Origin of the sequence: Xylanibacter ruminicola, from assembly GCF_900107775.1 — a bacterium.
GTDB classification, from domain to species: Bacteria; Bacteroidota; Bacteroidia; order Bacteroidales; family Bacteroidaceae; genus Prevotella; species Prevotella ruminicola_C.
In genome coordinates this window covers 229,900-423,387 of sequence record NZ_FNRF01000004.1, presented here as the reverse complement: position 1 = coordinate 423,387, position 193,488 = coordinate 229,900, and the positions used below count along the sequence as shown (strand labels likewise).

Below are 193,488 nucleotides of genomic sequence, written 5' to 3'. Positions count from 1 at the left end.
GTTTGTCTATGCAAGCTCTCCATTCTTGTTTTTTTAGCTCTTTATGCATTATTTCTAAAATTTCTTGCCCTAAAATTTGCACAGCTCAAAAAATCTTAGTACCTTTGCACCCGCATTTGAGCGATGGGTGTTTTCCAGAGTGGCCAAATGGGGCAGACTGTAAATCTGCTGTCTTTCGACTTCGGTGGTTCGAATCCATCAGCACCCACAAAAAAAAGAGATCTGCAACGCAGGTCTCTTTTTTGTTTCCCTTCCTCCTTCGTCCTTCCTCCTTCGTCCTTCCTCCTTCGTCCTTCCTCCTTCGTCCTTCCTCCTTCGTCCTTCCTCCTTCCTCCTTCCTCGTAACTAATACTCCGTCTTATCTGTCTTCTCAGTCCACAGTCGGAAGGTGTGTAGCGCCTCGTCGCGTAGTAGTGGCACAATGGGCACCGTACGCTTGTCCATGGGGCGTTCCAGCTCCTCGTAGATGAAATCATCGGCAAACTGGATATCTCGGGCATCCTTACGGGTGTTGCCGTAGAATATCTTGCTGATACGCGCCCAATAGATGGCGCCTAAGCACATCGGACAGGGTTCGCACGAGGTGTAGATGGTACATCCCGACAGGTCGAATGTACGCAGCTTAAAGCATGCCTTTCTGATGGTATTAACCTCAGCATGAGCTGTAGGGTCGTTATCAATGGTTACACTGTTGCTGCTACCAGCAATGATTTCGCCGTCCTTTACAATGACAGCCCCAAAGGGACCACCGCCTCGCTCAACGCTTTCGTTGGCGAGGCGGATGGCTTCCCTCATAAATTTCTTATCTTGTTCTGTTATCATCCGCAATTATTGTTTGTTTTCAGCATCAATAGCCTTGATTTTTTCGCGTATTAGGTTCATATCGTCCTTCAACTTCTGTACCTTGCGGTTCATCTCGTCAATCAGGCTGTTACCCTTCTTCGAGCTGGCATTCAGGAATCCCAGGTTGTTCTCGTAGGTCTGAATCTCCGACTTCAGGTTCTCGTACTGACGGAACAGGCGTGTGCGCTCGTTGTCGAGGGCATTCTCGCCGCGCTCAGCTACGTTCTTCAGGTTCTGCTTAAAGTTGTTCAGCTTGCGCTTGGCCACGCTGATGTTCAAATCCTTATACAACTTGTCCAGCACAGCGTGGTACTCCTTGTACAGCTTATCCTTCTCTTTATAAGGTACGTGACCTACAGCGTTGTACTCATCAACCAGTTTCTGTACCTTTTCGGCCACCTCTTCGCCAGTCTCTGTAGCCAGAGCCTTCAGCTGCTCAATGATACCCAGCTTCTTATCCAGGTTCTCGCGCTCCTCGCCACGTGCACCGGCACCAGCGGCATTGCGGGCCTCGAAGAAGGTGTTGCAGGCTGCCAGGAACTCCTCCCACAGCTGGTCGCCCAACTTCTTAGGCACCATACCAATAGTCTTCCACTCCTTCTGCAGAGCGATGAACTTATCGCTGGTAGATTTCCATTCGGTCGACGCCTGCAGTTCCTTGGCCTTCTCAATCAGGGCGCGCTTCTTCTCGGCATTCTCCTTGAAGGTTTCTTTCAAGCCCTTGAAGTAAGCTGCCTTACGACCAAAGAAGTCGTCGCAGGCAGCGCGGAAACGCTCAAATATCTTCACGTTCATCTTCTGAGGTGCAAAACCAATGGTCTTCCACTCAGTCTGAATATCGATAATCTGCTTGGTGTGCTTCTCCCAATCGCCACTGCCCTTGTTCTCCTCGGCAGCAATGGCCTCTACCTTCTCACAGAGCACGGTCTTACGGGCCAGGTTGTCTTCCTCCTTGGCGCGAACACCCTCAAAGTGCTGCTGGTGGCGCTTGTTGATAACGCTCGATGCAGCCTTGAAGCGGTTCCAGATCTCCTCGCGCTGCTCCTTGGCAACAGGACCAATCTCGCGATACTCCTGGTGCAGCTTCTGCAACTGGTGGAAGGCGCTGATTACATCCTCCTCGTCGGCCAGCTTCTCGGCAGCCTCGCAAAGAGCGGTCTTCAGCTCCAGGTTCTTCTTAAAGTCGTACTCGCGTGCTTCGCTGTTCAGGCGCAGCATATCGTAGAACTGCTCTACGTACAGCTGATAGTTACGCCACAGCTCGTTGGCCTTATCAGCTGGCACATTCTTAATTTCGCGCCACTGCTCCTGCAGGGCCTTGAACTCCTTGTAGTTCTTGTTGGCCTCGTCGGGGGTAGTAACCATGGCCTTAATGCGGTCGATGATAGCCAGTTTCTTGGTCAGGTTCTCCTGCTTTTCAGCCTCCTGCTCCTTGAAAATCTTGGCGCGCTTTTCCTTGATGATGCCCATCTCGGCCTTGAAAGCCTCTTCCTGCTCGTCGGGCGTGTACTGGTACTGCTCAGGATCGCCACCTGCATCCAGGTAAGCCTTGAGCTTAGCCTCACGCTCGGCTACATGCAGTTTGTAGAACGACGACTTCAGATACTCTACTTCGTCCTTCTGTGGAACTTCCTCGCCATGTGCAATGTCCTGCAAACGGTGCAGCACATCGGCTTTGGTCTCGTAAACCACACGAGTCTGCTCCTCGGCCTGCTCAGCTGCTGGCTCCGAGTTTTCAGTTGTTTCTACTTGAGAGGTAACCTCTTCGTTAACTACTTCTTCGTTTTTACCCAGTTCGAGGGTATTCTCTTGAGAGTCCATCATTTAACTATTAAATTACTACTAAATGATGCTTAGCATCATCAACATTTGGGGTCAAAATTAAACATTATTATTTAATTAACCTAATTTTTTGGCGTTTTTTTGCGTTTTTGAGGCCTAAACCAGTCGTTTATGACGGAAAATGCCCCATGCAATAGCCGAAATGGCGACAGAAATGATGACTGCCAAGATGAATCCCCATGGTTTGGATTCCATGCCGTTGATTAGGTTCATACCGAACATCGACGTCACCAGCGTAGGTATCATCATCAGGATGGTTACCGTAGTAAGTGTACGCATCACGGTGTTCATGTTGTTATTGATAATACTTTGATAAGTGTCCATGGTCGACTCAAGAATGTTCGAGTAAATCATGGTGGTTTCGCGGGCCTGCGTCATCTCAATGGTTACGTCCTCAATCAGGTCGGCATCCAACTCGTCGATCTGCAGTTTGAACTTCAGTTTCGACAGCAGGGTCTCGTTACCACGGATAGAGGTCTGGAAGTAGGTGAGCGAGTCTTGCAGTCGGCTCAGGCCAATCAGACTCTCGTTGTTCACCTCTTTGTCCAGGTTGCGCTTAGCCTTATCTACCAGCATCGAAATCTGCTTCAGGCGCTTCAGGTACCAAACGGCACTTGAGAGGAACAGACGGAAAATCATATCTACGTGGTCGGTAAAGCCCTCGCCACGCTTCTGCTGGAAACTCACGAAATCAATCATTACGTTTGTCTCGTAAAAACAAACGGTAATAGTCACATCACGTTTATGAATGATACCCAAGGGCACAGTGGTGTATGGCGTACGCGATCGTATCTCTTTCACGTAAGGGATACGCAGGATAATCAGCATCCATCCGTCGTCGTACTCGTAACGGGCACGCTCATCGGTATCGCTGATGTCCGACATGAAGTAGTCGGGTATATTAAACTTCTCTTCGAGTTCGCGCTGGTCGTCTTCGGTGGGGCATGTCACCTGTATCCAGCAATTGGGCTGCCAGTCCTTTATCTGGGTCAGTCCGCCTTGGGTATTCCAGAATGTCTTCATTTTGCTAATCCGTTTGACAAGTGGTAATTAACAATCAATACTTTAGCGGCAAGAGGATTAGCGGTCTTGCCTGCCACCCTCCAGCCTAACAGTTGTAACTATTCGCCGGGTAATCGTCCATAATGTTTGTTATTAAATTGATTTATCGTGTGCAAAGGTAAAAAGAAAAATTGAAAAAACAAATTTTTAAGGCACGAATTACGCGAATTACACGAAAGTTTTCGATTGTGTATAAAAATAATCCGTGTTAATTCGTGTAATCCGTGCCAAAAAATTACTTCTCAGGAATAACCTCGAGTGTGTGCTTCAGCAGTGTCCAGAATGGATCTACAGTAGCAATCAGGGCACGCTCGGTAGTGGTGTGAGGCGACTTCATGGTGGGGCCGAAGCTTACTACATCCAGGTGTGGATACTTACCCAGGATGATAGAGCACTCCAGTCCGGCATGGTCAACCTGGATGATGCCATCCTGGCCGAACAGAGCCTTATATTCCTTGCAGAGCAGGTTCAGAATCTCGCTCTCGGGGTTGGGATCCCAGCCGCCGTAGCTGCCAGCTGTCTCAACCTTCATACCTGCCATGTTAAAGCAACTCTCAAGTGTCTTTACAATATAGTCCTTCATATCCTCACGACTTGAACGAGCCAGGATCTTCAGCGAAGCCTTACCCTCGCTAATGTTGATGATGGCCAGGTTGCTCGATGTCTCTACAACGTTAGGATAGCTGGGAATCATACGGATTACACCGTCGTGGCAGCCATAGATGGCGTTAATCAGGTTGTCCTGAATCTCAACAGGCACCTCCATCTTTGGTGTCTCTACATCCTCGCACAATACCTCGATGCCACTCTCAATGCCTTTATACTCGTCCTGGAAATCGTCCTGCCAGTCGGCAGCCAGTTCCTTCAGGGCTGCTACATTCTCCTTGGGCAGTGTGAGCACAGCCTCGGCCTTGAATGGGATGGCGTTTCGCATGTTACCACCCTGCCAGCTGGCCAAACGGGCCTCACACTCCTCGATAGCCTCACGAACCACGCGAACCAGCAGCTTGTTGGCATTACCGCGACCCTCGTGAATCTCCAGTCCCGAGTGTCCGCCACGCAGACCCTTTACGGTTACCTTCACAGCAGCGTCGTCGGCCTCGGTCTCTACCTCTTTATAATCCAGAGTAGCAGTTACGTCGATACCACCAGCGCTACCAATCACAAACTTACCCCAGCACTCAGAGTCCAGGTTCAGCAGAATGTCGCCATTCAGCTCGCCTGCGGGCAGGGCGTTGGCACCAAACATACCAGTCTCCTCATCGGCAGTAATCAGTGCCTCGATAGGTCCGTGCTTCAAGGTCTTATCCTCCATCACAGCCATGATGGCAGCTACGCCTAAGCCGTTGTCGGCACCTAAGGTAGTACCCTTGGCCTTTACCCACTCGCCGTCAATCCAAGGCTCAATGGGGTCGGTCTCAAAGTTATGAGTGCTCTCAGGTGTCTTCTGTGGAACCATGTCCATGTGTGCCTGCAGAATCACACCCTTCTTCTTCTCCATACCAGGCGAAGCGGGTTTGCGCATCACAATGTTATCAGCGGGGTCCTTAAAGGCCTCTACACCTACCTGCTTGGCAAAGTCAAGCAGAAACTGTTGTACTTTCTCCAAATGTCCAGAAGGACGTGGAACCTGTGTCAGTGCATAGAAATTCTTCCAGATGCACACTGGGTTCAGATTCTTAATTTCACTCATAGTTTTTCTTTTTTTTACGAGGAAGGAGGAAGGAGGAGGGAGGAAGGAGAATACTTCCTCAGTTCCTTAATCTCACAACCTACAAGTTTATACTATTTTTGATTCTAGATAATGCTTTAATCCCGACATGACCTTCGATAGGTGCTCTGCCTTAAGTTCTGCTTCATGTAGTTCTTCGGCAGAAATATATCCTAATGATTCCGAGATATCCAATTGGCAGGAAACTTCAGAAAGGGAACCGAATGCAATCTCAAGAAAATGAATTCTCTCCTTTATTGAGCTCCGTCCTAATCCCTCTGCTATATTTGAAGGTACAGAAATAACAGCTCTCCGTATTTGATCACATAATGCATAATTCTCCTTTTGTGGATATTTCTCTAGTAGAGAATACACGTATATCACAAAGTCTTTTGCAATATGATATGCATCAACTTTCTTATAGAAAAAATCATTCATTTCTCCTTCCTCCTTTCTCCTTCCTCCTTCCTCGAAACCCTTTTGGTAAACATCAAGGCTGCCCAGGCGTAGATGCCTAATGCAATCACCAGCATCGTCTGCACGGTATGTACTATCAGCACAAACCAGAGGGCATGCTCATCAGCCACACCATAGAGAATCAGCATGGTCTTGATGGCAAAATGCCAGGGCCCGGCACCATTTGGCGTAGGCACGATAACGGCAAAGTTGGCTACCACAAACGATACCAACGCACAGCCGATACCTAAGTTCTCGGTAAAGTCGAAGCAGAAGAAGGTGAGGTAGTAATGCAGAAAATACATCACCCAGATGCCTATCGAGAAAAACAGATAGAGTGGCAGGTTGCGCACACCCTTCAGCGAGAGCACACCTTCCCAGATGCCACCTAACGTCATTTTTACCTTATTATATATAGAGAAGTTTTTCAGCAGCAGGTGCAGCAGTATCAGTACTGCCACAGCGCAGATGGCCGTTACCACCCATCCCATTGCCGAGAAACCACCTAGTATCCTGTCGAGCGATGTACCTGTTTTGCGGAAGAAGGTACCAAACACGCTCATTTCAACCAGTAGGATAATACCCGAGTAGATCATCACGATGAGCGTATCTACTGCACGCTCTGTAACAACCGTGCCTAAGGCTTTCGAGAATGATATGCCGTCGTAGCGCTTAAGTATGGCGCATCGCGAAAACTCTCCGATACGTGGAATAATCAAACTGGCAGCATAGCTGATAAACACCGCATGTATGCAAGTGCTGGCCCTATTGATAGCAGGTCCTTCCTCCTTCGTCCTTTCTCCTTCCTCCTTCGTCCTTCCTCCTTCATCCTTCGTCCTTCGTCCTTCCTCCTTCCTCGTAATAATAGGTTCCAAAGTCTGCTTCCATCGCCAACCACGAAACATCTGCGCCAGGATTCCAAAAGGGAATGATAGCAGCATCCAAGTCCAGTTCATTTCCTCAGTCAGCACATGACTGATGCTTGAGAAGTCCTCACCACGATACATCCACCACAAAATGGCGCCGCCAAGCACAAATGGCAGCACCACTTTAGCAACGCTACTGATGATGTTTTTTAATTCCATGGGTGCAAAAGTACGAATAAACGAGTGAAATACAAAACAAATCCCAATTTATTTTTATTTCCGAGTGAAAGTACCTTCGGCGAAGCCAAAGTACGAATAATAATTGATACGTGTCAAAGAAAGCTCTCTTTTTTGCCTTTTTTCTACTATTTTCTTGGCTGTGTGCGATAACAGTCGTACCTTTGCAGCGGTTTTAAGGATAACAAATAAATAAAAGATTAGAGAAAGGAATTAATTATGGTAACTTTAGAGACAAGTTTTTTATTAATGACCATGGCTGCCTTCGCATTAGCTGTATCACTGGTAGTAACCGTTGCTGTTAATGTAGACAACAATAAGTAATTGAACAAAAATTGAAAAATGGAGTCGCAGATTTTCTAATCTGCGATTTTTTTTGCTCTATATTTTGGTATTTCGCTCACTTATTCGTACTTTGGCTTCGCCCAAGGTACTCCCGTTCGGAAATAAAAATAAATCGCGATTTATTTTGTATTTCGCTCACTTATTCGTACCTTTGCCCCCATGAAACAAGTTCGACCCAAGAAAAATCTCGGTCAGCACTTCTTGACCGACTTGAATATCGCCAAGCGTATTGCCGATACCGTTGATGCCTGTCCCGACATTCCTGTACTGGAGGTTGGTCCTGGCATGGGTGTGATGACTCAATATCTCGTAGAGAAGCCCCGTCCCTTCAAGGTGGTCGAGATCGACCGCGAGAGTGTGGCTTATCTGCAGGAACATTTCCCTGAATTTACGAGTCCTCTTCCTCCTTCCTCCCTCCTCCTTCCTCGAGAAATCATCTCAGCTGATTTCTTGAAGATGGACCTTCGTGAGGTGTTTGATGGTCAGCAGTTTGTGCTCACCGGCAACTATCCATACGATATCTCATCGCAGATTTTCTTCAAGATGCTCGACAATAAGGATTTGATTCCCTGTTGCACGGGTATGATACAGCACGAGGTGGCAGTACGTATGGCTTCGCAACCTGGCAACAAGCAGTATGGTATTCTGTCGGTATTGATTCAGGCCTGGTACAATGTGGAGTATCTCTTCACCGTCGAGCCAGGCGTGTTCAATCCGCCTCCCAAGGTGCAGAGTGCCGTTATCCGCATGACGCGTAACGAAGTGGCCGATCTGGGTTGCGACGAGCAGCTGTTCCGTCGTGTGGTAAAAGCCACCTTCAATCAGCGTCGCAAGATGCTGCGTGTTTCTCTTCGTCAGATTTTCGACGCCAATCATCCTGCCCCCGCAGGCTTCTTCGACGATGAGATAATGACTCGCCGCCCCGAGCAGCTCTCCATCCCCCAGTTCATCGCCCTCACCAACAAAGTCGCAAGTGCTTTAAAATAGATGAATATCATCGTTATTGTTGACAGTTACTTAAAAAATCTTAGTATTTTGCACGTAAATAGGTTTATATAAATTTAATTTCTTAATTTTGTACCCAAAATAGGTTTCATAGATTGATAAATCAAGGAACATGGCAAGACTTATAGTTAGAAATGTAGGACCAATAAAGGATGTGGATATTGAGCTAAGGAAGGTCAATGTCTTCATGGGGCCTCAAGGTTGTGGCAAGAGCACTCTTGCTAAAATCATCAGTTTTTGTTCCTGGCTTGAGAAAGATAGTGATGCTACGATGAAAGCCGAGACGGGTGGTCTTGTGTCATTAATGATGAAGTTCCATAGAATGGAAGGCTATTTCCAGGATGAGTCAGAACTGGCATACATTGGAGATGATGTGGCCTTTTTCTATCATTTCCCTGAACCATTCCCTCTCAATTGGAAATCTGACGATTTTGCCCCATCTCACTTTCGCCAAGATGAGTTTATTTTCCATAAGGCTCAGCGAAGTGTCAACCCTAAGGTGATATATATTCCTGCTGAGAGAAATTTCGTGTCTGTTGTACCTAATCTTCAAAAATACGCGGAGCAAGACGATTCTCTTCAGAGTTTTGTGAACGACTGGTTCGTTGCAAAAAAGGCATATACAGAAAAACAGCCGCTGAAGATAGAAATGTTGGGTATAGAGTATTATTACAGTTCTAAGACTGATAGCGACATTGTGGTTATGGCTGGACAAAAGATTAGGCTTAGCCAGTCAAGTAGCGGTTTTCAGTCAGTTGTGCCATTAATGGCTTTGCTGAGCTATCTGTCATCAACAATCTATGAAGAAAACAAACCTTTTTCGCCAGCAGAAAACGAACAGATGAGAGAGATTCTTTCGCGTGTATCGAGTGAAGCCAAAGATGGAATGGAGCAGAAACTGATAGACCGCATAAAAGGATTTCTTCAGGGAAAAGTATATACTCATACCCAGTTTGTCGTTGAAGAACCTGAGCAGAATCTGTTCCCAAATACGCAGTGCCAACTGATGTATCATCTGCTAAGTTGTTTGAATCATGGCAAAGCACACCGTGCTGTAATAACAACACACAGTCCCTATATACTTTATGCTCTTAATAATTGCTTATTGGCAAATATTGTCCGGGAAGAATTTCTTAAAGAAGAAAATGCAGAGTTGAACATAAATTGTTTAGATGTTGTTATAGCTCCTGGCGATGTGGGCGTGTGGGAAATAGAGAATGGAAGCATGAAAACATACGGTGAGGAATCTGCCAACAGTACTATACAAGATAAAGATGGACTGATAAGACAGAACTACTTCAATAGTGTGATGGGCGACGTGATGCGTGATTTTAATAATCTGCTGATGTATAAGGACTAAAATCTGAGATGGAAAAGATATTCAGAGAAACTGAGCGATTTGAGTCCGACTTCTATATTGGAGACTATACGCGATATTCAGAGAGTCATCCGACTTGCGGAAAGACGGGTGTTGTAATGTCAAACATGCCGTTTGCAGATATCAAAACACTTCATTTCGAAAACAAACAGCATATACCTGTATTGGCTGTCAACTTCGAGAAGAATTTGAGCTATTTTAGGGGCAATGATCACGAACTTGTTTCGAATTGTGAATGTATGCTTGTTTCAGACAAGGCTCGTAAGAAGGGGTGGCTGGTGTTGGCAGAGTTGAAATATTGTGGTGGAGATCCAAGAACGGTGAATGATAATTTTGAGAAAGCTCTTTCACAGGTAAAGGACACTTTTCTATATTTGAGAGATATAAAACACTTGTTTGGTGAGTCCGACTACCGGTATATATGGGTTGTTTCTCTTCCAGAGCATGACGAAATGATACCATTCAGCCAGTTCTATCCATCACCCGAACGTATTCTGACTTACAAAGAGCAGCTTCATGTTAACCTGATATGTTCGAATACAATTGAGATTCGCACTCATCAACATGTAAAGGTAGAGTAAACTGGTTCTGCCAATTATCTCACAGGCATCAATCTACGTCCCGTCGCCATGACGCGTAACGAGGTTACCGATCTGGGTTGCGACGAACAGTTGTTCCGTCGCGTGGTAAAAACCACTTTCAACCAGCGTCGCAAGATGCTGCGTGTTTCTCTTCGTCAGATTTTCGACGCCAACCATCCTGCCCCCGCCGGATTCTTCGACGACGAGATGATGACCCGCCGTCCCGAGCAACTCTCCATCCCCCAGTTCATCGCCCTCACCAACAAAGTCGCATCGGCATTATAACCCCGCTCGCATAAAGCTCGCTCCACCCGCCCTCGCTCTTTGGGGGCTGCTCGCCCCCAGCCGCGCGGCATACCCCTCGGTGTTTTCAGGTATTAGATAATTTGCAATCGACTAACGAAAATAAACATTTAATGTTTAAATACGCTAGTCGATTGTTACTCTGTTACTAATGAGAGCTTACTAAATCTGTAAGTTCCCAATAGATTAACATGTTTTTCTCCAACCATGATTCAGCAAATCCTGCTCAAGGGTACCATTCTCAACTGTATAGTTGAGATAATCTTTCAATACCCATTCGAAACTTTTCTTGGCTCCATCTTCGGTATAATCGTAACCCACCAAGTCTAATTCCGGACAATAGGCATGAAAAACATCATCTTCCTTAAACAGAATGACTGAAACATCAACCTTTATTCCTTTATTGTTAATTACAACTGTATACATCAGTTAATATATTGATTATTCCAATTCAAGCTTCTGCTTAGCTAAAGCAGTAACTTCATTGACAAAGTCTTCGGTTGGTTGAATTTTGGGTACAACATCCTCTTCTGTTAACCCAAAGAAATCTCCATAATCGCCAGTAAGACGCATCTGGAACAGCTGGTTATAGAATTTCCCAAAATCCTTTGGCACTTTACCTGTCATCACAAACTGCTGACCAAACTGGTTTATGTTACCCTCATGACTTTTTGTACGGATACCGTGGGCTATCAGTAAGGCAGATGCTGCATAATAAGCAGCGTAGTAAAGTCTATTAGCTGTCACCTCCAGACAATTAATCTGAAGATTCTTCTTCGCCTGATCAAGAGCTATGAATGCTCGTTCAATACGGTAAAGAACAACGTCTTTCCTGTTTTCTTCACTTAACCCCATAATCTGATTCCATCTTCAGTTACGTTTTCGCGGAAAGGACTGCTAATACTGCTATCCCAATCATGTTTGGTGTATAAGATAGCATTGATGCACTGATTATAGTCCCACCCCAATTCACGCAATGGATAAGAATAATCATCAATATCCTGAGAGGTTATGCGATCTTTATCAAGCAGGATAAGCACATCCCAATCAGAGTCTTCACGAGCATCACCACGTGCTCTTGAGCCAAAGAGAATAACTGTAGCTCCCTTTGGTACTATCTGACTAGCCTTACCTCTTATGGCATTCACGATTTGATTATGCGTTGCCGTTGTCATCTTATGCTATATTATATATCCGCCGCAAAGATAAGATATATTTTTGAAACTTGCAAGTTTTTTGAAAAGAAGATGAACATTTTTTTGTTGTTAATCTTCCGCTCGTCGGGGCTGTCTGCCCCTTGCCGCGGGACGCTCCCTGAGTGTTTAAGCATGGTGTTAGATATTTGCAATCGACTAGCAAATTTAAACATTAAATGTTTATTTTTGCAAGTCGATTGTTGTGTAAAGGACCTTTTTAAAAATAATCTTTTCTAAAAAAAGGTGAATCGAAGAAAAATATTTGTTCATACAATGATGTCACGTTTGAAACTACGAAGTGATTTCAACTCGCCAACAAACTCATCGTCTGTCATACTATCATCACCCCATATGCCATAATATTTCTTAGCTGACACACGCTTTGGAGTTTTATCCTTTAGCGATTTTTTCATTGTAATCATAAATTATTTATTTAATACTTCCTGTCTTTAATTCACTTTCCAGGAAACTATACACATATCGAGGACTCTGATAATATAGACGAGTCGAATCACGCATCAAACGGGTATATGTATCAGAATTAAGCACTGTAGCTAAAGCGTCTTCCATTGATAGATTCGAATCATTATCTATCAATAACAACGCGAGATTTTTAACCATGTCAAGTTTCATTTGCTCTTGCTCGTTCATATACGTTTCAATAATTTGATTGCACGTTCAGTTCCAAAATAATACTGAAAGGTTATTCCCTTCATATGGCGCAAGTTATGCACCAAAGTTGGTAAATCAATAGTGCGCGTCTCATATTTCCAGAGTTGTACGCCCACACGATCATCTGCAATAGGTCCAATCACAACATCATAATCGTGAGCAGGGAAACATGTATCATTATTGCGGTTCAACAAGATAAATTTAGCCCAATCTTCACTATAATCATCAAATCGAAGAACTTTCAATTCATTCATCAGTTCGTCGTCAACTTCATAGCTCAAAACCACAGGCACACCAGTTTCCATTTGTTCAACCTTTGTTTTGGCCATATCCATTGCTTGAGCATATTCACGAGACAAATAAAAACCTTGTCCAAAATCTTTGTTTTGCTTCGATTTTTTTAGATCAACCTCGGAAAAATCAACATTTGTACCATGATAGAGAATCATACCAGTTGTCCTCCTTTCCTGTGGCAGTATTCTGCAATATCAGCAATCATAGATTGGAACGACTGTGTATGCACATAATCATAATGCTGGTCAATAAACTCAATACCCTTGTATCTTTTCAGATAATTAAAGGCTTGTTTGAGTGTCAAACCATAACGCCGCCCAAATTCTAAAGAGAAAATGAGTGTCCATTCCAATTTATCGTGATTACTGTATCCCATAATCGATGATGCATATCCTATTTTTGCCGCAAAGATAGGATATATTTTTGAAACTTGCAAGTTTTTTGAAAAGAAGATTAATAAAATAGTGTTTAAGCATGGTATTAGTAATGGCGCCTTTGGCGCATAAGCAATATAAGCCGTAGTCCCGGCTTGCCAAAAAGGCACGAGAAGTCGTCGGTCTCTGCGACTTTGAGTTTAAGCCTCTCTCCATGTGGGGAGAGGCTTGGTGAGGAGAGAATTTTCTTCGGTTCACTTCTTTTTGAAAAGAAGGTGAACAAAATAAAGTTAAATCAAGCCAGGAGGATTTTTTTATTCTTTATTGGCTTTTTCTTTGGTTATTTCAGATAAAAGGTGTACTTTTGTGCCCGAATTCTCGTCATGTCCACGCCGGATTCAAGGCAATCGTGCCAAGAAGTGGAAGGGTGGGTAGCGAGTTTTCGTACATATTAAAGGCGTTTACAAGCGCTACGTTTGAGACCATCTGGAATCTCGCAAATTCACAATAGTTGTCTTGAACATAGCAACGGTAGATGCTCTCGGGATGTGTTTATACGCGTCCCCTATCTCCATATGTGGGGTAGGGTGATTTGTATTCATATCGGCGTGGGCTCTGGCGTTGTCTGTTCTTACAACTATGGGCAATGCGAGAGCCTCAGGTGGTGGAATAGGCAGCGACGATTCCACGCTTTTTTTATGTCTTGCCGCTAAGACTTTGGCGCGCATAAAAAACAGTAGGCCGATATGGATGCATTGACTAATGCTAACAAGGCTACATCACCAATAACATGCTGTGGACTTACCCCCATGGCCATCCCCGAAGCTGTAAATACACAAAAAGGGGTGTCGGTAGAATACGCTCCAGATCCTGATAAGCGTTGGTATGTACTCCGTGCCTCCTATGGTCGTGAGATATTAGCCGAGCAGCTGCTCATCCAGAGTGGTGTTTATGCCTACGTTCCCAAACGCTATGCCTATATCGAGGTTAAGGGGCGCCCCAAAAAGGTGTTGCAATGCCTCATTGCCAATATCGTGTTCGCCTATCTCACGCCCAGGCAGGCCATGATGTTCGTTCGTAATAACGATCCCGATGAGCCTTCGCCTGTGCCGCAGCTGTCTGAGTTCCTCAGCTTCTACTACAATCACTTTGTCGAGGGTGAGAACTGGCGTAACCCTCCGCTTACTATCCCCGAGCACGAGATGCTCAACTTTATCCGTGCCACCTGCACTAACGACGAGAATCTGCTGATGCTCCAAGGTGGCGACTTCCATTACAAGACCGATGATGAGGTCGAGGTTATCTGTGGTCAGTTCAAAGGTGTTCGTGGTCGTGTCATCCGGGCTCGCGGTCAGCAGCGAGTTCTCGTAGCTCTCACCGCCCTCAACTGCCTCTGCGCCACTGCTTACATCCCAACCCCGTTCCTCCAGAAAATATAACCCCTCAAAAACCGTCAATTAATTCAAAACCCCTAACGAATTAATTCATTGCCCCTTTTGAATTAATTCACCGCACTTCGAGGCCCTCTTCCCCCTAAAGATTTACGTACCCCTGTTAAGGGGTACTCCAATCTTGGGGGAGGCCTCTCAATTTCGAGGAAAAAACAAATTGATTTTGAGTCAAAATTAACTTGTTTATGAGTAGAAATCAACTTGATTTTCGGTGAAAACTAATAAGGAAAAATATCCCTATCCCTTACACCCCTCTTCCTATAGCCCCACCTCTCTATAAAGAGAGGGTGGGGACTATATAGAGAGGGGGTTAAGAAGGGATGAGGATATTGCTTATAAGTGCCCGATGTCGTGGTTGATTCACCGGCATGTAGTACAGTTACCTTGAGAGGTTTGTGATTTGTTAAATATTTTGGATACATTTTCTTTCTTAATTGTTACTATTCGTTTTAACCTCGCAAAGGTATGAAATTGTAATGAACCAACAAAATATCTGTCCCCGTGGGGACATATTTAGTAATTCTTAACGGATACATCATTTTTCCATATTTATTTCAATGAAAATACTTTTAACAGGCGGTGCGGGCTACATTGGTAGTCACACCATTATAGAACTTGACAAAGCTGGTCACAGCGTAGTTGTTGTAGATAACCTTGTGAATAGCAATCCAGAATCTCTGCGACGTGTTGCAAAGATTATTGGAAAGGAAATTCCTTTCTATGAGGTTGATGTACGAGATAAGGAAGCACTTTCAAAAGTGTTTGATGAAAACAAGTTTGATGCAGTCATTCACTTTGCAGGCCTTAAGGCTGTAGGTGAATCAGTAGCAAAACCTTTGGAATACTATCACAATAACATGACCGGCACTTTCGTCCTCTTGGATGTAATGCGCCAGAATCAGTGTAAGAATATCATTTTCAGTAGCTCTGCTACGGTATATGGCGATCCTGCCATTATTCCTATCACAGAGGATTGTCCCAAGGGGCACTGTACTAATCCTTATGGTCAAACCAAGAGTATGCTCGAAGAGGTGCTGATGGATGTCCAGAAAGCCGATCCAGAATGGAATGTGGTATTGTTGCGCTATTTCAACCCTATTGGCGCTCATAAGAGTGGTATGATTGGAGAGAATCCCAATGGCATCCCCAATAACTTGATGCCTTATATCACCCAGACTGCTGTTGGCATTCGCAAAGAGTTGGGAATCTTTGGAAATGACTACGATACCCCTGATGGTACAGGTGTACGTGATTATATTCATGTATGTGATTTGGCTTCAGGCCATGTGGCAGCATTAAAGGCCATCAACAATAAATGCGGCTTAGCTATATATAATCTTGGTACAGGTCATGGCTATAGCGTACTTGACGTTGTCAATGCTTTTATGAAAGTTAACGGTGTTAATGTTCCATATGTTATTAAGCCTCGCAGACCAGGAGATATTGCTACCTGTTATTGCAATCCAGCAAAAGCTAAAGCCGAACTTGACTGGGAGGCCAAGTATGGCATTGATGAGATGTGTCGTGATAGTTGGAATTGGCAAAAGAATAATCCAAATGGTTATGGAAAATAATTTATTTTTTCATCATCTCACAGTAATCGAGATGAAGGAAAACATAACATCAGATTATACTAGATTAAATTTATAGACATTTGAGTCATGACAATGGAAAACTGTAAAATTATTCAATTGCCTAAGATTACAGATCCTCGTGGAAACCTGTCAATCATTGAGCAGATAAAGCAGATCCCGTTTGAAATCAAACGAGTGCATTGGATATATGATGTACCAGGTGGCCTTGACCGTGGTGGTCACGCGTTCAAAGAGACCGAGGAGTTTATTGTGGCTCTCTCTGGTAGCTTTGATGTAGTGTTAGATAACGGAGAAAAGCAGATGGTGTTTCCGCTTAATAGGTCGTACTTCGGTCTGTACGTCCCCAAAGGTATGTGGAGAAAAATGACGAATTTCTCTACTAATTCCTTGGCCTTAGTTCTTTCCTCAACGGAATATGACGAAAAAGACTATGTGGCAGACTACAGAGAATACAAAGCATGGCGTAAGGATTGCTCAAAGGTGCCTACCATCACGGATGCCAAGACCTCGGTGAAACTGAACAATCCTTTAAGCATGAATATGCTGAACGAGGCCAAGAGTGTGTTTGACTGCTCGTTGTGCGAGCTGAATAAGATGCACGATGATGAGGGTAACCTGACCTTCATGTATGAGAATGTACACGTGCCGTTCAATATTAATCGTGTTTTCTATAGTTACGACATCCCTGGCGGTGAAGACCGAGGTGCACATGCCCACAAGGAATGTCATCAGTTTATCATAGCTGCATCAGGAGCCTTTGAGGTGGTACTTGATGATGGCATCAACAAACGTACAGTCCTTCTTAATAGACCTTTCTGGGGCTTGCACGTGCCGCCTGGAATATGGGCCTCTGAACAAGGTTTCTCCTCCGGAAGTATCTGTTTGGTGCTGGCATCCCACGGCTACTCTGAGGCTGACTACATCCGTAATTACGATGATTATTTGGAATATATTAAGACTCAAAGATAATGATTAAGTTATTAGATCTACAGGCTATCACCGCCATGCACGGTGATGAGTATAAGGCAGCGGTAAACCGCGTGATTGATTCTGGCTGGTTCCTGCAGGGTAACGAGAACAAACAGTTTGAGACTGACTATGCCGAGTATATTGGAACAGACCATTGTATTGCTGTGGCCAACGGATTGGATGCGTTGTATCTGTTGATGCGTGGCTACAAGGAACTGGGTATAATGAAGGATGGTGATGAAATCATTGTGCCGGCCAATACCTATATTGCTACTATCATTGCTATTACCCGTAATAATCTTGTTCCCGTTCTCGTAGAACCTACATGGGAGCATTTGGAGATTGACATTGACAAGATAGAGGAAGCCATTACTTCCAAGACTAAGGGCGTGATGATTGTTCACCTCTATGGCCGTGTGTCATATGATGAAAAACTCGGAGAGATTTGTAAGAAATATGGCCTAAAGCTTATGGAAGACTGTGCCCAAAGTCAGGGATGCGCTTGGAAAGGCGTGAAGACAGGAGCATTGGGGGATGCAGCTGCACACTCATTCTATCCAGGTAAGAACCTCGGTGCCTTTGGTGATGCTGGTGCTGTGACTACCAATAATACAGAGTTGGCAGAAGTAATCCGTGCCGTTGCCAATTATGGTAGTCAGAAGAAGTATGTGTTCAAGTATGTTGGCATGAACAGCCGCATGTCTGAGGTGGATGCCGCAGTTTTGGATGTGAAGCTGAAATATTTGGATGAAGATAATAAAAAGCGTCAGGATTTGGCTGCTTATTACTATGAACATATCAATAATCCGTTGATTACGCTTCCCAAACGTATTGACGATGAGAACAACGTTTACCACCAGTTCCCTATTTTCTGTGAGTATCGTGATAAGTTACAGGAATTTCTAAAAGAGAATGGAATACAAACTTTGATTCACTATCCTATTCCTCCTCATAAACAGGAGTGCTACAAGGATTGGAAGTACCGTAGCTATCCTATCACAGAGAAGATTCACACACAGGAGCTAAGTATCCCTATGAATCAGGTGATTAGTATGGAGGAAGCAGAAATAGTAGTAAATGTAATAAATGTGTTTAAGTAGATTATGAAAATACTTCTTATAGGAGAATATAGTGGGTTGTTCACATGTCTTAGCGATGGATTAAGATTCCTTGGGCATCAAGTGTTCACGGCTTCTAATGGTGATGGAACCAGGGACTATCCGGCAGATTTTCGTTGGGATAAGCACTTTCAATTGCCTAAAATAAACGGATTATTAGAAATCCTCTATATCTTACAACACCGTAAACTCTTTTGCGGTTATGATGTCGTAATGTTTATTAGTACTCGTGCTTTACTGTATGCTCATTTTGAAGGGTTCAATTATTGGTTTTACAAATATGTGAAAAAAAACAATAAAAAAGTGTTTATTAGTGACAGTGGTCTGGACTTTATCAGTTTTCAGTATTGGAATTCTCATAAGGAAACTAAATACCATGACTATACAGAGGCGTATTTGGATAACCCTCAGCATGATAGTTTCTTAATGGATAAAAATGCAGCTACCACAGAGGCGAAAATTCGTGAAATGGTAGATGGAACAATTCCTTTGTGGTATGAATATGCCCAACCTCACCGTCAATTCAAATCGCTGAAACCAACGATTCGCATTCCTATCAATATAGATAAATTTGAGTATAAACCAAATAAAGTTGGTGAGAAGATAGTTTTCTTTCATGGAATTTCTCGAGCATGCAAGGGCGGTAAATATATACAGGCAGCATTTGACCGTTTGCGAAACAAGTATTCTGATGTCGCAGAGTTTATCTGTGCCGGAGGCCTTCCTTTCGAGGAGTATATGGAGCTAACAAATCGTACCAATGTAATACTCGATGATGTACATAGCTATTCTTTCTCTATGAACGCTCTTTTTGCAATGGCACGAGGGAAAATATATATGGGAGGAGCAGAATCGGAAGGTAACAAAGAACTTGGCTATGAAGATTGTCCTGTCATGAACTTAACAAAAGATGTTGATCAGATTTGTAGTGCGATAGAATACGTTATAGCTAATCGTGACAAAATTGAAGAATGGGGTCTTAAATCCCGAAAATTTGTTGAAAAATATCATTCGTACAAAGATATTGCACAACAGTATATTGATTGTTGGACAAATACTTAACAGAAAAGGATTTTTATAACTAAATATGTCAGACCAATCCGATAATAAGACAATTGCCAGAAACAGCATCCTACTTTATGCTAGAATGCTGCTCTCAATTATCGTTAGCATTTATACCAGCCGCGTTGTCCTTCAAACATTAGGGGTAAGCGATTATGGTGTTTATAATGTTGTTGGCGGTGTTGTCGCAATGTTTAGCTTCCTAAATTCTGCAATGGCAGGTGCCACATCCCGATTCTTTACGTTTGAAATGGGGAAAAATGACATCGGAAATTTAATAAAGACTTTTTCGTCTGCAATTATTATCCATATAGGTCTTGCAGTGGTAGTTTTTATTATTGCAGAAACATTTGGTCTGTGGCTGTTGTGCAATAAACTAGTGATACCAGAAGAGCGAATGGTAGCGGCTCATGTTGTTTATCAATGCAGTATCGTTGGAATGTTTCTTACTTTCACGCAAGTGCCATATAATGCGGCTATAATATCTCATGAGAAGATGGATGTTTATGCTTACGTTGAACTCCTTCATGTCTTTCTTAAGTTGGGTATAGTATATCTGTTGTTAATTGGAAACGTTGACAAACTTGTTTTGTATTCTATATTGGTACTATCTGTAAATGTCATTATCGCAATGACATATAGATTCTATTGTTTAAAAAATTTTATTGAAACTAAATTTAAATTTTTATGCGATAAGGCAATTCTCAAACCCATGCTTGATTTTTTTTGGTGGAATGCTTTTTCGGGTTGTGGATATTCTCTACGTGTATATGGAAGTAACATAGTTCTTAATACATTTGTTGGTACTATAGTTAATGCAGCAGGTGGTATAGCGGCAACGGTACAAGGTATTATTATCGGATTTATAGGTAATGTCGTTACAGCTGTTCGCCCTCAGATAATAAAGAATTATAGTAGTGGAAATATCAATAGGATGAAGACTCTCACAGAATCTTCTATCCGTCTAAATATGTATTTAGCAGCTTTAGTAATCACACCAATATTTGTTGATGCAGAATACATCTTTCAACTATGGCTCGGTCAGATACCTAAATATAGCATTGAGTTTTGTCGATTATTACTGTTCGGTATATTTATGACTTGTGTGTCACAGGTAGTTACAATTGGACTACATGCTACAGGCAATATAAAACTACCCAGTGTATTGACTGGAATCATTGATTTTTCGACCCCATTTGTTATTTTTATATGCATGTATGTGTATAAGAATCCAGTCTTTGCATACGCGATTATTGTTTTATGTCAATTAGCCTCATGCTCAATAGATATTTTTTTGTTGCATCGCAATATACAGGAGTTTAATAGCTGGAAAATTCTATGGGATTATGCAAAAGCCGTGATTGTTTTTTCTGTGGCTTCTGCTTTCGCTTATTCCCAATTTGGAATGTCTTCGGATTTATTTACTTTTGCATGGATGAGTTTCATTGAATGGATTATTATTTCTCTTCTTTTCTTTTTCTTGGTTTTCAGCAATGAAGAAAGACTATTCATGTTAGGGACTATAAACAAAGTAATAAGGAAGATTCAGAAGCATTAAATTGTATTTTCTTATGCAAATAAAGACCATTACTTGTCATGATGTTTATAATCATGGCGCCTCATTACAAGCATATGCTCTCCAAACCTATTTGAGTAGCTTGGGACATGACGTAGAGATTATTGACTATAAACCCGATTATCTCAGCGGTCATTATAGCCTCAGAGCTGTCTCAAATCCGAAGTTTGATAAGCCAGTTGTCAAACAGCTGTATTTGCTTGCGAAGCTCCCAGGAAGATTAGCCGCTCTGAAGCGGAAGAAAAAATTCGATGAGTTTAATCGGCAATATTTACATCTTTCCTCCCTTCGCTATCATAGCAATGAGGAATTGAAGAAAAATACGCCTAAGGCAGATATTTATATCGCAGGCAGCGATCAGATTTGGAATACGCTGTTTAGAAATGGACGTGATCCTGCGTTTTACTTGGATTTTGCTCCCAAAACTGCTCGTCGCATTACATACGCAGCCAGTTTCGCGACCAAAGATGTTGTTGAAGAATACAAGACGTTTGTATGTAACTTGTTGTGTGGACTGGATAGAATTTCTTTGAGAGAAAAAATATCACTCCCTCTGTTGAAATCTTTGGGCAGGGCTGATGGTATAGCGGTTTGTGATCCAGTGTTTCTTTTGTCTCAAAAGCAGTGGAATAATCTACTGCCTGAGACCATGCAGAATCGGAAACCATACCTTTTGGTTTATGATACCGAAGGTTCTTTGCGTCTTAAAAATGCGGCAAAAAAAATAGCCAAACAGCGGGACTTAATAATTTGTAATATTTCCGCTAACAAATTATCGTACGCAGACAAAGATTATTGGAGTGCTGGCCCTTTGGACTTTGTGCGTTTGATTCGAGATTCAGAGTTTGTTATATCTAATTCTTTTCATGCTACCGCCTTTTCTTTGATATTCCATCGAGAGTTTTGTGTGGTGAATCGTTTCGAAACAATTAATGAACGTATGTACAGTTTGTTGAAGCAATACGGTTTACAGGAAAGGATGTTGGATGGTAATATAGCAATCCCAACTGCCCCTATTGAATATTCTGCTGTTCAAAAAAAAATAGATGCTGATATTGCATTTTCGAAGCAGTATCTTTACGAAGCTATTTCAAAAAAGATTGAGCTATAAATGAAGAAGAAAATAATTATCTCCATGCATTATATGGAGATCGGTGGGGCAGAAAGTTCTCTGATAGGCCTACTTGAAGCACTTGATCCAAGTAAAGTTGATATTGACTTATTTGTTTTCGCTCATCATGGTGTGTTTATGAGTGCAATCCCAAATTATGTCAACCTGTTGCCGGAGGATAATGGTTATGCCATGATGGAGGAACCTCTTGCTATGGTTTTCAAGAAAGGACATCCTCTCATTGGTATGGCTCGCTTGTTGGCGAAGTGGAAGATGAATAGGTTCTATAAACAGAACCCTTCGGAAAAAGACCGTAGTGCAGGTTTTGCATATATTGGCAATGAAGTAGGAAGAGTGCTGCATAATCTATACAATTTTGGAGAATATGACCTTGCTATCTCTTATAACTATCCGCATAATATAGTACTTGAAAATGTGATGGCAAAGAAGAAGATTGCATGGCTTCATACCGATTATAGGCATATCTCAATCAATGAGAATTTGGAGTTCCCTATTTGGAGAAAATATGACCAGATTGTTTCTATCAGCCCAGGAGTGACTGAGGGCTTCCTTTCAGTGTTCCCATCATTGAAGGACAAAATACTAGAGTGTGAGAATATGCTCCCTAAGGCTTATATTGAGACCAAAGCTACTCAAGCCTCTATAGATAAGGAAGTAGACGTATTGACACTCTGCTCAGTGGGTAGAATCAGCAATGCAAAGAACTACGACAATATTCCGAACATGGCGTCTGAGTTAAAAGAACTTTTCAAATTGCATGGTTCCAAAATCAAGTATAAGGATTTTAAGTGGGTTATTGTTGGTCCCGGTGACCATTCTACGATTGATGCTTTGAGTGAAGATTTGGGAGTAAGAGATAATGTTATCTTCATGGGACCATCGGATAATCCCTATCCATATATCAAAGGTTGTGATATCTATGTCCATCCGTCTCGATATGAGGGTAAAAGTATTGTTGTTCGCGAGGCACAAGTGCTTTGCAAGCCTGTAATAATAACCAATTATCCGACGGCTGTGAGTCAGATAAATAATGGTGTAGATGGAGTGATTTGCGAACTTGATAACAAGAGCGTTGCTGAAGCGATTTATGCTCTCGTAATGGATTCTAATAGGCAATCTACAATAATCAACTATCTTAAGACACATGATTATACGGGGGGAGCTGAAGTAGAAAAAATATATAGTCTAATAGGTTTAAATGATAATATGGAGAAATGAAGGAGCGCATTATAGCTTATGATTATATTAGGATTGTAGCAATGGTGTTGGTTGTTGCTTGCCATTGCTTTGGAGATGTTTCTAATACTTCAAGTGTAGTAATTTCATTATTGAGTTATTTGGAAGCTCCCTGCAATGGGTTGTTTTTTGCAGTATCAGGTGCATTGCTTCTTCCGATTAATTCCCACCCCACCACCCGCACCTATGCTAATACGAAGGGCTTTATTACGAAAAGGTTGAGAAAGGTTGCTATCCCGACTATATTATGGTCTATTGTATATCTTGCATTGAATGGTAATCTGAATTTAGTTTCAGTATGCAGCATTCCTTTTTCTGCTCAAGGTGCAAGTGTTTTATGGTTTATGTATGTTATGGTTGGAATGTATCTTGTTGCACCAATAATCAGTCCATGGCTAGAAAAGATAGATAAAAAAACATTGGAATTGTATCTTGGATTATGGTTAATATCTCTTTGTTTTCCTATTTTGAAAAATTGGCTGATAATTGATGAATCTGTTGATGGTGTCCTATTTAATTTCTCAGGATATGTTGGATATTTTGTACTTGGTTACTATCTGAAAAAGTATGGAATCCAACTAAAACTTTCATTATTACTTTACGTGATTGCTTTCGTAATCATGATTTTTGTGAAGTTATTTGTAGGTGATGTTAAGCTTTATGATGGTCTTTGGTATTTGTCTGTTTTTTGTGCTGTCAGTATGGTGTTTTACTGGAATATGTTAGAGAAGATAAGCTCTCATATAAAACTGTCAGAATGCGAAACCCGTTCATTGGGCACTATCTCTAACCTTATTTTCGGTGTATACTTTATACATTATGGAATAATTGAGTATTTAATACCTCATGTTGGTTTTATAAGTAAAATGCCATACTTAGTTGGCTATGCGATAAGGATAATCATTGTATTTTGTGGTGCTTTGATTCTTTGCTATATGATTAGTTATTTGCCTTTAGCCAATTATGTCATTGGCTATAAACATAAAATTCAAGAGTAAGTATGATACCCAAAATTATTCATTTATGCTGGCTCTCTGGCGATGTCTTTCCTAAGGATATTGCTGCTTGTCTGGAGTCTTGGAAGCAGCACCTGAATGATTATGAGGTGTGGCTTTGGGGTAAGAAACCTAAGGATTGCTTGGGGCTGAATATAGTTGAGAAACATTTCGACTTGGATTCAGTTGTTTGGTGTAAACAGGCTTTTGAGGCACGAAAATATGCTTTTGCTGCAGATTACATCCGAGTGTTTGCTGTTTATACTTACGGAGGTATCTATCTGGATTCAGATGTAATGATGTATAAACCATTCGACGACATGCTAGATTTGCCTTATTTTATAGGAGAAGATGCCGTACATTGTTTTGAACCAGCTATTTTTGGTGCTGAAAAAGGATGTCAATGGGTTAAAGATGTGTTGGAATGGTATAATGGAAGATTGTTTGCAAATCCAGATGGTACAATGGGGCAGAAGGGATTGCCAGTTGTCTTTCACGATGCACTATGTGGTAAATATAATTTTTTCCTTACAAAAAATGGGCCTTTTACGTATTGTGAAGACGCTATTCGAATATTTCCTAAGGATTATTTTAACTCCCGTAATTTCATCAAACCTATACGCACAAAAGAGTCATATTGTTCTCATTATTTTGTGGGGTCATGGATGAAATCTGAAAAGAAAACTTCTTATAAAGATGTAATAAAAAAGGCTATACCTGATGGATTATTAAATCTTCATTATGCTTTCATGTATCATATTAAATACAAACGACATATGAGGTATAAGTTAATACCTTATAGTAAATAAAGAATTATTACTTTGAAATAGATTCAGTTGCTTGAGATTTGATTCTGATAAATAAATAATTAAAACTATGACACTCAGTGATTTAAAACGTGTTCATGAAATCAATAACGAATTGTTATTGTTGTTAGATGAGGTGTGTAAAAAACATAAAATAGAATATTTTCTTATGTATGGAACTCTTTTAGGTTGTATCCGTCATGGAGGTGTTATTCCTTGGGATGATGATGTGGATGTTGGGATGACACGTGAAAACTATAAGAAGTTTGTAAAAGAGGCAAAAGACGATTTTGATAATGCCAAATATAGAGTGAAGATAATGGGGAGTGGAAGCTCTGATTACATCTCTGAGATAAAAATTGGAAAACTTGGAACAACCTATTGCCTTCCTGGAACAGAACATATAGATGTCATGAATAATGTGCAATTAGATATCTTTTGTATAGACAGTATGAGAAATTTGACAGAAAAACAGGTGGTTTTGCTAACGAAAATATGGAAGGGCCTGAGAATTGTTGGCTTGAATAAAAGTGAAAAGAAACTTTTAAAGCTTGCAATTGATAGACATAACATACCGATCAAAGGATTCTTATACAAACGTATATTGGATGTGGCCCATTTATTTAGGATGATTATTGGAGAAAGAAGAATTGAAAAGTGGGGCTATAAAATGCTTGTTGACCCAACCAATCAATCTGATAAACTAATAGTCGTTGGTTTTAAAACCATCTGGAAGAAAGAATGGTTTAAAATATCCTATCGCGACTATGAGGGGCGGAAAATGCCAATACCTTCCGGCTATGACAATGTCCTGAGAGTTCATTATGGCGATTATATGAAACTTCCTAATGAGGATCATCGCTATAGTAAATATTTTAACGAATGGGTTTTTAAAGAGATATAATAGATAAAACAAGTGAATCATATGAAAGCATTAATATTAAATAGCGGCCTCGGTTCGCGAATGGGGATGATAACAAATGAGCATCCCAAGTGTATGACGGAAATCTCGTTTAAGAACTCCATTTTGAGTAGACAGTTGCGAATACTTAATTCATTCGGTGTTGAGGAGGTTGTGATGACAACAGGATACTATGACAAGGTTTTAGTTGATTATTGCAATGCATTGCATTTGCCTATTAAGTTCACATTTGTAAATAATCCGCTCTACGATAAAACCAATTATGTTTATAGTATCTACTGTGCTAAAGAGGAACTGAAGGATGATGACATCATTCTGATGCATGGTGATTTGGTGTTTGAGAGCCAGGTAATGGAGGCAGTGATTGACAACGAGAACAGCTGTATGGCTGTGAGTAGCACTTTGCCTCTTCCTGAGAAGGATTTTAAGGCTGTCATCAAGGATGGTCAGATAGAGAAAGTTGGTATTGAATTCTTTGACAATGCAATGACTGCACAGCCTCTCTACAAAATAAAGAAAGAGGATTGGCTGGTATGGCTGGCTAATATTGAGAAGTTCTGTGAAAGCGACAACCGAAAGGTGTATGCAGAGAACGCCTTCAACGAGGTAAGTGACAAGTGCAAGATTTATCCTTGCGATGTGCAGGATATGCTTTGCGCTGAGATTGACACTCCTGAAGACTTGGAGGTGGTCAGCAAGCGTGTGAAGGAAATCAATGAGCGCACAGTTTATATGTGTTTCTCTACAGAGTACATTCATAGTGGACATGTTGCAATTATTAATAAGGCACGTCGCTTGGGGCGATTGATTATCGGTGTGCTTAGCGATGAGGCTATCTCAAGCTTTAAGCGCTATCCGCTGATTCCGTTTGCAGAGCGCAAGGCGCTCTTTGAGAATATGGCAGGGGTTGAGCGTGTAGTAGAGCAGAAAACACTCTCTTATAAGGAAAACCTTGAAGCCTTGAAGCCTGATTTCCTCGTTCATGGCAATGACTGGTGCGAAGGTTTCCAGAAACCTATTCGCCAGGAGGTATGTGAGATTCTTGCTTCATACGGCGGCAAACTCGTTGAGTATCCCTATAGCAACAACCCCATGTATAAAGAGCTGGATGCAGCCCATCGTGCAGAGGCATCTATGCCTGATGTTCGTCGTGGTCGTTTGCGCAAGCTCATCAATATGAAGGGACTTGTTACGGCTATGGAAGCTCACAGTGGTATCACGGGCCTGATCGTAGAGAATACCAAGGTACTCCAGGATGGCAAAACCTATCAGTTCGATGCCATGTGGGTAAGTAGCCTTTGCGACTCAACCGCCAAAGGTAAGCCCGATATTGAGCTGGTGGATATGACTTCACGTTTCCGTACTATTGATGACATTATGGAAGTGACCACCAAGCCTATCATCTTTGATGGAGATACCGGTGGCTTGACAGAGCACTTTGTTTATACTGTCCGTTCTTTGGAGCGTATGGGCGTTTCTATGGTTATTATTGAAGATAAGACCGGTTTAAAGAAGAACAGTCTCTTTGGTACTGAGGTCAAACAGACGCAGGCTGCAATTCCAGATTTTTGCGAGAAGATTCGTGCCGGTAAGAAAGCTCAGAAGACCAAGGAGTTCATGATATGCGCTCGTATTGAGTCTCTGATTTTGGAACAGGGTATGGAAGACGCTTTGGAGCGTGCCTTTGCCTTCAGTGAGGCCGGTGCTGACGCCATTATGATTCACAGCCGCAAGAAAGATCCTGCTGAAATTTTCGAGTTTGTAGCTAAGTTCCGTGAGAAGAACAGCACCACTCCTATTGTGGTTGTTCCTACCTCATTCAACACTGTTACGGAAGCTGAATTCAAGGAGCGTGGCGTGAATGTGGTTATCTACGCTAACCAGCTCACACGTACAGGTTTCCCTGCCATGCAGGATGCTGCACGTACCATCTTGGAGAACCATCGTGCCAAGGAGTGTGATGACAAGTGTATGTCAATTAAAGAAATTATCACCTTAATTCCTGAAGAGTAATGATTAGTCCAAAGTTTTTCTATGATGCATTAGCCAGCTATGGCATTGATTTCTATGCTGGCGTGCCTGATTCTCTGCTGAAGAATCTTTGTGCCTATATTACAGACCATGCTGATGCAGCACATAATATCATTGCTGCCAACGAGGGTGGCGCAATGGGCTTGGCTGCAGGTCATTACTTGGCAACCAGTCAGATTCCTGTAGTCTATATGCAGAACTCTGGGGAGGGGAATATCATCAACCCTCTGGCTTCTCTGACAGATCCTGATGTTTATAACATTCCTGTTCTATTGGTGATTGGATGGCGTGGAAAACCCGGAGTTCATGATGAGCCCCAGCATGTAAAGCAGGGTAAGGTGACAACAGGATTGTTGAATGTTATGGGCATTGACTATACTGTCCTCTCTAAAGAAGAGGATAAGGCTGAGGCACAGATTAAGAAGGCTGTTGCTTTTATGCAGGCAACCAAACAATGCTATGCAATTGTTATCGAGAAAGACACCTTTGATGCCTATACCCTTCAGAACGTAGAGAAGAACGACCTGACTATGAGTCGTGAAGAGGCTATACAGACTGTTGCTGCAGCCCTTGGTGAAAAGGATGCCATTGTATCGACAACTGGAATGATTAGCCGTGAGCTCTTCGAGTATCGCACAGCGATGAACGAAAACCATGAGCGTGATTTTCTGACCGTTGGTTCTATGGGACATGCCTCTCAGATTGCACTTGGTATTGCCTTGGCCAAACAGGACAGAAAGGTATGGTGTTTTGATGGCGATGGTGCTAGTATTATGCACATGGGCAGTATGGCTATTGTTGCCAATAAAGCTCCGAAGAACTATGTGCATGTAGTGTTCAACAATGGTGCCCATGATTCTGTAGGTGGCCAGCCTACGGTAGGCTTGAAGATTGATTTGCCTGCTATAGCAAAGGCTGTAGGTTATAAGCAGATCTTCTCTGTTGATAATAAAGCAGATTTGCAAAAGCAACTTTCTAATCTTGGTGAGGGACCTGTGTTCCTTGAAGTCAAGGTCAAGAAGGGTAACCGTAAGGATCTTGGCAGACCTACTACTACTCCAATCCAGAACAAGGAAGCATTAATGGAATTCTTATGCAAGTAATATATAACGGAATCTCTCATTTAGGTGAGGCATTGGAAGGTGTAACTAAGGTTTTCGTGGTTTGCGACTCTTCTTATCCTTTTCTGAATATTAAGCATGATATAGAGAACATGGGTACGCCACATGTTCTATTCTCAGACTTCACTCCTAATCCTCTTTACGATCAGGTGTGCAAGGGTGTCGACCTATTCCAGATAACCAAGTGCGATAGCATCTTGGCTGTTGGTGGCGGTAGTGCTATCGATGTAGCAAAGTGTATCAAACTTGCAGTTCTGACCAAGGACGGCAATGCAGCCCTTATTCCGCCATTGGTAAGTACAAGAGTAGAGTGTGATGGATCTAAGATCCCCTTCATTGCAATCCCTACAACGGCAGGTACTGGTAGTGAGTCCACTCATAATGCAGTGATGTATTATGAGGGCGCTAAGCAGACGGTAACCAATGAAGGTGTTTTGCCTGATTATGCTATTCTTGAACCATCAGTTCTAAAGACTCTTCCATTGTATCAGAAGAAATGCACCATGATGGATGCCCTTTGCCAGGGTATAGAATCTTGGTGGTCAGTCAATTCTACCGAAGAAAGTTATGAATATAGTCGTAAAACTATAGAACTTATCATGGAGAACTGGCGCAAGTACATCTTCGAGAATGATGACGAGGCCGCTGTTCAGATTATGCTGGCTGCAAACTATGGAGGTAAGGCTATCAATATCACTCAAACTACGGCAGCCCATGCGATGAGCTATAAGTTAACTTCACTCTATAAACTCCCTCATGGTCATGCTGTAGCAGTATGCTTGCCTGAAATTTGGGAGTATATGCTTAACAATCTTGATAAGTGTATTGACAAAAGGGGGAGCGATTATCTTTTAGATATCTTTATGGATATTGCCCATGCAATGGGATGCGAAAATCCTCATCAAGCCATAGTATGCTTACGTCATATGATGGTAGATATGGAACTTTGGAATCCGGTATCTGATCGTAAGGAAGATGACTTGCTGATGCTTTCTGCATCGGTTAATCTTGTAAGATTGAAAAATAATCCTATTGAATTAAAAGATAAGACTATACGCTATCTTTATGATACTATTATATAAGGGAAAGAATTGTAACAGAAGGCATATTCAAATTACTGGATGCCAGGCTGTTTTGAGGGATATATGTTAAGATTGTGGTAAGAAAATAATGTTTAATATTTTATAGCTGTAGAATGGAGTTTTTGGCACCGTTTTCTAAGTATTATTATTTCGTTTATTGGTTTGTCGTGATGTTGATGACGGTGTCACGATTTAATACAATCAATAAATATCAAAGATATGCTGTGATTGAACGAGCGTTTAACTATCAGCCGTTATTATTATTCTCTTTATTTTTTATCGTCTTCTATGGGCTTAGACCTGTATATTCAGGCTATTTTGGCGACACAGGAGTTTATGCAAATACATACTGGCTATTGAAAAACTATGGGGTCTTTAACATGCAAGGTGCAGTCGATATTAAGTCTGATTGGCTGTTCTACACCATCCAAAAGTTTTGTGCAGAAATCATGGATGTGCATCTGTGGCTTATGTTGATGACGTGTTGCTATCTCATTCCTATGTTATGGGGCTGTTGGCAGATTGACAAGAAGCATGGAGCATTATTGATGTTATTCTGCGTTGGTGCATTTGAATTTTATTCTTTTGGTACAAATGGAGTTCGTAATGGAATCGCTTGTAGCATAATGATTTTAGCTGTGGCATCATTATGTAAAAAAAAGATTGTTTTGGCTGCTATTTTTTGTCTTTTATCTATAGGATTTCATAAGTCAGCATTATTGTCGGCGGCGGCCCTGTTTTTTTCTTTTTATGTACGTAAACCTAAATATATGTTTATTGCTTGGCTTGGGGCTATCGGTGTCAGTTTGGCTATTGGTGGTCAGATTGATGCTATGTTATCATCAATGAGTTATGATGAAAGATTAGCAGGAAATTTGCAAAGCAATGAAGCTGATGGTATGATTCTTGAGCACCGCTTCCGTTGGGACTTTTTGCTGTATAGTTCTATGCCAATCCTATTAGCATGGTACACCATTTTTAAGCGAAAACTTTATAATAATACCTATTTACTCCTGTTAGGTACCTATATGTATGCCAATTCGTTTTGGGTATTGGCCATCAGAGCTATTTTTTCGAATCGAATCGCCTATCTCTCATGGTTTATCTATCCCATTGTTTTAGCATACCCACTTATGAATTTTGATGTGTTTAAGGAAAAGCATAGTAAGAAAACAGCCCTGATACTTTTAGCCCATTTTGGCTTTACAACGATATTATGGCTATTGGGAAAATAAAAAAATGAATACAAAATCAATATTAACAGTTTTTACACCCGCTTTTAATCGGGTACATACTATTGGGCGAACCTACGAAAGCTTGCTAAGCCAGACGTGCAAGGACTTTGAATGGCTAGTCATCGACGACGGGTCGTCTGACGGGACGCGTGAATGGCTTCTTTCGTTGGGTGAGAAGGTGCAGGAGGCAGGAGCTGCTTACGACTGGATGGGGAGACAACTTGAAGAAACGACTTTGGACCATTTCACCCTCAATGCTGAAGGACTGCGAATTGAATATATCCGCAAACCTAATGGTGGGTTATTTACTGGATATAATGTAGCGTTTCAGACTGTTCAAACGGAGTTGTGTGTTTGCATAGATTCTGATGATTATGCACCAGAGGATTTAGTAGAGAATGTAAAGTGTGTTTGGGATAATCTTTCTGCAGATAAACGCGCGGGTATAGGTGGTATAGCTGGTCTTGATTATAATGTCTTGGACAAACTTCCAATAGGAGGTTTTTTTTCGGTTGATAATCAATCTGCATGGATTTTCGATTTGGATCATAAAGGTGATTCAAAGTATGTGTTTCGCACAGATTTGATGAGGAGATATTGCCCACAGATAGGTTTTGAAGGTGAGAAAGATTACAATCCCCACTATATGCAAATGCAACTGTTTGATAAATATCAGATGTGGATAGTGAACAAGAATTTCTGCTGGGTGGAATATCAGATTGGCGCAGATTCGATGTCACAGGCGATATTCAAGCAATACAAGCGCTCGCCAAAGAGCTATGCCCGTTATAGGCTGATGGAACTGAGTATGACTAGAGGATTGAACTTTTTCAAAAAGCTTAGTCTTTGTGCCCACTATGTTTCAGCTTGTATCTTCAGTCGCGATTCTTCTTGGCTAAGGAATAGTAATGATAAAGGACTGGTGTTGCTGGCTGTTCCATTGGGTGTAGTCTATAATATTTATATAAGGTATAAGGCTTGTAAATAAATCATACAATGAGATTATTACATGTAATCACATCACTACAGACTGGGGGGGCTGAGACGTTGGTGGTAAACATGATGCCTCGATTCCGTGAGCTTGGTCACGAAGTTGGCGTGGTGGTGTTTAATGGGCAGCAGACTGCTCTGATGGAACGGTTGGAACGGGAATGTCAGGAATGTAAGATATATAAGTTAGGAGAATCCTATTATAATCCATGGTATATCATGAAGCTTTGGCATATTATGCGGCAATATGATATCGTACATACGCACAATTCTTCACCGCAATTGTTTGCTGCTATTGCAAATCAGTTTTGCCGCAAGAAACTCGTGACGACAGAGCATAGCACTAATAACAGAAAAAGAGAACAAGGGGGAGTATTAAGACTGATTGACAAGTGGATGTACAGACACTATCATAAAGTGATTTGTATATCAGAGATAGCAGAGAATACGTTAATAGGATATTTGGGTGGAACGGCTTCTAATATATGCACCATCAATAACGGGGTGGATGTGGATGCTTTCCATAATGCGACTCCTTTAGAAAATTTAAATTATGGTAGGTTTTCTGTCGTGATGGTGGCTGGTTTCCGCGAGGCCAAGGATCAGGATACATTGATAAGAGCGATTAGTAGGCTACCTAAAGAAAGCTATGAGCTTTGGTTAGTGGGTGACGGAGTAAGGAGAAGTGAACTTAAATCACTTGTAAATGACTTGAAGTTGGATGGTCAGGTTAGATTTTATGGGCTTCGAACTGATGTCGCCAATATTCTGAAAGCGGCTGACGTGGTCGTGATGTCTAGCCATTGGGAGGGCCTTTCGCTTTCTAATATTGAAGGTATGTCCGTAGGAAAACCCTTTATAGCAAGTGACGTAAAAGGATTGCATGAAATTACCGAAGGCTCTGGATTGTTGTTCCCGCATGGTGATGATAAGGCGTTAGCTGACTTGATTCGCCAGTTGCATGATAATCAGCAGTTATATAAGCAAGTTGCTGAGGCATGCTATGAAAAGGCTCGCTTGTTCGACATCAGTAAGATGGTGGAGAAGTATAATGAATTATATAAGGAAGTCGATGACAAAACTTAAGATATATGCAATGGGAGCGATATCCAATATCCCTACATTGTTGTGTCGCGTTGTGATATCGATTTTAGTAATATGAAACGATTGACTATTTTTACACCAACTTATAACAGAGCGTATATTCTACCGAAATTGTATGAGAGCCTGTGCCAACAGACATACCAGGACTTTGAGTGGCTAGTGGTGGATGATGGCTCGACAGATAATACCAAGGAACTGGTGGAAGAGTGGATACGTGAGAAAAAGGTTGCTATTTGCTTGTATTGTCAAGAGAATGGTGGTAAGATGCGTGCGTTTAACAGAGCTGTCGGTATGACAAATTCGGAATTATTTGTTTGTATAGATAGTGATGATCAGCTATCGAACGAGAACGTTGTAAAAGACAGTTTGGACTTTTGGGATATTCACCGGAACGACTATAATGAAAAGCATGTAGCAGGAATGGTATCGTTAAGAAGGTCATTACACGGTCGACATGACTTAACAGCAGCACCTTCACATGGTTCTCTATATAATCTTTGTAGATATTATGGTGGAGAGACAACAATTTTTCTGTTGACGAATATCCTGAGGAATTATCCCTATCCTAGTTTCGATGGTGAGAAATTTGTTACCGACGTGTATATCTACGATAGGTTAGATGAGGACTATCAGTTTATATTTCATCCGTATATTTCGCAGAACTGCGAGTACCGACAAGATGGATATACGATGAGCTATCGAAAGTTATTGTTCAGTAATCCTCGTGGTCATCGTGAATATCATGCACAGCGTATTCGGTTGAGAAAGAAAGGATTAATACATAGTGTGATATGCTATATATCTTTGTCGTTATTTGTTCAAGACCATACTTTGTTTTCTGCCTCTCCACGTCGACTGCTGACGGTGTTGCTTTATCCATTGGGGTGTATGAAATATGTGTATGATCGATATATGTTGAGTAGAGAGAAATGAACGGTAGTATACCATTAATTGTGTCGTCGTGCGATAATTGCTGTGACTTGTGGCAGCCTTTTTTCTGGTTGTTGAAGAAGCATTGGGCGGGCTTTGATCGGAAGGTGTATTTGTGTACCGACTCTAAAACATTCGGGTATGAAGGTATGGACATCGAATGCCCGCTAAAAATGCCAAAGGGCAGTACTTGGTCGGAGAATTTAATGTTGCTACTCAGCGGTGTTGATGCGGAGTATGTGTTGTTTATTTTGGATGACTTCTGGCTGAAGAGAAATGTGGATTTGGAACGTTTTTCCAGGTGCGAAGAGATTATTAAGAAAGATAAGTCAGTAGGTTTTATATGTCTAATTAAACAATTGGAACCTTCTGATACGAATCCCGTTTCTGCGGAATATCCTGATTTGATAGAATATGGGCTGAAAACTCCTTATCGAGTGACAACACAGGTGGGACTATGGCGGAAGGATTATCTGATGAGTCTTCTCCGTAGGCATGAATCAGCCTGGTGGTTTGAGATGTTCGGCAGTAAGAGAAGTCGTCGGTTGAATTATCGTTCGTATGTAGTTAGAGAGTCAATCTTTGACTATGACGACGGGGGCGTATTGTTTCGTGGCAGTTATGTAAAAGAGTACGTAGAGTATTTTAAGGAAGAGTTAAACTATATCCTAAGTACACAACGCCGGATAGAGGAAAAAAACACGTTGCTAACAGAAATGAAAGAACTTAGTTTTTTTAAGAAACTGTCCCCAAGTTTTATATATAACTATTTAAGATCCCAATTCTAACTTATGAAAGGTGAAGCACATAATAGTCTGTTGTGGAGTGGTGTTCAGCAGTTCGTAACCTTTGGAATTCAGTTCGTTTTGGGTATCGTGCTTGCACGACTATTGAATCCTTATGATTATGGGTTGATTGCTATGCAGGGCATTTTCTTTGCTATATCGAACGCTTTCATAGATTTTGGTTTAGAGGGAGCGCTAATACAGAAGAAGGAGTGCAACAAGACCGACTTGAACACAGCATTCCTCTTCTCGCTTACTATGGCACTGTCGATGTATGTTCTGCTATTTTTTGCTGCACCTATTATCGCGGATTTTTATCATGCGCCCATCTTAGGTAAGATGTTGCGTTTTTCAGCGCTTGTGTTTTTCTTTAATTCACTAGGTTTGGCACCTAAGGCGCTGCTCCAGAGACAGTTGAGATTTAAGGAACTGGCTATGGCATCTACTAGCATCACGTTGCTGTCGGGCTTAGTGGCACTCTATATGGCCTATCATGGCTATGCCTATTGGTCGCTGATAGGTCAGAGCCTGCTCAGCGCAGCCTTGATAACGGGTGCTTGTATCCTTTATGCCCGATGGCTGCCCTCGTGGCAATACTCTATAGAGTCGTTTCGACACTTGGTATCATTTGGCTTGCCGATGTTGTTTACAACGTTAGTTAATGCGGTATATAATAACATCTATTCGTTGGTGGTTGGACGCTTCTATACAGCCAGGCAGTTGGGTTTGTACGAGAGGGCTAATAATTATTCTAGTTATGTGTCGTACAGCCTGAGTGGCCTGAGCATGCGGGCTTTGTATCCGTTGTTGTCGCGAGTGCAGGATGATATGGTTCAGCTGAAGGAGTCTACTCTGCGTATTCTGCATGCATCAGCATTCATCGTGGTGCCTATCAATGTGTTCTTCATGGTTAAAGCAGAGGATCTAATACAGATAGTGCTAACAGAGAAATGGCTGGAGATGGCTCCGCTGATGCAGGTGCTGTGTATATCGAGCATGGCCTATGTGGTGACAAACTTGCATTTCAACCTGTTTAAAGCCGTTGGCAGAACACAGATTCTGTTTATTTGTGAGTTAATCAAGAAGATTCTCGGAGTATTGGTACTTCTTGTCACTTTTCGGTATGGGCTGTTGGCGATGGTATGGGGATTGTTGGTGTATGCTATAGTCAACATACTAATCAGTTCGCTGTTTGTCTATCGGTTTATGGATATTACGCTGATGGATCAGATGCGACAGGTGCACATCGTGGCGATTAATGGCCTTATTGCTCTTGTGGTATGTTGGCTTGTAAGTTGTATAATCAGTAATCTGTATTTGCGCTTTGGTCTGTCATTCGTCGTGTATTTCAGCGTTTATGCGTCATTAGGTTGGATAGAGAAAGACAAGGCGATAGATTTCCTGAAAGGGTATTTCAAAACAAACTAAATACAGAGAAGATGAAATTCGGATTTAAGTTTTTTGATATGATTTTGGTGCGACATCCTTATACGCTCTCAATTAAGTTTCATCGAAATGAGAAATGGTTCAAAGATGATTATGCAGAGTTTAAGAAACTCTTAGGGAACGGGGCTTCTGAGTTCCCAATCAAGGATAATAATCCATGTCTGGACGATAAATATGACTATGCTGGAACTTTAGATGGACACTACTTCTATCAAGATTTATATGTAGCTCAATTAATTTACAAGAATAATCCATTAAAGCATGTGGATGTCGGGTCAAGAGTTGACGGCTTCGTAGCTCATGTTGCTTCATTTCGCGAAATAGAACTTTTAGACATTAGGGGGATGGAAACCCCTATTCAAAATGTAAGTTTTAGACAGTTGGATTTGATGGATGATGAAAATATACCGGAGAACTATTGTGACTCTATTTCATCGCTTCATGCCATAGAGCATTTCGGATTAGGCCGTTATGGAGATACCTTGGATCCTGATGGACATAAAAAAGGTTTCAGAAACATTACAAAGATGTTAAAGGCTGGTGGATGGTTTTATTTTTCTGTGCCTTTCGGACCTCAGAGGATTGAGTTTAATGCTCATCGTGTGTTCAGTTTGTCGTACCTGATCGATATGGTTTCTGTTGATTATGAAATCGTTTCGTTTTCCTATATCGATCAAGGCGTTTTGCATCCAGATGTTACACTTACAGGTGATAAAATAAAAGAGTCATGTGGGTGTAAATTTGGATGTGCAATTTTTGAATTAAAGAAGAAATAATGTAAGAACGCGTAGTTTATTTGGATGTGGTAAGTGGTATTTCAATGGGCATTCGTTTCTTTCGGTAAGTGATAAGGCTATAGTCAATGGTAGAACTAAGGGGATACGCACTGATAGCTATCAATAGCATCCCTGGTTGGTTTTATTGGGGACTGCTTGGTGTGGTGTGCTGTGTGATGCTTTCGATGTTATGGTTGAAAGGATTTAGGAATATTGGGCGGCACTGTGCATTGATTTTGTTGGCGGCATGGGGAGCGTTGGTGATTGCTATGACGGTCGCATTTCGGGAGAGCGGAGTGGAGAGCAGAATGCAATTGGAGCCTTTTAGAAGCTATTGGACCTTCGGGGAACATAGCTATTTTATGGAGAGTTTTGCAGCGAATCTGCTGAATGTCGCACTTTTTGTACCTGTCGGTTTTTTGATAGGGGCTGGTTTTCGTCATATAGGGTGGAAGAAGGTTGTGCAATGGGGCTGCTTATTGTCGATAGTAATTGAAATATCGCAGTATGTATTGCGGAAAGGATATTGCGAGACAGATGACGTGATACATAACACCTTGGGATGTTTGATAGGGTATGGTGTATATTTAATAGGCAACCTAATTGCAATCCATGTTATGCGGATTACAAGAAAAATGTTGAAGTTAGTAAAAATATGTGGAATAAAATAAAGATAATTCGTGCTACGACAGTTCCGATGTCGCTAGATGCGTTCTGCAACGGGATGCTGAAGGAGTTGTCGCAGAAATATGAGGTGGTGGCTTTGTCATCTCCAGGAAAAGAAATGGAGGTGGTTGCAGAACGTGAAGGGGTGCGCACCATAGCAGTGCCTATGGAACGGCATATATCTGTGAAGCATGACCTGATATCGCTATGGCGTATGATAAAGGTATTCCGTAAGGAACGGCCAGCAATGGTACACAGCATGACCCCAAAGGCAGGACTACTTTGTATGATGGCGGCATGGCTGACCAGGGTACCTGTACGAGTGCAAACTTTTACGGGGTTGGTTTTCCCAACGGCCACAGGACTGAAACGCAGGATACTAATGGCGACAGATTGGCTGACGTGTGCTTGTGCTACCCATATTATACCAGAAGGAGAAGGAGTTAAGAATGACCTGCTGAACAATGGTATAACCAAGAAACCACTGAAGGTGCTTGGATATGGTAATGTAAAAGGCGTGGATATGGAGTACTATTCCTTGAGGGATGAGGTAAGAAATAAGGTGGAAGAAATTGGCCTGCGGGTTGAAAGCAAGTTTACTTTTGTATTTGTGGGGAGGATAGTAAAAGACAAGGGCATGAATGAGCTTTGTAAGGCATTTGATAAGTTATCAAGTATGGCTAACGTGAGGTTGTTGTTAGTGGGGCCATATGAGGATAACCTAGACCCAATCTCTCCAAAATCTAAGGAGATAATCGAACGTAATCCTGCGATAGAGTCGGTAGGGAGTAAAAGAGGAGAAGAGTTGTTGGCATATTATGCTGCAGCAGATTGCTTTGTGTTTCCCAGTTATCGTGAAGGTTTTCCGAACACAGTATTGGAAGCGGGCGCTATGGGATTGCCCTCTATCGTGACAGATATTAATGGTTCAAGGGAAATCATTGTAGAAGGAGAGAATGGTATAATTATTCCATCACATGATGCAAATGCATTGTTTGATGCTATGTTGAAAATGATGCGAGATAAGGAAGCGCGTGAAAAGATGGCAGGAAATGCCAGGCAGATGATTGCATCGAGATATGAGCAAGGGTATGTGCGGAAATGCTTGTATGATTTTTATGATGAGATATTGGCAGATCTCAAATAATATTATATGATATTGATGTATGTTATACAAGATAGCACACATACTAAGAGATAAATTGAGCTGGCTGTGGAATATCATCGAGTGGATGAATGGCGTGATATTCTATATGAGGTATGGGAAACGGTTAAGGGCCTTTTCTTTTTCTGTAGTGCCAGAAGGATATGAGATAGTACCCATCAGGGATATTCCGACAGACGGGATGGTGGAGTTTTTTGCCCGCCAGCCAGAAGAGGCTTTTATGTATTTTAAACCGCATGGGTTTGACACTGGCAGTATAAAGATGCTGCAGCGGAATAAAGCTTTTCTGGGCTATGTGCTGTGTGACAGGTTGAATGGGCAGATAGCTGGGTATTGCTTTAACCGATGCTTTTTTCACGGACAGGGGTTCCGCGGCAGGATGGTGGATATCAACTATCGCGGCAAAGGCCTAGGCACAGCCATGAATAAGATATTAAACGAGGTTGGCTTCGGCATAGGCCTGCGACTGTTTGAAACAGTGTCGAAGGATAACATACCCTCGTATCGTTCGGCCATGAGCGCCAGCAATGTAAAAGTGGTAAAAGAAATGCCGCATAATGAATTGTATCTGGAAATCTTGAAGGGGTAAGATAACATGTTGTTGAAATGGATATTTGATAGGCTGATGTCGTTCATTGGCCTGCTGTTTTTGTGGCCTGTATTGCTAATTGTTGTGATATTAATTAAGATAAAAATGCCTGGCGGTCCTGCGTTCTTTGTGCAGAAAAGAGTGGGAAAGGATGGCAAGTTGTTTGACTGCCATAAGTTCAGAACGATGACGGTGAAGCATAATGGATCGACAGTGAGTGTGGCTGGAGATTCGAGGATTACGCCACTTGGAGCTAAACTGAGGCATTATAAGCTGGATGAGCTGCCTGGACTATGGGATGTATTGATTGGCAAGATGAGCTTTGTTGGCCCAAGGCCCGATGTGCCTGGGTATGCTGACCAACTGAAAGGCGATGACAGGGATGTGCTGAAGTTAAGACCAGGCATTACTGGACCAGCTACGCTGAAGTATCGCTTAGAGGACGAGATGATAGCGGAGTATGTAGCCCAGAAACAGAAAGAGGGTGATAATCGTGATGCCCAAGAAATAGCCGTTGAGTACAACGACACGGTAATCTATCCCGATAAAGTACGCCTGAACTGCTATTACTATCATCATTACTCGTTTATGAAGGACATACAGATGATGTGTTGCACAGTGCTAGGAAAGAAAATGGAATATAATAATGAGTTGATATAACGATATGGAAAGAAAAACAATTTACCTCTGCTTGGCTCACATGAGCGAGGAGGGATGGGAACAGAAATACGTAAAAGAGGCGTTTGACACCAATTGGGTGGTGCCAATGGGCCCCAATGTGAATGCGTTTGAACAGGATCTAGCAGACTTTGTAAACCATAAAGATAGCGAAGAACTGGATCGTAAGGTGGTGTGCCTTTCGGCTGGTACGGCTGCGGTACATCTGGCTTTGCTGGCTTGTGGCGTGGGCCCTGGCGATGAGGTACTGGTGCAGAGTTATACGTTTTGTGCTTCGAGCCATCCGATAACTTATCTTGGGGCTAAACCTGTTTTTGTTGGCTCTGAAGGCGAGACGTGGAATATGGATCCTGTGCTGTTGGAGAAAGCGATTATCGACCGTAAAGGGAAAACGGGTAAGTATCCGAAGGCTATCGTGCCGGTAGCACTGTATGGTATGCCGTACCGTATTGACGAGATTATGGCTATTGCGGATAAATATGGAATACCTGTGGTGGAGGACGCTGCTGAGGGCATGGGCTCGCGTTATAACGGTCAGGTGCTTGGAACCTTTGGTAAGTATGGCGTGCTTTCGTTCAACGGGAATAAGATGATAACCACTAGCGGTGGCGGTGCGTTGATTTGTCGCTCGGCTGAGGAGGCTAACGAGATTATGTGGTATGCCACCCAGGCTCGCGATGCGTATCCTTATTATCAGCATACAGCCATCGGATACAACTACCGCATGAGTAACGTGTGTGCGGGTATCGGTCGCGGACAGATGAAGGTGATTGATGCGCATATCGCTCACCACAAGCATGTGCAGGCGCTCTACGAGGAACTGCTGAAGGACGTGAAGGGCGTGCATATACACAAACAGCCTGCTGACCCTCGCTATGATGCTAACTTCTGGCTGTGTGCTGCCACGCTTGACCCTGAAGTGAAGATTAAGGGACAGGAGAACGCCTATAAGGAGGTGATTAAGACTGCCGTGGGTGGTGCTGCTGGTGTGATACATCAGGTGGACAGTGCTACTACCGACTGCCAGCCCAACGAGAACGTGGAGGCTCTGCGCGTGTGGATGCTTGACAAGAAGATTGAGGCTCGACCCACATGGAAACCCATGCACAAACAGCCCGTATATGCCGATGCGCCTGTTTACACCAATGGCATAGAAGAGGAGTTGTTTAAGGTAGGCTTCTGTCTGCCTGCTGGACCGTATGTGAGTGATGATGATGTAAAGTACATCGTGGAGAGTATCAAGGAGGCGATGGAGTGAATTGTGGGGGATGCGAAGAAGACTCAAATCAATTAATTAATTGAAATAAAAGCAATTTTTGGCATTAAAAATGCTATCGTATTAGAAAAATGATTATCTTTGCAGCGGAATAATGATATGCATATGAAACAGATTGAATATGTTACTATAAAAAATGCTTCGAACAAGGTGCTGAAAAAAATGAGGCAGATTGGCGAAGAGAAAGCTCAGAGACTCCAAAAGATTCAGGATCGCTGGGATAATGGTGAATATGAAAATCTGGAAGTAGTCCAATTGTAAAAAGGTACTAGAAAAATAACGAACTAAAACCCAGATTGGGACGGAAACACCGGGACAGGTTCCTGTTTCGTAAATGAAGATTGGAAAATCTGAGCCGTAAGCGTGAAAGAAAGACGTATTCTTTCTAACATATTTACATAAAAATGCTTGCATTTTTCAAAAGAAAGTGCTACCTTTGTCGCCAAATAGCAACGATATGATGGCAGAAAGACGATATCCGATAGGTATTCAGACGTTCTCGGAAATTATTCGAGAGGGGTATTTGTATGTGGATAAAACTGATTTGGTTTGGCAATTGGCTCATTATGCAAAGTTTATCTTTATGAGTCGCCCGCGCAGATTCGGAAAATCGTTGCTTACCTCTACACTCGAATCCTATTTCCAAGGAAAGAAGGATCTTTTTGAAGGCCTGAAAATAGTGGAAATGGAAAAGGACTGGGAGCAGTATCCCGTGGTTCGTCTTGATTTGAGTTTGGCAAAAGGACAAGGTTCTGCAGAAGATTTGAAGGCCACCCTGATGTGGTTGCTGCGTCCATTTACAGAACTGTACGGAAAGTGTGAAGATGAGTTCAGTCCTGGAAAAGTGCTGAATGGCATTATGCAGCGTGCCTATGAGCAGACTGGTAAGCAGGTGGTGGTTATCGTAGATGAGTATGATGCGCCACTTTTGGAGGTGTTGCACGAAGAAGATACACTCGCTGATAAACGAATGGTGATGCAGGAATTTTATCAGCCCCTGAAAGCTAACGAGCGGATTGTTAAGTTCTGCTTTATTACGGGTATTACTAAATTTTCGCAGTTAAGCATCTTCTCGACCATCAACAATCTTACCAATGTTACGATGGATTCCATGTTTGCCAATATTTGTGGTATTACGGAAAACGAACTGGCAACAGTACTGAAAGAAGATGTTGAGCGATTGGCGCAACTCAATGGTACAACTGCAGATGTTATGCATGAACAGTTGAAGCAGAAATATGATGGCTATCACTTTACCAAGGATTCAACTGATATATATAACCCATTCAGTTTGCTAAAGGCTTTTCAACAGAGAGAGCTAAATAACTACTGGTTTGAGAGTGGAACTCCTACCTTTCTGATTAATCAATTGAGATTTTTCAAAACGGATATTACTTCGCTGGATAGTCTTGAGGTGTTCTCTTCGGACTTTGATCAGCCAACAGAAAATATGAAGGATGCTCTGCCTCTGCTTTATCAGAGTGGGTATCTTACCATTAAGGACTATGATCGCGATTCGCAACTTTATACATTGGCGATTCCTAATCAGGAGGTTCGTGTTGGGTATATAGATGGTTTGCTACCTGTATATACAGGGCTCGCAGCTCGTGATGTGAAAGCATGTTTTGCCCTGAAGTTCTGGCGCGCACTTAAACAGCATGATGCCAACCTGGCCATGAAGGAAATGCAGGCTTATTTGGCCAGTATTCCGTATGTAGAGGGATTTAAGCAGAAATTGCATGAGGTAGCTACTGCCGAAGGGTTCTATGAATATACCATGTATCTGATTTTTTCGATGCTGAACTTTTATGTGCGTACCCAGGTGAAGTGCGCTGGCGGTAGAACGGATATGGTGGTATGGATGCCTGATGCTGTTTATGTGTTTGAATTGAAAGTGAACGGAACTGCCAAGGAGGCACTTGAGCAGATAGATGAGAAGGGGTATGCTATCCCTTATCAAACAGAAAACAAGCGCGTAGTGAAGGTGGGCGTTAAGTTTAACGCCGATACGCGTACAATTGAAGACTGGCAGATATCAGAATAAGGATAATTATATTTGCTGAATAATAGGGGAGTGCGAAGCTTTGGGGCTTTGCACTCCTAATAGTTTTTGAAGATTTTTATGGCTAGGAAACCGAGAGTGAGGGCACGTTCGGGGGTGTATCATGTGCTGATGCAGGGCGTGAGGCACCGCGACATCTATGTGGATGATGAAGATTACCGGACGTTTATTGAAATACTGGAGAGGTTACAAACGGCGAAGGATGGCGAGGAGCGCTACTTTACGGTGTATGCGTACTGTCTGCTGCCCGACCACTTCCACCTGATGCTGAAAGAGGAGGCGGACACGGTGAGTGTAACGATGGGGCGCATAGCAGCTGCCTACGCACACTACTTTAATGATAAGTACGACCGCGACGGCGCCATATACAGGGCGAGGTTTGTGAGCGAACCAGTGGAGAACGAGGAGCGGTGGAACACGGTGCTGAGACATATCAGTCAGGCGCCGGAGCGCATGAAGGTGTGGGATGCCGAACACTATCCATATAGCAGTTGGCATGAGTACGCAGGGCAGGAGAGTGAACTGCCGCGCGTTTGCGAGATACCTGCTAGCTATCAGCAGATGTCCCAAGAGGAGATGGAGCGGATGCTGGCAGCGCCAGTGCCCAGGCAGGCGGCATGTATAGGGCCGCTGACGGAGGAGATGCGACGACCTAAGGACGACCAGGTGCTGGTGATGCTACATGACATGACAAAAACCGCCAGCATGATGGATTTCTTAGGACTGCCGAGGGCGGAACAGCTGCAAACACTGGCGGACTTGAGAAAGAAAGGGGCATCGATTAGACAACTTGAAAAACTAACGGGTATCGGCCGAGGCGTGATACAGAACCTGTAAGAGGATGTTAAAATTTCGGTGTTTTGCTTGGCATTTTGATGAATTCTTGTTATCTTTGCACGGATTATCAGAATATTCATTTCTAAATCGACCGATATGATAAGAAAACTAGTTTTATTATGTGTGTGTGGTGCATTCACGATGGCGAGTGCACAGAAAACACCCGTGTGGAGAGATGCCAGTGTGAACCAGCAGAACCGCGAACCGCGTAGGGCACACTTCTTTGCCTTTGAGAATGAGGACAAGGCTAAGGGCGACAAAAAACAGAGCGATCGCTACCTCTCGATGGAGGGTAAGTGGAAGTTCAATTTCGTAAAGAACCATCAGGATGCGCCTAAGGGATTCTATGCCCTGAAGTACGACGACTCTAAATGGGTGGATTTTCCTGTTCCCGGTTTGTTTGAGATTGAGGGCTATGGCGACAAGACCTATAAGAACATGGGTTATGCCTGGTGCACAACCTTTAAGAACGATCCTCCATATATTGGCGAGACCAACAACTATACTGGTTCGTATCGCCGCACCTTTGACCTGCCACAGAACTGGAAGGGGCAGGAGGTTTACTTCCATGTAGGCTCAGCTACCAGCAACCTGGCTGTTTGGGTGAACGGTAAGTACGTGGGCTACTCGGAGGATTCGAAGGTGGCTGCCGAGTTTAACATCACCAAGTATCTGAAGCCTGGAAAGAACCTGATTGCGATGCAGATTATGCGCTGGTGCGACGGTAGCTATCTGGAGGATCAGGACTTCTGGCGCTTTACAGGTATCGCCCGCGAGGTGTATCTGTATGCTACACCAAAGGTACACATCAAGGATATTACCATCGGACAGGACTACGTGCAGGGTAACGGCGTGCTGAATGTGGATGTGAAACTGGCTGGTAAGGCTACCGTTGAGGCCAAGCTGTTTGATGCTGCTGGCAACCAGGTGGCCGAGGGCTTGCAGGCTACAGTGGCAAATGCCAAGGCTTGGACGGCTGAGACGCCTAACCTGTACACCTTATATATATATCTGAAGCAGGGCAACAAGACACTGGAGGTGATCAAGAAGAAGATTGGTTTCCGCCATATTGAGATTAAGGGCGGCCAGCTGCTGGTGAACGGCAAGGCTATCCTGATTAAGGGTGCCGACCGCCACGAGCTGGATCCTGATGGTGGTTACATCGTAAGTGTGGACCGCATGATTCAGGATATCAAGATTATGAAGCAGCTGAACATTAATGCCGTACGTACCTGCCACTATCCCGACGATCCACGTTGGTATGACCTGTGCGATGAGTATGGTATCTACCTGACTGCCGAGAGCAACCTGGAGAGTCATGGTATGGGTTACAATGAGAAGACACTGGCTATCCGTCCTGATTTTGAGAAGGCTCACATTGAGCGTCAGGAGGGTAACATGATTACCTATAAGAACCACCCCAGCATTATTGTGTGGAGCTTGGGTAACGAGGCTGGCTATGGGGCCAACTTTGAGAAGGCTTATGCTTGGGTAAAGGCTTACGATAAGACCCGTCCCTGCCAGTATGAGCGTGCAGGCATTGAGGGTGCTACAGATATCTACTGCCCTATGTATGCCGATTACAACTGGAGCGAGAAATACTCGAAGGGCGAAGTGACAGGCGGAAAGGTTGAGAAGCCACTGATTCAGTGCGAATATGCCCACGCTATGGGTAACTCGATGGGTGGCTTTAAAGAGTACTGGGACCTGATTCGTAAGGAGCCTCACTACCAGGGTGGTTACATCTGGGACTTTGTGGATCAGGGTATGCGCGATAAGAGCAAGGTTACAGGTAAGGAAATATTTACTTACGGTGGCGACTATGGCCGCTATCCTGCCAGCGACTACAACTTTAACTGTAACGGTATTATCGCCCCCGACCGCCGACTGAACCCACATGCCTACGAGGTTCGCTACTACTACCAGAATGCATGGATTACGGATAAGGGCCTGAAGGAAGGACGCTTTGAGGTTTACAACGAGAACTTCTTCAAGACTCTCGACGATATGGAACTGGAGTGGTTTGTTGGTGGTGCAGGCGCCCATCATCACGATGGCAACCGTCCAGAGGGTATGACCTTCGGACACGGTGGTAAGATTGACGTGAGCGGTATTGCGCCACAGTAGCGTAAGGTGATTACCAACGAGGCTATGAAAAAGACTATCGAGCGTGTGTTAGGTCACCACGGCGATCAGGAGATTTTTGTGATCTTCCAGTTCAAGGCCAAGGAGGCTCAGCCACTGGTGGAGAAGGGACAGGTGATGGCGCGTCAGCAGTTTGCGTTGAGCAACTATCAGTTCCCAGAACTGAAAGCCGAGAAAGTCAGCGTTACAACTGAGGAAACTGAGAGCTACGTGAAGATGGAGGCTGCCGGTACTACACTGACCATTGGTAAGTGGAGTGGATGGATTGACTATCTGGATGTAGATGGTAAGGCTATGCTTGAGGATCGCGAGAGCATCGTGCCCGAGTTCTGGCGTGCACCAACTGATAACGACTACGGTGCTGGATTGCAGAACCGTTTCGGCGTATGGAAGAACCCTGAGATGAAACTGAAGGAGTGCAAGGTTGATGGTAACACCGTGGTATCGGTATTTGAGATGCCTGCCGTGAAGGCAACACTCACCATGACCTATACACTGACTGCTGAAGGTGAGGTGATTGTACGTGAGCAGCTGGCTGCTGATAAGGAGGCCAAGGTGGCTCCTATGTTCCGCTATGGTGTGCAGCTGCAGATGCCTCAGGAGTTTGATGCTATCTGCTACTATGGTCGCGGACCTGTTGAGAACTATATCGACCGCAATTCGAGCGAGTTTATCGGCGTGTACGAAAATAAGGTTTCGAATGAGTACTTCCCATATATCCGTCCCCAGGAGGCTGGTAACCACACCGATGTACGTTGGTTCCGCGTGGTGAATGCTGAGGGCAACGGTCTGGAGTTCTACAGCAATGCACCTATGGAGGCCAGCGCGCTGAAGTTCCTGACAGAGGATCTGGACGACGGTGCTGTGAAGGACAAGAAGATAGGACGCCACTCTGGTGACCTGGTTGAGCGCCCACTGACTCAGGTGCATATCCAGCAGCGCCAGATGGGACTGGGATGCGTGAACTCATGGGGTGCATGGCCTAGAAAAGAGTACATGATGGAGTATAAGGATTATGACTTTACATTCGCTATCCGACCAGTGAAAAAATAAAATGAGCGCATTTTAAGCGTTTAAATAGCAAAGTGTAACCGCCTGCGGCTTGATTTCGGTCAAAAAGTAGCCCGCAGGCGGTTATTTTATGAATTTTTAGCCAAAAACGCTTGGAGGGTACCTTTTAAATTATTACCTTTGCACCGTGAAACAAAGATGGATTGATATGAAGATGAGAGAAAAAGTTACAGTTTTACTGATCGCCCTGATGATGGGTCCGATCGTTAGCTATGCAGAGGATGCTCAGGTCACCAGCGAGTGTGACACCACTTATATTAAGCTCGACGAGAATCGCGTGCCTATTACACATGTTAACTTGACATACGATGAGCTCGTAGAGAAGGTTGGTGAATTGGAGACTATTCTGGAAACAGATGAGTTCCAGCTCTATGCTGCAGGTGATTATACCTATAAAGTAGTAGGTGGCATCGTTACATCAATGGCTATTCAGATTGCTGATGACAACAACGATAAGGTGGTTTACAATCAGATTCTGAATACACTGGCAAAGAGTAACTCACTGAAGGATACGCATAACACTGGCGGTAACTACTACCAGTATGCCGACTTCCAGATTCAGTTCGACGACTTTGAAGGTTACGAGAAATTAACCTTCTCGGTGCTTGAGTAAAGAAAGATAATACCCTAAACGGTATAATTGGTAAAGAGAGAGTAGAGGGCGGGATCCACAAAGGTTCCGCCTTTCTGCTGCTCCAAACAGTCGGTGCCACAGGCGGATGAGCCACAGGATGGCGGGGATATGAATGCCCTGAACCAATGTGAGCAAGCGCGAATAGCCACGTAGATCATTACGGAACTGAAAGAGCGTGCGCAGGTTGCGTTCGGTTTTGGCTATATAGTCCGGGTTCGGTTCAAACTCGGTCATCACTACCGGGTTATCGATATGCAGTACGGCCATGTGTTGCTGTTTGAGCTGCTTGCCAAACAGCACATCCTCGTAGCCGCTCTTGGTGAAGCGCTCGTCGAACGGACATTTGGCAAAAGCTTTGCTACGGATCATAAAATTGGTTGAGCGGAACTCCTGATACTTGTTTTGCTGGCGCATGGCGGCACTATGTGCTGGCTCGGCCTGCTTTTCGTACTGGTAGCGCAGGTTGAGGGCCATCTCGGGTAGGGTGGCAACAGCAATTCCTCCATTAATCACATCAGCCTGTTGCGCCATATATATATAATAGGTATATAGGAACTGTGGATTAAGGATGCTTACATCGCAATCGATGAACAGCAACCAGGGATACTGGCTGATGGAAGCTAAGTAGTTGCGATTGGCAGCACTGCCGATATTGGTGGTTCGGGCTATGAAACGGGCCTGGGGCAGAAGGTTGATAGCCTGGTTGGCAGCCACGGTTTCGCTATTAGGCGAGGCATCGTCGGATACGATAATCTCGTAGCTAACGTTAAGCGCCTGAGCCTGTTGCGACAGGACTTCGACTAGCTTAACGCACACCGTATTATAGGTTGGAATTAATATTGATAATGCTTGTTGACTCATTTCTGAGTGCAAAAATACAAAAAAAGATGAAAATATTTTGTGGATTGACGGAAAAGTTGTAATTTTGCACCCGCTTTTACGAGTTAAGAGCATGAAATTCAAATTATTAACAAAAAATTAAAGATTTAAAAAATGGCAACAAAAATCAGATTGCAGCGCGGTGGTCGCAAAGGTTATGCTTTCTACAGCATCGTAATCGCCGACGCTCGTGCACCACGTGATGGTCGTTTCACTGAAAAGATTGGTACTTACAACCCTAACACCAATCCTGCCACAGTAGACCTGAATTTCGAGCGTGCACTGTACTGGGTAGAGACTGGTGCTCAGCCCACTGACACTGTACGTAACATCCTGAGCCGTGAGGGCGTTTACCTGATGAAGCACCTGAAGGGTGGCGTAAAGAAGGGCGCTTTCGACGAGGCTACATGCCAGAAGAAGTTCGATGCCTGGAAGGCTGACAAGCAGAACGGTCTGAACAAGATCGCTGAGGCTGAGGCTAAGGCTAAGAAGGACGCTGCTGCTAACGCTTTGAAGGCTGAGAAGGCTGTTAACGAGGCAATTGCTAAGAAGGTAGCTGACAAGAAGGCTGCTGAGGCTGCTGCTAAGGCTGAGGCCGAGGCTGCTGCTGCCGCTGCTGAGGCTCCCGCTACTGAGGAGGCTCCTGCTGAGGCATAAGCTTGATAATAGCAGAAGACAAAAAATGAGCTCCACAGAAATGTGGAGCTTTTTTATTTTGTCCAGAAATCAAGGTATTGGCGGGCTACTTTCAGGTAATCGTGGTGCTTACGCACGTATTCCACGCTTTGGCGTTTCAGTTCGGGAATGCGATCGGGGTTAAGTACCAATTTTTCAAGCTCGTGAAAAACACTATCGTAAGTAGGGGCTACGTTGATGATAGGACGTAGTTCGTTTTCGTTGATAATCCCGTAGTTCTCGGGCTCACCACCACCAATGCAGATAATGCCCTTCGACATGGCCAATAAGGGGTTCATGGATGGGGTGTAAGCATAGAGCTGGTCGAGTATGGCATCGCTGCCTTCCATCAGTTTCTGGTATTGTGCAAATGGAACCGATTCTACCTTTACCAACTTCATCTTATCGGGATGTTTCGTTGTGACATCGATGGCTGCCTGGAGCATGATGTCGGTGCCCTTATAGGCAGAGCGCTGGCGATTAATGCCGATAAAGATGATGGTTTTTGATGTATCACATCTGACCGTGCAACTCTCCGCAGGCATGCGGATAGGGAAGGGGATGAAGCATGTTTTATCGGCAAACTGGGGCTGGTAGCAGGCCCAATATTCGTAGAGACCAGCAATGATGCCGTCGCAATCTTGGGCTATCATCTTGTTGAGCCGCTCTTTGGATGTGCCAAGCCAATCGTGCTGATAGTAAGTGGCCTCGGCATCGGTACGCACCTTGTCGCCGATATTGAAGTCGCTATAGCGTAGCGGCTTTTCGTATGTACATGTGTGAACCCAATAATAATCCATACCAAAGGCACCAAGGAACAGGCGCTTGTTGTGCTTGCGCAGATAGCGGTAGAACCAGAAGAGGCGTTCGGCCTTCAGTTCGAAGAACATCGGGTTGATGAGCTGCACCACATCGTAGCCTTGCAATTGGGGGAGCAGGGCGTAGAGTTTTAGCATCAACTGAATGCCTCCGAGTTTGCCGGGTTTGCGTGCCACATCGATATCGCGCGGGTAATCCTTGAAGAAGTCGCCATTGGATATAACGGTGACCTGATGCCCCAACTGCCGCAGTGCTTCGGCCAGCGTGGCGTGAACATTGCTATATTCGCCAACCAGTAGTATCTTCATCGTTCTTTATTGATTAAAGGCAGGGTGTGCAATAGCAAAGTGCGCCCAATACTGGTGCTGGTGATCCTGCGGAACCAAGTGTATTTGGTGGTGTAGTCGTGATCGGGTAAGGGGAAGAGCCCGTATTGGCGCAGGGTATTGACAGTAGTGTTGAGTACCTTTGGTGAATGGTATAACATGATGACGTTATAGATATAATCCATCGTGAGTTGGGCCACACGGCGATTCATGGCAAGACGATCGTTGTAAGGCATGCGGTCGGCCAGCAACTGCAGATGACGTATTACTTGAAGATTATCGTTCAGACGCTTTTCCTTGCTGCTCTCGTCGTGTTGCTGGATGGCAGAATCCTTATGCTGGCGGTAGTAGTAAGCCTTGTAAGGTGTGAGATAAACCACCTCGGCCCTTAATATCAACTGGGGAGTGAATTCCTCGTCTTCGCCATAACAGATGCCAGGCGTAAACTCTAACTGACTTCGTACCGATTGTCGGAAAAGCTTACACCAGATGGAACCTTGAATGTTGTGGTTGCTAAGATAGGCGACTCCCGAAAGCAGCTTGACATCATCTTTGGAAACAGTGGCCATAGTGGGCGTGGTGCTGAAGTCGAACACGATGATTTCTGCGTCGGGATGGCTCCTGGCAATATCTAAACATTGCTCATAGGGCTCTTTTATCAGAACATCGTCGCCATCAACAATCTGGATAAACGCTCCTTTAGCCATATGCAGGGCTGTGTTACGGGCCACACTTACACCTTGATGATGCTGGCGGATATAGACGATATCGTCGCCATACTTCATCAGTGCATTCATAGGACTGACTTCTGAGCCGTCGTCGATGATGATGATCTCACGTTCGCTTTCAGACAACGATAATGCCAAGATGCTGTCGACACACTCGCACAACATCTGAACTGGCAGATTGTAATAGGTAACAATGAAGGTTACCAACGGCTGGGCTGCCTGAACTGATGTATGAATTTGCTGATGATGCATATTATTTTTATTCCCAATATATTGTTAGTTATCGCTTTTAGCTTTTGGGTACCTCTGAATGCTTGGTGATGGACGTTCCTGAAAGGTAGTTTGATGTCGCCTCCAAGTCGTTCCCATACGTCGATCTGGATATTCAGCAGGTATAGGTAGTAGCTGTCGTCTATTGGCATTCCGCTATTCAAGTGTGCATCCAATAGCATCTCCAATTGTTTGCCATTGGCATTTGCTGTAATGCTCTGCGGATTATAACAATAGTGATAGTATCCTTGGCTGCAGGTTCTGATTGTCTTTGCAGCCTCGAGCAGATGGGGGAGCGTGTAAACATCCTCGAATACCTTATCTTCAGGATATCTTATATTGCAGAAAAGCGATTTCTTATAGATTTTGTTACAAGCGTAGGTGTGACGATAGGCTTGACCTTGGAGCCAGTATTTCTGAGCATCTGTATAAATGCAGTCGGGGAGCGACAGGCGGTTGGCAATAGAGTATTCCAACAGGTCGGCATCCTCCATATACTGAAGTAAAGGGGCATAGGTGTTGGCTGCGATGTAATCATCAGAATCTACAAAGGTGATATAATCACCCTGGGCCTTATCCAACCCTGCATTACGTGCATTGCTCAAGCCTCCGTTCGGCTTGTGGATAACCCGGATATGTGCATCTTTCGCTGCCCAGTCGTCGCATATCTGCGGGCTGTTGTCGGGCGATCCGTCGTCAACGAGTATCACCTCAAAATCGTCGAGATTCTGGTTAAGCACGCTCTCAACACATTTGTGGAGCGTGGCTTCTGTGCGATAAACAGGGATGATGATACTCAGTTTCATGGGCACAAAGTTACAAATTTATTTGGATAATCGTAATAATTTGCTTACTTTTGCGTTTGTTTTTAAGGAATTATGAACGAAGAGCGCGACGAGAGTTATAGTCACGTGCTGAAATACACGGGTGTATTTGGCGGGGTGCAAGGCCTGAATGTGTTGATAGGTCTTGTGCGCAATAAGTTCGTGGCCATGCTGCTTGGGCCTGGTGGCATGGGCTTGGTGTCGCTCTTTAATACCACGGTGCAGCTGATATCGCAGGCCACCAACTTTGGTATTGCCATGAGTGCGGTGCGCCATATATCGGAATACTACGATGCCGGCGATACCGAGCGTACTGCCCACTATGTGAAAGTGGTGCGTGGCTGGTGCTTGCTTACCGCTTTGCTGGGCATGCTGGTATGCGTGGTTTTAGGTCCGTTTTTCAGTAATGCCACCTTCTCGTGGGGCAATCACACCTTGCACTTTGTACTGTTAGCACCTGCCATTGGTATGCTGGCTGTTACGGGTGGCGAAACGGCTATCCTGAAAGGTGTGCGTAAGCTGGGGGCCTTGGCTCTGGTACAGATTGTGGCCGCCTTGGCGTCGTTAGCCATCGCCATCCCCATCTATTATATGTTTGGCCAGGCTGGTATCGTACCGGTGATAGTGCTGATGGCATTTGCTACCATGAGTGCCACGTTATGGTTTTCGTGGCGCATCTTCCCATTGCAGCTTCGAGGTACGCGAGGCATTCTGGGCGAGGGTATGGAGATGGTTCGTCTGGGTGTGGCGTTTACGTTGGCTGGCATTGTGGGGAGCGGGGCCGAGATGTTTGTGCGCTCGTATCTGAATGTGGTGGGCAATCTGGAGGTGCTGGGCTTGTATAATGCCGGCTATATGCTTACCATTACCTATGCCGGTATGGTGTTCTCGGCTATGGATACCGATTATTATCCGCGCCTCTCGGCTGTTAACCATGATGTGGCAGCAACCAACCTGACGGTGAATCGACAGATGGAGGTGTCGCTGCTAATCGTAGCCCCTATGCTTACAGCCCTCATTGCTTTGTTGCCGATACTTATTCCGTATCTTTTCACCAGCGAGTTTGTGCCCGTGGTGCCTATGGCGCAGGTGGCTGCCTTGGCCATGTTTTTCAAGGTGCTGACGATGCCTGTGGCTTACATCACATTGGCTCGTGGCTATTCGATGACCTACCTGATGCTGGAGACTGCTTATTTTGTGGTGTTTGTGCTGTTGATAGTGCTTGGCTATCAATATTGGGGCTTGCTGGGTACTGGTATCGCCATCACGCTGGCGCATGTGTTCGAGTGCCTGATGATTAATGGTTATGCCTATAAAAAATACGGCTACCGTATGTCGGCAGCCGTATATCGATATGCAATCGTATTGCTTTTGTTCGGATTCCTCGCCTATGCCTGCACCATCTTTCTGGATGGCATCGTCTACTGGGTAGTAGAATTGGTGGCTATCGCGGCGAGTGCGCTTTATGCGTTTCAGAATCTGAAGTCGAGCTCGCAGGTAACCATGTTGTAACTGTGCTTTGGTGTAGCTAAGCTCTTATCGTTGATGCGAGCATATTCGGCGTGGAGTTCGAGGTTCTTTGTGAAATAATAGTTCAAACCGCACTCATATGATGTCTTGGCTGAGCTCCACTCCTTGGCTACGCGATAGGTCTGATAACGAGCCTTGCCGTGCAATTTACCTTTGATAAGAGGTACGATACCGAATACGTACCAACCATCAGCCTTGTCGCCATCGTCGAGGTTTGAACCGTAACCCTGTGAGTGCAGATACTCAGAGCGGAACATGTATTCACCAGTGCTGTATTCAGCAGAAAGGGCATAACGGTTTTTACGAGCGCTCATAATAGTTACGTTCTGCTTTACTCCTTTAGCATCTATATAGGTTGTTGCCAACTCGCCACGAGTACCAGTCCAACCAAAAGCACCAATGCGAAGTCCCTTAATAGGCATAACCCATACACCGCCAATAATATCCTTCTTATTGTCCTTATCTTTCTGGTTTATACCCTCGCCGTTATAAACACCTACCTGATAGTGGAACACACGGCGACCATTGGCATTGGGGAACAAGTCACCTGAAACCTGAATACCGATATCACGACCACCTGAAGATTTCTCACCAGTACGATCGCCGAAACCTGACAGATTGTTGATTACATCAGCATAGGCGCGCCAGCCCTGAGTGATGGGGTTGGTGGGGTTCTCGTAAGTGAAGGCACGCTTGAACTGACCTGCACGAACCTTGAACTCTGGGTATTTACGCCATTCAGCATAAAGGTCAACCAACTGTACTGTAGGCTCGGCTGGACCCTTCAGGTTGGTTCCCTGAATTTGGGCGCGCCAGTCGAAGTCGCCAATCTTACCATCCAGAATGAAACGAGCCAGACGCAGATTGAAAGTGTTAGAATGATTATCCTCTCGATCTTGTCCTTGATATTGCAGCATGCCGTAGCCACTGAATTTGATGTTCTTTACCCAGGCAGGAACCTCGACGGTAGCCTTCTCCTGTGATGACTCTATCTCCTCTACTTCGGGCAGAGTCTCTGCGTTGGCATTGATTGCCATCGATGCCATAAGCGCCATCATCCAAAATACCTTTTTCATTGTAATATGAGTTTAAAAATTAGTAATGTAGTTGCTCGTTAAAAATGTTTTTAGTTAAACTTGGGGCAAATATATGAAAAAATATTGAAACTTCCAAGTATTTGCCCCAAATTTTATTATCTACGCTCCAGCAGCACCACGTTCTCAACGTGTGGTGTGTGGGGGAACATATCAACGGGTTGAACAGCTGCCACGCGATAATCTACGTCGAGATCGTGCAGATCACGAGCCTGAGTGGCAGGGTTGCAACTTACGTAGACAATGCGCTTGGGGGCCGCTCCGAGAATGGTTTTAACCACATCGGGATGCATACCGGCACGTGGCGGGTCGGTAATAATCACATCCGGACGTCCGTGTTCGGCAATGAATTCTTCGGTCAGAATATCCTTCATGTCGCCTGCATAGAACAGGGTGTTGCCAATCTTGTTTACTTCAGAGTTGATCTTAGCATCCTCGATAGCTTCGGGCACATACTCGATACCGATTACCTTGCGTGCCTTCTTGGCTACAAAGTTGGCAATGGTGCCTGTGCCGGTATAGAGATCATAAACCAGTTCGTTACCGGTAAGACCGGCAAAATTGCGGGCTACCGAGTACAGGTGGTAGGCCTGTTCGGTATTGGTCTGGTAGAAACTCTTGGGACCAACCTTGAACTTCAGATCCTCCATCAACTCGTAGATGTGGTCGATACCCTTGAATACCAATATCTCCTGGTCGCCGATGGTATCGTTGCACTTCTGATTGTCGAGATACATCAGCGAGGTAATCTGTGGGAACTTGTCGGCGATATGCTGCAGCAGAGCCTTGGCCTGTTCCTCGCTCTGGGCGAGAGTTTCGGCCGATGTGCGGTCGTAGTGGAACTGGAAGATAACCATCCACTCGCCACTGGCCGAGTTGCGGATGATGATATCGCGCAGCAGTCCTACCTGTGCACGCAGGTCGAAGAATGATAAGCCGTTGGCCATCGCATAGTCGCGTGCCTCGTTACGGATCTCGTTCTGCAGGTTGTCCATCAGCCAGCATTTCTCGATAGGCAGAATCTTATCGAAAGCACCTGTGATATGGAATCCGATAGCAGGCACATCCTTCAGACTCTGAGACTCGTCATTAGGCAGTGTCTGAATCTGTTCCTTGGTGAGATAGCGCTTGTTGGCGCATCCGAAATCGAGTTTGTTGCGATACTCCTGAGTGTGAACGCTACCTAAGATAGGCATAAACTCGGGCAACTCTATCTTGCCTATGCGGTGCAGCTGGTCGTACACCTGCTGCTGCTTAAACTTAAGCTGCTCTTCGTAAGGCAGGTTCTGCCATTTACAACCGCCGCACACACCGAAGTGGGCGCAGAAGGGGGTCGCGCGTACCTTACTTAATTCTATAAATCTAACAACCTCGCCCTCGGCAAAGGAGTGTTTTTTGCGGCGAATCTGTACATCGCACACGTCGCCAGGCACACAGAAAGGCACAAATACCACCAGATCGTTCCAGTGGAACAAACACTTGCCTTCGGCAGCCACAGCTTCAATCACCACGCCCTCAAGGAGCGGTAATGGTTTCTTGTTTCTTGCCATATTATTCTCTTTTTCGGGTGCAAAGGTAGTGTAAATCGAGCGAAAAACCAAATTTATTCATGCGTTATAGGCTAAAAAAACAAAAATGTAAGGTGGAGTTTGCAATTTTTGCCATTTTTTCTTGTGTATGTGATGGAATTTTAATATCTTTGCAGAATCTAATCAAAAATAATTTATCATCAACAAATAATAAATATTACGTATGAGTCAGAAAAGAGTTTACCTCTTCGGTAATGGAAAGGCCGAAGGAAACGCAAAGATGCGTGAGGAGCTTGGCGGTAAGGGTGCTAACCTTGCTGAAATGAACCACATTGGTGTGCCTGTTCCTCCAGGTTTCACAATCACCACAGATTGTTGTAATGAGTACTATCAGGTTGGTCAGCAGAAGATTATGGAATTGCTGAACGATGACGTGATGGCTGCCGTGAAGCACATTGAAAATTTGATGAACTGTAAGTTCGGCGATGCCCAGAATCCTCTGTTGGTATCTGTTCGTTCTGGTGCCCGCGCCTCAATGCCTGGTATGATGGACACCATCCTGAACCTTGGTTTGAACGACGAGGTTGCCGAGGGTATGGCTAAGAAGACAAATAATCCTCACTTCGTGTACGACTCTTATCGTCGTTTCGTACAGATGTACGGCGATGTTGTACTCGAGATGAAGCCCGTAAATAAAACTGATATCGATCCATTCGAGGAGATTATCGAGAAGGTTAAGAAGGAGAGCGGTGTTGTTCTGGATAAGGACCTCTCTGTTGAGGACCTGAAGAAGCTGGTTCAGCTGTTCAAGGCTGCCATCAAGGAGCGCACAGGTAAGGACTTCCCCAACGATCCTATCGAGCAGCTTTGGGGTGCTATCTGCGCTGTGTTCCGTTCATGGATGAACGAGCGCGCTATCCTGTATCGTAAGATGGAGGGAATCCCCGACGAGTGGGGTACAGCCGTATCAGTAATGGCCATGGTATTCGGTAACATGGGCGACACATCAGCTACTGGTGTATGCTTCAGCCGCGATGCTGCTAACGGTGAAAACCTGTTCAACGGTGAGTATCTGGTTAACGCTCAGGGTGAGGACGTGGTTGCCGGTATCCGCACACCACAGCAGATTACCAAGATTGGTTCTCAGCGCTGGGCTGAGCGCGCTGGTATCTCTGAGGAGGAGCGCGTAGCCAAGTATCCTTCGATGGAGGAGGCTATGCCTGAGATCTATGCTGAGCTGAATGGTATCCAGGACAAGCTGGAGCACCACTATCACGATATGCAGGATATGGAGTTCACCGTACAGGAGGGCAAGCTCTGGTTCCTGCAGACACGTAATGGTAAGCGTACTGGTGCTGCTATGGTTAAGATTGCTATCGACCTGCTTCACGAGGGTATGATTGACGAGAAGACTGCCATCCAGCGCTGCGAGCCTCAGAAGCTCGACGAGCTGTTGCACCCCGTATTCGATAAGAAGGCTCTGGCTGCCGCTAAGGTAATTGCTCAGGGTCTGCCCGCTTCGCCAGGTGCTGCTTGCGGTCAGATTGTATTCCACGCTGACGACGCTAAGGAGTGGCACGAGAATGGACATAAGGTAGTACTCGTACGTATCGAGACCTCACCTGAGGATCTGGCTGGTATGGCTGCTGCCGAGGGTATCCTGACCGCTCGTGGTGGTATGACCTCTCACGCTGCCGTTGTGGCTCGTGGTATGGGTAAGTGCTGCGTATCGGGTGTAGGTGCTCTGAATGTAAGCTATAAGGATAAGACTGTTGAGATCGACGGTGTAACATATAAGGAGGGCGACTTCATCTCTCTGAACGGTACAACTGGTCAGGTATATGCTGGCGAGGTTCCAACAAAGGCTGCCGAGCTCTCTGGCGACTTCAAGGAGCTGATGGACCTCTGCGACAAGTACACCAAGCTGCAGGTTCGTACCAATGCTGATACTCCACACGATGCACAGGTAGCTCGCGCTTTCGGTGCTAAGGGTATCGGTCTTACACGTACTGAGCACATGTTCTTCGAGGACCAGAAGATTGTTGCTATGCGTGAGATGATTCTGGCCGACAGCGTTGCCGGACGTGAGAAGGCTCTTGCTAAGCTGCTGCCTTATCAGAAGGCCGACTTCAAGGGTATCCTCGAGGCTATGGACGGTCTGCCAGTTAACATCCGTCTGCTCGATCCCCCTCTCCACGAGTTCGTTCCCCACGATCTGGCTGGTCAGCAGACCATGGCTAAGGAGATGGGCGTAAGCTTGGAGGAAATCCAGCGCCGTGTTGACTCACTTGCTGAGAACAACCCAATGCTGGGTCACCGTGGTTGCCGTCTGGGTATCACATTCCCTGAGATTACCGCTATGCAGACCAAGGCTATCCTCTCTGCAGCTTGTGAGCTGAAGAAGGAGGGTAAGAACCCAATGCCTGAGATCATGGTTCCTCTGATTGGTACTATCAACGAGCTCAAGCAGCAGAAGGAGGTTATCCAGTATGCCGCTAAGGAGGTATTTGCTGAGTATGGTATCGAGGTTGAGTTCGAGATTGGTACAATGATTGAGATTCCACGTGCTGCCCTGACAGCTGATCTGATCGCTTCAGAGGCTCAGTACTTCTCATTCGGTACTAACGACCTGACTCAGATGACCTTCGGTTACAGCCGCGACGATATCGCATCGTTCCTGCCTGTATACCTCGACAAGAAGATCCTGAAGGTTGACCCATTCCAGGTACTCGACCAGGAGGGTGTAGGCCGTCTCATCAAGTTCGCCGTTAAGGAGGGTCGTGAGGTTCGTCCTGACCTGCGTTGCGGTATCTGTGGTGAGCATGGTGGTGAGCCCAGCTCAGTTAAGTTCTGCGCTAAGATTGGCATGAACTACGCTAGCTGCTCTCCATTCCGCGTGCCCATCGCCCGCCTCGCCGCCGCTCAGGCCGCTGTTGAAGAGTAATCTGATTATTCTTAATACTAAATATTTTGGGTGTAACTTCCGCAGAGGGGGTACACCCAATTTTATTATGCACTGAGTAAAATTCTAGATATCATTCATCGTCTGATAGACTTTATTGTCCATCAGACGTTTTCTTTGTAGCAGTCTCTTTTCGTCTTTATCCATTGATGCTGTAACAGATTGCAAATCGGGTCATCTTTGATAATCTTTGGTGCGGACTTACCTGCCAGTATTAGCACTTTCTTTCCATTGCGATAAATATGTAACTGGCGAGAACGGACTACGGCAGTCAGTTCTGAATCATCCTGCATGGCTATCCATAGAGAATGATATTGGCCATCCTCTTCGAATAGCTTTCGCTGTAGATGCGAACACATATTTGTTGTGTCGATGGTTATCATACTCAATCAAACAGTTTCTTCCAAATCCACAAAAATGTTACGGCACCAACAACGCAGAATACGAAATTGGTGAGATAGCCTTTACCAAGTAATTCTATGTTCAGTAGGTGGCTGATGAATGTTCCTACATAACTGCCAACGATGCCTATGACGAAGTTCATGCAACATCCTTTGCCCTCACCGCTCATAATGCGGTTGGCAATGTAGCCGATGAAAATACCTGTGAGTATTGGCCAAGCGGTAAAATCTGCAATATGTTCTAACATAACGTTCTATTTAATTCTATTTTTTGTTATTCTATTTCCAACCTTGGTTTTACGGGATCTGTAAGCCGGATGATGTCAGAGCGATGAGTGCTATTTGAGCCAATAGTATCAACGGAAGTCCATACTTGAACTTTTTGTGCATGGTTTTATGATGCCATGTTTTCATGCCAAGCCAGGCGCCGACGCTACCTCCGATAATGGCCAACAATAGCAACGTTGCCTCAGGAATGCGCCACTTGCCCTTCATGGCTTTGACTTTGTCAATACCATAAACAATGAAGGTCACAATGTTTATTGCTATCAGATAATATAACAACGTTTCTGCCATTGCCTTTTCTTTTGATTTTCACAATAGTCATAGAGCAGATTCCAACTTCTTTATGACTTTGCAGGGATTGCCCACTGCAATGGAATTCGAGGGAATATCTTTTGCCACTACGCTTCCTGCGCCGATGGTTACGTTATCGCCAATGGTTACACCTGGTAGTATGGTGACACTGCCGCCAATCCATACGTTATTGCCGATGCTTACAGGTTCTGCCCATTCTCTGCGACTGTTGCGTTCCACAGGATCGGTACTGTGACAGGCTGTGTATATGCTTACATTCGGCCCTATAAAACAGTCGTCGCCAATGGTGACTGGTGCTTCGTCAAGTACAGTGAAGTTGAAGTTTGCAAAGAATCGTTTGCCCACACTAATCTGCTTGCCGTAATCGCAGTAGAAGGGCTGGTTAATTAATATATCATCGTCGGCGATGTGTCCCAATAAACCTCTCAGAATCTCCCTTGCTTTTTGTTGCTCCGACGGGCGCAGCAGATTATAGTCGTGAATTATTTCCTTCACTTCCGTCAGTTCTTCAATCAGTTGTGGGTCAACAGCGGAATACATCTCGCCTATCAACATCTTTTCTTTCTCAGTCTTCATAAATACTCATATTTATTCTTCAACATCACAATGCATGAATCCCATTTCTTTGGCCTTTTCTTCGTTCATAAGAAAGTAGATAGCCTCGCCCTCGTTGCAGAGTTCACCTTTCGAGTTCGTTATTTCTGCGCTGATATAGGCAAGATTACGAACCTGCTTCGTAACCTTTGCCCTGATAGTCAGTTCGGGCTCAGTCGTAGGAACCGCCTTGCGGAACTTTACATTCAGCTGAACGGTATAGCCGCTTGTCTGTAACTTGCGAGTGACTACCCAACCGCACACTTCATCGATCAAAGTACTCAGAATACCACCGTGCATGGTATCTACCCAGCCCTGATAATTGTGCTCAGGATGCCAGGTGCTCACGATATAGTCACCATCCTCGTAGAACTCCATGTGGAGCCCAATAGGATTGTCTGGACTGCAACCGAAACAGTTATACCCCTCATGGTTACGCCAAGGGTTTATTATTTTCTTCATCATAATTTCAAAAAACATATTAATTATCACTGCAAAGGTACTGATTTATAATTGATTATTTGTACATTTGCATCCATCTTTACAATACTTTATGATTTATCAATATGGCAGATAATTGTGAGAAGTGCAAATTGAGGGCATATTAGCACTCGCTGCAGTTGAAGAGTAATAATATGAGTGATAAAGGTGGTAAGTACCCCACCTAAAAAGGTGGTATGAAGGTAAAACTGTTTTTTTTTTCGAAAATGTTTGGTGGTTCTATTCATTATTTATATCTTTGCACTGAGTAAAAATACTCACTCCACTGAGTAAAATTTTTAATTATGTATAAAAGAGCTGAATATCAGGTAATTACAAGTAGGCTGAAAGAGCCGAGAAAGTTCATTCAGGTTGTAATGGGGCCACGTCAGGTGGGTAAATCTACAGTTGTTAAGCAGGTGCTTCAAGACTTGGATTTGCCTTATCAGCAGTTCTCTGCCGATAATGTGCCTGCCTCAAATACTGCTTGGGTATCTAACTGTTGGGCTGCTGTTAGAAGTCTGAAAGAGAGCAAAGGCCTTGATAGTATCATTCTTGTTATCGATGAAATTCAGAAGATATCAAATTGGAGTGAGGTTGTAAAGAAGGAGTGGGATGATGATACCTTGCACGATCGCAACATTAAGGTGCTGCTGCTCGGTAGTAGTCGTGTACTTTTAGAAAAAGGACTTTCTGAGTCGTTAGGCGGGCGTTTCGAAGAAATACGAATGACTCATTGGAGTTATCCAGAAATGAAAGAGTGTTTTGGCTTTACACTCGACCAGTATCTTTTCTTCGGAGGTTATCCTGGTGCTGCAGGCCTGATAAATGAGTCTGACCGTTGGGAGCAGTATATACAGTCGGCAATCATTGATGCTACAATCAACAAGGATATTCTGATGAATACACCTATCAGTAAGCCTGCTCTTCTTCGTCAGACTTTCGAACTTGGTGCTTCTTACTCTGGTGAACTCCTGTCTCTCAATAAGATGCTTGGTTCATTGCAAGACGCAGGAAATACCGTTACGTTGGCTGGTTATATCAATCTGCTTGATGAGAGTGGTTTGCTTTGCGGACTTCAGAAGTATAGTAACGATACAGCCCGACGTCGAGCCAGTATCCCTAAATTTCAGGTTTATAACAATGCCCTGAAGATGGTGTATAATCCTCATACGTTCGATCAGGCTATTATGGATCGAAAAGAGTGGGGGCGTATCTTTGAGTCGGGTATTGGCGCTTGGATAGTCAGTCAGGCCTTTGTTCATCGTATTGAAGTGTTCTATTGGCGTGAACTTGCCGACGAGGTTGATTTCATTCTTCGTAAGAAGGGGACGGTCGTTGCCATCGAGGTGAAGAGTAATGCAGAAAAGAATTCGAAAGGACTTAATGAGTTTAGAGATAAGTTCAAACCAAAATCGGCATTTATCGTGGGTGATGGTGGTATAAGCGCTGAAGAGTTCCTCTCAATGGATATAAGGACTCTTTTCAAATAATAGTTTCATATTAGTTATATGAAGCAGTCTTCATAAATACTAATTTTTTAATTCTTCTCCCTCTTTATCATACTGCTTGCGTTTACCAACAGGAGGTTCTGTCAAGGTTATGCGTACCACGGCTGTACGTTCTAGGCTGCGGGCAATGGCTTCATCAAAAGCATCCATGTGGTGAGGAAGGAATCGCTGGCAGATGGCTCGCAGACCAGCAATTTTCTCTTCGCGGTCAGTCACTATCTCTGCTTTTCCAACTGCTGTTGCTGACTTGAATTGTAGCGTAAAACATCCATCTTTCGGACCAACAGTGGGGGCACATTTTGTAACAGTCGACAGGAATACCGTCGGGTTATGTGCTATGCAGTCCAATTTGTCGCCCTCCAAGGCACAATGGAAATAAAATGTTTTCTCATCAGTCCGTGCCAACGAAAGTGGTAATCCGTATGGACTTCCATCAGGACGCGTCATGCTTACTGTAACGTATGGAGCCTTATCAAATACCTCCAATGCGAATGTGGCATCCATTTGCCGACTAGCTTTTCTCATATATCTTCTTTTAAATGGTGACTTCCACGTCATTTTAATGTGAGGGATGCCGTCGAGTATGAAGGTGTCGGACGACTGCTTGAAACCTACGCCTTCATAGAATCCTTTGGCATATTCCTGTGCCTCTATGTCGATAAGTGTTGCGCCGAAATGCTTTACAGCTGCTTCAATGGCGTGGAGCATGATTTGCTTGCCATAGCTTTTACCACGCTCAGTGGTGATGACTCTGCCAATGGATATCTCCTTCATGTGAGTACCGGCGGGGCATACACGAGCCAAAGCTACAACCTTGTCGGCTACTGTCAGCCACAAGTGAATGGATGCCTGATCATCTCCGTCCAAATCCTGATAAACGCAGTTCTGTTCAACCACGAATACCTCGCTACGCACTCTAAGTAGTTCGTACAACTCGTCTGTGGTTAGTTCCTGGAACGTTTTCTTATGCAGTTCTGCTTCTACTTGTTTCATTGCATTATCTTATTCATTTAGCAATTCACTCTCCGATAATTGTTACTACCAACTCTCTTGCACCACCGTAATTTCTGTACTCGCAGAAGTAGATGCCCTGCCAGGTACCGAGGTTCAAGCGACCATCGGTGATGGGGATGGTGATGCTGACGCCGCTCAGTGTCGACTTAGCGTGGGCAGGCATATCATCGGCACCCTCCAACGTATGCTCGTACTCAGGACGATTCTCTGGAACCAAACGATTGAAGATGGTTTCCATATCCATGCGAACATCTGGATCACAATTCTCATTGATGCTCAGTCCGCAGCTGGTATGCTTGGTAAAGATGTTCACAATGCCCGTCTTTGGCAATTTGGGCAGCTGACTTACTATCTCGCTCGTTACCAAGTGGAATCCACGACGTTTGGGATTCAGAGTTATTTCGATTTGCTGTACCATTTCCTTTCTTAAAGTATTGTAAACTTGGTTGCAAAAGTACGAAAAAAAGTGGAGAAAAATGTATCTTTGCAATGAAATCAGTATGTTTTGTAATATAAAGATGAAGTACATTGCTTTAACATTCGTGTTTTTTTCCTTGTTTTTATGCTCATGCCATAATAACCAGGCAGGCGCACCGCTGCCCTCTGATGCGCAAACAGAAGATACACAGAGAACAATTACGAAAGAAACGGCTTTCGAGGGTGTGAACAACTATTGCCATAAGGAATATGACTGGAGTGCAGCAAAGGATAATCCCGACATCATGTATCTGCAGATGGGCGAAGAGACTGACTCCGCATATGAAGTGGTATTCCGCAGTTATACCGGCGCATTTGTACATTTCTATGTAGATAAGGCAAGTGGCGTCATCAAAATGATTGAGAAAGTGCCAACCCTTAATGTTGAGGAGGAAGCCGGAACCATCAACTTATTTGATTACCTTAAGAAATAGTTCGTCTAGCAATTTTTGCCATGAAATTATGGCTTGGAAACTGAAATATCGCTGTAAGCAATGCGGCTACGAGGCCGAGGTGTACGAGGGGCGCGGACTCTTCCGTCAGGAAATTACGGCCGTATCATGCCCCGACTGCCACACTATCCAGAACCTGGTGGTGGGTGGCATCATAGCCGATGTGGCTCCGTCGTACCGCAGTGAGGTGGGGCGCCTGTGCCTGCAATGCGGCAGTGATAAAATCAGGGTGTGGAATAAGCACACCTGCCCCAAGTGTAATGGTGAAATGGAACCGACTGGCGAAAAAGAGTTCTGGACGTAGTCGGTTCCATTTTATTATCTTTTCAACATATAATAAGTGTGTATGATAGCTGCTTTGGGTGCGTATATCATCATTCTGGGGCCCGTCCAGCGCATCACCTTACGTATGGCTTCGCGCTCCTGTGGGGCGTAGCAGTGAATGGGGCATCGCTTGCACACCGTTTTCTTTTCGCCGAATCGGCAGTGGTCCAGTCGTTGGCACGCATAGTCGGCCAGATGCTGGTATTCTTCTGTCATTGTTTCCTGATGCAGATGATGGCGACAATACAGCTCAATCATCTTTCTTACGGTCTGCTTTTCTCTTTCAATTTTACTCATGTTTGTAGTTTCCTTCTAAGTCTAATTCACAATTCTTATTAAAATGGACTGCAAAGATACACTATTCTAATGTAATTTTACTACTTTTGCACCAAAGATTAACAAAAGTTTAGTAGTCATGTTACAAGTAGGATTAAAACATACAAGTACTCTGGTGGTAACCGACGATGTTACCGCCGTAAAGATAGGTTCGGGCGATATGGCTGTGCTGGCCACCCCCGCTATGATGGCGTTGATGGAGAATGCGGCCATGCTGGCTGTGGCCGATGAGCTGCCCGAGGGCTGTACTACCGTTGGCGGACATATTGCCTCGTCGCACCTCAAACCCTCGAAGGTGGGCGATACTGTTACCGCTACCGCCGAAGTGGTGAAGGTAGATGGCAAGAAGATAGAGTTTAAGGTTTCGGCCTATTCGGGTGATGTGCTGATAGGCGAGGGGAGTCATCTGCGATTCGTAGTGGATCGCGAGCGTTTTTTGTCGAAACTTGGTTAAGTGATTACAAATCATACTGATATGAATAATACCGATTTAAAGTGGGTGGCCTGCTGGGGTAATGCCACCTCGATTACCGACCGTCGCGAGGCCGTTTATGCCAAGAATCTCACCTTGCGTTATCCTGTTCGCATGCCGTTTGCCGGTAGCGCCTTGCGTTTCCGTTTCTCCAATCTCACAGGCACCGAACCCGTAACACTCACCAAGGTGTTTGTAGGTCACACCCCCATTACCTTTGGTGGTGCCATCAGCGTTACCCTGCAGCCTGGTAACGAGGTTGAGAGCGATGCCATCAGCTATGCCGTTCATCGTGGCGATACCATCGATGTAAGCATGTATCTGGCCGATTACACCCAGATGAATAGCGGCACACTTATCACCGGTCCGCTGTCGAAAGGATTCTATGCCTATGGCGATTTTGCCGAGGCCGACGAGCTGCCTCTCGACCTTACCCGCCATACCAACTGGTTCTATTTCCTCAACACCATCGATGTACTTACATCGCCCGATAACCACGCCGTAGTGTGCTATGGCGACTCTATCACCGCCCAGTCGTGGCCCGACTATCTGGCCCAGCTCGCCTTTGGCACCAACGTGGCCATCATCCGCCGTGCCGTTAGCGGTACCCGCATTCTGCGCCAGTATGATTGCATTACCTATCAGGCCTACGGTTTGAAAGGTGCCACCCGTTTCCCCATCGAGATGCGTGTGGCCGGTGCCACCGATGTAATTATCCAGCACGGCATCAACGATATCATCCACCCTGTGGGCGAGGATGTGAACCCCTTCCGCCCCTGGAGCGACCTGCCTACCGTCGAGGAGATGCAGCGCGGCGTAGAGGATATCTACGTAAAGCCCGCCAAGGCCATGGGCCTCAAGGTGTGGAGTGGTACCCTGCTGCCCATCTATGGCTGGCGTACCTATAACGAGAAGCGCGACGCCATGCGACAGGAGTTTAATGAGTGGTTACGCACCTCGCCCGTGTTCGATGGCTGTATCGATTTCGATGCCGCCGTGCGCTGTGCCACCAATCCCAAGGCCTTTGCCGATGGTTTTGATAGTGGCGACCACCTGCACCCCAGCGAGCGTGCCTACGAGGCCATGGCCCAGGCTGCCGCCCACAAGCTCATCCGCCACATCCCATCTAACTACGATCACGAAGAGCAGTACTGATCACTCCTTACCGGCGAGAATCTTGAACATATAGCGGCGGTTGTAGAACTGTGGGTGCTGCACTTCGCCGTGCGCCCATTCAGCAATCGCCGCAAGGTTGCGTTTATCCAAGCGTAATGCAAATAAAAAACACCCTGCTTCAATTTGTTGAGGCGGGGTGTTTTGCTATTTAGAGGGCCGCGGCCTGATACTAGTACTGACGCAGGGCGGCAATCAACTCGCTGTTTTCGGTCTTGGTGCCGATGGTGATGCGCAGGCAGTTCTGGCAGAGCTGCACGCGGTTGCGGTTGCGAACGATGATGCCCTGATCCACCAGATAGTTGTAGATACCGGTGGCATCGGTCATCTTGGCCAGGAAGAAGTTGGCATCCGTAGGATAAATCTTCTCGCAGATAGGGAGTATGCTGAATGCCTGCATCACGCGGCCGCGCTCCTCCTTCAGAATCTTTACCCAACCATCTACTTCGAATGGGTCCTGCAATGCCTTGAGTGCCTGCTGCTGGGTGAGCAGGTTGACATTGTAGGGATACTTCACCTTATTAAAAATGTCGATGATGCCTTCTGATGCGAAAGCCATGCCCAAACGGATAGCGGCACAGCCCCATGCCTTCGACATGGTGTTGAGCACAATCAGGTTGGGACGAGACCATTGACCATTAACCATTGACCATTGACGGAATGACGTCTGCGATGAGAAATCGCTGTAGGCTTCGTCGACAATCACCAAACCGTCGAAATTCTCTATTACCTTTATCACCTCTTCGCGCACCAGGCAGTTGCCGGTGGGGTTGTTTGGGGTGCACAGCCAGATAATCTTGGTATGGGCATCGGTGGCTGCCAACAGTGCGTCGGCAGTTACCTGGAAATGCTCGTCGAGCAATACGGTGCGATACTCTACGTTGTTGATATCGGCGCACACCTTGTACATGCCATAGGTGGGCTCGATGGCCACCACGTTATCCACGCCTGGCTCGCAGAAACAGCGATAGGGCAGGTCGATGGCCTCGTCGCTACCGTTGCCCAGGAAGATGCACTGGGCAGGCACGCCTTTTACTTTGGCGATGGCCTCCTTGAGCTCCAGCTGCAAGGGGTCGGGGTAGCGGTTATAAGGCGCGTTGTATGGATTCTCGTTGGCATCGAGAAATACGCGTGCCTCTCTACCGGCATACTCATTGCGAGCACTGCTGTAAGGCGCCAGGTTCCATATATTCTTTCTTGTTAATTCTTGAAGCGATTTCATAATTGTCAATTATCAATTATCAACTGAGCGCATGCGTACGCGCATCGCGTTAGCGTGTGCCTCCAGCTGTTCGGCTTCGGCCATGAGTTCTACGGCGCGACCGATGCTGCGGATACCATCCTCGGTAAGATGCTGGAAGGTAATCTTACGGCAGTAGCTATCCAGGTTTACACCGCTGTAGGCAGTGGCATAACCATGGGTGGGCAGGGTGTGATTGGTGCCGCTGGCATAGTCGCCTGCGCTCTCACAGGCATACTCGCCCAGGAACACGCTACCTGCATTTACTACCTTATTGGCCACCTTGGCATAATCCTTTACCTGCAGAATGAGGTGCTCGGGGGCGTAGGCATTCGAGAGGTCGATGGCCTCCTGCATGCTGCCTACCAGTACCAGGCGGCTGTTGTCGAGTGCCTTGGCTGCCATCTCCTTACGGGGCAGCAGATCCAGCTGACGGTTGACCTCGGCCTGTACGTCGAGAATCACCTGCTCGGAGGTGGTGATAAGGAATACCTGCGAGTCGATACCATGCTCGGCCTGCGACAGCAAGTCGGCAGCTACAAACTCGATGTTGGCATGCTTATCGGCGATGACGCACACCTCGGAAGGACCTGCGGGCATGTCGATAGCCACGTCGTGCAGGCTAACCTGCTGCTTGGCGGCCATCACATACTGGTTGCCGGGACCGAAGATTTTATATACCTTGGGCACACTCTGGGTACCATAGGCCATAGCGCCGATGGCCTGTACGCCACCTGCCTTGAATATCTTGCTAACACCTGCAATGCGGGCGGCCACCAGAATGGCGGGGTTTACCTTACCATCGCGACCTGGAGGGGTGCAGAGCACAATCTCCTCGCAGCCTGCTATCTTGGCAGGTGTGGCCAGCATCAGTACGGTAGAGAAGAGTGGGGCGGTGCCGCCAGGAATGTACAAACCAACCTTCTGGATGGCTACACTCTTCTGCCAGCAAACCACGCCGGGCTGTGTCTCGATTTTCTTGCCCTTGAACTGCTGCGACTCGTGGAAGGTCTTGATATTGTAGTGAGCTACCTGAATGGCTGCTTTCAACTCAGGGCTTACCAGCGCTTCCGCTTCGTTCATCTCGGCTTCGGATACAGCCAGTGTGGGCAGATCAACATGGTCGAACTTCAGCTCGTAGCCCTTTACGGCATCATCGCCGCGCTTCTTGACGTCGGCCAATACCGATGCTACGGTGTCGTTGAGCTGCGAAACATCCAAGTGCGGACGCTCTACAATCTTTGCCCACTCGTTACGTTGTGGATTACGAATTATGATCATAATATCATTTTTTCGATGGGGGTAACCAGGATGCCCTGGGCGCCCATTTCCTTCAGTTTGCCAATAATCTCCCAGAACTGCTTCTGGTCGAGTACGGTGTGAACCGAGCACCACTCGTCGTCGGCCAGAGGGATGATGGTGGGGCTCTTCAGGCCTGGCAGCACGTTGATAATCTCCTGCAGGCGGGCCTTGGGGGCGTTCATACGTACATACTTCTTGTCCTCGGCATCCTTTACGGCCTTAAAGCGGAACAGCATCTGCTCGAGGATGGCTTTCTTCTCGTCGCTCATCTGCTTGTTGCCAATCAGCAGAGCCTCACTCTGCATTACAATCTCAACTTCGCGCAGATTATTGCTCACCAGGGTAGAGCCTGATGATACGATATCAAAGATAGCATCGGCCAGACCAATGCCCGGGCTGATTTCTACGCTACCTGTGATGACATGGATTTCGGCATGGATATGATGCTGCTCAAGGAAATGTCGAAGGATTCCGGGGTAGCTGGTGGCAATCTTCTTGCCGTTGAACCACTCTACTCCCTTGTAGTCGATCTCTTTGGGAATGGCCAGCGAGAGGCGGCATTTTGAGAAGCCGAGACGTGAGATGATATCAGCATCTTCGCCACGCTCAACAAACTCGTTTTCGCCCACTACACCGATGTCAGCCACTCCACTGGCTACACTCTGTGGGATGTCATCATCGCGGAGGTAAAGAACCTCCAGCGGAAAGTTGGACGACTGCACCAGCAAGGTGCGTTTTGAGGCACTAACCTTGATGTCAGCCTCTGACAACAGGTTCATGGTGTCCTCGAACAGACGTCCTTTTGATTGTACTGCAATTCTTAACATATCGTTAAATCTAAAAAATATCGGGTGCAAAATTACAACTTTTTCGCGAAATAAGTGTCATTACTGACCAAAAAGTAGTACCTTTGCACCGTTTTTACTAACAAAATGGTGCAGATTGATGCAAAAATGGTATAAATATGTCGGTTTTGGGGCGGTTTTGCTATCGCTGGCGTCGTGTTTCGAAAAGAAGCACGAACCCATTGTGGCACCCTGGGGCGTGATAGATGATACCGTTTCGGTATCCGACGAGTTCGACCTGCACGATATCCAGACCAGTGGCGAGTTGATTATGGCCACGGTGAGCGGACCGCATACCTATTACGAGTATCACGGTAAGAGTCTGGGCACGCAGTTCCTGATTTGTCAGCGATTCGCTGATTCGCTGGGTGTGCGCCTGCGTGTAGAAGTGTGCCGCGACAGTATGGAGTTGGTAAAACGTTTTGCTGATGGCGAGGTGGACATTGTGGCATGGCCCACACCGGGACATATCAGTGCCGATACGGCTAAGAACGATCTGGCTAAGGAGCTGCAGGGCTGGTATCGCCCAGAGTTGATAGCTGCTGTGCAGAAGGAGGAGAACGACCTGCTGACGGTGCGCAAGGTGCATCGCCGCATCTTCTCGCCCATGCTGGATGCTAAGGGCGGCATTATCTCGCATTACGACGGCTATTTCATGACGTATGCCCGCGACATACGCTGGGACTGGCGACTGCTGGCTGCCCAGTGTTATCAGGAGTCGACCTTCGACCCGCGTGCCGTATCGTTTGTGGGGGCTAAGGGACTGATGCAGATTATGCCTGGCACAGCCGACCATCTGGGAGTGCCACGCAGTCAGTTGTACGAGCCCGAAGCTAACATACGTGCTGCGGTGAAATATATCGGACAGCTGCAGAACACGTTCTCGGATGTGCGCGACCAGTACGAGCGAACCAATTTTGTGCTGGCCAGCTATAACGGTGGTGCGCATCATATCCGCGATGCGATGAACCTGGCTAAGCGCGACGGCAGGAATCCGCACCGCTGGAGCGAGGTGGCACCTTATGTGCTGAAGCTGAGTCAGCCGCGTTATTATAACGACCCGATTGTAAAATATGGTTACATGCGTGGTTCGGAGACGGTGGATTACGTGCAGCGTATCCGTCAGCGCCATGCGGGCTATCAGGGTGTGAAAACGCCTCACATGGGATTCCACGGCACGGGTACACCGCGCAAAGCTGAACAGCGAAAAAGCAAATACGATATTAAAAATTAGGCACGAATTACACGAATTACACGAATTTTGCTAGCAATGAGTAAAATAATTCGTGTTAATTCGCGAAATTCGTGCCAAAATAAAAACTATTTCTGTACGGGAATCTTGTCCACGCGCTTCTGGTGGCGGCCACCTTCGAAGCTGGCGGTGAAGAACTCGTCCATAATCTTGCGAGCCATGTTGTTGTCGATGAAACGGCCTGGCATTACCAGTACGTTGGCATCGTTGTGCTGACGGATGAGATGTGCAATCTCAGGAATCCAGCACAGACCGGCGCGCACCTGCTGGTGCTTGTTCAGGGTGATTGAGATACCCTCGCCACTGCCACAGATGGCAATACCGGGATAAACCTCGCCACTCTCGATACCCTCGGCCAGTGCGTGTCCGAAATCGGGATAATCTACACTCGCATCACTCCATGTACCATAGTCCTTAACGGGGTAACCCTTCTCCTCCAGATACTGGAGTACAAACTGCTTTAAAGCGAAGCCTGCGTGATCGCAAGCAACTCCAACTGTCTTTACTTCCATAGTCGTTATATTTTAAGAGGCACGGATTACGCAGATTAACACGGATTAATTATATTCGTGAGAAAATCCGTGAAATCCGTGTAATCCGTGCCAAATTATTTATCCAAGAAGGGCTTTAACCTGCTTGTACACATTCTCACCGGTGAAGCCGAGCTTCTCGTCGAGCACCTTGTAAGGAGCAGAGAAACCGAAGCTCTCCAGACCCCATACGGTACCGTCGGCACCTACCAGACCCTCGAGGTTTACGGGCAGACCAGCGGTGAGACCGAACTTCTTAACACCTGCGGGCAGTACGCTCTGCTGATACTCCTTGCTCTGGCTGCGGAACAGACCCTCAGAAGGAACGCTAACCACGCGAACCTTAACGCCGTCCTCGCGGAGCAGTTTAGCACCAGCCTCGAGAGTAGAAACCTCAGAACCTGAAGCCAGCAGGATAACATCGAAGTTCTCGTCTGAACCAGCTACAACGTAAGCACCCTTGGTAGCCTGGTTGTAGTCGTTGCCCTCGGGCAGCATGTCGATATTCTGACGAGAGAAGATCAGGGCTGTAGGAGTATCAACATTCTCCATAGCCATGCGCCAGCAAACGGTGGTCTCCTCGGCATCGGCAGGACGAACTACCAATACAGAGTTCTTACCGTGGTGGTTCTTCAGCTTCTCCATCAGGCGGATCTGTGCCTCCTGCTCAACAGGCTCGTGGGTAGGACCATCCTCACCTACACGGAAGGCATCATGAGTCCAGATGAACTTAACAGGCAGCTCCATGAGGGCAGCCATACGTACGGCGGGCTTCATGTAATCAGAGAATACAAAGAAGGTACCGCAAGCGGGGATAACACCACCGTGCAGAGCCATACCAATGCAGCAGCAAGCCATAGTGAGCTCGGCTACACCAGCCTCGAAGAAGGCACCGCTGAAGTCGCCACGAACCAGGTCGTGAGTCTTCTTCAGGAAGCCGTCGGTCTTATCTGAGTTAGAAAGGTCGGCCGAAGCACAAATCATGTTGGGAACCTGCTCAGCCAGAGCTGACAGAACAGTAGCGCTGGCACCACGTGTAGCAGCACCTGCCTTCTGCTCAACCTTGCTCCAGTCGATAACAGGAGCCTTGCCGCTGAACCACTCCTCGAGCTGCTTGGCCTGCTCGGGGTGACCCTTTGCCCACTCAGCCTTCTCGGCATAGCGCTCAGCTACAATCTTCTTCAGCTCCTCGGCACGCTTTGCGTACATCTCCTGAACCTCGGGGAAGATCTGGAATGGGTTCTCGGGATCGGCACCCAGGTTCTTCATGGTGTTGATGTAAGCATCGCCACCGAGAGGAGCACCGTGAGTAGCGCAGTTGCTCTCGTATGAGCTGTTGTCAGCCTTACGGGCACCCTTACCCATTACACAGTGACCGATGATGAGTGATGGGCGATCCTTCTCGGCCTGAGCCTTCTTGATGGCCTCGCGAATCTGGTCAACATCGTTACCGTTGATCTTCTGTACAAACCAGCCCCATGCCTCGTACTTCTTGGCAGTATCCTCGCAGGTAACCACCTCGGTCTTGGTAGAGAGCTGAATATCGTTAGCGTCGTAGAACATGATGAGGTTGTCGAGTCCCAGGTTACCAGCGATACGACCAGCACCCTGTGAAATCTCCTCCTGTACACCACCGTCAGAGATGTAGGCGTAGATAGTCTGGTTCATCACGTTGCCCAGACGAGCCTTCAGGAACTTAGCGGCGATGGCTGCACCTACTGCGAAACAGTGACCCTGACCGAGAGGACCAGAGGTGTTCTCGATGCCGCGCTCAATCTCGCGCTCGGGGTGACCTGGAGTTACTGAGCCCCACTGGCGCAGGTTCTTCAAATCCTCGAGTGTGTACTTGCCGATCAAGGCGAGCTGGCTGTACAGCATTGGAGCCATGTGACCAGGATCGAGGAAGAAACGGTCGCGACCCTCCCATGCGGGATTCTCGGGGTCGTAAACCAGGAACTCACTGTAAAGGGTGTTGATGAAATCAGCACCACCCATAGCACCGCCGGGGTGTCCCGACTTAGCCTTCTCAACCATCGAAGCAGCAAGGATACGGATATTATCCGCTGCCATGTTCATAACTTTGTTGTCGTTCATAATGAATAATTAATTGAAAAACGTTAATTTTGGGGGCAAAGATACAAAATTATTCCGAAACTAATCACGGTTTCGGAATAATTATTTGGTTTAGAGCAAAAAATTATTGTAATTTTACACTTATTGCTTGGAAACTTCTATCTTAACCTTAGTTTTGTCAGTCAAGTAAGGTATGCGACAGGTAACGGTGCGTGTTTCGCCTGGGGCCAGAGTCAGGTAGTTGTCGCTCCAGTAGGCTGGGCAAATCAGCTCGCCCTGGTTCTTGGCTGTTAAGCGAATCATAAATGCCACCTTGTCGGTAGGATTGCTTACTTTTACCTGGTAGCCATCGTTGGTGGGAGTGGTGGTAAGCTCCACATCGGTGGTACACAGGCTGTCGAGCATGGCATACGAGGCGTACTTAGTGATGGGGGTGTGTACCCAGGTGGTCTTGCTCCAGTCGTACGTATCCTTCTCGCTTACAATAAAATACTCGTTGGTGATGTCGTCGCCCAGCTTCAGCAGCAGGAAGGCGGCTGGGGCCTGGGCCATATCGATATCAAACACCTTGGTTACCATGCCAGGGGCTATCTCAATCTCCTGGCTGTCGTCGGTGCTCTTGTCGCCTCTCAGCAGTTGCATGCGGGCTGTGGCCTTGGCGGGGTGCAGCGTCTCGTTAACGGCATACACGGCTTTGGTGTAGTAGTCGTAAATCAGCTGCACGGGGGCGTTGGCTTTCTTTACACCGTAGTAGGCGGCGTTGGGCTGCTTGTAGTAGTCGTAAAGCTGCCAGTAAATGCCTGGGCGTGAGCCGTTCAGCATCCACTGGATGATGCCTGTGGTGTGGGGCAATCTTACTCGGAAACTCTCGAACATAGCCTTGGTGCTCTCGTAGTTCAGCATGTCGGCGCGGCGCAGGTATTCGTCGATATCCTTGGCTTCGTTAAAGCGGTTGCGAATCACCTCGTTCAGCTGTTTCAGCGAGTTCATGTCGCTGGCCGATGCGGTACACAGAATATTCCAGCGCTGGTCGATGGGGAAGAGGTCGGGGCCTAACATCTTCTGGAGCGACTCTTTCACAGGTAGCTGGGCGCCGATACCTGTTTCGGTGTTGAATCCGAATGCGCCTCCTGGAGCATCTGGCAGATACCAGTAGCTGGGACCCACATACTCGTACGGACCAGCCATCTTGGTTCCCGACGGACCTGAAATCTCGCTCGTCTGGTCCTTGGCCGATATCAGGTATTGGCGATCGTCCTCGGTGCTCAGGAACTGCTGATACTTTTTCTCCAGTTCGGGCTTGGGCAGCATGTCGCTACCTACAAACCAACCGATGATGGATGGGTGGTAGCGCAGCCACATCACCTGGTCTTCGAACGAACGGGCTATCAGGTCGATATTCTCTGGGCTCAGTATGCCGCCGTACAACTCGTCGCAGGGTGAACCGAGGTAGTCTTCCCACTCCCAGTGGCAGCTCCAGCCCACCAGGATAAAGAGTCCCAGCTCGTCGCACAGGTCGTACAGGTTTTGCGAGGTGCCCCAAAAACCTTCTAGGCGCACGGTGTTCATATTCATGTCGCGCACATATTCCAGTTGCTGGCGATTGCTCTCGGGTGTGTCGCGCAGGTAGATATCGTCGGTCCAACCGGCACCACGCAGCAGCACGGGCTTCCCATTCAGCGAAAAGGCGCGGTAACCCTCGTCGGTGAGGTAGCTTTTTATCTCGCGAATACCAAATCGCACATCCTCAAAATCCGAAATTTTGTGGTCCTCGGCAAACTCAATGTGCAAATCACACAGTTCGGGCTTGCCCATGTTGTGGCACCACCACAATTTTGGGTTTTTGATATGTATCTCGGTAGGACTCACAAAGCGTTTCTTCTCGCCAGGAGCCAGACTTACGCGGTAGTTGAACTTCTGTCCGTCGGCAGTACCCTGCACGGTGCCTTCGACGGGCTTGTCCGACAGGTTACGTAGTTCGGTGGCGATGGTGAGCCAGGCCTCGTTCAGCGTTTCGGTGTTTACGCGAGAACGTACGGCTGAGTGCGACAGGGCCACATTGCCGCAGGTTTTTATGCGCACCTCGCGGTAGATACCCATGTTTTCGTCGGCAGGGCGCGGATTCCAGTCGGCAAAACCTATGTTGGGTTCGCCGGGCTGTGCACGGAACACCTCAACCTCCAGCTTGTTCTGTTTGGCAACCTCGTTGGTTACATCAAATTCAAACTGTCGGAACGGGCCGTACATCTCCTTGCTGTTGGCTATCTGCTTGCCGTTCAACCATACGTTGGCGCGGTAGCTGATACCATCGAAGTTCAGCACCGCATGTTCGCCCTCGTTGAGTGGTTGCAGATCGAAAGTGGTGCGGTACTTCCAGCTTTTATCAAACTGTGTTTTGTTAATTCTGGCATAGTCGTCGGCTGTCAGCGCTTCGGGTTCTATGCCGTTGGCAGTCAGCGTACCCATCAGGGTGCCAGGTACTTGGGCTGGTATCCAACCATCGGGTGTTTCTACCTCCCAGTTCATATCCAATGTCTTATGCTCGGTACATGCAGCAGCCAGTACTGCCAGCATCCCCGCCGCCAAAATAGTTTTAAATTTCATATTTTAATGTTTAATGTAAGATGGAGGCTCCCAGCATGGCAGCATTCGCTAAGGTTGATGGCTCGATGCGTGTGGCAGCTACGTTCTCGGGATAGGGGAAGGTGCTCAGTTGCTGGCGCATGGGCGCTTCGTAAAGTGCGAATGCGTTGGCTATGCCGCCACCGATGATGATGGCTTCGGGGGCATAGGTAAACAGCACCGCCTTCATCAGGTTACCCACGTGCGTGCCAAACTCCTGCCACACAGCCTGTGCCTCTTTGTCGCCAGCCAAAGCCAGCTTGGCAAAGTTGGCTCCCGTGTCGCCATGCAGCTTGCTGAAGAACCGGCTACTGCAATAAAACTCGTAGTCGGCATCCAGGTAAGGCAGCGAACCAATCTCGCCAGCCCCCGTGTTCACACCGTTATACAGCTTGCCATCGATAATGATACCTGCGCCAATGCCGGTACCTATCGTCAGGCCCACCATATTCTGCGTGCCCTTGCCCTCGCCATAGCGCCAGGCACCTAAGGCAAAGCAGTTGGCATCGTTGTTCACGGCTACGGGCACACCAAACTCGCTTTCGAGAATCTCCTTCAGGTGTACCTCCTGCCACGAGGGGATATTAGCCACATTATATACGATGCCCTGCTGACAGTCTACCACCGAGGGCACGCCCACACCAATGCCCGTTACCTCGGGGCGCATCAGTTGGGCTATCTGGCGCTTCAGTTGGGCAAGCACCACCTCCTCGGGCTCCTGTGCGGGGCAGGGCTCTATCACGGTATCAACCACCGTGGCACCATCGGTCAGTCCAACACGCATGTTGGTACCACCTAAGTCAATTGCTATCTTCATTCTTCATAAACTGTTTTGAATAGTTGATTTGCGGCGCAAATATACATTATTTTTCTTTATGGTGTTGCTTTTTTTTAGTTTTTTTGTATCTTTGCCGGCATATTATATTAATAAGGTATGAATAAGATGAAGATAGCTATTGTACAACACGATATACCCAGTAGCAATTTTTTAAATAATATGGACCGTCTGAATCCGTTGTTAAATCAGCAGCCGGGTGCCGATATGTATGTGTTGCCAGAAACCTTTGCCACAGGTTTTATGGCCGAGGGCTATGTAGGTGGGGTGGGTGCTCAGGCTCACTTTATGTTGCAGTGGATGGCGTACCAGGCCATGCTGCATAATGCCGCCATAGTAGGTAGTGTGGCCAAAAAAGATACAGAGGGATTGCTGCGTAACCGCTTGATTTTTATGCATCCTGATGGCAAGTACGACTATTACGATAAGCGCCATTTGTTTACGTATGCTGGCGAAACAAAGGATTATGTGCCAGGCGATCGCCGTGTGGTAGTAGAGTGGTGTGGTGTGCGTTTCCTGCTGCAGGTGTGCTACGATTTGCGATTCCCTGTTTTTTCGCGTTCGCGTGGCGATTACGATGCCATCATCTACGTAGCCAACTGGCCCGAACAGCGTCAGGATGTATGGCAAACCCTGCTGAAGGCACGTGCCATCGAGAACCAGTGCTATGTGATAGGTGTGAACCGTGTGGGTAGCGATGCTGCTTGTAAGTATATTGGTGGTTCGGTGGTGATTGATGCCTATGGCCGCACCATCGCCCAGTGTGCCGATGGTGAGGAGGGTATAGCTACCGTTGAACTCGACATGGAACAGCTGCAGCGTTTCCGCAAGAAGTTCCCTGTGCTGGACGATGCCGACAAGTTTAATGTTCTCTGATGCTTTTAGGTTCTACGTGTACCGCTATGTGTGTGTCGGCGCCATAGTGCTCGCGTAGAATCTTTTCTACCTCCTCGCTCTTGTTGTGAGCCTCGCGCAAACTGATGTCGTCATCCATCAGTATGTGCAGTTCTATGGCGTAGTGGTTACCCAAACGGCGCGTGCGCAGGGCGTGTGGTTCGGTTACCCCTGGTATCGAGCCTGCCAGCTGCAGGATTTCGTTCTCCACCTCGTCGGGGAGCGACTGCTCCATCAAATCGCCAATACCATTGCGCAGCAGATCAATCGACACCTTAATAATAAATAAGCCTACGATGATACCTGCAACGGGATCGAGCACCGTCCATCGTTCGCCTAAGAAAATGGCGCCGCCAATGCCGATTGCTGTGCCTATACTCGACAGGGCATCGCTACGGTGATGCCAGGCGTTGGCCTCTACCGCCTGCGAGTTGAGCTGGCGGGCCACCACCATCGAGTAACGGAACACCGCCTCCTTCAGTACGATTGACAGCAGTGCTGCCCAGAGTGCCAGCATGCCTGGTGCCTCTAAGGTTCCGCCCTGTGCCCAATGGATAATTTTTGTTGTTCCGCTATACACAATACCGATGGCTACCGCTAATAGGGCTACACCAATCAGCGTAGTGGCCAGCGTTTCGTATTTGCCATGCCCGTAATCGTGCGACTTATCGGTAGGTTTGCCGCTGATGCGTACAAAGACCAGCACAATGATATCTGTTACAAAGTCGGACAGCGAGTGCACCGCATCAGCAATCATTGCCGCACTATGTCCCACAATGCCCGCCACAAACTTAAACAGCAGGAGCACCACATTTACCGCGCCTCCCGCCATTGTTACCTTATATATCTCTTTATTCCTTTCCATTGTAGTGCAAAAGTAGTAATTTGATAGCAAATAGCAAAAAAAATCCCGTTTTATTTGTCAGAAAGAAATAAAAACATTACTTTTGCAGCGCAAAATTAAATATTCGGGGTGCTGAGGCATGTGCCAAAGCTGAGAAAATACCCATAGAACCTGATACGGGTAATGCCGTCGGAGGAATGCAATATGAAAGTAAGGATTAACAACAAACAACACGAGACGCAAGCCAAAACTGTATCCGAGCTTGCCGCCCAATTGCAGTTGCCCGCCAAAGGTGTGGCAATAGCCATCGATAATGAGTTGAAACCGCGCACTACTTGGGATGACACCATCCTGCAAGAGGGCGCCACTATCACTATTATCAAAGCTGCATGCGGGGGGTAAGGGCTATGTTACAGTTTATATCTCACTACACCGATAAGTATAGCTATTTGGACAGCATCTGCCTTGCCTTGCAGGGTGGTTGCCGATGGATACAGCTGCGCATGAAGGACGCTACCGACGATGAGGTGCGCCCCGTTGCGATTGAGGCCCAGAAGCTATGTAAGCAGTATGGCGCTACGTTTATTATCGACGATCGCGTGGCATTAGTAAAGGAGTTGCAGGCCGATGGTGTGCATCTGGGTAAGAACGATATGCCCATTAGCGAGGCACGCCGCCAGTTAGGTCCCGATTATATCATAGGTGGAACAGCTAACACCATCTGGGATGTAAAGGGCCACTATGCGGCTGGTGCCGATTATATCGGTTGCGGACCCTTCCGTTTTACCACCACCAAGCAGAAGCTGTCGCCGGTATTAGGACTGGATGGCTACCGACGGATTATTATCGAGATGCGTGCGGCGCATATCGATATACCCATTGTAGCTATCGGCGGCATTACCAAGGATGATATCCCCGCCATACTGGCTACCGGCATCACCGGCATTGCCCTGAGCGGTACGGTGCTGAGGGCTGCGAACCCCATTGAAGAAATGAAACACTTAACAAACATAGTTAATCATGAGTAAATTAGTAATTGCAGGACGGGAGTTTAACTCTCGTTTGTTTCTGGGCACAGGCAAGTTCAACAACAATGCGCTGATGGCTCAGGCTATCGAGGCTTCGGGATCGGAGATGGTTACCGTTGCCATGAAACGTGTGGAACTCGACGATAAGAACGACGATTTGCTGACACACATCACCCAGAATCCCAACATACAGCTGTTGCCCAACACATCGGGTGTGCGTAATGCTGAAGAGGCGGTGTTTGCTGCCCAGATGGCTCGCGAGGCCTTTGGCACCAACTGGTTGAAGTTGGAGATACACCCCGACCCACGCTACTTGTTGCCCGACTCGGTTGAGACCCTGAAGGCCACCGAGCATTTGGTAAAGCTGGGCTTTGTAGTGCTGCCATACTGCCAGGCCGACCCTACGCTGTGTAAGCATTTGGAAGAGGCTGGTGCGGCTACAGTGATGCCACTGGCTGCCCCCATCGGTACCAACAAGGGTTTGAGAATGAAGGATTTTCTGCAGATTATCATCGACCAGGCCACTGTGCCCGTAGTGGTTGATGCAGGTATCGGCGCTCCCAGTCATGCTGCCGAGGCGATGGAGATGGGTGCCGACTGTGTGCTGGTGAATACCGCCATTGCCGTAGCAGGCGATCCAGTAAAAATGGCCGATGCCTTCCGTCAGGCTGTCATCGCCGGTCGCCAGGCCTACGAGGCAGGCTTAGGTGCCATTGCCGATTGCGCCGAAGCATCAAGCCCATTAACTGCTTTTCTTAATGTTTAATGTTTAATCTTTAATGTTTAATGATTAATGATCACAAGGCCTATGCTCAGAGAGAGAAGGCCTATATGCAAGGAAATTTGTATCCTGATGTAAAGGTGGGTATGACCAAGGTGAACCTGACACCAACGGTGACGAAGGATGCCGATGGCAAAACTCACGTAGAGAAGAACGAACCAGTGTATATCTACGATACCAGTGGTCCTTATACCGACCCCAACTATACGGTTGACCTGAAGAAGGGGCTGCCCCCCATGCGCCAGCAGTGGATAGCCGATCGAGCTCAGAAGGGACAGGGCATCACCCAGATGGCGTGTGCCAAGGCGGGCATCATCACTCCCGAGATGGAGTATGTGGCCATCCGCGAAAACATGAACTGCCAGGCACTGGGTATCGAGAGTCATATCACCCCCGAATATGTACGCCAGGAGGTGGCACGCGGACGTGCCGTTATCCCCGCTAACATCCATCACCCCGAGAGCGAGCCGATGATTATCGGACGCAACTTTGCGGTGAAAATCAATACCAACATCGGTAACTCGGCTACTACATCCAGCATCGACGAAGAGGTGGATAAAGCCGTATGGTCGTGCAAGTGGGGTGGCGATACGCTGATGGACCTCTCAACGGGTAACAACATTCACGAAACCCGCGAGTGGATTCTGCGTAACTGTCCTGTACCCGTAGGCACCGTGCCCATCTATCAGGCTTTGGAAAAGGTGGATGGCAAGGTTGAAGACCTCTCGTGGGAGGTATATCGCGACACGCTGATTGAGCAGTGCGAGCAGGGTGTGGATTACTTTACCATCCATGCCGGCATCCGTCGCCACAACGTGCATCTGGCTGATAGCCGTTTGTGTGGTATCGTGAGTCGTGGCGGTAGCATTATGAGTAAGTGGTGCCTGCTGCACGATAAGGAGAGTTTTTTGTATGAGCACTTTGATGATATCTGCGATATTGTGGCCAGGTACGATGTAGCCCTGTCGCTGGGCGATGGCTTGCGCCCAGGTTGTACAGCCGATGCCAACGATGCCGCCCAGTTTGCTGAGCTCGACACCATGGGTGAGCTGGTGGTACGTGCCTGGGAGAAGAACGTGCAGGCCTTTATCGAGGGGCCCGGTCATGTTCCCATGCATAAAATCAAGGAGAACATGGAGCGACAGTTGGAGAAGTGCCACGAGGCACCCTTTTATACTCTCGGACCCATTGTTACTGATATCGCTCCTGGCTACGATCATATTACCAGTGCCATCGGTGGTGCGCAGATAGCCTGGCTGGGAACTGCCATGCTTTGCTACGTAACCCCCAAGGAGCATCTGGCTCTGCCTAATAAGGATGATGTACGCGCAGGTATCATTGCCTATAAGATAGCTGCCCATGCTGCCGACCTGGCAAAGGGACACCCCGGTGCCACCATTCGCGATAACGCCCTGTCGAAAGCCCGTTTCGAGTTCCGTTGGCGCGATCAGTTCCACCTGTCGTTGGATCCCGAACTGGCGCTGCAGTATTTTACCGAGGCAGGACATACCGATGGCGAGTACTGCACGATGTGCGGACCAAACTTCTGCGCTGCCAAACTGACGCACGACCTGAGGAAGATTAAACATTAAACATTAAAGATTAAACATTAAACTTTGATGGAACTAACGAGCGAACAACGCAGGCGTTATAACCGCCACCTGATATTGGAAGGTTTCGGACCTGAGGCACAAAACAAGTTGCTGCAGGCCAAGGTGCTGCTGGTGGGTGCTGGAGGCTTAGGATCGCCGGTTGCCCTGTACCTGGCAGCAGCTGGCGTAGGCACCATCGGTGTGGTGGATGGCGATACCGTGAGTATCACCAACCTGCAGCGACAAGTACTACATAGCACGCCCGATGTGGGCAGACCAAAAGTTGTTGTGGCTAAGGAGCGTATGCAGACCATCAACCCCGATGTGTGCGTTGAAACCTACGAAACCTATCTGAGCGAGACCAACGCCATGGAACTGATACATCCCTACGATTTCGTCATCGACGGAACCGACAACTTTGCCACCAAGTATCTGGTAAACGATGCCTGTGTGATGCAGGGCAAGGCCTTTACCATGGGTGGTATCAGCAAGTATAGCGGACAGCTGATGACCCACGTGCCAGGTTCGGCCTGTTACCGTTGTCTGTTCCCTGAGCCCCCTGCCAAGCAGGATGTGGAGACCTGCGCTATGGTGGGTGTGTTAGGTTCGATAGCCGGCATGTTAGGCACCGTGCAGGCCACCGAGTGCTTGAAATACTTAGCTGGGGTGGGCCAGTTGCTCACCAACAGTATGCTAACTTTCGATGCCCTCAGCATGCAGTGGCAGCGCTTTGACTTTGGCAAGCGTGAAAGCTGCGAACTCTGTGGCACTCATCCTTCGATACACCAGTTGAAGGAGTATGCTTTCAAACCCTGTAAATCAAAATAAACGAAAAGATGTTTAGTGACGAACTTAAAAACATTAGTTGGCAGGAAACCACCGAGCGCATAGCCAGCATGACCGATGCCGATGTGCGCCGTGCCTTAGGCAAGAGTCGTTGCGATGTGAACGACTTTATGGCCCTGCTGTCGCCTGCAGCCGAACCTTACTTAGAGCAGATGGCCCGACTCTCGCGTAAATACACCGAGGAGCGTTTCGGGCGCACCATGTCGATGTTTATCCCGCTGTATATCACCAACTCGTGTTCTAACTCGTGTGTGTACTGCGGCTTTCATCGCGAAAACCCTATGGCACGCACCATCCTGACACCCGAACAGATTGAGGACGAGTACCGTGCCATCAAGCAGTTGGCACCTTTCGAGAACATCCTGTTGGTAACAGGCGAGAATCCAGCCAAGGCGGGAGTGCCTTATCTGGCAAAAGCCATCGATATTGCCAAGCGCTACTTCTCGAACATCAAGATCGAGGTGATGCCGCTGAAGATGGAGGAATACCGCGAGCTGACCCACCACGGACTTAACGGTGTGATCTGCTTTCAGGAAACCTACAACCGCGAGCACTACCAGCTGTACCACCCACGTGGCATGAAGAGCCGTTTTGAATGGCGCTGCGACGGGTTCGACCGTATGGGTCAGGCTGGCGTACACTCTATCGGTATGGGTGTGCTGATTGGACTGGAGAAAGAGTGGCGCACCGATGTAACCATGATGGCCCACCATCTGCGCTATCTGCAGAAGCACTACTGGCGCACCAAGTACAGCATTAACTTCCCCCGCATGCGCCCAGCCCAGAACGAAGGATTCCAGCCCAACTGCTTTATGACCGATCGCGAACTGGCGCAAGCCACGTTTGCTATGCGTATCTTCGACCACGATGTCGACATCTCGTACAGTACCCGCGAACCCGCTTACATCCGCGACAACATGTGTACCTTAGGTGTTACCACCATGTCGGCCGAGAGCCATGTGAATCCTGGTGGCTACCACACCTATCCACAGGCTTTGGAGCAGTTTACGGTAAGCGATGAGCGTACGGCTAAGGTGATAAACACCCGTTTGAAGGAACTGGGTCGCGAACCCGTTTGGAAGGATTGGGATGCTTCGTTCGACATGTGTAAGAAGTGTGTATGATTATCGTCATTACGCGCCCTGATTTCTTCGAGGGCGAAGCCGAAAAGATTGCCCAGCTGCTGCAAAGCGGCAGGGCCGATCTGGTACATATACGTAAACCTAGAGCCAGCCAGAGCGAGGTAGAGCAGCTATTATTTTCCATTCCCACAGAGCTCTACTCGCGTCTGGTATTACACGATCATCACTCGCTGGCCATCAAGTATGGCTTGCGAGGGGTGCATCTTAACAGTCGTAACCCCGAGCCGCCAGCAGGGTGGAGTGGGGCAGTAAGCATTTCGTGCCACACGCTGAGCGAGCTGTCAGAGTGCCGCCGAAAGCCTTATGCCTACATGAGTCTGAGTCCTATCTTCGATAGCATTTCTAAGCGGGGCTATTACTCTACGTTTACCCCCGACGTCATCGCTGCAGCCCACAAGGCAGGCCTGATAGATGAACGGGTGATGGCACTGGGCGGCATTACATTCGATAAAATAACTGAAGTTGAAAAAATGGGCTTTGGAGGAGCCATGATCCTCGGCGACGCATGGAGGTAGTATTATCAATAGCCGGTAGCGACCCATCGGCAGGTGCCGGCATTCAGCAGGATCTTAAAACCATCACGGCTCATGGCTGTTATGGGGCTACGGTGATTACATCTGTCACCGCACAAAACACGTTAGGCGTACAAGCAGCTATGCCCGTGCCGCCCGAAGTAGTGGGCCAGCAGCTGCGTGCTGTACTTTCCGATCTGGAGCCTAAAGCCATCAAGATAGGAATGCTGCCTGATGCCGAGGTGGCTCAGGTGGTAGCCGACGAACTGCGCACCTATCTGGCGCAGCACCCCGTGCCAGTGGTTTACGATCCGGTGATGGTATCCACCAGCGGTTATCCGCTGATGGCACCCGAGGCCATACAGTTGGTGGTCAGCAAGCTGTTCCCCCTCTGCACACTCATCACTCCCAACCTGCCCGAAACTAACCGTTTGCTGCAACTGATCGGAAAGCCCATCCCGTCATCGTTTGTGCAGGTGGCTGGCGAAACTCTCTCGCGATATTTTGGTTGCGCTTTTCTGCTGAAGGGCGGCCATGCTGATTCGCCACAGATGGTGGATCTGCTGTTTGAGTGCGATGGCAACGTGAGCACTTTTGCCACCGAACGTATCGCTACCAGCAATCTGCACGGTACGGGTTGCACACTCTCATCGGCTATTGCCTCGAACTTAGCCTTGGGGCATCAGCTACCCGATGCGGTGGGGCAGGCCAAGCAGTTTATTACCGAGGCTATCCGCAAGTCGGCAGCTATCCGAATCGGTCGTGGTAACGGTCCGCTGCAGATGCCGTAACTTTCAGGACATAAAAAAAGGACACCCTCCGTTACCGGATGGATGTCCTACTATCCCATGGATTAGAATTATATAAATCTCTCTTTTTACTTGTTCAGACCGCGGTTGTTGAGTGTGATGTTCAACAGCATCAGGTACTTCTTCATCTGCTCAGCATTCAGAACGCGGCTCATACGCTTAACGTCGGTGTTGATAGCGTCCTTAACCATTGCATCGCGATTAGCATTACCATACTGTGCAGCGTAAGTCATCTCGGTGCTGAACACGTGGTGAATGTTCTCAACAGCAGCCTTCTGATTGTCGCCCAGGTTCAGAGCATCAGCCAGCTTATTGATATTGATATCCATCTTATAAGCCTCTACGTTGGCTACTGCGTTTGTGTTCTCATCCTCAGCAAATGCGGTTGTCATACTCAACATTGCTACCATCATCATAATCATCTTTTTCATCTTTTTACCCTTTCTTAATTTTACTCAGTCGGCCTTTCACGGTCGGCCTACTTTAAACATTTTTGTTATCCTTTGTTTCTTTTTGACGGTGCAAAGGTATGGCGACTTTTTGAATTAAACAAGCATTTTTATTTAATTGTGCGCGAACACAGCGCTTTTATTGATACAAATCATGTTATTGATTCAGGTCAACGATAGATACAAAAAGTCCGCCTACGAATGCAGACGGACTCTCTGTTTGTTAATACTTAATACTTTATTTAGCAGTTGTAGATGGACGTGCAGGAGCAGGACCGAAGCTGAATGCGGGCAGCTTCGACTTCTCGGGCTGGCCTAAGAACGAAGCCTCGGCATCCTTCTCGTCAAGCTTGAATACCATAAACTTGGTGCTCTTAGCGGTGCAAGGAGTCCAGGCACCACCCTTGGGACCGTTAGGATCGCTGTACTTTACAAAGTTGGTCCATGCAGTAAGCATCTTCTCGCTCAGATCCCAGTCGCCCTTAGTCCAGGGGCGCCAGCAGTGCTTCAGGCTCTTGAATACAAACCACAGATCGCTTGAGTGGAAAGCACCCTTCAGGCGCTGGGTTACTTCGGGATGACTGCCATCATCGGGCAATGGACGTGCAAACTGGTAGGCCCAAGCCTTACCGCCCTTCTGCTCGCGAACTTTACAGAACTCGGCAATGTTGGGTGCCATGTTACCCATATCGTCCAGTGTAAAGCCAATCATATAAGGTACGTCGGCCAGTGTGCCCTGGCGGGTGGCATCATCAAAGCTCTTCTCGCTTACGTAGCCATCAATCATAGGCATGAATGGCAGTCCGCGCATAAATGGGAAAGCGCCAGCCTGCTGCTGTCCGTCGTTGTTCACCTGATAGTACAGGGTGGGCAGGGCAAAGATAGTCTCGGTGCTGGCGGCGCGCATCTTCTGCAGGTCGGTCAGTCCGGCCCAATCGAACACCTTTTTGGCGTTAGCCTCGGCCTCCTGTACAGTACCGCCACTGTAGCGACCACCCATCATGTTGCCGTTGGCATCGGGAATGCTCAGTCCCTGGGCACTCATAATCACAGCCTTGTGGAACAGGCCGCGAGCCAGAGGGCTCTCGCACAGTGTACGTACGCTACCACCACCGGCGCTCTGTCCGAAGATAGTTACGTTATTGGGGTCGCCACCAAACTGGGCGATATTCTTCTTAATCCACTTCAGGGCCTCAATCTGGTCGAGGATACCATAGTTACCCGATACGTGGTTGGGGTTCTCGGCTGCCAGTGCAGGGTGGGTGAGGAATCCGAATACACCCAGGCGGTAGTTGATAGATACCAATACCACATCTTTGGCACCCCATTCCTGTCCGTCGAACTCAGGTTCCGAACCGAAACCCTCGCGATAGCCACCACCGTGAATCCACAGGGCTACGGGCAACTTCTTGTTAACATCGCCAGGGGCCTTGGTCCATACGTTCAGGTACAGGCAGTCCTCGCTAAAGGCTGCCTCCTTACCATAACCCCACTCGGTGTAGTAGCCACCGGTATACTGGATGGCCTGATAGCTGGGGCGACCGAAGGTGTCGCAAACCTTCACACCCTTCCAGGGAACGATGGGCTGTGGTGCTTTCCAACGGTTCTCCTTGATAGGAGGTGCAGCATAAGGAATGCCACGATACACAAAAACTTCGGGATGATCGTCGGCCAGGATGCCTTGCACCTTGCCACCTTCGATTGTTAGAACTGGGTTTTCTGCAGCACCTGCAGACGCTGCTACAAAGAGCAGGAGAGACATAAATAGTTTTCTCATAATTATTGGTTTTGTTGATAATAACTAATGGTTCCTTTTATATTCAGGTTTATTTATTGACGTAGCGCGGGGCAAAAGGTTTAAACCGAAAGCAAAGTTTGGCGTGTTTTTTGTCGGCCTATGGCTATCAGCTTTTCCGATTTGTCGTAGTCGAATCCGCCGTAACGGGCCATCTGTATATCCACCAGCACATCGGGCTTGGTAAGCTGGGCCATCAGCAGCGAGTTCTGACGAATCATCAGCGAGCTTACACGCGACAGCATGGTGTAATAGTTAAAGTCGAGGTGGTCGGGCAGCAATCGGTTCAGTATCTGTTGCGACAGCGAGGTGCTGCGTTTGCGTTTCTCGGTTATTTCCTGTTGTATCTCCCATTGTGCCTTGTAATCATGACCGCTCACGTCGATGCCTACCAGCAGGTCGCCCTCGTGGCGCTCCACACGGTTAAGGGGTATAGGGTTGGTAACGCCACCATCAATCAGTATCATACCGTCGCGGCGCACAGGCTCGTAAAAGGTGGGTAGCGAGATCGAGGCGCGGATGGCTTCGAACAAACTGCCTTTGCGAAACACCACCTCCTTACCCGAAATCCAGTCGGTAGCCACGGCGCAGTAGGGTATAGGCAGCTCCTCGATCGGCACATCGGGCACAAACTCCATGATGGCTTCGATAATACGGCTGCCTTTCACCAGATGGTTCAGACTGAACGAGAAATCAGTCAGTTCCAACATCTTTTTGCGGTCGATGGTTTTCATCCACTCTCTGAAGTCCTCCAGCTTGCCTGCTGCATATACACCGCCTATCAGCGCACCCATCGAGCAGCCTGCTATCGAGGTGATATGATACCCCTCGTTAAGCAGTTCCTCGATGGCACCGATATGTGCCAGCCCGCGGGCACCACCACTCGATAGTACCAGAGCCACATCATGCTTTGTGCTTGTTTCTGTATCCTGTTTATTCATTGCAATCATTCTAATTTCGCGACAAAAATACAACTTTTTCGCGAAAATCGTATCATTCGTGCCAAAAAAACGTTATCTTTGCAACCTATGACTAAACAAAGTATATTCCAGCGTCCTGTTTGGGCTGCTCTCATGGCCTTTACCGCGGCGTTTCTGTGGGGATGGGCTTACCCGTTTATCAAACTGGGCTTTGCCGAGTTCGAGATTGCTGCCGACATGACGGGCAGTAAGATGCTGTTTGCCGGCATCCGCTTCTGTATCTCGGGACTCATCATCCTTTCGATAGCCCGTTTCACCCATCGCTCGTTCCAGTTCAAGGAGGCCGCCAAACCAAATCTCATCGGTAGTGCTTTGTTTCTGTTGGGTTTCACCTTACTTAATACTACGCTGCATTACGCCGCCTTCTATATCGGCCTGTCGCATAGTCAGGGCAGTCGTGCCGCCATCCTTAATTCGCTCAGCGTGTTTACGCTGGTGCTACTGGCCTGTATGTTTTTTAAGAGCGATAAACTTACCACCCGTAAAATCCTGGGTTGTACCATCGGCTTTGGTGGTATCCTTTCGCTCAACTTAGGGGGCGAGGGTAGTGGCCAGTTCACCCTGCTGGGCGATGGTATGATTATACTCAATGCTCTGTGCGGTGCCTTTGCGGGACTGATGACGCGAGGCGTAAACAAACGTGTTGATGTGTTTGTGGGTACGGGCTACAGTCTGGGCATCGGTGGTGCCCTGCTCATCATCCCCGGCTTGCTGCTGGGTGGCACGCTGCCCCATGTAACCCTGCTCGGACTGTTCTATCTGCTCATGCTCATCGGCATCTCAACCATCGGCTTTGCCCTCTACAACAAGCTGCTTACCTGCAATCCCGTTGGTAAGATAGCCATCTGGAATTCGCTCATCCCTGTGGTAGGTGCCGTTACATCGTGCCTCTGTCTGGGCGAGCCCTTCCTGCCTAAGTACATCCTGGCCGCCACCCTAACCACGGCAGGTATATACATTATTAATAAAGGAAAAGTTTAAAATCGTACAATAACAAACAAAACTCATAACCTTATGCCTACAACTCAATATTTACTACTGTTTGCAGTCAACCTGGCGTTTATCCTCACCAACCTGTACGGATGGATTCTTAAGTGGTACTATCGCCCCAAAGCCTACAACGCGCATTTCCACGAGCTGTTTCCTGCCCAGCGGTCGGTAGGAGTGCTGTACCTGATGCAGATTATGGAGCTGCCCTACCTGTTGCAGGTGGGCGACGCCGATGCCCTGCTGTATGTAAACGCCTTTGCCGTGCTGTTCTTCTCGCTGCAGATGCTGGTGATGTGCCACGGCTATTTCTTTGCGGCGCGAAATGCGGCCCGTGCCAGCGTGCTGGATCACAAATGGTACTGGCTGTTTATGCCGGCAGCCATCGTGCTGGCCCCCCTGTTGCTACAGGCCCTGGGCATGGTGAAGCTGCCCGATGGTTATCGTCCTTTGGCGTTTGTGGCTGTCAGCGTGGTGTTTGCTGCCTATTTCGTCCTGTCGGTCCGTATGGCACTCAAGATAGGTCAGGCGGTGCGCCGCGCCAACGAGGATACCTATGCCGATAGCGATGATTTCCCTGTGCGCTTTGCGCAGTACGTCCAGTGGCTACCCACGTTTATCTGTGTGCTGATGGCCATCAACTTCTATGCCGATAATGCCATCGTGAAAGCCGTACGCGACGTGTTTTTTACGGGTATGAACATCTGGTTCTGTATCTTTACCCTTAACCCCTGGCGACAGCCTTACGCGGCCCCATCCGAGCGCACAGCCCGCCCCGCTGCCGACGATGAGGACGAAACAGCACCTGCCGCTGGCAACTTCCGTTTAACTGATGAACGCTTTGAACAGTTGAGCGAGAAACTCGACCAGCTGCTTACCAAGGATCGGATTTTTACCGAGCAGCATATCACCAGCGATACGCTTACGGCACGCCTGGGTACCAATGCCACCTATCTGTCGGAGGTGATACGCCGCAGCGGTTACCAGTCGTTCTACGATATGATTTGCCAGCATCGTGTGCGCCATGCCATCAGTTTGATTACTGCCAAGCCCGATGAGCGCCTGCTGGTGATAGCCGAAGAGTGTGGTTTCTCTTCGCCGGCATCAATGACCAAGGCCTTCAAGCAGTTAGGCAAGCAGTCGCCTTCGGCCTATCGCCAACAAGGGTAGGGGGCTTTCCTTTCGGCGTATTTCTTTCCTTTTAGCGTATTTCTGCTTTCCTCTCAGCATATTTTTGATGAGGGGAAAGGTCGTTTGCGGCTATCGTGTGTATCTTTGCATCCGCTAATAATAATTATTACGCGTATGATGGCTTTAGAGATTATACTTTACGTACTGTTCGGCGTTACCGCCGTTATCGTGTTTTACCTTTTATATAAGGTAAACAGTTTTTTCAATCCTAAAGATCGCCATGATTTAACCTCTAAAAAACTATAGATAATGAACAAACAAAACATTCAGAAAACGCTGGTGCTGCTACCTACGAGTGCACTCCTGGCTGGTTGTTTGGATGCGACCGACAACCCTGCAAACAAAATCACGCCAAAGCCTAATGCCGACGGCAAGTACAACATCATCTTTATCACTACCGATCAGGAAGCCTATATGGAGCATTATCCTGCCGGTAGCGACTATGCTGCTCGCGAACGCCTGCGCGAGCTGGGTACCACATTCGAGAAGCACTACGCCTGTGCCAATGTTTCCACATCAAGCCGCTCGGTAATCTATACCGGCCGCCACATCACCGAAACCTGTATGCTGGATAACACCAACTACGCCTTTGTAAACGATATGTCGCGCGATCTGCCTACCGTGGGCGATTTGTTGCGCGATGCCGGCTACTATACCGCCTTTAAGGGTAAGTGGCACATCTCCGAGGATACCGAGTCGCTGGAGGAGTACGGCTTTAGCGACTGGACCGAGGGCGATATGTATGGCTCGGTTTGGGAGGGCTACAAAGAGGATGGCACCATTGCCGACCATGCCATCAGTTGGTTGGATACCAAGGGCAAACAGCTGAACAACGACGGTCAGAGTTTCTTCCTGGCAGTAAACTTCCTGAACCCACATGATATCATGTACTTTAACGAAACACCGGGTAAGTACATCGCAGGCGAGGCTACACCTGCACCCGACGATCCTGTTTATAAAAAGAGCTATCATGTGGCTGTTCCAAAATCGTGGAACGAGTCGTTCGACAAACCAGGCCGCCCTGCTGCACATAAGGAGTACAACAAGCAGTGGCAGGACTGGGTAGGTCCATCGCCCACCGATTCGCTAGGCTGGCACACCTTCCGCGACTATTACTTTAACACCATCCAGGACGAAGACAACCACATGCTGGAGCTGCTCAACTATCTGGAGAAAGCCGGACTGCTCAATAATACCATCGTTATCTATACCAGCGATCATGGTGAGATGCAGGGCGAACACGGCCTGAAGGGTAAGGGCGGTAATATCTACGAGAACAACATCCACGTGCCTCTGATTATCTATCATCCCGAGATGAAAGGCGGTCGCCATTGTTACAACCTTACCTCGCATCTCGACCTGGCGCCAACATTTGTTGATATAGCTACTGCTGGCAACGAAACGCAGTTTAGTGCTATCACCCAGGAGCTCCACGGCCACTCGCTCATGCCTGCTGTAAAGAATCCCGCTACCGACATCCGCAACAGCGAGGGTGCCCTGTTCTGTTTCGAGATGATATCTATGATTGATGGCGACTACGTGATGAATCCCAACCTGAAGCCTGCCTATCGTGCCGATATGAACAAGCGTGGCTTTGTACGAGGCATCATCACCCCCGATTATAAGTTTGCCCGTTACTTTGCACCTGTTAAGTTCAACACACCAGCCGATTACGAAGCCTTGTGGGCCGACAACGACGTAGAGCTGTTGATGTGCGGTACCGACGAGACCGAGAACTTAGCATGGCCTAAGGATCATAACGCCAACCAGCAACTGGTAGAACTGATGAACCAGAAGCTGAACGCCCTGATACAGCGCGAGATTGGTACCGACGATGGTAGCGAAACCAAGAAAGGCTATAAAGGCGGTGTAGAAATGTACGATAAGAATAAGTATGCCCAGTAGTGACGACTTGCGACACTATGCCATCGAGGTAAAGCCCATTGGTGCGGCTTGCAACCTGCGATGCCAGTACTGTTATTATTTAGCGAAGGGTGGTGGCCATGCCGCAGGCCCTTCGCTTATGACGGATGAGGTGCTCGAGAACTATATCCGTCAGGTGATTGATATCCACGGACGTTATGCCGAGATAGAGTTTGCCTGGCATGGTGGCGAGCCCACTATGTGTGGCATTCCTTTTTTTGAGCGGGCCATGGCGCTGCAACAGAAATACGGCGAGGGCCGCCACATACTGAACACGCTGCAAACCAACGGCACGCTGCTTACCGACGAGTGGTGCCAGTTCTTCCGCAATCACCAGTTCCGTATCGGCATCAGCATCGATGGTCCCGAGCATCTGCACAACATCTATCGCAAGGATGCACGGGGCGAGGGCACCTATAGTCGCACCATGCACGGTCTCGATCTGCTGTTGAAACATGGTGTTGAGTTTAATACCCTTACCACCGTTAATGCCGCCAACGCCACGCATGCTGCCGAGGTGTATCAGTTTCTGCGAGGTTTTAGCAACTACATGCAGTTTTTGCCAGTTGTCGAGAGCCTGCCGCAGGATGATAGCCATAAGAATGTGGCTTTGCCTCCAGGCATCTATAGCCGTCAGCCTCGCAAACTGGCCCCCTTCTCGGTTCAACCCGAAGCCTACGGCAAGTTCCTCTGTACCGTTTTCGATGAGTGGAGCCGCCGTGATGTAGGGCGGAAGTTTGTGCAGGTTATCGAGGCAGCCATTGGCAACCTTACGCACCGCCCAGCCGGTTTGTGTGTTCACGAATCTGTTTGCGGCCATTGTGGTGTGGTTGAGAAGAATGGCGACCTGTACCGTTGCGATCGCTATGTGTTTCCCGAGTATCGCATTGGCAATATCCTGCAGGGTTCGCTCCACGATATGATGCAAACCAACCGCAAGTTTGGCGAGTATAAACTCGACAGCCTGCCCTCCGCCTGTCTGCATTGCGATGTAGCCCATCTCTGTTTCGGTGGCTGCCCCAAGGATCGTCTGGTAGAGCGCATCACCCTTAACGGCCCCGAACGCCGCAACTACCTATGCCCCGGCTACAAAATGTTTTTCCGCTACATCTCGCAGAAAATCAAACCCCCAAAAGAGGGCTGACATTGCTGTCAGCCCCTACACATCTCCCAGCCTCGTAGCATAGCAAAATAGTCGAGACTATTGGAGCCATTTTCTTGGATGGCCATGGCGGCGCCAAGGGCTATCCAGCGGGTAGGACTTTCGGATGGGATGCCGATGGGTTCATCGGGATCGATGCCTGTGAGTTTCGACACGTTAGCGATATAGGCATTGGTGTCGTTCTCGTTCGACGGTGCCCACCTGCGGATGATGGTGCGGATGGTGTACAATCGGTACTTATGATAGTACGTGCGGGTAAGCAGGTAGAAGGCTGCCCGCCAACCATACTCCAGCGTTTTAAACTGTACAAAGGCGCGGTCAGTCTGTGCCTCTGCCAAACCTTTCCACTGGTCCTTGCTGCGGCGAATGTTCAGTGGATTATTGTTTCTAATTCCTCTTGGTAACATATTTTTTAATTGTTTAATTGTTACATTTTTCTAAATGTCCGAAGTGAGTAAGTTGTAAGTGAGTAAGTGGGTGCCTTACGGCAACTCACTCACTACCTTTTTATATACACCATACTTCACTACCTCAATCACCCCATCGTTTCGGAATCGGGTGATGGCACGCGAAGCTGCTTGTTGTGAAATACCGAATACCTCCACAAACTGCTGCGTCTTGAATTCTTCGGGTAGCCTACGAAAACACTCATCGTAACGGGTGCAGCGCTTCCTTACCACAAACTCCTTGTTCTGATCGGCAAAATAGTTGAATGCCATCTCGCCAAAGAAAAACTTCTGAGACTGATACTGAATGTCCATCACCACACGACAGAAACGCTTATCTGTCTCATCCATGGATAGCGTGTGGTGCTCCTGCCACTCGTCCCAATGGCGCATCAGGATAAAGGGCAACGAGATGCCGATGCCGTAATACGGAATACGCTTTAGCAACATGCGGTCGGCCTTGTCGCCGTTAAACTCGGCTATCTCCATCTTATCGGTCTGCCACTCATAAGTTTCGTCGTTCAGCGGTTCAATGGGAATCTCACCAGCCACCTTATCCAATCGGTAGGCCCACTTCTTCAACGTTTCTTCGCTACTCTCTATCACCTGTTGGTAACGCTCCACCTTGCCTTTATCGGGCAGAGGAATCACAGCCAGTCGGGTGCTCATACCTGTTCCAAAGTTACGCTGGTTCACCTTGCGATGCAGGGCATATGGCGTGCCGGTATAGATAAAGTTCCAATACACGTTGAACATACCTGTAACACTCTCCTGATTGGCATACATCTGTCCGTCCTCCTCGTTGTGGAAGGCTTTCAGTTCCAGTATCTCACGGTCTTTCCAATCGCCACCTTTATTATTTTTGGTAACGTTGTCGAGTTCCGAATCGAACGAGAACATGTGCAGGTTCAGCGGCTTGCCATCAATCGTTTCGATGGCGGCATTCATGTGGCGGATAAACTCACCGGTAGCCGTACGTGCAGGATGTACGCGGATGCCTACAGCAGGACGTTTCAATGCCTCGCCCTTCTGGGCTTTGGTGCTGGTGGTGCGCTCCGTACGTCCCTCCTTATAGCGGTTCACAGCATCTATCAAACAGCTATCGGCTTGAATCATCGGGTCGGCTATCTGCTTGTAAAACTCCTCAATCATATGCTTTCCCGCACCAGGATCGCCGATAATAAAGATGCAGTAATTCAGCCTGCGAACAATCTTTGGTGCAAACCAGAAGTGATACCAGGCTCGAGTCATCAGCGTTCCGAAAAGCGCCGCCGACGAGAACAATACCGCAGGCAGTTTATAGGGATGCACATTCACAAACAGTTCCTTCATACAAGGGTAAACATCGGCCATCTCCTGCAACTCTTCAGCCCACTTATCCAGCGGCAATTGCGAGTAAACATCATCAGCCTCCGTACTCCTCTCCTCTTTTTCCACTTCTGTCCCAACCTCTAAAACCGCCTTCATCTCTTTTGAGATTTTTGGCAACCAGGCCTTACCTTTCTTGGCATTCTCGTTTTCCTGCGCCGTTACGTAATCGGCAGCATTATTCACGGTACGCTTCACATCCTCGCCGCGCTCTGCTATCATCTCCTGCACCCACGGCTGCACCATCAGCAGGGCCAGTGTCTTAGCCTTGTCGCGGTCGGTCATGATATACAGGTCGCGAGCCAGCACCACGCTGGCCTCATGGCGCGAAACCTCATCGCTACTGGTAGATCGTTTTTTCCACCATGCTGCGATTATCGAGAGTAACGGCATGCCATTGTACGTCAGAAGCTCAGCAATCCGCTGGTAGTCTCCATCGCCAGCTGATAAAGCAGGTTGGTTTTCTCCAGCACTTTCCACAGCGGCCATATCAACACTAACAGCACTATTCTTAGCAACGTTAATAGTAGGCTGGCTATGACCAGCATGGTATTCATCGTTAAATCTTTTACCAAATTCTTCGTTTTCATACGTAATCAATTTTTCTTCGTCAATAAAAATAATATCTTCACTTGTAGTCAGGAACGCACCCCTTGAGGCATCCTTGCAGGCCTCATCAGGGTTCAGTCCCAGCTTTTTAGAGAACACTATCTGGTTGTCTATCAGGTTACCTATGTTTACATCTGCCATAAACACAACCTTCAATCCATGCCCCGATGGTGTAACATACACAAACAGAATCCTTGCCTTATCCTCGTCAGATAGCTTGGCATAAGCTTCCTCCCAAACCTGGCGCACATCGCCCTCGATATGGTCAAAGTCGATAACGCACAAACCATTCAGCCGACACTTCTCCTGCTTTCTCCACATGCCCATTTTGGCAGTTTGCTCGCCAGTGAGATTACTTTCAAATATCTTTGTCGACTCGTCGTACGTGGCAACGAATATCACAAACGGCAAAGCTTTCTTTTTCTTGTCGTAGGTATTCTTATCGCCTCGTTCCAGCGCCTCGCGGGCCTCTTTTACAAGAGCCTGAGTTCGGGGCGCCCTGATGAGCGCCCTGAACTGTTCGGCTGTAACTATTTCGGTTGGTAAACCGAAGCTTCGTTGATAACAAAACATTTATCTATTTCGCTTGTTAAATTGTACAACTGCTTCCTTACATTCAATGCTCCTTCAACCTCGAATGTGAGCCAAGCCATCAGCTGTGGGTGCTCACCTTTAACAAGACAAACCTTCAAGTTGTCGTTGTTAACCAGATACTCGCCTTTCGGCAAGGTAGGTTCTGTAATCTCGATGTCCTTCGTCAGCTTAGCCAACTCCTTATGGAAATAGGCAGCCTTGTCAGCCACTTCATCCGGACATTTCAGTTCAATACACGTCAGCGGGTTCTTACCAGTGGTAGCATAACGCTTACTGCGACCCACTTTCTTCACATCCTTCTGAGCGGGTGCTCCCTTCTCCTGTGGTGTTACCTCAATCGAATCATCATCAAACACTCGGGTGTTCGATTTGAAACTTCTGATGCACTTACGTTTCTTTATGTCTTCCATTTTACATCAAGCCGATTTTATCCACATAGATTGTTGTTGCCTGCATGGCCTCACCCGTTTGCTGCGAGTTCCACTCACGTACCATCATCGAGCACTGCACCTTGTAGATGTACTGTGGGTCGAACTTTGGACAGTTCACGGCACGTTCGCCGGTTATCTCACCCAGGAAGGTGTCGGTACCGTCGGTCAACTTCAGCACTACCGTATTGATCACCCTCTGTTCGCCCGTTTTGCGGTCCATGTACTGGCGGGTTTGCAATCCGCTCTGATTCAAAATTCTAACGATTCTTTCCATTTTAATTATTACTTTTTTTCATTTTTACATTTTCCTTGTCGCCTTTTCCTTTTTGCCTTTTCCTTTAATCAAATTCATAATGTACTCTTGTCCTTTCACAGTCCAAACCGGAAAGCGTGTCTCAACCAAATCGCCCTTCTTGTTGTAGCGAAAATGACTTCGAGTTTTAGCATATCCAAGCCCAGCATAATCTTTACTGAGCTTCAGTTCGTAAGTTGATCGCTCACGAAAGAGAAACCCCACATCTATCAGATAGTGGTGTAGATCCGGGGCAGTGATACCCATCTCTCTTGCCAAGTCGGAAGAGAGCATACAGTTCTCAGTGCCCGCATTGCGTTTACGTTGCAGCTTGCGAATAAATTCCTGCGTAGGCTGCATCATCTGCTTTTCTTCTTGCGTCATAATGTAAACATGTCAAAGAACTCGATGCAAAAGTAGGCAGAACTCATTATATGCACACCTAATTACTTTACAACGTATAATACAAAGTATATTTGGGGTATTCCATCGTATATTAAGCCTCTTGAAGTAACTTAAAAAGCTTATCTGCAATCTTTTTCTGGCGAGGAAAAAACCTATCGTCTTTCTTGGCTTTATACTCTTTCCATTGGTTGTAATGTTTTTGTAGAATAGCATGTGATGATAATGGCTTTTGTATTGTTTGATAATCGCAGGGGTATGTTAGGTTTATCCCTTTCATTAGATTTTTAATTTTGGTACAAAATGCATCATAAGCTTCTGGGAAACCATAAAAGTCCACAAGTATTCTGTAAACTGCCACCCATTGGGTACCAACTGTAAAACTTGTCAATACCTTGCTGATAGCTGTTCTTAACTCATTATCACTCACCAGGCGATGCACCTGCTTGGTATCTTCTTCAACGATTACAAAGTCTAGTCCACATTTCTGTAGATTATAAATTACGGCTTTCATTTCAGGTTTATCGCCAGATTCTAATATAACCCTCATTTTCTTCCAACTTTTTTAGAGAGTTGGGAGTAATAGTGGGCTGCCCGGTGCTTCTCGTAGAAACGTAGCTACATTACGAAAATGCACCACAACTGCCGACTCCTGCGGCAAGTTGCGGTGCAAAGATACCTATTATAATAATAAGTCAGTTCTGGTAAGGGGTTACTTCTATTCCAGGTAAGGGGTTACTTTTTTATCTACCCAGCAAATCTATTCTCTAATAGATACTCAGCTAATTCCGGCATTGACTCTTTCAATGGCTCAGCAATATCTAGGATTTCTTGGTCGTTATAGGTGTCACAAAGGTTTTGGCTGATGGTGTTTTGTGATACTCCCGTCATGTGACTGAACAACACGGCTATTTTCTTTTTATTCTTGGGAACCACCAGGGCCTTACGACAAAGGGCAAGCGCAATGATGGCTATCTGACGTACCTTGTATTTTTTCTTTGAAGGTATGTCATGCATCATCTCCTTTAGCAAGTCGCGTTCGTGTTCGGCTTTCTTTCTGAGTTCTTCTGCCTCCTCATACTTCGACATCCACATCGTGACTCTTGCGTCGGCAGTTTCAAAATCTCCATTCAGTCTGTCTATCTCTGCACTACAATCATCGATATACATCTGGTCTAATTTAGCTTGTTCCTCCAACTCCGCTATTTTACCTTTTAACGAGGCAATCTCCGTCCTTAGTGTCTTGACATCATCACGTTTCTTCTTAAATACTGCCGAAACGTTATTATCAGGAAGGGTATGGATGGGATTAGCCCTTCTTGACCTCCTTGTCAGTTGTTCGCCTACCTGCTCTCCTGCAGATAGGCTTTTTTCCCTGTCAGGCTCCATAATCGATACTTCCTTACCGTCTTCAGACATTTCTAAAATGTATTTTTTCATCTTATTCGTTTTTGTTTTTTTATATTGGTTATTATTTTGTTATTGTATTTTAAGTAATCCAGAAAAAGAAAGGTGTAAATGATTCAAATTCCAGAAATCTGTTTGCAAAGGTAATAAAAAAAAGAGAATCTTTCGATGACTTTCCGTTGAAAAAAATAAGGCCATTAAGTTTTTTTAGAAGAGGGACTTGGGTTGTGATCCCATTGGGGTCATGGGTTCATTTTTGGGGGTCATTAGATAAGAAAAGGACTTCCCAAAGGGTATCTTCTTCACATTTTTTAGGGTGGGTAAACATTTGGTAAAACATAATTTTAACATTTATAAAGAAACGGTAGTGATATATTCCAGAATGAACGGCTGATTACCACCCTGCAAAGATCATAATTACAAAAATCCCACACCTATTGTAGGTATGGGATCTGTAGATGCCACGTAATCACTTTATGTCACCCAGCAGCAAAGGACGGCTGCGAGCTTCATTATAATCTTTTTCATAATCGTAGTTTATTTAATGAAATTCTTCTTTGATGTTGCTAAAACAGGCCCATATCTCCCTGTATGAGTCTATGCTGCCGCTAGGGACGGTGACGACTACCTCATCCTTCGGCACATTTTCGAACGGATCGCCATTTAGTAATTCCGGTGCTACAGGTGCCAGTGAGTGTATTTTCTTGAGGTTTTTGCAATTACGGAAAGACTTCGCTACAATCTTTTCTGTCGAGTATCCAAAGGTAACCTCAGAGAGCGCGGAGCAGTTTAAAAAAGCAAATAATCTAATATTCTTAACCGAATTGGGTACGACAAAAGATTTCAGACTTGTACAGTCGCAAAAGAGGTAGGCGTCAATCATTCTGAGACCCTCTGGTAAAGTAGCGGAGACCAAGTTCTCACATCCATAGAATGCTCCTACTCCAATCGAATCTACCGTATTAGGAACATCTATCGAAATCAAGCTATGAAACTCAATGAACGCATATCTTGATATCACCTTCACAGATGCAGGGATAGTCACCGTACCGTCGGCGTCGGTGTCCAGACAGGCGTCCAACTGGGTCTTGCTCTCATCGGGATAGGCAAAGTTACCATCCACAACACCGTTCAACGAAAGTGCATTCCATTTAAAGTCATCCGTTGCCGGGCCATTGTACTCAACATGACGAACATCACGGAAAGCGTTGTCATCTATAGTAGTAACTGTGGCGGGGACCACCAGGTTTTTGATGCCTGAACATCCGGCTAAGGCACCCGTCTCAATGGTGGTAACCGTGGCAGGAATAGACACACTCGTCAGTCCCAGACAATTCAAGAAAGCACAATAACCGATAGTCGTCACTGGATAGGTCACTCCGTCGTGAGTAACACTCTCGGGAATCACCAAGTCACCTGTTGGGAGCGTTTCGTACACATCGCTGAATAAGACATCTCCAAGTTCGGAAACAACTTTTACATGACTGCCATCGATGTTGTAATACAGCGTGTGGCCGCTGGGCGAAACAGCTGAGAAGTCATAGGCCGTCTCCGTAGGCTCTTCGGGGGGCACAGGATTGTCGATGCTGTCGCTTGTACAAGCTGAGAATACCGCCATTGTCACCCAGCAGCAAAGGACGGCTGCGAGTGTCATCAGAATCTTTTTCATAATCGCAATTTATTTGAGAATATGCTTCTTACCTTTATATACAATATCAGTTAGTTCCTTCAACAATGTTGGTGAACTTACCCCAGACGGCATGCTGGCGGTAGGCCTCGGATGTGCCAACGGGAACATAGAGGGTGGCATTGTAGTTAGAGAAGGGGGTTTTTAGGACAGCGGGTGGCGTAGTGCAAGCCAGGGTAATGGCCTCGATGTCGTCGCTGCCGTAAAAAACGAACTCGCCTATTTCTGTCAGGCTCTTTGGCAACTTGATGGTTTTCAGTTTAGGACAATATGTGAAAGCAGTGTTGCCTATTTTCTTGACTCCTTCGGGAACGGTGATGGAGGTGAGTCCTTTGCAGTTATAGAAGGTACCTTCGCCAATAGAATCGATGCCGGCGGGCAGGGTGATAGTTGTCAGCAGGGAGTCGTCGGCAAAGCACCAATCACCAATGGAAGCCATCTCATCGGGCAGCGTAATGGAGGCCAGACCGGTACAGGTTCTGAACGCACTGTGGCCGAAGGTCTTGACGTTCTGGGGGATGGTAATCTCGGTTAGCAGGGAATCATGATAGAAAGCATAGTCTCCGAGACTTGTCAGTGTGCTTGGCAACGAAACCGAGTGTAGTTTTTTGCAATAGGCAAAGGCTGATTTCTCAATGCTCTTGACACCCTCGGGAATAACGATAGAGGCGAGGTTTTCGCATTGGTAGAACGTCAATCTTTGGATGGTCTGGATGCCTGCAGGCAGGTTGACAGATGTCAGGTTGGTACAGCCATTGAAAGCACTATAATCAATCGTTTCGATCGTGCTTGGAAGGCTAACCGACTGCAGACCAGTGCAATAAGCAAAAACTCCGTTGCCCAGTTTGAACACTCCTTCGGGTACGGTGGCGTTGGTTATTTCGTCGCAATAGATAAATGCACAGCGACCTATGTCAAGAACGGGATAGCTATGTCCTTTATGCTTTACGGTGCCGGGTATCTCCACATCACCCACAGGCTTTCTGTAGCCGTCCCATAAGGTTTCTGTGGTAGTAGGGGTTAATGTAGGATAGCTGCAGATAGCATACGTCTGGCTGGTAAGAGAGTCGGTCTTGAGCCTATAGTACAGCGTATGTCCTTTGTAGCTATAGGGAAACACATTCTCCTTGGGATTCCATACCTGCTCATTGTAACCAGGATTGTCGTAGTTGTCACCTGTACAAGCGGAGAATACCGCCATTGCCATTGCGCAGCAAAGGACGGCTGCGAGCGTCATAAGATTCTTTTTCATGTTTGTAATGTTTTAAGGGTTTATAATGTTTATTGTTCTTTATACCTTCGCAGTTTGTCGCGCATTTCCAGGTTCTCGTCAATGAACTCCTTGAGGTGGGCATTGTTGTCGCTGATGCGCCATCGCTGGAACACGATGACGGCAACCAATGCCAGTACTACCACGATGAAGGCTGCGGCGAGGGCGACGGTGAGAATGAGTGATACTTCCATACGCTTCTGTTTTTAGATCTCGGTTGCAAAATTACGAACCGCCAGCGAAAACGATGTTTCACTGGCGGAAAAATATGTTTCAAATTAGGAAAAGTGCATTTTTCCCCTGTTTCATCGGGGGGGAAGTGCCTATATCTTGCGGTATTCGGTAGGCGTCATGCCATAGGCGTTACGGAAAAGGCGGGCGAGGGTAACGCGGCTGGGGATACCAGAGAGTTCGCCAATAATAGCAATGGGGTCGTTGGTGGTCTTCAGCAGACGGGCAACGTGCTCCAGACGATAGCGGTTGATGAAATCGCTGACCGTCTCACCCTTTGAGCACTGGCGGATGGCCTGCTCCACATACTTCTCGTTGGTGCCTAGAAGCTGTGCCAACATGTTGCGGTTCAGTTCGGCATCGGTATAAGGTTTCTGTTCGTCCATCAGTGTGCAGAGACGGCGGTAGAGTTGCTGCTCGGAGGTGAGTTGTTCCTTAGGAGCGGCCTGCAACTGTTCCATCTCATGTTGCTGTTCCTGTCGGCGCTGCTCTATCTCTTCATAAAGTTTGCGGTTCTTCTCCGTCAACACCTTATTATATTTATAGGAACGCCAAAGCAGATAAACGATGAGTAGGCAGACGAGGAAGATGCTAGCTAGGATAATGCGGTGGACGACAAGTGACTGTTGCTTGCTGGTGATTTCGTTTTCCTGACGCTTGATTTCCTGCAACTGCTCCACATCGGTCTGACGCTCCTGCTGGCGTAGTGAATCCGTCAGTTGTCGCATGTAGTCGCCCAAAGCCATTGCCTCTTTATCACGTCCCGCCTTTTGCAGCGTAGTGTACTTGTTTACAAGAAAGGTCTTGACGTAGATGTCGGTGATGAGTTCGCCACTGGCATGTATCATCGAATCGGCCTCGTCGAACAGACTGAGAGCCTCGTCATAACGCCCCATAATGGTTAGATAGATACCTTCAGCCGTCATGTCGGCAGGATTCAGACCTTGCATCTTGCGGTGCTCCTGGAAGAGTGCTTCGGCCTGCTCGCGCTGCCCGTTGGCGGCATAGACCATCGCCTTACTGATGGTTACGTGGTTACGGCGTTTCTGCAATACCCAGTCAGCATCGTTAGCACACCGTGCTAAACGGTTGATGGCTGTGTCCATCTTTGCGATGAGGGGTAACGCCTTTTCGGGCATCTTGTTGTCGATATATAGGTCGTTGAGCGTTAGTAGCGTGTAGATAAGCGGATCAATATCCCCATAATTGGTGACATGCTGAGTACTCTCCATCAGCATCTCGATGCATTGCAGGAACAGTCTTTCGGATTCGGACACATGGTTCAGTTCGCTTTCACACTCTGCTATCTGCGACAAAGCCCTGCATTTCATGGTCACGTTCTTAGGACTTGTTCCGTCGCCCACAAAAGCAAGGATTTCTTTGGCTAGCGAGATGGACTTGCCAAACTCGCCATTGGAGTATTGACAGTCTGAAAGTATCCAGCGCGACGTACAATAAAGACTGCTGTCGGTGGATGTGGCGACTGTCTCCCCCTCCTGTGCGGCAATCGCTTTCTCGGCGTAATAGGCAGCCAGTCGCTGTTGGTCGGCATTCTCATAGATGACAGCCTTGACATAGTTGGCACGTGCTGCCGTGAATACTCCCGCCTGCTCGGCACTGTCAACGCGCTCCACTGCCCGTTCTGGATTCCCGACTCCCAATTCCGTTATTTCTTCCTGAAGATTGATTGCCTCCTCACTGCGATCAGGTTTCGTGCAGCCCATCATCAAGGCTACCAAGGTGACAATAGCTGTCAATATAATGATATATCTGCTCTTTCTCATTAAGTGTTATTGATAAAATTACGTGCAAAGATAAAGAAAAATCAACAAAACTCCAAACTTTTCACCACTTTTCTATTAATAAACTTACTCACTTACAACTTACTCACTTCGGACATTTGGGTTTTCAAAATTGCTAGTGTGGCAGGAGTGATTAAAAGGAAGAATTTAAAATAATTACAATTATCTAATATATAATATATATATTATATATTAGATAAAATATCCGCTTGAAGAAATTCTCAGAATGCAGATGTCCGAAGTGAGTAAGTTGTAAGTGAGTAACCCTACGACAAATTGAAAATTGATAATTGATAATTGAAAATTGAAAAATAATTGCTTAAAAATTTGTATATATCAGGAAAATTTCGTACCTTTGCATCATAGATACAAAAGGACATAAGCGTCTAAAAATTGCGGCATGGCTATGCAGAAAATTTTCCATAGTTTACTAGTAAATTCTGTATGGCTTAGCAGCAAAAACAAGGAATAAGGAAGAGGTTTTAAGGAAGAGGAAAAGTTTTTACACCCTTAAAATTTTAATTTTTATGGCACTTAGAGTAAAGGCAGTAGAGAGACTGCTGAAGTTTACAAACAAACCAAATGATCCTGGTGTTTACCGCTATGTGATGAAGCCTGAGATGTACTCAACGCTCACCCAGGCAAAGGTAATCAAGGAGGCTGCTCTGCGCAGTGGTGTGAGTCAGGGCGTGATGAAGGCCTGTTGGGATGCAGCTGGAGAAGTAATCAAGGCATGGGCTACCGAGGGTCACAGCGTGGCTCTGCCCGGATTGGGTAGCATGCGATTCGGATTGCGCAGTAAGGCTGTGGAGAACGTGAACGACGTGAAGGCAGGTCTGATTGAGAGCCGTCGCATCATCTTCACCCCAAGCGTTGACCTGAAGGATGAGCTGGCATCAACTGCCATCGTGATTACCTGCTACGACCGCAACGGCAAGGAGGTGAAGCGCGTAACCAGTACCGCTGGCGAGGTAGAGGATCCTGAGAACGAGAATGGTGGTAACACCAATCAGGGCGGCAATCAGCCAAGCAATGGCGGTAACGGTGGAAACACCGGAGGCAACCAGGGCGGTAACACCGGCGGCAACGGTGACGACGATGAGTCGTACGGCGATTAAAAGAGGAGGTGAGTTATGAGTAAGAAGGAAACACTAAAGTTCATCATCCAGATGATTGCAAGTATCGCCACAGCGATTGTAACGGCACTGGGCACTACCAGTTGCATGGGAGTGTAAACACAAAGCGAGCACCTGCGGTGTAGGTGGTGTCGAGAACCACATCGCCGCCTAAACGACGGGACAGGCTACGGGCAACAGTGAGTCCGATGCCTGTCCCATTATAGTACTCATCAAGTTGCACAAACTCATCAAAGATATGCTCAGCCTCGGCGGCAGGCACACCAATACCAGTATCCTCAACTATAAACTGTATGCCATAATCGTGCTTTGTAATCGTGAGCGTGGCACGCTTATTATCAGCGGCGGAGTGATGTCCATAGGCTTCGGCTGGAGCGGTAAACTTCATGGCATTATCAAGCAGCAATGACAATACGCGTACAGCGGCCTGCTGATTGGTGGTAAGCACCGCAATCCCTGCTCCATCGGTATCCTGCAGTTGGAAATCAAGATGCGCAGCATCCTCTATACCCGACGAATGCACAGCCTGGTTGGCTATCTGAACGGCAGGAACCTGATCGGTAAGTTCGATAACGGTACGACTGCTTACATCAGAAAGTTCGAGCATCTTATTAACCAAACCGGTGATGCGGTCGGTATTCTCCAGAATCTGCTGGTTAGCATCATTGCGCGTTTCATTATCAATCTCCATATCCGGGGCGGTAATCACCTGCGCATAACCCGAAAGGATATTCAGTGGCGTACGGATTTCGTGAGATATCTGCTGGATAAACTTGGTCTTCATGCGCAACGATTCCTCGGCACGGGCGTTGGCAATCATCAGCTGCTGGTTCTTCTCCTCCAAACTGATGCGCTGACGGCGACGGATTACAGCATAAATCATAAAGAAAGTCATAGCCAGCACAAGAGCAACCAGCAAAGCCAGCACACGTGTTTGTAACAGCTTGGCCTTCTGCTCGGCAATCTCGGCGTCTTTCTGCTGTGTCTGATAGATAGTGGCCAGTTCGATTGCCTGATTCTTCTTTTCAAGAGTAATGGCAGAGTCGAGGTTCTCGAAGGTGTAAGCTGCTACGCTTAATGCCGAGTCGTTACGCCCGGCTTTGTAGTTGGCTTCGAATTTCTTTATCAGGTATCCTACATTATCGAGTGTACGCTCCGAACCAGATTCGGCCAGATACCGATATGTTACAGCAAAAGCATCGGCAGCTTGGGCGTAACGCTTAGTTTTCATCAGATATTCGCCCTCATGGATTTTTGCAATATCAGTCTTGGCATATTGTGTGCGTTTAAACGCTTCAAAGGCCTGGTCGGCCTCTTTTTGTTTACCCAAACCATGATAGACTGTAGCGCGATCGAGGTAATAGGTGCACCACGACATGTCGGCAATAACGGCAGGAACATTATCTTTGTTTGCCATTTCCTTAATGATAGGCTCGGTGTAGTTCAGCCATTTTTCGGCCGTATGGTAATCATTCTTAAATGAATACAAACTGGCGATGTTGTACAGGCACACAGTGGCATAGTAATCGTGCTTCCATGACTTGTCTAACGCCTTGACTTTCAGGATGCAATCATAACATTTATCGAAGTATTTCCCTGCTTCGGTAGTCAAGCCTTGATTAAGCTGGCTCACACCCACATACTGCAAAATCTCTGCTAGGATATCATAGGCTTCACTAGCGTATTCGGGTTTAGATACTAAGTCGTAAAGGCCTTCATAGGCTGGCAAAGCGATGCGTAGCAAACCCTCTTCATCATTTTTCTGTCTATTATATTCCACCATCGCCTTGACGCACTGGAAATAGAACAAACTGTCGTAGGCATTTTGGGGCTTTATAGCTAAGGCATGCTTCAGGATAGCTTCGGCATCATGCGTTTTTCCTGTTCGGATAAAGATACTTCCTTTCATGTAGCAATGCCTGAATATAGAAATGTCGCCAGTTGCCAGTAAACTGTCGGAAAGGAAAACGGCGCGATCAAGGTCCTGTACACTGGTAGCTGCATAAATCAGACTATCGGCAAGTGTTGTCTTGGGGACATAAGTCTGCTGCTTGTTACAGGATGTTATCGCCAACAAACAAATGGCAACGAATAGTAAGGAAAGATTAGATTTTGCTTTCATTATTGGTCAATTTTTCTGCAAAGATAGTCATTATTTCTCGGAAATCAATTAATATTTAACAAAAAAAATAGTTTTTTACGCTTTTTGCTTACACTTCGAAATTCTCTATATCATAGACGATGGAGTAACTCAGCCCTCTTTTTTTGTTTCCGTTTCACGCGCCATTTTTCCCGTTTCACCTACTTTCAAGTTATATTTTGGTTGTAAAGGTTGTACCTTTGCACCCGATTTTTTTACTAATATAACTTGTAATTGTATGCGAATAAGGTCTATTATGTATGTTATTTCTGCCTTTTTGCTCACGGGATGTGGCAACAATCAGGCAGGCGAAGAGATGGGAGCACAGGAGTTTGAACTGCTAACCATCAAACAACAGGATTATGCTATCAAAAACACCTATCCAGCCTCTATTAAGGGTAGACAGGATATCAAGATTATTCCCCGCGTAGATGGCTATTTGCAGGGCATCCATGTGAAAGAGGGTGAAAAGGTTCGTAAAGGACAGATACTTTTTACCCTTGATGCCGTGCAGTATCGTGCTGCCGTAGAGCAGGCTCGCGCCAATGTTGAGCAGATGTCGGCTCTCCTGGCTAAAGCCCAGCAGAACTTCGACAACAAGAAGTCGCTGCTTGATAAGAAGGTGGTATCTGATGCTACCTTTACCGATGCCAAGCACGATCTGGCTGTGGCAAAGGCAAATTTGGCTGCTGCCAAAGCTCAGCTGACTATTGCCCAGAATAACCTGAGTTTCACGGTGCTGCACAGTCCGTCGGATGGTGTTATAGGTAAGATACCCTATCGCAAGGGCGATTATGTAGGCACCACCATACAGGATGGTTTAACGGTGGTGGCCGATAATCAGAAGATGTATGTGTACTTCTCGATGACCGAGCGCCGCGTGATGGAATATCTGGCTAAATATCAGTCGATGGACGAAGCTATCAAGCACATGCCACAGCTGAGTTTGCAGATGGCCAGCGGTCAGACCTACAGCCAGTATGGACAGGTGGAGAGTGTGAGTGGTGTGGTAGATGAGCAGACGGGTGCCGTATCGGTTCGTGCAGTGTTTGATAATGCCAACGGACTGCTGCTGAGCGGTGGTACAGGTCAGATTATTCTGCCTGCAGTCAAGTCGAAAGCCATCGTTATTCCACAGGAGGCTACCTACGAGATTCTTAATATGGTATATGTGATGAAGGTGGTTGATGGCCATACTGTGGCTACTATCGTAAGTGTTGAGAGACAGCACAACGGTAAGGAGTATGTGGTAACCGATGGCCTGAAGCCAGGCGATGTGATTATTGCCAAAGGTGCCGGATTGGTTCAGGAAGGAACCCAAGTGAAGGTAAAAAAGTAAAAAGGTAAAAACGAGTGTTATGAGTATCAGAACATTTATAGATCGTCCGCTTCTGTCGATGGTAATTAGCGTTATCATCGTGGTACTGGGTGCGATATCACTTGTATCGCTGCCCATCGAGAAGTATCCCGATATTGCACCGCCCACTATCAATGTTTGGGCCAGCTATCCTGGTGCCAGTGCCGAGGCGGTACAGAAAAGTGTGGTAGCCCCACTCGAAGAGGCTATTAACGGTGTTGAGAATATGACTTACATGAAATCGACTGCCGATAACGGTAGTGGCTCAATCACCATATTCTTTAAGCAGGGCTGTAATGCCGACATGGCTGCCGTAAACGTGCAGAACCGCGTAACGCAGGCACAGGCACAGCTGCCCTCTGAGGTATTGAAGATAGGTGTAACCACCGAGAAACAGCAGCCCGGTATGTTGCGCATGCTGGCGCTGGTGAGTCCTAACGGTACGTACGACGAGAACTTTCTGAGCAACTACTTCTTAAACAACCTAAAGCCCGCCATCCTGCGTATTCAGGGTGTGGGTAAGGTCGAGGTGTTCGGTTCGCCGTATGCTTTGCGCATCTGGCTCAAGCCCGATGTGATGGCGCGCCACAAGCTGGTGCCTGCCGATATCCAGCAGGTATTTCAGGAGCAGAACGTTGAGGCCAGTGTAGGTTCGCTGGGCGCAAACTCTGATAATGTTTACCAGTACACCTTGCGCTATACGGGTAGAAAGAACGAGATTAGTGAGTACGAGAACCTGATTATCTCGTCGAAGGCTACCGGCGAGGAGCTACGCCTGAAGGATGTGGCTGATATCGAACTGGGACAGGCCGACTATATCTACCAGGGTAGTGTGAATGGTCATCCTGGCGTGATGGGACAGGTTAGTCAGACAGCAGGCTCGAATGCCACGCAGATTAATAAGAACATCGACAAACTGCTGGAGGAGGTAAAGCAGACCCTTCCGAAGGATATAGCGATTCTGTCGTTCAACAATACCAACGACTTCCTCTTTGCATCTATGCACGAGGTTATCGAGACACTGGTTATCGCCATCCTGCTGGTGCTGGTAGTGGTTTACTTTTTCTTGCAGAACTTCCGCGCCACACTCATTCCGGCGGTAGGCATCATCGTGTCGCTTATCGGTACGTTTGCCTTTATGCAGGCGGCAGGATTCTCTATCAACCTGCTTACGCTGTTTGCCCTTGTGCTGGTTATCGGTACGGTGGTAGATGACTCGATTGTAGTAGTCGAGGCTGTTCAGCAGCGCTTTGATGCAGGTTACAAGTCGGCCCATAAGGCAGCTGTCGATGCCATGCACGGACTTACTGCTGCCCTCTTCACCACCTCGTTGGTGTTTATGGTTATCTTCATCCCCGTATCGTTCCTGGGTGGCACCACAGGTGTGTTCTATCGCCAGTTCGGTCTCACTATGGCAGTCAGCGTGGGCATCTCGTTCATCAATGCCATCACCATGTCGCCAGCCCTCTGTGCCCTGGTGCTGAAACCTACCAAGGACGACGACGGCTCGTTGGCATCCCGCGTGCGTAAGGCCTATAATGCCACCTACCATGCCCTGATGAAGCGCTACACCGGCATTGCCATGTTCTTTATCCGCCGCAAATGGATAGTAACCTCATGCATTGTGGTGGCTTCGGTACTGCTGGCTGTATTGATGAAGGTTACACCAACGGGATTCATTCCCCAGGAGGATACCGGCTCGCTTATTGTGAGCATGCAGGCACCTACAGGCTACACCGTTGAACGCACCAAAGCCATTATGGACCGCAATATCCAGAAGCTCCGTCAGTTGCCAGGCATGGATGCCGTTGGTGGTGTGGCAGGTTTCTCGTTGATGGGCGGATCGGGTAACAACCAGGCGATGATTATGATTCAGTTGAAGAACTGGGACGAGCGTGGTGGTGCCGAGTGCAGTATCGACAACATTACCAATATGGTAAATGGTGTGCTGTGGGAAGAGCATGAGGCCACATCGTTTGCCATGGCACCAGGTATGATTGATGGCTACGGCAATGGTGGCGACTTTGAGTTCAGTGTACAGAATCGCAATGGCGAGGACATCAAGAAGTTCTATGATGTAACACAGAACTATGTGGCCAAGCTGATGGAGCGCCCTGAGATTGGCGAAGTGTTCAACAGCTACAAAATCGATTATCCACAGTATAAGATGGATCTCGATGTGTCGCGCTGTAAAAAGATGTGTGTGTCGCCCTCAGCCGTGCTCGATGTCATGAGTTCGTATTTAGGTAGTAATTACGTGTCGAACATCAATAAATATAATAAGGTGTACCAGGTAACCATGCAGCTGCGCCCTGAGGACCGCAACCGCATGGAGTCGCTCGATAAAATCTTTGTGCGATCGGATGCCGGTGAGATGCAGCCCGTAAGTCAGTTTATTACACTTACCAAGGAGTATAGGCCGCAGTCGATAGGCGCTTTCAACCTGTTTAACAGCATCGACCTCTCGGGTAATATGGCTACAGGTGCCAGCTCGGGTAATGCCATCCGTGCCATCAAGGAGGTGGCCGCCAAAGAACTGCCCAAGGGCTATAGTGTTGAGTTTAGCGGCGTGACCCGCGAGGAGAGTGAGACGGGATCGAATATCCTGATTATCTTCGCCATCAGCATCCTCTTTGTATATCTGGTGATGGTGGCCCTCTACGAGAGTCTGTTCATCCCGATGGCAGTTATCTTGGCTGTGCCGTTCGGACTGGCTGGTAGCTTCGCCTTCGCCCTGCTGTTTGGCGTCGAGAATAATATCTATCTGCAGGTAGGACTTATCATGCTGGTGGGCTTGCTTTGTAAAACTGCCATCCTGCTTACCGAATATGCCACCCAGTGTCGCCAGGCAGGTATGTCGCTCAAACAGGCCGCCTTCTTTGCCGCTAAGGTGCGTATGCGTCCTATTCTGATGACGTCGCTCACCATGATATTCGGTATGCTGCCGCTGTTGGTAGCCACAGGTGCCGGTGCTAATGGTAGCCGTACCATCGGTGTTGGTGTAGTAGGCGGAATGTTCTTCGGAACGTTGGCGCTGCTGTGCATCACTCCCGCTCTCTTTGTCATCTTCCAGAAGATACAGGAGCGTTTCAAGCCCATCACATTCGTCGAGCCTACCGACCCGATGATTATCGACGAGCTGAAACTGATTGAGAAAAATTCAGAAGAAAAGAAACAGAAAGTATAAAAACGTATGAAGACACTATTCTCTTTTATATTCGTCATGTTGCTGGGAGCACTGCCTGTTAGTGGGCAGTCGCTCCAGCAACTATTCCCCGACGCAGCACTTAGCGCGATGATTAACGAGGCGTTAGCAGCCAACAGCGATGTTCGTACGGCAAGGTTAAACGTGGTGCAGGCTCAGGCGCAGTTGAGTAGCGCCAAGTTGGCTTATCTGCCCGCCATTGCGCTGGCCCCACAAGGCACACTCAGCAAGTATCAGCACCAGTCGGCTACTAAGGACTACTCGCTGCCGCTCACCATGTCGTGGGAGGTTAATCTGGCAGGTGGATTTACACACGAGAAGAATGCCCAGAAGGCGCAATGGATGAGTGCCGAGAGCCAGCTTCAGTATGCCCAGGTGCAACTGGTGGCAGCAGTGGCCAATGCCTATTATACGCTGGTGATGTTAGATCGTCAGTTGGCCATTACCAAGGAGAGTGTAAAGAATCAGCAGGCCAATCTGGATGCCATCCGTGCCCTTAAAGAGGTGGGCGATCAGAACGAGTTGGCAGTCAGTCAGGCGCAGGCATCGCTGCAAAGCACCATCGCCTCGGAGAGCGATCTGCAGCTGCAGGTTGAAAAAGCCGAAAACAGTCTATGCCTGTTGCTCAACCGTCAGCCTGGTAGCTTGCAGCGCTCTTCGTGGGGCGATGTGAAAGGCATTTCGCTCAACGCCTCTCTGCCTGTTGATATCCAGCAGCTGGCCCAGCGCCCCGATGTGTTGGCTGCCGAATATCAGTTGCGCGCTGCTTTTAGCAATGTCAAGGTGGCCCGCTCGGCCTTCTATCCATCGCTCAGCATCAGCGCCAATGCCGGCTGGACCAACAACGTGGGACAGATTGTAAACCCCGCTCAGTTCCTGCTCAATGCCGTGGGCTCGCTCACCCAACCACTCTTCCAGAAGGGTAAGCTGCGTGCCAACCTCAAAGTGGCAAAAGCCCAGCGCGAGCAGGCGCAGATAGCTTTCGAGAAGGCCCTGCTTACAGCCGGTGGCGAGGTGAAAGATGCCCTCGCTGAGTGCCAGCAAAGCTTGGCCAAACAACAAGCCCGTCAAACTCAGGTGGACACCAGCCGCAAGGCCTACGAAACCAGCATCGATCTGATGACGTACTCATCCGATGTTACCTATCTTGATGTGCTCACTGCCCAAAGCAGCTATCTCAATGCCCAGCTCGAGCAAACAGCCGACTGGCTGCAATATCAGCAAGGACTCATCAATCTCTACAAAGCCACCTGTAGTGGTGTGGAGAATTAAAAAATAATAATTAATATGTTACACGTTCAGGTTTTGGTATTTATTATCAAATTAATTTGTAAATTTGCAACGGAATGAAGGTAAAGCGAATTTTACACGGGGTACTGCTGGTACTGGGTCTGTCGGTGATAGGACTGCTGTTCTCTTACCTGATGTGGCTGATTACCGACGAGGAGTTTAGGGACATGTTGAAACAGGGATGGCCCTTTACATCGGGCATGATATTGCTTGACTATGCGGCCTGCTGTCTGCTTACTACGTTGATAACGCTGTACTATTGGCGAAGCCGCGAAAAGGCAGAGCGTGAGCGCGACAAGTTTCGCCTACAGGCACTGGAAAACCAGTTGAGTCCGCACTTTGTGTTTAATAACTTCAGCATACTGGCCGATCTGATAGAGGTAGATCCCAAGCGGGCATCGGCGTATCTGATGAACCTGTCGAAGGTGTATCGCTATACGTTGCAGCACTTGGATCATAGTACGGTTTCGCTACAGGAGGAACTGGAGTTCCTGCAGCGCTATCTGGCTTTGTTGCAGCAGCGTTTTGGCGATGGTATTGTGGTGGAAATACGACCCGACGTAACCCAGCGCCAAGGTGCCTTACCACCTGCTGCCCTGCAGATGCTGATAGAAAATGCCATTAAGCATAACGAGCATACCACGGCACGGCCGTTACATATTTTTGTGACCAGCGATGAGGGTCACATTAGTGTGAGCAATCGTAAGCAGCCTATCACAACAGCCGAGAGCACCCTAGTGGGGCAGCACAACATAGCAGAACGCTACCGCCTGCTGACCGACCAGAAGGTGATTATCAGCGATACGACTGATGAGTACTGCGTAACAATACCACTTATTAATTGATAATTGACAATTGATAATTGACAATGAGAATACTAATCATAGAGGACGAACAGAGTAATGCCGACCGATTGAGGCGCATGCTGGAGGGTGAGCACGAGATTGCAGGTGTGTGTGCCAGCAATGCCGAGGTAAGGGCGTATTTTGCTGATGGGGCGCATGCTGATATCGACCTGATATTGAGCGATATCCAGTTAGGTGATGGCTTGAGCTTCGAGTCGCTGAAGGCTGTGCCTACGTCAATCCCCGTGATTTTCACCACTGCCTACGACCAGTACGCCGTGCAGGCTTTCCAATTCAATAGTTTCGACTATCTGCTGAAACCCATCGATAGCGAGGAGCTGCATGCTGCCTTAGAGAAAGTTCAAAGCTCAAAGTTCAAAGTTCAAAGTACGTCCACGGATGCGATTGCGCAGTTATTGGCCTCGATGAATAGTTGTACCATACGCTATCGCGAACGCTTTCTGATACCGCATCGGGCTGATGAATTCTTGATCGTACCTGTAAGTGAGGTGAGTCATATTACTATTCGCGATGGGGTGGTGCGCCTGTGTACGATGAATGGCAAAACGCACACCTTGAACATGACGCTTGAAGAAGCCGAGAGCCAGTTGGACCCGCAGCGCTTTATGCGTGTGAACCGTCAGTTCATCGTCAGCGCCGCTGCCGTGAGTAAACTTTCTACTTACTTTTTAGGAAAAATGCGTGTACACGTAGCTGCTTTCCCCGATACCGAAATCATCGTGAGTAAGGATAAAGTGGCCACCGTGAAGCGCTGGCTGGATTCGTAAGGAGGCTTGCTGAATAAAATCTGAATGTAAATACTACAAACAGCGTTCTTATAGTTAATAAGTACTAAATTAATGCGGTTGGAAGAGCAATGAACGGGAAAATTGCCTATATTTGTACCAACTAAAAATCACCAAAAAGGAATGCTTATGACAACTAAGAACGAAACAAAAGACGAGAAATTGCAGATCGACGATAAGTTAGTCGAGACCAGTACACCGAAACAAATGCCATCTATATGGTACACTTAAAGATTAAGCGCGGCACCTGCAAAAAGGTGTCGCGCTTCTCTTTTTATTGTATGGTAAGTACGGCTTTCTTCAGATGTTTCAGACTGCTGTCGGGACCAATCATAATCTCAAAGTCGCCTGGTTCCAGCACATATTCCAACTGGCTGTTGTAGAATTTCAGCAGGTCGTCGGTAATCTCGAACTTCACTACCTTGCTTTCGCCCTTCTTCAGGTGAATGCGCTCAAAGCCCTTCAGCTCTTTTACGGGGCGGGTGATGCTGGCCACCACATCGTGGATGTACAGCTGCACAATCTCGTCGGCATCGTAGTTGCCGGTATTGGTAACCGTTACCTGTGCAGTGCGGCCGTTAAGCGTTACATCGCTATAAGCAAAGGTGGTATAGCTCAGACCGTAGCCGAAGGGGTAGAGTGGGTCGTTACGTACATCGAAGTAGTTGCTGCCGAACTTCTGGAACTCCTTGCGATCCTCGCCTACAGGGCGACCGGTGGGTAGATAGTTGTAGTAGAGTGGCTCCTGACCTGTGACCTGAGGCATAGAGGTGGTGAGCTTGCCGCTGGGCACCTTATCACCAAACAGTACGTCGCAGATGGCATCGCCTGCCTCGCTGCCACCAAACCATACCTGCAGGATGGCGGGCACATGGGCCTGCTCCCAGCTGAGCACGGTGGGGCGGCCTGCAAAGTTGAGTACCACTACGGGCTTGTCCAGTTGCAGCAGGGCCTGGAGCAGTTCGCGCTGCACATCAAACATCTCGAGTGTGGCGCGGCTGCTGCTCTCGCCACTCATCTCGGCACTCTCGCCCATAGCGCACACAATCACGTCGGCATCCTTGGCTATGGCCAGTGCCTCGCGCTTCAACAGTTCGCTATCCTTGAACGGGGTGGCGCGATAAAAACCACCATCCTTCTGCAGCGTAGAGTCGCTGGTAAAGTTGCAGCCCTGGGCATAGCTCACGGTGGCCTTACCTGCCAGCGCCTGCTCCATAGCCTCTTTCAGGGTGATGTACTTGCTGTTGTCGGCTGTAGGTGCCCAGGTGCCAGCCATGTTGGCACGGTTGTGGGCCATCGGACCGATAAGAGCTATCTTGCCTTGTTTCTTGAGTGGTAGCAGCTGGTCCTGGTTCTTAAGCAGCACAAAACTCTCGGCTGCCAGATTGCGGGCTGCCTGCTTGTGTTCGGTGGTATAGATGTCGGTGGCGCGGCGTTTCTTATCAAGGAAACGGTAGGGATTCTGGAACAGTCCTAACTTGTATTTCGCCTCCAGCACACGACGGCAGGCCTGGTCGATCTCGGCCATAGTGACCTTACCCTCCTTGAGCGACTGCTCTAAGGTACCGATGAATCCCTCGGCACACATATCCATATCGGTGCCTGCCTTCAGGGCCAGTGCCGATACCTGTGGGAGATTGCCCAGACCGTGTTTCATCATCTCGGCGATGGCGCCGTAGTCGGTAACTACAAAGCCATCCCACTGCCACTGCTTGCGCAGCACATCGTCGATAAGCCAGCGGTTGGCTGTGGCAGGGGTGTAATCTACGATATTAAACGATGTCATGAACGAGCCAGCCCCTGCCTTGGCGGCTGCCTGGTAGGGTGGGAAGAACTGGTTGTACATGCGTATGTGACTCATATCTACGGTGTTGTAGTCGCGACCGGCTTCGGCACCGCCGTACAGGGCGTAGTGCTTTACGCAGGCCATCATGTTCTCAGGACCATAGTTGCCCTGATAGCCGCGTACCAATGCCTCGGCAATGCGTGAGCCTAAGAACGGGTCCTCGCCATTACCCTCGGCAATACGGCCCCAGCGGGCATCGAGGGCGATATCCACCATGGGGCTGTAGGTCCAGCAGATGCCATCGGCTGTGGCTTCCTTGGCTGCGATGCGTGCAGCCTGCTCGATGGCAGCCAGGTCCCAACTGCACGACATGCCCAGGGGAATAGGAAAAATGGTTTCGTAGCCATGAATCACGTCCATACCCACCAGCAGGGGAATACCCAGACGGCTCTTCTTGACGGCGGCATCCTGTAGCTGACGGATGCCATCCACACCTTTCTGATTCAGGATGGTGCCCAGCTTGCCCTGGGCTATCAGTTGCATCAGCGGACTGTTCTTCAGTTCGCCTGTGGTTGCCGATGTGCCTGGCAGCAGGTTCATCTGTCCTAACTTCTCCTCGACGGTCATCCTGGCCATCAGCTGGCTGATAAAATCATTCATTTTGGTGTCCTGAGCCGTAACGTGCAGCCCAGAGAGGAGCAGCAGGGCTCCTACAAGTAGTCTTTTTAGTTTCATAAATGGGTTTTAATTAAAAATTTTGGGGCAAAGGTACAAAAAAGTTGGCAAAATGTATTACCTTTGCGGCGAATAATAAAAACAAATTAATAACGATGTACAACAAAATTAATCTACAACTACGATTGATGGTGGTGCTGCTGTGTGCTGCTTTTGCCATCCAGGCTTTGTCGCAAACCGTTTTTACACATCCTTGGCAGGGTAAGCGTGTGGCTTACTTTGGCGACTCGATTACCGACCCGCGTAACAGTGGCTCGAAGATAAAATACTGGGGCTATCTGGCTGATTGGTTGGATATCAAGCCTTACGTGTATGGTGTGAGCGGGCGCCAGTGGAATGATATCCCACGACAGGCTGACAAATGCTTTGAGGAGCATGGCGACAGCATTGATGCCATTATGATTTTTATTGGTACCAACGATTACAATGCGGGTGTGCCCATAGGCGAATGGTTTACCCAGAAACCCGAAAAGGTTGTGGCTGGCATACACGAGCAGAAGCACCCCGTGGACCGTTTGCACCGTTATCCGGTGATGACCGACAGTACGTATCGCGGACGTATCAACATCGCATTAAATAAGGTAAAGCGTATGTATCCCACCAAGCAGATCATACTGCTGACACCTATCCACCGTGCGGGCTTTTATGCCAACGACAAGAACTGGCAGCCTACCGAGGATTATACCAACCAGTGTGGTGAGTATGTGGATGCCTACGTGCAGTCGGTAAAACAGGCTGGTGAGATTTGGGCGCTGCCTGTGATTGACTGGGGCGCTATGAGTGGTCTGTACCCGCTGATGGACGAGCACGCGCAGTACTTTAAGAGTGCCGAGGACGACCGCCTGCATCCCAATGATAAAGGGCACGAGCGCTTGGCCCGTACCCTTTACTATCAGTTGCTTACATTGCCTTGCACATTTTAAGTGCGAGGCAATTTTTTATTTCAGCGTTACCACAACAATCGACTTAGCTGGCACCTTCATGGTAAGCACGCCCTTCTTAATCTTAGCGTCCTTGTACTCCTTTGGAGCAACCACGTTAGGATGATTAAAGTCGTTGTAGTCGGCTACGTTCTTTGAGGTGAGGATGCGACCGCTAACCTGCTTGGCATTGAAACCAGCGAAGTTGAAATCTACGGTCTGATCCTTATCCAGACTTACGTTTGTGATGGCCAGAACGATGCTGCCATCCTTGGTCTTAGCTGCCGATGCAGAGAGCAGTGGGCAAGGACGTGTGGTGTTGTCGCTGGTCTTCTGCTTCTCCTTCCAGTACTCGGTGCTGCACTGTACAGTCTCGCTCTGCAGATCAACAGGCAGATAAGTAGCCTCCTGGAATGGGGTGTACATCTGGAATACGTGATAGGTTGGGGTGAGAACCATGTGGCCTGTGCCCTCCTGATCAGTCAGAATCATCGACTGCAGCACGTTAACCACCTGAGCGATGTTAGCCATCTTTACACGGTCGGTGTACTTATGGAACACATTCAGACTCAGAGCTGCTACGAAGGCATCGCGCAGGGCGTTCTGCTGGTACAGGTGGCCAGGGATAGTGCCGGGCTCCTCGTCCCACCAGGTTCCCCACTCATCAACCAGCAGGCCGATGTTGTTCTGAGGATCCTTCTCGTCCATGATGGCCTTGTGCTTCTTGATTACCTCCTCAATCTCCAAACACTTACCCAGTGCCCAGTAGTACTGATCGTTATCGAAGTTGATGGCCGAACCCTTAGGACCATTCCAACCGGTGCAGGTGTAGTAGTGCAGAGAGATACCCTGCATGCGGGCACCAATCTTATCCATACAAACCTTGGTCCAGTTGTAATCATAGTCGCTGGCACCCGATGCAATACGATACAAACGGTTGCCACCCTGATCGCGCAGGTAGGTGTTGAACTTACGGAACTCGTCGCTGTAGTACTCAGGACTCATGTTACCACCGCAGCCCCAGGCCTCGTTACCAATTCCGAAGTACTTTACCTTCCAGGCTTTTTCACGGCCGTTAGCACGGCGCAGACGAGCCATTGGAGTATCGCCATCGCTGGTCATATACTCAACCCACTGTGCCATCTCCTTAACGGTACCAGAACCTACGTTACCCGAGATGTAAGGCTCGCAACCCAGCATCTCGCACAGGTTCAGGAACTCGTGGGTACCAAACGAGTTGTCCTCGATGGTGCCACCCCAGTTGTTGTTACGCAAAGAGGGGCGCTCTGACTTTGGACCGATACCGTCCATCCAGTGATAGTCGTCGGCAAAGCAACCGCCTGGCCAGCGCAGTACAGGAATCTGCAGAGCCTTCAGAGCCTCGAACACATCCTTACGATAACCGTTGATGTTAGGAATCTGAGAGTTCTCGCCAACCCAGAGGCCACCGTAGATACAGCTACCCAGGTGCTCGGAGAACTGACCGTAGATCTCCTTGTTGATCTTGGCTCCAGCCTGATCGGCATGAACCGTAGCTTTCACATTTTCAGCGGCTGATGCCGATGTGGCAAAAGCCAGTGCGATAGTCGCGGTAAAAATAAACTTTTTCATGTGGTTGATAAAAATTACTTGTTATCTACAGCGGCCTGCTCGATAGGCAGACAGCGCTTGTAGTTCTCGATATACTTCTCGAAACCAGCTACATCCTCGGCGGTAGGAGCTACAGAGGTACCGGTGTTACCGGCAAATACTACATCCTCGAGGTAGTCGGCCAGGTTCTTACCATTCTTCTTAATCAGGTAAGCAGCCAGCAGGGCGATACCCCATGCACCACCTTCGCCAGCGGTCTCCATCACCGAGATAGGTGAGTTGAGGGCTGCAGCCAGCATGCGCTGACCTACAACTGGTGTCTTGAAGTAACCACCATGACCGGTGATACGATCCACCTTAATCTTCTCTTCCTTCAGCAGGATGTCGTTACCAATCTTCAGCACGCCGATAGCGCCATACAGGTGGGCACGCATAAAGTTAGCCAGGTTGAACTTGTCGCCAGCAGAGCGAACGAACATAGGACGACCCTCGGCCAGACCTGTTACAGGCTCGCCTGATACGTAGTTGTAAGCCATCAGACCACCGCAGTCGGTCTCGCCCTCGAGGGCCTTGTTAAACAGTTTGCCGTAGAGCTCGTTCATATCAACCTCGATCCCCAACAGCTGCTGATACTCCTTGAACAAACCTACCCATGCGTTGATGTCGCTGGTGCAGTTGTTACAGTGTACCATAGCTACGAGGCTACCATCAGGTGTGGTAACCATATCAATCATCTCGTAAGGCTTAGAGAGTGGCTTCTCGAGCACAATCATTGAGAATGATGAGGTTCCGGCTGAAACGTTACCTGTGCGCTGCTTAACGGCGTTGGTGGCAACCATACCAGTACCGGCGTCGCCCTCAGGAGGACATACGGGGCAGCCTGGCTTCAGGTGGCCTGATACGTCGAGTTTCTTAGCACCCTCGGGAGTGAGGAAACCGGCGTTCTCGCCAGCGTTGAGTGACTTAGGCAGAATGTCGAGCAACTTCCATGAGAAGCCCTTTGGTGCAATCAGCTCGTCGAACTTACGAACCATCTCGGCATCGTAGGTCTTGGTAGCGGGATCAACAGGAATCATACCTGAAGCATCGCCTACGCCCAGTACAAACTCGCCTGTTACCTGCCAGTGAACATAACCAGCCAGGGTGGTGAGGTACTTGATGTCGGCTACGTGCTCCTCGTTGTCGAGAATGCACTGATACAGGTGCGAGATACTCCAACGCAGGGGGATGTTGTAGTTGAAGAGCTGAGAGAGCTCGGCAGCTGCCTTACCTGTGTTGGTGTTACGCCAAGTGCGGAAAGGAACCAGAATCTGCTGGTCCTTGTTGAAGGCCATATAGCCGTGCATCATAGCGCTGAAACCGATGGCGGCCAGGGCTTCAATCTCACAGTCGTACTGCTTCAGAACATCCTTGCGGAGCTCGGCATAGCAGTCCTGCAGACCGTACCATACAGCCTCGGTAGAGTAGGTCCACAGACCATCTACCAACTGGTTTTCCCACTCGTGTGAACCCTGTGCGATGGGCTCGTTGTCCTCGTCGATGAGGACGGCCTTTATGCGGGTTGAGCCAAACTCGATACCGAGAACGGCCTTACCTGCCTGAATAGTTTCTTTTGCTGTCATAATTGTCAATTATCAATTTTCAATTAACGAAGTGCCTTGTTAAGCATGAAGTAAACCTCGTTGTTGCGGAGAGTCTGCTTGAAGTCGGCAATGTTTGTCTGCTTGTTGATGCGAACATACTCGATGCCAGTCATCTCGGCGAAATCCTCCCAGTATTCCTCGGTGATGTCGTAAGAGAAGGCACTGTGGTGAGTACCACCGGCCAGAATCCAGGCTGCAGCACCAATCTCGAAGGTGGGCTGTGGAACCCAGAGTGCTGAAGCTACTGGCAGCTTTGGCATGGGCTGTGGCTCGATGCACTCAACCTCCTGACTGATCAGACGGAAACGGTTACCCAGATCAACTACGGTAGCCTTGATACCAGCGCCAGTCTTTGAGGTGAATACCAAACGGGCTGTCTGCTGCTTGCGGATACCGATGCCCAGGAAGTGAACCTCGAGCTTTGGCTTATCAGTTGCAATCAGAGGACAAACCTCGAGCATGTGGCTCTGCAGACAAGAGCTGCGGTCGCCAGCGAAGTTCAGTGTGTAGTCCTCGAGGAATGAGCAACCAGTAGGCATGCCCTGCTGGATGACCCACAGTGTGCGATACAGACAGGCTGTCTTCCAGTCGCCCTCGGCACCGAAACCATATCCCTCCTGCATCAGGCGCTGTGAAGCCAGACCAGGAATCTGGTCGAAACCGCAGAAGTTAGGATCGTCGATGTTAGCATCACCAAGGTCGTCGAAGTTGGTGGTGAAGGCAGTAGCGCCCTCGTCCTTCAGTACGCGGCGCAGGGCAATCTCGGCCTTGGCTGCGTTCTTTACCTTCTCCCAGTAAACCTGCTCACCGCTCTCGTCGATCTTGATGGTGTAGAGCTTCTTGTACTCCTCAACCAGGGCGTCGGCCTCGGCATCGGTAACTTTCTTGAAGTACTCCATCAGCGAGCTTACGGGGTAGTAATCTACGTGGTAACCCAGGCGCTGCTCAAACTCTACACGGTCGCCATCGGTAACTGCTACGTTATTCATGTTCATACCGAACATCAGGCAGCGTACGTTATGAGCATCGGCTACACCAGCAGCTACACGAGCCCAAACGGCAATCTGCTTCTGAGCCTTCTGATCCTTCCAGTAACCGCAAACCACCTTGCGGGCTACACGCATACGAGTGCAGATGTGTCCGAACTCGATATCGCCGTGAGCACTCTGGTTCAGGTTCATGAAGTCCATGTCGATCTCGCTCCAGGGGATTTCGGCATTATATTGTGTGTGGAAGTGGCACAGAGGCTTCTGCAACTGCTGCAGACCCTTGATCCACATCTTTGCTGGCGAGAAGGTGTGCATCCAGGTAATGATACCTACGCACTTCTCGTCGTTGTTGGCAGCCAGCATTACCTGCTCTACTTCCTTAGAGCTGTTGGCTGTACCTTTATATACAATCTTAACGGGGATGTTACCTGAGGCGTTCAAACCCTCGACCATCTCCTTAGAGTGACTGTCAACGGCAACTACAGCGTCGCCTCCGTACAGGAGCTGTGCGCCTGTTACCCACCAAATTTCGTAGTTCTCAAATGCTTTCATTTTCGTATAATTGTTTCTTAGTTAATTATTAATGTTTCTGTCCCTTCTGTCCGTAGTAGGCGTTTGGTCCGTGCTTGCGCATGTAGTGCTTCTCAACAAGCAGCGGATTCATGGTGAGATTCGGATTAACCGAGAAGGCTACAAAGGCCATCTTGGCACACTGCTCCATCACCTTAGCATTGTAAACGGCATTGTCGGGTGAGGTTCCCCATGAGAAAGGACCGTGATTCTTTACCAGCACAGCGGGTGTGTGATCGGGGTTAATCTTACGGATGTTCAGAATCTCATCTACAATCACGTTACCTGTCTCTAACTCGTAGTTGCCCTTAACCTCAGCCTCGGTCATATCGCGGGTGCAAGGGATATCCTTGTAGAAGTAGTCGGCATGCGTTGTACCGATGTTGGGGATATCCTTACCAGCCTGCGCAAAAGCTGTGGCATAGGTAGAGTGGGTGTGAACCACGCCCTGGATGTTGGGGAATGCCTTATATAATACAAGGTGTGTAGGGGTGTCAGACGAAGGGTTGAGATCGCCTTCAACTACCTTACCACTCTCGAGATCAACAACAACCATGTCGCTGGCTTTCATTACATCGTAGTCAACACCAGAGGGCTTGATAACAACAAGTCCTTTTTCACGGTCGATACCTGAGACATTACCCCAGGTAAAGATTACCAGGTTCTGCTTTACAAGGTCGAGATTTGCCTTGAATACTTTTTCTTTCAGTTCTTCTAACATTGTTCTTACAGTTTGAAATTTGAATCTTCGTTATAAGCGCGCTTATTAAAACGATAGAGATAAGCGCCGCGTTTTGAACTTTTCTTGTCAATCAGTTCGGTCTTCTCAATGAAGTCCATCTCCTTGACACGCTTGCGGAAGTTGCGCTTGTCGAGCTCGGTGCCATAAACGGCCTCGTAGAGCGTCTGCAACTGGGTGAGTGTGAACAGATCGGGCAGCAGATTGAAGCCTACGGGTTCGTGCGACATTTTCTGCTGAACCAGCTTGCGAGCCTTGCTTACCATCTCGTTGTGGTCGGAATAAAGCTGTGGAATCTCTTCAACGTCGATCCACTCGGCTCCATGCTCCTGGCGCAGCTTGTCGTCGTAATCCATCACATTAATCAGGGCGTAGTACGAAATTGATACTACGCGCTCGCCTGGGTCGCGGTCCACCTTACCAAAGGCACCAATCTGGCGCATGTAGATGTTACGCAAGCCTGTCAGCTCAAAAAGTGTACGCGAAGCAGCTTCGTCCACACTTTCGGTGGCGCCAACGAAGCCTCCGTAGAGGCTCCATTCGCCACGTCCCGGGTCCATCTTGCGGCGACCGATCAACACCTTCAGTTTCTTTTCATCGAAACCGAAGATGATGCAGTCGACCGACAACCAGACCTTGGAATGTTCGTTATAAAACGTCATATTCTAACTTTTTATTACCAGAAATAGATATAGAAAGCTACTGTGAAGCCCAGAATAACGATGGTATGGAATACATCCCACTTATTCCAGCTATTACGGGTAGCCTCGATCTGCTCGGGTGTTGATGTACCGAATACCAGACCCTGAATCTTCTGCTCGTCGGGAGCCTCGGTGCAGAGCGATACAACAATTACAACCAGACAGCAAACAATCAGCATGACACCACAGAAGAACAACCAGTTGAAGTCGTAGAACACAGCCTTGAACCAGCTGTCGGCAGCATCGGTAGCATTGCTATAGTAAACCTTAGCACCCAGACGGGTCAAACCGATGATGATACCAGAGAGCAAGCCCCACTGACCACCCTTGGCTGTAGCACGCTTCCAGCAGATACCCAGCAGGAAGGCGGCTGCGATACCAGGAGCCAGTACCGACTGTACGTCCTGCAGGTAGTTGTAAAGAACGTTACCTACCGAACGCATGATGGGAATCCACAGGATACCCAGAATTACGATAACTACAGTTGCAATCTGTCCAATACGAACCAGCTGCTTCTCAGGAGTCTCTGGGCGCAGACGCTTCCAGAAGTCGATAGTGAACAGCATAGCTGAAGAATTGAACAGTGATGCCAGCGATGACATCAGGGCTGCGAGGATACCACAAACTACCAGCCCCTTAACACCTGCAGGCAGCAACTTAGCTACGAGGGTGGGGAAGGCTGCGTCGGGAGTGCTCAGTACAAATACCTCGCCGTTTGGCAGGGTGATACCCTTGGTGCTCATAGCGAAGGCAATCATACCAGGAATCAGGAACAGGAATACGGGCAGCAGCTTCAGGTAAGCACCGAAGATGGTACCACGACGAGCCTCTTTCTCATCCTTACCAGAGAGTACACGCTGAACGATGTACTGGTCGGTACACCAGTACCAGAAACCGATAACAGCTGAACCGATAAGGGCACCCAACCAAGGATAGTTGGCATCGCGGTTGTCGCGAATCAGCGAAGTCATCTTGTCGCCATACTCGTTAGCATCAACAGCACCGCAAACAGCCATCATCTCGTCCCATCCGCCCAGGGCCTTGAAACCAAGTACCAGGATGATGAGTGAACCGAGCAGCAGGATAGGAGTCTGCAGAACAGAGGTGTAGAGCACACTCTTCATACCACCGAAGATGGTGTAGATAGCTGTGATAACTACCAGACCGATAGCAGCAATCCAGAAGAAGTCGATACCCCAGAGCTGCTCGATACCGAATACCTGCTGGAATACCAGACCACCGGCATAAACCGTAACGGCAACCTTGGTGAGTACATAGCTGATCAGAGAGATTACCGAGAGGATGGTGCGGCTCTGAGTGTTGTAGCGGCGCTCCAGGAACTCAGGCATGGTGTAAACCATCGAACGGGTGTAGAATGGTACGAATACCCAACCCAGAATCAGGATCATCCAACCCTGAATCTCCCAGTGGGCCATAGCCATACCTGATGAGGCACCGGCTCCAGCCAAACCAATCAGGTGCTCTGAACCGATGTTTGAAGCAAAGATCGACGCACCGATAGCAATCCATGTCGCGTCCTTACCTCCCAAGAAATAATCTGCTGAGTTATTGTTCTTCTGTGAAATAACCCAAAGTACAATGCCAATCAGTGCACAACAGAACGCACCGATGACAATCCAGTCTAATAATGCCATTTTTTAATATTTGATATTAGTTAATAATTAGGAACTCCGTATTACTTGATTGAGAATTTGTAAGCAGCGTGGCTGTAGTACTTCTCGCCTGGGTTCAGGGTTGGCTGTACCCACTCAGGATGGTTAGGTGAGTCGGGATACTTCTGGCTCTCCAAGCAAACACTCACGTGCTTAGGATAGGTGATACCATGTTTGCGGGCGATGTCCTTATCGGCACCAACACCCTGAAAGTTACCGCTGTAAACCTGTACACCTGGCTCGTTGGTAAACATTTCCATCAGGATACCTGTCTTGGGGCTGTAGAGGCTGGCGCATACCTGTGTGTCGTCGCCCTTACCGTCCTTGAAGGTGTTCAGACAGTAGTTGTGGTCGTATCCGGTAGCGTTCTGAATCTGGTCGAACTGCGAGTTGATGCTGTCGCCCAGAGCGTGTGGCTGACGGAAGTCCATTGGAGTACCCTCAACCGACTTGATCTCGCCTGTGGGGATATAAAGCTTGTCGCTGGGAGTAAAGTTATCAGCGTTTACATACAGTACCATGTCGTAAGCGGGCTGTGTAAAGTCGCCGCTCAGGTTGTAGTAGTTGTGGTTGGTCTGGTTAATGATAGTTGGCTTGTCGGTCTCAGCCTCCCAAGTCATATCCAGCACATTGTCAGCTGTAAGCTTGTAGGTGGTAACAGCCATTACTTTGCCGGGGAATCCGTTCTCGCCATCAGCAGCTACGATAGTGAGCTTCAGGATTGAGTCGCCAATCTGCTCGGCCTCGTAAACCTGGTGCATCCAACCTGTGTTGCCACCACCGTGAAGTGAGTTAGGACCGTCGTTGGTACGCAGCTTAACGGTGTCGCCCTTCAGCAGGAACTGTCCGTTCTTGATGCGATTAGCATAACGACCTACGCTTGAGCCGTAATCAGATGGAGTGTTGATGGTATCAGCATACTGGGCGATGTTGTCGAATCCCAGAACAACGTCGGTTGGCTTACCATCCTTGTCGGGAACTACCAACGATACGATACGGGCACCATAGTTAGTGATGCAAACCTCCATACCATTCTCGTTCTTCAGTGTGTAAAGCTTTACTGGCTTTGCCTGAATAGTAGTGTCGAACTTGGCTGGGTTAAGACCCGATACCGTGAGCTGTGGAGCCTGCTGGCTACCTGCACATGAGAGCATCAGTGCGGCTGCACCAACTCCCATCAATGTTGCTTTCAATGCTTTCATTGTTTTACTTGTTTTTAATTATTACGTTATTGTTAATGCTAATTTGGGTGTAAAATTACAATTATAATTTGAACTGACAAACAAATTAAGAAAAAAAAATAGGAGTAAGGTGTAAATAACACACCTTACTCCCAATTTTTAACCTTTATAAACACAAAAATGTGTTTTTTGTTGGTTCGGAGTTAGCAAATTCTGCGTGAACCATCGCCGATGACTACATCGTAAACCTTTGGCTCATGTCCGTACTTAGCGTTGAATTTTGCCTTAGCGTCGTCGATGAACTTCTTGTAGAGGTCGTTGCGAACCAGGTTGATGGTGCAGCCACCAAAGCCACCACCCATGATACGTGAACCTGTTACACCGTTCTCCTTAGCGATATCGTTCAGGAAGTCGAGCTCCTCGCATGATACCTCGTAATCCTTCGACAGGCCAGCGTGAGTCTGATACATCAGCTCACCAACCTTCTCGTAGTCACCCTCGTTCAGTGCGTCGCAAACTGCCAGTACGCGGTCTTTTTCGCCGAGAACGAACTTAGCGCGCTTGTAGTCCTCTTCGCCTACCTCGGCACGAACCTCATCCAGCTGCTCCCATGTGCAGTCGCGCAGGGTCTCGAACTTACCCTCTGGGTGCTTAGCCTGAATGTGCTTTACTACGTTCTCGCAGCTGTTGCGGCGATCGTTGTAAGGCGAACCAGCCAGCTGGTGCTTAACTACAGAGTCGAGCAGTACCAGACGATAGCCATCGGGTTTGAATGGGAAATACTCAAACTCGCGGCTGCGGCAGTCGAGACGCATCAGGCAACCTGCCTTACCGAATACTGAGGCAAACTGGTCCATGATACCGCAGTTAACACCGCAGTAGTTATGCTCAGTAGCCTGACCGGCCAGTACCATATCCCACTGCGAAACCTTGTTGTCGCCGAAGATATCGTTCAAACCACAGGCAAAGCAACTCTCCATAGCGGCTGATGATGACATACCAGCACCAAGGGGAACGTCGCCGGCAAAAGCGATATTGAAGCCCTTAACGGGAACGCCCAGCTTCTTCATCTCCAGAGCGATACCATAGATATAACGAGCCCAAGAGGCCTTGGGACCTGCAGGGTCAGAGAGCTTGAAGTCAACGCGGTCCTTTAGGTCGATAGCGTAAGCCATCACGGTGTCGTCGGTACCATTAGCACGCATTTCGGCTACAATACCTTTGTCAACGGCACCTGGGAACACAAAACCACCATTGTAGTCGGTGTGCTCACCAATCAGGTTAATACGTCCGGGAGATGCATATACGTTACCAGTCTTTCCATCAAAGTGCTTGATGAAGCGGCTTCTTACAAATTCAATGTCCATAAGCTTTAAAATTTAAAGGGTTAATATTAATCGACTTTGATGTCCTGATTCACGTTCTTGCAACCTACGAGGGCGTAGAACAGAATATAGGCCAACATAGCGATGACGAGCCAGTAGCTAAAGATAGGACCGGCTGACTTGGCGATAGCCTCCTGAATGAGAGGCATTACACCACCACCAACAACCATTGTCATGAAGATACCTGAGGCTGCCTCAGTATACTTGCCCAGTCCCTCAACTGAGAGGTTGAAGATTCCACCCCACATGATTGAGGTGCAGAGACCGCAAGCAGGAATCAGGAATGCCTTGGCAGGTACGTCGTGTCCGCTGAACGAGATGGTTACGCTCTCAGGCATAAAGATAGCAATTACGAGCAGCAGGATAGCAACAGCACTAACTGTTGACAACTGCAGCTTGGTAGAAACCTTACCAGAGATTGCACTCGAACAAGCACGACCAATCATCATGAGCAACCAGTAGGCTGCAGCCAGTGTACCACCGATGGCGGCTGCACCTTCGAAACCAAGATCGGTTACGTAGAAGTTCAGCTCCATAGGAATTCCAATCTCGATACCTACATAAAAGAAGATAGCGATAACACCCAGCACGCAGTGGCGGAAAGCCAAAGGACTGCGCTCGTACTTAGGAGATACCTTTCCGAGTGTGGGCTCTGGAATGCTAACACGGCTGATGATAACAAACGAAATGGCGAATACGGCCATACCGATGAACAACAGTGGAGCAACATCGCTCATGCTGGTCTCGGCAGTAACTGTACCTACCAGGATACCTGCCAACAGCGGGGTGAGTGTACCGGTGAGTGAGTTAAGAGTACCTCCCACCTGAATGAGCTGATTTCCCTTGTTACCGCCACCTCCAAGAAGGTTCAGCATAGGGTTAACTACGGTGTTCAGCATACATACGCAGAAACCGCAGATGAATGCACCAAGCAGGTAAATTACCAAGTTGAGGGCTACAGGAATGCTATCGTATGTGAATACGTAAGTACCTGCGCCTACAAGGCTTGAGAGATACTGGAAACACAAACCAACGATACCCACGATCAGAGCGATCAGGGCTGTCTTTTTGTATCCGTATTTCGTAAGCATTTTACCTGCAGGTATTCCCATAAACAGGTAAGCCGCAAAATTCATCAGGTTACCCCAAGCTTTGGCAAAAGGATACTCGAAACCCCAGATGTTGCCAAAGGGAGCGCCCATGTTAGTTACAAAGCTGATCATCGCGAAGATGAAGCACATAGTGATAATGGCAATCACCTTGCCATTCTTGTTTGTTTCAGTCATATTTGTCGTCTATTTATTTAAAATGTTGGATAATTTCTACTCTACCACTCCAAAGCGGTATACGGTCTTCTGCTTGTAACGCTGTCCTGGATTCAGAACCACACTTGGGAAGTATGGACGGTTAGGTGAATCGGGGAAGTGCTGTGCCTCGAAGCAGACAGCTGAACGATGTGGGAAGGTACAACCATTAGCGCCCTTATAGCCGCTCAGGAAGTTACCTGTGTAAAGCTGCAAGCCTGGTTCGGTGGTGTAAACCTCCATAGTACGGCCGCTCTTTGGATCGGTAACCTTGGCAGCGAATGAGAGCTCGCCCTCTTCCTGCTTGTTCAATACGTAGTTGTGGTCGAAACCGTGTCCGAACTTAATCTGCTCGTGGTCGGCGTTGATGTCCTGTCCGAATGCCTTTGGCTTGCGGAAGTCGAATGGAGTACCCTCAACCTTCAGGATCTCACCTGTTGGGATAGCAGTTGCATCGGTAGGCAGATAGAAGTCGGCATTGATCTCGCAAATCTGATCGTCGATACTTGGTGTTGGATCGGCAGTACCAGCCAGTGAGAAGAAGGCGTGGTGTGTCAGATTAACGATAGTCTTCTTGTTGGTAGTAGCCAGATACTCAATTACCAGTTCGTTGTTGTCGGTAAAGGTAAATTCTACTGTTACATCCAGCTCGCCTGTGAAGCCTTCCTCACCATAAGATGAAATGCGGTGTAGAGCCAAAGAGCGAGGACCCATCTGACGGGCATCCCAAACCTTAGCGTTGAAACCTACTGAACCGCCGTGCAGGTGGTTAGGTCCATCGTTAAGAGCCAGCTGGTACTCCTTGCCGTTCAGAATGAACTGGCCTTTGCAGATACGGTTACCCCAACGGCCGATCAGAGTCGACAGATAAGGCTCGTTTCCGCTGGTCAGCTGCTCGATGCTGTCGTGACCCTGGATAACGTTAGCTACTTTACCATCCTTGCCGGGAACCATAATAGCACAAATGGCACCGCCATAGTTTGAGATGGCAACTTCGAATCCTTTACGGTTTCTAAGAATATACAAGTCGGTTTTTTTACCGTTGATTGTGGCCTGGAAGTTCTCACGCTTCAGACCGCACAGATTCACTGTCTCTGTAGTGTTCGCCATATGAATATGTTTATTAGTTAAAAATTAATTTTCTGCAAAGTAACAGAAAAAAAATCAAACTAACGAACGTTTCGGCGAAAAAAAAGTTTTTGCAGTCTTAAAAAATTCTAAATACAGTTCTTTAGCAGGTCTGCTACCACATAACTGCTACCTCCAACGAACACAAAGTCGTTATTATCGGCTGCTGCTTTGGCTGCTTCGTAAGCCGATTTTACATCGGGATAGGCCTCGCCTTGCAGCTCCATGGTCTGGGCATAAAGCTTCAGAACGTTCTCCGAAACGGCACGTTTATTGTTTGCTTTTGTAAAATAATAGGTAGCATTCTTGGGTAGTAATGCCAACACACCCTGTATGTCTTTATCGTCAACCATACCGAATACAATGTGCATATGATTGCACTTTACCGACTTGAGCTGTTCGCTCAGATAAGTCCAACCAGGTACATTATGACCGGTATCGCAGATGGTAAGCGGTGCCTCGCTGATCTTCTGCCAGCGTCCCTTCAAACCTGTCAGGCTGCAAACATGCAGGAATCCCTGTCGTACCTCGCGGTTCATGCTGGGCTTGTTAGCCTCGCATGGGCAGGCGTGCATATAACCCAAAGCCTCCAGCTGCTGTACAGCGCACAGGATGGTATTGGTGTTCTTTTCCTGATAGCTGCCGCCCAACTCGCCCTTGATAATTCCAAAGTCCTTGGTGTTGTACTCAAAGCCAGCAGTACTGTTCGAAGCCGAGATAATCTGGTTGTGCTCCTCGGCAAATACGATGGGGGCGTGGTTCTCAACGGCAACAGTCTCGAATACCATACGTGTTTCGGGGGTTGTCTCGCCAATAACTACGGGCACATCCTTCTTGATGATACCTGCTTTCTCCATGGCAATCTGTTCGAGCGAATTGCCCAGGAACTGCGTGTGGTCCATACCGATATTGGTAATTACGGATAGGGCAGGGGTGATGATGTTGGTGCAGTCTAATCGGCCGCCTAATCCAACCTCGATCACGGCGATATCCACCTTCATCTCGGCAAAATACTTAAAAGCCAGTGCAGTGGTAAGCTCAAAGAACGAGGGCTTGATGGGCTCGAAGAAACTCTTCTCCTTTTCCACAAAGTCTATGACGTAGTCCTCGCTGATGGGCTGACCGTTAACGCGGATGCGCTCGCTGAAGTCAACCAGATGTGGCGATGTGTACAAACCTACACGATAGCCGCACATCTGTAAAATAGCAGAAAGCGTGTGAGCACACGACCCCTTTCCGTTAGTACCAGCCACATGAATAGTAACATACTTTTGATGTGGATGACCGAAATGTCTGTCGAGTGCATGACTGTTTTCCAGTCCTTCCTTATACCCGCCTGCTCCCTGACGCTCGAACATGGGTAGCTGACTGTAAAGGTATTCACACGTTTCCTGATAAGTCATAGCTTTATACCTTATTATATATTAATTAAAGTAATTCTTGAATTTCTGGAAGATCGAGTCGCGTGTCTGCTTGTCGCCCTTGAAGTTGTCGCTGCCCTTGAACTGCTCAATGGCCTGCTTCTCTTCCTTGCTCAAGGTCTTAGGCACGTAAACGCTGATGTTAACCACCAGGTCGCCACGACCGCTACCATAGCCCTGAACTGCGGGCAGTCCCTTACCGCGCAAACGCAAGGTCTTACCAGGCTGGGTACCATTCTCGAGTTTTACCTTGAGCTTGGTTCCCTCGATGGTAGGAATCTCAATCTCGCCTCCAAGTGCAGCTGTTGGGAAGTCGAGCAACAGGTTGTAAATCAAGTCGTTACCATCACGGATAAAAGTCTCGTGTGGTTCCTCGGCGATAAACACCTGTATGTCGCCCGATGTACCGTTGTGCTTGCCGGCATTACCCTTGCCAGGCACGTTTACAACCATACCCTCGGCTACGCCAGCTGGGATGTTAATCTCTACAACCTCTTCGCCCTTCTCAACGCCTGTGCCGCCGCAGTGCTTACACTTGTTCTTAATCACCATGCCTTCGCCACCGCAAGTGGGACAAACGCTCTGCTGCTGCATCATACCGAAGATGCTCTGGGTGGTATGAGTGATGTACCCCTGACCGTGACAGGTGGGGCACTGCTCCTTCTGACTGCCAGCCTCGGCACCAGTACCGCTACAATGTGGACAAGGGATATCCTTGCGAACCTTGAACTTCTTGGTAACACCAGTATTAATCTCCTCGAGTGTAAGTTTCACTTTCAGGCGCAGGTCGCTGCCGCGATGCTGCTGTGGGCGACGCTGTCCACCGCCAAAGCCACCAAAGCCGTGACCGCCGAAGATATCGCCGAACATCGAGAAGATATCGTCCATGTTCATATTGGTCTCGAAGCCACTGAAACCGCCGAATCCGCCGCCCATATTAGGTCCGTCAAATCCGAACTGGTCGTACTGCTGACGTGTCTTTGGGTCGTGCAGCACATTGTATGCCTCGGCCGCCTCCTTAAATTTTTCCTCGGCTTCCTTGTCGCCAGGATTACGGTCGGGGTGGTACTTAATGGCTATCTTACGATACGCTTTCTTAATTTCGTCTTCTGTGGCGCTTTTTTGTACGCCCAGCACCTCGTAGTAGTCTCTTTTTTGTGCCATATTGTATTATTGTCCAACTGCCACTTTGGCGTGGCGGATTACTTTGTCGTTCAGTTTATATCCCTCCTGCAGGCAGTCGATAACCTTACCTTTCTTGTCGTCGCCCATACCAGGAACCATCGCTACGGCCTCGTGCAGGTCGGTGTCAAAGTCGGCATCCTTGGTCTCAATCTTGCTAACGCCCTGACCTTCGAGAGTCTTTACGAACTTGTTGTAAATCAGTTCCACACCCTCGCGCAGTACCTGTGGGTCGTCGGTCTTGGCGCCATTGGCAATGGCACGCTCCATATCATCGAGTACAGGCAGAATGGCTGAGATGACCTTTTCGCCACCGTTCAGAATCAGTTCAGCACGCTCCTTCAGGGTGCGCTTGCGGTAATTCTCAAATTCGGCAGCCTTGTAGAGCAACTGTGTTTTCAGTTCCTCAATCTCCTGTTGGGCTTTTGTCAGAGGGTCAACCTCTTCTTCTTTAGCAGCCTCGTCGGCAGCAGCCTCCTGGTTCTCGGTTGCCTCTGCTGTCTCTTTTTCAGTGTCTTCAACGGGAGCCTCGTTCAGGTTCTCCTCGTTTTCGATGTTGATATCTTTTTCTGTCATAATAGCGTTGTTTAAAGTTTCTGCTTACTGCATAGCAAAATGCGTGCCAATTACACGTACATCTTCTCCTTCTGAGCCTTGATGGTCTCGTCGTAGATGTATTCGTCGTAAGTTGTCAGCTTATCGATGGTGCCCTTTGGAGTGAGCTCGATAATGCGGTCGGCCACAGTATTGATAAACTCATGGTCGTGCGATGCAAACAGAATGTTACCCTTAAAGTTAATCAGGTTGTTGTTGAATGCCTGAATACTTTCCAGATCCAAGTGGTTGGTTGGGGTATCCAGAATCAGACAGTTGGCATTCTTCAGCTGCATACGAGCAATCATACAACGCATCTTCTCACCTCCTGACAGTACGTTTACATGCTTCAGTACGTCCTCTTCCTTAAACAGCATTCGTCCCAGGAACGACTTCATGGTTACCTCGTTACCTGGTCCCCACTGGCTCAGCCAGTCAACCAGATTCATTTCGCTCTGGAAGAACTCGGTGTTATCCAATGGCAGATAGGCGGTGGTGATGGTAACACCCCACTTGTAGGTACCGGCATCGGCCTGACGGTTACCGTTGATAATCTCGAACAAGGCGGTCATAGCCTTTGGATTGTGCGAGAGGAATACGGTCTTCTGTCCCTTCTCGATGGTGAAGTTCACGTTGTCGAACAGTACTGTACCGTCGCTGTCAACAGCCTTCAGTCCCTCTACCTCCAGGATCTGTGTTCCAGGCTCACGCTCCATCTGGAAGATGATACCTGGGTATTTACGTGTTGATGGTGTAATCTCTTCTACATTCAGCTTCTCCAGCATCTTCTTACGCGATGTGGTCTGCTTTGATTTTGCTACGTTAGCCGAGAATCGACGGATAAACTCCTCCAGCTGCTTCTTCTTCTCCTCGGCCTTCATCTTTTGGTTCTGAGCCTGACGCAGAGCCAGCTGCGAACTCTCGTACCAGAACGAGTAGTTACCCGAGAACAGGGTTACCTTACCAAAGTCGATATCTACGGTCTGTGTAGAAACGGCATCCAGGAAGTGACGGTCGTGTGATACAACCAGCACGCACTGTTCCAGATTACTCAGGTATTCCTCTAACCACTGAACGGTGTCCAGGTCGAGGTCGTTGGTAGGCTCGTCGAGCAACAGGTTGTCGGGGTGTCCGAACAGAGCCTTTGCCAGCATCACACGTACCTTCTCGTTGTTCGAAATCTCGCTCATCTGCTTATAGTGCTGACTCTCGGCAACGCCCAGGTTCTGCAGCAGCTGTGCTGCCTCGCTTTCGGCCTCCCAGCCGTTCATCTCTGCAAAAGCCATCTCAAGGTCAGCGGCACGAACACCGTCTTCCTCGCTCATTTCGGGTTTTGCATACAGAGCCTCACGCTCTTTCATGTTTTCCCAAAGTGGCTGATGTCCCATCAGCACAGTGTTCATCACTGAAAACTCATCATACTTAAAGTGGTCCTGCTCCAGCACGCTCAGGCGCTCGCCTGGCTGCATCTCGATGGTACCCTTGTTGGCCTCGAGCTCGCCGCTGATGGCACGCAGAAGGGTTGACTTACCAGCACCGTTTGCGCCGATAATACCGTAAATGTTACCACTTGTAAACTTCAGGTTCACATCCTTGTAGAGAACCTTCTTTCCAAACTGGATTGCCAGATTTGTAACTGTAATCATCTTAACTTCTTAAACCTATTATATTATTTGGGCGGCAAAGTTATAAAAAAAATCCCGAAATACCAAGAAACAATAAAAAAAACGGCAATATTTGCAGGTTTTATTTGGCTCTTTCAAAAAATCATAGTACTTTTGCGCCCAAGTTCGCGCCGCAGACGTCCCTGAGAGGACGGTTAGGTGTGGGCAAATATTTATTGGAACAGCGTCATACAACGCCTTGTTTTTGGTGACTCGAACGTAGGAAATTCGAATACCCATAATCAGAAACATTGCAGAGTAGATGCTACGGGTGAGGTATAACTATCCCCGTTAGTGTGCAGAGGCCTAATCAGCCTCGAGCACACTTTACGGGTGTATTATATTCCCTCGGCGTGAGCGTCATTCTGTCTGTCTATTATGGAGGTTTCCTACGACCTGAGTTACAGATGGGCAGAAAGAGTTCACGCTTTTTTTGTGTTTTGCTGATTCCTGATGTTTCTGGTTTTGTGCCAGATTTTATGAGTATGAAAAAAGACTCGTCAGTAATTGAAAACCATGTCGAGACCCTAATTGCAAAAGAGGGGCCTTGCGGCGGAGCCGTAAAGAAAAATGCGGGTGTAATTCGTCGCCTTCGCAGCACTAAAGATGGTCGAGTTCGCCTCACGGTTACGGCAGCCAACGCTGAAAAAACTTTCGATCCTACCGCTTGGTATGTGGCTGAGGTGAAACGTTACTCAGAGCTGAAGTGCCGTGATATGCTCAATGCGCCAGGCAAGTTCGCCTTTCCAGTCGAGGCTTATGCTGCCACACAGGCCTTGTTGCTTCGAAGAATAGTTGCTACCGATGAACTTAAAGCTGTAAAAGAAAAGTTGATTATACACGGCAAGGTTTTTATTCGTGTTGCCGACAAATCCCATCGTATCGATTTGTTAAAGGGTTGTCCTTATCTCAAGTGTTTTGTTAAAGATGCCTCACTTAATCGTACGGTTAACGATTTTACCGATTTTGCCCGTGTACCCGATTTGCAGATTCAGCAACTTCGTCAACTATTATCATTGGCCGATGGACCTGTAGAGTATTGTGACGTGGTGCCTCAGCTACACGATAAAGTGAAAATTATCGGCGGGCAACTGTCTAAGGGCAAACTATTCAAGGATGTAAAAGGCGAGGTGACCATGACCTCTGGCCGTAAATACGCCACCGTCATTCTCGATGGCATCGGCTGTTTCAAGCTCCGCCTCCCCGCCAGCCATCTCGCCAAATATAAATAGTCATTTTTCTAAGTATGACTTACGACTACATAAAGTCTTTTTCCAAGTGTCATGCTGGCGATGCAATTACTGTCAGTTATAATGTCCCTTGCGACATTGCTCTCATTACCGAGCGCGACTTTCAGTTGACTGTGAATCGTGATGACGACAGTTTCTTGTTGCGAGTCAGTGCTGATGAGATAGACGAGTGCCATGCGTCGCTTGTGGTTCCCTTCGATGGCGACTGGCGTATGGTGGTTTTCTTGTATGATGAGATGGATGAGTGTCGCTTTGAGATAACCTGTAAGTATCAGCCAGTAGATATTCTGCAGTACAATGCCACTCATACCGACAGTAAGATTGTTTGTAAACAAGTTGGCACCCCAGCTCCTTGCAGCATTCAGGAGTGGAAGCATCAAACGGGCAATACCTTTAGTGGTAATATATCCTGTTGCTGCAGTTGCTTTCGAATGGTACCTTTAGCAGAATTCGAGTGTGTCAAGGTTTCTGTTACCTCAGAAAGGGGGGCTACAGCCTATTGTGCAACTCCCATCTGCCACCACTGTGCCACCAGTTCGGATCCCATCCATTTTCAGGTTCCAACTTCCACTCTTTCTCCATGCAAATAAATAACCCCTAAAATACCGTCAATTAATTCAAAACCCCTAATGAATTAATTCATTGCCCCTTTTGAATTAATTCACCGCATTTCGAGGCCTAAAGATTTACGATGAAAAATCAAATTGATTTTGAGGCAAAACTAACTTGGTTATGATTGCTAATCAACTTGTTTTTCGATGAAAACCAATAAGGAAAATATCCCTATCCCTTACACCCCTCTTACTATAGCCCCACCTCTCTTTAGAGAGAGGGTGGGGACTATATAGAGAGGGGGTTAAGAAGGGATGAGAATATTGCTTCAGAAGGCCCGATGCCGTGATTGATTCGCCGGCATGAAGTAAAACAACCTTGATAGGTTTGTGCTTTGTTAAATATTTTGGATGCATTTTTTTAATTATTACTGTTCATTTTAACCTCGCAAAGGTATGAAATTGTAATGAAACAACAAAATATTTGTCCTCGTGGGGACGCTTTAAATGATTTTTAACGTTTACGTCATTTTTCCATATTTACTTCAATGAACATACTTCTAACAGGCGGAGCCGGTTATATCGGTAGCCACACCATTATAGAATTAGATAAGGCTGGACACAGTGTGGTTGTGGTAGACAACCTTGTGAATAGTAACCCAGAATCTCTGCGACGCGTTGCAAAGATTATTGGAAATGAAATACCTTTCTATGAGGTTGACGTGCGAGATAAGGAAGCACTCTCTAAGGTTTTTGATGAAAATAAGTTTGATGCTGTTATTCATTTTGCAGGCCTTAAGGCTGTAGGTGAATCTGTAGCAAAACCTTTGGAGTACTATCACAACAACATGACAGGCACCTTCATCCTCTTGGATGTAATGCGCCAGCATCAGTGTAAGAACATCATTTTCAGTAGCTCTGCTACGGTATATGGCGATCCTGCAATAATACCTATCACCGAGGAATGTCCCAAGGGCCATTGCACCAATCCTTATGGTCAAACCAAGAGCATGCTCGAAGAGGTACTGATGGATGTGCAGAAAGCCGACCCAGAATGGAATGTGGTACTGTTGCGCTATTTCAACCCTATTGGTGCTCATCAGAGCGGCATGATAGGTGAGAACCCCAATGGCATACCCAATAACTTGATGCCATATATCACCCAGACAGCTGTTGGCATTCGTAAAGAGTTAGGAATCTTTGGAAATGACTACGATACCCCTGATGGTACAGGAGTACGTGATTATATCCACGTCTGCGATTTGGCCTCAGGTCATGTGGCAGCTTTAAAGGCCATCGATAATAAATGCGGCTTAGCTATATATAATCTTGGTACAGGTCATGGCTATAGCGTACTTGACGTTGTAAATGCTTTTATGAAAGTTAACGGTGTTAATGTACCATATGTTATCAAGCCACGCAGACCAGGAGATATTGCTACCTGCTATTGCAATCCAGCAAAAGCTAAAGCAGAACTTGGCTGGGAGGCCAAATTTGGCATTGAGGACATGTGCCGAGATAGTTGGAATTGGCAGAAGAATAATCCAAATGGATATAATTAAAATCTATTCTTATGACTTTCGTATGAAAGTAGTTTTGTTAACATGTTTCGGTTCCCGTATTAATGAGAAGTCAGTGTTTATGTCAAACCATATGCTTAAAAATCAATACGGTCGGTGATGACACTCGTAATTGATATGTGCTCAAATAGATAACAATGCTTTTCAATTCAATAGAATTTCTACTATTTCTTCCGATTGTCTTTACCCTTTATTGGGGAGTATTTGGAAGGAACTTGCGCTGGCAGAATGCATTTATCGTATTAGCGAGCTATGTTTTCTACGGATGGTGGGATTGGCGATTTCTTATTCTTATCGCCTTTACCTCTTTCTGTAGCTGGAGTAGTGGCTTGCTGATAGACAGGACTAACAATGATGGAAAGATACGGTTAGCCAAATTTTTTCTTTGGTCAAATATAGTAATAAACCTGTTGATTCTTGGAGCCTTTAAGTATTATAATTTCTTTGTCCAGAGTTTTGTTGATTTATTTGCATCTTTTGGTGTGATGCTCCATTCTTCTACGCTCAAGCTCATACTTCCAGTTGGTATTAGCTTCTATACCTTTCAGGCACTTAGCTATAGTATTGACGTGTATAAGAAAAAGATTGAGGCTACAAGAGATGCCGTGGCATTTTTTGCCTATGTCAGCTTCTTTCCGCAGTTGGTCGCTGGTCCTATAGAGAGAGCTACTAATCTGCTCCCGCAAATCCTTAGGCCCCGTGTGTTCAAGTATGATGAGGCCGTTGATGGATGCCGTCAAATCCTATGGGGTTTTTTCAAGAAAGTATTAATTGCAGATAATTGTGCAGTATATGTGGATATGGTTTTTCCCGACTATATAAATTACTCAGCAAGTACCTTATTGTTTGGCGCACTGATGTTTACTTTTCAGATCTATGGTGACTTCTCCGGCTATTCAGATATTGCCATCGGTACAGCAAAGTTGTTTGGCATTCGGCTAAAGAGAAATTTCAACGTTCCTTATCTGTCCAGAAATGTGGCTGAGTTCTGGAAACGTTGGCACATCTCGCTCAATACATGGTTCGTGGATTACCTCTATATACCACTTGGGGGGGGCAGAAATGGGAAATGGAAGAAGATCCGCAATACCATTATCATCTTCCTGACAAGTGGACTTTGGCATGGAGCAAACTGGACTTATGTGGTTTGGGGCGCTTACCATGCCCTCTTATTCGTGCCATTGATTCTTACCGGCGATAATAAAAAGTTCACAGGTGTTGTGGCAGAAGGAAAGAAATTCCCATCCTTGAAAGAAGTCCTCCAGATAGGCACAACATTCATACTTGTTGTCATTGGTTGGATTATTTTTAGAGCATCGGATATTCATCAGGCTATTGGGTATATCATTAGATTGTTTGACAGCTCTATGCTTTCAATCCCTTTCGATTTTCTGACATTGATAAAACTTCTGATATTCTGCACTTTGTTAGCTGTCATTGAGTGGTTCCAACGTGAGAAAGAACACGGTCTCGACATTTCTATCAAATCACCAATATTGAGGTTTCTCATCTACTTCTTGGTGTTCTTCATTACGATAGCAGGAGCAGGTAACCCAGCAACATTTATATATTTCCAATTCTGAGATGAAACAATTCATTATTAAATTAGCCATTTATGCAGGCATAATCTTGGTAGTCTTTACTGTTGCTGATATATTTCTTTCTCAGAGATTAAGGCAATCAAATATCATTGAATTCCAAGCATGGAACAATATCTATAATCAGGAGTTAAGAAATGATGTGGTCATAATGGGCTCTTCACGTGCCTTTGTACATTTCAACCCACGGATTATAGACAGCGTGTTAAATGTTAATTCTTATAACTTAGGCTACAACGCTTCTAGGGTCAATCGCCAGGTTGAGCGTTATTATGCCTATTGTCGTATTCAGAACTGGGAGCCAAACACCATCATTTATAGTATTGACTATGGTACGATTGCTGGTATAACAACAAATTTTGAGAAGGAACAGTTCTACCCGTATTTCTTCACGGATCGTGAATTAATGGAGGCTTTTGATAAGTATCAGCATTTTTCACTACTTGATAAATATGTTCCCTTTTGGCGTTATTGTACCTGCTTCTTGGATTTTCATGTTTATGATGTCCTAACCAATCCTGAAGAGAAAGAACCATTTTATAAAGGTTTTAAAAATAACCGTATGAAATATGAGGATGATTTAGTGCTCAGTGGTGATTCGTTGGAGTTTACTTATACCGAAGAGGCTCTGACGATTTTTAAGGCTTATATTCAGGATATGCATGTGAAAGGAAAAAATGTAATCTTTGTTTATAGTCCGGTCTGTACAGAATTCTTGCAAAAGTTTAAGGGGATAGGAAGGATGTATCAAATATATGGTGAGATTGCCGCTGACTACAATATTCCGATACTGGATTATACGCATGAATCCATTTGTAATGATACCTTATACTTTTACAATGCAGCACATTTAAATAAAAGAGGTGCAGATATCTTTACACTGCAATTGTCAAATGATATTAAGCGAATGAATTTATTAAACTAATATGCTAATAGATAATACAATGAATTTGATACTACCTAAAATTATCCAACTCCCCAAGTTCCTCGATTCCCGTGGTAACCTTTCTTTTGTGGAGCAATTGAACCATATACCGTTTGTAATACGACGAACATATTGGCTATATGATGTGCCTGGAGGAGAGTGTCGTGGAGGTCATGCATACCGTGAGAATCAAGAGTTTATCGTAGCTCTTTCGGGTAGCTTTGACGTTGTGATAGATGATGGTCTAGAGAAAAAGATATTTACGCTAAACAGATCTTATTATGGATTGTATGTCCCCCAAGGACTGTGGCGTGAGATGGAAAACTTTTCGACCAATTCGTTAGCAATGGTTCTTTCCTCGACGGAGTATGATATAGATGACTATATTCGGGACTATGATGAATTCTTAATACTGAAGAAAGATGGCAAGATATAGTGTTTATGATTGTACGATGATTGAGCTTGACAAGCATCATAGTGACCGTAAAGGCAATATTTCTGTTGTTCAGAACGGTGACACAGTTCCATTTGATGTCAGAAGAGTGTATTACCTTTATGATGTGCCTGGAGGTGAGAGCCGTGGCTCTCATGCCCATAAGGAATTGAGTCAGCTGATTATCGCTGCAAGTGGTTCTTTCCGTGTGACCCTTGATGATGGTAAGGTGAAGCGTAGTTTTATGCTGAATCGTCCCTATCAGGCTTTGTATGTCAAACCAGGTGTCTGGCGAGACCTGGATGATTTTTCTTCTGGAGCTGTATGCTTGGTTTTGGCCTCTGAAGTTTATCAAGCAGAGGACTATATTCGTGATTATGATGAATTCTTAAACTATAGGAAACAAAAATGATACACCCTTTATCCGACTGCCAGAATAAGTGTATCCCTGATAACTCGAATATCTGGCAATATTGTGTTGTTTTACCTGGAGCACAGATTGGCGAGAATGTAAATATCTGTTCGCATTGTTTTGTTGAGAACGATGTGAAGATAGGTAATAATGTCACTATCAAGTGTGGCGTTCAAATCTGGGATGGCATTGAGTTGGAAGACAATGTAATGATAGGTAGCAATGTTACCTTTACTAACGACATGTATCCGCGTTCGAAGAATAAAACTTGGACGATGCTTAGAACAAAAGTTTGTCGTGGAGCTACTATTGGTGCTGGCTCTACCATTCTGCCTGGCATAACGATAGGAGAGGGTGCTATGGTAGGTGCTGGTTCTGTCGTAACTAAAGACGTGCCTGCTAGAGAATTGTGGATTGGGAATCCCGCTAAGTTTTATAAAATAGTAGATTTTTAAGATATGAATATCCCATTTTTGTCACTCAAAGATGTTACTGCTCTTCATGGTGCAGAAATCAACGAGGCCGTAACCCGCGTGGTGAATAACGGTTGGTATCTCCAAGGTAAGGAGAACGAGAAGTTTGAGGCAGACTATGCACAGTTTATTGGAACAAAATATTGCGTAGGTTGCGCTAATGGTCTGGATGCCCTCATTTGGATCTTCCGTGCATACGTTGAGATGGGCGTGATGAAGCCGGGTGATGAGGTGATTGTACCAGCAAATACCTATATCGCCACCATTCTGGCAATCACTGAGAATGGTCTGAGACCTGTACTTGTAGAGCCTAAGCTTAATACGTTGGAGATAGATGATAATCTTATTGAGGGCGCCATTACGCCTAAGACTAAGGCCATTGCTATTGTTCACCTGTATGGGCGAAATGCGTATACCTACAAGATTGGTGCTTTATGTAAGAAGTACAATTTGAAACTGGTTGAAGACAATGCTCAGGCTCATGGCTGTAAGCATACAGATGGTCGCGTTACTGGTAGCATTGGTGATGCCGCAGGCCATAGCTTCTATCCTGGCAAGAATCTTGGTGCTCTTGGCGATGGTGGTGCTGTGACTACTAACGACCCTGAACTGGCAGCTGCTGTTCGTGCATTGGCTAATTATGGAAGCCAGAAAAAGTATGTATTCAAGTATGCTGGTCGTAACAGCCGTTTGGATGAGATTCAGGCTGCTGTACTGGATGTAAAATTGAAGTATCTAATTGAGGATAACAGGCATCGTAAGGAGGTTGCTCACCGCTACTATGAATGTATTAATAATCCACTGATAACTCTACCTGATCTGTTGCCCGATGAACAGAATGCGTATCACCTGTTCCCAATCATCGTGAAAGGTAAGGAGAATCGCGATAGCCTTCATGATCATCTCGAAGAGAATGGTGTGGGTACGGTATGCCATTATCCCATTGCCCCCCATAAGCAGGAGTGCTATGCAAAGGAAGCATGGAACGTTCCACTGTTGAGCCTGCCCATTACAGAGCAATTGGCTGATGAGGAGCTGAGCCTGCCGATTGGTCCTTCTATCACGATGGACGAAGTAGATTTTGTTATTGGACTGATAAATCGTTTCAAATGAACAAACAACAAACTCCAAGGAAAGAACGGAATGTGGGGCTTGATTTGCTTCGCATTTCTTTGGCGTTGCTGATATTCATGTTTCATTCCAATATGCATTTCGATTGCCATTACGGAGTGTTTGATCACTTTGCAAGATATGGTGCTATTGCTATGACGGGATTCTTTATGCTATCTGGCTATGCGCTTAGCTTATCGAGCAAAGTAATCTTGACGGATATCGGTAGTCTTAAGAACTTCCTGTTGAAACGGTTTATAAGCATTTATCCGCTTTACTACTTTGTCGCATTAGCTTTTATCATATTGCTTGGAAGTGAATCATTTCAGTCTTTAGCCTTATTATTCCCGTTCGAGGCATTAGGGCTTCAGTCATGCTTTACCTCATTGAGTAAGATATCTCATAATGGAGGAACTTGGTTTATATCATGTCTGACTATATGTTATCTATTATACCCATTATTACAATGGATAATAATAAGGTTAAAAGTTAAAGAGAAGGTAATACTGGGGGGGGGTATTTTTATTCCTTTTATTTCTTGCACCACTTGTCCAACGTCATTTTAATGTTGCAAGTATTTATGACAATCCGTTTTTTCGGGCAATGGAATTTTCATTGGGTATCATAGCCGCATCAGTAAATAATGATATGCTTAAGAATAATATTACGTATATCCTCCGCAGTAAGGAAATTTTAGTGATGGTAATTTTTTTTCTAATTTTAGGGATAAGTGTAGCTGATTTTTATCTAACCGGATTTCGTGATTTTATGTTGATGAACTGGATGGCTTTACCTTGTTTTATTATGATATTCTTGATTCTGGGAAACGTGCGGTTTGACACAGTCGGAGAAAATCGTTTAGTTTCTTACTCCAGTGCGTTGAGCTATGCATTCTTTCTTTCACAGTTTTTCGTTTGGTCTATAAGCTATCATATCATAAACAATTGGATAGGCATAGACAATAATATTATGCGCATAATTGTTTCATTTGTAATTTGTGTAAACATTTCAATTTTTTTGCATGAATGTGTTGAGAAACCATCATCTAAATATCTTAAAGATCAATTATTAAAGTAGAGTAATAATGTCTTCACAGTATCAAAGCATACTTAAAGCTACATCAATCTTTGGAGGCACACAATTCATACAGATTCTGGTTGGACTGGTGCGCTCCAAATTTGTCGCTCTACTCATAGGGACAGTTGGAATGGGCTTGAATTCCATTTATACTTCTTCTCTGTGGGTTTTCATTACGATATTTGGGATGGGTGTCAATATGAGTGTAGTAAAGGATTTGAGTAATGCTTACGAGCAAAATGACTGGCAAAGGTATGCCATTATAACGATAGCCTTTCGACGTCTTTTATTTGTTCTAAGTATTGCAGGTACAGTTTTTGTCATGTTGTTTTCTCCATTGCTTAGTGAATGGTCATTTGGCGATAGAAAACACGTTTTTTCTTTCTGTGCTTTATCTTTTTTACTTTTCTTCACCCTTCTTTCGCAGGGAAATACGGCAGTACTGGTATCCTCTCGACGCATCAAATCGGTTGCAACTTGTACTTTGATTGGTTCCATTGTCTCTCTGCTTGTCTCTATACCCTTCTTTTATTTTATGAGATTGGAAGGAGTTGTGCCTGGCATTGTATTCTCTGCAATGGGAAATTATGTTGTGACTTATATCTTTGCCAGAAAGGTTGAGATGGTAAAAGTTTTTCAATCTATGAAGGAGTGGTGGAGTCTTTCATGGCCTCTAATAACTCTTGGCTTTGCAATGGTTGTTTCTTCGTTGCTGGCTAGCCTTGTTAATTATCTAATAAATCTATCTATCACTCGTTATGGTTCCTTGTCCGATTTGGGGCTATATGGTGCAGGCTTTGCTATTACGATTCAGACTCTAACAATGGTCTTTGCTTCCATGGGAAGTGACTATTTTCCTCGTCTTTCGGGAGTAATGAATGATAAGGTTCGTATGAATCAGACCATGAACGAACAGACTGAAGTTGTTCTTTTGCTATCGGTGCCAATATTGTTAGTGTTTATGTTATTCTCACCATTAGTTGTTCGTATCCTGCTTAGTGAGGAGTTTCTTCCTGTTACGAGTTTCGTCCGTGTGCTATGCCTTGGGATGTTGCTTCGTGCGGCAAGTTATGCTTTAGGTTATGCGTCGTTTGCAAAAGGTGACAGAAAGGTTTATTTTTTATTGGAGGGAGTATATGGAAATTTCTCTAACTTGATGTTTTCTGTAATAATGTATTATTTATGGGGGCTGTCAGGTCTGGCATGGTCCTTTGTATGTCATTTTTTTCTTTACTACATTGTAGTAAGAGTGGTTGACTCCAAAAGGTATGGATATCAGGCTTCTAATAGTGTTAACAAATTGATACTATTATCCGTATTGCTAATGTGCCTATTCTTGGTAATATCTTACTTGTTGCCCAAAGTATGGTATTATTCCATTGGCAGTGTTGCAACAATGGTTGTGTGTGTGTGTTTTTTAAAATCATTAAATGATAAAACAGGTTTTGTAAACGCAATATTATGTCGAATCAAGAAATAAAAAAGCCTTTAGTCACGGTTTGTATAGTTACTTACAACTCGTCCGAGTTTATTGTCGAGGCTCTTGATAGTGTTTTTGAGCAGACCTATCAAAATATAGAACTGATTGTTTCTGATGATTGCTCGAAGGACAATACTGTGGAAGTGTGCAAGAAGTGGATGTCGGAACATGCTAATCGTTTTGCCCATGCAGAAGTTGTTACATCATCGAATAATACGGGTGTGTCTGCAAATAGTAATAGAGGTATTAGAAAGGGAACAGGCGAATATATCAAGTTATTAGCTGGTGATGACAAATTGTTACCCAATTGCCTTGAGGATAATGTTAACTATATGCTCGAGCATAAAAATACTGATTTGTTGTTTTCAGATATGAAGGTGTTTGGACAGGGACAGGACGGGACAAACATCATTAGTCCTGCCGTCTTTTTTCATTATTTTACAAAAAAACAATTCAAATTGTGGAATCTCGTTTATTCTGGTCTGCCAGCACCTGCATGCTTTATGCGTCGTGAAGTCTATAATCGTTTGGGTGGGTATGACGAGACGATTGCATTTATGGAAGATAAACCTTTCTGGGTAAAAGCAATATGGGCAGGCTGCTCTCTTCAATATACAAATGTTACAACAGTACAATATAGGGTAAATCCTAATGCTTTGTCTCAGACCAGGAAGTCATCTAATTACCATAAAATGACGGAGAGCAGGATTATCGCTTCAAAGTATTTCCTCTCCCAAATGAGAGATATTAGCTGGATGCTTTGGCTATATGGAAAATCGCGATATGATAAGGAGTTCTATCCTTCCATAAAGACGTACGCATTATACTCCCTTAGATTCACTAATCCCTATTATTACTATCTAAAATACCTTTTGTACAAGCAAATATTCTTTCAGAAATTCAAATAAGGGAGGCTACTGATGAAGTCCTAATCCCGGAGAAATATGTTAATGAGGTAAATAAAAAGACCAGGTTATTGCAAGAGTGATATGATGAAAAATAAAAAGCTGGAAGGCTTGCGTGGTTTGTTGATGCTTTGGATAGTACTATTCCATTACACAACAATGTACAATGTATATGTTGATCGCCCAATACAGTTCCCAATTGAATTTAATAATGGTAATGTGGTTGGAGTTACTATGTTCTTTGTTATTGCAGGATATCTTATGGTGGGCAAGATTCTTACTGGTGGAGCCGTCTTTTCTACCTTTATAAATCGGTATTGGCGGTTATATAAAAGCTATATACTTGCAATCATCATAATAGTGGGGTGGATGCTCATTATGCCACTTCCTGGTAGAGTGGTTTCATTATCAGTAATCCTTTGTAACATGGCATTTATCAGTCATCCTGGAATCTCATACGTTGATGGCGCACATTGGTATATTGCTGTGTTAGTTGAAATACAGTTGTTATTATCGCTTTCTAATGTTGTTCAAAATGCTGAAAGACGACTTGTGATAGTCGTTGTAACATTTTTTTTTATATTGGTTGCATTGATGAGTTATGCTCTTTTTGTCAGTTCTCTTCCTTTAGAGGCTTATTGGTTTAGCTATGGTCTGCAGGGGGTGGTGTTAGGAATCTGTCTTAGGTGCTTTGAACGTAATATGTTATTTAAGATAATTGCTTTAGTTTTGTCGCTATGGCTTGTTCACCTTAATTATCTTTATTTCGTTTATCTTGCTATATTTATATTGGCTGTTTATCCATTTAAAAGCAAGGCAGAACAGATAATTGATAAATTACTTGGAAACCCATTTTTTGTGTATGTTGGAGGAGTTTCTTATGCTTGGTATCTTGTTCATCAAAATATAGGTTATAGTCTTATGTATTATTTTGTTCCTACAGGAATTCATAATATGCTGTGGTTATTCATCCCCGTAAGTATTACCTTTTTGTTAGCGATAATGATAGATCGCGCTACGAAAAAACTTATGAATGTCAAAAGAAAACATGGTTAGTATCATTGTTGGAATATTTAATGTGTCACGTTTCCTTAGGGAAAAGTCTCTGAGTTGCATATTTGGTCAGACCTATAACGATTGGGAACTCATCCTCGTGGACGATGGCTCAACGGATGATTCTGGCCAATTGTGTGACGAGCTGGCTTCTTCAGATGAACGTATTAAGGTTGTCCATAAAGAAAATGGCGGATTGGGTAGTGCTCGAAATGTAGGACTCGATGCTGCACAAGGCGATTACGTATGGTTCTATGATGTGGATGATGAGGCTAAGCCCAATCTGTTGGAATATAGTGTGCAGCAAATGGAGAGCCATGAACTCGATATGCTGCAATTTAGCTTTCGGGCGATTACACCTTCGTTGGGAGTACAGGAGGATGTTCATCTGAATGAGCGTATGATAGAAGGGCAGAAACAGTTACGGGATGCGTTCTTGGATGATATTCTATTTGTTAGAAATGGTAATGGGTTCGCATGGAATAAGTTCTATCGCCGCTCATTTCTTGAAAAGAACAGATTATGTTTTGAGAACCAACAGATACAACAGGACGAGGTTTTTAATCTAAAGTGCTATCATTACATTGAAAGATTGTATCTGTCACCTGTTATTTTATATGACTATTACATATATAATACGGGTAATAATCGTTCTCGCTTTATTTCAAATCGTTTTGATATTTACGTGAGTATCAGAGAGCACTTTGAAACATTGCGTAAAGATTGGTCAATAAATAATTCAAGATTCGAAAATTATCTCCAACTGCGTTTTTATGGATGTGTTGACCAGTCCCTTCGTTTTAATATGCTACACCCGGATTGCCCATGGAATCGTAGAAAAAAGAAAGGAGAAATGGAGAGGGTGCTTAATCATAAGTACACTATAGAAGCAATAGAATGGGCGAGAGAGAACGTGGAAGGTTTTGAGAATAACATTTATTTGAATGCCTATAGGAAAAGGTCGATTGGCTTATTGTCTTTTGCTTCGACTTTTTTTTCTGGACTTAGGAAGGTGAAACATAGTGTATTAAGATGATGGAAACAGAAACATATACATTACGAACAGGCGAGACAATTACCATACCTATACCTGTGTGCTATGCTGATTGTATAGAATTGATAAGGAGCGACTACTATCGCTATTTCGGTCATGTTAGCTCTTTTGGGAAGATGATTCTCAAAACATTCTCATCACCCCCCTTCGCATTGACCTTTTGGTTGCGATTGGCTCAAATAAGAGGCTATTGGTATTGGTTTGCTAAAATTATGCATCGCCATTACTCAGTGAAATATTCAATGCAGGTTTATCCTAGTATGAAGATTGGTTACGGATTTTGTTTGCAACACTCTATTTGTGTTGTTATCAATCCGGCTACTATAATAGGCAACAATGTGAACGTCAGCCAGTTTACGCAGATTGGAACTAGTAAAGAAAAAGCTGCCATTATTGGAGACAATGTTAGCTTATCTCCCATGATATCGTTAGTCAATGATGTGCATATAGGAAGTAACAGTACAGTGGGCACAGGAGCAGTTGTAACTCATGATGTCCCTTCCAAAGCTACAGTTGTAGGTGTACCTGCAAAGGTATTGCATTATAATAACCCTGGCCATTTTGTGGGGAATAGGTGGCCTTTACCTGTAAACAATGAGTAAGAAGAAAAGGATATTCATCTCCATGCACTATATGGAGATAGGAGGTGCAGAAATAAGCCTAATAGGTTTATTGCAGGCTATCGATTATTCACTATATGATGTAGATTTATTCATCCATTCTCATCAAGGTGAATTGATGCAATTTATACCTAAAGAGGTAAACTTGCTGCCTGAAATAAAAAGTTATTCGTACATTGAGAGGCCCTTAACTGATGCGCTACGCAATGGCGAATGGAAAATTGTATATGGCCGTTTAATGGCAAAATGGCAATTTGTAGGATATCTGAAAAGAAAAAATCCAAAAGATGGTTCTGCCGCCTTGCAGTATGTGGCAAGAAATATTGAGCCTTATCTGACGAGTCTATACGACTATGGCGAATATGACTTGGCTGTTAGTTTCTTGCATCCGCATAACTATGTGCTGAGTAAGGTGAAGGCAAAGAAAAAGATCTGCTGGATACATACAGACTATTCGACGATAGATGTCGATACCGAACTGGAATTGCCTATCTGGTTAGGGTATGATCATATTATGAGTATATCCTCAGAAGCATCAAAGGCATTCTTGAAGGTGTTCCCATCATTATCTTCAAAAGTAATGATAATGGAAAATATCCTTTCTCCTAGGTTTGTTTTGGGACGTTCAGAGTTGATGTTACAAAGCGAGGTGGAAAAAGAAATGCCTCGTGAAGATAATTTAGTTCGATTACTCTCTGTTGGACGTTTCAGTGAAGCAAAAAACTATGACAATGTTCCAGATATTTGCAAACGTGTTAACGCTTTGCTATTTGATCTCAATACTTCATTATCAGTAAAATGGTATATCATTGGATATGGTGACGAGTCATTGATTCACCAGAAGATTGCTGAGTCCGGAATGGAAAAAAACGTGATTATTCTTGGTAAACGTTCAAATCCTTATCCATATATCAAAGCCTGTGACATTTATGTGCAGCCATCGCGTTATGAAGGCAAAAGCGTGACGGTACGCGAAGCTCAGATGCTTGGTAAGCCAGTTGCGGTTACTAATTATGCAACAGCAGCATCTCAGATAAAGGATGGTGTGGACGGTTGTATTGTTCCGATGGATAACGAGGGGTGTGCAAGGGGGCTGGCAGAGTTTATCCTCGACAAGGAGTTGCAAAATGATATTGTTGATTATCTCCAAACTCATGATTACGGGAATGAGAGTGAAATAGAGAAACTATATAAATTGATACCGTAGTAACGGAAACGAAGACAGAAACGATGGTAAAAAGAATTGTTTATCTTGACATTATAAGGGCGGTGGCATGTTGTATGATAGTGCTAATGCATGCCCCTCATGCATCAGTGCCAGGATACGTACAAGTACCCCTATATTTCCTGACGGCTGCAGGAATTGGGCTTTTCTTCATGGTGAGTGGTGCTCTATTATTGCCTGTAAAGATGGAGACAGGTGCTTTTCTAAAGCGAAGAATGGGGAAAATAGTTGGCCCTTTACTGTTTTGGACGCTATTTTATATAGGTGTAAATTTGTTGATGGGAGAAATGACTGTACATGAAATTCCGCTAGCAGTATTGTCTATTCCATTCTCAGCTCAAGGTCATGGAGTATTGTGGTTTATGTATACATTGGCTGGACTATATCTTTTATCACCCATTATCTCTGCTTTTCTGGTAAAAGCAAGTAGACTAGAAATAAGGTTCTATCTGCTATTGTGGGTTGTTACTTTATGTTTACCGCTCCTATCACTGATTTTAGATGTCAATAGTACAACAACAGGAGTTCTATACTATTTCACTGGGTATGTCGGCTATTTTGTCTTAGGCTATTACTTGCATAAATACAAAGCCAATATCAGACCATTCATATTGGTTGTAATGATTGTGATACCGCTTATATTACTATTCATCCATAGGTATTATGGTTTTAATGGAGATTTCTATGATTTGTTCTGGTATTTAAGTATTACGGTAGCAACTTTGTGCATTGCATGGTTTACAGGAGTGCAAAAGGTGACTGGATATTTTCAAATTCATGAAAATCGTTTGTTGACAGAGTTCAGTAAAGCTTGCTTTGGTATATACCTGATGCACATCTTTGTGATGCGAAGATTTTTGTGGAATATTGATTTTTTGACTTATGGACTAGGATGGGTAGGACAGTTGTTGACGTCTTGGTTGTTTACATTGATAATCAGTTTTGTGTTGACTTGGTTAATCTCTTATCTTCCCTTTTCTGATTATATTATTGGATTTACAAATAGAAAGAAAAAATGATCCCAAAAGTAATTCACTATTGTTGGTTCGGGCGAAATCCATTGCCTGTGTCAGCACAGAAATGTATTGCATCGTGGAAGAAGTATCTTCCTGATTACGAAATAAAGGAATGGAATGAGGACAACTTTGATGTGAATATCATTCCATATACCAAGGAGGCATACGAGGCGAAAAAGTATGCTTTTGTGAGTGACTATGCCAGGTTTTGGATATTGTATCATTATGGGGGCGTGTACTTTGACACAGATGTGGAGGTGATAAAGCCTATGAATGCAATCCTAGATAGGGGGGCATTCTTAGGTATTGAGCAAGGAGCATCCCTTAATGGAGCACCTATGGTGGCGCCTGGTTTGGGTATGGGTGCTCAAAAGGGACAAATTTTTTATAAGGATATGCTCGATCATTACGCTTCCTTACCTTTTCTTCTTGATGACGGCACGTTGAACACAGCTACAATAGTTGAATATACAACATACAAGTTATATGAAATGGGGATGGATAACTCCTTGGAACTTCAACATGTCGGAGATGTTTGGATATATCCTGCAGATGTTTTCTGTCCGATGGATTCAACAACAGGAATTGTAAGGATTACGGATAATACTGTTTCGATACACCATTATGATTCGTCCTGGATGGACAGAAACACTTTGCGTTTTAAACTACATCTATTGAAAAATTTTATTAACCAATCTCTTTTTCGTATAGGGATATTAAAATAAATTTATTTGTATATGTCTGCAGAAAGTTATTCATATGTTTATATAGGATTGGTAATAATCTTAACCCTTATAGCAGGGGGGAAAATACTTTCTATCAAGAACTCATTTGGGCTGATAAAAACGAATGTAACTCTACCAATTGTCCATATAGTCTTGATATTTTTGATATTCTTTTTAGGCTTTAGACCTATTCATCCAATTTTTGGAGATACAGTCATTTATAGAAATTTATACAATATTCCTACAGCATTCGAAGATGACTGGCTGTTCGGAGTGTTCCAAAGATTTTCGTCGCAATACTTTGATGTCAGTGTTTTTTTCTTTTTGATCACTGTCGGATACATTGTTCCTATTTGGGCTTCATGTAAGAGAATGACAAAAAAAAATACAGATATTCTTCTGGTCTTTTCTATAAGTGCCATGTCTTTTTATGTTTATGCAGTTAATGGTATTAGAAATGGTCTTGCTTGTAGCATCTTATTATGGGCATTAACCTATATAATAGGAAACAAGAAAGATAAACTGTTTTTCATTTTATTGTCGATTATTGCTATAGGACTTCATAAATCTACTTTTTTACCTTTTGTATGTGCAGTCTTTGCTTATTACTATCGTAAAACACATGTAATGTTTTATTTTTGGTTTGTATCTATAGTTATTTCTTTGATAGGTGGAAATTCTATTGGATCTTTCTTTGGAACTTTGGGCTTTGATGACAGAATGGCAAATAATACAAGTGAGGAGTCAATTGCAGAATACGCCCATTTCTTTAGTAGCATAGGGTTTCGATGGGATTTCTTGCTCTATAGCTTTATGCCTATTTTGTTAGGTTGGTATACCGTTTTTAAACGACGCTATATGGATGAAACATATTATATTTTGTTGTCTACATATATTTATGCCAATTCTTTTTGGGTAATGGTAATATACGCCGTGAGCTCAAATCGCTTTGCCTATCTCTCCTGGTTTTTGTATCCCATTGTATTAGCATATCCATTATTAAAGTTTCCTGTTTTCAAAAAGAATCATAATCAGAAAACTGTTTTAATATTGTTTGGGCACTTGCTTTTTACAATATTGATGACGAATTTCTACTAAAATGTAGTAATTATGTTAGATAATTTTTTGATATATACAAATTTCAATGAATAAAGACAGTATAATTACAGTATTTACGTGCACTTATAATCGTGCAAATACGATAGGTAGAACTTACGAAAGCCTTTGTAGACAGACAAGTAAGAACTTTAAATGGCTTGTCGTTGACGATGGCTCTACTGACAACACCCGTGATTTGGTGGAAGGGTGGAGGAAAATAGAGAATGGTTTTGAAATACAGTACGCTTACAAAGAGAATGGAGGCCTTCATACGGGCTATAATAAGGCTATAGAATTGATGGATACGGAGCTATGTGTTTGTATAGACTCGGATGACTGGATGCCGGATGATGCGGTAGAGAAAATATTGTCTGTATGGAAAGATCGAGGTTCCGATAAGTATGCCGGTATTATTGGTTTGGATTGTTCAGAAAAAGGATTACCAATAGGAGGCCTATTTCCAGAGGACTTGAAGACTGCTCATATTGTGCATCTGCCTAAATGGCATCAGGGGGATGTGAAAATGGTACATCGTACAGAACTTCTGAAGAAAGTGGCACCGATGGAAGTGTTCCCCGGGGAGAAGTTTTTCAATCCTATTTATTTGTTCATTAAAGTAGATATGATGTTGCCTATGCTGATAGTTAATGATGTTTTCTGCATTGTTGATTATCAGGATGCTAATAATAGTATGTCCAAGAATATTGTATATCAGTATTATCAAAGCCCTAATAGTTTCAAAGAGTTGAGGCGCTTACATATGGGGAATCCCATTGAATCATATAAGTATCGTTTGCGACATGCAGTGCATTATGTGTCATCATGTATCATGACCAAGGATGAGAGATGGTTGAAAAAGTCGCCGATGCCCCTTGCTACACTACTAGTAGCTCCGCTCGGATATATGCTATACCTGCATATTAAAAGGGTTGTGTCTCATAAAAATAACTCATATAAGTAGTATTCTAAAAATGAATAATCAAATGGCTGTTTTATTTAGTATTATAATACCAGTTTTTAAGGTTGAAAAATATGTTGGACGTTGTATTGAAAGTGTCATAAATCAGTCTTGTAAGGACTGGGAAATGATTCTGGTAGATGACGGTTCTCCAGATCGGAGTGGTGCTATATGTGAAGAATACGCAAAAGGCGACAGCCGTTTGACAGTATACCATTTTGAAAATGGTGGACAGGCTAGGGCTCGTAATAGGGCTCTAGACTGTCCGTTGAATGGGGAATATATCATATTTGTAGATAGCGATGATTATTGGGAAAACTCTGATGGTCTTCAGATGATAGCAGACCGTATAAATGACCGTCATGAAGATGTTGTCTTGTATGAAGGCCATACTCTTGATTATGTCACTAATAAGAAAATAAAACATAGGGGGGAGTATGACTTAGAACTGATAACCAATGGTAACAAAATAGAAACTCTAAATTATCTAATAAAAACAAATAACTTTCCAGGTTCTGCATGGATATTTACGGCAAAGAGAGAACTGATAGAAGAACATTGCATAAGATTTCCTGTTGATGTGTCGGCTGAGGATTTCTATTGGCAATCATCCCTTCTGTATTATGCGAAAACAATAGGTGCTGTTAATAATAAACTATATATTTATGTTATTAATAGGGATGGCTCCGTTACCTCAAAAGCTCATGTTTCTGGAATTTTGGGCATACACTATGCTGTTGAACAATGGTATAAGAAAAGTGATAGACTGCTGAGTATTACGCAATACCTGGCATATGCTTACATGATTGCACTTTATAATTATGGGAGATTAAGTCCTTCAGAAAAGCAAATTGCGGCCCCTCTTTTGAAAGCTGACAAGCATGTCCTTTGGGATGCGAAGAACTTAGTATATAGGGTCGCTTATATATTAATCATTATAAGCGGCTTTAAATCAATTTCATATATTTTAAACGCAATAAAAAGATAATATTAGAAACTATGGAGAAACAATCTTTTCGAGAATTTGTTAGACTCGTAAAATCAGACCTTCCTCGTTATGCAGAACCTTTTTGGAAAAGCGTATTATTTATACCTGGTTTCAAATATACTTTTCATCACAGGCTTTGCTATTATTTATGGCAAAAGAAAGTGTTTTTTCCATTTTTCGTTATACAATGGCTCTATCTTAAACACCTTACATATACATTTGGCATACAAACCGCATGGACATTAAACTTGCCGGAAGATTTTGTGATTGCGCATTTTGGGGGGATAACATTCTTTCCACGAGAATGTGGAAAGCATATTTACCTTCGTCAGGGCGTAACAGTGGGTTCTAATGGCCATGGTGGTATGGATACTCACCCTGCTATTGGTGACAATGTGACATTTGGGGCGAATGCCATCGTAGTGGGGGGCATCAGGATAGGTAACAATGTTATCATAGGTGCTGGGTCTGTAGTAACTAAAGATGTTCCTGATAACTGTGTTGTGGCAGGTGTTCCTGCAAAAATTATTAGACAATTATAATGAAAATACTAATTATCGGGAAAGATAGCTATATTGGCAATCATATTGATGAATGGTTGACAACACAAGGTCATCAAGTGGTACAACTTGATGTGTTGACGGACGAATGGAAGACATTCGACTATTCGCCATACGATGCTATCGTACATGTGGCAGGGATTGTTCATCGGCCAGATTGCCAGGATTGGGAGCTATACAAGCGGGTGAATACGGATATGCCCATAGCTATCGCTACAATGGCGAAAAAGGCTGGTGTGAAGCAATATGTATTCTTTAGCACGATGGGGGTGTATGGCATAGGTAAAAGGCTAAAACCAACTATAGTAGATGAGAATACACCATTAGCCCCTGCAGGAATGTATGGAAAAAGCAAACTGATGGCAGAAGTTGGATTGCGCGAATTGCAGGATGAGGCATTTCAGGTGGCTTTTGTGCGCCCGCCTAGTGTATATGGTAAAGGGTGCAGGGGTGGTTATATCACTGGATTTGCATCCATAGCAAGAAGGTTACCGATGATTCCACGTGCATACGAGAATGTGAAACAGAGTTTTATCTATATTGATAATCTCTCGGAACTCGTGAGACTAATAATTGAAAAGAATAAGTTTGGTGTGTTCTGCCCACAGGATGATAAAGCCGTGAGCGCTAATGAACTATTGCGCGTAATAGCTGAAGGCATAGGGCGTAAGTATCGCTCTTCAAGGCTGTTAGGACTTGGCGTGCGCTTGTTGCGTTTTATCCCGCTTGTTAATAAAGCGTATGGCGGTGTGGAGTATGCAAAAGCGTTGTCGGATATTGAGGGAATGGATTACGTGGTTGTTCCGTTTGAGGAAGGAATGAGGAGAACTGTAGCCTTATGATAATAGATAATAGCTTATAGATTATATGAAGAAGAAAATATGTTTTGTTGTGGCAATACCAATGACGGCTCATACGTTTTTGAGAGATCATATCAGAGTGCTATGTGAGGTGTATGACATCTATCTGGTGGCCAATATTAAATCGGAAGAGGAGGTAAAGGGCTTGGCCATCAAAGGATGGAAGAGCATTGATATAGAACGTGGCATCTCACTGACGAAGGACCTGAAGGCTGTTGCTCAGCTAAAGAGTTATTTCGCAGAAATGAAATTTGATGCCGTACATTCGGTAACACCTAAGGCAGGCCTTGTGACAGCACTGGCAGGCAAACTGGCTGGCATAAAGCATCGCACACATATTTTTACAGGCCAAGTATGGGCTACGCGAACTGGCCTGATGCGCCAAATGCTGAAATCGATAGATAAGATAATAGCGAAGTGCGATAATCATATTATGGTGGATGGCAAGTCGCAGAGGGCTTTCCTTGAAAAGGAGGGCGTACTCAAATCAGGAAAGGCTTTGGTGTTTTGCAAAGGATCGATTGCAGGTGTAAACTCAGAAAGATTTGTGCCTGATGCCGTGGCAAGGAAAGAAGAGCGTGAAAAGATGGGCATAAAGGATGATATGCTAACATACATTTTCTTGGGCCGACTGAATCATGATAAGGGCATAGGTGAGCTTTATGAGGCGTATAACCGGCTAGCTGCAGAAGAAAAGGATGTTTACCTGCTACTTGTGGGTATGGATGAAGAGGGCTATATAGAGAAATTGCCAGATTACAAGCATATACAGGATGGAAAGAACTTTAGCTACTATGGATTAACAAAACAGCCTGAGCGTGTGCTGAACGCTGGCGATGTGTTTGTGCTACCTACGTATAGAGAAGGTTTCGGATCGAGTGTGCTTGAAGCTGCTTGTATCGGGTTGCCATGCATCTGTTCGGATGCGTATGGCGTATTGGATGCCTACATTGATGGCGAAACGGGACTGCAGTGTAAGGTGGGTGATGCAGAATCGCTTTACCAGTGCATGAAAAAGATGCATGATAATGCGGATATGCGCATGAACATGGGTAAACGCTCGAGAGAAAGAGCACTGCACGATTTTAATGTGAAGCCTATCAGTGAAGCATGGCTGAAGTTTTATAAGGAAATACTTGTATAAGAATGAATCTGATAAATAAACTACTAAATTGGTATTTCAGTAAGAAATCGTTGCCTTATTGGTGCTTGTTTCTTGCTGACAGTATGATTGTACTTGTTTCTGGCCTGTTAACCTTTTGGGCTGAAAACAAGACGTTGGAGATGTTTTACCACCGCTTTGAGGTGCTATATTCAGCATTGCTATATGTAGCTATCAGTTGGATAGGGTGGAGGCTGTTTAAAACGTACTTAGGCGTGGTGCGCTATTCATCATTCGTAGATTTGATGAAAGTGGCATATGCAAACACGTTATCTACAGTGATAGTGCTTGTAGTGTCGTTGGTGTTAGAACACTTTGGTATAGCTGCTCTATGTGCTTTTACAAAGACAGAAATCATCATCACGTTTTTAGTTGCTACATTGCTGATGTGGGCGATGAGAGTGGTGGTAAAAACGCTGCACGATGTGACACATAACGATCAACCTTTGACGAGAGTGTTGATTTATGGCGCTATGACGGGTGGTATAGGTATCGCCAAGAATATCAGAACACAGAAACCTGCAAAATACCTGTTGCGTGGCTTTATTTCGCATGATAAGCGTGCCAAGAATATGATGCTTCTTGGCGAGAAGGTTTATAATGTGGATGATGATATCGCCGAGGTAATAGAGAAAGAAAAGATTCAGGCGGTGTTGGTATCTCCGCTTAGGTTGGATGATTTCCGTAACAACCAGAGAATACAAGATGAGTTGCTACATGCAGGTGTGAAGATTTTATTTGCTCAGCAGGCCAAGGAGGCTAACATAAAAAATGGCGAACTGAGTGAAGAGGATTTTGCAGGGATGCAGCTTAAGGAAGTGAGCGTTGAAGATTTGCTGCCTCGCCAAGAGATAAAGGTGGATATGGACTCTGTAGGTGCAATGCTAACAGGAAAGCGGGTACTGATTACAGGATCGGCTGGTAGCATTGGTTCGGAGATGGTGCGCCAAATAGCCATCTATAAGCCTGCAAAGATGATGCTTATCGATCAGGCTGAAACACCGCAGCACGATATCCTGCTGATGATGAAAAAGGATTACCCTGAAATTGATGCAGAGATTGTGGTGACAAGTATCAGCCGCGTGACGAGGATGGAGGCTATCTTTAGCACTTTTAAACCTGACTATGTGTTCCATGCTGCCGCTTATAAGCATGTGCCGATGATGGAACCGAATCCAAGCGAGGCGGTGATGAACAACATCTATGGAACAAAGGTGATTGCAGACCTGAGCGTGAAGTATGGCGTGAAGAAATTCGTGATGGTATCAACAGATAAGGCAGTGAACCCAACCAATGTGATGGGGTGCAGTAAGCGTATCTGCGAGATTTATGTGCAAAGCCTGAATAACACGCAGAAGGTTTGCCAGTTTGTGACAACGCGCTTTGGCAATGTACTAGGAAGTAATGGTAGCGTGATACCACTGTTTAAAGAACAGATAAAGAATGGAGGCCCCGTGACTGTGACCGACGAAAGAATTGTGAGATTCTTTATGTTGATACCAGAGGCATGTAAGTTGGTACTGGAGGCTGGCACCAAAGGCAATGGCGGCGAGATATTTGTGTTTGACATGGGTAAACCTGTGAAGATAATCGACTTGGCCAAGCGAATGATAGCACTATCTGGTGCCAAAAACGTGGAGATAAAAATTACAGGCCTGCGTGAAGGAGAGAAACTTTACGAGGAGGTACTGAATGAATTGGAAGGTACCAAACCTTCGTTCCACGAGAAGATACGCATTGCAGAGGTACGACAGTATGATTATGCTGCGGTAAGTAAGGATATCGACGAGTTGATTGCCATCTCGAAGCAGTACGATAATATGAAGACTGTAGCAAAAATGAAAGAAATAGTGCCGGAATACAAGAGCAACAATTCAATTTACGAGGAACTGGATAAGTAATGTTATACAAAATAGCGCACATATTAAGAGATAAATTGAGCTGGCTGTGGAATGTCATCGAGTGGATGAATGGCGTGATATTCCATATGAGGTATGGTTGTAAGCTTAAGGGCTTTTCGTTTTCGGCAGTGCCTAAGGGGTATGAGATAGTAGAAATCAGGGATATCCCGACAGATAGGATGGTGGAGTTTTTTGCTCGCCAGCCAGAAGAGGCATTTAAGTATTTTAAACCGCATGGGTTTGACACTGGCAGTATAAAGATGCTGCAGCGGAACAGGGCTTTTCTGGGCTATGTGCTGTGTGACAGGTTGAATGGGCAGATAGCTGGGTATTGCTTTAACAGATGCTTTTTTCATGGACAGGGGTTCCGCGGCAGGATGGTGGATATCGACTATCGCGGCAAAGGCCTGGGTACAGCTATGAATAAGATTCTGAATGAGGTAGGCTTTGGCATAGGTCTGCGACTGTTTGAAACAGTATCGGAAGATAACGTACCCTCGTATCGTTCGGCCATGAGCGCCAGTAATGTAAAAGTGGTAAAAAAAATGCCGCATAATGAATTGTATTTGGAGATAATGAAAGAGTGATATGGTGCTGAAATGGATATTTGACAGACTGATGGCGCTGATCGGTCTTTTGATTTTGTGGCCGGTGTTGCTGGTAGTGGCGATACTGGTGAAAGTGAAAATGCCAGGAGGACCTGCGTTATTTGTACAGAAGCGAGTGGGTAAGGATGGCAAGTTGTTTGATTGCCATAAGTTCAGGACGATGACTGTGAAGCATAATGGTTCGACGGTTTCGGTGGCGGGGGATTCAAGGATTACGCCATTAGGGGCAAAGTTGAGGCATTATAAGCTGGATGAGCTGCCTGGGCTATGGGATGTGCTTATCGGAAACATGAGCTTTGTGGGCCCAAGACCTGATGTGCCTGGCTATGCTGACCAATTGAAGAGGGACGACAGGGATGTGCTGAAGTTAAGACCAGGCATTACAGGCCCTGCCACATTGAAATACCGCCTAGAGGACGAGATGATAGCAGACTATGTGGCCAAGAAACAGGCTGAGGGTGATAAGCGTGATGCCCAAGAAATAGCCGTTGAGTACAACGACACGGTAATCTATCCCGATAAAGTACGCCTGAACTACTATTACTATCATCATTACTCCTTTATGAAGGACATACAGATGATGTGTTGCACAGTGCTAGGAAAGAAAATGGAGTATAATCATGAGTTGATATAACGATATGGAAAGAAAAACAATTTACCTCTGCTTGGCTCACATGAGCGAGGAGGAATGGGAACAGAAATACGTTAAGGAAGCGTTTGATACTAATTGGGTGGTGCCAATGGGCCCCAATGTGAATGCGTTTGAACAGGATCTAGCAGACTTTGTAAACCATAAAGATAGCGAAGAACTGGATCGTAAGGTGGTGTGCCTTTCGGCTGGTACGGCTGCGGTACATCTGGCTTTGCTGGCTTGTGGCGTGGGCCCTGGCGATGAGGTACTGGTGCAGAGTTATACGTTTTGTGCTTCGAGCCATCCGATAACTTATCTTGGGGCTAAACCTGTTTTTGTTGGCTCTGAAGGCGAGACGTGGAATATGGATCCTGTGCTGTTGGAGAAAGCGATTATCGACCGAAAAGAGAAAACGGGTAAGTATCCGAAGGCTATCGTGCCGGTAGCACTCTATGGTATGCCGTATAAGATTGACCAGATTATGGCTATTGCGGATAAATATGGAATACCTGTGGTGGAGGACGCTGCTGAAGGCATGGGCTCGCGTTATAACGGGCAGGTGCTTGGAACCTTTGGTAAGTATGGCGTGCTTTCGTTCAACGGGAATAAGATGATAACCACTAGCGGTGGCGGTGCGTTGATTTGTCGCTCGGCTGAGGAGGCTAACGAGATTATGTGGTATGCCACCCAGGCTCGCGATGCGTATCCTTATTATCAGCATACAGCCGTCGGATACAACTACCGCATGAGTAACGTGTGTGCGGGTATCGGTCGCGGACAGATGAAGGTGATTGATGCGCATATCGCCCACCATAAGCACGTGCAGGCTCTGTACGAAGAGTTGCTGAAGGATGTCCCTGGAGTTCATATCCACAAGCAGCCTGCGGACCCTCGTTATGATGCGAACTTCTGGCTGTGTGCTGCAACGCTGGATCCTGAGGTTCGTATTCAGGGACAGGAGAATGCCTATAAGGAAGTGATCAAGACTGCCGTGGGTGGTGCTGCTGGTGTGATACATCAGGTGGACTGCGCTACTACAGAGTGCCAGCCCAATGAGAATGTGGAGGCTCTGCGTGTGTTTATGTTGGGCAAGAAGATTGAGGCACGCCCCACTTGGAAACCTATGCACAAGCAGCCCGTATATGCCGGCGCCCCTGTTTATACCAATGGCATAGAAGAGGAACTGTTTAAGGTAGGCTTCTGCCTCCCCGCCGGCCCGTATGTGAGCGATGATGATGTGAAATATATCGTGGAGAGTATCAAAGAGGCGATCGTTGGATGATATCTTTTTTGAAAGCTGTATGGCAATTCTGTGGTTACCTGTTTGTTCCACAATGGGGGCGCAAGTGATGAAGGAAGTAAGATGTATGATGTAAGGAATAATGTTTATGAAGGATTACCAATATCATATATTTAGCCCGTATCGGGTGTGTACGTTGGGAGCGCATGTTGATCATCAACATGGATTGGTGACTGGTTTTGCCATCGACAAAGGCGTGGATCTTTTTTTTGATATTCGTGAAGATAGCAATGTGGTTTTGGACAGTGAAACTTTCACTGGTCATGTGGAGTTTGACATTGCGATGCCTTCCTTGGTGAAGCAAGGGGATTGGGGCGATTACGCCCGAGGCGCTAAGTTCGCTCTGCAAAAGCGCTTTAAACTTCTGAAAGGTATCACGGGAACCATCAGAGGTTCTATTCCCGTAGGTGGTTTGAGTTCTTCTGCGGCCGTGCTTATTGCCTACGTGATGGCGTTTGCTAAGGCGAATGGCATACAGATGGAGGCTTTTGAGGTGATGAAGATTGCTTCGGAGGCTGAGCGTGAATACATAGGGCTGAATAACGGCTTATTGGATCAGGCTTGCATTGCCCTTGGTAAGAAAGACCACCTGCTGATGCTGGACTGCGAGAGCAATGAATATCGCTTGATACCGAAGGCTGCCAACATGCCGGAGTTTGAACTGGGGATTTTCTTCAGTGGATTGACGCGTTCATTGATGAGCAGTGATTATAACCTGCGTGTAGCAGAGTGTAAGACGGCTGCTTGGCTGGTTGAGGCATACGAGAATATTCCGCTGAAAGAACAGAGCAAGACGTTCTTGCGCGATGTAAGCGAGAGCATGTTTAAGATTCACCGTGACAAGATGCCACCGAGGTTTGCAAGGCGTGCGGAGCACTTCTTCTCAGAGCATAAGCGTGTGAGAGAGGGAATCACGGCATGGGAAACAGGTAACTTGGAGTGGTTCGGAAGCCTGAGTAAAGCGTCATGCGAGAGCAGTATCCACAATTACGAATGTGGAAGTCCGGAATTGATAGCTATCTATAATGCGATGCTGACCACGGATGGTATCTATGGGGGAAGATTCTCTGGTGCGGGATTCAAAGGGGCATGTATTGCGATTGTGGATCCAACGAAGAAGGAGCAGATTGAAAAGGAAATCACAGAGAAATACCTAGCCAAGTTCCCACAGTATAAGAATACCTTCAAGGTGTATTTCTGCAAGAGTGATGACGGAGCGAGATTCCAATAACGGTAAAAGAGTAAAAAGGTAAAACGTGAAGAATATAGTTATAGCGGCAGGTTACGCCACGAGGTTAGGAGAGTTGACGAAGAATTTCCCGAAGCCATTGTTGAAGATAGGAGAGAATACCATTTTGGAAAGGATGCTGGACGATATCGACAGAATTCCTGAGATAGATGAACATATCATTATTACAAATCATAAGTTTGCTAGTATTTTCGAGGACTGGAAGAAGGATTTGCATTATAGCAAGCCTATTACCATCGTTGATGATGGGACAGAGACTAATGACACTCGCCTAGGAGCTGTATGCGATTTGTTGTTTGCAATGGATAAACTCCACATCGATGATGATTTGCTGGTAGTGGCTGCTGATAATCTGCTGTTTTTCTCGTTCCAAGAGTTTGTGGACTTTGCTCGTGAGAAGGGAACGAGTTGCATCATGTGTCATGAGCAGCCTTCAATAGAGAAACTGCAAAGGACGGGAGTCGTGGAGTTGGATGAGAATTATCGGGTGCTGGGCATGGAGGAGAAGCCTCAGGTGCCAAAGAGTCACTGGGCTGTGCCACCATTCTATATCTATCAGAAGAAAGACCTCGATTTGGTGCGCCACTCAGTAGAGAATGGCTGTGGTAAGGATGCACCGGGGAATCTGGCGCATTATATGGTGGAGCATACCACGATGCATGCCTGGCCCATGAGTGCCGGACGATTTGATATTGGCAGTCTCGATACATATTACGAAGCTTGCGAACTTGCCAAGCAGGGGAAAATAAATATAATTATGGAGAAAATTGAACTGAATAATAAAACGATATTTGTAACAGGGGCTGCTGGGTTTATTGGATCGAACCTGGTGAAGCGGCTCTTTAAGGACGTGAAGGGTGCTACCATCATTGGTATCGACAATATGAACGACTACTATGATGTGGCACTGAAGGAGTATCGCTTGAATGAGTTGAACACCGCAGTTACTGAAGGCTCTACATGGAAGTTTGTCAAGGGAGATATCGCAGACAAGCAGACCATTGACAGCATCTTTGAGGAGTATAAACCGCAGTTGGTGGTGAATCTGGCTGCACAGGCTGGTGTGCGATATAGCATCACCAATCCTGATGCCTATATTCAGAGCAATATGATTGGGTTCTATAACATCTTGGAGGCGTGCAGGCATAATCCTGTAGAGCATCTGGTATATGCTTCTTCAAGTTCCGTGTATGGTGGCAACAAGAAGGTCCCATTCAGTACAGATGACCGTGTGGATAATCCTGTGTCACTGTATGCAGCTACGAAGAAGAGCAATGAGCTTTTTGCTCACTGCTATTCAAAGTTGTATGACATTCCAACCACGGGCTTGCGCTTCTTTACGGTGTATGGCCCCGCTGGTCGTCCTGATATGGCGTACTTCGGCTTTACCAACAAACTACTGAAGGGTGAAACCATCCAGATATTCAACTATGGCAACTGCCGTCGTGACTTTACGTATGTAGATGACATCGTAGAGGGCGTATATCGTGTGATGCAAGGCGCACCAGAACGTAAGAAGGGTGAAGATGGCCTGCCCATCCCTCCATACGCAGTATATAACATCGGAGGCGGTCAGCCAGAGAACCTACTGGATTTTGTGCAGATTCTGCAAGAGGAACTGGTGCGAGCAGGTGTCCTTCCCGCAGACTTCGACTTCGAGGCCCACAAAGAATTGGTTGCGATGCAACCCGGCGACGTCCCCACCACCTACGCCGATGCCACAGCCCTAGAACGCGATTTTGGATTCACCCCCAAAATAACGTTAAGGGAGGGATTGAGAGCTTTTGCCCAATGGTATAAGGCTTTTTATTGTAAATGAATCCCTGAAACACCGTGACAGGTTCCTGTTTCGCGAATGAAGAACGGAAAGTATGAACCATTGCAGGAGGGAGATATTATATCTGCACCTTGTTGAGCATGTCGATATGCGTCTTTCGGACCAGTTGGGGTTGTCGCTTCGCTTGTCGAAGAAAACTCGATTTGGTGTCCCAAAGGTGTCCTTTTGAGTGTATACGTCATTTTTACATATTTACGATAGGGGAGTGTAAGACTTGGGGTGTGTAGTAACCAATGACTACAGAGTAGAAACGATGGGAAGAAAGTCTGCCAATTTTACGAGGTTCAGCTGGGGAAAAGGTGTATGGTTTAATACCTTGAAATGGTTGTCGTTGGATACAAGGTATTCTGCATTTGCCGCAAAAGCGCAGTCGACGAATTTGTTGTCATCAGGGTCTTCTGTTATTAGTCCCATGCGGAAATGGGGATCAACAAAGGTGACATTTCTCCTGTTCAGTATAAGCAAAATGACATTCTCTGCGATACGTGCTGTAGTTTGCTGCCCGATGATTTCTTGGTATTCTTCAAGTATCTCATTGGAAATACATAATTGGAATTTCCCCGCCAAAAAGGCATTCCATATTGGACGATATGGACTGTGCAGGGAAATTATCTGTATAAGACAATTGGTGTCTATGACAACGTGTCGCATTTGCACCATTATTTATAATGTGTACGGAAATGGGCATCCTCAAGGCTCTGGAGCTTTTGTTCGTTCCACTCGCCAGACTCCCATAGTTGTTCCATTTCTTCATCGACCTGGCGGGCATAGAAATCTGCCAACTGATCTTTAAGCTGGTCTAACGCGGCAGTCGACTTGATGTGTGACATCAAAGTGACCAGATGCATTTGGGCGGGGCTAAATTTTACTGCTTCCATATTGTTATATTTAATATTTGGCGGCTAAGTTACAAATATTTATTGGAAATACAAAATATTCTGTGGATTATTTTTCAAAATTGATTTTTTCTAAAACCCTGATTGGGGCGTAAATAATAAGGGAGTGCAAGGCTTTGGGGCTTGGCACTCCTAATAGTTTTTGAGGATTTTTTATGGCTAGGAAACCGAGAGTGAGGGCACGTTCGGGGGTGTATCATGTGCTGATGCAGGGCGTGAGGCACCGTGACATCTACATAGATGATGAGGACTACCGGACGTTTGTGGAGATACTGGAGAGGTTACAGAAGTCGAAGGATGGTGAGGAGCGCTACTTTACTGTGTATGCGTATTGTTTGCTGCCGGACCACTTTCACCTGATGCTGAAGGAGGAGGCGGATACCGTGAGTGTGACGATGGGACGCATAGCGGCGGCCTACGCACACTACTTTAATGATAAATACGACCGCGACGGCGCCATCTACAGGGCGAGGTTTGCAAGCGAACCGGTGGAAAATGAGGAGCGATGGAACACGGTGCTGAGATATATCAGTCAGTCGCCGGAGCGCATGAAGGTGTGGGATGCCGAGCACTATCCGTATAGCAGTTGGCATGAGTATGCCGGGGAGGAGAGTGAACTGCCGCGTATTTGCGAGATACCAGCTAACTATCAGCATCTATCCCAAGAGGATGTGGTGCGGATGCTATCGGCACCAGTGCCCCGGCAGGCGGCATGTATAGGTCCGTTGACGGATGAGATGCGACGACCTAAGGACGACCAGGTGCTGGTGATGCTATATGATATGACTAAAACTACCAGTATGATAGAGTTTTTAGGGCTTACAAGGGCGGAACAACTGAAGACGCTGGCGGACTTGAGAAAGAAGGGGGCATCGATACGACAACTTGAAAAACTAACGGGGATAGGCAGGGGAGTGATACAGAACCTGTAAAAGGAAAATCCCAGTCCAGAAAATTTGGACTGGGATTTTTTTTGTTTCTACAACATTCCCTTCGTTGAAGGGAGTTCGTAGTGATAAATGTCGCGGCGTACAGCCATTTTCAGTGCTCTTGCCAGGGCTTTGAATATGCCTTCGATCTTGTGATGCTCGTTCTGTCCTTCGGCCTTGATGTTCAGGTTCATCTTAGATGCGTCGCTCAGACTCTTGAAGAAGTGCAGGAACATTTCGGTAGGCATTTCGCCGATTTTTTCGCGATGGAATTCGGCATCCCAAACCAGCCAGGGGCGACCGCCGAAATCCAGACAGGCTGAGCACAGGCAGTCGTCCATTGGCAAGCAGTAACCATAGCGCTCAATACCACGCTTATCGCCCAGAGCCTGCAGGATACATTCGCCTAAGGCGATGGCAGTATCCTCGATGGTGTGGTGTTCGTCAACCTCCAGATCACCTTTGGTGTGGATGGTCAGGTCTATCATACCATGCTTACCAATCTGCTCCAGCATGTGGTCGAAGAATCCCAGACCCGTGCTGATGTCGCACTTACCCGATCCGTCAAGGTTTACTTTTACCCAGATGTCGGTCTCCTTCGTGGTGCGTTTCACCTCGGCTGTACGCTCACCGGCAAACAGCAGTTCGGCAATCTTTGCCCAGGTAATACCCTCGTCGCTCAGAATCAGCGATTTGCAGCCTATGTTCTGTGCGAACTGTCGGTCGGTTTCGCGATCGCCAATCACATACGAGTTGGCGATATCGTAGTCGGGATTGTTAATATATTTTTCTACCAATCCGATATTTGGCTTACGGGTTGGTGCATTGTCTTCGGGGAAGTGAGGGTCTATCAGTATCTCGTCGAAGGTAATGCCTTCGCCCTCAAGTGTTTGTAGGATAAAGTTATGTACGGGCCAGAATGTGTCTTCGGGGAAACTCTTTGTTCCTAAGCCATCCTGATTACTAACCATCACAAACTCAAAGTCCAGTTTCTCGCGGATAAAGGCAAGGTTGCGTATCATTCCTTTTACAAACTTCAGCTTCTCAAAGCTGTCTATCTGCTCATCGGCAGGCTCCTCAATCAGCGTTCCGTCGCGGTCGATAAATAAAATCTTTTTCATATTGTTTTTTTGTTGAATTCTTCTTTCTCTTTGTCCTGCATGTACATTGAAATCTTAACCAGATACATGGGCAGCACCATTGTCAGCCATACGTAAGCCTGAATAAAGCCTGCTATGGCGAATACCGCGATGCTCAGCCATTTCACGTTCTCGGGCATACCCGATGGGTCGCCGTAAAGCATACCTACCTGCGATTGCCAGTTGGCGGTAATCAGTATCACGGTTGGCAGGGTGGTTAATAGTGCCAGAACAGCAACGATAACCAGACACACAATGCTCACTAACAGCAGTTTGCCTACGTGTGTCAGCCACGAGCCGTAGCGCAGGGTTACCGGGGGCAGCATCTGCAGTTTCTTCAGGCGCCATTTGGCTGCAGCCAGCCAGAGGCCTACGGCTACTATAGCTAGTATCGAGGCGGGTAAGAGTAGGGTAGGTGAAATCAGTACAGGCAAAGCCTGAGCCACAGCCGCCAGGAGTGCAAAGCCGATGGCCAGCCACCAGGTGGCGCGGAATATCTTTCGGAAGTTAGCACTGTACAACTGGTAGCCGTCGCGAATGCAAGCCTGACTGCTACGCACCTTCATTTCTATCTCTTTTTTCTCTGTATCCATTGCAAATATCATTTTTTCGCGTGCAAAGATAGTAATTTTTAGGCACGGATTGCACGGATTACACGGATTTTTTTTATCTTTGCAGCAAATTTTTTAATAATGAAGTTATTAAGATGGGGTTTTATAGGCTGTGGCGAAGTGACCGAGAAGAAGAGCGGTCCCGCTTTCAGCGAGGTTGAAGGCTCGAGTGTGGTGGCTGTGATGAGTCGCACCGAGAAGCATGCACGTACTTATGCCGTTCAGCATGGTATCGCCAAATGGTACACCGATGCGCAGGAGATGATTGATGATCCTGATGTGAATGCTATTTATGTAGCCACACCACCCTCTAGTCATGCCACTTATGCCATTATGGCCATGAAGGCCGGCAAGCCTGTTTATGTTGAGAAACCGCTGGCAGCCAGTTACGAGGATTGTGCCCGTATCAACCGCATTAGTGAGCAGACCGGTGTGCCCTGTTTTGTAGCTTATTATCGCAGATATCTACCTTATTTTCAGAAAGTTAAGGAAATTGTTGAAAGTGGTAGGATAGGAAAGATTATTAACGTACAGATACGCTATACCGAACCCCCTCGTCAGGCCGATCTGGATGCGATTGCCAATCACGAGCCGTTGCCTTGGCGCTTGCAGCCCGACATTGCGGGTGGTGGTTATTTCTACGATATGGCACCCCATCAGCTCGACCTGTTGCAGGATATGTTTGGTGTGATTCTTGAGGCGCGAGGTATCTGTAGCAATCGTGGTGGACTGTACAAGGCCGAGGATTCAGTGAGTGCTTGTTTCCAGTTTGAGAATGGTTTGCCGGGTAGCGGTTCGTGGTGTTATGTGGCCCACGAGTCGGCTCGCGAGGATTGTATCGAGATTATCGGAACCGAGGGTCAGGTAAGCTTCTCTGTGTTCGATTATACCCCCATCCGCTTGCAAACCAATCAGGGCGAAGAGCGCATCACGGTACCCAATCCGCCTTACGTGCAATATCCGCTTATTAAGAATATGATTGAGCATTTGCAGGGCCTTGGCGTTTGCGAGTGTACCAGCGTGTCGGCCACGCCTGTTAACTGGGTGATGGACCGTATTCTGGGCAAATTTTGATTGTTTTTTGGCTATATGAAGAAGGGACTGATGGTGTTGTTATGGATGATGGTGAGGCTGAGCGCTTTGGCTGCTGAGCCCGACACACTATCCGTTGATACCGTCGGTACCAAAGGTGAGTTGGGCCTGATTCGCCGAACCGTACGCGAGTTCGACCGACTGAACGATGAATATATCGAACCCCAGCACTACGAGTTTACGGTGATGGGACAGATTACCCGCACTTACGAGAGTTTTGTTTTGAGCAGCAACGGGCAGCAGATTAAACTGTCGCCCGACGGACTTACCAAAATCGGTCCTTACTTTGGTTGGCGTTGGTTCTTCCTGGGCTATACGTTCGATATCAAGAATATCGGCTTTAGTCAGAATGGCTTGCGTAAGGAGTTTGATCTGAGTATCTATTCGTCGCAGGTGGGTATCGATATCTTCTATCGCCGCACAGGCAACGATTACAAAATCCGCGATGTGCGCCTGGGCTACGGCATGAATGGCGACTTGTTCGAGGGTGTGCCTTTTGATGGTGTGAATGTGGGCATCACCGGTGCCAGCGCCTATTACATCTTCAATCACGGGCGGTTCTCTTATCCTGCGGCCTTCAGTCAGAGTACCTGTCAGAAGATTAGTTGTGGCTCCTGGATGGCGGGTATCGGCTATACCAAGAATACACTCGATATGGACTACGATAAACTGCAGACCACACTCAAGTCGCGCATGGATCGTAGTCAGGAACTGCAGCTCGATTCGGGCTTGATGTTCAGCGACATCAAGTACAGCGATTTCATGATATCGGGTGGCTACGCCTATAACTGGGTGTTTGCCAAAAACTGGCTGTTCTGTGCCAGTGCCCAGCTTGCCCTCTGCTATAAGTCGAGCTATGGCGAAATAGCCGACGAGAAGAAGGGGTTCAGCTTTGATAAGGTGAATATGGATGGTATTGGCCGATTTGGTATGGTCTACAATAATACGCGATGGTATGCCGGTTGGAGTGCTATCCTGCGCACCAACAACTATCGTACGTCGCGATTCACGGCTAATAATATCTTTGGCTCGTTCAATGCCTATATCGGCTATAATTTTATGTTAAAAAAGAAATATCGTAAAACATGAAACGTATCTTATATATCATAATAGGTATTACTGCCTGCCTTACGTCGTATGCCGCAGGTTTGGGCAGTGTAAAAGCGTTGCCTCAGGATAGCGCCACTATCTGTCGCTTGCTGGCCGAGGCTAAAAAGCAGCCTGCATCAACCTGTATGCCGCTGTTTTTTGCCCAGAAGTTTGTGGGTATCCCCTATGTGGCACATACCCTCGAAGGCGATATGCAGGAACGCTTGGTGGTAAACACCCGTCAGTTGGATTGCACCACGCTGGTCGAAACCGTTACAGCCCTTACCCTCTGTGCTCAGCGCAAGGATTACTCGTGGTTGGCCTATCAGCAGGCGTTAGTAGGTTTGCGCTATCGTGGTGGGGTAATTAATGGCTATCCCAGCAGGTTGCATTATTTTACCGAGTGGATTACCGATAATACCAAGGCTGGGGTAGTAAGTGAGGTGCAGGCCCCCAATCCACCCTTTACTGCTGTACAAACCGTCAAGGTTAACTATATGAGTACCCATCCTAAGAGCTATCAAGCCCTGAAGGAGCATCCTGAGTATGTAAGCGCTATCGCCAAGCAGGAGCGTCAGGTGTCGGGTGCCAAGTACCGCTATATTCCTAAAAAACTGGTGGGGAAGAGTCAGCTGTTGCGTAAGGCTATCAAGGATGGTGATATTATTGCCATTACCTGCAATAAGGCCGGACTTGATATCGCCCACTTAGGCTTTGCCGTATGGCGTGCCGACGGACTGCATCTGCTGAATGCCTCGCAGCTGCATCACAAGGTGGTGTTAGAGCCCATGACGCTCTATCAGTATCTTAAAAAGCATCCCTCGCATACTGGAATCAGAATTATCAGAATAACAAAATAAAATAGTAACTTAACCAAAGGAGAGTAAAAGATGGAATTACCCGATTTTATGAGTTATGCGAACAAGTTTTCGCAGACAGAATTTGCCGAGAAGATTGCGCGTATTGCTAAGCGCGCTGGTGCCAAACTGGTTTATGCGGCACTGATACTTTATTACACCCTGCAGAGCGACAAGGTGAGCAAGGCCGATAAGGCTATCATCATTGGTGCTCTGGGTTACATGATCAGTCCGCTCGATGTGATTCCCGATGCCATCCCCATAGCCGGACTTACCGACGACTTGGCTGTGCTGCTGTACGTGCTGAAGAAGGTGTGGACAGGTATCGATCCCGAAATCGTTGAGCAGGCCAAGAGTAAGCTTAGCCGTTGGTTCGACGAGGAAGAAATCGAAGAGATTGGCGATATTCTCGCACCTGAAGATTAAACATCAGGACAACAAAAAATCCTCAGCGTTTGCTGAGGATTTTTCAGAGGTGCCTGGCGGATTCGAACCGCCGTAGACGGTTTTGCAGACCGTTGACTAAGCCACTCATCCAAGGCACCAGGTAAAAAGAATGACTGACATTTTCTCAAATGCGGGTGCAAAGGTACTGAGATTTTCTGAGACTACCAAATTTTTTAGCTACTTTTTCGCGCAGCAACCGCTTTTTTTCTGTTTCTTGCACTGTTTTGCGTGTTCTTTCAGCTCTTTTAGCTGGCATCCGTCGCAACCTTCGCACGGATCATTGGTGTTTTGTAGCCGCTGGTAAACCCACCACGCGGCATAACCAATCGCACAAGCTAAGATGAAATAAACAACAATCTGCTGCATCATAATTTGGTAAGCTTACGCAAAAGCACCTTGTTGATTACCTGGATTCGGTGCCCTTGTCGCTCAATGTCCTCGCGTACATTATTTATATTATTAAAGAAGTCGCTAAAGGCATTCAGCACTGCGTTGGGCTGTCCGGCATCCTCTTCAGCCTCAGGGTTAGTCAGAATCTTGATACCCTGTGGCTCAATGTGCACATCAATCTCGGCATCCGTCATAATCGGGTCGCCATCGTAGTGTATGGCACCTGGCTGCTTACGGGTGATATGCAGTGTTTTGGTGCGGAAAGTTTTTATTTTCGAGTTGTTGTGCATGGTTTTCATAAACAGGTCGGCGGCAATCTGTGGTGCGTCGAGTGCTGTAAATGGTTCCATGATAATCACGTCCATCTCGCCATCCTTCATGGTGGCTCCTGGGGCTATATAGGCATTATTGCCATACTGCGAGGCGTTGGCGCAGGCTATCAGATATGCCTTGTACTTGCGTGCTCCGGTGTCGTCGCTCACCTCGTATGTCTCGGGCTTGTATTTCAGTCCCTCTTTCAGCACGGTTTCAACGTAAGTGATGGGACCGCGCTTGCCAGCTTCGGCAAACTTCAGCGATATAAAGGCGTCGAACCCCATGCCGCAAGTACAGAAGAAGGGCATGCCGTTAATCACGCCATAATCAAACGAATCAATCTTACAACTGTTAATCATGCCGATGGCTTTCTTGATGTCCATGGGCACACACAGGTGTCGGGCCAGTCCGTTGCCGCTGCCGCAGGGTACGATGCCCAGGGCTGTATTGGTGTGTACCAGCGATCGTGCCACCTCGTTTACGGTGCCGTCGCCACCCACGGCAACTACTACGTCAACGCCTTCTTCGGCCTTACGTTTTGCTATCTCAGCAGCGTGTCCTCGGTATTCAGTAAAGCATATTTCGGTGTCGAACAGATCTTTGTCGATAATCTGTCCTATCAGAGCAGGAACCTCGGCCTTTGAAGTGGTTCCCGATTTGGGGTTCAAAATAAATGTAATTTTTCTCTTCTTCGTCATAATTATGGTGCAAATTTACGAAATTTGGGCGAAAAAATACCCCTAAAGACAAGAAAAATAGCAAAAACTAACTATTTCTTGGTAAAAACTTGCACGTTTTACCGAAAAATGTGTATCTTTGCACCCTGAAATTTAGAAAATAATAGACTATACCTATATCGGAATGGGACAGTTACAAGAAAGATTCAAGCATTATCGTGAGCCACAGAAGTTTATGGAGGCTGACGTATATCCCTATTTCCGCGAGATTGAAGGAAAGCAGGGAACGGAAGTTGAGATGGGTGGCCACAAGGTGCTGATGTTCGGCTCTAATGCCTATACAGGCTTGACTGGCGACCAGCGTATTATTGATGCTGCTAAGGCTGCACTCGACAAGTATGGCTCTGGTTGTGCCGGAAGCCGATTCCTTAATGGTACACTCGATCTGCATGTTAAGCTCGAAAAGGAAATCTCAAAGTTTATTGGTAAGGACGATTGTCTGTGCCTGTCAACAGGTTTCTCAGTAAACCAGGGTGTTATCCCTGCTCTGTTGAGTAAGGACGATTACGTTATCTGCGATGATCGCGACCACGCATCTATCGTTGACGGACGTCGTTTGGCATTCGCCCGTCAGTTGCACTACAAGCACAACGATATGGCCGACTTGGAGCGCGTGCTTCAGAAGCTGCCTCAGGAGGCTGTTAAGCTGATTGTGGTTGATGGCGTGTTCTCTATGGAGGGCGACCTGGCTAACCTGCCTGCTATCGTTGAGCTCAAGCACAAGTACAACTGCTCTATCATGGTTGACGAGGCTCATGGTATCGGCGTATTCGGTAAGCAGGGACGTGGTGTTTGCGACCATTTCGGACTTACTGACGAGGTTGACCTGATCATGGGTACATTCTCTAAGAGTCTGGCTTCTATCGGTGGTTTCATCGCTGCTGATTGGGATACCATCAACTATCTGCGTCACACTTGCCGCACTTATATCTTCTCGGCATCTAACACACCTGCTGCTACAGCTGCAGCTCTCGAGGCTCTGCACATCATTCAGCAGGAACCCGAGCGCATCCAGGCTCTGTGGGATGTTACAAACTATGCCCTGAAGCGTTTCCGCGAGGAAGGATTCGAGATTGGTGAGACCGAGAGTCCTATTATTCCTCTTTACGTGCGCGATGTAAATAAGACATTCCTGGTAACCGCTCTGGCTTTCAAGGCTGGTGTGTTTATCAACCCCGTGATTCCTCCTGCATGTGCACCTCAGGATACACTGGTGCGCTACGCTCTGATGGCAACTCACACTAAAGAACAGGTTGACCGTTCGGTAGTTGCTCTGAAGAAGATTTTCGTAGAGCAGGGCATTATCAAATAATTGATAATTGAGAATTGAAAATTGAAATTCTATAATTAGCCTCCCAAATTGGGAGGCTTTTTTGTGTTTTGGGGGGTGAAAATGGCTTATTTGTTAAAATACGTAAATAAATACCACTTTTTGGCTTTGATATTTTTGTATTCCAAATTTTCTTTGTACCTTTGCACCCGCAAAACAAAAACGAGGTGTAGCGCAGTTGGTAGCGTTCCTGGTTTGGGACCAGGCTGTCGCAGGTTCGAGTCCTGTCACCTCGACCAAAACAAAAATGGTTTAACCGCTAGCAATTTTTGCTGGCGGTTTTTTTTGTTTTCTCAGAAATAAGTAGTATCTTTGCACCCGGATTTAACAAAAGCATAATAAAAATGGAAAAAGAGATTTACCTGGCTGGAGGTTGCTTCTGGGGTACAGAGCACTTCTTTAAGCAGATAGAAGGTGTGATTGAGACCGAAGTGGGCTTTGCCAACGGCCACACCGAGAACCCAACCTATAAGGAGGTTTATACCGATACCACAGGCCACGCCGAAACCGTTCGTATCAAGTACAACGACGAGGTAGTTGGTCTCGAGTTCCTGTTGCAGATGTTCTTCAAGGCCATCGATCCTACCAGTCTGAATAAGCAGGGCCACGACGAGGGTACCCGCTATCGTACAGGCATCTACTATCAGGATGCCAATGATCTGCCTGTCATCGAGAAGGTTTATGCCGAGCAGCAGGCCCAGTACACAGAGCCATTGGCTGTAGAAAAACTGCCTTTGCAGAAGTTCTATTCGGCCGAGGAGTATCATCAGGACTACCTGGATAAGAATCCCGATGGCTACTGCCACCTGCCCCTCGAGCTCTTTAAGTTTGCCAAGCAGGCCAAGGATAAGAGCAAGCAGCAGTAATACATGCAAGTAAAGCTTACATATAGGTTTACAAGCCGATTATCCATGCGCATCGCCAAAAATGGCGATGTGCATGTTTCTGCACCTATCGGACTGCCCAAGAAGACCGTCGAGAAGTTCATTGCCGAGCATCTCGACTGGATTGAGCAGGCCCGTAAGCGCACCCTCCAGCGCCAGCAGCAGCGCGCCGCCTTCTACGGTCAGCTGCCACTTAAAACCCGCAAGGATAGGGCCGAGGCCATTGCCCGCCTTAAAGCTATTGTTGAGCCCATGGTAGAGCGTTATTCCCAGCAGATGGGTGTCACCCCATCCGCCATCACCTACAAGGCCATGATATCCCGTTGGGGCATGTGCAACATCAAAACCCATGCCATCTGTTTCTCTATCTACACCCTGTTGCTCCCCGAGTGGTGTATCGAGCATGTTGTAGCTCACGAGCTCTGTCATTTGTTAGAGCCCACTCACAACGCCCGTTTCCACGCCCTCATGGATCAGTATTTCCCCCGTTGGCGCGCCGCCCGCAAGCAAACCCGCCTTATACAGTCTTGATACAATGACAGGTACAACTGCTAATGGCTGAGTCTGTAAATTCTTGATTATCAGATATATTTGAATTTGATGTTGTTTGATAATGGAAATAATCCATTATACAAACAGCTATATGACTAGGGTATATTCCCAGTTTGATATACCTTTGCACCTGCAAAAGCTTAAAATACTGAATATTATCTATAATTTTACAACAATAATGGTTAAACTAAAAAGTTTTTTAGTCTTATTCGCCTGCGTTCTAGGAATGCAAGCGTTAGCAAAATCAGGAACTCTCAGGTTTGAGGATTTCCTGCTGAGAGATACCTCCCATGTTATTCATGGAACGCTCGACAATGGTTTTCAGTATTACATCGTTAAAGAGGTACATCAGCCTTTTCAGATGAGTCTGCTGCAGAAGACTGGGTTTCATGATGATGGCGAAACCCCAGAGATATCACATCTCCTGGAGCATATGTTGGCCACCGCTAATCGACCGATTGCTACAGGAGATACCTTAATACAATATCTGAAAAAGCTTGGCAAGGAATACGGCTCAGGGTTCAACGCTTTCACAGGGGCTAATTATATGAAATTCGACTTATATCAACTAAAGAGTGAACTGGCCTATGCCGATTCGTGTATGGAGATATTATCTGAGATTGCCGAGGGTTCTAAGATCTGTGCCGAGGATCTGGAAAGGCAGAGGACAAGGATGATCAACGAGGTTGCTAATCGAAAATACGTTTTAAATGCACGACAGGCAGATGCTAACTTGGGTGTTTTCAGATTTGGATATGATCCTGCCGAATGGCGTGAAGTTCAATTAAACAGTGCCAAGAAGATTACACTGTCGCAACTTGAGGCATTCTATCGTAAATGGTACCATCCTCAGAATCAGTGCCTGCTGGTTACTGGTAATGTTCCCGACGGTATTGAGAAGATCATAAAGCGTAAATTCGGCAGCCACCCACGTGTGCCTGCCCCATCGCCCACCATCTTAGATTTCACTGATAAGAATATGCTTATCGAGAGATGGGGAAGTACAGCATGTTCGTTGACGCTGAATTTTGCGCTGCCTATTCTGACACAGGCAGAAAAGACGAGTCCTAACTTCTTCAGAGATTACTTTGCTTTGAAACAAATCAATCACGCCCTCAATGAAAAGATAAGGGAGCGAAAATTTGCAAGCAACTTCGTTACTCGTTATCAAGTTGCAGAGCGCTTGATGTTGACTGCAACCTTTACGTGCGACCTCAATGAAGAACTACCTGGCGGTGGCTTGCAGGCTTTTGTGGATAGTGTGGCAGCTTTGGTAAACAATGTCAGAAGTAATGGCGTTAAGATAGAAATGCCAAAGGACACGCTCAAGAAAGGCGAGGTGGCACTGCGCTGCGCTCAGATTATGAAAAGGCTGCAGGAGGGCAATGGCGAAGGCAATACTATCGATAGAGTTTTACCGCCCGATGTATGTTTCATTTATTCCTTACCGTTATATAAGCAGGAGAATTCTGATGCCTACTGGACGTTCGTGCTCAGCGGCAAGGATATCTCTGATTACTGCAAGAATTTCATCAACAAGTCAAAAATCACGATAGAATGCGTGCTTCCGTATGACTATCCTGAAAAAGAAATAACCGAAAAACTGAATGCTCTTCTGAGGCACTAATATTGATATAGTAATGAAAACAAAACTATTATTTTTTATGATTGCTTGTGCTTTCACCATCCAAGCATCGGCACAGTCAGGGGATGTTAAGTACGAGGACTTTATCACAAATCCTTTGAACATTACTCCAGGTGTACTCGACAATGGCTTCCGCTATTATTTATGCAATAACTTTTTTCCTGATAGCAAGCTGGAAATGCGACTTATCCAGAAATCTGGAACTGGCGACGACGAGGGTACCCCCGGCATATCGCTCTTATTAAGAAGAATGCTTTGCTCTGAAAACCTTATTGCGGGTACATGCGGTGTGCTTAAGGATAAACTCGATGAACTGCAACTGCAACGATTTTCCCAATTCCGTGCCGTTAATGGTCTTGTTCCCGATATCTCTACCTACAGTTCGGAGATTGATAACGGGTGTACAGAGTATAATCTGTTTCGTTTAAAGAATGAGCGAGCCTATGCAGCGTCGTGTGTTGGACTGTTGGCTGAGATAGCAGGTCATGCACGATTCTCGGCTTCGGAGTTGGAACGTCAGAAAGAGTTTTTGGTGAATGAAATCACTAACAGTAGATACGATCTTGCAAAAAAACATGACAACTACCAGAAGGCTACATTCGTGGATGGATGTTCGCTCGATGAACTGCTGGATAAGCAAATTAATAGCATCCGCAGCATTACGCTCCAGCAGCTCGAAGCCTACTACCAGCGCTGGTATGTGCCACAAAATCAGTGCCTGTATGTGTATGGCAAAGCGCCCAGCAATATCGCTGATATCATCAAGCAGAAATTCGGCAGCCGCCCCAGTATGCCTGCTCCCGAAAGAAGCGTGAACGAGCTGAGCAACCAGAAGTTGTTGATGACTAAACGAGAAGGTCCTATTTTTTCTATTCAATTCTATTTCATAAAACCTTGTGTGGCGCTATCCAGCTCAGAGGATCTTGACTATCTCAGAAAAGCAGCGGTATATACCCGCATTGGCGAGATGCTTGGTTCTTCGCTTCATGCACAGGTTGTGACGTCGATCGATGAAAGTGCCCCATTTTTTAGACGCCCCGTTTATGCATTACACTTTGTGAAAAATTTAGACCTATATGCCGACGATCAGCAGCTCAGTGATTTTATAGATGGTGTTACCAAAAAGTTGGATGATGTCATACGTAACGGTTTCCAGGAGCATATCGCCCCATTACCAATTGAAAAGCAAAAGGAACTCCAGCGGCAGGAATTAAACAATATTCATCACAGTTTTGTTGTGGATACCCATTCCAGTATCAAGGCCAACTTCTTGTATTCCAAACCTCTTTTTAAAGACGTTCCACCATACAATTATTTCAAGTATGAAGTGAGTGAACAGGATATTCAGAACTGCAGCAAAGAGCTCTTCAATAATTACGATTTGCGAATTGTGTGTACAACACCGTATGGCTTTACCGATGCCGGCATCAAGGCCAAGCTCGAAGCATTTTTGACTGGTAAGTAAGCGCGGGTTTTTCTTAACTAAATCGAGGGTGTGCCAACATTACGCACACCCTTCTCTTAATCGCCGTACGACTCATCTTCATCACCACCACCTCCGGTGTTGCCGCCCTGGTTGCCTCCGGTGTTTCCACCGTTACCGCCATTGCTTGGCTGATTGCCGCCACCATTCTCATTGTCCTCGATATCGCCGCTGTCGCCACTGGTTACACGCTTCACCTCCTTGCCGTTGCGGTCGATACAGGTAATCTGGATAGCTGTGTTAGCCAGCTCTTCCTTCAGAGCAACAGTTGGCGTAAAGATGATACGACGAGTGGTAATCAGACCAGCCTTTACGTCGTTCACATTCAACTGCCTTTACTTTAAGTGCCATAATTTTGTTTTAAATTAAAGGGTTTGTTAAAATCTTTCCTTTTTCTTAAAACCTCTTCCTTAGTCGTGTTTGAACGGGTGTAGCCATCTGAAATTTTCTGGTAGGCCTACTAAAAATTTTTCTATGGCTTGAACGCTCTTTTTTGTTGCCTTTCAACAACATTGCAAAGGTACAAAAAATAATTGAATTGCGCAAATATTTTGGCAATTATTTTCTGATTTTTTTAACTTTGGACTTTGGACTTTGGACATTGGACATTTTAATTTATCAAATATAAATACTGCCATATAAGATATTATATATATTTAATATATATAATATTAATAATTCAATATCAAAATCTACAATAATCTATATAATAGGCATCCAATGCAAAAGCAAAAACCTTAATGTCCAATGTCCAAAGTCCAAAGTGATCACCCCACTTGGTGGTGTAGCTTAAGCACGCTATCTGCTATAGAGTTTTGCGGCGAGGGCGCCGCTGATGTTGTGCCATACGCTGAAGATGGCACCGGGGATGGTGGCCAGGGGGTAGGCGGCAAAATGGAGTACGGCTAAGGATGAGGCCAGACCGCTGTTTTGCATGCCTACCTCGATGCTGAGGGCAACACGCTTGGGATGGGGCAGGCGTAGCAGGCGGCCGATGGCATAGCCTACACTGAGACCTAACAGATTATGCAGCACCACGGCTGCTACTACAATGGCGCCTCCTAACAGCAGGCGACTGGCATTATGGCTGACGATGATGCCTACTACCAAGGCGATAACCACCGACGAGAGGGCGGGCAGATAGGGGGTGACGCTGCGGGTGGCACGGGGCATGAAACGCTGGCACAACAGACCTGCCACGATAGGTGCGATAACCACATATATAATACTGGTGAGCATACCGATGGTATCTACATTGACCATGGTGCCCGCCATGAGCCATACCAGCAATGGGGTGAGCACAGGCGCCAGGAGGGTAGAGCAGGCGGTCATGCCTACCGACAGGGCCAGATCGCCCTTGGCCAGATAGGTGATGACATTCGAGGCGGTACCACCAGGACAACAGCCTACGAGGATAACACCTAAAGCCAACTCGTTGGGTAGCTGCAATGCCCACGAAATAAGGAATGCCAACAGCGGCATAACGGTGAACTGGGCCAGGCAGCCTAACAGGATGTCCTTGGGGCGACTGAGCACGATACGGAAGTCGGCTGGCGATAGGGTAAGACCCATGCCGAACATGATGACACCTAACATGGGATTAATAGTATAGGTGCTTATCCAGTTAAGACTCTGGGGCACCAGCAGGGCTACTGCTGCCACCACCAATACCAATGCGCCCATCCAACGGGCTATGAAGTTACAAATGCGTTTCATGACTGCAAAGGTACAACATTTTTAGCAGAGTGATACAAAATCGTGTTAAAATCTATTAAAATACGCTGATTTTCAGATTAAAATATGTACTTTTGCCCATGAAATAATAGGTAAATAAATATTTGTAAGTAAGATGAATAATCATTCAGTTGTAGGCGCAAAAATCAAGGGCCTTAGAGAAACCAAGAATCTCAGCATCGACGTGATAGCTGAGCGCAGCGGACTTACCGTAGAGCAGATAGAGAGTATTGAGAATGATGTGAACCTGCCATCGCTGGGTCCACTGATTAAGATCGCTCGTGCTTTAGGTGTTCGCCTAGGTACCTTTATGGATGATAACGATGCCCTTGGACCTATTGTTTGTCGCGCCGAAGATCGTGAGAAGGATAGCAGCATCAGCTTTAGCAACGGCGCTACTGATGCACGTAAGCACATGGAGTATCACCCATTGGCACAGCAGAAGGCTGGTCGCCACATGGAGCCATTCGTAATTGACATTAACCCCGAGGAGAACCCCAACTTCCAGTTGAGCGACCACGAGGGTGAGGAGTTTATCTACGTGATGCAGGGTGAAGTAGAGATTGTGTATGGTAAGGAGACCTACACCCTGAAAGAGGGCGACAGCATTTTCTATGACTCGATTGTAAAGCACCACGTACACGGTGCCCCTGGCAAGAGTGCAAAGATTCTGGCAGTAGTTTACATACCATTTTAATACTTTAAACATTAAACATTAAAGATTAAAGATTAAGATGAGTGATGTAAAATACGATATGGCGGGCAGACCGCTGCCTGATAGAACTTATCCAGCCGAGACCGGCTCGGAGGGATACAAGCTGTGGGAAAGAACTCTGGGTGAATGGCTGGAGTACTGGGCTGAGACTACTCCTGATAAGGAATACATAGTATATTCGGATAGAGACCTGCGCTTTACTTGGAGCAAGTTTAACGAGCGTGTGGATAATCTGGCCAAGGGCCTGATATCTATCGGCGTTAAGAAGGGCTCGAATGTGGGTATCTGGGCTACAAATGTGCCCGACTGGCTCACCTTCCTGTATGCTACTGCTAAGATTGGTGCCGTGCTGGTAACGGTTAACACCAACTACAAGCAGAACGAGCTGGAGTATCTGTGTAAGGACTCGGATATGGAAGTGCTGTGCATTACCGATGGTACATGGGATTGTAACTATGTGGATATGACCTACACCATGCTGCCTGAGTTGAAGACCTGCGAGCGCGGACATCTGAACAGCGAGCGATTCCCCTACCTGAAGAACGTAGTATATATAGGTATGGAGAAGTATCGCGGTATGTATAACACCGCCGAGCTGCTGCTGTTGGGTCAGAATATCGACGACGAGACGCTGAACACGATGAAGAAGCAGGTGAGTTGCTACGATGTGTGCAACATGCAGTACACCAGCGGTACCACAGGTTTCCCCAAGGGTGTGATGCTGACTCACTACGGCATTTCGAACGATGGTTACTTTACGGGCGAGAATATGGGCTTTACACAGGACGATAAGCTGTGTGTATGCGTGCCCTTGTTCCACTGCTTCGGTGTGGTGCTGGCCACGATGAACTGTCTGACGCACGGCTGTACCGAGGTGATGGTTGAGAAATTCGACCCACTGGTAGTGCTGGCCTCGATACACAAAGAGCGTTGTACCGCCGTTTACGGTGTGCCTACGATGTTCATAGCCGAGCTGAACCACCCGATGTTCGACATGTTCGACCTGAGCTGTCTGCGTACAGGTATCATGGCCGGATCGCTCTGTCCTATCGAGCTGATGAAGCAGGTATCTGAAAAGATGTATATGACGATTACCAGCGTGTACGGACTGACCGAGAGCTCGCCTGGTATGACGCAGACCTGCCTGAACGACACTTTTGAGCAGCGTTGTACTACTGTGGGACGCGATTTCCCATTTGTAGATGTGAAGGTGCTCGACCCAGAGACCGGCGAGGAATGCCCCGTTGGCGTACAGGGTGAGATGTGCTGTAAGGGCTTTAACGTGATGAAGGGTTACTATAAGAATCCACAGGCTACGGCCGAGGTGATCGACAAGAATGGCTATCTGCACTCAGGCGACCTGGGTGTGAAAGACGAGCAGGGCTTCTACAAGATTACGGGTCGTATCAAGGATATGATTATTCGTGGTGGTGAGAACATCTACCCACGCGAGATTGAGGAGTTCCTGTATCACATGCCTGGCATTCGCGATGTACAGGTGGCTGCTGTGCCATCAAAGAAATATGGCGAGGCCGTGGGTGCCTTTATCATCCTGGAAGAGGGTGTGGAGATGACGCCCGAGGATGTGCAGCTGTTCTGCCGAGGTAAGATAGCCCGATACAAAATTCCGAAGTACGTGTTCTTTATCAAAGAATTCCCGCTCACGGGATCAGGTAAGATCCAGAAATTCAAACTAAAGGAGATGAGCCTGAAACTATGTGAGGAACAAGGAATTGAAGTAATCTAAAAAAATAAGAACCAATGACTAGAAGATACGCGATAATACTACTAACAGTGCTGCTGTCGATATTGACTGCAGGGGCTGTTAATGTATCACCGCGTATCTTCCGTAATTATACCGCAGCTAACGGTTTGGCCGATAACGGTGCCCAAACCATTCTTTGCACCAAGACTGGCCGACTGGTGATTACCACCGCAGGTCAGATTAACTTCTACGACGGCGCCTCGTTCTCGTATATCGACCCGCTGGATGAGAACATCTACGCCCTGTCGGATTATCGTGGTAATTACCATCTGTACTTCGACAAGTATCACCACATCTGGCTGAAGAACACGGGTAGCGTTACTTGTGTAGAGCTGATTACCGAACGCTTTGTGCCGAGCATTGAGGATGTGTTTGCCGAGTTTGGTGTGAAAGAGCGCGTGATGGACTTGTTTGTGGACCGTACGGGTGTGGTTTGGCTGCTGACGGCTAACGGCTTGTATTCGGTTGCAACCAAACAGTATATTAAGCCGCGTGCGGGCTTGAACCTGCAGGACCTGGAGGTGTATAAGGACAAGTTCCTGATGCTGTTCTACGAGAACGGACTGATGGAGATGTACGATATTGCCAAGGGCAAGCGTTTGGCTGAGAACCGACCCTATAACGATGATATGGCCCGCCACTATTCGGCTTCGTCGCTGGTAATGATGGACAGCACCAAGGTGTACCAGATACGTAACGGTGCCAAGGATGCCATACTGATGCAGTACGACGTGCCACGCAAGGAGTGGACCGAACTGCTGCGCACACCTTACCACCTGAACAGTTTGGTGAAGCACGACTCGCTGCTGTATGTGCCTTGCGAATACGGTTATTGGACAGTACACGAGAGCAGCTACGAGACTAACCATATCGAGGCACTGAGTATTGTGTCCGGGCAGCCGCTCGAAACCGATATCAACGTGATTGCCTTCGACCGCCAGGGTGGTATGTGGGCCGGTACCGAGAGTCGCGGTATACTTTACTCAAGGCCCTACAAACCGCCATTTATACCCTATGCCTGGGGAACACCTACAGCTAACCAGCTGGGCTCTATGATGAGTAACGTAAACCAGTGGCCAAAATTCCGCGACCGCACCGTGAACTGCGTGTTTAAGGATTCGCGAGGCTGGACGTGGGTGGGCACATCGCAGGGCTTGCAGGTGTATCGCCGCGAAAGCGACCTGCTGCCACAGGTTTACACCACCAAGGATGGCTTGTACAACAATATTGTACACTCGATAGTAGAAGACCAAGCCCACCACATCTGGGTGGCTACCAGCTATGGTATATCGGTAGTGCTGTTTGACGAGGATGGCAAGGTACACTTTATCAACAGCTACAACGAGTACGACCATGTGCCTAACGAGGTGTTTGTGAACGGTAAGGCCATGCTGCTGCCCGACGGGCAGATAGCCATGCAGTCGCTCGACCATGTGGTGCTGTTTGATCCTACCAAGATGTCGACACTCGACAACAATTATCCGTTTAAGATTTATCCTAAGCTGATAAAGCTGATGGTTAACGGTATAGATGTGACCCCAACAACCGAGATTGACGGTAAACGTATACTGAATCGTGCCCTGAGTCGTGTCTGGGGCCTGGATCTGAATTACAATCAGAACTCGTTGACGCTGGTGTTCTCGGCTTTGAACTACTTCCGTCCGCAACAGACGTTCTATCGCGTGCGTGTGCTGGGGCTCGACGAGGAGTGGCGCGTACTGTCGCCATTCAGTTCGGATATGGTTGACAAGGATGGCCTGCTGCACCTGCCGCTGATAGCGCTGCGCCCAGGACACTACACCATACAGGTACAAGCATCGTTAGCCCCCGATGTATGGGATACCAGGCCTTACGAGTGGACCATCGACGTGAACGAGCCTTGGTGGCGTTCGGTAGGTCTGTTCGGACTGTTGGCCTTTGTGCTGGTAGTGATGGCGGGTATTAACCTGTTCTACTATATGAAGAATGCCAACCTGCGTGCTATGCGTAACAGCGAGGAGATTGGCCTGATTAACCGTATCTACGCTTTTGTGGACCGTTGTAACACCAGCGCCGAGGTACTGGAGCCTGTGGTTGAGGAATACACTTCGTCACAGCTCGACCCGCAGGTAGAACTGGATGCCGACTTCCTGAAGATATATAAGAAGATTGCCCCTGTGGTAGAGCTTGAGCGCAAGAAGAAAAAGATGACCATGCGCCGACTGAGCAATGCTGCCGGTATGGATGCCAAGACATTCTATCAGGTGATTACCACCAATATATTCAAGAGTCCGCGACCACTGATTAAACAGGCCCGACTGCAGCAGGCCGAGCGCATGCTGCGTAACACCAAGGAGCCGCTTGAGGTGATAGCTGATAAGTGCGGATTTATTTCGGTAAACTTCCTGATATCGCAGTTCTTCCAGGTTTACCGCGTTACTCCCGACCAGTATCGCAGAAAGCGCTAAGGCGCCAAGTGCGGTCGGTAGTGCCCTTGTAATAAACTAAAGCTTGATATTGATTTTCGGTTTGGTAATAGTTGCCCTCGCTGGCTAACTGTTGCCCATCGGCTGTGGTGTACTGGTAGTTGTAATAGCCTTGCTTCTGTAGGATGCTGGCTGTGTACAGCTCGTTCACGGGGTCGTAATACAGCATGTAGTCGTCGGCACCTGTAGCAGTAGTCCAGCGGCCGCTGATGTAGATAGGTCCCTGGCGTGGTACACGCAGGCGGTAGTTTACCCACACATACTGGCCAGTGGTGCTTACCTCGTGGTAGTCGCTGTTGCGGATACAGAAGGCGCCGTTGGCATCCTCGTCGTACAGGTAGTTGGGGCGGGGGGCATCTACAAAGGTGTAGGCCTGATAGTTCTCGCCATCCCAGGTAATGTGGTCGATACCCATGGTGGGATGACTCACATCCAGCACCTCGAACTTACGATACTCGTTGCCCGCATCGAAGATGAGCTCGCGGTTGTGGCTCCACTCCAGACCGTTGCGGGTGGTGATGTTGGGCTTTATGCCCTGGCGCATATTGCGCTGCTGGTGGTTCTGCATCACTACGGCGTAAATCTGCGTATCGGGGTTGGTAACGGGCAGGCTGCCATAGTCGAGCGCCATCGTTACCTGCTGGTGACTCACACGGGTGTCGATATCGGTGTTAGGGGTGCTGCTCAGGCTCAGGCGCATACTCTGCTCGGTAACCATAAACTCGGTTACCAATACCTCGCGGTTGTCGTCGTCCTCGTCCAGAATATACAGGCGGTAGTTGCCACTCATCAGCAGCTGGCAGCGGTCGTTGGGCAGCTGCAGCTGGTAGTGGGTGTAGGGTACGATGGTGTTTATGGAGTGTGCGTAATCCTCGATGGGGTTGCCGTTGAAGCCTGAAAGCCAGTCGCTCTCGAACAGCTCTTCGCTTGGTGTCCAGTCGGCCTCGCAATGCTCCAGGCGATACACGTAGCGATGGTAGTCGTGCGAGAGTTCGTCGAACTCTACCGTCAGCACATCGTCGCTATGCAGGCGCATCACAGGGGCATTCAGCCAGTTCTGGTTCACCATCGTAACCAGCGTCTTAATGTTGGGCTGGTTAATGCGGTTCTCGGCTTGTGCGGCTAATGGCAGCAGCCACAGCAGGGCTAACAGGCAGCGGACAATCATCGGCGGCGCTCAGTAATAATTCCGTGACGATAGGCGTAAAGCAGCTCCTTCAGATCGGCAATCTGTGAGCGCAGCTCCTCGCCCTTATCCGTATCGGCCACCAGCATGCGATGGGCCGACATCTCGATAATCTGTGTGGTAGATTTAATATCTATTTCGCGTGCTATAGCATCGCGGGCCGAGGTGAACGGCTCGTGCTGAACCAGTTGGAAACCGCGCGAGTGATATACCAGGGTGTAGCCGGCAATACCAGTCTCCTTGTGATAGGCCTCGGAGAATCCACCATCAATCACCATGAGCTTGCCGCCTGCCTTGATAGGATTCTCGCCGCTACCGGCATGTACGGGCACGTGACCGTTGATAATATGGCGGTTGTTACCCTTTACGCCAAAGGCATCCAGAATACGGTCGCAAACCTCCTCGCTATCACGCAGCTTAAAGTAATTGCCTTTTTCCTCCTTATAGGTATCCTTATCAACCAGGAAATAGCGTTCGAAAGTGGCCATCTTCGACTTACAGAACAGGGGCGAATCCTTACCGCACCACAGGTACAGGAAGTAGTCGCGGGCGTAATCCTTATCATCCGAATCGTTCTGGAAGGCCTCGCGGATCATCATGCCGATATTGTGCATCAGCTCCTTGCCCGAGTATTTCCTGCCTGGATAGATCTCTATCTCCTTGAGCGAACCATCGTCGTTAAGCGGGATGGCGGCGTGGAACAGCAGGTTGCTGTTGCTGATGGTGTACATGCAGCCGTGCGACAGCAGCGTGTTGATATGCTTGTGCAGCTTTTCGCTGATGCGGAACGAGTGGTGCAGCTTGTGCATCAGGTCGGCCTCCTCGGCGGTAAGCTTGAAGGGATGCGCGGGATCAACGGTGGGGAAGTTGCAGCTCTTCATCTCGTACTCCTTGCGATCAATGGTGCAGTTGCCCCTCTCGTAATCAACTCTACTGAGCATGCAGCGATCCTGCATCTGCCACTCGGGGCGACGGCCGAATATCTCGGCCTCGGTCTTGAACTGCAATACAGCAATGGCCTTGTGCATCTTGGCGGTGAGCTGCTGGGTCTTCTCGTCCATCGTGTTGCCTGGCAGCAGCTTGGGCTGGAACTCCAGGCAGGGGTCGTCGCCATATACGTCGAGCGCAAAAGTGGCCAGCGGCACTAAGTTGATGCCGTACTCCTCGATGGTAGAGAGATTGGCATAGCGCAGACAGAGGCGCAACACATTGCAGATACAGGCGTCGTTACCAGCCGAAGCACCCATCCACAGCACATCGTGATTGCCCCACTGGATGTCCCACGAGTGGTATTGGCGCAGGGTGTCCATGATGATGTGGGCACCAGGACCGCGGTCGTAGATGTCGCCAAGAATATGCAGCTGGTCGATGGCCAGGCGCTGGATCACATTACAGATGGCGCAGATAAAATCATCAGCACGACCTGTAGAGATGATGGTGTTTACAATCACGCTCACGTAGGCGGCCTTATCGTTGTCGCTCAGACTCTCGTGCAGCAGCTCCTCGATAATGTAGGCAAAATCCTGTGGCAGCGATTTGCGCACCTTCGAGCGGGTGTACTTACTGCTCACGTCGCGGCACACTTTTACCAGTTGGTGGATGGTAATGCGGTACCAGTCCTCTATATCTTTTTCCTGGGCCTTAATCAGCTCCAGTTTCTCTTCGGGGTAGTATATCAGGGTGCACAACTCTTTCTTCTCGCTCTCACGGATATCGTTGCCAAACAGCTCGTTTACCTTACGCTTGATGTTACCCGAGGCGTTCTTCAGGATATGGCGGAAAGCCTCGCTCTCGCCGTGAATATCGGCCAGGAAGTGCTCTGTGCCCTTAGGCAGCGCCATGATAGCCTCGAGGTTGATAATCTCGGTTGAGGCGTCGGCAACCGTGGGGAACGATTGTGCTAACAGTTGCAAGTAGTGCAGATCAGTTTCATTGTCGGTAAGATGTTTCATATCTTAAGATGGTTTTTCAGATTGTTACGTAATACGTCGGTCTGTTTATCGTCGAGCGGGTCGATGGGCATGTAGCCCTCGTCTAAAAGAACTTGTTCCTTCAGAACCTGAATCAACCGGGCGGCACGTTTGGTAAGATTGGCATCTTCGAGTGCTTCGGCCAGCTGGTCGTCGTTCACGTTGTCGCGATACAGCTCGCGTGTCAGCTCCATCATGTTCAACAGGGTAGGGGATTTGAGCACCTGACGGATGATACGCATCAGGTAATCGGTCTCGTCGCCCTGATAATCGCCAATCAGTTCCTTGATAGGCTGGGGGCGATGATATTTCTTGGGAAAATAGGCTGCAATCCTCGCAACATC

The 193,488-nt window shown here is 46.6% G+C and carries 180 protein-coding genes, 3 tRNA genes, 3 pseudogenes and 1 riboswitch (1 of these 187 only partly in view); of the genes and pseudogenes, 110 read left to right on the top strand and 76 right to left on the bottom strand.

What is annotated here, in order from left to right; translation table 11 throughout:
• The first annotated feature begins 125 nt into the window (after window positions 1–125).
• Window positions 126–208 (top strand) — tRNA-Tyr (locus tag BLU97_RS12265).
• A 137-nt stretch (window positions 209–345) separates the two neighbouring features.
• Here BLU97_RS12265 and BLU97_RS12260 read toward each other — a convergent pair.
• The 6 genes from BLU97_RS12260 to BLU97_RS12235 form a co-directional block, all read right to left on the bottom strand.
• Complete coding sequence (locus BLU97_RS12260; protein WP_080694856.1) at window positions 346–822, bottom strand: nucleoside deaminase; 477 nt, start codon at window positions 820–822, stop codon at window positions 346–348.
• Between the two features lie 6 nt (window positions 823–828).
• Window positions 829–2,664, bottom strand: a complete 1,836-nt coding sequence (locus tag BLU97_RS12255; protein ID WP_410543914.1) for a DUF349 domain-containing protein — start codon at window positions 2,662–2,664, stop codon at window positions 829–831.
• 117 nt (window positions 2,665–2,781) lie between these two features.
• A complete protein-coding gene (locus BLU97_RS12250) occupies window positions 2,782–3,708 on the bottom strand; it encodes a magnesium transporter CorA family protein (protein ID WP_013064835.1) in 927 nt (308 codons plus the stop codon).
• A gap of 274 nt (window positions 3,709–3,982) precedes the next feature.
• Window positions 3,983–5,440 carry an aminoacyl-histidine dipeptidase gene (locus tag BLU97_RS12245; RefSeq protein ID WP_074761814.1) on the bottom strand — a complete coding sequence of 486 codons (1,458 nt, stop codon included), beginning with the start codon at window positions 5,438–5,440 and terminating at the stop codon, window positions 3,983–3,985.
• Between the two features lie 87 nt (window positions 5,441–5,527).
• Window positions 5,528–5,896, bottom strand: coding sequence for a four helix bundle protein (locus BLU97_RS12240; protein ID WP_074761813.1), 369 nt, complete (start codon window positions 5,894–5,896; stop codon window positions 5,528–5,530).
• On the bottom strand, window positions 5,893–6,999 hold the full coding sequence (locus BLU97_RS12235; protein WP_074761812.1) for a lysylphosphatidylglycerol synthase transmembrane domain-containing protein: 1,107 nt from the start codon (window positions 6,997–6,999) through the stop codon (window positions 5,893–5,895). Before BLU97_RS12235 ends, BLU97_RS12240 begins: the two co-directional genes overlap by 4 nt.
• 522 nt (window positions 7,000–7,521) lie before the next feature.
• Between BLU97_RS12235 and rsmA the strand changes: the two genes are divergently transcribed.
• From rsmA to BLU97_RS12215, 4 genes and pseudogenes are all read left to right on the top strand, one after another.
• A complete protein-coding gene (rsmA, locus tag BLU97_RS12230; protein ID WP_074761811.1) occupies window positions 7,522–8,349 on the top strand; it encodes a 16S rRNA (adenine(1518)-N(6)/adenine(1519)-N(6))-dimethyltransferase RsmA in 828 nt (275 codons plus the stop codon).
• A gap of 130 nt (window positions 8,350–8,479) precedes the next feature.
• Window positions 8,480–9,727 carry an AAA family ATPase gene (locus BLU97_RS12225; protein ID WP_074761810.1) on the top strand — a complete coding sequence of 416 codons (1,248 nt, stop codon included), beginning with the start codon at window positions 8,480–8,482 and terminating at the stop codon, window positions 9,725–9,727.
• Between the two features lie 8 nt (window positions 9,728–9,735).
• Complete coding sequence (locus BLU97_RS16120; RefSeq protein WP_074761809.1) at window positions 9,736–10,326, top strand: hypothetical protein; 591 nt, start codon at window positions 9,736–9,738, stop codon at window positions 10,324–10,326.
• A gap of 42 nt (window positions 10,327–10,368) precedes the next feature.
• Window positions 10,369–10,611, top strand: a pseudogene (locus tag BLU97_RS12215) (16S rRNA (adenine(1518)-N(6)/adenine(1519)-N(6))-dimethyltransferase); the annotation flags it as partial.
• A gap of 204 nt (window positions 10,612–10,815) precedes the next feature.
• Here BLU97_RS12215 and BLU97_RS12210 read toward each other — a convergent pair.
• The 6 genes from BLU97_RS12210 to BLU97_RS12180 form a co-directional block, all read right to left on the bottom strand.
• Window positions 10,816–11,055 carry a hypothetical protein gene (locus tag BLU97_RS12210; protein WP_074761807.1) on the bottom strand — a complete coding sequence of 80 codons (240 nt, stop codon included), beginning with the start codon at window positions 11,053–11,055 and terminating at the stop codon, window positions 10,816–10,818.
• A gap of 15 nt (window positions 11,056–11,070) precedes the next feature.
• On the bottom strand, window positions 11,071–11,484 hold the full coding sequence (locus tag BLU97_RS12205) for a HEPN domain-containing protein (protein WP_074761806.1): 414 nt from the start codon (window positions 11,482–11,484) through the stop codon (window positions 11,071–11,073).
• The gene (locus BLU97_RS12200; RefSeq protein ID WP_074761805.1) at window positions 11,475–11,804 is read right to left on the bottom strand and encodes a nucleotidyltransferase domain-containing protein; all 330 of its coding nucleotides are present in this window, start codon (window positions 11,802–11,804) and stop codon (window positions 11,475–11,477) included. The genes BLU97_RS12205 and BLU97_RS12200 overlap by 10 nt, the downstream gene beginning before the upstream one ends.
• Before the next feature lie 287 nt (window positions 11,805–12,091).
• The gene (locus BLU97_RS16115; protein WP_175456377.1) at window positions 12,092–12,247 is read right to left on the bottom strand and encodes a hypothetical protein; all 156 of its coding nucleotides are present in this window, start codon (window positions 12,245–12,247) and stop codon (window positions 12,092–12,094) included.
• A gap of 225 nt (window positions 12,248–12,472) precedes the next feature.
• Window positions 12,473–12,946: a DUF3990 domain-containing protein gene (locus tag BLU97_RS12185; RefSeq protein ID WP_074761802.1), complete on the bottom strand. Its 474-nt coding sequence runs from the start codon at window positions 12,944–12,946 to the stop codon at window positions 12,473–12,475.
• A complete protein-coding gene (locus BLU97_RS12180; protein ID WP_074761801.1) occupies window positions 12,943–13,167 on the bottom strand; it encodes a DUF3791 domain-containing protein in 225 nt (74 codons plus the stop codon). Before BLU97_RS12180 ends, BLU97_RS12185 begins: the two co-directional genes overlap by 4 nt.
• A gap of 744 nt (window positions 13,168–13,911) precedes the next feature.
• Here BLU97_RS12180 and BLU97_RS12175 point away from each other — a divergent pair.
• From BLU97_RS12175 to BLU97_RS12030, 31 genes and pseudogenes are all read left to right on the top strand, one after another.
• The gene (locus BLU97_RS12175) at window positions 13,912–14,604 is read left to right on the top strand and encodes a transcription termination/antitermination NusG family protein (RefSeq protein WP_074761800.1); all 693 of its coding nucleotides are present in this window, start codon (window positions 13,912–13,914) and stop codon (window positions 14,602–14,604) included.
• 569 nt (window positions 14,605–15,173) lie between these two features.
• Window positions 15,174–16,190, top strand: coding sequence for a UDP-glucose 4-epimerase GalE (galE, locus tag BLU97_RS12170; protein ID WP_074761799.1), 1,017 nt, complete (start codon window positions 15,174–15,176; stop codon window positions 16,188–16,190).
• Window positions 16,191–16,283: 93 nt separating this feature from the next.
• On the top strand, window positions 16,284–17,180 hold the full coding sequence (locus BLU97_RS12165) for a sugar 3,4-ketoisomerase (protein WP_074761848.1): 897 nt from the start codon (window positions 16,284–16,286) through the stop codon (window positions 17,178–17,180).
• Complete coding sequence (locus tag BLU97_RS12160; protein WP_074761798.1) at window positions 17,180–18,280, top strand: DegT/DnrJ/EryC1/StrS family aminotransferase; 1,101 nt, start codon at window positions 17,180–17,182, stop codon at window positions 18,278–18,280. The genes BLU97_RS12165 and BLU97_RS12160 overlap by 1 nt, the downstream gene beginning before the upstream one ends.
• 3 nt (window positions 18,281–18,283) lie before the next feature.
• A complete protein-coding gene (locus tag BLU97_RS12155) occupies window positions 18,284–19,360 on the top strand; it encodes a hypothetical protein (protein WP_074761797.1) in 1,077 nt (358 codons plus the stop codon).
• 25 nt (window positions 19,361–19,385) lie between these two features.
• Entirely contained in the window at window positions 19,386–20,918 is a 1,533-nt protein-coding gene (locus BLU97_RS12150; protein ID WP_074761796.1) for a hypothetical protein, read from the top strand.
• Between the two features lie 13 nt (window positions 20,919–20,931).
• A complete protein-coding gene (locus BLU97_RS12145; RefSeq protein WP_074761795.1) occupies window positions 20,932–22,047 on the top strand; it encodes a polysaccharide pyruvyl transferase family protein in 1,116 nt (371 codons plus the stop codon).
• Complete coding sequence (locus BLU97_RS12140; protein WP_074761794.1) at window positions 22,048–23,286, top strand: glycosyltransferase; 1,239 nt, start codon at window positions 22,048–22,050, stop codon at window positions 23,284–23,286. It begins immediately after the preceding gene.
• On the top strand, window positions 23,283–24,302 hold the full coding sequence (locus tag BLU97_RS12135) for an acyltransferase (protein ID WP_074761793.1): 1,020 nt from the start codon (window positions 23,283–23,285) through the stop codon (window positions 24,300–24,302). The genes BLU97_RS12140 and BLU97_RS12135 overlap by 4 nt, the downstream gene beginning before the upstream one ends.
• A 2-nt stretch (window positions 24,303–24,304) precedes the next feature.
• Window positions 24,305–25,108 (top strand): glycosyltransferase family 32 protein, encoded by an 804-nt coding sequence (locus tag BLU97_RS12130; RefSeq protein ID WP_074761792.1) that lies wholly within the window; start codon window positions 24,305–24,307, stop codon window positions 25,106–25,108.
• 67 nt (window positions 25,109–25,175) lie between these two features.
• On the top strand, window positions 25,176–26,009 hold the full coding sequence (locus BLU97_RS12125; RefSeq protein WP_074761791.1) for a phosphorylcholine transferase LicD: 834 nt from the start codon (window positions 25,176–25,178) through the stop codon (window positions 26,007–26,009).
• A gap of 21 nt (window positions 26,010–26,030) precedes the next feature.
• Complete coding sequence (gene aepX, locus BLU97_RS16390) at window positions 26,031–28,040, top strand: phosphoenolpyruvate mutase (RefSeq protein ID WP_074761790.1); 2,010 nt, start codon at window positions 26,031–26,033, stop codon at window positions 28,038–28,040.
• The gene (gene aepY / locus BLU97_RS12115; protein ID WP_074761789.1) at window positions 28,040–29,161 is read left to right on the top strand and encodes a phosphonopyruvate decarboxylase; all 1,122 of its coding nucleotides are present in this window, start codon (window positions 28,040–28,042) and stop codon (window positions 29,159–29,161) included. Before aepX ends, aepY begins: the two co-directional genes overlap by 1 nt.
• A complete protein-coding gene (locus tag BLU97_RS12110) occupies window positions 29,152–30,261 on the top strand; it encodes a phosphonoacetaldehyde reductase (protein ID WP_074761788.1) in 1,110 nt (369 codons plus the stop codon). Before aepY ends, BLU97_RS12110 begins: the two co-directional genes overlap by 10 nt.
• A 113-nt stretch (window positions 30,262–30,374) precedes the next feature.
• A complete protein-coding gene (locus BLU97_RS12105) occupies window positions 30,375–31,496 on the top strand; it encodes an EpsG family protein (RefSeq protein ID WP_074761787.1) in 1,122 nt (373 codons plus the stop codon).
• 4 nt (window positions 31,497–31,500) lie between these two features.
• Window positions 31,501–32,484, top strand: a complete 984-nt coding sequence (locus tag BLU97_RS12100; protein ID WP_074761786.1) for a glycosyltransferase family 2 protein — start codon at window positions 31,501–31,503, stop codon at window positions 32,482–32,484.
• 8 nt (window positions 32,485–32,492) lie between these two features.
• Window positions 32,493–33,572, top strand: coding sequence for a glycosyltransferase (locus BLU97_RS12095; protein ID WP_074761785.1), 1,080 nt, complete (start codon window positions 32,493–32,495; stop codon window positions 33,570–33,572).
• A gap of 72 nt (window positions 33,573–33,644) precedes the next feature.
• Window positions 33,645–34,523, top strand: a complete 879-nt coding sequence (locus BLU97_RS12090) for a glycosyltransferase family 2 protein (RefSeq protein WP_074761784.1) — start codon at window positions 33,645–33,647, stop codon at window positions 34,521–34,523.
• A 146-nt stretch (window positions 34,524–34,669) separates the two neighbouring features.
• Window positions 34,670–35,308, top strand: coding sequence for a hypothetical protein (locus BLU97_RS12085; RefSeq protein WP_139209020.1), 639 nt, complete (start codon window positions 34,670–34,672; stop codon window positions 35,306–35,308).
• A 3-nt stretch (window positions 35,309–35,311) separates the two neighbouring features.
• Window positions 35,312–36,733, top strand: a complete 1,422-nt coding sequence (locus BLU97_RS12080) for a lipopolysaccharide biosynthesis protein (RefSeq protein ID WP_074761782.1) — start codon at window positions 35,312–35,314, stop codon at window positions 36,731–36,733.
• Window positions 36,734–36,744: 11 nt separating this feature from the next.
• Complete coding sequence (locus tag BLU97_RS12075; RefSeq protein ID WP_217631763.1) at window positions 36,745–37,527, top strand: DUF268 domain-containing protein; 783 nt, start codon at window positions 36,745–36,747, stop codon at window positions 37,525–37,527.
• Window positions 37,528–37,613: 86 nt separating this feature from the next.
• Window positions 37,614–38,198: a VanZ family protein gene (locus tag BLU97_RS12070; protein WP_074761781.1), complete on the top strand. Its 585-nt coding sequence runs from the start codon at window positions 37,614–37,616 to the stop codon at window positions 38,196–38,198.
• On the top strand, window positions 38,183–39,340 hold the full coding sequence (locus BLU97_RS12065; protein ID WP_074761780.1) for a glycosyltransferase family 4 protein: 1,158 nt from the start codon (window positions 38,183–38,185) through the stop codon (window positions 39,338–39,340). Before BLU97_RS12070 ends, BLU97_RS12065 begins: the two co-directional genes overlap by 16 nt.
• Before the next feature lie 19 nt (window positions 39,341–39,359).
• Window positions 39,360–39,947: a GNAT family N-acetyltransferase gene (locus tag BLU97_RS12060; RefSeq protein WP_074761779.1), complete on the top strand. Its 588-nt coding sequence runs from the start codon at window positions 39,360–39,362 to the stop codon at window positions 39,945–39,947.
• Window positions 39,948–39,953: 6 nt separating this feature from the next.
• Window positions 39,954–40,607 (top strand): sugar transferase, encoded by a 654-nt coding sequence (locus BLU97_RS12055; protein WP_074761778.1) that lies wholly within the window; start codon window positions 39,954–39,956, stop codon window positions 40,605–40,607.
• 4 nt (window positions 40,608–40,611) lie between these two features.
• Entirely contained in the window at window positions 40,612–41,883 is a 1,272-nt protein-coding gene (locus BLU97_RS12050; RefSeq protein ID WP_074761777.1) for a DegT/DnrJ/EryC1/StrS family aminotransferase, read from the top strand.
• 123 nt (window positions 41,884–42,006) lie between these two features.
• Window positions 42,007–42,162, top strand: a complete 156-nt coding sequence (locus BLU97_RS16110; RefSeq protein WP_175456376.1) for a hypothetical protein — start codon at window positions 42,007–42,009, stop codon at window positions 42,160–42,162.
• A 196-nt stretch (window positions 42,163–42,358) separates the two neighbouring features.
• Entirely contained in the window at window positions 42,359–43,945 is a 1,587-nt protein-coding gene (locus BLU97_RS12045; RefSeq protein ID WP_074761846.1) for an ATP-binding protein, read from the top strand.
• Between the two features lie 96 nt (window positions 43,946–44,041).
• The gene (locus tag BLU97_RS12040; RefSeq protein ID WP_254771720.1) at window positions 44,042–44,800 is read left to right on the top strand and encodes a transposase; all 759 of its coding nucleotides are present in this window, start codon (window positions 44,042–44,044) and stop codon (window positions 44,798–44,800) included.
• 96 nt (window positions 44,801–44,896) lie between these two features.
• A pseudogene (locus tag BLU97_RS12035) lies at window positions 44,897–47,998 on the top strand (glycoside hydrolase family 2 TIM barrel-domain containing protein).
• A gap of 166 nt (window positions 47,999–48,164) precedes the next feature.
• Window positions 48,165–48,629 (top strand): hypothetical protein, encoded by a 465-nt coding sequence (locus BLU97_RS12030; RefSeq protein ID WP_074761775.1) that lies wholly within the window; start codon window positions 48,165–48,167, stop codon window positions 48,627–48,629.
• On the opposite strand, the gene BLU97_RS12025 is transcribed toward BLU97_RS12030, so the two are convergent.
• Entirely contained in the window at window positions 48,606–49,511 is a 906-nt protein-coding gene (locus tag BLU97_RS12025) for a glycosyltransferase (protein ID WP_074761774.1), read from the bottom strand. The genes BLU97_RS12030 and BLU97_RS12025 overlap by 24 nt on opposite strands.
• Window positions 49,512–49,643: 132 nt before the next feature.
• On the opposite strand from BLU97_RS12025, the gene BLU97_RS12020 reads away from it, so the two are divergent.
• A complete protein-coding gene (locus tag BLU97_RS12020; protein WP_074761773.1) occupies window positions 49,644–50,186 on the top strand; it encodes a 30S ribosomal protein S16 in 543 nt (180 codons plus the stop codon).
• Between the two features lie 53 nt (window positions 50,187–50,239).
• Here BLU97_RS12020 and BLU97_RS12015 read toward each other — a convergent pair whose 3' ends face one another.
• From BLU97_RS12015 to BLU97_RS12005, 3 genes are read right to left on the bottom strand one after another with little or no spacing between them, the layout of a single operon-like run.
• Window positions 50,240–51,331, bottom strand: a complete 1,092-nt coding sequence (locus BLU97_RS12015) for a glycosyltransferase (protein ID WP_074761772.1) — start codon at window positions 51,329–51,331, stop codon at window positions 50,240–50,242.
• Window positions 51,328–52,329 (bottom strand): glycosyltransferase family 2 protein, encoded by a 1,002-nt coding sequence (locus BLU97_RS12010; protein ID WP_074761771.1) that lies wholly within the window; start codon window positions 52,327–52,329, stop codon window positions 51,328–51,330. Before BLU97_RS12010 ends, BLU97_RS12015 begins: the two co-directional genes overlap by 4 nt.
• A complete protein-coding gene (locus BLU97_RS12005) occupies window positions 52,278–53,153 on the bottom strand; it encodes a glycosyltransferase family 2 protein (RefSeq protein WP_074761770.1) in 876 nt (291 codons plus the stop codon). Before BLU97_RS12005 ends, BLU97_RS12010 begins: the two co-directional genes overlap by 52 nt.
• Before the next feature lie 72 nt (window positions 53,154–53,225).
• Between BLU97_RS12005 and BLU97_RS12000 the strand changes: the two genes are divergently transcribed.
• The gene (locus tag BLU97_RS12000) at window positions 53,226–54,683 is read left to right on the top strand and encodes an oligosaccharide flippase family protein (protein ID WP_074761769.1); all 1,458 of its coding nucleotides are present in this window, start codon (window positions 53,226–53,228) and stop codon (window positions 54,681–54,683) included.
• On the opposite strand, the gene BLU97_RS11995 is transcribed toward BLU97_RS12000, so the two are convergent.
• Together BLU97_RS11995 and rlmD are read right to left on the bottom strand one after the other, a co-directional pair.
• Entirely contained in the window at window positions 54,644–55,777 is a 1,134-nt protein-coding gene (locus BLU97_RS11995; protein ID WP_139209019.1) for a porin, read from the bottom strand. The genes BLU97_RS12000 and BLU97_RS11995 overlap by 40 nt on opposite strands.
• A gap of 116 nt (window positions 55,778–55,893) precedes the next feature.
• On the bottom strand, window positions 55,894–57,345 hold the full coding sequence (gene rlmD / locus BLU97_RS11990) for a 23S rRNA (uracil(1939)-C(5))-methyltransferase RlmD (RefSeq protein WP_074761768.1): 1,452 nt from the start codon (window positions 57,343–57,345) through the stop codon (window positions 55,894–55,896).
• 202 nt (window positions 57,346–57,547) lie between these two features.
• On the opposite strand from rlmD, the gene ppdK reads away from it, so the two are divergent.
• Window positions 57,548–60,268: a pyruvate, phosphate dikinase gene (gene ppdK / locus BLU97_RS11985; RefSeq protein ID WP_074761767.1), complete on the top strand. Its 2,721-nt coding sequence runs from the start codon at window positions 57,548–57,550 to the stop codon at window positions 60,266–60,268.
• Between the two features lie 122 nt (window positions 60,269–60,390).
• On the opposite strand, the gene BLU97_RS16260 is transcribed toward ppdK, so the two are convergent.
• Genes BLU97_RS16260 through BLU97_RS11960 form a run of 5 tightly spaced genes read right to left on the bottom strand, consistent with a single transcriptional unit; the run spans window position 60,391 to window position 62,340 of the window.
• A complete protein-coding gene (locus BLU97_RS16260) occupies window positions 60,391–60,666 on the bottom strand; it encodes a hypothetical protein (RefSeq protein WP_074761844.1) in 276 nt (91 codons plus the stop codon).
• Between the two features lie 5 nt (window positions 60,667–60,671).
• Entirely contained in the window at window positions 60,672–60,935 is a 264-nt protein-coding gene (locus BLU97_RS11975) for a GlsB/YeaQ/YmgE family stress response membrane protein (protein WP_074761766.1), read from the bottom strand.
• A 49-nt stretch (window positions 60,936–60,984) separates the two neighbouring features.
• On the bottom strand, window positions 60,985–61,263 hold the full coding sequence (locus BLU97_RS11970) for a DUF1294 domain-containing protein (RefSeq protein ID WP_074761765.1): 279 nt from the start codon (window positions 61,261–61,263) through the stop codon (window positions 60,985–60,987).
• A gap of 27 nt (window positions 61,264–61,290) precedes the next feature.
• On the bottom strand, window positions 61,291–61,860 hold the full coding sequence (locus BLU97_RS11965; protein ID WP_074761764.1) for a sugar O-acetyltransferase: 570 nt from the start codon (window positions 61,858–61,860) through the stop codon (window positions 61,291–61,293).
• A 12-nt stretch (window positions 61,861–61,872) separates the two neighbouring features.
• A complete protein-coding gene (locus BLU97_RS11960) occupies window positions 61,873–62,340 on the bottom strand; it encodes a PaaI family thioesterase (RefSeq protein WP_041386730.1) in 468 nt (155 codons plus the stop codon).
• Window positions 62,341–62,663: 323 nt separating this feature from the next.
• Between BLU97_RS11960 and BLU97_RS11955 the strand changes: the two genes are divergently transcribed.
• Window positions 62,664–63,851, top strand: a complete 1,188-nt coding sequence (locus BLU97_RS11955) for an ATP-binding protein (RefSeq protein WP_074761763.1) — start codon at window positions 62,664–62,666, stop codon at window positions 63,849–63,851.
• A gap of 39 nt (window positions 63,852–63,890) precedes the next feature.
• On the opposite strand, the gene BLU97_RS16150 is transcribed toward BLU97_RS11955, so the two are convergent.
• Both BLU97_RS16150 and BLU97_RS11940 read right to left on the bottom strand, forming a co-directional pair.
• Window positions 63,891–64,862, bottom strand: a complete 972-nt coding sequence (locus BLU97_RS16150; protein ID WP_217631762.1) for a GNAT family N-acetyltransferase — start codon at window positions 64,860–64,862, stop codon at window positions 63,891–63,893.
• A gap of 25 nt (window positions 64,863–64,887) precedes the next feature.
• Window positions 64,888–65,301: a secondary thiamine-phosphate synthase enzyme YjbQ gene (locus BLU97_RS11940; RefSeq protein ID WP_074761762.1), complete on the bottom strand. Its 414-nt coding sequence runs from the start codon at window positions 65,299–65,301 to the stop codon at window positions 64,888–64,890.
• 82 nt (window positions 65,302–65,383) lie between these two features.
• Between BLU97_RS11940 and BLU97_RS11935 the strand changes: the two genes are divergently transcribed.
• Window positions 65,384–65,794, top strand: coding sequence for a hypothetical protein (locus tag BLU97_RS11935; protein ID WP_074761761.1), 411 nt, complete (start codon window positions 65,384–65,386; stop codon window positions 65,792–65,794).
• Between the two features lie 28 nt (window positions 65,795–65,822).
• Window positions 65,823–66,116, top strand: coding sequence for a hypothetical protein (locus BLU97_RS11930; protein ID WP_074761760.1), 294 nt, complete (start codon window positions 65,823–65,825; stop codon window positions 66,114–66,116).
• A gap of 14 nt (window positions 66,117–66,130) precedes the next feature.
• On the opposite strand, the gene BLU97_RS11925 is transcribed toward BLU97_RS11930, so the two are convergent.
• Window positions 66,131–66,433 (bottom strand): nitrous oxide-stimulated promoter family protein, encoded by a 303-nt coding sequence (locus BLU97_RS11925; protein WP_013063220.1) that lies wholly within the window; start codon window positions 66,431–66,433, stop codon window positions 66,131–66,133.
• A 118-nt stretch (window positions 66,434–66,551) separates the two neighbouring features.
• On the opposite strand from BLU97_RS11925, the gene BLU97_RS11920 reads away from it, so the two are divergent.
• Together BLU97_RS11920 and BLU97_RS11915 are read left to right on the top strand one after the other, a co-directional pair.
• Window positions 66,552–66,926: a thioesterase family protein gene (locus BLU97_RS11920; protein WP_074761759.1), complete on the top strand. Its 375-nt coding sequence runs from the start codon at window positions 66,552–66,554 to the stop codon at window positions 66,924–66,926.
• Between the two features lie 21 nt (window positions 66,927–66,947).
• Entirely contained in the window at window positions 66,948–68,099 is a 1,152-nt protein-coding gene (locus tag BLU97_RS11915) for a GDSL-type esterase/lipase family protein (protein ID WP_074761758.1), read from the top strand.
• A gap of 190 nt (window positions 68,100–68,289) precedes the next feature.
• On the opposite strand, the gene hisC is transcribed toward BLU97_RS11915, so the two are convergent.
• From hisC to hisG, 3 genes are read right to left on the bottom strand one after another with little or no spacing between them, the layout of a single operon-like run.
• Window positions 68,290–69,339 (bottom strand): histidinol-phosphate transaminase, encoded by a 1,050-nt coding sequence (gene hisC, locus BLU97_RS11910; protein WP_074761757.1) that lies wholly within the window; start codon window positions 69,337–69,339, stop codon window positions 68,290–68,292.
• Window positions 69,340–69,351: 12 nt separating this feature from the next.
• A complete protein-coding gene (gene hisD, locus BLU97_RS11905) occupies window positions 69,352–70,638 on the bottom strand; it encodes a histidinol dehydrogenase (protein ID WP_074761756.1) in 1,287 nt (428 codons plus the stop codon).
• Window positions 70,635–71,486 carry an ATP phosphoribosyltransferase gene (gene hisG / locus BLU97_RS11900; protein WP_028907956.1) on the bottom strand — a complete coding sequence of 284 codons (852 nt, stop codon included), beginning with the start codon at window positions 71,484–71,486 and terminating at the stop codon, window positions 70,635–70,637. Before hisG ends, hisD begins: the two co-directional genes overlap by 4 nt.
• Before the next feature lie 202 nt (window positions 71,487–71,688).
• Between hisG and BLU97_RS11895 the strand changes: the two genes are divergently transcribed.
• Window positions 71,689–72,738: a transglycosylase SLT domain-containing protein gene (locus BLU97_RS11895; protein WP_317039903.1), complete on the top strand. Its 1,050-nt coding sequence runs from the start codon at window positions 71,689–71,691 to the stop codon at window positions 72,736–72,738.
• Between the two features lie 86 nt (window positions 72,739–72,824).
• On the opposite strand, the gene rpiB is transcribed toward BLU97_RS11895, so the two are convergent.
• The 4 genes from rpiB to BLU97_RS11875 all read right to left on the bottom strand — a co-directional run bounded on the left by rpiB (window position 72,825) and on the right by BLU97_RS11875 (window position 78,798).
• Window positions 72,825–73,268, bottom strand: coding sequence for a ribose 5-phosphate isomerase B (rpiB, locus tag BLU97_RS11890; protein ID WP_028907954.1), 444 nt, complete (start codon window positions 73,266–73,268; stop codon window positions 72,825–72,827).
• 99 nt (window positions 73,269–73,367) lie between these two features.
• Window positions 73,368–75,380, bottom strand: a complete 2,013-nt coding sequence (locus tag BLU97_RS11885; protein WP_139209018.1) for a transketolase family protein — start codon at window positions 75,378–75,380, stop codon at window positions 73,368–73,370.
• A gap of 120 nt (window positions 75,381–75,500) precedes the next feature.
• Window positions 75,501–77,963 (bottom strand): glycoside hydrolase family 2 protein, encoded by a 2,463-nt coding sequence (locus BLU97_RS11880; RefSeq protein WP_074761753.1) that lies wholly within the window; start codon window positions 77,961–77,963, stop codon window positions 75,501–75,503.
• 10 nt (window positions 77,964–77,973) lie between these two features.
• The gene (locus BLU97_RS11875) at window positions 77,974–78,798 is read right to left on the bottom strand and encodes an ROK family protein (RefSeq protein WP_074761752.1); all 825 of its coding nucleotides are present in this window, start codon (window positions 78,796–78,798) and stop codon (window positions 77,974–77,976) included.
• Between the two features lie 126 nt (window positions 78,799–78,924).
• Between BLU97_RS11875 and BLU97_RS11870 the strand changes: the two genes are divergently transcribed.
• Window positions 78,925–79,692 carry a nitrilase-related carbon-nitrogen hydrolase gene (locus BLU97_RS11870; protein WP_074761842.1) on the top strand — a complete coding sequence of 256 codons (768 nt, stop codon included), beginning with the start codon at window positions 78,925–78,927 and terminating at the stop codon, window positions 79,690–79,692.
• On the opposite strand, the gene BLU97_RS11865 is transcribed toward BLU97_RS11870, so the two are convergent.
• The gene (locus BLU97_RS11865) at window positions 79,679–80,575 is read right to left on the bottom strand and encodes a cation diffusion facilitator family transporter (protein ID WP_074761751.1); all 897 of its coding nucleotides are present in this window, start codon (window positions 80,573–80,575) and stop codon (window positions 79,679–79,681) included. The genes BLU97_RS11870 and BLU97_RS11865 overlap by 14 nt on opposite strands.
• Window positions 80,576–80,669: 94 nt before the next feature.
• Window positions 80,670–80,772: riboswitch (TPP riboswitch) on the top strand.
• On the opposite strand from BLU97_RS11865, the gene thiS reads away from it, so the two are divergent.
• The 8 genes from thiS (at window position 80,759) to thiD (ending at window position 87,246) form a co-directional block, all read left to right on the top strand.
• Window positions 80,759–80,956: a sulfur carrier protein ThiS gene (thiS, locus tag BLU97_RS11860; protein WP_013063548.1), complete on the top strand. Its 198-nt coding sequence runs from the start codon at window positions 80,759–80,761 to the stop codon at window positions 80,954–80,956. It overlaps the preceding riboswitch by 14 nt.
• Before the next feature lie 5 nt (window positions 80,957–80,961).
• Entirely contained in the window at window positions 80,962–81,582 is a 621-nt protein-coding gene (locus BLU97_RS11855) for a thiamine phosphate synthase (protein WP_254771719.1), read from the top strand.
• Window positions 81,575–82,348 (top strand): thiazole synthase, encoded by a 774-nt coding sequence (locus BLU97_RS11850; protein WP_074761749.1) that lies wholly within the window; start codon window positions 81,575–81,577, stop codon window positions 82,346–82,348. Before BLU97_RS11855 ends, BLU97_RS11850 begins: the two co-directional genes overlap by 8 nt.
• A 20-nt stretch (window positions 82,349–82,368) precedes the next feature.
• Entirely contained in the window at window positions 82,369–83,955 is a 1,587-nt protein-coding gene (thiC, locus tag BLU97_RS11845; protein ID WP_074761748.1) for a phosphomethylpyrimidine synthase ThiC, read from the top strand.
• A 27-nt stretch (window positions 83,956–83,982) separates the two neighbouring features.
• Window positions 83,983–84,783 carry a HesA/MoeB/ThiF family protein gene (locus tag BLU97_RS11840; RefSeq protein ID WP_074761747.1) on the top strand — a complete coding sequence of 267 codons (801 nt, stop codon included), beginning with the start codon at window positions 83,983–83,985 and terminating at the stop codon, window positions 84,781–84,783.
• Between the two features lie 8 nt (window positions 84,784–84,791).
• Window positions 84,792–85,925, top strand: a complete 1,134-nt coding sequence (gene thiH, locus BLU97_RS11835) for a 2-iminoacetate synthase ThiH (protein ID WP_013065566.1) — start codon at window positions 84,792–84,794, stop codon at window positions 85,923–85,925.
• Window positions 85,922–86,458 (top strand): thiamine phosphate synthase, encoded by a 537-nt coding sequence (locus BLU97_RS11830; RefSeq protein WP_074761746.1) that lies wholly within the window; start codon window positions 85,922–85,924, stop codon window positions 86,456–86,458. Before thiH ends, BLU97_RS11830 begins: the two co-directional genes overlap by 4 nt.
• Window positions 86,449–87,246 (top strand): bifunctional hydroxymethylpyrimidine kinase/phosphomethylpyrimidine kinase, encoded by a 798-nt coding sequence (gene thiD, locus BLU97_RS11825; protein WP_074761745.1) that lies wholly within the window; start codon window positions 86,449–86,451, stop codon window positions 87,244–87,246. Before BLU97_RS11830 ends, thiD begins: the two co-directional genes overlap by 10 nt.
• 86 nt (window positions 87,247–87,332) lie before the next feature.
• On the opposite strand, the gene BLU97_RS11820 is transcribed toward thiD, so the two are convergent.
• The 3 genes from BLU97_RS11820 to BLU97_RS11810 form a co-directional block, all read right to left on the bottom strand.
• Entirely contained in the window at window positions 87,333–87,695 is a 363-nt protein-coding gene (locus tag BLU97_RS11820) for a hypothetical protein (RefSeq protein ID WP_074761744.1), read from the bottom strand.
• A 256-nt stretch (window positions 87,696–87,951) separates the two neighbouring features.
• Window positions 87,952–89,490, bottom strand: a complete 1,539-nt coding sequence (locus BLU97_RS11815; protein WP_074761743.1) for a carboxylesterase/lipase family protein — start codon at window positions 89,488–89,490, stop codon at window positions 87,952–87,954.
• An 80-nt stretch (window positions 89,491–89,570) separates the two neighbouring features.
• Window positions 89,571–90,449 (bottom strand): patatin-like phospholipase family protein, encoded by an 879-nt coding sequence (locus BLU97_RS11810; RefSeq protein WP_074761742.1) that lies wholly within the window; start codon window positions 90,447–90,449, stop codon window positions 89,571–89,573.
• Window positions 90,450–90,536: 87 nt separating this feature from the next.
• Here BLU97_RS11810 and BLU97_RS11805 point away from each other — a divergent pair, with 87 nt between their 5' ends.
• The 4 genes from BLU97_RS11805 (at window position 90,537) to BLU97_RS11790 (ending at window position 95,733) form a co-directional block, all read left to right on the top strand.
• On the top strand, window positions 90,537–91,469 hold the full coding sequence (locus BLU97_RS11805) for a DMT family transporter (RefSeq protein ID WP_074761741.1): 933 nt from the start codon (window positions 90,537–90,539) through the stop codon (window positions 91,467–91,469).
• Window positions 91,470–91,502: 33 nt separating this feature from the next.
• Window positions 91,503–92,645 carry an AraC family transcriptional regulator gene (locus tag BLU97_RS11800; protein ID WP_074761740.1) on the top strand — a complete coding sequence of 381 codons (1,143 nt, stop codon included), beginning with the start codon at window positions 91,503–91,505 and terminating at the stop codon, window positions 92,643–92,645.
• A gap of 270 nt (window positions 92,646–92,915) precedes the next feature.
• A complete protein-coding gene (locus BLU97_RS11795; RefSeq protein ID WP_074761739.1) occupies window positions 92,916–94,571 on the top strand; it encodes a sulfatase-like hydrolase/transferase in 1,656 nt (551 codons plus the stop codon).
• Complete coding sequence (locus BLU97_RS11790; protein WP_074761738.1) at window positions 94,561–95,733, top strand: anaerobic sulfatase maturase; 1,173 nt, start codon at window positions 94,561–94,563, stop codon at window positions 95,731–95,733. Before BLU97_RS11795 ends, BLU97_RS11790 begins: the two co-directional genes overlap by 11 nt.
• 8 nt (window positions 95,734–95,741) lie before the next feature.
• Here BLU97_RS11790 and BLU97_RS11785 read toward each other — a convergent pair whose 3' ends face one another.
• From BLU97_RS11785 to BLU97_RS11735, 11 genes are all read right to left on the bottom strand, one after another.
• On the bottom strand, window positions 95,742–96,158 hold the full coding sequence (locus tag BLU97_RS11785) for a hypothetical protein (protein WP_074761737.1): 417 nt from the start codon (window positions 96,156–96,158) through the stop codon (window positions 95,742–95,744).
• Window positions 96,159–96,233: 75 nt separating this feature from the next.
• The gene (locus BLU97_RS11780; RefSeq protein WP_074761736.1) at window positions 96,234–98,747 is read right to left on the bottom strand and encodes a BT4734/BF3469 family protein; all 2,514 of its coding nucleotides are present in this window, start codon (window positions 98,745–98,747) and stop codon (window positions 96,234–96,236) included.
• On the bottom strand, window positions 98,705–99,178 hold the full coding sequence (locus BLU97_RS11775) for a hypothetical protein (protein WP_074761735.1): 474 nt from the start codon (window positions 99,176–99,178) through the stop codon (window positions 98,705–98,707). The genes BLU97_RS11780 and BLU97_RS11775 overlap by 43 nt, the downstream gene beginning before the upstream one ends.
• A gap of 1 nt (window position 99,179) precedes the next feature.
• Window positions 99,180–99,473, bottom strand: coding sequence for a hypothetical protein (locus BLU97_RS11770; RefSeq protein WP_139209017.1), 294 nt, complete (start codon window positions 99,471–99,473; stop codon window positions 99,180–99,182).
• 24 nt (window positions 99,474–99,497) lie between these two features.
• The gene (locus BLU97_RS11765) at window positions 99,498–99,875 is read right to left on the bottom strand and encodes a phage antirepressor KilAC domain-containing protein (RefSeq protein ID WP_074761733.1); all 378 of its coding nucleotides are present in this window, start codon (window positions 99,873–99,875) and stop codon (window positions 99,498–99,500) included.
• A gap of 112 nt (window positions 99,876–99,987) precedes the next feature.
• Window positions 99,988–100,443 (bottom strand): hypothetical protein, encoded by a 456-nt coding sequence (locus BLU97_RS11760; RefSeq protein WP_074761732.1) that lies wholly within the window; start codon window positions 100,441–100,443, stop codon window positions 99,988–99,990.
• A gap of 197 nt (window positions 100,444–100,640) precedes the next feature.
• Window positions 100,641–101,333, bottom strand: a complete 693-nt coding sequence (locus BLU97_RS11755; RefSeq protein ID WP_074761731.1) for a hypothetical protein — start codon at window positions 101,331–101,333, stop codon at window positions 100,641–100,643.
• A gap of 508 nt (window positions 101,334–101,841) precedes the next feature.
• Window positions 101,842–102,969, bottom strand: coding sequence for a leucine-rich repeat domain-containing protein (locus BLU97_RS11750; RefSeq protein ID WP_074761730.1), 1,128 nt, complete (start codon window positions 102,967–102,969; stop codon window positions 101,842–101,844).
• A gap of 46 nt (window positions 102,970–103,015) precedes the next feature.
• The gene (locus BLU97_RS11745; protein ID WP_081353010.1) at window positions 103,016–104,239 is read right to left on the bottom strand and encodes a leucine-rich repeat domain-containing protein; all 1,224 of its coding nucleotides are present in this window, start codon (window positions 104,237–104,239) and stop codon (window positions 103,016–103,018) included.
• A 29-nt stretch (window positions 104,240–104,268) separates the two neighbouring features.
• Window positions 104,269–104,451, bottom strand: a complete 183-nt coding sequence (locus tag BLU97_RS11740; RefSeq protein WP_074761728.1) for a hypothetical protein — start codon at window positions 104,449–104,451, stop codon at window positions 104,269–104,271.
• Between the two features lie 129 nt (window positions 104,452–104,580).
• A complete protein-coding gene (locus BLU97_RS11735; protein WP_074761727.1) occupies window positions 104,581–106,272 on the bottom strand; it encodes a response regulator transcription factor in 1,692 nt (563 codons plus the stop codon).
• Between the two features lie 545 nt (window positions 106,273–106,817).
• Between BLU97_RS11735 and BLU97_RS11730 the strand changes: the two genes are divergently transcribed.
• Window positions 106,818–107,408, top strand: coding sequence for a DNA-binding protein (locus BLU97_RS11730; protein WP_074761726.1), 591 nt, complete (start codon window positions 106,818–106,820; stop codon window positions 107,406–107,408).
• A 15-nt stretch (window positions 107,409–107,423) separates the two neighbouring features.
• Window positions 107,424–107,525: a smalltalk protein gene (locus tag BLU97_RS16105; protein WP_175456374.1), complete on the top strand. Its 102-nt coding sequence runs from the start codon at window positions 107,424–107,426 to the stop codon at window positions 107,523–107,525.
• Here the strand turns inward: BLU97_RS16105 and BLU97_RS11725 are convergent.
• Entirely contained in the window at window positions 107,503–109,548 is a 2,046-nt protein-coding gene (locus tag BLU97_RS11725) for a sensor histidine kinase (RefSeq protein ID WP_081353009.1), read from the bottom strand. The two genes, BLU97_RS16105 and BLU97_RS11725, sit on opposite strands and share 23 nt — an antisense overlap.
• 274 nt (window positions 109,549–109,822) lie before the next feature.
• On the opposite strand from BLU97_RS11725, the gene BLU97_RS11720 reads away from it, so the two are divergent.
• The 5 genes from BLU97_RS11720 to BLU97_RS11700 all read left to right on the top strand — a co-directional run bounded on the left by BLU97_RS11720 (window position 109,823) and on the right by BLU97_RS11700 (window position 117,051).
• Entirely contained in the window at window positions 109,823–110,905 is a 1,083-nt protein-coding gene (locus BLU97_RS11720; protein WP_175456373.1) for an efflux RND transporter periplasmic adaptor subunit, read from the top strand.
• A 19-nt stretch (window positions 110,906–110,924) separates the two neighbouring features.
• Window positions 110,925–114,110 carry an efflux RND transporter permease subunit gene (locus BLU97_RS11715; RefSeq protein ID WP_074761723.1) on the top strand — a complete coding sequence of 1,062 codons (3,186 nt, stop codon included), beginning with the start codon at window positions 110,925–110,927 and terminating at the stop codon, window positions 114,108–114,110.
• A 6-nt stretch (window positions 114,111–114,116) separates the two neighbouring features.
• Window positions 114,117–115,400 (top strand): TolC family protein, encoded by a 1,284-nt coding sequence (locus tag BLU97_RS11710; RefSeq protein WP_081353007.1) that lies wholly within the window; start codon window positions 114,117–114,119, stop codon window positions 115,398–115,400.
• A gap of 74 nt (window positions 115,401–115,474) precedes the next feature.
• Window positions 115,475–116,263 carry a sensor histidine kinase gene (locus tag BLU97_RS11705; RefSeq protein WP_074761721.1) on the top strand — a complete coding sequence of 263 codons (789 nt, stop codon included), beginning with the start codon at window positions 115,475–115,477 and terminating at the stop codon, window positions 116,261–116,263.
• Window positions 116,264–116,286: 23 nt separating this feature from the next.
• Window positions 116,287–117,051: a LytR/AlgR family response regulator transcription factor gene (locus BLU97_RS11700; RefSeq protein ID WP_074761720.1), complete on the top strand. Its 765-nt coding sequence runs from the start codon at window positions 116,287–116,289 to the stop codon at window positions 117,049–117,051.
• Window positions 117,052–117,343: 292 nt separating this feature from the next.
• On the opposite strand, the gene bglX is transcribed toward BLU97_RS11700, so the two are convergent.
• Window positions 117,344–119,590 (bottom strand): beta-glucosidase BglX, encoded by a 2,247-nt coding sequence (gene bglX, locus BLU97_RS11695; RefSeq protein ID WP_013064472.1) that lies wholly within the window; start codon window positions 119,588–119,590, stop codon window positions 117,344–117,346.
• 95 nt (window positions 119,591–119,685) lie between these two features.
• On the opposite strand from bglX, the gene BLU97_RS11690 reads away from it, so the two are divergent.
• Window positions 119,686–120,513: an SGNH/GDSL hydrolase family protein gene (locus tag BLU97_RS11690; protein ID WP_074761719.1), complete on the top strand. Its 828-nt coding sequence runs from the start codon at window positions 119,686–119,688 to the stop codon at window positions 120,511–120,513.
• A gap of 15 nt (window positions 120,514–120,528) precedes the next feature.
• On the opposite strand, the gene BLU97_RS11685 is transcribed toward BLU97_RS11690, so the two are convergent.
• The 14 genes from BLU97_RS11685 to BLU97_RS11620 all read right to left on the bottom strand — a co-directional run bounded on the left by BLU97_RS11685 (window position 120,529) and on the right by BLU97_RS11620 (window position 138,256).
• Window positions 120,529–122,121, bottom strand: a complete 1,593-nt coding sequence (locus BLU97_RS11685; RefSeq protein ID WP_013063521.1) for an alpha-N-arabinofuranosidase — start codon at window positions 122,119–122,121, stop codon at window positions 120,529–120,531.
• 14 nt (window positions 122,122–122,135) lie between these two features.
• Window positions 122,136–123,722 (bottom strand): xylulokinase, encoded by a 1,587-nt coding sequence (locus BLU97_RS11680; RefSeq protein WP_074761718.1) that lies wholly within the window; start codon window positions 123,720–123,722, stop codon window positions 122,136–122,138.
• A gap of 23 nt (window positions 123,723–123,745) precedes the next feature.
• A complete protein-coding gene (araA, locus tag BLU97_RS11675; protein ID WP_074761717.1) occupies window positions 123,746–125,284 on the bottom strand; it encodes an L-arabinose isomerase in 1,539 nt (512 codons plus the stop codon).
• Between the two features lie 28 nt (window positions 125,285–125,312).
• Window positions 125,313–126,023 carry an L-ribulose-5-phosphate 4-epimerase gene (locus tag BLU97_RS11670; RefSeq protein ID WP_028908421.1) on the bottom strand — a complete coding sequence of 237 codons (711 nt, stop codon included), beginning with the start codon at window positions 126,021–126,023 and terminating at the stop codon, window positions 125,313–125,315.
• 5 nt (window positions 126,024–126,028) lie between these two features.
• Complete coding sequence (locus BLU97_RS11665; RefSeq protein WP_013064006.1) at window positions 126,029–126,703, bottom strand: NUDIX hydrolase; 675 nt, start codon at window positions 126,701–126,703, stop codon at window positions 126,029–126,031.
• Between the two features lie 14 nt (window positions 126,704–126,717).
• A complete protein-coding gene (locus tag BLU97_RS11660) occupies window positions 126,718–128,397 on the bottom strand; it encodes a sodium:solute symporter (RefSeq protein ID WP_074761716.1) in 1,680 nt (559 codons plus the stop codon).
• 41 nt (window positions 128,398–128,438) lie between these two features.
• The gene (locus BLU97_RS11655) at window positions 128,439–129,617 is read right to left on the bottom strand and encodes an aldose epimerase family protein (RefSeq protein ID WP_074761715.1); all 1,179 of its coding nucleotides are present in this window, start codon (window positions 129,615–129,617) and stop codon (window positions 128,439–128,441) included.
• A gap of 182 nt (window positions 129,618–129,799) precedes the next feature.
• Window positions 129,800–130,963 (bottom strand): galactokinase, encoded by a 1,164-nt coding sequence (gene galK, locus BLU97_RS11650; RefSeq protein WP_013064299.1) that lies wholly within the window; start codon window positions 130,961–130,963, stop codon window positions 129,800–129,802.
• A 26-nt stretch (window positions 130,964–130,989) separates the two neighbouring features.
• A complete protein-coding gene (locus BLU97_RS11645) occupies window positions 130,990–132,267 on the bottom strand; it encodes an MFS transporter (RefSeq protein ID WP_074761714.1) in 1,278 nt (425 codons plus the stop codon).
• A 36-nt stretch (window positions 132,268–132,303) separates the two neighbouring features.
• Window positions 132,304–133,395 carry an aldose epimerase family protein gene (locus BLU97_RS11640; RefSeq protein WP_013065033.1) on the bottom strand — a complete coding sequence of 364 codons (1,092 nt, stop codon included), beginning with the start codon at window positions 133,393–133,395 and terminating at the stop codon, window positions 132,304–132,306.
• A 107-nt stretch (window positions 133,396–133,502) separates the two neighbouring features.
• Window positions 133,503–134,816, bottom strand: coding sequence for a bifunctional folylpolyglutamate synthase/dihydrofolate synthase (locus BLU97_RS11635; protein ID WP_074761713.1), 1,314 nt, complete (start codon window positions 134,814–134,816; stop codon window positions 133,503–133,505).
• A gap of 21 nt (window positions 134,817–134,837) precedes the next feature.
• Window positions 134,838–135,998: a molecular chaperone DnaJ gene (gene dnaJ / locus BLU97_RS11630; protein ID WP_074761712.1), complete on the bottom strand. Its 1,161-nt coding sequence runs from the start codon at window positions 135,996–135,998 to the stop codon at window positions 134,838–134,840.
• Window positions 135,999–136,004: 6 nt separating this feature from the next.
• Window positions 136,005–136,592, bottom strand: coding sequence for a nucleotide exchange factor GrpE (locus BLU97_RS11625; RefSeq protein ID WP_074761711.1), 588 nt, complete (start codon window positions 136,590–136,592; stop codon window positions 136,005–136,007).
• Between the two features lie 50 nt (window positions 136,593–136,642).
• Window positions 136,643–138,256: an ABC-F family ATP-binding cassette domain-containing protein gene (locus BLU97_RS11620; protein ID WP_013064500.1), complete on the bottom strand. Its 1,614-nt coding sequence runs from the start codon at window positions 138,254–138,256 to the stop codon at window positions 136,643–136,645.
• A gap of 425 nt (window positions 138,257–138,681) precedes the next feature.
• On the opposite strand from BLU97_RS11620, the gene BLU97_RS11615 reads away from it, so the two are divergent.
• From BLU97_RS11615 to BLU97_RS16460, 30 genes are all read left to right on the top strand, one after another.
• A complete protein-coding gene (locus tag BLU97_RS11615) occupies window positions 138,682–139,506 on the top strand; it encodes a hypothetical protein (RefSeq protein ID WP_139209016.1) in 825 nt (274 codons plus the stop codon).
• A gap of 14 nt (window positions 139,507–139,520) precedes the next feature.
• The gene (locus tag BLU97_RS15860) at window positions 139,521–140,114 is read left to right on the top strand and encodes a hypothetical protein (protein ID WP_139209015.1); all 594 of its coding nucleotides are present in this window, start codon (window positions 139,521–139,523) and stop codon (window positions 140,112–140,114) included.
• A gap of 509 nt (window positions 140,115–140,623) precedes the next feature.
• Window positions 140,624–141,637, top strand: coding sequence for a UDP-glucose 4-epimerase GalE (galE, locus tag BLU97_RS11605; protein WP_074761708.1), 1,014 nt, complete (start codon window positions 140,624–140,626; stop codon window positions 141,635–141,637).
• Between the two features lie 155 nt (window positions 141,638–141,792).
• Window positions 141,793–143,238, top strand: coding sequence for an MBOAT family O-acyltransferase (locus tag BLU97_RS11600; RefSeq protein WP_074761707.1), 1,446 nt, complete (start codon window positions 141,793–141,795; stop codon window positions 143,236–143,238).
• A gap of 1 nt (window position 143,239) precedes the next feature.
• On the top strand, window positions 143,240–144,178 hold the full coding sequence (locus BLU97_RS11595; RefSeq protein ID WP_074761706.1) for a hypothetical protein: 939 nt from the start codon (window positions 143,240–143,242) through the stop codon (window positions 144,176–144,178).
• Between the two features lie 19 nt (window positions 144,179–144,197).
• Window positions 144,198–144,614, top strand: coding sequence for a sugar 3,4-ketoisomerase (locus BLU97_RS11590; RefSeq protein ID WP_074761841.1), 417 nt, complete (start codon window positions 144,198–144,200; stop codon window positions 144,612–144,614).
• Window positions 144,601–145,023 carry a sugar 3,4-ketoisomerase gene (locus tag BLU97_RS11585; RefSeq protein WP_074761705.1) on the top strand — a complete coding sequence of 141 codons (423 nt, stop codon included), beginning with the start codon at window positions 144,601–144,603 and terminating at the stop codon, window positions 145,021–145,023. Before BLU97_RS11590 ends, BLU97_RS11585 begins: the two co-directional genes overlap by 14 nt.
• Window positions 145,020–145,478: an acyltransferase gene (locus tag BLU97_RS11580; RefSeq protein WP_074761704.1), complete on the top strand. Its 459-nt coding sequence runs from the start codon at window positions 145,020–145,022 to the stop codon at window positions 145,476–145,478. The genes BLU97_RS11585 and BLU97_RS11580 overlap by 4 nt, the downstream gene beginning before the upstream one ends.
• 3 nt (window positions 145,479–145,481) lie before the next feature.
• Window positions 145,482–146,609 carry a DegT/DnrJ/EryC1/StrS family aminotransferase gene (locus BLU97_RS11575; protein WP_074761703.1) on the top strand — a complete coding sequence of 376 codons (1,128 nt, stop codon included), beginning with the start codon at window positions 145,482–145,484 and terminating at the stop codon, window positions 146,607–146,609.
• Window positions 146,606–147,172: an acyltransferase family protein gene (locus BLU97_RS15700; protein ID WP_081353006.1), complete on the top strand. Its 567-nt coding sequence runs from the start codon at window positions 146,606–146,608 to the stop codon at window positions 147,170–147,172. The genes BLU97_RS11575 and BLU97_RS15700 overlap by 4 nt, the downstream gene beginning before the upstream one ends.
• A 518-nt stretch (window positions 147,173–147,690) precedes the next feature.
• The gene (locus BLU97_RS11565; RefSeq protein ID WP_074761702.1) at window positions 147,691–149,163 is read left to right on the top strand and encodes an oligosaccharide flippase family protein; all 1,473 of its coding nucleotides are present in this window, start codon (window positions 147,691–147,693) and stop codon (window positions 149,161–149,163) included.
• Entirely contained in the window at window positions 149,145–150,071 is a 927-nt protein-coding gene (locus BLU97_RS11560; protein ID WP_074761701.1) for a glycosyltransferase, read from the top strand. Before BLU97_RS11565 ends, BLU97_RS11560 begins: the two co-directional genes overlap by 19 nt.
• 81 nt (window positions 150,072–150,152) lie before the next feature.
• On the top strand, window positions 150,153–151,124 hold the full coding sequence (locus BLU97_RS11555; protein ID WP_074761700.1) for an acyltransferase family protein: 972 nt from the start codon (window positions 150,153–150,155) through the stop codon (window positions 151,122–151,124).
• Entirely contained in the window at window positions 151,102–152,157 is a 1,056-nt protein-coding gene (locus BLU97_RS11550) for a glycosyltransferase family 2 protein (protein WP_074761699.1), read from the top strand. The genes BLU97_RS11555 and BLU97_RS11550 overlap by 23 nt, the downstream gene beginning before the upstream one ends.
• Window positions 152,154–152,777, top strand: a complete 624-nt coding sequence (locus tag BLU97_RS16255) for a serine O-acetyltransferase (RefSeq protein ID WP_254771718.1) — start codon at window positions 152,154–152,156, stop codon at window positions 152,775–152,777. Before BLU97_RS11550 ends, BLU97_RS16255 begins: the two co-directional genes overlap by 4 nt.
• Entirely contained in the window at window positions 152,770–154,002 is a 1,233-nt protein-coding gene (locus BLU97_RS11540; protein WP_074761698.1) for a glycosyltransferase, read from the top strand. Before BLU97_RS16255 ends, BLU97_RS11540 begins: the two co-directional genes overlap by 8 nt.
• 23 nt (window positions 154,003–154,025) lie before the next feature.
• Entirely contained in the window at window positions 154,026–155,039 is a 1,014-nt protein-coding gene (locus tag BLU97_RS11535) for an acyltransferase (RefSeq protein ID WP_074761697.1), read from the top strand.
• A complete protein-coding gene (locus BLU97_RS11530; RefSeq protein WP_074761696.1) occupies window positions 155,036–155,761 on the top strand; it encodes a glycosyltransferase family 32 protein in 726 nt (241 codons plus the stop codon). Before BLU97_RS11535 ends, BLU97_RS11530 begins: the two co-directional genes overlap by 4 nt.
• A gap of 12 nt (window positions 155,762–155,773) precedes the next feature.
• The gene (locus tag BLU97_RS11525) at window positions 155,774–156,859 is read left to right on the top strand and encodes an EpsG family protein (protein ID WP_074761695.1); all 1,086 of its coding nucleotides are present in this window, start codon (window positions 155,774–155,776) and stop codon (window positions 156,857–156,859) included.
• A gap of 46 nt (window positions 156,860–156,905) precedes the next feature.
• Entirely contained in the window at window positions 156,906–157,820 is a 915-nt protein-coding gene (locus BLU97_RS11520) for a glycosyltransferase family 2 protein (RefSeq protein WP_074761694.1), read from the top strand.
• Between the two features lie 10 nt (window positions 157,821–157,830).
• Window positions 157,831–158,805: a glycosyltransferase gene (locus BLU97_RS11515; protein ID WP_074761693.1), complete on the top strand. Its 975-nt coding sequence runs from the start codon at window positions 157,831–157,833 to the stop codon at window positions 158,803–158,805.
• A gap of 11 nt (window positions 158,806–158,816) precedes the next feature.
• Complete coding sequence (locus BLU97_RS11510) at window positions 158,817–159,347, top strand: serine O-acetyltransferase (protein WP_074761692.1); 531 nt, start codon at window positions 158,817–158,819, stop codon at window positions 159,345–159,347.
• The gene (locus BLU97_RS11505; RefSeq protein WP_081353004.1) at window positions 159,347–160,207 is read left to right on the top strand and encodes an NAD-dependent epimerase/dehydratase family protein; all 861 of its coding nucleotides are present in this window, start codon (window positions 159,347–159,349) and stop codon (window positions 160,205–160,207) included. Before BLU97_RS11510 ends, BLU97_RS11505 begins: the two co-directional genes overlap by 1 nt.
• A gap of 25 nt (window positions 160,208–160,232) precedes the next feature.
• On the top strand, window positions 160,233–161,369 hold the full coding sequence (locus BLU97_RS11500; RefSeq protein ID WP_074761690.1) for a glycosyltransferase: 1,137 nt from the start codon (window positions 160,233–160,235) through the stop codon (window positions 161,367–161,369).
• A 2-nt stretch (window positions 161,370–161,371) separates the two neighbouring features.
• The gene (locus BLU97_RS11495) at window positions 161,372–163,288 is read left to right on the top strand and encodes a polysaccharide biosynthesis protein (RefSeq protein WP_074761689.1); all 1,917 of its coding nucleotides are present in this window, start codon (window positions 161,372–161,374) and stop codon (window positions 163,286–163,288) included.
• The gene (locus BLU97_RS11490; protein ID WP_074761688.1) at window positions 163,288–163,875 is read left to right on the top strand and encodes a GNAT family N-acetyltransferase; all 588 of its coding nucleotides are present in this window, start codon (window positions 163,288–163,290) and stop codon (window positions 163,873–163,875) included. Before BLU97_RS11495 ends, BLU97_RS11490 begins: the two co-directional genes overlap by 1 nt.
• Window position 163,876: 1 nt before the next feature.
• The gene (locus BLU97_RS11485) at window positions 163,877–164,530 is read left to right on the top strand and encodes a sugar transferase (protein ID WP_074761687.1); all 654 of its coding nucleotides are present in this window, start codon (window positions 163,877–163,879) and stop codon (window positions 164,528–164,530) included.
• Between the two features lie 4 nt (window positions 164,531–164,534).
• Entirely contained in the window at window positions 164,535–165,809 is a 1,275-nt protein-coding gene (locus BLU97_RS11480; protein WP_074761686.1) for a DegT/DnrJ/EryC1/StrS family aminotransferase, read from the top strand.
• A 106-nt stretch (window positions 165,810–165,915) separates the two neighbouring features.
• The gene (locus BLU97_RS11475; protein ID WP_254771717.1) at window positions 165,916–167,058 is read left to right on the top strand and encodes a galactokinase family protein; all 1,143 of its coding nucleotides are present in this window, start codon (window positions 165,916–165,918) and stop codon (window positions 167,056–167,058) included.
• Window positions 167,059–167,083: 25 nt separating this feature from the next.
• Window positions 167,084–168,895, top strand: coding sequence for an NAD-dependent epimerase/dehydratase family protein (locus BLU97_RS16460; RefSeq protein ID WP_081353003.1), 1,812 nt, complete (start codon window positions 167,084–167,086; stop codon window positions 168,893–168,895).
• A 255-nt stretch (window positions 168,896–169,150) separates the two neighbouring features.
• Here BLU97_RS16460 and BLU97_RS11460 read toward each other — a convergent pair whose 3' ends face one another.
• Together BLU97_RS11460 and BLU97_RS11455 are read right to left on the bottom strand one after the other, a co-directional pair.
• Entirely contained in the window at window positions 169,151–169,564 is a 414-nt protein-coding gene (locus tag BLU97_RS11460; RefSeq protein WP_074761838.1) for a putative toxin-antitoxin system toxin component, PIN family, read from the bottom strand.
• A gap of 8 nt (window positions 169,565–169,572) precedes the next feature.
• Window positions 169,573–169,791: a hypothetical protein gene (locus BLU97_RS11455; RefSeq protein ID WP_074761684.1), complete on the bottom strand. Its 219-nt coding sequence runs from the start codon at window positions 169,789–169,791 to the stop codon at window positions 169,573–169,575.
• Between the two features lie 173 nt (window positions 169,792–169,964).
• Between BLU97_RS11455 and BLU97_RS11450 the strand changes: the two genes are divergently transcribed.
• The gene (locus tag BLU97_RS11450) at window positions 169,965–170,741 is read left to right on the top strand and encodes a transposase (protein WP_074761683.1); all 777 of its coding nucleotides are present in this window, start codon (window positions 169,965–169,967) and stop codon (window positions 170,739–170,741) included.
• Between the two features lie 47 nt (window positions 170,742–170,788).
• Here the strand turns inward: BLU97_RS11450 and hisB are convergent, their stop codons facing one another.
• Window positions 170,789–171,859: a bifunctional histidinol-phosphatase/imidazoleglycerol-phosphate dehydratase HisB gene (gene hisB, locus BLU97_RS11445; protein ID WP_074761682.1), complete on the bottom strand. Its 1,071-nt coding sequence runs from the start codon at window positions 171,857–171,859 to the stop codon at window positions 170,789–170,791.
• Window positions 171,856–172,470, bottom strand: a complete 615-nt coding sequence (locus tag BLU97_RS11440) for a hypothetical protein (RefSeq protein ID WP_074761681.1) — start codon at window positions 172,468–172,470, stop codon at window positions 171,856–171,858. Before BLU97_RS11440 ends, hisB begins: the two co-directional genes overlap by 4 nt.
• A gap of 99 nt (window positions 172,471–172,569) precedes the next feature.
• Between BLU97_RS11440 and BLU97_RS11435 the strand changes: the two genes are divergently transcribed.
• The 4 genes from BLU97_RS11435 to BLU97_RS11420 are packed head-to-tail and all read left to right on the top strand — an operon-like array spanning window position 172,570 to window position 175,952.
• Window positions 172,570–173,562 (top strand): Gfo/Idh/MocA family protein, encoded by a 993-nt coding sequence (locus BLU97_RS11435; protein ID WP_074761680.1) that lies wholly within the window; start codon window positions 172,570–172,572, stop codon window positions 173,560–173,562.
• 15 nt (window positions 173,563–173,577) lie between these two features.
• Window positions 173,578–174,669, top strand: a complete 1,092-nt coding sequence (locus BLU97_RS11430) for a DUF4421 domain-containing protein (protein ID WP_254771716.1) — start codon at window positions 173,578–173,580, stop codon at window positions 174,667–174,669.
• On the top strand, window positions 174,666–175,529 hold the full coding sequence (locus BLU97_RS11425; protein WP_074761679.1) for an N-acetylmuramoyl-L-alanine amidase-like domain-containing protein: 864 nt from the start codon (window positions 174,666–174,668) through the stop codon (window positions 175,527–175,529). Before BLU97_RS11430 ends, BLU97_RS11425 begins: the two co-directional genes overlap by 4 nt.
• A gap of 30 nt (window positions 175,530–175,559) precedes the next feature.
• Window positions 175,560–175,952 carry a YkvA family protein gene (locus tag BLU97_RS11420; protein ID WP_013064268.1) on the top strand — a complete coding sequence of 131 codons (393 nt, stop codon included), beginning with the start codon at window positions 175,560–175,562 and terminating at the stop codon, window positions 175,950–175,952.
• Window positions 175,953–175,999: 47 nt separating this feature from the next.
• On the opposite strand, the gene BLU97_RS11415 is transcribed toward BLU97_RS11420, so the two are convergent.
• The 3 genes from BLU97_RS11415 to BLU97_RS11405 form a co-directional block, all read right to left on the bottom strand.
• Window positions 176,000–176,071 (bottom strand) — tRNA-Cys (locus tag BLU97_RS11415).
• 79 nt (window positions 176,072–176,150) lie between these two features.
• Window positions 176,151–176,342, bottom strand: coding sequence for a hypothetical protein (locus tag BLU97_RS11410; RefSeq protein ID WP_074761678.1), 192 nt, complete (start codon window positions 176,340–176,342; stop codon window positions 176,151–176,153).
• Window positions 176,339–177,376: a diacylglycerol/lipid kinase family protein gene (locus BLU97_RS11405; protein WP_074761677.1), complete on the bottom strand. Its 1,038-nt coding sequence runs from the start codon at window positions 177,374–177,376 to the stop codon at window positions 176,339–176,341. Before BLU97_RS11405 ends, BLU97_RS11410 begins: the two co-directional genes overlap by 4 nt.
• A 163-nt stretch (window positions 177,377–177,539) precedes the next feature.
• Between BLU97_RS11405 and spt the strand changes: the two genes are divergently transcribed.
• The 6 genes from spt to BLU97_RS11375 all read left to right on the top strand — a co-directional run bounded on the left by spt (window position 177,540) and on the right by BLU97_RS11375 (window position 183,291).
• Complete coding sequence (gene spt / locus BLU97_RS11400) at window positions 177,540–178,727, top strand: serine palmitoyltransferase (RefSeq protein WP_074761676.1); 1,188 nt, start codon at window positions 177,540–177,542, stop codon at window positions 178,725–178,727.
• A 181-nt stretch (window positions 178,728–178,908) separates the two neighbouring features.
• A tRNA-Pro gene (locus BLU97_RS11395) sits at window positions 178,909–178,984 on the top strand.
• A gap of 105 nt (window positions 178,985–179,089) precedes the next feature.
• Window positions 179,090–179,611 carry a peptide-methionine (S)-S-oxide reductase MsrA gene (gene msrA, locus BLU97_RS11390; protein ID WP_028912264.1) on the top strand — a complete coding sequence of 174 codons (522 nt, stop codon included), beginning with the start codon at window positions 179,090–179,092 and terminating at the stop codon, window positions 179,609–179,611.
• A gap of 45 nt (window positions 179,612–179,656) precedes the next feature.
• Complete coding sequence (locus BLU97_RS11385; protein ID WP_074761675.1) at window positions 179,657–180,160, top strand: M48 family metallopeptidase; 504 nt, start codon at window positions 179,657–179,659, stop codon at window positions 180,158–180,160.
• Between the two features lie 247 nt (window positions 180,161–180,407).
• A complete protein-coding gene (locus BLU97_RS11380; RefSeq protein WP_175456372.1) occupies window positions 180,408–181,808 on the top strand; it encodes a M16 family metallopeptidase in 1,401 nt (466 codons plus the stop codon).
• A 13-nt stretch (window positions 181,809–181,821) separates the two neighbouring features.
• The gene (locus tag BLU97_RS11375) at window positions 181,822–183,291 is read left to right on the top strand and encodes an insulinase family protein (protein WP_081353000.1); all 1,470 of its coding nucleotides are present in this window, start codon (window positions 181,822–181,824) and stop codon (window positions 183,289–183,291) included.
• Window positions 183,292–183,347: 56 nt separating this feature from the next.
• Here BLU97_RS11375 and BLU97_RS11370 read toward each other — a convergent pair.
• Together BLU97_RS11370 and BLU97_RS11365 are read right to left on the bottom strand one after the other, a co-directional pair.
• Window positions 183,348–183,632, bottom strand: a pseudogene (locus BLU97_RS11370) (DNA-binding protein); the annotation flags it as partial.
• A gap of 475 nt (window positions 183,633–184,107) precedes the next feature.
• Complete coding sequence (locus BLU97_RS11365) at window positions 184,108–185,025, bottom strand: bile acid:sodium symporter family protein (RefSeq protein WP_074761671.1); 918 nt, start codon at window positions 185,023–185,025, stop codon at window positions 184,108–184,110.
• A gap of 133 nt (window positions 185,026–185,158) precedes the next feature.
• On the opposite strand from BLU97_RS11365, the gene BLU97_RS11360 reads away from it, so the two are divergent.
• Genes BLU97_RS11360 through BLU97_RS11350 form a run of 3 tightly spaced genes read left to right on the top strand, consistent with a single transcriptional unit; the run spans window position 185,159 to window position 189,970 of the window.
• On the top strand, window positions 185,159–185,740 hold the full coding sequence (locus tag BLU97_RS11360) for a helix-turn-helix domain-containing protein (RefSeq protein WP_013063601.1): 582 nt from the start codon (window positions 185,159–185,161) through the stop codon (window positions 185,738–185,740).
• Window positions 185,741–185,798: 58 nt separating this feature from the next.
• Entirely contained in the window at window positions 185,799–187,505 is a 1,707-nt protein-coding gene (locus BLU97_RS11355; RefSeq protein WP_074761836.1) for an AMP-binding protein, read from the top strand.
• A gap of 14 nt (window positions 187,506–187,519) precedes the next feature.
• The gene (locus tag BLU97_RS11350) at window positions 187,520–189,970 is read left to right on the top strand and encodes a helix-turn-helix domain-containing protein (protein ID WP_081352999.1); all 2,451 of its coding nucleotides are present in this window, start codon (window positions 187,520–187,522) and stop codon (window positions 189,968–189,970) included.
• Here the strand turns inward: BLU97_RS11350 and BLU97_RS11345 are convergent.
• The 3 genes in view from BLU97_RS11345 to BLU97_RS11335 are tightly spaced (each overlapping or abutting the next) and all read right to left on the bottom strand, a layout consistent with a single transcriptional unit that may run on beyond the window.
• Window positions 189,939–191,156 carry a DUF5103 domain-containing protein gene (locus tag BLU97_RS11345; RefSeq protein ID WP_081352998.1) on the bottom strand — a complete coding sequence of 406 codons (1,218 nt, stop codon included), beginning with the start codon at window positions 191,154–191,156 and terminating at the stop codon, window positions 189,939–189,941. The two genes, BLU97_RS11350 and BLU97_RS11345, sit on opposite strands and share 32 nt — an antisense overlap.
• Window positions 191,153–193,126, bottom strand: coding sequence for a fructose-1,6-bisphosphatase (locus BLU97_RS11340; RefSeq protein ID WP_074761669.1), 1,974 nt, complete (start codon window positions 193,124–193,126; stop codon window positions 191,153–191,155). The genes BLU97_RS11345 and BLU97_RS11340 overlap by 4 nt, the downstream gene beginning before the upstream one ends.
• A protein-coding gene (locus BLU97_RS11335) for a glycosyltransferase (RefSeq protein ID WP_074761668.1) crosses the window boundary here: on the bottom strand, window positions 193,123–193,488 show its 3' portion. It continues 714 nt past the right edge of the window; the window shows 366 of its 1,080 coding nt (coding positions 715–1,080); its start codon lies off the right edge, out of view; its stop codon occupies window positions 193,123–193,125. The genes BLU97_RS11340 and BLU97_RS11335 overlap by 4 nt, the downstream gene beginning before the upstream one ends.

Coding starts and splice junctions, on each gene's coding strand:
- BLU97_RS12260 (WP_080694856.1), bottom strand. CDS start 822: ATGATAACAGAACAAGATAAGAAATTTATGAGGGAAGCCATCCGCCTC.
- BLU97_RS12255 (WP_410543914.1), bottom strand. CDS start 2,664: ATGGACTCTCAAGAGAATACCCTCGAACTGGGTAAAAACGAAGAAGTA.
- BLU97_RS12250 (WP_013064835.1), bottom strand. CDS start 3,708: ATGAAGACATTCTGGAATACCCAAGGCGGACTGACCCAGATAAAGGAC.
- BLU97_RS12245 (WP_074761814.1), bottom strand. CDS start 5,440: ATGAGTGAAATTAAGAATCTGAACCCAGTGTGCATCTGGAAGAATTTC.
- BLU97_RS12240 (WP_074761813.1), bottom strand. CDS start 5,896: ATGAATGATTTTTTCTATAAGAAAGTTGATGCATATCATATTGCAAAA.
- BLU97_RS12235 (WP_074761812.1), bottom strand. CDS start 6,999: ATGGAATTAAAAAACATCATCAGTAGCGTTGCTAAAGTGGTGCTGCCA.
- rsmA (WP_074761811.1), top strand. CDS start 7,522: ATGAAACAAGTTCGACCCAAGAAAAATCTCGGTCAGCACTTCTTGACC.
- BLU97_RS12225 (WP_074761810.1), top strand. CDS start 8,480: ATGGCAAGACTTATAGTTAGAAATGTAGGACCAATAAAGGATGTGGAT.
- BLU97_RS16120 (WP_074761809.1), top strand. CDS start 9,736: ATGGAAAAGATATTCAGAGAAACTGAGCGATTTGAGTCCGACTTCTAT.
- BLU97_RS12210 (WP_074761807.1), bottom strand. CDS start 11,055: ATGTATACAGTTGTAATTAACAATAAAGGAATAAAGGTTGATGTTTCA.
- BLU97_RS12205 (WP_074761806.1), bottom strand. CDS start 11,484: ATGGGGTTAAGTGAAGAAAACAGGAAAGACGTTGTTCTTTACCGTATT.
- BLU97_RS12200 (WP_074761805.1), bottom strand. CDS start 11,804: ATGACAACGGCAACGCATAATCAAATCGTGAATGCCATAAGAGGTAAG.
- BLU97_RS16115 (WP_175456377.1), bottom strand. CDS start 12,247: ATGATTACAATGAAAAAATCGCTAAAGGATAAAACTCCAAAGCGTGTG.
- BLU97_RS12185 (WP_074761802.1), bottom strand. CDS start 12,946: ATGATTCTCTATCATGGTACAAATGTTGATTTTTCCGAGGTTGATCTA.
- BLU97_RS12180 (WP_074761801.1), bottom strand. CDS start 13,167: ATGGGATACAGTAATCACGATAAATTGGAATGGACACTCATTTTCTCT.
- BLU97_RS12175 (WP_074761800.1), top strand. CDS start 13,912: ATGGATGCATTGACTAATGCTAACAAGGCTACATCACCAATAACATGC.
- galE (WP_074761799.1), top strand. CDS start 15,174: ATGAAAATACTTTTAACAGGCGGTGCGGGCTACATTGGTAGTCACACC.
- BLU97_RS12165 (WP_074761848.1), top strand. CDS start 16,284: ATGGAAAACTGTAAAATTATTCAATTGCCTAAGATTACAGATCCTCGT.
- BLU97_RS12160 (WP_074761798.1), top strand. CDS start 17,180: ATGATTAAGTTATTAGATCTACAGGCTATCACCGCCATGCACGGTGAT.
- BLU97_RS12155 (WP_074761797.1), top strand. CDS start 18,284: ATGAAAATACTTCTTATAGGAGAATATAGTGGGTTGTTCACATGTCTT.
- BLU97_RS12150 (WP_074761796.1), top strand. CDS start 19,386: ATGTCAGACCAATCCGATAATAAGACAATTGCCAGAAACAGCATCCTA.
- BLU97_RS12145 (WP_074761795.1), top strand. CDS start 20,932: ATGCAAATAAAGACCATTACTTGTCATGATGTTTATAATCATGGCGCC.
- BLU97_RS12140 (WP_074761794.1), top strand. CDS start 22,048: ATGAAGAAGAAAATAATTATCTCCATGCATTATATGGAGATCGGTGGG.
- BLU97_RS12135 (WP_074761793.1), top strand. CDS start 23,283: ATGAAGGAGCGCATTATAGCTTATGATTATATTAGGATTGTAGCAATG.
- BLU97_RS12130 (WP_074761792.1), top strand. CDS start 24,305: ATGATACCCAAAATTATTCATTTATGCTGGCTCTCTGGCGATGTCTTT.
- BLU97_RS12125 (WP_074761791.1), top strand. CDS start 25,176: ATGACACTCAGTGATTTAAAACGTGTTCATGAAATCAATAACGAATTG.
- aepX (WP_074761790.1), top strand. CDS start 26,031: ATGAAAGCATTAATATTAAATAGCGGCCTCGGTTCGCGAATGGGGATG.
- aepY (WP_074761789.1), top strand. CDS start 28,040: ATGATTAGTCCAAAGTTTTTCTATGATGCATTAGCCAGCTATGGCATT.
- BLU97_RS12110 (WP_074761788.1), top strand. CDS start 29,152: ATGCAAGTAATATATAACGGAATCTCTCATTTAGGTGAGGCATTGGAA.
- BLU97_RS12105 (WP_074761787.1), top strand. CDS start 30,375: ATGGAGTTTTTGGCACCGTTTTCTAAGTATTATTATTTCGTTTATTGG.
- BLU97_RS12100 (WP_074761786.1), top strand. CDS start 31,501: ATGAATACAAAATCAATATTAACAGTTTTTACACCCGCTTTTAATCGG.
- BLU97_RS12095 (WP_074761785.1), top strand. CDS start 32,493: ATGAGATTATTACATGTAATCACATCACTACAGACTGGGGGGGCTGAG.
- BLU97_RS12090 (WP_074761784.1), top strand. CDS start 33,645: ATGAAACGATTGACTATTTTTACACCAACTTATAACAGAGCGTATATT.
- BLU97_RS12085 (WP_139209020.1), top strand. CDS start 34,670: ATGGACATCGAATGCCCGCTAAAAATGCCAAAGGGCAGTACTTGGTCG.
- BLU97_RS12080 (WP_074761782.1), top strand. CDS start 35,312: ATGAAAGGTGAAGCACATAATAGTCTGTTGTGGAGTGGTGTTCAGCAG.
- BLU97_RS12075 (WP_217631763.1), top strand. CDS start 36,745: ATGAAATTCGGATTTAAGTTTTTTGATATGATTTTGGTGCGACATCCT.
- BLU97_RS12070 (WP_074761781.1), top strand. CDS start 37,614: ATGGTAGAACTAAGGGGATACGCACTGATAGCTATCAATAGCATCCCT.
- BLU97_RS12065 (WP_074761780.1), top strand. CDS start 38,183: ATGTGGAATAAAATAAAGATAATTCGTGCTACGACAGTTCCGATGTCG.
- BLU97_RS12060 (WP_074761779.1), top strand. CDS start 39,360: ATGTTATACAAGATAGCACACATACTAAGAGATAAATTGAGCTGGCTG.
- BLU97_RS12055 (WP_074761778.1), top strand. CDS start 39,954: ATGTTGTTGAAATGGATATTTGATAGGCTGATGTCGTTCATTGGCCTG.
- BLU97_RS12050 (WP_074761777.1), top strand. CDS start 40,612: ATGGAAAGAAAAACAATTTACCTCTGCTTGGCTCACATGAGCGAGGAG.
- BLU97_RS16110 (WP_175456376.1), top strand. CDS start 42,007: ATGAAACAGATTGAATATGTTACTATAAAAAATGCTTCGAACAAGGTG.
- BLU97_RS12045 (WP_074761846.1), top strand. CDS start 42,359: ATGATGGCAGAAAGACGATATCCGATAGGTATTCAGACGTTCTCGGAA.
- BLU97_RS12030 (WP_074761775.1), top strand. CDS start 48,165: ATGAAGATGAGAGAAAAAGTTACAGTTTTACTGATCGCCCTGATGATG.
- BLU97_RS12025 (WP_074761774.1), bottom strand. CDS start 49,511: ATGAGTCAACAAGCATTATCAATATTAATTCCAACCTATAATACGGTG.
- BLU97_RS12020 (WP_074761773.1), top strand. CDS start 49,644: ATGGCAACAAAAATCAGATTGCAGCGCGGTGGTCGCAAAGGTTATGCT.
- BLU97_RS12015 (WP_074761772.1), bottom strand. CDS start 51,331: ATGAAGATACTACTGGTTGGCGAATATAGCAATGTTCACGCCACGCTG.
- BLU97_RS12010 (WP_074761771.1), bottom strand. CDS start 52,329: ATGCATCATCAGCAAATTCATACATCAGTTCAGGCAGCCCAGCCGTTG.
- BLU97_RS12005 (WP_074761770.1), bottom strand. CDS start 53,153: ATGAAACTGAGTATCATCATCCCTGTTTATCGCACAGAAGCCACGCTC.
- BLU97_RS12000 (WP_074761769.1), top strand. CDS start 53,226: ATGAACGAAGAGCGCGACGAGAGTTATAGTCACGTGCTGAAATACACG.
- BLU97_RS11995 (WP_139209019.1), bottom strand. CDS start 55,777: ATGAAAAAGGTATTTTGGATGATGGCGCTTATGGCATCGATGGCAATC.
- rlmD (WP_074761768.1), bottom strand. CDS start 57,345: ATGGCAAGAAACAAGAAACCATTACCGCTCCTTGAGGGCGTGGTGATT.
- ppdK (WP_074761767.1), top strand. CDS start 57,548: ATGAGTCAGAAAAGAGTTTACCTCTTCGGTAATGGAAAGGCCGAAGGA.
- BLU97_RS11975 (WP_074761766.1), bottom strand. CDS start 60,935: ATGTTAGAACATATTGCAGATTTTACCGCTTGGCCAATACTCACAGGT.
- BLU97_RS11970 (WP_074761765.1), bottom strand. CDS start 61,263: ATGGCAGAAACGTTGTTATATTATCTGATAGCAATAAACATTGTGACC.
- BLU97_RS11965 (WP_074761764.1), bottom strand. CDS start 61,860: ATGAAGACTGAGAAAGAAAAGATGTTGATAGGCGAGATGTATTCCGCT.
- BLU97_RS11960 (WP_041386730.1), bottom strand. CDS start 62,340: ATGAAGAAAATAATAAACCCTTGGCGTAACCATGAGGGGTATAACTGT.
- BLU97_RS11955 (WP_074761763.1), top strand. CDS start 62,664: ATGTATAAAAGAGCTGAATATCAGGTAATTACAAGTAGGCTGAAAGAG.
- BLU97_RS16150 (WP_217631762.1), bottom strand. CDS start 64,862: ATGAAACAAGTAGAAGCAGAACTGCATAAGAAAACGTTCCAGGAACTA.
- BLU97_RS11940 (WP_074761762.1), bottom strand. CDS start 65,301: ATGGTACAGCAAATCGAAATAACTCTGAATCCCAAACGTCGTGGATTC.
- BLU97_RS11935 (WP_074761761.1), top strand. CDS start 65,384: ATGTTTTGTAATATAAAGATGAAGTACATTGCTTTAACATTCGTGTTT.
- BLU97_RS11930 (WP_074761760.1), top strand. CDS start 65,823: ATGGCTTGGAAACTGAAATATCGCTGTAAGCAATGCGGCTACGAGGCC.
- BLU97_RS11925 (WP_013063220.1), bottom strand. CDS start 66,433: ATGAGTAAAATTGAAAGAGAAAAGCAGACCGTAAGAAAGATGATTGAG.
- BLU97_RS11920 (WP_074761759.1), top strand. CDS start 66,552: ATGTTACAAGTAGGATTAAAACATACAAGTACTCTGGTGGTAACCGAC.
- BLU97_RS11915 (WP_074761758.1), top strand. CDS start 66,948: ATGAATAATACCGATTTAAAGTGGGTGGCCTGCTGGGGTAATGCCACC.
- hisC (WP_074761757.1), bottom strand. CDS start 69,339: ATGAAATCGCTTCAAGAATTAACAAGAAAGAATATATGGAACCTGGCG.
- hisD (WP_074761756.1), bottom strand. CDS start 70,638: ATGATCATAATTCGTAATCCACAACGTAACGAGTGGGCAAAGATTGTA.
- hisG (WP_028907956.1), bottom strand. CDS start 71,486: ATGTTAAGAATTGCAGTACAATCAAAAGGACGTCTGTTCGAGGACACC.
- rpiB (WP_028907954.1), bottom strand. CDS start 73,268: ATGGAAGTAAAGACAGTTGGAGTTGCTTGCGATCACGCAGGCTTCGCT.
- BLU97_RS11885 (WP_139209018.1), bottom strand. CDS start 75,380: ATGAACGACAACAAAGTTATGAACATGGCAGCGGATAATATCCGTATC.
- BLU97_RS11880 (WP_074761753.1), bottom strand. CDS start 77,963: ATGAAATTTAAAACTATTTTGGCGGCGGGGATGCTGGCAGTACTGGCT.
- BLU97_RS11875 (WP_074761752.1), bottom strand. CDS start 78,798: ATGAAGATAGCAATTGACTTAGGTGGTACCAACATGCGTGTTGGACTG.
- BLU97_RS11870 (WP_074761842.1), top strand. CDS start 78,925: ATGAAGATAGCTATTGTACAACACGATATACCCAGTAGCAATTTTTTA.
- BLU97_RS11865 (WP_074761751.1), bottom strand. CDS start 80,575: ATGGAAAGGAATAAAGAGATATATAAGGTAACAATGGCGGGAGGCGCG.
- thiS (WP_013063548.1), top strand. CDS start 80,759: ATGAAAGTAAGGATTAACAACAAACAACACGAGACGCAAGCCAAAACT.
- BLU97_RS11855 (WP_254771719.1), top strand. CDS start 80,962: ATGTTACAGTTTATATCTCACTACACCGATAAGTATAGCTATTTGGAC.
- BLU97_RS11850 (WP_074761749.1), top strand. CDS start 81,575: ATGAGTAAATTAGTAATTGCAGGACGGGAGTTTAACTCTCGTTTGTTT.
- thiC (WP_074761748.1), top strand. CDS start 82,369: ATGATTAATGATCACAAGGCCTATGCTCAGAGAGAGAAGGCCTATATG.
- BLU97_RS11840 (WP_074761747.1), top strand. CDS start 83,983: ATGGAACTAACGAGCGAACAACGCAGGCGTTATAACCGCCACCTGATA.
- thiH (WP_013065566.1), top strand. CDS start 84,792: ATGTTTAGTGACGAACTTAAAAACATTAGTTGGCAGGAAACCACCGAG.
- BLU97_RS11830 (WP_074761746.1), top strand. CDS start 85,922: ATGATTATCGTCATTACGCGCCCTGATTTCTTCGAGGGCGAAGCCGAA.
- thiD (WP_074761745.1), top strand. CDS start 86,449: ATGGAGGTAGTATTATCAATAGCCGGTAGCGACCCATCGGCAGGTGCC.
- BLU97_RS11820 (WP_074761744.1), bottom strand. CDS start 87,695: ATGAAAAAGATGATTATGATGATGGTAGCAATGTTGAGTATGACAACC.
- BLU97_RS11815 (WP_074761743.1), bottom strand. CDS start 89,490: ATGAGAAAACTATTTATGTCTCTCCTGCTCTTTGTAGCAGCGTCTGCA.
- BLU97_RS11810 (WP_074761742.1), bottom strand. CDS start 90,449: ATGAATAAACAGGATACAGAAACAAGCACAAAGCATGATGTGGCTCTG.
- BLU97_RS11805 (WP_074761741.1), top strand. CDS start 90,537: ATGACTAAACAAAGTATATTCCAGCGTCCTGTTTGGGCTGCTCTCATG.
- BLU97_RS11800 (WP_074761740.1), top strand. CDS start 91,503: ATGCCTACAACTCAATATTTACTACTGTTTGCAGTCAACCTGGCGTTT.
- BLU97_RS11795 (WP_074761739.1), top strand. CDS start 92,916: ATGAACAAACAAAACATTCAGAAAACGCTGGTGCTGCTACCTACGAGT.
- BLU97_RS11790 (WP_074761738.1), top strand. CDS start 94,561: ATGCCCAGTAGTGACGACTTGCGACACTATGCCATCGAGGTAAAGCCC.
- BLU97_RS11785 (WP_074761737.1), bottom strand. CDS start 96,158: ATGTTACCAAGAGGAATTAGAAACAATAATCCACTGAACATTCGCCGC.
- BLU97_RS11780 (WP_074761736.1), bottom strand. CDS start 98,747: ATGTTTTGTTATCAACGAAGCTTCGGTTTACCAACCGAAATAGTTACA.
- BLU97_RS11775 (WP_074761735.1), bottom strand. CDS start 99,178: ATGGAAGACATAAAGAAACGTAAGTGCATCAGAAGTTTCAAATCGAAC.
- BLU97_RS11770 (WP_139209017.1), bottom strand. CDS start 99,473: ATGGAAAGAATCGTTAGAATTTTGAATCAGAGCGGATTGCAAACCCGC.
- BLU97_RS11765 (WP_074761733.1), bottom strand. CDS start 99,875: ATGACGCAAGAAGAAAAGCAGATGATGCAGCCTACGCAGGAATTTATT.
- BLU97_RS11760 (WP_074761732.1), bottom strand. CDS start 100,443: ATGAGGGTTATATTAGAATCTGGCGATAAACCTGAAATGAAAGCCGTA.
- BLU97_RS11755 (WP_074761731.1), bottom strand. CDS start 101,333: ATGAAAAAATACATTTTAGAAATGTCTGAAGACGGTAAGGAAGTATCG.
- BLU97_RS11750 (WP_074761730.1), bottom strand. CDS start 102,969: ATGAAAAAGATTCTGATGACACTCGCAGCCGTCCTTTGCTGCTGGGTG.
- BLU97_RS11745 (WP_081353010.1), bottom strand. CDS start 104,239: ATGAAAAAGAATCTTATGACGCTCGCAGCCGTCCTTTGCTGCGCAATG.
- BLU97_RS11740 (WP_074761728.1), bottom strand. CDS start 104,451: ATGGAAGTATCACTCATTCTCACCGTCGCCCTCGCCGCAGCCTTCATC.
- BLU97_RS11735 (WP_074761727.1), bottom strand. CDS start 106,272: ATGAGAAAGAGCAGATATATCATTATATTGACAGCTATTGTCACCTTG.
- BLU97_RS11730 (WP_074761726.1), top strand. CDS start 106,818: ATGGCACTTAGAGTAAAGGCAGTAGAGAGACTGCTGAAGTTTACAAAC.
- BLU97_RS16105 (WP_175456374.1), top strand. CDS start 107,424: ATGAGTAAGAAGGAAACACTAAAGTTCATCATCCAGATGATTGCAAGT.
- BLU97_RS11725 (WP_081353009.1), bottom strand. CDS start 109,548: ATGAAAGCAAAATCTAATCTTTCCTTACTATTCGTTGCCATTTGTTTG.
- BLU97_RS11720 (WP_175456373.1), top strand. CDS start 109,823: ATGTATGTTATTTCTGCCTTTTTGCTCACGGGATGTGGCAACAATCAG.
- BLU97_RS11715 (WP_074761723.1), top strand. CDS start 110,925: ATGAGTATCAGAACATTTATAGATCGTCCGCTTCTGTCGATGGTAATT.
- BLU97_RS11710 (WP_081353007.1), top strand. CDS start 114,117: ATGAAGACACTATTCTCTTTTATATTCGTCATGTTGCTGGGAGCACTG.
- BLU97_RS11705 (WP_074761721.1), top strand. CDS start 115,475: ATGAAGGTAAAGCGAATTTTACACGGGGTACTGCTGGTACTGGGTCTG.
- BLU97_RS11700 (WP_074761720.1), top strand. CDS start 116,287: ATGAGAATACTAATCATAGAGGACGAACAGAGTAATGCCGACCGATTG.
- bglX (WP_013064472.1), bottom strand. CDS start 119,590: ATGAAACTAAAAAGACTACTTGTAGGAGCCCTGCTGCTCCTCTCTGGG.
- BLU97_RS11690 (WP_074761719.1), top strand. CDS start 119,686: ATGTACAACAAAATTAATCTACAACTACGATTGATGGTGGTGCTGCTG.
- BLU97_RS11685 (WP_013063521.1), bottom strand. CDS start 122,121: ATGAAAAAGTTTATTTTTACCGCGACTATCGCACTGGCTTTTGCCACA.
- BLU97_RS11680 (WP_074761718.1), bottom strand. CDS start 123,722: ATGACAGCAAAAGAAACTATTCAGGCAGGTAAGGCCGTTCTCGGTATC.
- araA (WP_074761717.1), bottom strand. CDS start 125,284: ATGAAAGCATTTGAGAACTACGAAATTTGGTGGGTAACAGGCGCACAG.
- BLU97_RS11670 (WP_028908421.1), bottom strand. CDS start 126,023: ATGTTAGAAGAACTGAAAGAAAAAGTATTCAAGGCAAATCTCGACCTT.
- BLU97_RS11665 (WP_013064006.1), bottom strand. CDS start 126,703: ATGACGTTTTATAACGAACATTCCAAGGTCTGGTTGTCGGTCGACTGC.
- BLU97_RS11660 (WP_074761716.1), bottom strand. CDS start 128,397: ATGGCATTATTAGACTGGATTGTCATCGGTGCGTTCTGTTGTGCACTG.
- BLU97_RS11655 (WP_074761715.1), bottom strand. CDS start 129,617: ATGAAAGCATTGAAAGCAACATTGATGGGAGTTGGTGCAGCCGCACTG.
- galK (WP_013064299.1), bottom strand. CDS start 130,963: ATGGACATTGAATTTGTAAGAAGCCGCTTCATCAAGCACTTTGATGGA.
- BLU97_RS11645 (WP_074761714.1), bottom strand. CDS start 132,267: ATGACTGAAACAAACAAGAATGGCAAGGTGATTGCCATTATCACTATG.
- BLU97_RS11640 (WP_013065033.1), bottom strand. CDS start 133,395: ATGGCGAACACTACAGAGACAGTGAATCTGTGCGGTCTGAAGCGTGAG.
- BLU97_RS11635 (WP_074761713.1), bottom strand. CDS start 134,816: ATGACTTATCAGGAAACGTGTGAATACCTTTACAGTCAGCTACCCATG.
- dnaJ (WP_074761712.1), bottom strand. CDS start 135,998: ATGGCACAAAAAAGAGACTACTACGAGGTGCTGGGCGTACAAAAAAGC.
- BLU97_RS11625 (WP_074761711.1), bottom strand. CDS start 136,592: ATGACAGAAAAAGATATCAACATCGAAAACGAGGAGAACCTGAACGAG.
- BLU97_RS11620 (WP_013064500.1), bottom strand. CDS start 138,256: ATGATTACAGTTACAAATCTGGCAATCCAGTTTGGAAAGAAGGTTCTC.
- BLU97_RS11615 (WP_139209016.1), top strand. CDS start 138,682: ATGGGCAGAAAGAGTTCACGCTTTTTTTGTGTTTTGCTGATTCCTGAT.
- BLU97_RS15860 (WP_139209015.1), top strand. CDS start 139,521: ATGACTTACGACTACATAAAGTCTTTTTCCAAGTGTCATGCTGGCGAT.
- galE (WP_074761708.1), top strand. CDS start 140,624: ATGAACATACTTCTAACAGGCGGAGCCGGTTATATCGGTAGCCACACC.
- BLU97_RS11600 (WP_074761707.1), top strand. CDS start 141,793: ATGCTTTTCAATTCAATAGAATTTCTACTATTTCTTCCGATTGTCTTT.
- BLU97_RS11595 (WP_074761706.1), top strand. CDS start 143,240: ATGAAACAATTCATTATTAAATTAGCCATTTATGCAGGCATAATCTTG.
- BLU97_RS11590 (WP_074761841.1), top strand. CDS start 144,198: ATGAATTTGATACTACCTAAAATTATCCAACTCCCCAAGTTCCTCGAT.
- BLU97_RS11585 (WP_074761705.1), top strand. CDS start 144,601: ATGGCAAGATATAGTGTTTATGATTGTACGATGATTGAGCTTGACAAG.
- BLU97_RS11580 (WP_074761704.1), top strand. CDS start 145,020: ATGATACACCCTTTATCCGACTGCCAGAATAAGTGTATCCCTGATAAC.
- BLU97_RS11575 (WP_074761703.1), top strand. CDS start 145,482: ATGAATATCCCATTTTTGTCACTCAAAGATGTTACTGCTCTTCATGGT.
- BLU97_RS15700 (WP_081353006.1), top strand. CDS start 146,606: ATGAACAAACAACAAACTCCAAGGAAAGAACGGAATGTGGGGCTTGAT.
- BLU97_RS11565 (WP_074761702.1), top strand. CDS start 147,691: ATGTCTTCACAGTATCAAAGCATACTTAAAGCTACATCAATCTTTGGA.
- BLU97_RS11560 (WP_074761701.1), top strand. CDS start 149,145: ATGTCGAATCAAGAAATAAAAAAGCCTTTAGTCACGGTTTGTATAGTT.
- BLU97_RS11555 (WP_074761700.1), top strand. CDS start 150,153: ATGATGAAAAATAAAAAGCTGGAAGGCTTGCGTGGTTTGTTGATGCTT.
- BLU97_RS11550 (WP_074761699.1), top strand. CDS start 151,102: ATGTCAAAAGAAAACATGGTTAGTATCATTGTTGGAATATTTAATGTG.
- BLU97_RS16255 (WP_254771718.1), top strand. CDS start 152,154: ATGATGGAAACAGAAACATATACATTACGAACAGGCGAGACAATTACC.
- BLU97_RS11540 (WP_074761698.1), top strand. CDS start 152,770: ATGAGTAAGAAGAAAAGGATATTCATCTCCATGCACTATATGGAGATA.
- BLU97_RS11535 (WP_074761697.1), top strand. CDS start 154,026: ATGGTAAAAAGAATTGTTTATCTTGACATTATAAGGGCGGTGGCATGT.
- BLU97_RS11530 (WP_074761696.1), top strand. CDS start 155,036: ATGATCCCAAAAGTAATTCACTATTGTTGGTTCGGGCGAAATCCATTG.
- BLU97_RS11525 (WP_074761695.1), top strand. CDS start 155,774: ATGTCTGCAGAAAGTTATTCATATGTTTATATAGGATTGGTAATAATC.
- BLU97_RS11520 (WP_074761694.1), top strand. CDS start 156,906: ATGAATAAAGACAGTATAATTACAGTATTTACGTGCACTTATAATCGT.
- BLU97_RS11515 (WP_074761693.1), top strand. CDS start 157,831: ATGAATAATCAAATGGCTGTTTTATTTAGTATTATAATACCAGTTTTT.
- BLU97_RS11510 (WP_074761692.1), top strand. CDS start 158,817: ATGGAGAAACAATCTTTTCGAGAATTTGTTAGACTCGTAAAATCAGAC.
- BLU97_RS11505 (WP_081353004.1), top strand. CDS start 159,347: ATGAAAATACTAATTATCGGGAAAGATAGCTATATTGGCAATCATATT.
- BLU97_RS11500 (WP_074761690.1), top strand. CDS start 160,233: ATGAAGAAGAAAATATGTTTTGTTGTGGCAATACCAATGACGGCTCAT.
- BLU97_RS11495 (WP_074761689.1), top strand. CDS start 161,372: ATGAATCTGATAAATAAACTACTAAATTGGTATTTCAGTAAGAAATCG.
- BLU97_RS11490 (WP_074761688.1), top strand. CDS start 163,288: ATGTTATACAAAATAGCGCACATATTAAGAGATAAATTGAGCTGGCTG.
- BLU97_RS11485 (WP_074761687.1), top strand. CDS start 163,877: ATGGTGCTGAAATGGATATTTGACAGACTGATGGCGCTGATCGGTCTT.
- BLU97_RS11480 (WP_074761686.1), top strand. CDS start 164,535: ATGGAAAGAAAAACAATTTACCTCTGCTTGGCTCACATGAGCGAGGAG.
- BLU97_RS11475 (WP_254771717.1), top strand. CDS start 165,916: ATGAAGGATTACCAATATCATATATTTAGCCCGTATCGGGTGTGTACG.
- BLU97_RS11460 (WP_074761838.1), bottom strand. CDS start 169,564: ATGCGACACGTTGTCATAGACACCAATTGTCTTATACAGATAATTTCC.
- BLU97_RS11455 (WP_074761684.1), bottom strand. CDS start 169,791: ATGGAAGCAGTAAAATTTAGCCCCGCCCAAATGCATCTGGTCACTTTG.
- BLU97_RS11450 (WP_074761683.1), top strand. CDS start 169,965: ATGGCTAGGAAACCGAGAGTGAGGGCACGTTCGGGGGTGTATCATGTG.
- hisB (WP_074761682.1), bottom strand. CDS start 171,859: ATGAAAAAGATTTTATTTATCGACCGCGACGGAACGCTGATTGAGGAG.
- BLU97_RS11440 (WP_074761681.1), bottom strand. CDS start 172,470: ATGGATACAGAGAAAAAAGAGATAGAAATGAAGGTGCGTAGCAGTCAG.
- BLU97_RS11435 (WP_074761680.1), top strand. CDS start 172,570: ATGAAGTTATTAAGATGGGGTTTTATAGGCTGTGGCGAAGTGACCGAG.
- BLU97_RS11430 (WP_254771716.1), top strand. CDS start 173,578: ATGAAGAAGGGACTGATGGTGTTGTTATGGATGATGGTGAGGCTGAGC.
- BLU97_RS11425 (WP_074761679.1), top strand. CDS start 174,666: ATGAAACGTATCTTATATATCATAATAGGTATTACTGCCTGCCTTACG.
- BLU97_RS11420 (WP_013064268.1), top strand. CDS start 175,560: ATGGAATTACCCGATTTTATGAGTTATGCGAACAAGTTTTCGCAGACA.
- BLU97_RS11410 (WP_074761678.1), bottom strand. CDS start 176,342: ATGATGCAGCAGATTGTTGTTTATTTCATCTTAGCTTGTGCGATTGGT.
- BLU97_RS11405 (WP_074761677.1), bottom strand. CDS start 177,376: ATGACGAAGAAGAGAAAAATTACATTTATTTTGAACCCCAAATCGGGA.
- spt (WP_074761676.1), top strand. CDS start 177,540: ATGGGACAGTTACAAGAAAGATTCAAGCATTATCGTGAGCCACAGAAG.
- msrA (WP_028912264.1), top strand. CDS start 179,090: ATGGAAAAAGAGATTTACCTGGCTGGAGGTTGCTTCTGGGGTACAGAG.
- BLU97_RS11385 (WP_074761675.1), top strand. CDS start 179,657: ATGCGCATCGCCAAAAATGGCGATGTGCATGTTTCTGCACCTATCGGA.
- BLU97_RS11380 (WP_175456372.1), top strand. CDS start 180,408: ATGCAAGCGTTAGCAAAATCAGGAACTCTCAGGTTTGAGGATTTCCTG.
- BLU97_RS11375 (WP_081353000.1), top strand. CDS start 181,822: ATGAAAACAAAACTATTATTTTTTATGATTGCTTGTGCTTTCACCATC.
- BLU97_RS11365 (WP_074761671.1), bottom strand. CDS start 185,025: ATGAAACGCATTTGTAACTTCATAGCCCGTTGGATGGGCGCATTGGTA.
- BLU97_RS11360 (WP_013063601.1), top strand. CDS start 185,159: ATGAATAATCATTCAGTTGTAGGCGCAAAAATCAAGGGCCTTAGAGAA.
- BLU97_RS11355 (WP_074761836.1), top strand. CDS start 185,799: ATGGCGGGCAGACCGCTGCCTGATAGAACTTATCCAGCCGAGACCGGC.
- BLU97_RS11350 (WP_081352999.1), top strand. CDS start 187,520: ATGACTAGAAGATACGCGATAATACTACTAACAGTGCTGCTGTCGATA.
- BLU97_RS11345 (WP_081352998.1), bottom strand. CDS start 191,156: ATGATTGTCCGCTGCCTGTTAGCCCTGCTGTGGCTGCTGCCATTAGCC.
- BLU97_RS11340 (WP_074761669.1), bottom strand. CDS start 193,126: ATGAAACATCTTACCGACAATGAAACTGATCTGCACTACTTGCAACTG.